195 protein-coding genes, 1 tRNA gene, 1 pseudogene, 2 CRISPR repeat arrays, 2 riboswitches and 1 other annotated feature (2 of these 202 running past the window's edge) are annotated in these 230,686 nt (G+C 68.3%); of the genes and pseudogenes, 114 read left to right on the top strand and 83 right to left on the bottom strand.

Features of this window, described 5'->3' with window-relative positions; genetic code table 11:
* Together hflX and hfq are read right to left on the bottom strand one after the other, a co-directional pair.
* Positions 1–94: the start of a GTPase HflX gene (hflX, locus tag PQ455_RS08835; protein WP_273691062.1), read on the bottom strand. Its footprint begins 1,220 nt before the window's first position; only the first 94 of its 1,314 coding nucleotides appear in the window; the start codon lies at positions 92–94; its stop codon lies off the left edge, out of view.
* Positions 91–570 carry an RNA chaperone Hfq gene (hfq, locus tag PQ455_RS08840; protein ID WP_273691064.1) on the bottom strand — a complete coding sequence of 160 codons (480 nt, stop codon included), beginning with the start codon at positions 568–570 and terminating at the stop codon, positions 91–93. Before hfq ends, hflX begins: the two co-directional genes overlap by 4 nt.
* A gap of 244 nt (positions 571–814) precedes the next feature.
* Between hfq and PQ455_RS08845 the strand changes: the two genes are divergently transcribed.
* A complete protein-coding gene (locus PQ455_RS08845) occupies positions 815–1,564 on the top strand; it encodes a class I SAM-dependent methyltransferase (protein WP_273691067.1) in 750 nt (249 codons plus the stop codon).
* A 43-nt stretch (positions 1,565–1,607) separates the two neighbouring features.
* On the opposite strand, the gene PQ455_RS08850 is transcribed toward PQ455_RS08845, so the two are convergent.
* Both PQ455_RS08850 and PQ455_RS08855 read right to left on the bottom strand, forming a co-directional pair.
* A complete protein-coding gene (locus tag PQ455_RS08850) occupies positions 1,608–3,437 on the bottom strand; it encodes a DUF8034 domain-containing protein (RefSeq protein ID WP_273691068.1) in 1,830 nt (609 codons plus the stop codon).
* Positions 3,434–4,759 (bottom strand): MFS transporter, encoded by a 1,326-nt coding sequence (locus PQ455_RS08855; RefSeq protein ID WP_273691069.1) that lies wholly within the window; start codon positions 4,757–4,759, stop codon positions 3,434–3,436. The genes PQ455_RS08850 and PQ455_RS08855 overlap by 4 nt, the downstream gene beginning before the upstream one ends.
* Before the next feature lie 298 nt (positions 4,760–5,057).
* Between PQ455_RS08855 and PQ455_RS08860 the strand changes: the two genes are divergently transcribed.
* The gene (locus PQ455_RS08860) at positions 5,058–7,853 is read left to right on the top strand and encodes a TonB-dependent receptor (RefSeq protein ID WP_273691070.1); all 2,796 of its coding nucleotides are present in this window, start codon (positions 5,058–5,060) and stop codon (positions 7,851–7,853) included.
* Positions 7,854–8,100: 247 nt separating this feature from the next.
* On the opposite strand, the gene PQ455_RS08865 is transcribed toward PQ455_RS08860, so the two are convergent.
* The 6 genes from PQ455_RS08865 to PQ455_RS08890 all read right to left on the bottom strand — a co-directional run bounded on the left by PQ455_RS08865 (position 8,101) and on the right by PQ455_RS08890 (position 17,124).
* Positions 8,101–10,380: a PAS domain-containing protein gene (locus tag PQ455_RS08865; protein WP_273691071.1), complete on the bottom strand. Its 2,280-nt coding sequence runs from the start codon at positions 10,378–10,380 to the stop codon at positions 8,101–8,103.
* 96 nt (positions 10,381–10,476) lie between these two features.
* The gene (locus tag PQ455_RS08870) at positions 10,477–13,203 is read right to left on the bottom strand and encodes a type II toxin-antitoxin system ParD family antitoxin (RefSeq protein WP_273691074.1); all 2,727 of its coding nucleotides are present in this window, start codon (positions 13,201–13,203) and stop codon (positions 10,477–10,479) included.
* Between the two features lie 63 nt (positions 13,204–13,266).
* A complete protein-coding gene (locus PQ455_RS08875) occupies positions 13,267–13,653 on the bottom strand; it encodes a MerR family transcriptional regulator (RefSeq protein ID WP_273691076.1) in 387 nt (128 codons plus the stop codon).
* A gap of 20 nt (positions 13,654–13,673) precedes the next feature.
* Entirely contained in the window at positions 13,674–15,332 is a 1,659-nt protein-coding gene (locus tag PQ455_RS08880; RefSeq protein WP_273691324.1) for a long-chain-fatty-acid--CoA ligase, read from the bottom strand.
* A 23-nt stretch (positions 15,333–15,355) separates the two neighbouring features.
* Positions 15,356–16,657 (bottom strand): OmpP1/FadL family transporter, encoded by a 1,302-nt coding sequence (locus PQ455_RS08885; protein WP_273691077.1) that lies wholly within the window; start codon positions 16,655–16,657, stop codon positions 15,356–15,358.
* Between the two features lie 56 nt (positions 16,658–16,713).
* Positions 16,714–17,124: a DUF2147 domain-containing protein gene (locus PQ455_RS08890; RefSeq protein WP_273691079.1), complete on the bottom strand. Its 411-nt coding sequence runs from the start codon at positions 17,122–17,124 to the stop codon at positions 16,714–16,716.
* 181 nt (positions 17,125–17,305) lie between these two features.
* Between PQ455_RS08890 and PQ455_RS08895 the strand changes: the two genes are divergently transcribed.
* From PQ455_RS08895 to PQ455_RS08925, 7 genes are all read left to right on the top strand, one after another.
* Positions 17,306–18,442 carry a thiolase family protein gene (locus tag PQ455_RS08895; protein ID WP_273691082.1) on the top strand — a complete coding sequence of 379 codons (1,137 nt, stop codon included), beginning with the start codon at positions 17,306–17,308 and terminating at the stop codon, positions 18,440–18,442.
* Positions 18,439–20,763 (top strand): 3-hydroxyacyl-CoA dehydrogenase/enoyl-CoA hydratase family protein, encoded by a 2,325-nt coding sequence (locus PQ455_RS08900; protein WP_273691083.1) that lies wholly within the window; start codon positions 18,439–18,441, stop codon positions 20,761–20,763. The genes PQ455_RS08895 and PQ455_RS08900 overlap by 4 nt, the downstream gene beginning before the upstream one ends.
* A 177-nt stretch (positions 20,764–20,940) precedes the next feature.
* On the top strand, positions 20,941–22,734 hold the full coding sequence (locus PQ455_RS08905) for an acyl-CoA dehydrogenase C-terminal domain-containing protein (RefSeq protein WP_273691084.1): 1,794 nt from the start codon (positions 20,941–20,943) through the stop codon (positions 22,732–22,734).
* Between the two features lie 53 nt (positions 22,735–22,787).
* Positions 22,788–23,639, top strand: a complete 852-nt coding sequence (locus PQ455_RS08910; protein WP_420542865.1) for an NAD(P)H-dependent flavin oxidoreductase — start codon at positions 22,788–22,790, stop codon at positions 23,637–23,639.
* A 67-nt stretch (positions 23,640–23,706) separates the two neighbouring features.
* Entirely contained in the window at positions 23,707–24,678 is a 972-nt protein-coding gene (locus tag PQ455_RS08915; RefSeq protein ID WP_273691088.1) for a methionine ABC transporter ATP-binding protein, read from the top strand.
* The gene (locus PQ455_RS08920) at positions 24,675–25,340 is read left to right on the top strand and encodes a methionine ABC transporter permease (protein WP_273691091.1); all 666 of its coding nucleotides are present in this window, start codon (positions 24,675–24,677) and stop codon (positions 25,338–25,340) included. The genes PQ455_RS08915 and PQ455_RS08920 overlap by 4 nt, the downstream gene beginning before the upstream one ends.
* Before the next feature lie 10 nt (positions 25,341–25,350).
* Positions 25,351–26,145, top strand: a complete 795-nt coding sequence (locus tag PQ455_RS08925; RefSeq protein ID WP_273691094.1) for a MetQ/NlpA family ABC transporter substrate-binding protein — start codon at positions 25,351–25,353, stop codon at positions 26,143–26,145.
* Between the two features lie 68 nt (positions 26,146–26,213).
* Positions 26,214–30,475: direct repeats of the CRISPR family, unit length 36 nt; unit sequence GTTGCCTCTAGACCGCGATCTCTGAGCGGCTATTCT.
* Positions 30,476–30,504: 29 nt separating this feature from the next.
* On the opposite strand, the gene PQ455_RS08930 is transcribed toward PQ455_RS08925, so the two are convergent.
* The 4 genes from PQ455_RS08930 to cas9 all read right to left on the bottom strand — a co-directional run bounded on the left by PQ455_RS08930 (position 30,505) and on the right by cas9 (position 37,057).
* Positions 30,505–31,625 (bottom strand): IS3 family transposase gene (locus tag PQ455_RS08930; RefSeq protein ID WP_273686543.1). Its coding sequence is split into 2 segments (ribosomal slippage): positions 30,505–31,376 and positions 31,376–31,625, totalling 1,122 coding nucleotides; the frame shifts between segments, so codons are not numbered across the junction.
* A gap of 80 nt (positions 31,626–31,705) precedes the next feature.
* Positions 31,706–32,401: a CRISPR direct-repeat array (repeat unit 36 nt; unit sequence GTTGCCTCTAGACCGCGATCTCTGAGCGGCTATTCT).
* 72 nt (positions 32,402–32,473) lie between these two features.
* Complete coding sequence (gene cas2, locus PQ455_RS08935) at positions 32,474–32,812, bottom strand: CRISPR-associated endonuclease Cas2 (RefSeq protein WP_273691096.1); 339 nt, start codon at positions 32,810–32,812, stop codon at positions 32,474–32,476.
* Positions 32,809–33,732 carry a type II CRISPR-associated endonuclease Cas1 gene (cas1, locus tag PQ455_RS08940; RefSeq protein WP_273691098.1) on the bottom strand — a complete coding sequence of 308 codons (924 nt, stop codon included), beginning with the start codon at positions 33,730–33,732 and terminating at the stop codon, positions 32,809–32,811. The genes cas2 and cas1 overlap by 4 nt, the downstream gene beginning before the upstream one ends.
* Before the next feature lie 22 nt (positions 33,733–33,754).
* Positions 33,755–37,057 carry a type II CRISPR RNA-guided endonuclease Cas9 gene (gene cas9 / locus PQ455_RS08945; protein WP_273691099.1) on the bottom strand — a complete coding sequence of 1,101 codons (3,303 nt, stop codon included), beginning with the start codon at positions 37,055–37,057 and terminating at the stop codon, positions 33,755–33,757.
* 426 nt (positions 37,058–37,483) lie between these two features.
* Here cas9 and PQ455_RS08950 point away from each other — a divergent pair, with 426 nt between their 5' ends.
* Entirely contained in the window at positions 37,484–38,740 is a 1,257-nt protein-coding gene (locus PQ455_RS08950) for a dicarboxylate/amino acid:cation symporter (protein ID WP_273691101.1), read from the top strand.
* Here the strand turns inward: PQ455_RS08950 and smc are convergent.
* The 4 genes from smc to PQ455_RS08970 are packed head-to-tail and all read right to left on the bottom strand — an operon-like array spanning position 38,682 to position 44,221.
* Positions 38,682–42,083, bottom strand: a complete 3,402-nt coding sequence (gene smc, locus PQ455_RS08955; RefSeq protein ID WP_273691104.1) for a chromosome segregation protein SMC — start codon at positions 42,081–42,083, stop codon at positions 38,682–38,684. The two genes, PQ455_RS08950 and smc, sit on opposite strands and share 59 nt — an antisense overlap.
* A 25-nt stretch (positions 42,084–42,108) precedes the next feature.
* The gene (locus PQ455_RS08960; protein WP_273691106.1) at positions 42,109–42,855 is read right to left on the bottom strand and encodes a thioredoxin domain-containing protein; all 747 of its coding nucleotides are present in this window, start codon (positions 42,853–42,855) and stop codon (positions 42,109–42,111) included.
* Positions 42,856–42,911: 56 nt separating this feature from the next.
* Positions 42,912–43,622 (bottom strand): DsbA family protein, encoded by a 711-nt coding sequence (locus PQ455_RS08965; RefSeq protein ID WP_273691108.1) that lies wholly within the window; start codon positions 43,620–43,622, stop codon positions 42,912–42,914.
* On the bottom strand, positions 43,622–44,221 hold the full coding sequence (locus PQ455_RS08970) for a DUF721 domain-containing protein (RefSeq protein WP_420542851.1): 600 nt from the start codon (positions 44,219–44,221) through the stop codon (positions 43,622–43,624). The genes PQ455_RS08965 and PQ455_RS08970 overlap by 1 nt, the downstream gene beginning before the upstream one ends.
* A 14-nt stretch (positions 44,222–44,235) precedes the next feature.
* On the opposite strand from PQ455_RS08970, the gene PQ455_RS08975 reads away from it, so the two are divergent.
* On the top strand, positions 44,236–45,303 hold the full coding sequence (locus PQ455_RS08975) for an A/G-specific adenine glycosylase (RefSeq protein ID WP_273691111.1): 1,068 nt from the start codon (positions 44,236–44,238) through the stop codon (positions 45,301–45,303).
* A 10-nt stretch (positions 45,304–45,313) separates the two neighbouring features.
* On the opposite strand, the gene PQ455_RS08980 is transcribed toward PQ455_RS08975, so the two are convergent.
* Entirely contained in the window at positions 45,314–47,224 is a 1,911-nt protein-coding gene (locus tag PQ455_RS08980) for a CocE/NonD family hydrolase (protein ID WP_420542852.1), read from the bottom strand.
* Positions 47,225–47,246: 22 nt separating this feature from the next.
* A complete protein-coding gene (locus PQ455_RS08985; RefSeq protein WP_273691113.1) occupies positions 47,247–47,540 on the bottom strand; it encodes a hypothetical protein in 294 nt (97 codons plus the stop codon).
* A gap of 20 nt (positions 47,541–47,560) precedes the next feature.
* Here PQ455_RS08985 and PQ455_RS08990 point away from each other — a divergent pair, with 20 nt between their 5' ends.
* From PQ455_RS08990 to PQ455_RS09000, 3 genes are read left to right on the top strand one after another with little or no spacing between them, the layout of a single operon-like run.
* Positions 47,561–48,688 (top strand): hypothetical protein, encoded by a 1,128-nt coding sequence (locus tag PQ455_RS08990; protein ID WP_273691115.1) that lies wholly within the window; start codon positions 47,561–47,563, stop codon positions 48,686–48,688.
* Positions 48,685–50,124 carry a cytochrome P450 gene (locus PQ455_RS08995; protein WP_273691117.1) on the top strand — a complete coding sequence of 480 codons (1,440 nt, stop codon included), beginning with the start codon at positions 48,685–48,687 and terminating at the stop codon, positions 50,122–50,124. The genes PQ455_RS08990 and PQ455_RS08995 overlap by 4 nt, the downstream gene beginning before the upstream one ends.
* A 10-nt stretch (positions 50,125–50,134) precedes the next feature.
* Positions 50,135–51,466 (top strand): methyltransferase domain-containing protein, encoded by a 1,332-nt coding sequence (locus PQ455_RS09000; protein WP_273691119.1) that lies wholly within the window; start codon positions 50,135–50,137, stop codon positions 51,464–51,466.
* Between the two features lie 81 nt (positions 51,467–51,547).
* Here PQ455_RS09000 and PQ455_RS09005 read toward each other — a convergent pair whose 3' ends face one another.
* On the bottom strand, positions 51,548–53,593 hold the full coding sequence (locus tag PQ455_RS09005) for a ComEC/Rec2 family competence protein (protein WP_273691120.1): 2,046 nt from the start codon (positions 53,591–53,593) through the stop codon (positions 51,548–51,550).
* A 128-nt stretch (positions 53,594–53,721) separates the two neighbouring features.
* Here PQ455_RS09005 and gltX point away from each other — a divergent pair, with 128 nt between their 5' ends.
* From gltX to PQ455_RS09020, 3 genes are all read left to right on the top strand, one after another.
* A complete protein-coding gene (gene gltX, locus PQ455_RS09010; RefSeq protein WP_273691122.1) occupies positions 53,722–55,173 on the top strand; it encodes a glutamate--tRNA ligase in 1,452 nt (483 codons plus the stop codon).
* Positions 55,174–55,203: 30 nt separating this feature from the next.
* Positions 55,204–56,490, top strand: coding sequence for a citrate synthase (locus tag PQ455_RS09015; RefSeq protein ID WP_273691123.1), 1,287 nt, complete (start codon positions 55,204–55,206; stop codon positions 56,488–56,490).
* Between the two features lie 265 nt (positions 56,491–56,755).
* On the top strand, positions 56,756–57,322 hold the full coding sequence (locus PQ455_RS09020; protein WP_273691125.1) for an SMI1/KNR4 family protein: 567 nt from the start codon (positions 56,756–56,758) through the stop codon (positions 57,320–57,322).
* 72 nt (positions 57,323–57,394) lie between these two features.
* Here the strand turns inward: PQ455_RS09020 and PQ455_RS09025 are convergent, their stop codons facing one another.
* A complete protein-coding gene (locus PQ455_RS09025; RefSeq protein ID WP_273691126.1) occupies positions 57,395–58,603 on the bottom strand; it encodes a hypothetical protein in 1,209 nt (402 codons plus the stop codon).
* A 181-nt stretch (positions 58,604–58,784) separates the two neighbouring features.
* Here PQ455_RS09025 and PQ455_RS09030 point away from each other — a divergent pair, with 181 nt between their 5' ends.
* Entirely contained in the window at positions 58,785–61,388 is a 2,604-nt protein-coding gene (locus PQ455_RS09030) for a coiled-coil domain-containing protein (RefSeq protein ID WP_273691128.1), read from the top strand.
* Between the two features lie 169 nt (positions 61,389–61,557).
* Here PQ455_RS09030 and PQ455_RS09035 read toward each other — a convergent pair whose 3' ends face one another.
* The 7 genes from PQ455_RS09035 to PQ455_RS09065 all read right to left on the bottom strand — a co-directional run bounded on the left by PQ455_RS09035 (position 61,558) and on the right by PQ455_RS09065 (position 68,020).
* The gene (locus PQ455_RS09035; protein ID WP_273691129.1) at positions 61,558–61,959 is read right to left on the bottom strand and encodes a hypothetical protein; all 402 of its coding nucleotides are present in this window, start codon (positions 61,957–61,959) and stop codon (positions 61,558–61,560) included.
* 76 nt (positions 61,960–62,035) lie between these two features.
* Positions 62,036–63,541, bottom strand: coding sequence for an oligosaccharide flippase family protein (locus PQ455_RS09040; RefSeq protein WP_273691139.1), 1,506 nt, complete (start codon positions 63,539–63,541; stop codon positions 62,036–62,038).
* Positions 63,542–63,641: 100 nt separating this feature from the next.
* Positions 63,642–64,181 (bottom strand): nucleotide exchange factor GrpE, encoded by a 540-nt coding sequence (gene grpE / locus PQ455_RS09045; protein ID WP_273691141.1) that lies wholly within the window; start codon positions 64,179–64,181, stop codon positions 63,642–63,644.
* A complete protein-coding gene (gene hrcA, locus PQ455_RS09050; RefSeq protein WP_273691328.1) occupies positions 64,178–65,221 on the bottom strand; it encodes a heat-inducible transcriptional repressor HrcA in 1,044 nt (347 codons plus the stop codon). Before hrcA ends, grpE begins: the two co-directional genes overlap by 4 nt.
* A gap of 79 nt (positions 65,222–65,300) precedes the next feature.
* Positions 65,301–65,660 carry a hypothetical protein gene (locus PQ455_RS09055; RefSeq protein WP_273691143.1) on the bottom strand — a complete coding sequence of 120 codons (360 nt, stop codon included), beginning with the start codon at positions 65,658–65,660 and terminating at the stop codon, positions 65,301–65,303.
* Positions 65,661–65,774: 114 nt separating this feature from the next.
* A complete protein-coding gene (gene dgcA / locus PQ455_RS09060) occupies positions 65,775–66,764 on the bottom strand; it encodes an N-acetyl-D-Glu racemase DgcA (RefSeq protein WP_273691330.1) in 990 nt (329 codons plus the stop codon).
* Positions 66,764–68,020, bottom strand: coding sequence for a polyhydroxyalkanoate depolymerase (locus tag PQ455_RS09065; RefSeq protein WP_273691144.1), 1,257 nt, complete (start codon positions 68,018–68,020; stop codon positions 66,764–66,766). The genes dgcA and PQ455_RS09065 overlap by 1 nt, the downstream gene beginning before the upstream one ends.
* A gap of 121 nt (positions 68,021–68,141) precedes the next feature.
* On the opposite strand from PQ455_RS09065, the gene PQ455_RS09070 reads away from it, so the two are divergent.
* Positions 68,142–69,929 (top strand): ABC transporter transmembrane domain-containing protein, encoded by a 1,788-nt coding sequence (locus PQ455_RS09070; RefSeq protein ID WP_273691146.1) that lies wholly within the window; start codon positions 68,142–68,144, stop codon positions 69,927–69,929.
* Positions 69,930–70,024: 95 nt separating this feature from the next.
* Positions 70,025–71,398: a class II 3-deoxy-7-phosphoheptulonate synthase gene (locus PQ455_RS09075; RefSeq protein WP_273691149.1), complete on the top strand. Its 1,374-nt coding sequence runs from the start codon at positions 70,025–70,027 to the stop codon at positions 71,396–71,398.
* Between the two features lie 140 nt (positions 71,399–71,538).
* Here the strand turns inward: PQ455_RS09075 and PQ455_RS09080 are convergent, their stop codons facing one another.
* The 4 genes from PQ455_RS09080 to PQ455_RS09095 all read right to left on the bottom strand — a co-directional run bounded on the left by PQ455_RS09080 (position 71,539) and on the right by PQ455_RS09095 (position 74,909).
* Positions 71,539–71,895: a VOC family protein gene (locus PQ455_RS09080; protein WP_273691151.1), complete on the bottom strand. Its 357-nt coding sequence runs from the start codon at positions 71,893–71,895 to the stop codon at positions 71,539–71,541.
* 28 nt (positions 71,896–71,923) lie between these two features.
* A complete protein-coding gene (gene clpX / locus PQ455_RS09085) occupies positions 71,924–73,195 on the bottom strand; it encodes an ATP-dependent Clp protease ATP-binding subunit ClpX (RefSeq protein ID WP_273691153.1) in 1,272 nt (423 codons plus the stop codon).
* A 173-nt stretch (positions 73,196–73,368) separates the two neighbouring features.
* Entirely contained in the window at positions 73,369–74,004 is a 636-nt protein-coding gene (locus PQ455_RS09090; protein WP_273691155.1) for an ATP-dependent Clp protease proteolytic subunit, read from the bottom strand.
* Between the two features lie 209 nt (positions 74,005–74,213).
* A complete protein-coding gene (locus PQ455_RS09095) occupies positions 74,214–74,909 on the bottom strand; it encodes an endonuclease/exonuclease/phosphatase family protein (RefSeq protein ID WP_273691157.1) in 696 nt (231 codons plus the stop codon).
* Positions 74,910–75,165: 256 nt separating this feature from the next.
* On the opposite strand from PQ455_RS09095, the gene PQ455_RS09100 reads away from it, so the two are divergent.
* Complete coding sequence (locus PQ455_RS09100; protein WP_273691158.1) at positions 75,166–78,492, top strand: TonB-dependent receptor; 3,327 nt, start codon at positions 75,166–75,168, stop codon at positions 78,490–78,492.
* Between the two features lie 375 nt (positions 78,493–78,867).
* Here the strand turns inward: PQ455_RS09100 and PQ455_RS09105 are convergent, their stop codons facing one another.
* The 4 genes from PQ455_RS09105 to PQ455_RS09120 all read right to left on the bottom strand — a co-directional run bounded on the left by PQ455_RS09105 (position 78,868) and on the right by PQ455_RS09120 (position 83,813).
* Positions 78,868–80,280, bottom strand: coding sequence for an MBOAT family O-acyltransferase (locus PQ455_RS09105; RefSeq protein WP_273691160.1), 1,413 nt, complete (start codon positions 80,278–80,280; stop codon positions 78,868–78,870).
* Positions 80,281–80,429: 149 nt separating this feature from the next.
* Positions 80,430–81,812, bottom strand: a complete 1,383-nt coding sequence (locus PQ455_RS09110; RefSeq protein WP_273691161.1) for a GDSL-type esterase/lipase family protein — start codon at positions 81,810–81,812, stop codon at positions 80,430–80,432.
* Positions 81,809–82,789 carry an SGNH/GDSL hydrolase family protein gene (locus PQ455_RS09115; protein WP_273691162.1) on the bottom strand — a complete coding sequence of 327 codons (981 nt, stop codon included), beginning with the start codon at positions 82,787–82,789 and terminating at the stop codon, positions 81,809–81,811. Before PQ455_RS09115 ends, PQ455_RS09110 begins: the two co-directional genes overlap by 4 nt.
* Before the next feature lie 199 nt (positions 82,790–82,988).
* On the bottom strand, positions 82,989–83,813 hold the full coding sequence (locus PQ455_RS09120) for a ferredoxin--NADP reductase (RefSeq protein ID WP_273691164.1): 825 nt from the start codon (positions 83,811–83,813) through the stop codon (positions 82,989–82,991).
* 152 nt (positions 83,814–83,965) lie between these two features.
* Here PQ455_RS09120 and PQ455_RS09125 point away from each other — a divergent pair, with 152 nt between their 5' ends.
* The 3 genes from PQ455_RS09125 to hslU all read left to right on the top strand — a co-directional run bounded on the left by PQ455_RS09125 (position 83,966) and on the right by hslU (position 86,437).
* Entirely contained in the window at positions 83,966–84,304 is a 339-nt protein-coding gene (locus PQ455_RS09125; protein ID WP_273691167.1) for a DMT family protein, read from the top strand.
* A 149-nt stretch (positions 84,305–84,453) separates the two neighbouring features.
* A complete protein-coding gene (gene hslV / locus PQ455_RS09130; RefSeq protein ID WP_273691169.1) occupies positions 84,454–85,005 on the top strand; it encodes an ATP-dependent protease subunit HslV in 552 nt (183 codons plus the stop codon).
* Between the two features lie 133 nt (positions 85,006–85,138).
* Entirely contained in the window at positions 85,139–86,437 is a 1,299-nt protein-coding gene (hslU, locus tag PQ455_RS09135) for an ATP-dependent protease ATPase subunit HslU (RefSeq protein ID WP_273691171.1), read from the top strand.
* A gap of 58 nt (positions 86,438–86,495) precedes the next feature.
* Here the strand turns inward: hslU and PQ455_RS09140 are convergent, their stop codons facing one another.
* From PQ455_RS09140 to PQ455_RS09155, 4 genes are read right to left on the bottom strand one after another with little or no spacing between them, the layout of a single operon-like run.
* A complete protein-coding gene (locus PQ455_RS09140; RefSeq protein ID WP_273691173.1) occupies positions 86,496–87,098 on the bottom strand; it encodes an ABC-type transport auxiliary lipoprotein family protein in 603 nt (200 codons plus the stop codon).
* Positions 87,099–87,101: 3 nt separating this feature from the next.
* Positions 87,102–88,055: an MlaD family protein gene (locus PQ455_RS09145; RefSeq protein WP_273691175.1), complete on the bottom strand. Its 954-nt coding sequence runs from the start codon at positions 88,053–88,055 to the stop codon at positions 87,102–87,104.
* 7 nt (positions 88,056–88,062) lie between these two features.
* Entirely contained in the window at positions 88,063–88,875 is an 813-nt protein-coding gene (locus tag PQ455_RS09150; RefSeq protein ID WP_273691178.1) for an ABC transporter ATP-binding protein, read from the bottom strand.
* A complete protein-coding gene (locus PQ455_RS09155) occupies positions 88,875–89,984 on the bottom strand; it encodes an ABC transporter permease (protein WP_420542853.1) in 1,110 nt (369 codons plus the stop codon). Before PQ455_RS09155 ends, PQ455_RS09150 begins: the two co-directional genes overlap by 1 nt.
* A 118-nt stretch (positions 89,985–90,102) precedes the next feature.
* Between PQ455_RS09155 and PQ455_RS09160 the strand changes: the two genes are divergently transcribed.
* The gene (locus tag PQ455_RS09160; protein ID WP_273691183.1) at positions 90,103–90,792 is read left to right on the top strand and encodes an HAD family hydrolase; all 690 of its coding nucleotides are present in this window, start codon (positions 90,103–90,105) and stop codon (positions 90,790–90,792) included.
* 258 nt (positions 90,793–91,050) lie between these two features.
* Positions 91,051–92,019: a CsgG/HfaB family protein gene (locus PQ455_RS09165; protein WP_273685771.1), complete on the top strand. Its 969-nt coding sequence runs from the start codon at positions 91,051–91,053 to the stop codon at positions 92,017–92,019.
* A gap of 149 nt (positions 92,020–92,168) precedes the next feature.
* Here PQ455_RS09165 and PQ455_RS09170 read toward each other — a convergent pair.
* The 3 genes and pseudogenes from PQ455_RS09170 to PQ455_RS09180 form a co-directional block, all read right to left on the bottom strand.
* A pseudogene (locus tag PQ455_RS09170) lies at positions 92,169–93,116 on the bottom strand (NAD(P)-dependent alcohol dehydrogenase); the annotation flags it as partial.
* Positions 93,117–93,241: 125 nt separating this feature from the next.
* The gene (locus PQ455_RS09175) at positions 93,242–94,555 is read right to left on the bottom strand and encodes a cystathionine gamma-synthase family protein (RefSeq protein ID WP_273685772.1); all 1,314 of its coding nucleotides are present in this window, start codon (positions 94,553–94,555) and stop codon (positions 93,242–93,244) included.
* A 159-nt stretch (positions 94,556–94,714) separates the two neighbouring features.
* On the bottom strand, positions 94,715–95,008 hold the full coding sequence (locus PQ455_RS09180) for a DUF3297 family protein (protein WP_273685773.1): 294 nt from the start codon (positions 95,006–95,008) through the stop codon (positions 94,715–94,717).
* Positions 95,009–95,158: 150 nt separating this feature from the next.
* On the opposite strand from PQ455_RS09180, the gene PQ455_RS09185 reads away from it, so the two are divergent.
* The 7 genes from PQ455_RS09185 to PQ455_RS09215 all read left to right on the top strand — a co-directional run bounded on the left by PQ455_RS09185 (position 95,159) and on the right by PQ455_RS09215 (position 99,827).
* Positions 95,159–95,362 (top strand): hypervirulence associated TUDOR domain-containing protein, encoded by a 204-nt coding sequence (locus PQ455_RS09185; RefSeq protein ID WP_273685774.1) that lies wholly within the window; start codon positions 95,159–95,161, stop codon positions 95,360–95,362.
* A 94-nt stretch (positions 95,363–95,456) separates the two neighbouring features.
* Positions 95,457–95,756, top strand: a complete 300-nt coding sequence (locus PQ455_RS09190) for an SWIB/MDM2 domain-containing protein (protein ID WP_273685775.1) — start codon at positions 95,457–95,459, stop codon at positions 95,754–95,756.
* 162 nt (positions 95,757–95,918) lie between these two features.
* Positions 95,919–96,500, top strand: coding sequence for a nucleotidyltransferase family protein (locus PQ455_RS09195; protein WP_273685776.1), 582 nt, complete (start codon positions 95,919–95,921; stop codon positions 96,498–96,500).
* Complete coding sequence (locus tag PQ455_RS09200) at positions 96,497–97,087, top strand: PRC-barrel domain-containing protein (RefSeq protein ID WP_273685777.1); 591 nt, start codon at positions 96,497–96,499, stop codon at positions 97,085–97,087. Before PQ455_RS09195 ends, PQ455_RS09200 begins: the two co-directional genes overlap by 4 nt.
* Complete coding sequence (locus PQ455_RS09205) at positions 97,080–97,592, top strand: 2'-5' RNA ligase family protein (RefSeq protein ID WP_273685778.1); 513 nt, start codon at positions 97,080–97,082, stop codon at positions 97,590–97,592. The genes PQ455_RS09200 and PQ455_RS09205 overlap by 8 nt, the downstream gene beginning before the upstream one ends.
* A 102-nt stretch (positions 97,593–97,694) precedes the next feature.
* Entirely contained in the window at positions 97,695–99,167 is a 1,473-nt protein-coding gene (locus PQ455_RS09210) for a TadA family conjugal transfer-associated ATPase (RefSeq protein WP_273685779.1), read from the top strand.
* A gap of 36 nt (positions 99,168–99,203) precedes the next feature.
* The gene (locus PQ455_RS09215; RefSeq protein ID WP_273685780.1) at positions 99,204–99,827 is read left to right on the top strand and encodes a TylF/MycF/NovP-related O-methyltransferase; all 624 of its coding nucleotides are present in this window, start codon (positions 99,204–99,206) and stop codon (positions 99,825–99,827) included.
* A gap of 24 nt (positions 99,828–99,851) precedes the next feature.
* Here the strand turns inward: PQ455_RS09215 and PQ455_RS09220 are convergent, their stop codons facing one another.
* From PQ455_RS09220 to PQ455_RS09230, 3 genes are all read right to left on the bottom strand, one after another.
* Entirely contained in the window at positions 99,852–100,625 is a 774-nt protein-coding gene (locus PQ455_RS09220; RefSeq protein WP_273685781.1) for an enoyl-CoA hydratase-related protein, read from the bottom strand.
* 21 nt (positions 100,626–100,646) lie between these two features.
* Positions 100,647–101,408, bottom strand: a complete 762-nt coding sequence (locus PQ455_RS09225; protein ID WP_273685782.1) for an SDR family NAD(P)-dependent oxidoreductase — start codon at positions 101,406–101,408, stop codon at positions 100,647–100,649.
* A gap of 65 nt (positions 101,409–101,473) precedes the next feature.
* The gene (locus PQ455_RS09230) at positions 101,474–102,601 is read right to left on the bottom strand and encodes an acyl-CoA dehydrogenase family protein (RefSeq protein ID WP_273685783.1); all 1,128 of its coding nucleotides are present in this window, start codon (positions 102,599–102,601) and stop codon (positions 101,474–101,476) included.
* Positions 102,602–102,856: 255 nt separating this feature from the next.
* On the opposite strand from PQ455_RS09230, the gene PQ455_RS09235 reads away from it, so the two are divergent.
* The 5 genes from PQ455_RS09235 to PQ455_RS09255 all read left to right on the top strand — a co-directional run bounded on the left by PQ455_RS09235 (position 102,857) and on the right by PQ455_RS09255 (position 107,261).
* On the top strand, positions 102,857–103,474 hold the full coding sequence (locus tag PQ455_RS09235) for a PepSY-associated TM helix domain-containing protein (protein ID WP_273685784.1): 618 nt from the start codon (positions 102,857–102,859) through the stop codon (positions 103,472–103,474).
* Positions 103,475–103,483: 9 nt separating this feature from the next.
* A complete protein-coding gene (locus PQ455_RS09240; protein WP_273685785.1) occupies positions 103,484–104,002 on the top strand; it encodes a DUF2271 domain-containing protein in 519 nt (172 codons plus the stop codon).
* A gap of 22 nt (positions 104,003–104,024) precedes the next feature.
* The gene (locus PQ455_RS09245) at positions 104,025–104,840 is read left to right on the top strand and encodes a DUF4198 domain-containing protein (protein ID WP_273685786.1); all 816 of its coding nucleotides are present in this window, start codon (positions 104,025–104,027) and stop codon (positions 104,838–104,840) included.
* A gap of 76 nt (positions 104,841–104,916) precedes the next feature.
* Positions 104,917–105,915 carry an FAD:protein FMN transferase gene (locus PQ455_RS09250; RefSeq protein ID WP_273685787.1) on the top strand — a complete coding sequence of 333 codons (999 nt, stop codon included), beginning with the start codon at positions 104,917–104,919 and terminating at the stop codon, positions 105,913–105,915.
* A complete protein-coding gene (locus PQ455_RS09255) occupies positions 105,912–107,261 on the top strand; it encodes a sulfite reductase subunit alpha (protein ID WP_273685788.1) in 1,350 nt (449 codons plus the stop codon). The genes PQ455_RS09250 and PQ455_RS09255 overlap by 4 nt, the downstream gene beginning before the upstream one ends.
* Before the next feature lie 71 nt (positions 107,262–107,332).
* On the opposite strand, the gene gcvPB is transcribed toward PQ455_RS09255, so the two are convergent.
* The 4 genes from gcvPB to gcvT form a co-directional block, all read right to left on the bottom strand.
* The gene (gcvPB, locus tag PQ455_RS09260; RefSeq protein ID WP_273685789.1) at positions 107,333–108,898 is read right to left on the bottom strand and encodes an aminomethyl-transferring glycine dehydrogenase subunit GcvPB; all 1,566 of its coding nucleotides are present in this window, start codon (positions 108,896–108,898) and stop codon (positions 107,333–107,335) included.
* Positions 108,895–110,262 carry an aminomethyl-transferring glycine dehydrogenase subunit GcvPA gene (gene gcvPA, locus PQ455_RS09265; RefSeq protein WP_273685790.1) on the bottom strand — a complete coding sequence of 456 codons (1,368 nt, stop codon included), beginning with the start codon at positions 110,260–110,262 and terminating at the stop codon, positions 108,895–108,897. The genes gcvPB and gcvPA overlap by 4 nt, the downstream gene beginning before the upstream one ends.
* A 61-nt stretch (positions 110,263–110,323) precedes the next feature.
* A complete protein-coding gene (gcvH, locus tag PQ455_RS09270) occupies positions 110,324–110,707 on the bottom strand; it encodes a glycine cleavage system protein GcvH (RefSeq protein WP_273685791.1) in 384 nt (127 codons plus the stop codon).
* Positions 110,704–111,846, bottom strand: coding sequence for a glycine cleavage system aminomethyltransferase GcvT (gene gcvT, locus PQ455_RS09275; protein WP_273685792.1), 1,143 nt, complete (start codon positions 111,844–111,846; stop codon positions 110,704–110,706). Before gcvT ends, gcvH begins: the two co-directional genes overlap by 4 nt.
* 62 nt (positions 111,847–111,908) lie before the next feature.
* Positions 111,909–112,021: riboswitch (glycine riboswitch) on the bottom strand.
* Positions 112,022–112,123, bottom strand: a riboswitch (glycine riboswitch).
* Positions 112,124–112,254: 131 nt separating this feature from the next.
* On the opposite strand from gcvT, the gene PQ455_RS09280 reads away from it, so the two are divergent.
* The 9 genes from PQ455_RS09280 (at position 112,255) to PQ455_RS09320 (ending at position 125,137) form a co-directional block, all read left to right on the top strand.
* Positions 112,255–113,532, top strand: coding sequence for a PQQ-dependent sugar dehydrogenase (locus PQ455_RS09280; RefSeq protein WP_273685793.1), 1,278 nt, complete (start codon positions 112,255–112,257; stop codon positions 113,530–113,532).
* A 65-nt stretch (positions 113,533–113,597) separates the two neighbouring features.
* Entirely contained in the window at positions 113,598–114,326 is a 729-nt protein-coding gene (locus PQ455_RS09285) for a ParA family protein (RefSeq protein WP_273685794.1), read from the top strand.
* Between the two features lie 69 nt (positions 114,327–114,395).
* Entirely contained in the window at positions 114,396–115,976 is a 1,581-nt protein-coding gene (locus PQ455_RS09290) for a M28 family metallopeptidase (protein ID WP_273685795.1), read from the top strand.
* A 56-nt stretch (positions 115,977–116,032) separates the two neighbouring features.
* Entirely contained in the window at positions 116,033–116,647 is a 615-nt protein-coding gene (locus PQ455_RS09295) for a TetR/AcrR family transcriptional regulator (RefSeq protein WP_273685796.1), read from the top strand.
* Positions 116,648–117,091: 444 nt separating this feature from the next.
* Positions 117,092–117,499, top strand: a complete 408-nt coding sequence (locus PQ455_RS09300; protein ID WP_273685797.1) for a hypothetical protein — start codon at positions 117,092–117,094, stop codon at positions 117,497–117,499.
* Positions 117,496–118,773, top strand: coding sequence for an efflux RND transporter periplasmic adaptor subunit (locus PQ455_RS09305; protein WP_273685798.1), 1,278 nt, complete (start codon positions 117,496–117,498; stop codon positions 118,771–118,773). The genes PQ455_RS09300 and PQ455_RS09305 overlap by 4 nt, the downstream gene beginning before the upstream one ends.
* A 103-nt stretch (positions 118,774–118,876) precedes the next feature.
* Positions 118,877–122,059, top strand: a complete 3,183-nt coding sequence (locus tag PQ455_RS09310) for an efflux RND transporter permease subunit (RefSeq protein ID WP_273685799.1) — start codon at positions 118,877–118,879, stop codon at positions 122,057–122,059.
* A 12-nt stretch (positions 122,060–122,071) separates the two neighbouring features.
* On the top strand, positions 122,072–123,523 hold the full coding sequence (locus PQ455_RS09315) for an efflux transporter outer membrane subunit (RefSeq protein WP_273685800.1): 1,452 nt from the start codon (positions 122,072–122,074) through the stop codon (positions 123,521–123,523).
* A 168-nt stretch (positions 123,524–123,691) separates the two neighbouring features.
* The gene (locus tag PQ455_RS09320; RefSeq protein WP_273685801.1) at positions 123,692–125,137 is read left to right on the top strand and encodes an ATP-binding protein; all 1,446 of its coding nucleotides are present in this window, start codon (positions 123,692–123,694) and stop codon (positions 125,135–125,137) included.
* Positions 125,138–125,172: 35 nt separating this feature from the next.
* Here the strand turns inward: PQ455_RS09320 and PQ455_RS09325 are convergent, their stop codons facing one another.
* From PQ455_RS09325 to PQ455_RS09335, 3 genes are all read right to left on the bottom strand, one after another.
* Positions 125,173–125,409, bottom strand: a complete 237-nt coding sequence (locus tag PQ455_RS09325) for a glycine zipper domain-containing protein (RefSeq protein WP_273685802.1) — start codon at positions 125,407–125,409, stop codon at positions 125,173–125,175.
* 102 nt (positions 125,410–125,511) lie between these two features.
* Positions 125,512–128,706 (bottom strand): autotransporter outer membrane beta-barrel domain-containing protein, encoded by a 3,195-nt coding sequence (locus PQ455_RS09330; protein ID WP_273685803.1) that lies wholly within the window; start codon positions 128,704–128,706, stop codon positions 125,512–125,514.
* Positions 128,707–128,953: 247 nt separating this feature from the next.
* Positions 128,954–129,604, bottom strand: coding sequence for a hypothetical protein (locus PQ455_RS09335; RefSeq protein WP_273685804.1), 651 nt, complete (start codon positions 129,602–129,604; stop codon positions 128,954–128,956).
* Between the two features lie 110 nt (positions 129,605–129,714).
* Between PQ455_RS09335 and ispH the strand changes: the two genes are divergently transcribed.
* The 6 genes from ispH (at position 129,715) to PQ455_RS09365 (ending at position 136,166) form a co-directional block, all read left to right on the top strand.
* A complete protein-coding gene (gene ispH / locus PQ455_RS09340) occupies positions 129,715–130,665 on the top strand; it encodes a 4-hydroxy-3-methylbut-2-enyl diphosphate reductase (protein ID WP_273685805.1) in 951 nt (316 codons plus the stop codon).
* A gap of 138 nt (positions 130,666–130,803) precedes the next feature.
* Positions 130,804–131,760, top strand: a complete 957-nt coding sequence (gene thrB / locus PQ455_RS09345) for a homoserine kinase (RefSeq protein WP_273685806.1) — start codon at positions 130,804–130,806, stop codon at positions 131,758–131,760.
* Positions 131,757–132,206 carry a ribonuclease HI gene (gene rnhA, locus PQ455_RS09350; RefSeq protein WP_273685807.1) on the top strand — a complete coding sequence of 150 codons (450 nt, stop codon included), beginning with the start codon at positions 131,757–131,759 and terminating at the stop codon, positions 132,204–132,206. The genes thrB and rnhA overlap by 4 nt, the downstream gene beginning before the upstream one ends.
* A gap of 817 nt (positions 132,207–133,023) precedes the next feature.
* Positions 133,024–134,187 (top strand): acyltransferase family protein, encoded by a 1,164-nt coding sequence (locus PQ455_RS09355; protein ID WP_273685808.1) that lies wholly within the window; start codon positions 133,024–133,026, stop codon positions 134,185–134,187.
* 42 nt (positions 134,188–134,229) lie between these two features.
* Positions 134,230–135,234, top strand: a complete 1,005-nt coding sequence (locus PQ455_RS09360; RefSeq protein ID WP_273685809.1) for a threonine aldolase family protein — start codon at positions 134,230–134,232, stop codon at positions 135,232–135,234.
* On the top strand, positions 135,231–136,166 hold the full coding sequence (locus PQ455_RS09365) for a DMT family transporter (RefSeq protein WP_273685810.1): 936 nt from the start codon (positions 135,231–135,233) through the stop codon (positions 136,164–136,166). Before PQ455_RS09360 ends, PQ455_RS09365 begins: the two co-directional genes overlap by 4 nt.
* Here PQ455_RS09365 and PQ455_RS09370 read toward each other — a convergent pair.
* On the bottom strand, positions 136,076–136,924 hold the full coding sequence (locus tag PQ455_RS09370; RefSeq protein ID WP_273685811.1) for a Rossmann-fold NAD(P)-binding domain-containing protein: 849 nt from the start codon (positions 136,922–136,924) through the stop codon (positions 136,076–136,078). The genes PQ455_RS09365 and PQ455_RS09370 overlap by 91 nt on opposite strands.
* 168 nt (positions 136,925–137,092) lie before the next feature.
* Here PQ455_RS09370 and pepN point away from each other — a divergent pair, with 168 nt between their 5' ends.
* Together pepN and PQ455_RS09380 are read left to right on the top strand one after the other, a co-directional pair.
* Positions 137,093–139,687 carry an aminopeptidase N gene (pepN, locus tag PQ455_RS09375; RefSeq protein WP_273685812.1) on the top strand — a complete coding sequence of 865 codons (2,595 nt, stop codon included), beginning with the start codon at positions 137,093–137,095 and terminating at the stop codon, positions 139,685–139,687.
* A 205-nt stretch (positions 139,688–139,892) separates the two neighbouring features.
* Entirely contained in the window at positions 139,893–140,534 is a 642-nt protein-coding gene (locus tag PQ455_RS09380) for a DedA family protein (protein ID WP_273685813.1), read from the top strand.
* 30 nt (positions 140,535–140,564) lie between these two features.
* Here the strand turns inward: PQ455_RS09380 and PQ455_RS09385 are convergent, their stop codons facing one another.
* Positions 140,565–141,059 carry a nuclear transport factor 2 family protein gene (locus tag PQ455_RS09385; RefSeq protein WP_273685814.1) on the bottom strand — a complete coding sequence of 165 codons (495 nt, stop codon included), beginning with the start codon at positions 141,057–141,059 and terminating at the stop codon, positions 140,565–140,567.
* Positions 141,060–141,213: 154 nt separating this feature from the next.
* A tRNA-Ala gene (locus PQ455_RS09390) sits at positions 141,214–141,289 on the bottom strand.
* Positions 141,290–141,537: 248 nt separating this feature from the next.
* On the opposite strand from PQ455_RS09390, the gene PQ455_RS09395 reads away from it, so the two are divergent.
* Positions 141,538–142,449: a DUF2171 domain-containing protein gene (locus PQ455_RS09395; protein WP_273685815.1), complete on the top strand. Its 912-nt coding sequence runs from the start codon at positions 141,538–141,540 to the stop codon at positions 142,447–142,449.
* A gap of 51 nt (positions 142,450–142,500) precedes the next feature.
* Here the strand turns inward: PQ455_RS09395 and PQ455_RS09400 are convergent, their stop codons facing one another.
* A complete protein-coding gene (locus PQ455_RS09400; protein WP_273685816.1) occupies positions 142,501–143,034 on the bottom strand; it encodes a biotin transporter BioY in 534 nt (177 codons plus the stop codon).
* Positions 143,035–143,232: 198 nt separating this feature from the next.
* On the opposite strand from PQ455_RS09400, the gene PQ455_RS09405 reads away from it, so the two are divergent.
* Together PQ455_RS09405 and PQ455_RS09410 are read left to right on the top strand one after the other, a co-directional pair.
* Positions 143,233–143,715, top strand: coding sequence for a peroxiredoxin (locus PQ455_RS09405; RefSeq protein ID WP_273685817.1), 483 nt, complete (start codon positions 143,233–143,235; stop codon positions 143,713–143,715).
* 22 nt (positions 143,716–143,737) lie between these two features.
* A complete protein-coding gene (locus PQ455_RS09410) occupies positions 143,738–145,186 on the top strand; it encodes an AMP nucleosidase (RefSeq protein ID WP_420542866.1) in 1,449 nt (482 codons plus the stop codon).
* A gap of 48 nt (positions 145,187–145,234) precedes the next feature.
* Here PQ455_RS09410 and PQ455_RS09415 read toward each other — a convergent pair whose 3' ends face one another.
* The 4 genes from PQ455_RS09415 to PQ455_RS09430 form a co-directional block, all read right to left on the bottom strand.
* Complete coding sequence (locus PQ455_RS09415) at positions 145,235–146,857, bottom strand: FAD-dependent oxidoreductase (protein ID WP_273685819.1); 1,623 nt, start codon at positions 146,855–146,857, stop codon at positions 145,235–145,237.
* Between the two features lie 8 nt (positions 146,858–146,865).
* On the bottom strand, positions 146,866–147,627 hold the full coding sequence (locus tag PQ455_RS09420; RefSeq protein WP_273685820.1) for an anti-sigma factor family protein: 762 nt from the start codon (positions 147,625–147,627) through the stop codon (positions 146,866–146,868).
* The gene (locus PQ455_RS09425) at positions 147,617–148,138 is read right to left on the bottom strand and encodes a sigma-70 family RNA polymerase sigma factor (protein ID WP_273685821.1); all 522 of its coding nucleotides are present in this window, start codon (positions 148,136–148,138) and stop codon (positions 147,617–147,619) included. Before PQ455_RS09425 ends, PQ455_RS09420 begins: the two co-directional genes overlap by 11 nt.
* Before the next feature lie 112 nt (positions 148,139–148,250).
* Complete coding sequence (locus PQ455_RS09430; protein ID WP_273685822.1) at positions 148,251–149,522, bottom strand: acyltransferase family protein; 1,272 nt, start codon at positions 149,520–149,522, stop codon at positions 148,251–148,253.
* A 162-nt stretch (positions 149,523–149,684) separates the two neighbouring features.
* On the opposite strand from PQ455_RS09430, the gene epsC reads away from it, so the two are divergent.
* Both epsC and PQ455_RS09440 read left to right on the top strand, forming a co-directional pair.
* Positions 149,685–150,638 carry a serine O-acetyltransferase EpsC gene (gene epsC / locus PQ455_RS09435; protein WP_273685823.1) on the top strand — a complete coding sequence of 318 codons (954 nt, stop codon included), beginning with the start codon at positions 149,685–149,687 and terminating at the stop codon, positions 150,636–150,638.
* A gap of 45 nt (positions 150,639–150,683) precedes the next feature.
* Positions 150,684–151,907, top strand: a complete 1,224-nt coding sequence (locus PQ455_RS09440) for a threonine synthase (protein ID WP_273685824.1) — start codon at positions 150,684–150,686, stop codon at positions 151,905–151,907.
* Here the strand turns inward: PQ455_RS09440 and PQ455_RS09445 are convergent.
* Both PQ455_RS09445 and PQ455_RS09450 read right to left on the bottom strand, forming a co-directional pair.
* Positions 151,904–153,310 (bottom strand): sensor histidine kinase, encoded by a 1,407-nt coding sequence (locus PQ455_RS09445; RefSeq protein ID WP_273685825.1) that lies wholly within the window; start codon positions 153,308–153,310, stop codon positions 151,904–151,906. The genes PQ455_RS09440 and PQ455_RS09445 overlap by 4 nt on opposite strands.
* Positions 153,300–153,965 (bottom strand): response regulator, encoded by a 666-nt coding sequence (locus tag PQ455_RS09450; protein WP_273685826.1) that lies wholly within the window; start codon positions 153,963–153,965, stop codon positions 153,300–153,302. Before PQ455_RS09450 ends, PQ455_RS09445 begins: the two co-directional genes overlap by 11 nt.
* A 97-nt stretch (positions 153,966–154,062) precedes the next feature.
* On the opposite strand from PQ455_RS09450, the gene PQ455_RS09455 reads away from it, so the two are divergent.
* From PQ455_RS09455 to PQ455_RS09480, 6 genes are read left to right on the top strand one after another with little or no spacing between them, the layout of a single operon-like run.
* A complete protein-coding gene (locus PQ455_RS09455) occupies positions 154,063–155,148 on the top strand; it encodes an ABC transporter substrate-binding protein (protein WP_273685827.1) in 1,086 nt (361 codons plus the stop codon).
* 14 nt (positions 155,149–155,162) lie between these two features.
* Complete coding sequence (locus tag PQ455_RS09460; protein WP_273691332.1) at positions 155,163–156,626, top strand: OprO/OprP family phosphate-selective porin; 1,464 nt, start codon at positions 155,163–155,165, stop codon at positions 156,624–156,626.
* A 44-nt stretch (positions 156,627–156,670) separates the two neighbouring features.
* Complete coding sequence (locus PQ455_RS09465) at positions 156,671–157,972, top strand: CitMHS family transporter (RefSeq protein ID WP_273685828.1); 1,302 nt, start codon at positions 156,671–156,673, stop codon at positions 157,970–157,972.
* On the top strand, positions 157,973–159,064 hold the full coding sequence (locus PQ455_RS09470; RefSeq protein ID WP_273685829.1) for an AbrB family transcriptional regulator: 1,092 nt from the start codon (positions 157,973–157,975) through the stop codon (positions 159,062–159,064).
* 10 nt (positions 159,065–159,074) lie between these two features.
* Positions 159,075–160,109, top strand: coding sequence for a D-alanine--D-alanine ligase family protein (locus tag PQ455_RS09475; protein ID WP_273685830.1), 1,035 nt, complete (start codon positions 159,075–159,077; stop codon positions 160,107–160,109).
* A complete protein-coding gene (locus PQ455_RS09480) occupies positions 160,106–160,759 on the top strand; it encodes a YjbE family putative metal transport protein (RefSeq protein WP_273685831.1) in 654 nt (217 codons plus the stop codon). Before PQ455_RS09475 ends, PQ455_RS09480 begins: the two co-directional genes overlap by 4 nt.
* A 14-nt stretch (positions 160,760–160,773) precedes the next feature.
* Here the strand turns inward: PQ455_RS09480 and PQ455_RS09485 are convergent, their stop codons facing one another.
* Positions 160,774–161,745 (bottom strand): glycosyltransferase family 2 protein, encoded by a 972-nt coding sequence (locus PQ455_RS09485; protein ID WP_273685832.1) that lies wholly within the window; start codon positions 161,743–161,745, stop codon positions 160,774–160,776.
* 234 nt (positions 161,746–161,979) lie between these two features.
* On the opposite strand from PQ455_RS09485, the gene PQ455_RS09490 reads away from it, so the two are divergent.
* From PQ455_RS09490 to PQ455_RS09500, 3 genes are read left to right on the top strand one after another with little or no spacing between them, the layout of a single operon-like run.
* Positions 161,980–163,101 (top strand): hypothetical protein, encoded by a 1,122-nt coding sequence (locus tag PQ455_RS09490; RefSeq protein WP_420542867.1) that lies wholly within the window; start codon positions 161,980–161,982, stop codon positions 163,099–163,101.
* Positions 163,091–164,116, top strand: a complete 1,026-nt coding sequence (locus PQ455_RS09495) for a glycosyltransferase family 2 protein (RefSeq protein WP_273685834.1) — start codon at positions 163,091–163,093, stop codon at positions 164,114–164,116. The genes PQ455_RS09490 and PQ455_RS09495 overlap by 11 nt, the downstream gene beginning before the upstream one ends.
* Positions 164,113–165,141, top strand: coding sequence for an acyltransferase family protein (locus tag PQ455_RS09500; RefSeq protein ID WP_273685835.1), 1,029 nt, complete (start codon positions 164,113–164,115; stop codon positions 165,139–165,141). The genes PQ455_RS09495 and PQ455_RS09500 overlap by 4 nt, the downstream gene beginning before the upstream one ends.
* A gap of 5 nt (positions 165,142–165,146) precedes the next feature.
* Here PQ455_RS09500 and PQ455_RS09505 read toward each other — a convergent pair whose 3' ends face one another.
* A complete protein-coding gene (locus PQ455_RS09505; protein ID WP_273685836.1) occupies positions 165,147–165,425 on the bottom strand; it encodes a hypothetical protein in 279 nt (92 codons plus the stop codon).
* 125 nt (positions 165,426–165,550) lie between these two features.
* On the opposite strand from PQ455_RS09505, the gene PQ455_RS09510 reads away from it, so the two are divergent.
* The 5 genes from PQ455_RS09510 to rfbC all read left to right on the top strand — a co-directional run bounded on the left by PQ455_RS09510 (position 165,551) and on the right by rfbC (position 169,984).
* The gene (locus tag PQ455_RS09510; RefSeq protein WP_273685837.1) at positions 165,551–165,940 is read left to right on the top strand and encodes a hypothetical protein; all 390 of its coding nucleotides are present in this window, start codon (positions 165,551–165,553) and stop codon (positions 165,938–165,940) included.
* A 300-nt stretch (positions 165,941–166,240) separates the two neighbouring features.
* Positions 166,241–167,311, top strand: a complete 1,071-nt coding sequence (locus PQ455_RS09515) for an NAD-dependent epimerase/dehydratase family protein (protein ID WP_273685838.1) — start codon at positions 166,241–166,243, stop codon at positions 167,309–167,311.
* A 14-nt stretch (positions 167,312–167,325) separates the two neighbouring features.
* Positions 167,326–168,102 carry a glucose-1-phosphate cytidylyltransferase gene (gene rfbF, locus PQ455_RS09520; protein WP_273685839.1) on the top strand — a complete coding sequence of 259 codons (777 nt, stop codon included), beginning with the start codon at positions 167,326–167,328 and terminating at the stop codon, positions 168,100–168,102.
* Positions 168,099–169,436 (top strand): NAD(P)H-dependent oxidoreductase, encoded by a 1,338-nt coding sequence (locus PQ455_RS09525; RefSeq protein ID WP_273685840.1) that lies wholly within the window; start codon positions 168,099–168,101, stop codon positions 169,434–169,436. The genes rfbF and PQ455_RS09525 overlap by 4 nt, the downstream gene beginning before the upstream one ends.
* Positions 169,436–169,984, top strand: a complete 549-nt coding sequence (gene rfbC / locus PQ455_RS09530; RefSeq protein ID WP_273685841.1) for a dTDP-4-dehydrorhamnose 3,5-epimerase — start codon at positions 169,436–169,438, stop codon at positions 169,982–169,984. Before PQ455_RS09525 ends, rfbC begins: the two co-directional genes overlap by 1 nt.
* 10 nt (positions 169,985–169,994) lie before the next feature.
* Here rfbC and PQ455_RS09535 read toward each other — a convergent pair whose 3' ends face one another.
* A complete protein-coding gene (locus PQ455_RS09535; protein ID WP_273685842.1) occupies positions 169,995–170,972 on the bottom strand; it encodes a glycosyltransferase family 2 protein in 978 nt (325 codons plus the stop codon).
* A gap of 125 nt (positions 170,973–171,097) precedes the next feature.
* Here PQ455_RS09535 and PQ455_RS09540 point away from each other — a divergent pair, with 125 nt between their 5' ends.
* Positions 171,098–172,216 (top strand): NAD(P)/FAD-dependent oxidoreductase, encoded by a 1,119-nt coding sequence (locus PQ455_RS09540; RefSeq protein WP_273685843.1) that lies wholly within the window; start codon positions 171,098–171,100, stop codon positions 172,214–172,216.
* A gap of 1 nt (position 172,217) precedes the next feature.
* Positions 172,218–174,518, top strand: coding sequence for a glycosyltransferase (locus PQ455_RS09545; RefSeq protein ID WP_273685844.1), 2,301 nt, complete (start codon positions 172,218–172,220; stop codon positions 174,516–174,518).
* Here the strand turns inward: PQ455_RS09545 and PQ455_RS09550 are convergent.
* Positions 174,499–175,380 carry a glycoside hydrolase family 16 protein gene (locus PQ455_RS09550; protein ID WP_273685845.1) on the bottom strand — a complete coding sequence of 294 codons (882 nt, stop codon included), beginning with the start codon at positions 175,378–175,380 and terminating at the stop codon, positions 174,499–174,501. The genes PQ455_RS09545 and PQ455_RS09550 overlap by 20 nt on opposite strands.
* Before the next feature lie 287 nt (positions 175,381–175,667).
* On the opposite strand from PQ455_RS09550, the gene PQ455_RS09555 reads away from it, so the two are divergent.
* The 3 genes from PQ455_RS09555 (at position 175,668) to PQ455_RS09565 (ending at position 179,305) form a co-directional block, all read left to right on the top strand.
* Positions 175,668–177,182, top strand: a complete 1,515-nt coding sequence (locus PQ455_RS09555) for an exopolysaccharide biosynthesis polyprenyl glycosylphosphotransferase (protein ID WP_273685846.1) — start codon at positions 175,668–175,670, stop codon at positions 177,180–177,182.
* Positions 177,183–177,272: 90 nt separating this feature from the next.
* Entirely contained in the window at positions 177,273–177,896 is a 624-nt protein-coding gene (locus tag PQ455_RS09560) for a polysaccharide biosynthesis/export family protein (protein ID WP_273685847.1), read from the top strand.
* Positions 177,893–179,305: an O-antigen ligase family protein gene (locus PQ455_RS09565; RefSeq protein WP_273685848.1), complete on the top strand. Its 1,413-nt coding sequence runs from the start codon at positions 177,893–177,895 to the stop codon at positions 179,303–179,305. The genes PQ455_RS09560 and PQ455_RS09565 overlap by 4 nt, the downstream gene beginning before the upstream one ends.
* 107 nt (positions 179,306–179,412) lie before the next feature.
* On the opposite strand, the gene PQ455_RS09570 is transcribed toward PQ455_RS09565, so the two are convergent.
* Positions 179,413–180,534 carry an acyltransferase family protein gene (locus PQ455_RS09570; RefSeq protein WP_273685849.1) on the bottom strand — a complete coding sequence of 374 codons (1,122 nt, stop codon included), beginning with the start codon at positions 180,532–180,534 and terminating at the stop codon, positions 179,413–179,415.
* Between the two features lie 159 nt (positions 180,535–180,693).
* Positions 180,694–181,713 (bottom strand): acyltransferase family protein, encoded by a 1,020-nt coding sequence (locus PQ455_RS09575; protein ID WP_273685850.1) that lies wholly within the window; start codon positions 181,711–181,713, stop codon positions 180,694–180,696.
* On the opposite strand from PQ455_RS09575, the gene PQ455_RS09580 reads away from it, so the two are divergent.
* From PQ455_RS09580 to ftsH, 7 genes are all read left to right on the top strand, one after another.
* Complete coding sequence (locus PQ455_RS09580; RefSeq protein WP_273685851.1) at positions 181,712–183,703, top strand: acyltransferase family protein; 1,992 nt, start codon at positions 181,712–181,714, stop codon at positions 183,701–183,703. The two genes, PQ455_RS09575 and PQ455_RS09580, sit on opposite strands and share 2 nt — an antisense overlap.
* An 11-nt stretch (positions 183,704–183,714) precedes the next feature.
* On the top strand, positions 183,715–183,885 hold the full coding sequence (locus PQ455_RS09585) for a hypothetical protein (RefSeq protein ID WP_337958504.1): 171 nt from the start codon (positions 183,715–183,717) through the stop codon (positions 183,883–183,885).
* Between the two features lie 54 nt (positions 183,886–183,939).
* The gene (ptsP, locus tag PQ455_RS09590; RefSeq protein WP_273685853.1) at positions 183,940–186,231 is read left to right on the top strand and encodes a phosphoenolpyruvate--protein phosphotransferase; all 2,292 of its coding nucleotides are present in this window, start codon (positions 183,940–183,942) and stop codon (positions 186,229–186,231) included.
* Positions 186,232–186,334: 103 nt separating this feature from the next.
* A complete protein-coding gene (locus tag PQ455_RS09595) occupies positions 186,335–187,213 on the top strand; it encodes a helix-turn-helix domain-containing protein (RefSeq protein ID WP_273685854.1) in 879 nt (292 codons plus the stop codon).
* A 106-nt stretch (positions 187,214–187,319) separates the two neighbouring features.
* On the top strand, positions 187,320–188,276 hold the full coding sequence (locus tag PQ455_RS09600; RefSeq protein WP_273685855.1) for a YbgF trimerization domain-containing protein: 957 nt from the start codon (positions 187,320–187,322) through the stop codon (positions 188,274–188,276).
* Positions 188,277–188,280: 4 nt separating this feature from the next.
* Entirely contained in the window at positions 188,281–189,351 is a 1,071-nt protein-coding gene (gene tilS / locus PQ455_RS09605) for a tRNA lysidine(34) synthetase TilS (protein WP_273685856.1), read from the top strand.
* 67 nt (positions 189,352–189,418) lie between these two features.
* A complete protein-coding gene (gene ftsH / locus PQ455_RS09610) occupies positions 189,419–191,377 on the top strand; it encodes an ATP-dependent zinc metalloprotease FtsH (protein WP_273685857.1) in 1,959 nt (652 codons plus the stop codon).
* A 164-nt stretch (positions 191,378–191,541) separates the two neighbouring features.
* On the opposite strand, the gene PQ455_RS09615 is transcribed toward ftsH, so the two are convergent.
* Positions 191,542–194,436 (bottom strand): class I SAM-dependent DNA methyltransferase, encoded by a 2,895-nt coding sequence (locus PQ455_RS09615; protein WP_273685858.1) that lies wholly within the window; start codon positions 194,434–194,436, stop codon positions 191,542–191,544.
* 156 nt (positions 194,437–194,592) lie between these two features.
* On the opposite strand from PQ455_RS09615, the gene PQ455_RS09620 reads away from it, so the two are divergent.
* The 12 genes from PQ455_RS09620 to PQ455_RS09675 all read left to right on the top strand — a co-directional run bounded on the left by PQ455_RS09620 (position 194,593) and on the right by PQ455_RS09675 (position 202,996).
* Positions 194,593–195,645 (top strand): acyltransferase family protein, encoded by a 1,053-nt coding sequence (locus PQ455_RS09620; RefSeq protein WP_273685859.1) that lies wholly within the window; start codon positions 194,593–194,595, stop codon positions 195,643–195,645.
* A 120-nt stretch (positions 195,646–195,765) separates the two neighbouring features.
* On the top strand, positions 195,766–197,142 hold the full coding sequence (locus PQ455_RS09625) for a S41 family peptidase (RefSeq protein ID WP_273685860.1): 1,377 nt from the start codon (positions 195,766–195,768) through the stop codon (positions 197,140–197,142).
* Between the two features lie 13 nt (positions 197,143–197,155).
* A complete protein-coding gene (locus PQ455_RS09630; RefSeq protein ID WP_273685861.1) occupies positions 197,156–197,635 on the top strand; it encodes a disulfide bond formation protein B in 480 nt (159 codons plus the stop codon).
* On the top strand, positions 197,632–198,174 hold the full coding sequence (locus PQ455_RS09635) for a demethoxyubiquinone hydroxylase family protein (RefSeq protein WP_273685862.1): 543 nt from the start codon (positions 197,632–197,634) through the stop codon (positions 198,172–198,174). Before PQ455_RS09630 ends, PQ455_RS09635 begins: the two co-directional genes overlap by 4 nt.
* Before the next feature lie 50 nt (positions 198,175–198,224).
* Positions 198,225–198,629, top strand: a complete 405-nt coding sequence (locus tag PQ455_RS09640) for a hypothetical protein (RefSeq protein WP_273685863.1) — start codon at positions 198,225–198,227, stop codon at positions 198,627–198,629.
* A gap of 76 nt (positions 198,630–198,705) precedes the next feature.
* Positions 198,706–199,086 (top strand): fluoride efflux transporter CrcB, encoded by a 381-nt coding sequence (crcB, locus tag PQ455_RS09645; protein ID WP_273685864.1) that lies wholly within the window; start codon positions 198,706–198,708, stop codon positions 199,084–199,086.
* Complete coding sequence (locus PQ455_RS09650) at positions 199,083–200,198, top strand: RluA family pseudouridine synthase (protein WP_273685865.1); 1,116 nt, start codon at positions 199,083–199,085, stop codon at positions 200,196–200,198. The genes crcB and PQ455_RS09650 overlap by 4 nt, the downstream gene beginning before the upstream one ends.
* A 13-nt stretch (positions 200,199–200,211) precedes the next feature.
* Positions 200,212–200,808 carry an FMN-binding negative transcriptional regulator gene (locus tag PQ455_RS09655; RefSeq protein ID WP_273685866.1) on the top strand — a complete coding sequence of 199 codons (597 nt, stop codon included), beginning with the start codon at positions 200,212–200,214 and terminating at the stop codon, positions 200,806–200,808.
* A complete protein-coding gene (locus PQ455_RS09660) occupies positions 200,805–201,464 on the top strand; it encodes an HAD-IA family hydrolase (protein ID WP_273685867.1) in 660 nt (219 codons plus the stop codon). Before PQ455_RS09655 ends, PQ455_RS09660 begins: the two co-directional genes overlap by 4 nt.
* Complete coding sequence (locus PQ455_RS09665) at positions 201,464–201,709, top strand: hypothetical protein (protein WP_273685868.1); 246 nt, start codon at positions 201,464–201,466, stop codon at positions 201,707–201,709. Before PQ455_RS09660 ends, PQ455_RS09665 begins: the two co-directional genes overlap by 1 nt.
* Positions 201,709–202,392 carry an ATP12 family chaperone protein gene (locus PQ455_RS09670; protein ID WP_273685869.1) on the top strand — a complete coding sequence of 228 codons (684 nt, stop codon included), beginning with the start codon at positions 201,709–201,711 and terminating at the stop codon, positions 202,390–202,392. The genes PQ455_RS09665 and PQ455_RS09670 overlap by 1 nt, the downstream gene beginning before the upstream one ends.
* Positions 202,393–202,492: 100 nt before the next feature.
* Positions 202,493–202,996 carry a PAS domain-containing protein gene (locus PQ455_RS09675; protein WP_273685870.1) on the top strand — a complete coding sequence of 168 codons (504 nt, stop codon included), beginning with the start codon at positions 202,493–202,495 and terminating at the stop codon, positions 202,994–202,996.
* On the opposite strand, the gene PQ455_RS09680 is transcribed toward PQ455_RS09675, so the two are convergent.
* Positions 202,993–203,217 carry a hypothetical protein gene (locus tag PQ455_RS09680; protein WP_273685871.1) on the bottom strand — a complete coding sequence of 75 codons (225 nt, stop codon included), beginning with the start codon at positions 203,215–203,217 and terminating at the stop codon, positions 202,993–202,995. The genes PQ455_RS09675 and PQ455_RS09680 overlap by 4 nt on opposite strands.
* Before the next feature lie 97 nt (positions 203,218–203,314).
* On the opposite strand from PQ455_RS09680, the gene PQ455_RS09685 reads away from it, so the two are divergent.
* Positions 203,315–203,845 carry a hypothetical protein gene (locus PQ455_RS09685; RefSeq protein WP_273685872.1) on the top strand — a complete coding sequence of 177 codons (531 nt, stop codon included), beginning with the start codon at positions 203,315–203,317 and terminating at the stop codon, positions 203,843–203,845.
* A gap of 22 nt (positions 203,846–203,867) precedes the next feature.
* Positions 203,868–204,299 (top strand): MAPEG family protein, encoded by a 432-nt coding sequence (locus PQ455_RS09690; protein WP_420542778.1) that lies wholly within the window; start codon positions 203,868–203,870, stop codon positions 204,297–204,299.
* 24 nt (positions 204,300–204,323) lie between these two features.
* On the opposite strand, the gene PQ455_RS09695 is transcribed toward PQ455_RS09690, so the two are convergent.
* The 3 genes from PQ455_RS09695 to PQ455_RS09705 all read right to left on the bottom strand — a co-directional run bounded on the left by PQ455_RS09695 (position 204,324) and on the right by PQ455_RS09705 (position 206,257).
* Complete coding sequence (locus tag PQ455_RS09695) at positions 204,324–204,461, bottom strand: hypothetical protein (protein ID WP_273685873.1); 138 nt, start codon at positions 204,459–204,461, stop codon at positions 204,324–204,326.
* 129 nt (positions 204,462–204,590) lie between these two features.
* Positions 204,591–204,989, bottom strand: coding sequence for a winged helix DNA-binding protein (locus tag PQ455_RS09700; RefSeq protein WP_273685874.1), 399 nt, complete (start codon positions 204,987–204,989; stop codon positions 204,591–204,593).
* Positions 204,986–206,257 carry a GNAT family N-acetyltransferase gene (locus PQ455_RS09705; RefSeq protein WP_273685875.1) on the bottom strand — a complete coding sequence of 424 codons (1,272 nt, stop codon included), beginning with the start codon at positions 206,255–206,257 and terminating at the stop codon, positions 204,986–204,988. Before PQ455_RS09705 ends, PQ455_RS09700 begins: the two co-directional genes overlap by 4 nt.
* Before the next feature lie 60 nt (positions 206,258–206,317).
* On the opposite strand from PQ455_RS09705, the gene PQ455_RS09710 reads away from it, so the two are divergent.
* Both PQ455_RS09710 and PQ455_RS09715 read left to right on the top strand, forming a co-directional pair.
* Positions 206,318–207,379, top strand: coding sequence for a LysR family transcriptional regulator (locus PQ455_RS09710; RefSeq protein WP_273685876.1), 1,062 nt, complete (start codon positions 206,318–206,320; stop codon positions 207,377–207,379).
* Positions 207,380–207,477: 98 nt separating this feature from the next.
* Positions 207,478–208,827: a hypothetical protein gene (locus PQ455_RS09715; RefSeq protein ID WP_273685877.1), complete on the top strand. Its 1,350-nt coding sequence runs from the start codon at positions 207,478–207,480 to the stop codon at positions 208,825–208,827.
* A 4-nt stretch (positions 208,828–208,831) separates the two neighbouring features.
* Here the strand turns inward: PQ455_RS09715 and PQ455_RS09720 are convergent, their stop codons facing one another.
* The 3 genes from PQ455_RS09720 to PQ455_RS09730 form a co-directional block, all read right to left on the bottom strand.
* A complete protein-coding gene (locus PQ455_RS09720; protein WP_273685878.1) occupies positions 208,832–209,287 on the bottom strand; it encodes a YaiI/YqxD family protein in 456 nt (151 codons plus the stop codon).
* Positions 209,284–211,008, bottom strand: coding sequence for a DEAD/DEAH box helicase (locus tag PQ455_RS09725; protein ID WP_273685879.1), 1,725 nt, complete (start codon positions 211,006–211,008; stop codon positions 209,284–209,286). Before PQ455_RS09725 ends, PQ455_RS09720 begins: the two co-directional genes overlap by 4 nt.
* Positions 211,009–211,130: 122 nt before the next feature.
* The gene (locus tag PQ455_RS09730; RefSeq protein ID WP_273685880.1) at positions 211,131–211,817 is read right to left on the bottom strand and encodes a TMEM175 family protein; all 687 of its coding nucleotides are present in this window, start codon (positions 211,815–211,817) and stop codon (positions 211,131–211,133) included.
* Between the two features lie 46 nt (positions 211,818–211,863).
* Positions 211,864–211,919: a sequence feature (sul1 is cis-regulatory element that is thought to sense ions involved in sulfur or methionine metabolism; They are found in Alphaproteobacteria), on the top strand.
* 63 nt (positions 211,920–211,982) lie between these two features.
* Here PQ455_RS09730 and PQ455_RS09735 point away from each other — a divergent pair.
* Positions 211,983–213,452 carry a SulP family inorganic anion transporter gene (locus tag PQ455_RS09735; protein WP_273685881.1) on the top strand — a complete coding sequence of 490 codons (1,470 nt, stop codon included), beginning with the start codon at positions 211,983–211,985 and terminating at the stop codon, positions 213,450–213,452.
* A gap of 32 nt (positions 213,453–213,484) precedes the next feature.
* Here the strand turns inward: PQ455_RS09735 and PQ455_RS09740 are convergent, their stop codons facing one another.
* Positions 213,485–214,807, bottom strand: a complete 1,323-nt coding sequence (locus PQ455_RS09740) for a dicarboxylate/amino acid:cation symporter (protein WP_273685882.1) — start codon at positions 214,805–214,807, stop codon at positions 213,485–213,487.
* Positions 214,808–215,024: 217 nt separating this feature from the next.
* Here PQ455_RS09740 and PQ455_RS09745 point away from each other — a divergent pair, with 217 nt between their 5' ends.
* Positions 215,025–216,185 (top strand): aminotransferase, encoded by a 1,161-nt coding sequence (locus tag PQ455_RS09745; protein WP_273685883.1) that lies wholly within the window; start codon positions 215,025–215,027, stop codon positions 216,183–216,185.
* A gap of 175 nt (positions 216,186–216,360) precedes the next feature.
* On the opposite strand, the gene PQ455_RS09750 is transcribed toward PQ455_RS09745, so the two are convergent.
* Entirely contained in the window at positions 216,361–218,394 is a 2,034-nt protein-coding gene (locus PQ455_RS09750) for a M13 family metallopeptidase (protein ID WP_273685884.1), read from the bottom strand.
* 150 nt (positions 218,395–218,544) lie between these two features.
* Here PQ455_RS09750 and PQ455_RS09755 point away from each other — a divergent pair, with 150 nt between their 5' ends.
* From PQ455_RS09755 to PQ455_RS09785, 7 genes are all read left to right on the top strand, one after another.
* Entirely contained in the window at positions 218,545–219,663 is a 1,119-nt protein-coding gene (locus PQ455_RS09755; RefSeq protein ID WP_273691335.1) for a DUF47 family protein, read from the top strand.
* A gap of 15 nt (positions 219,664–219,678) precedes the next feature.
* A complete protein-coding gene (locus tag PQ455_RS09760; RefSeq protein ID WP_273685885.1) occupies positions 219,679–220,695 on the top strand; it encodes an inorganic phosphate transporter in 1,017 nt (338 codons plus the stop codon).
* Positions 220,696–220,821: 126 nt separating this feature from the next.
* Positions 220,822–221,664 (top strand): hypothetical protein, encoded by an 843-nt coding sequence (locus PQ455_RS09765; protein ID WP_273685886.1) that lies wholly within the window; start codon positions 220,822–220,824, stop codon positions 221,662–221,664.
* A gap of 41 nt (positions 221,665–221,705) precedes the next feature.
* Positions 221,706–222,983 carry a bifunctional phosphopantothenoylcysteine decarboxylase/phosphopantothenate synthase gene (locus tag PQ455_RS09770; protein WP_273685887.1) on the top strand — a complete coding sequence of 426 codons (1,278 nt, stop codon included), beginning with the start codon at positions 221,706–221,708 and terminating at the stop codon, positions 222,981–222,983.
* The gene (gene dut, locus PQ455_RS09775) at positions 222,970–223,419 is read left to right on the top strand and encodes a dUTP diphosphatase (RefSeq protein WP_273685888.1); all 450 of its coding nucleotides are present in this window, start codon (positions 222,970–222,972) and stop codon (positions 223,417–223,419) included. The genes PQ455_RS09770 and dut overlap by 14 nt, the downstream gene beginning before the upstream one ends.
* Entirely contained in the window at positions 223,419–224,174 is a 756-nt protein-coding gene (locus PQ455_RS09780; protein WP_273685889.1) for a HesA/MoeB/ThiF family protein, read from the top strand. The genes dut and PQ455_RS09780 overlap by 1 nt, the downstream gene beginning before the upstream one ends.
* On the top strand, positions 224,150–224,533 hold the full coding sequence (locus PQ455_RS09785) for a hypothetical protein (protein ID WP_273685890.1): 384 nt from the start codon (positions 224,150–224,152) through the stop codon (positions 224,531–224,533). Before PQ455_RS09780 ends, PQ455_RS09785 begins: the two co-directional genes overlap by 25 nt.
* A gap of 145 nt (positions 224,534–224,678) precedes the next feature.
* Here PQ455_RS09785 and PQ455_RS09790 read toward each other — a convergent pair whose 3' ends face one another.
* Complete coding sequence (locus PQ455_RS09790; RefSeq protein ID WP_273685891.1) at positions 224,679–225,380, bottom strand: NAD-dependent deacylase; 702 nt, start codon at positions 225,378–225,380, stop codon at positions 224,679–224,681.
* Between the two features lie 98 nt (positions 225,381–225,478).
* On the opposite strand from PQ455_RS09790, the gene PQ455_RS09800 reads away from it, so the two are divergent.
* From PQ455_RS09800 to PQ455_RS09810, 3 genes are all read left to right on the top strand, one after another.
* Positions 225,479–226,549 carry a methyl-accepting chemotaxis protein gene (locus PQ455_RS09800; protein WP_337958507.1) on the top strand — a complete coding sequence of 357 codons (1,071 nt, stop codon included), beginning with the start codon at positions 225,479–225,481 and terminating at the stop codon, positions 226,547–226,549.
* 217 nt (positions 226,550–226,766) lie between these two features.
* Entirely contained in the window at positions 226,767–227,222 is a 456-nt protein-coding gene (locus tag PQ455_RS09805) for a GNAT family N-acetyltransferase (RefSeq protein ID WP_273685892.1), read from the top strand.
* A 62-nt stretch (positions 227,223–227,284) separates the two neighbouring features.
* The gene (locus PQ455_RS09810) at positions 227,285–227,542 is read left to right on the top strand and encodes a hypothetical protein (RefSeq protein WP_273685893.1); all 258 of its coding nucleotides are present in this window, start codon (positions 227,285–227,287) and stop codon (positions 227,540–227,542) included.
* An 85-nt stretch (positions 227,543–227,627) separates the two neighbouring features.
* On the opposite strand, the gene PQ455_RS09815 is transcribed toward PQ455_RS09810, so the two are convergent.
* Positions 227,628–228,728 (bottom strand): GGDEF domain-containing protein, encoded by a 1,101-nt coding sequence (locus PQ455_RS09815; protein WP_273685894.1) that lies wholly within the window; start codon positions 228,726–228,728, stop codon positions 227,628–227,630.
* 399 nt (positions 228,729–229,127) lie between these two features.
* On the bottom strand, positions 229,128–230,686 hold the 3' portion of the coding sequence (locus tag PQ455_RS09820; protein ID WP_273685895.1) for a phosphoenolpyruvate carboxykinase. 46 nt of this gene lie beyond the right edge of the window; only the last 1,559 of its 1,605 coding nucleotides appear in the window; its start codon lies off the right edge, out of view; the stop codon is at positions 229,128–229,130.

Consider the following 230,686-nt stretch of genomic DNA (forward strand, 5'->3'; position numbering starts at 1 on the left):
CGCCGCGCGCATTGCCCTGCGCCCGATCGGGCAAGGCGACGACGGCCCGCGCACCCCGCGCGAAATCGTCGTCAGCCTTGTTGAATACGCTCAATCCTCGTCTTCCTCCGCGCCTTGCAGGTTCAGCGGGTTGGCCGGCTGCACCGTCGATATGGCGTGCTTGTAGACGAGCTGGCTCATCCCGTCACGCCGCAGCAGCATGCAGAACAGATCATAGGCGGCGATCTCCCCCTGGAGCATCACGCCGTTGACCAGGAACATCGTCACCGGCTCGCGGGTCTTGCGCACTGCGGCGAGGAACACTTCCTGGAGCAGGGTCGACTTGCGATCCTCGAACGCCTTTTCGATCGGCGCGAGATCGAGCGGATGCGCCGGCATCACGGTGGAGATGGCATGCTTGTAGATCAGCTGGCTCTGCCCGTCGCGGCGCAGCAGCACCGAGAAATTGTCGAACCAGGTGATGATGCCCTGCAACTTCACGCCCTTCACGAGGAACATCGTGACGGGGATCTTGCCCTTGCGCAGCGTGTTGAGGAAAATATCCTGAAGATTGTTGACCTTGTCGGCCATGGTCCGGTTCTCCGGTCTTGGCGGGATCGTGGACCCGCATGTGCGCCTTATGCCCAGGCGTCGTGGCTACACCGGCTGTGTGCAGGTGCGAAACGAATGTAGGGGCAAGCGGGGATCGCGTCCAGCCATCGACGCGAAAAGTTTTGCGGTGCAACTGTTTTTGTACCGGATGGTACAAGCCAGCCCCTTGCCTTCCGCCCCGATCCGGTGATGGTGCGCGCCATACCGTTTCCAGGAGAGAGACATGCGCACTCCCATCGCCGCCTTGCTGCTTGCCGCCGCCCTTCCCGCCATAGCGATCGCCGCCTCGGTCCCGGCCCCCGTCACCAAGGCGCTGGCCGCCCCCGCCCGCGAGGCGGACAAGAAGGATGACGAGCGGCGCAAGGGCGGCGAAATCACCGCCTTCGCCGGCGTGAAGCCCGGCCAGACCGTCGTCGATCTGCTGCCGGGCGGCGGATATTGGACGCGGCTGTTCTCGGGCGTGGTCGGGCCGAAGGGCAAGGTGATCGACGTATGGCCGGCCGCCATGGTCGCGCCCGGCGCACGGGGCGAACCCCGCATGAAGGCGCTGATCGGCCAGCCGGGCTTCGAGAATGTCGAGGCGCTGCCGGTCGATCTGGCGGCCTATGCGACCCCGCCGGCGGACGTGGTGTTCACCTCGCAGAACATCCACGATCTGCCGAACAAGTCGTTCGGCGGACTGGATATCACCGCTTTCTCGAAGAATGTTCTGGCCTCGCTCAAGCCCGGCGGCCGCTTCATCGTGATCGATCATACCGGCAAGCCCGGCAGCGGCATGACCGAGACCGACACGCTCCATCGCATCGAGCCGAAGGTGGTGAAGGATGCGATCGTCGCGGCGGGCTTCAAATTCGCGGGCGAAAGCAAGCTGCTGGCGCATGCCGCCGACGATCATACGCTGAAGGTGTTCGATCCGGCGCTGCGCGGCAATACGGACCAGTTCATCTACGCGTTCGAGAAGCCGAAGAAGTAAGGTTCCGCACCGCCCCGGCCAGCCCGGGGCGGTATCGGCGCGATCAGCCCCAGGGCATCGCCAGCGTCGGCCGGTTGGCGTAGCGCGTCATCGCGATGCGCAGCGCCACCTGGCTCCCCGCCGCCAGTTGCAGCGTCACATGGCGCGCCGCCACGTCCTGCGCCGTCGCGCCGGCCTGCACCCGATCGATGCGATGTTCGCCATAGGCGCCGCCCTGCACGACGATGTCGGCCGGCTTGCCGCCGAGGTTCACCAGCGTCACGTCGACATGGCCATCGCCCATGCCCGTCACCAGCGCGGCGACCTGATCGGGCAGGCCCGCGCGGCGGCGGGTGGGATCGAAATAGCGCAGGCGGCAGTGTAGCGTGACGCCGCCCTGCGGCGCGGTGGTCGGCGACCAGGGCGGGCGGGCGATGTGGAGGCCGCCCGTCGTCAGTTGCACCAGCGCGCGGGCGCTGGCGGGGTTGATGTCGATCGGCCAGTCGGCCAGCCGCGTGTCGCGGGTTGTGGGGTCCTTCTCGCGCGCCTCGATCCGCTCGGCGATGCGCGCCATGTCCTGCTGGAGCGTCTCGATCGGATAGTTCGGGTTGCGGCCTTCGAGGAAGGCGAGCCACGGATGGTCGCCCGCCGCCGCGCGATCGTCGGCCCGCTGCGAGAAATACCACAGCTCGAAGCCGTTGGTGCGGTAGGGCGCGGGCTTGTAGCTATACCAGCCGTCGGCGCCGTGCATCGTCGGCACCATCAGCTTGCCGTCGCGCTGGACGGCCTTGTCGAGCAACGCCTCTCGCTGCCTGCGCCACAGATCCATATAGACCTGATCGCCAGTCAGGAGCGTACCGTTCATGAAGGCGGTGATCGATCGGGTGACCCGGTTGCGATCCTCGCGCTGGCCGGTCTGCGGCACCAGTGGCGAGAAGCCCCAGCCGTAGACGCCCTTCCACCAATCCTTGCCGACGCGGCCGTCCGGATTGACGTGGCTCGGCAGGATATCGCCATTGGCGCGTGCGCGATCGACCCAGGCGTCGAGATAGTCGAGCGCCCAGCCGCGGAAGCGATCCCCCAGCCCCAGCGCATAAGCGTTCAGGCCGAGCGTGGTCGCCTGGAGGTTGAGCGGATTGTCGCCGACGACGTCGCCATATTCGTCATAATGATGCAGCGTCTGGGCATAGGTCGTCTCGCCATGCTCCATGTGGAAGCGCTCGCCCGCCGCGAAGGGATCACCCGCCCAGTCGAGCGGGGTCGCCTCGCGCAGCATCGGCCCGCGACTGCCGTTGAGCATCGAACGCATCATCCGCAGCTTCGGATCGTAATTGCGCGTCGTGGGATCGCGGCCGGTGTAGAAATCGGCGTAGCGGCCGGTGCGCTCCTTCAACTTGGCGTCGCGCGGGATCGACAGGCCGAAGAGGTTGAAGCTGGTCAGCCCCTCCGAATTGTGCTGCCAATCCATCTGCACCGGAAATTCGCGATAATACATGCCCTTGCGGGCGATCGGCACGTCGATCGTCCTGGCCGCCGTATATTGGTGGAGATGCCCCTCGAAGAAGCGGCGCGACAGATCGAGCAGCCGATCCGATCCGCCCATGGCGTGCAGCAGCACCCAGTCGTTGGTCGCCTCGGCGGCGTCGTCGGGGCCGTCGTTGGCGCCCCACCGCTCGAACACCTCGAGCCGGTCGCCCTTGCCGACATATTTGGCGTAGAACGCCTCGCAGGCGGCGGCATTGGCATCGAGCAGGCGGCGCTGGAGCGTGGCCCAGGCGGGTGCCGGCTGGCGCTCCCCGACGCGCATCGGCGCGGCGGCGGCGCGGGCTTGCGCGGGCAAGGTCGCGGCGAGGGCCACGCCACCCATCAGGACCGAACGGCGATCGACGATCATTTGGCGAAGCTCAGGCGATAGAAGGGGCCGGCGATGAAGACGAAGGCGAGGATCGTCAGCACGCAATGCGCGCCCACGAAGATCAGCGCCCAATCGAACGACCCCGTCGCCGCGACGATGTAGCCGATGGCGATCGGCGTGACGATGCCGCCGACGTTGCCGAGCATGTTGAAGACACCGCTGGCGACGCCCGCCGCTTCCTTTGGCGCGACGTCCGCCATGATCGCCCAGCCGAGCGAGGCGATGCCCTTGCCGAAGAAGGCGATCGACATCAGCAGGATGACCAGCCACTCGGCATCGACGAACACGCAGGCGATGATCGCGGTGGCGAGCAGCATGCCGATGGTGAGCGGCGTCTTGCGGGCGATATCGACCGATCCGGTGCGCTTGAGCAGCAGATCCGAGACATAGCCACCGATGATACCGCCGAGGAAGCCGCACAGCGCCGGCAGCACGGCGGCGGCGCCCGCCTGCATGATGTTGAGGCCCCGCTCCTTCACCAGATAGATCGGGAACCACGTCACGAAGAAATAGGTCAGCACGTTGATGCCGTACTGGCCGATGTAGATGCCCAGCATCATGCGGTTCTTGAGGAGCTTGGGCACGGCCGACCAGTCGAACGCGGCGCGGACCTTGCTGTCCTCCATGTGGATCAGGCCCCCACCCTGCTCGATGTGCGCGAGTTCGGCGGCGTTGATGCTCGGGTGGCTGGCAGGGCTGCGGATCATCTTGAGGAAGATCGCGGTGGCGAGGAGGCCGAGACCGCCCATCACCCAATAGACCGTGCGCCAGCCGAAATCGTGGACCAGCCAGCCCATCAGCGGCGAGAAGCTGACCAGGGCGAAATATTGCGCGGCGTTGAAGATGGCGGACGCGGTGCCGCGCTCGCTGGCGGGGAACCAGGCCGCGACGAGGCGCGCGTTGCCGGGGAAGGACGGCGCCTCCGCCAGCCCGACGAGGAAGCGCAGGCCGAACAGCATCACCACCGCCGACAGGCCCATGATGAGACCGGTCAGCCCCTGAAGCGCGGTGAGGATCGACCAGATGGCGATCGCGGTGGCGTAGACCCGCCGCGTGCCGAACCGATCCAGCAGCGCGCCACCGGGAATCTGCGCGATCACATAGGCCCAGGCGAAGGCCGACAGGATGTAGCCGGTCTGCACCGCATTCAGCCCCAGTTCGGTCGAGGCCTGACTGCCCGCGATCGAGAAGGTTGCACGATCGGCATAGTTGATCGTGGTGATGATGAAGATCAGCGCAATGATCCCGTAGCGCACCTTGGTGGGCCGGGCCGTCGCCGGTTGCTCGCTGATCGTCGCCAAGAAAATCGTCCTCTCGCTGGCGGCCGCCCGTCTGCGCGGGCTTCGGCCGGGGTAAGGATGAGGACGCTAGGCGCGCCCCGCCCGCCGGTCCAAATCAAAAGCCGGTTTGATCGAGCCACGGCCTGCATCGATGAAACCGCAGATCGGTGCGCATATCGCAACGATCCATGTCACATTCAGGTTAGCATCGATCCTGCACCGGCGCTAACTGACACCGGTTACCGGTCCACAAGAAGATCGGCGAACGCGATTTCGAGGCCGTAACTCGGCCCGTCGCAGGAACAGGGAGAGAGACTGCATGTCCGGCCATCAGAAATTCAAGACCGCCCTCATCCTCGGCACCGCCTTTGCGGCGCTCGCCGGTGGCCAGGCCCGCGCGCAGACCGCGCCCGCCGCCCCCGCCCCCGCCACGCAGGCCGAGCCCGCGCCCGAGGAGATCGTAGTCACCGGCTTCCGCGCCAGCCTCAACACCGCGCTGGGCATGAAGCGCAACGAAACCTCGTCGATCGACGCGATCAAGGCCGAGGATATCGCCGAATTCCCCGACCTGAACCTCGCGGAATCGCTCCAGCGCATTCCCGGCGTCACGATCAACCGGGTCAACGGCGAAGGCCGCAACATCTCGGTGCGCGGCCTCGGGCCGGAATATACCCGCGTCCGCATCAACGGCATGGAAGCCATCGGCACCACCGGCGGCACCGACAATTCGGGCGGCGTGAACCGGGGCCGCGGCTTCGATTTCAACATCTTCTCGTCGGATCTGTTCAACAGCCTGGCCGTCCGCAAGACGGCGACCGCCGATATCGAGGAAGGCTCGCTCGGCGGCACCGTCGATCTCGATACCGCCAAGCCGTTCGACTATAAGAAGCCCACCGCCGTCTTCTCGGCGCAGGCCAGCTACAACGATCTCGCCCGCAAGGCGACGCCGCGCCTGTCGGCGCTGGCCTCGACCACCACGTCGGACGGCCGCTTCGGCGTGCTGATGTCGGTCTCCTACGAGGAGCGCCACCTGAAGGAAGAGGGCGCGAACATCACGCGCTGGACCTATGGCGGCTTCAACGGCGGCTTCAACGCGGCCTCCACCCTGGCGGGCTACACGCTGGCGCAGATCAACAACGCCAACCCGGATACCGCGATCTTCCATCCGCGCATCCCCGGCCTCGTCAGCTACGACATCAAGCAGAAGCGCCTTGGCGCCGCCACCTCGGTACAGTTCCGCCCGACGCCCGCCACGCTGATCTCGCTCGACGGCCTCTATTCCCGGCTCGACGGCACACGCGCCGAGGCGCAGTTGCAGGCGATCAGCTTCAGCCGATCGGGCACGGGCAAGCCGCAGACGATCATCCGCAACGGCACGGTCGATAGCGACAACAACCTCATCAGCGGTACGTTCGACAATGTCGATCTGCGCTCGCAGTCGCGCTTCGACAAGCTGACGACCGATTTCTATCAGGTCACCGCCAACGTCAGCCAGAAGATCGGCACCCGCCTGAAGCTGAACGCCATCGCCGGCTATGCCAGCAGTGAATTCCGCAACCCGATCCAGACGACGGTCACGATCGACGCGGCCAACACCGGCGGCTTCTTCTACGATTTCGGCAACGGCCGCTTCCCCACGATCCGGCCGGGCGTGGACGTCGCCAACCCGGCGACATGGTCGTTCGTCAACGGCACGTCCGAAGTCCGCATCCGCCCGCAGACGGTGAGCAACGACTTCACCACCGCCAAGGGTTCGGCCGAGTGGGAGGCGACCGATTTCGTCAAGCTGAAGGCGGGCGTCGACTGGCGCCGCTTCCGCTACGATTCCACCGAAATGCGCCGTCTGGCGGGTGAGACGGTGGTGACGCCGCTGACCGCCGCGCAGCTCGCCGCCGGCACCACCCTGTTCGACGGCTTCGGTCGCGGCCTCAGCCTGCCGACCGGCACGCCAAACGCCTGGATCGTGCCGAACCTCGATTATTTCATCAACAATTACGGCATCTACAGCAGCCCGACCTATGCGACCGGCGGCATCGAGAATGCCACCGCGCGCGGCTCCTACATCACGGTCGAGGAAAAGGATCTCGGCGGCTGGGGCATGGCCGAATTCGACATGAAGGAGTTCGGCGTGCCGGTGCGCGGCGACATCGGCCTGCGCTATGTGAAGACCGATCAGCTTTCGACCGGCTATGCCAGCCAGGGCACCGCGATCAACCTCGTCTCGGCCGATCGCACCTACAAGCGCTGGCTGCCCTCGGCGAATTTGGTGATCGACGTGTCGAGCAACCTGCTCGTCCGCCTCGCCGCCGCCAAGACGCTGTCGCGCGCCGGTATCTCGGCGATCACGCCGGGCGGCAACATCAGCATCTCGGGCGGCAACCGCAGCTTCAGCCGGGGCAATCCCGATCTGAAGCCGACCTCGTCGAAGAATCTCGACGCCGCGATCGAATGGTATCCGGCCAAGGGCTCGATCTATGCCGTGTCGGTGTTCCGCAAGGATATCGGCACCTTCGTGCAGACGCTCAGCACCGGCGTGCCCTTCACCCAGCTGGGCCTGCCTGAATCCCTGCTCACCGGCACCGGCGCGCTGCCGACCGACGTGTTCATCGTCAGCCAGCCGGTCAATTCGCAGGGCGGCAAGCTGACCGGCTTCGAGGTGAACGTGCAGCAGCCGTTCAACTTCCTGCCGGGCATCCTCTCCAACTTCGGCGTGCTGGGCAACCTCACCTACGTGAAGTCGAACATCCGCTACCTGATCGGCACGGCATCGACCGCGACCGTGACGGAGCCGCTGGTCGGCCTGTCGAAATATGCCGCCAACGGCACGCTCTATTTCGAGACCGAGAAATTCTCGATCCGTGGCTCGGTCGCCTATCGCTCGAAATATCTGACGGCGGTGCCGGGCACCGAGGGCAATGCCTACAACGGCACGAACAAGACGATCAACGTCGACGCCCAGATGACCTACAATATCAACGACCGGATCAAGCTGAGCCTCGAGGCGGTGAACCTCACCGACGAGGAGAATGACCAGTTCGTGGACGAGACCAACCGCCTGAGCGTGCTGACGCACAGCGGCCGCCAATTCTTCTTCGGAGTACGGTACGCCCTCTGACCACTCCTTATCCAGGGAACGTACCCGTCTGCCCCGGCGCCCCACGGCGCCGGGGCATTTTTTTGGGGAGGGGCGCCTGTCCACCAGCTCCGTTCGTCCCGAGCGAAGTCGAGGGACGTGCCCCACGCGCAGCTGTCTCGACTTCATGCCGAAGGCATGAAGTTTATCCTGAGCGCCTGGCAGGCAGTCGAAGGGCTCGACACGAACGGCCGAGGAAAGAGTCTTACATCACCGGCGCCGCGCGGCCTCAGCCGACCGGCGTTTCCAGGATGTTGCGCAACTGCGAGGTGAGGCGCCAGACGACGCCATCGGCCGCATAATCCAGATCCGCCGTGCCGCCCAGATCGCGGGCGAGGCTCTTCATCAGGCGGGTGCCGAAGCCGGGGCGGTCGGGCGCCGTCACCGCCGGGCCGCCCGTCTCGCGCCATTCCATCCGCAGGATGCGATCGTCGCCCCCGCCCTCGATCGCCCAGTGGATCGCGACATGGCCGATGTCGCGCGAGAGGGCGCCATATTTGGTCGCGTTGGTCGCGAGTTCGTGGAGTGCCATCGACAAGGCCAGCGCGGCGCGGGCGGACAGATAGATTTCCGGCCCCTCGACGCGGATGCGGGCCGATCGGCCGCCTTGCAGGCGGATCGCGCCATCGACGATCGCGGTGATCGGCGCGGCGGTCCAGCTGGTGTGGGTCAGCAGGTCATGTGCCTGCGCGAGTACGGCGATGCGGTTGCCGATCGCCTCGCTGGCCGCCGCCGGGGTGATCGCGGTGCGCAGCGACTGGCTGACGATCGCCTGCACCACCGCCATCGTATTCTTGATGCGGTGCTGAAGCTCGGCGATCAGGAGCGCGCGATGCTCCTCGGTGGCCTTATACTGGCTGATGTCGCGCACGGTGCCGACGAAGCGCCGCGCCGCGCCCGCGATCAGCGCGCCGCGCACATGTACCCAGCGTTGCCGCCCGTCGCGATCCACCGTGCGATATTCGATATCGAGCAGGCCGCCGCTGGGCGCCAGCGCCGCCGCGATCGTCTCGCGCACCCGATCGCGATCGGCGCTGTGGACGCGCGCCATGAAGGAGGTCTCGAAATCGATCGGCTCGTCGGGCGTGTGGCCGAGCAGTTCGCGGGTACGGGCATCCCATACCTGCGTCTCCAGTTCGGGCGTGGTTTCCCACGTCCCCATCTCCACCGCCGCCAGCGCCAGTTCGGTGCGGGTCTCGCTCTCGGCGCGGCCGATCTCGGCCTTGCGCCGTTCGGTGATGTCGATCGCGACGCCGTTGAAGTGCGTCGGGTTACCCGCCTCGTCGCGCGCGCACAGGCCGCGCGCCAGCACCCAGCATTCGCCGGCCGCCGCATGGACGAGGCGATATTCCTCCGCGAAAGCCCCGCCGCGCTCCAGCGTCTCGGCGATGCGCGCCAGCACGAATTCGCGGTCGTCGGGGTGAATACCGTCGATGAAGCGGGCGATCGGCAGGCCGGTTTCGCCTTCCTCGACCGTGACGCCATAGGCGCGGCTGAAGCTGGCATCCGCATAGACCCGGTCCGAGGCGACGTCCCAATCCCACGCCCCGACGAAGCCCGATGCCTCCAGCGCGAGTTGGAAGCGCTCCTCGATCGCCTCCAAGCGCTTGGCCTCCAGATGCTGCTCGGTGCGGTCGCGCAGGATCTTGATGAAGCCGATCGAGCGGCCGACATCGTCGGTGAGCGGCATCATCTCGCCATTGGCCCAGAAGCGGTCGCCGCCCTGCCGCAGATGCCAGCGCTCGTCGCGGCCATGGCCGGTCGTCAACGCCGCCGCCATCTCGCGCGCCGGCACGCCCGCCGCGACATCCTCGGGCGTGAAGAAGCGGTCGCAGGGTTGGCCCAGCATCTCGCTTTCGTCCCAGCCGAGGATCGCGGCGGCGCCAGCGTTCCAGCTGGTCACCCGCCCCTCGCGGTCCATCGAGATGATGGCGTAATCGGTTGCGCTTTCCAGGATGAAATGGTCGCGCTGGCTGGTCCGCTGCTGTTCGGCGACGGCGCGGCGCAGATCGAGCTGCGCCATCACCTGCCGTGCCAGCACGCGCAGCGTATCCTGCTGCAAGGCGGTCAGCTGGCGCGGCCGGGTGTCGAGCACGCACAGGGTGCCGATCGGCAGGCCCGTCTCGGTCTTGAGCAGCGCGCCGGCGTAGAAGCGCAGGCCCGCGTCGCCGGTGACGAGCGGGTTGCAATCGAAACGCGCATCCTGCGTGGCGTCGGGCACGAGCAGGAAATCCTCCTCGAGGATCGCCTTGGCGCAGAAGGAGGTTTCAAGCGGCGTCTCGCGCACGCCGAGGCCGACCTCGGCCTTGAAGAATTGCCGCCCGTCGCCGATCAGATTGACGACGGCGATCGGCGTCCCGCAGATGCGCGAGGCGAGCTGCGCCACTTCGTCGAACGCGGGCTCGGTCGGCGTGTCGAGCATGGCATAGCTGGCCAGCGCGGCGAGCCGATCGGCTTCCGTCCACGGTCTCTCCCGCAAGGCCACCGAATCACCCACGCCCGCCGTCAAGCCCCGCATCTTCGTCCAAGTCCATCATAGAGCCGTAACGGTCCCCGTGAAAGCCGAGCCGGTACAGGTATTTGCGGGCGGAAAAGCTAACCTGCGTCAATCGTCCGCCAGTTCCGGTCGGCGCGTGTCGGCGGGCTGGGCCACCGCCGCCTGGCCGACGCGCGCCACCGCCTCGGCCAGCGATGCCGCCGAATAGGGCTTGGTGAGGATCGTCGCGTGCGGATCGCCCTCCGCCGCCGGCACCTGCGCGTCGCCCGTGGCATATACCACCCCGATCCGCGGGCGGATCTCGGCGGCCTGCGCCGCCAGTTCGGGCCCGCTCATCGTCGGCAAGTTCACATCTGTCACCAGCACGTCTACGCCGCTCGTATGGAGCGCGACCAGCGCATCCTCGGCGGTGGGGGCGTCGATCACCAGATAGCCCTGCTGCTGGAGCATGTCCGACGTGCTGGCGCGGATCAGTTCGTCATCCTCGACGAGCAGCACGACCACCGGGCCGGACTTCGCGGGCGGCACGAGACTTTCGACACGCGGCGCGGCAGGCGCGGCGGCCACCTCGCGCTGGCGCTGGTTGGCCAGCACATGGCGCAGCCGCCGTGCCAGCGCCTCGCGCGAATAGGGCTTGGAGAGGAGTTCGATGCCCGCATCCAGCTTGCCGCCGTGGACGATCGAATTTTCGGTATAGCCCGAGGTGAACAGCACCGCGATATTGGGCAGCCGCTCGCGCGCCATCCGCGCCAGTTCGGGGCTCTTGAGGCGGCCCGGCATCACGACATCGGTGAAGAGGATGTCGATCGGAATGCCGCTTTCGACCACGCTGAGCGCATTGCCGGCATCGACCGCCTTCAGCACGCGATAGCCCAGATCGCTCAACATCTCGACCACGGTGGCGCGCACCGCATCGTCATCCTCGACGACGAGGATCGTCTCGCTGCCGCCGCTGATCGGCCCGGTATCGACCGCAACCTCGACATCCTCCGCCGCCAGAGAACGCGGCAGATAGAGCTTGATCGTGGTGCCCTCGTCGACCTCCGAATAGATTTTCACATGGCCGCCGGACTGCTTCACGAAGCCATAGACCATCGACAGCCCGAGACCCGATCCCTTGCCCTCCCCCTTGGTGGAGAAGAAAGGCTCGAACACCTTGTCGATCAGGTCCGGCGCCATGCCGCAGCCGGTGTCGCTGACGGCGAGCATGACATATTGGCCGGGCGTCACCTCGCCATGGCTGCGGGCGTAATCGTCGTCGAGGCTGGCGTTGCCGAGTTCGATCGTGAGCTTGCCGGTGCCGTCCATCGCGTCGCGCGCGTTGATCGCGAGGTTGAGCAGCGCATTTTCCAGCTGCGCCGGATCGATGAAGCTATTCCACAGGCCGCCGGCCACGACCGTCTCGATCTCGATCCCCTCGCCGATCGCGCGGCGCAGCATGTCGTCCATGTCGCGCACCATGCGGGTCGGGTTGACGACCTTGGGCTCCAGCGCCTGCCGCCGGCCGAAGGCGAGCAGTTGCGCCGCCAGCTTCGATCCGCGCGCCACGCCCGCCATCGCATTGGCGACCCGCCGCTCGGCCTTGTCGTTGCCCGTCACGTCGCGCTGGAGGAGCTGGAGGTTGCCCGAAATCACCTGAAGCAGATTGTTGAAATCATGCGCGACGCCGCCGGTGAGCTTGCCGACGGTCTCCATCTTCTGCGTCTGGAGCAGCACCGCCTCGGCGCGGCGGCGCTCGCCGATTTCCTGCAGCACGCGCGCTTCGAGCGTGTCGTTGAGCTGGCGCAGCTGCTCCTCCGCCCGGGTGCGATGGCCGATCTGTCGCTGGAGCGCGGCCTCGCGATCGACGCGGTCCTGCACGTCGAACACCAGCACATGGAAACCGACCGTCTCGCCGCTTTCGGTGCGGGGCAGGTAATGGATCTCGCAGGTCCGCTCGCGGCCGTCCCGGTGCGGCATGGTGGCGTCGGCAACCACCTTCCGCCCGGCCAGCGCCTGCGCCATCAGCGGTTCGCGCGCTGCGAACACCGCCTCGCCGACGACATCACGGACGTGCGCGCCGACGATCCTGTCGACGGGGATGCCGACCCAATCCTCGTAATAATCATTGGCGAAGCGATAGATGTGATCGCGATCGATATAGGAGATCAGGATCGGCAGCGCGTTGGTGATGGTGCGGAATTCGGCCTCGCTATGGGCGACGGCGCGCTGCATCTCGACCCGCTCGGTCGTCTCGATCACGGTGCACAGCACCCCGCCGACACCATGATCCTCATAGACCGGCGTGTAGAAGAGATCGAACACCACGTCCTCGGGCTGGCCGTAGCGGTTGAGGACGAGCGTCTGGTCCAGCATCGACTGGACCTCGCCCCGGAAGCCGGCCTGCAGGATCGCGCGGTTGAAATCCCAGATTTCCGGCCAGATGCCGGGCACGGTGCCGCCCAGCGCCGTCGGGTGATAGCCGCCCGCGATCAACCGGTAGCCGTCGTTGTAGAGCATCACATGCTCCGGCCCCCACATCAGCACCTTGGGGATCGGCGAATTGACGACGTTGCTGACGGTGGCCTTCAATTGCGGCGACCAGCCGCTCATCGGCCCGAGCTGCGTCTTCGACCAGTCGAACGCGCGGGTCAGCCGGGCACATTCGCTGTCGCCCATCAGCCACGCGGTGCCGTCGCCCTGCGGCAATGCGCGCGCCTGCTGGTCGCGCAGCGCCTTGATGGCGGTGCGGACGACCTCGCTGGCATTGCCATATTCGCCGGCGGCGAGCTGATCGTCGATATATTGATCGAGTTCGGGGGTGAGGGAGACGTTGCGGGTCTGGCGGGTGCTCATCCCGGCGCGGTGGGGCTTTCCGGCGCCTGTGTCAATCATTGACACAGGCGCCGCCGGATCCGTCTAATGCCCCTCGATCCAGGCACGCACCTCGCGCTGGAGCTGTTCCAGTTCGGTGATCGTCTCGTCGAGCGCGTCGCGCTGCTTGTGGAGATCGGCGGCGCGCTTCTCCACGCCGGCCAGCAGCAGGCGGGCCTGTTCGATATGCTCGGGATCGGCATCGTAGAGATCGAGGAAATCCTTGATCTCGCGGATCGAGAACCCGAGCCTTTTGCCGCGCTGGATCAGCTGGAGCCGGGCGACGTCGCGCTTGGTATAGACCCGCGTGCTGCCGACCCGCTGCGGCGCGACCAGGCCGCGATCCTCGTAGAAGCGCAACGTCCGATGGGTCAGCCCCAGCGTCGTCGCCACCTCCTGAATCCCATGCAACGCCCCGTCGGCCACGATCATGTCCCCCTGAACCCCGATCGTCAGGCGCGCAGCGCCGCTTCTTCGGCGACCAGTTCCTTGCGGGAGAGTTTGCCGATCAGGGTCTTGGGCAAGGCATCGCGGATTTCGATCGATTTGGGAATCTCGATCTTGCTGATCCGCTCGGCGAGGAAATCGTGGAGTTCGGCCGGGGTGAGGCTCTGCCCCTCGTGCAGCGCCACGAACAGCTTGGGCGCCTGCCCGCGATATTCGTCCGGCACGGCGATGGCGATCGCCTCCTTCACCGCCGGATGGTGATAGGCCGCCTCCTCGATCGTGCGCGGATAGACGTTGTAGCCGCCGCACAGGATGAGATCCTTGATGCGATCGACGAGGAACAGATAGCCGTCGTCGTCGAGATAGCCCACATCGCCGGTGCGCAGCGCGCCATCGACGAAACAGTCGGCGGTGGCTTGCGGATTGCGCCAATAGCCCTGCATCACCTGCGGGCCGCGCACGCACACCTCGCCGCGCTCGCCGGTGGGCATGATCTGGTGGGGATCGTCGAGCCCGCGAATCTCCAGCCGCGTGCCGGGGAATTGCGGCCCGCAGCTATTCTCCTTCACCACGCCCTCGATCGAATTGCAGGCGATGATGGGCGAGGCTTCGGAGAGGCCATAGCCCTCGACCACGCGGACGCCGGTGCGTGCCTCGAACGTTTCGCGCACCTCCAGCGGCAGCGGGGCGCCGCCCGAAACGCAGGCGCGCAGCGTGGACATGTCGGGCAGGTCGGCCGGTGGCACCTTGTTGAGCGCCACGTACAGCGTCGGCACGCCGAAGAACTGCGTCGGCTTCGTCCGCCGCATCGTATTCAGGAATTGCGGGCAATCGAAGCGCGGCAGCAGGATCATCTCGGCCGCGATCTCGACCGAGAAGTTCAGCACCGTCGTCAGCGCGAAGACGTGGAACATCGGCAGCACGCCGATCGTGCGTTCCTGAAACGGCCGCTCGCCGCCGACATGCACCAGCATCTGCGCGCTGTTGGCCGCCAGATTGGCGTGGCTCAGCATCGCGCCCTTGGGGATGCCGGTGGTGCCGCCGGTATATTGCAGCACGGCGAGATCGTCGGGGAAGCGCGCCACCGGCGTCGGATCGGCGACACGGGCGATCAGCGAGGTGTAGGCGACGTGGCGGTCGTCGCGCGGCACGTCGGCATGGTCGGCGCGCTTGAACAGGCGGAAGCCGATCGATTGCAGCGGCGGCAGGATATCGGCCATCGGGCAGACGATGATCGTCTCCAGCCCGCTCCCTTCGGCGACGGCGGCCACCTTGGAATGGATCATCTTCAGATCGGGCACGGCGATCATCCGCGTGCCGGAATCGCGGATCTGATGGTCGATCTCATGCTCGGTATAGAGCGGGTTGAAATTGACGACGACGCCGCCGACCCGCAGCACCGCGAAATAGAGGATCACGAAATAGGGCGTGTTGGGCAGGCAGAGGCCGAAGCGGTCGCCCGGCTTCAGCCCCAGATCCTGTAGGCCCCGCGCCGCCCGGCGCACCGCCTCGCCGATCTCGGCATAGGTCCAGGTGCGGCCGAGGAAATCGATCGCCGTCCAGTCGCCGTGCCGCTCGACCGCGCGGTCGAGCAGTTCGGTGAGCAGGCGGGGGCGGGCCGGAACCGCGCCCCCCTCCATCACCCCGGCCGGCGACATCGCCATCGCGGCGTGGAGCCCCGCACCCATCAGAAGCTCGCGCGGGCGCCGAGCGAGAGCACCACGGCGCTGGCGCTGCGCAGCTGGCCGCTCACCAGGATCGGCGTCTGCACGGCGGTGCCGGCATAGGCCGCCGTCGTGCGGTCGATCGTAGCATCCTTGAAGTGGATGTAATTGACCGCCGCGTCGATCGCGATCGCCTTGCTCATCTGATAGCTGGCGCCGCCGGCGAAGTTCCAGCGATCGGCATCCGGCACGCGGGCGTCGCGCTCGCCGTCGCGGGTCGGGGTCTGGTCGTGCTGGACGCCAGCGCGCAGGGTCCATTGCGGCGAGACCATGTAATCGACGCCGCCGGCGAAGCTCCAGGTGTTGCGGTAATTCTCGGGAATGGCGGTGTTGAGCGGCGCGCCGAGGCGGATCGCATCGAACTTGCCCCAGCCGACACGCACGACCTGCGCGTTCAGCGTCACCGCCGGAGTGACGGCGACCCGCGCGCCGACCGTCGCCTGCCACGGCGTGCGGAAAGTGGCGTCGGTGTCGATCACCCGGTTCTGGGCGGCGAGCGGGCCGAGCAGGCCGGCGGTCGTCACCGTGCCGCCCAGCTTGTGCTTGATGCTGGACTTGTAGCTGGCGCCGAGCGTGAACGGCCCGTTGGAGAATTGCGCGCCGGCCGACCAGCCGAGATCCCAGCCGTCGCCCTTCAGCGTCTGGTGGCCATCGGCCAGCAGCGGCGAGAGGTTCGGCAGGAAGTTGGAGAGGCTCGCCTTGGTCTGCTCTATATTGAGCGCGGCGCCGATGCTGACGCCCGGCGTCGGCGTGAAGGCGACCGAGGGCTGGATGTCGATCGTGCGCAGGTGGCTCTTGTCGGCGGTGTAGCGCGCCCAGCTGTCCGAATCGTAATTGGTGGTGAAATTGTAGGGCGCGGTGACGGCCAGGCCGACCGCGATCTGCGGCGTCAGGCCATAAGCGATCGCGCCCGAGGGGACGACGCCCTTGTTGATCGGATCGGCCGAGCTTTGCTGGCCGCCGACGGCCGCCGGCGCCTGGCCGGGGCGGATGATGCGGGTGTTGATATTGTCCACGTCACCCTTGGGCAGGATCGCGCTCGCGCCGACATACGCGGCGCCCCCGGTCATCCCGCCGATCGCGGCCGGGTTCCACCACAGCGATTCCGGGCCCTTGTCGGCCACTTCGCCTGAAAAGGCGCGGCCCGCGCCCTTGGTGGACTGTTCCTGAAGATAGAAGGCGCCGGCATGGGCGGCCGAGCCGATCGACCCCGCGATCACCGAAACACCGGCTACCAGACAGGCCCGAAGCGTCACTTTCGACATCAAACTCTCCATCGATCTTTATGCGTGTTGTGCGATTTTTTTGGGGGAGGGCTCGCTCAGCGCAGCCGCGTCCAAGTCTGCGTCTTGCACAGCGGCCAGACGATGCAGCCCTTCAGTTTCAGGTGGTTGGCGTCCACCGGCGTCACCGTCGCCTTGTAGGTGCCGCCATCCTCGGCGTTGTAGATGGTGCCGCCACCCCAGGCGCCGTCGTCCCATTTGAAGCCCTGGAGGAGCGTGACGCCCATCAGCTTGCGGCCGCGCAGCTTCTCGTCCTTGTTCTTCTGGTCGGTCAGATTGGGGTTGGCGGTCAGGCCGTCCGATCCGGTCAGCTTGCCGCAGATCGAGGGGCCGCAGCGTTCGATCTCGACCACGCCATGACGCGATTCGGTCTGCCAGCGGCCAAGCACGACATTTTCGGGGGCGGCGACGCCGGCTGCGCCGGCCAGGGCCAGAGCCAATAGGCTCATATGTCTCTCTCCTCTCTCCGCGCCCCGAGTCTCCGGGGTCGCCATGTCCTCGCCACCTCCTTGCCGGGGTGGCGTTGAATCACTGTCTGCATCAAAAATCGGTTGACGTATAGGGAAATCTGCTCACCTTTAAGGGAGAGACATGGAGGAGTGTTCCTCCAGCTGTGGAGAGGCTGATTCGATGCGCGATGTGGTCATCGCGGGCTATGCCCGTTCCCCCTTTCATCCGGCGAACAGGGGCGCCCTCGCCCGTGTTCGCCCCGACGATCTGGCCGCGCAGGTCATTCGCGGCCTGATCGCCCGCACGGGCGTCGAGCCGGCCGATATCGAGGACATCATCCTCGGCTGCGCCTTCCCGGAGGGTGAGCAGGGCCTCAACGTCGCACGGCTGATCGGGTTGCTCGCGGATCTTCCCATCTCGGTAGGTGGGATGACCATCAATCGCTTCTGTGGCTCGTCGATGAGCGCGATCCATATCGCTATGGGACAGATCCAGATCGGCGCGGGCGAGGTGTTCGTGTGCGCCGGGGTCGAATCGATGAGCCGGGTGCCGATGTCGGGTTTCAATCCTCTCCCCAATCCCTCCCTCGCCGCCCGCAGCCAGGCCTATATCGGCATGGGCGACACCGCCGAGAATGTGGCGACCAAGTACCAGCTGACCCGCGAGACGCAGGAGGCGTTCGCGATCGGCAGCCAGCGCAAGGCCGCCGCCGCGCAGGCCGCCGGCAAGCTCGCCGACGAGATCGTGCCGATCGAGACCAAGGCGGGCACGGTCGATCAGGACGGCACGATCCGCGGCGAAACCACCGCCGAGGGCCTCGCCGGCCTCAAGCCCGCCTTCGACAAGGACGGATCGGTCACCGCCGGCACCTCCTCGCCGCTGACCGATGGCGCCAGCGCGGTGCTGGTCACCAGCGAGGATTATGCCCGCGCCCACAACCTCCCCATTCTCGCCCGCATCCGCTCGGTCGGCATCTCCGGCTGCGCGCCCGAGGTGATGGGTCTCGGCCCGATCGGCGCCACGAAGAAGGCGCTGGAACGTGCCGGGATCGACGTGGGCCAGATCGACGTGGTCGAACTGAACGAAGCCTTCGCGAGCCAGGCGCTGGCCTGCATGAACGATCTCGGCCTCGATCCAGCCAAGGTGAACGTGGACGGCGGCGCCATCGCCATCGGCCATCCGCTGGGCGCCACCGGCGCGCGCATCGTCGGCAAGGCGGCGGCGCTGTTGAAGCGCGATGGCGGCAAATATGCGCTCGCCACCCAGTGCATCGGCGGCGGCCAGGGCATCGCGACGGTGCTGGAGGCGGCGGAATGAGCGACGCCGCGATCAAGAAAGTCTGCGTGATCGGCGCCGGCACGATGGGCGCCGGCATCGCCGCGCAGGTCGCCAACGCCGGCGTGCCCGTGCTGCTGCTCGACATCGTCCGCGACGAGGCCAACCGCAACGCCGTCGCCGAGGATGCGGTCAAGCGCCTGCTCAAGACCGACCCCGCGCCCTTCATGTCGAAGGCGGCGGCGAAGCTGGTCGAAACCGGCAATATCGACGATCATCTGGGCAAGGTCGCCGAATGCGACTGGATCATCGAGGCGATCGTCGAGCGGCTCGACCTGAAGCAGTCGCTCTATGCGAAGATCGAGCAGCATCGTCGCGACGGCACCGCCGTCTCGTCCAACACCTCGACCATCCCGCTCGCGCAGCTGACCGAGGGGCGCTCCGAGGGGTTCAAGCGCGATTTCCTCATCACCCATTTCTTCAACCCGCCGCGCTACATGCGCCTGCTCGAGATCGTCGCCGGGCCGGAGAGCGATGCCGCGCTGGTCGACAAGGTCGCCGGCTTCGCGGACCGGTCGCTCGGCAAGTCGGTCGTGCGGACCAAGGATACGCCGGGCTTCATCGCCAACCGGCTGGGCGTGTTCTGGATTCAGGCCGCGATCAACGCCGCCTTCGATCTGGGCGTGACCATAGAAGAGGCCGACGCGATCGGCGGCAAGCCGATGGGCGTGCCCAAGACCGGTATCTTCGGCCTGGTCGATCTGATCGGCATCGATCTGATGCCGCACCTCCAGAAGAGCCTGACCGGCACCTTGGCCAAGGACGATCCCTATCAGGCGATCGCCCGCACCCAGCAGCTGATCGAAAAGATGATCGCCGACGGCTATACCGGCCGCAAGGGCAAGGGCGGTTTCTACCGCCTCAACCGCGAAGCCGGCAAGCGCAAGGAAGCGATCGATCTGGCCACAGGCGACTATCGCCCACAGGCCAAGGCGACGGTGCCGACCGGCGCCGCCGCCAAGGGTGACCTCGCCGCGCTGCTCGCCATCAAGGGCAAGGTCGGCGAATTCGCCTGGGCCGTGCTGGGCGCCACGCTCTCCTACGCCGCCGGCCTCGTGCCGGAAGCGGCCGACGATATCGTCGCGATCGATGACGCGATGCGGCTGGGCTATAACTGGACGTTCGGCCCGTTCGAGCTGATCGACAAGATTGGCGCGGCCGAGCTCGCCGAGCGGCTGGCGGCGGAGGGCAAGCCCGTGCCCCCGATCCTGACGCTCGCGGGCGACCGCAGCTTCTATCGCTTCGAGGAGGGCCGCCGCCAATATCTCGGCCTCGACGGTGCCTATCACGACGTGGTGCGCCCCGAAGGCGTGCTGCTGCTCGAGGATATCAAGCGGGTCAGCCAGCCGCTGGTGAAGACCGCCTCGGCCTCGCTGTGGGACGGCGGCGACGGCGTCGCCATCCTCGAATTCACCGGCAAGATGAACGCGCTCGACGGCGACGTGATGACCGCCATCGGCAAGGCCATCCCGCTCGTCGCCAAGCAATATAAGGCGCTGGTGGTCTATAACGAGGGCGGCAATTTCACGGCCGGCGCCAACCTTGGCCTCGCCCTGTTCGCGCTCAACATCGCGGCGTGGGGCGAAGTGGAGAAGCTCGTCGCCGGGGGGCAGCAGGCCTATAAGGCGCTGAAATACGCCCCCTTCCCGGTGGTCGGCGCACCGGCCGGCATGGCGCTGGGCGGCGGGTGCGAAATCCTGCTCCATTGCGATGCCGTGCAGGCCCATGCCGAAAGCTATATCGGTCTGGTCGAATGCGGCGTCGGGCTGGTGCCGGCGTGGGGCGGCTGCGGCGAGATGCTCGATCGCTGGCGCAAGGCCAAGGGCATGCCGCAAGGCCCGATGCCCGCCGTCGCCAAGGTGTTCGAGACCGTTTCGACCGCGAGCTATTCCAAGTCCGCCGCCGAGGCCAAGGAACTGGGCTTCCTCCGCCCGAGCGACGGCATCACCATGAACCGCGACCGGCTGCTCGCCGACGCCAAGGCGAAGGCACTGGCGCTGGTCGAGGGCTATCAGCCCCCCGCCAAGCCCGAGTTCCGCCTGCCCGGCGACGGCGGCCGCGCCGCGCTCACCATGGCGGTCGAGGGCTTCCGCAAGCGCGGCCTCGCCACGCCCTATGACGAGGTCGTCTCCGCCTCGCTGGCCGAAGTGCTGACCGGCGGCGAGGCCGATTGGGTCGATACGGTCAGCGAGGACCAGCTGCTTAAGCTGGAGCGCACCGAATTCATGAAGCGCGTCCGCGATCCCCGCACGATCGCCCGGATCGAGCAGATGCTCGAAACGGGGAAACCGCTGCGGAATTGACGGAAATGGCCCACTCCAACCCGTTCGTGCTGAGTAGCCGCTGAGCGAAGTCGAAGCGGCGTATCGAAGCATCCGGCGAAACCCTTCGATACGGGGCTTCGACAGGCTCAGCCTCTACTCAGGGCGAACGGCTTGGGGTGGATCGGAAGAAATTTGAGGCCCGAGAGGAAGCCCGCGATGCAAGTCTATCAAGCCCCCCTGCGCGACATGCGCTTCGTCCTCCACGAACTCCATGCCGACGACGGCCATGGCGATCTGCCCGCCTTCGAGGAATTCACCCCCGATCTGCTCGATGCCGTGCTGGAGGAGGCCGCCAAGGTCGCGCAGGATATCCTGCTGCCGATCAACCGCTCCGGCGACGAGGAGGGCTGCACGCTCGAAAACGGCGTCGTCCGCACGCCGGAGGGCTTCAAGGCCGCCTATGAACAGTTCCGCCAGGGCGGCTGGTGCGCGCTCGCGTCCGATCCCGAATGGGGCGGTCAGGGGCTGCCCGAAAGCGTCAACAAGCTGGTCGAGGAGATGATCTGCGCGGCCAATGTGTCGTTCAGCCTCTACCCCGGCCTCACCCATGGCGCGACCACCGCGATCGAGGGCTATGCCAGCGACGAACTGAAGCGGGCCTATCTGCCCAAGATGGTCGAGGGCAGCTGGTCGGGCACGATGTGTCTGACGGAGGCACATTGCGGCACAGATCTCGGCCTGCTGCGTACCCGCGCGGTGCCGCAGGAGGACGGCAGCTACAAGATCACCGGCTCCAAGATCTTCATCTCGGCCGGCGAGCATGACCTGACCGAGAATATCATCCACCTCGTCCTCGCCCGCATGCCGGACGCGCCGAAGGGCGTGAAGGGGATCAGCCTGTTCCTCGTGCCGAAATATCTGCCCAAGGCCGATGGCGCGGTCGGCCCCGCCAACGGCGTCTCGGTCGCCGCGATCGAGCATAAGATGGGGCTCAAGGCCTCGGCCACCTGCCAGCTCAACTTCGACGATTCGATCGGCTGGCTCGTCGGCACCGCCCACAAGGGCATGGAGGCCATGTTCACGATGATGAACACCGAGCGCGTCTCGGTGGGCGTGCAGGGCCTTGGGCTCGGCGAGGCGGCCTATCAGGCGGCGGTCTGGTACGCCAAGGATCGCATCCAGGGCCGCTCGCTCTCGGGCGTGAAGCGGCCCGATCTCGCCGCCGATCCGATCATCGTCCATCCCGACGTGCGGCGCATGCTGCTGACGGCGCGGGTGTACAACGAAGGGTGCCGCGCGCTCGGCGGCTGGGTCAGCCGCGCGCTCGACGCGCAGAAGCATTCGCCGGACCCCGAAGTGCGCCAGCGCGCCGGCGATCTGGTGGCCCTGCTCACGCCGGTGGTGAAGGCGCTCTTCACCGATCTGGGCTATGATTCCGCCAACCATGCGGTGCAGGTCTATGGCGGCCATGGTTTTATTCGGGAAAGCGGTGTCGAACAGTACGTCCGCGATGCCCGGATCGCTATGATCTACGAAGGCACCAACGGCATCCAGGCGCTCGACCTCGTCGGCCGCAAGCTGGGCGCGCACATGGGCCGCTACCTGCGCCCCTTCTTCCACCCGATCTCCAACTTCATCGAGGCGAATGGCGCGGCCGAAGGCCCGCTCCAGCCGATGGTGCAGGGGCTGCAACAGGCGTTCGGCGCGCTCCAGCTTTCGACCGGCACGATCGCGCAGAAGGGGATGAAGGATCCCGAGGAGGCCGGCGCCGCCGCGACCGATTATCTGCGCCTGATGGGGCTGGTCGGCATGGCCTATTGCTTCGCCAAATCGGTCAGGATCGCCGGCGAGAAGCTCGCGGCCGGCGATGCCGACGCGGATTTCTACAAGGCGAAGATCGCGACGGCGGCGTTTTTCTTCGATCGCATCCTGCCGCAGGCCACCGTCTGCTTCCTGGCGATCAAGTCGGGCAAGAAATCGATGATGGCGCTGGAGGAAGCGGCCTTTTGAGCCGGCTGCCAGCCTGGGCCGGGCGCCTCTCGATCCCCGCGATCGTGGCGCCGATGTTTCTGGTGTCGGGGCCGGCGCTGGTGCTGGAATGTTGCCGCGCGGGCCTCGTCGGCACCTTCCCGGCGCTCAACCAGCGCACCACCGACGGCTTCGTCGAATGGCTCGACACGATCGGGGCGGCGCTGGCGGAGACGCCCGATGCCGCCCCGTTCGGCGTCAACCTGATCGTCCACCGCAGCAACGCGCGGCTGGAGGCCGATCTGAAACAGATCATCGCCCACCGCGTGCCGCTGGTCATCACCTCGCTCGGTGCGGTGCCGGATGTGGTGGCGGCGGTGCACGGCTATGGCGGAATGGTGTTCCATGACGTGATCGGTATCCGCCATGCGGAGAAGGCCGTCGCGGCGGGCGTGGACGGCCTGATCGCGGTCGCGGCCGGGGCCGGGGGCCATGCCGGCACGATCAGCCCCTTCGCTTTGGTCGCCGAAATCCGGTCCTTCTTCGATGGCGCGCTGGCGCTGTCGGGCGCGATCACGCAAGGCCGCCAGATCGCCGCCGCCGAGATGATGGGCGCCGATTTCGCCTATATCGGCAGCCACTTCATCGCCGCGCGGGAAAGTCTGGCGGGCGACGCGCAGAAAGCGATGATGATCGACGCCCGCGCGGCGGATATCGTCCACACCGACAAGGTCACCGGCGTCGGCGCCAACTTCCTGAAAGCCAGCCTCGCCTCGGCCACCCTGCCCGATGCCCACGGCGGCCTCTCGCTCGACGAGGAAGCCCGCGCCTGGAAGACGATCTGGTCGGCCGGCCACGGCGTGGGCGCCACGCAGGCGGTGCGCCCGGCGCGCGCGATCTGCGACGAGCTGATCGCGGGCTATCGCGCGGTCACCATCCCTCGCTAGTCACTATCATTCCCTTTTCGCACCGGGCCACCTAAAGCGCGGCCATGACGATGCGAGCCTGGCCGGCATGATCGAACTTCACGGTGTTCACAAACGCTTCGCCACCGGGGCCGCAGCGCTCGACGGCGTCGATCTGTCGATCCCGAAGGGCGAGGTGTTCGGGATCATCGGGCGGTCGGGCGCGGGCAAGTCCACGCTGGTGCGGCTGCTCAACGGGCTGGAGCGGCCGAGCGAGGGGCGCGTCACGATCGATGGCATCGATGTCGCCTCGCTCGCCGGCGAGCCGCTGCGCAGCCTCCGCCGCCGCGTGGGGATGATCTTCCAGAATTTCGGGCTGCTCGCGTCGCGCACCGTGGCCGACAATGTCGCGCTGCCGCTCCGCATCGCCGGGGTCGATCGCGGCGAGATCGCGCGGCGGGTGCCGATGCTGCTCGACCGGGTCGGTCTCGGCGACCATGCCGGCCGCTATCCGGCGCAGCTGTCGGGCGGGCAGAAGCAGCGGGTCGGCATCGCCCGCGCGCTCGCGACGGGGCCGGACATATTGCTCTGCGACGAGGCGACCAGCGCGCTCGACCCGGAGACGACCCGCAGCGTCCTCGCCCTGATCGCCGAACTCAACCGCGATCTCGGCCTCACCATCATCCTCATCACCCACGAAATGGATGTCGTACGGCAGGTGTGCGACCGGGTGGCGGTGCTGCACGCTGGCCGCGTGGTGGAAAGCGGCTCGGTCGGCGACATCTTCCTCAACCCGCGGGCCGCCGAGACGCGCGGGCTGCTGGCAGAAGCCGGCGACGGCGCGGTCGATCTGGCGGGCTACAAGGGCGCGGTGGTGCGCTTCACCCTGATCGGCGACGCGGTGTGGCAGCCGGTGCTGACCCACATCGCGCGCGACACCGGCGTCGATTTCGCGATCCTCGGCGGACGCATCGGCCAGATGAAGGACAAGAGCTTCGGCCAGCTCACGCTGGGCCTGACGGGAGGCGACATCGCCGCCGCGCTGTCGGCACTCGAAGCCCATGGCAGCGTCTCGCGATGAGCGGGGTTTTCGCCAACATCGTCTGGTCCGAGATCGGCCAGGCCTGCCTCGATACGCTGGCGATGCTGGGCGGATCGCTCGTGCTGACGATCCTGCTGGGCCTGCCGCTCGGCGTGTTGCTGTTCCTGACCGGGCCGGGCCAGATCTGGGCGACGAAGCTGGGCAACGGCGTGGTGGCGCTGCTGGTCAACCTGCTGCGATCGGTGCCCTTCATCATCCTGCTGATCGTGATGATCCCACTGACGGTGCTGCTGGTCGGCACGTCGCTGGGCGTCGTCGGCGCGATCCCGCCGCTGGTGGTGGGCGCCGCGCCCTTCTTCGCCCGGCTGGTCGAGACGGCGCTGCGCGAGGTGGACCGCAACACGATCGAGGCGGTGCAGGCGATGGGCGCCACCACCCGCGACCTGATCTTCCGCGCCTTGCTGCCCGAAGCGATGCCCGGCATCGTCGCGGGCGCGACGGTGACGGCGGTGGCTTTGGTGTCCTTCACCGCCATGGCCGGCGTGGTCGGCGCGGGCGGTCTGGGCGATCTGGCGATCCGCTTCGGCTACCAACGCTTCCAGACCGACGTGATGGTGGTGACGGTGGTGTTGCTGCTGCTGCTCGTCCAGCTGATCCAATATGCCGGCGACAGGCTCGTCCTCCGCGTCAGCCGGCGCTAGAAGGCTCACCATGAACCGACGCTTCCTCCTCGCCGCCCTCGCGACGCTCGCGCTGGCCGGTTGCGGCAAGCCCGCCGCCGACGACGCCAACACCCTGACCGTCGCCTCGACGGCGGTGCCACACGCCGAGATCCTCGATTTCATCAAGCCCACGCTGGCCAAACAGGGGCTGACGATCGAGGTGAAGGTGTTCAACGATTATGTGCAGCCCAACGTGCAGGTCGCCGAGGGCCGCATCCCGGTCAGCTATTTCGAGACCGCGCCCTATCTCGCCGATTTCAACGCGGCGCACGGCACCAAGCTGGTGACCTTGGCGGGCGTGCATGTCGAGCCGCTGGGCGGCTATTCCAAGAAATGGAAGACGACCGCGGCGGTGCCCAATGGCGCCACCGTCGCCATCCCGAGCGAGGGCAGCAACAGCGGCCGTGCGCTGATCCTGATGGAGAAGTTCGGCCTGCTGAAGCTCCGCCCCGGCGCGGGCGCCACCGCCACGCCGAAGGACATCGCCGCAAACCCGCACGGCTTCGTCTTCAAGGAACTGGAGGCCCCCACCCTGCCCCGCGTGCTGGATCAGGTGGACCTTGCCCTGATCAACACCAATTACGCGCTGGACGCCGGCCTCAACCCGGTGCGCGACGCCTTGTTCGCCGAGGGCAAGGACAGCCCCTACGTCAATTTCGTCGTCGGCCTCGCGCCGGCTGGGAAAGACCCGAGGGTGGTGAAGCTGATCGCGGCGCTGCGCAGCCCGGCGGTGAAGGATTTCATGATGCGGAAATATGGGGGAGCAGTGTTGCCGGCCTTCTGATTTTAGCTTAGCTTTTGGCAATATTGAGCGGTTATTCTTCGCGCCGATACCAGTCAATCGCCATCGGGGTTACCTCTAGAATGCTATTTCTGAGCGGTTATTCTGCGGCCGATCTTCACCACCACCGGCCCAAATTTGCCTCTAGACCGCGATCTCTGAGCGGCTATTCTGAGGGCAGCCAGCACCTGATCCCTAATCTGGTTGCCTCTAGACCGCGATCTCTGAGCGGCTATTCTTGTCGGCTGGATATGCGGTTGCAGTGCTCAGTTGCCTCTAGACCGCGATCTCTGAGCGGCTATTCTCATATGAGGAACTCACAGGCGACCATTCGCGTTGCCTCTAGACCGCGATCTCTGAGCGGCTATTCTGGTCACATTTCGTCACCGGCGCGGGCGGCGAGTTGCCTCTAGACCGCGATCTCTGAGCGGCTATTCTAAGGCGTGCTTCTGCCAGCGAAGGCGAAAGGTTGCCATTAGACCGCGATCTCTGAGCGGCTATTCTTTCAAGTGCCTTGGGGTCATTTTTGGTGAAGTTGCCTCTAGACCGCGATCTCTGAGCGGCTATTCTCCAGCCCGGCACCTCGCGCGGTGTCACGTCGTTGCCTCTAGACCGCGATCTCTGAGCGGCTATTCTCCAGCGCCTCGGCGACCCAGCCGACAAGAAGTTGCCTCTAGACCGCGATCTCTGAGCGGCTATTCTCAGCACGTAGATGTATGGCCGGGCGGGCAAGTTGCCTCTAGACCGCGATCTCTGAGCGGCTATTCTGACGCGCTTTGTCGTGTAGAAGCCGATGTAGTTGCCTCTAGACCGCGATCTCTGAGCGGCTATTCTTGAGCTTGCTCGCCGTCCCGCTCGGCAGGCGTTGCCTCTAGACCGCGATCTCTGAGCGGCTATTCTTCTTGGCGAAGATGAAGCCCCACACCTACGGTTGCCTCTAGACCGCGATCTCTGAGCGGCTATTCTCATCGTCTTCGCGATCCATGAAGCCAGCGCGTTGCCTCTAGACCGCGATCTCTGAGCGGCTATTCTTGTAGACGCCGTTCATCACCATGCCGGCGGGTTGCCTCTAGACCGCGATCTCTGAGCGGCTATTCTCCCCGGCTGGCTTCGTGCCCAAGCAGGCGCGTTGCCTCTAGACCGCGATCTCTGAGCGGCTATTCTGCGTTGAGCAAGCGGCGATGCACATAGAGCGTTGCCTCTAGACCGCGATCTCTGAGCGGCTATTCTGCGTGGTGCAGGTGGTCGGCCGCCTCGACAGTTGCCTCTACACCGCGATCTCTGAGCGGCTATTCTGGAGGAGTTGCGGGAGCAGGTGCTCGCTGCGTTGCCTCTAGACCGCGATCTCTGAGCGGCTATTCTGCAAACCTATCGCTATGCCGCCACGCAGGCGTTGCCTCTAGACCGCGATCTCTGAGCGGCTATTCTGATGACCTTGGGCGGCCGGCGGATGGTGCTGTTGCCTCTAGACCGCGATCTCTGAGCGGCTATTCTCGATCCGCTCAGCTTCGACACGCTGGCGCTGTTGCCTCTAGACCGCGATCTCTGAGCGGCTATTCTCTCCAGCTCGATCGAGTATGTGCAGGAGACGTTGCCTCTAGACCGCGATCTCTGAGCGGCTATTCTTCGCCTAGGCCAAAACGCTTGCCGCTGCCTGTTGCCTCTAGACCGCGATCTCTGAGCGGCTATTCTGTTTGGGACGGTCGCGACCACAACGAACGCGTTGCCTCTAGACCGCGATCTCTGAGCGGCTATTCTCATCGTTGGCAGCTGGCCGAATTGGACACTGTTGCCTCTAGACCGCGATCTCTGAGCGGCTATTCTCAATCATAACCTCGCGCAAGTTATGGTTAAGTTGCCTCTAGACCGCGATCTCTGAGCGGCTATTCTCGGCGCCAACATGTTCGCGCTGGTCGCGGGGTTGCCTCTAGACCGCGATCTCTGAGCGGCTATTCTGCCTGGCCGAGACGCCCCACCGGGTGGCCAGTTGCCTCTAGACCGCGATCTCTGAGCGGCTATTCTCAACTCGGTGCCGCTGTAATCGCCGCCGGAGTTGCCTCTAGACCGCGATCTCTGAGCGGCTATTCTTACGAAAATAACGCCAACATGGGAGCGCGTGTTGCCTCTAGACCGCGATCTCTGAGCGGCTATTCTGTCGACTGATGACGGCTGGCGTGATGTCGCGTTGCCTCTAGACCGCGATCTCTGAGCGGCTATTCTGGCGCGGCAGTTTGATGGTCATCTTGGTAAGTTGCCTCTAGACCGCGATCTCTGAGCGGCTATTCTCCATACGCGGGCATATAGCGGCCACGCGCTGTTGCCTCTAGACCGCGATCTCTGAGCGGCTATTCTGAGGTGTTCTACGTCCTGTCGCCGGTGGCAGTTGCCTCTAGACCGCGATCTCTGAGCGGCTATTCTCACGGGCAGTATCGCCCATAGTGGCGAGATGTTGCCTCTAGACCGCGATCTCTGAGCGGCTATTCTAGCTATTCAGGCGCTCAATCTGAGCGATAGGTTGCCTCTAGACCGCGATCTCTGAGCGGCTATTCTCCCTACTCATCGAGAGCGTCCGCCTTGGCCGTTGCCTCTAGACCGCGATCTCTGAGCGGCTATTCTATAGCCCGAAACCGCCTGCACGGTCGCGTCGTTGCCTCTAGACCGCGATCTCTGAGCGGCTATTCTCACCAGCGCGGCGCGCTCTTCATTGGTCATGTTGCCTCTAGACCGCGATCTCTGAGCGGCTATTCTCGGGCTCATTCTCCGCCTCGCTGTCGATCGGTTGCCTCTAGACCGCGATCTCTGAGCGGCTATTCTCTCTCCGAAGGCGAGCAGCCCATGTTCAGCGTTGCCTCTAGACCGCGATCTCTGAGCGGCTATTCTATTGTGGACAAGGTGCGGAAGGCCCTCCACGTTGCCTCTAGACCGCGATCTCTGAGCGGCTATTCTGCGAAAGGGCCAGCAGCGCGCCACCGCTGCGTTGCCTCTAGACCGCGATCTCTGAGCGGCTATTCTTCCTCGTAGATCGGCACCGGGGCGAGGGAGGTTGCCTCTAGACCGCGATCTCTGAGCGGCTATTCTTCCGCCGCGCATGTCGAAATCGACCATGGTGTTGCCTCTAGACCGCGATCTCTGAGCGGCTATTCTCGTCGATCGCGTTGAACGCCGCGACGAGGTGTTGCCTCTAGACCGCGATCTCTGAGCGGCTATTCTGCGAGCTGGCGCGGATGCTGGACGCGCGGGGTTGCCTCTAGACCGCGATCTCTGAGCGGCTATTCTACGCTGCTCGTTCGCGACGTGCAATCGGGTGTTGCCTCTAGACCGCGATCTCTGAGCGGCTATTCTGCGCCGCTTGTTCCATCGCCGCTTTCTCTTGTTGCCTCTAGACCGCGATCTCTGAGCGGCTATTCTGCTGTTCTATGGCGAGGGCGCGAACGGCAAGTTGCCTCTAGACCGCGATCTCTGAGCGGCTATTCTACGCTGCACCCGCACAAGGAGGCGGAGTTCGTTGCCTCTAGACCGCGATCTCTGAGCGGCTATTCTGACACGAACCTCCGGGTGGCGCGCGCGGCCGTTGCCTCTAGACCGCGATCTCTGAGCGGCTATTCTGCCCTTTTCCATTTTACAAGTCCTCCCCTCGTTGCCTCTAGACCGCGATCTCTGAGCGGCTATTCTAGCAGTGTCCACGCTGGACAGATTGTCGGTGTTGCCTCTAGACCGCGATCTCTGAGCGGCTATTCTTCGTTTTTCGCGAACCAGAAAGGGGGTGATGTTGCCTCTAGACCGCGATCTCTGAGCGGCTATTCTGGTGGTTTATTCGTCTCTAACCGGCTCCGAGTTGCCTCTAGACCGCGATCTCTGAGCGGCTATTCTCACCCGGCTTGGGATGAATGTACGGCTCTTGTTGCCTCTAGACCGCGATCTCTGAGCGGCTATTCTCTGACCCATCGCCGCGCTGCCGTTGATCACGTTGCCTCTAGACCGCGATCTCTGAGCGGCTATTCTGTCGCCAAGCTGGGGGCTGATATTCTTTTGGTTGCCTCTAGACCGCGATCTCTGAGCGGCTATTCTCGATCGCTACTCGACCGAGATCGTGGTGCAGTTGCCTCTAGACCGCGATCTCTGAGCGGCTATTCTGGGACGGATCGGGACGGCGCCGCCGACGCCGTTGCCTCTAGACCGCGATCTCTGAGCGGCTATTCTGAGGGTGTCGCGCGAGATCGGCTCACCACTGTTGCCTCTAGACCGCGATCTCTGAGCGGCTATTCTCCGGCCGTCTGACGAGCGTCGACGCGGATGGTTGCCTCTAGACCGCGATCTCTGAGCGGCTATTCTGGCGGTGTTCCTGTGACCTGCTCCCCGTTTTCATGCCGCTGATAAGTTAGCTTCGGTGTCCTCATGCCCCTGGCGGGGGCGGTTGGTAAACTCGGCGGGCGCCATGCCGCCGAGGCTGCTGTGCGGACGCACGGTGTTATAGTCTGTCCGCCATGCCTCGATGATCCGTCTCGCCGCAGCCAGCGAGGAGAACAGGTGCTCGTTCAGGCACTCGTCGCGCAAGCGACCATTGAAGCTCTCGACAAAGCCGTTCTGCTGCGGCTTGCCCGGCGCGATGTAATGCCACTCCACGCCCGTGTCCTGGCACCAGGCGAGGACGGCGTGACTGGTCAGTTCGGTCCCGTTGTCGCTGACCACCATGCATGGCAGCCCACGACGCTCGGCGATGGCCGTCAGCTCCCGCACGACACGCCGCCCTGACAGCGAGGTATCGACGATGCAGGCCAGGCACTCCCGGCTGTAGTCGTCGATGACATTGAGCAGGCGGAACCGCCGGCCGCAGGCCAATGCATCCGACACGAAGTCGAGCGACCAGCGCTGGTTGGGTTCCTGCGGAATCGCCATCGGCGCCCGCGTGCCCAACGCTCGTTTTCGGCCGCCGCGCTTTCGCACCGTCAGCCGCTCCTCGCGATACAGCCGGTACATCTTCTTCAGGTTCATGCCCTTGCCTTCACGCCGGAGCAGGACCGCCAGCCGGCGATAACCGAACCGACGACGCTCGTTGGCGATCTCGCGCATCCGTTCGCGCACAGCGTCGTCCTTCCCGCGAAGCGGCTCATATTGCCATGCCGACCGGTTGACCCCGATCAGTCTGCAAGCGCGACGCTCGGAGAAGCCGTGGTCGGCCATCAGCTTCTCCACCGCAGCGTAGCGATCCACAGACCGGGTCAGTTTTTTCCCAGCAGATCCTTCAGCGCCGACACGTCCAGCATCGACTCCGCCAGCAGCTTCTTCAGCCGACGGTTCTCATCCTCGAGCGTGCGCAACCGCGCCGCCTCCGACACGGTCATGCCGCCGTACTTCGCCTTCCAGTTGTAGAACGTCGCATCGCTGATGCCATGCTTCCGGCATAGCTCGGCGGTCTTCACGCCCGCCTCGTGCTCACGCAGCACGCCAATAATCTGGTCCTCGGTAAAACGGCCTCGACGCATCGCTCGTCTCCATCTGACGAGCTAACCTACCAATGGCATGATTTCCGGGGAGCAGGTCACCTGCAAAAGCCCAGCGACCTGTTGCCTCTAGACCGCGATCTCTGAGCGGCTATTCTTACGGTCGGCATCGAGACGTTTCTGGACCAGTTGCCTCTAGACCGCGATCTCTGAGCGGCTATTCTCCCCTAGCAGCGCGGGCGCGGTGCGTTTTCGTTGCCTCTAGACCGCGATCTCTGAGCGGCTATTCTCGGCGATCGGCGGCGGCGTCGAGGCGGGCGGTTGCCTCTAGACCGCGATCTCTGAGCGGCTATTCTCGCGCGCGATCCCGATCGTGATCCAATGGGGTTGCCTCTAGACCGCGATCTCTGAGCGGCTATTCTCGGGCAGCTTGGCGGCCAGATAGGCCTTCTGTTGCCTCTAGACCGCGATCTCTGAGCGGCTATTCTCCTCGACGCGGCGATGACGCTGGTGCCGGAGTTGCCTCTAGACCGCGATCTCTGAGCGGCTATTCTTGTCGTTCGGATCGAACGCGCAGGACGCGCGTTGCCTCTAGACCGCGATCTCTGAGCGGCTATTCTTTGTCGAGGATGCGGCGTCGCTCGGCCTCCGTTGCCTCTAGACCGCGATCTCTGAGCGGCTATTCTCCAGACGGGATAGCCACTGTCGCGCCCGGAGTTGCCTCTAGACCGCGATCTCTGAGCGGCTATTCTGCGAGAGAGAAGCACTCGGACCATAGGTCGGTTGCCTCTAGACCGCGATCTCTGAGCGGCTATTCTGGATATCCGGTTATCTCGTTGATCGCAAACGAGATAACCGGATATCCCACCATCAAAAATCGATCCGAATCGCTAGAATAGCGCCAGTTGCCCCGGATTTTTTCGCGCCCTTCTGCGCCGCTGCCCCGAAAATCGAACGATGTTTTCATACTGGCGATCCGTGAAGCTGAGGATGTGGATGTCGCCGCGGTCGGGCAGTTGGGCCTCGATTCGCCGCATATAGGCTTCGAACTGTTCCTTGCCGTTGCAGAAACGGGCGTAGACCGAAAACTGGCTCTTCTCGAAGCCTTCGTCCAGCAGGAACTCGCGGAATTTGGTGGCGGCGCGGGACTGCTCCTTGGTGGTCACCGGCAGGTCGAACATCACGAAGATCCACATCAGCCGATAGCCACTGAGCTGCGTCGCCGTCACGCCAGCAGCGAATCGAGCCCGGCCAGTTCCAGCGCCGAAGGCGGCTGGGGCAGGACGAGATCGGCGGCGCGGCCGGTCTGGAAGCTGGTGGCGAGTGTCTGCGCGGCGCGGATGGCGGCGCCGGCCACCGTCGTCACCCCACCCTCGCCCGGCAGGTCGATCGCGATGAGGCCGGCGAAGGCGTGCTTGACCTCGGGCGTGACGCCCGCCACGCCGCGCGCCATCAGCCGCACCGTCAGCGCGTCGGCCAACGGGCGGAAGGGTTCGATCAGATCATCGGCCAGCGCGAAGGCGTTGCCGCGATTGGCGTGGTGCACGCCGATCGAAGGATGCAGGCCCGATGCCACCACCGCCCGCGCGCACATCGATCGAAGGATGGCATAGCCATAGTTGAGCAGGGCATTGGCGCCATCGGCATCGCGATCGCGGCGGAAGGCCTCGCCCATCAGCAGCGGCCAGTAGCGCCGCGCCGCCTGCGCCTCGACATTCTCGGGGTCGCCCGATCCCACCCGCTTCGCAAGCAGATCGAAGGCCGAGGCCGGGCGGCCGTTGGCCTCCAGCACCGCCGCCTGCCAGCGGATCTTGGCGACGACGATGCGGCGCCAGAGTTGCTTGGCGAGCGGTCGCCCCGCCTCCCACTGCGCGCGCATCCGCCCATTCTGCGCATGGTGGCCGTCGAGCGGCAGGCATACGGCGACCGGCGCATGGTTCGGCCCGCACAGCAGCAGGATCGCGCCGCGCTCGGCCAGTGCGACGATGAGGTTGGTCGACCAGGTGACGCCGTGCGCATGAACGATCACCGCCGCCACATCGTCGAGCGGGATGCGCCCCACCTCGTCGCGATCCTCCGAGACGATCAGGAAGCCGCGATAGGCGGAGAGATGCCGGCCGTCGGTGGCGATATCGACGATGCGATCCACGGCCGGCCCCCGCCCCCGCGCCTTATTCCGCCGCCTCGGCGGCCGACGGACGTGGTCGGGTCGGGCGGACGACCTTGCGTGGCGGGAAGCCCGGATCGAGTACCCGGCCCAGTTCGTCGATCCTTACTTTCCGCGCTTTCACCTTTTTCAAACCACCACATGTGGGCGCAAAATATTTGAACGGATCTTCGTCGATCGGCGCCGCGTCCCGCCTCTTGAGATCGCCAGATTGCTGCGGTTCCGCCAGAGTCACCTGTCCGTTCTGGCCGAACTTCACGACGCGCACGAAGCGCCGCTCCTCGCCGTCTCGCTCGATCGCCAACAGATCGTTCTGATGGAGGCTGAGCACCTTTTTCGCGGCTGGGTGCGGGCGGGGCGGCTCGATCGATTGGTGCGCATCGAACATCGATACGACGCCGGATCGTTCCTGCCCTTCACGATCCCGCCACCTCGTGATCCACTTCCCGTCGGGCATCTCCCACACGTCGTAGCGATAGTTGGAATCGCCCTTGTAGCCCTTGTAGGCGCGGCCTTCGCGGTCCCGAATGGGGATCACGGTGAGCGGCTCGGTCACGCGGACGCGACGGATGCGCGCATATTGCGGCATGATCTGGGGGAAGCTCTTGATCGCCCGATCGAAATTGCCACCGCAATCCTCGATATGCCGATGCAGGGCTGTTCGCAGATCGGCATCGCGGATGGCCGGAATATCCGCCGGCTTGAGAGCGCCAAACGACTTGCGCCGCACGACGATGCTGTTGCCCTTGGCATCCGTCTCGCCGGTGAAGCCATAAGCGGTATCATTGTGCAGCCGGCCGGCGGTGGCATCCTTGCCCTTGGGCAGAGCCGCTTTCGAGGCGGTGCCATGATCGGCGCGGTGACTGACGGTAATGGCGTTCACCGCCGTGCGCAGATCGTCGCGAAAGCCGTCCCACGGCGCGGGGATGATGATCCGTTCGCGGCCCTCGGCGCCTTCCTGGCCGGAGGCGCGGGCGATGGCGTTCAGCATCGATCGATCGACGATCGCGACCACCGCCGCGTCGATGGCGTGATGGCGATGGTCGAGCCGGTTCTTGGGCTGATCCGCCCCGCCGCCGAAATTATGATCGGGCAGCAGATCGTTGAGCCCCAGCTTGCGCCGTACCATCTCGGTCAGCCGGCCGGGCGAGACCCATACCTTGCCGGTGCCCTCGCCTTTGTCCGGATAGAGCGCCGCCAGATATTCGCGCGCCAGCCGTGAGAGATATTGGGTATCGACGAGATGGCGGGCGAGGAACCCCTCCTCCGAGCTGAACCGCTCCATCGCGTCTGGCTCGAACCGCCAACGCTTGTTGCGCGGAAGCTGCGCGGCGCGGGCGGCGATCGCTTCCCATTCGTTGCTCTGGCCCCAGGCTTCATAGGGCGAACGCTTGCCCTTGAAGCGATTGGCGCGGGTGACGCAGACGATCTTGTTGGCATTGCTGTCGTCGAGCGTGGCCCCGAACGGCAGAATGTGATCCACGTCCACCGCGCCGGAAAACAGCATCTCGATCGATATCTGTTCACCGCTGTAGACGCAGCGCCGATCGAGCACGTTGCCGGGATTAAGCTCCTCCCACAGCTTGAGGATCGCGCGGTTGCCGCCGCTGTCCTGAAGGCCGATCGCGGTGAGTTTCTCGGATCGCTTCTCCGCCGCCAGCCGGTTGTCGTTGTTCTCGCGATTGCGCTTCTTCTTCTCGTCGTCGGTGAGCTTCAGTTCGCGCGCCAGTTCGATCGCGATCTCGGCCGGCGGGCCGTAGGCGCGGATCAGGCGGTTGACGACGCGGCGCAGCTGGTTGAGCCCGATATGCACGGTCGGGTTGGTCAGCCGCCCGATCCGCATCTCCTCCGGGTCGCCCGGCTCGCCGGTGCCCGGCATGATGTGCCGTTCGAGCGCCACGCCATAATAAGGCAGCTCGTCGAACACCTCGCCGGTCCGCATGTCGCTGTGATGCGCGAAGCCCGCGCGCTGGACCGCTTCGCTATAGACGATCACCCGCCCGTCGATCGTGTCGTCGCGCAGCGCATCGATCAGCCGCAGCGTCGCGGTCAGGCCGAAGCGACCGTAACCCTGGGGCGGATGCGTCGCCGACACCGCCTTCGCCTGCGCGGGCGTCAGATCGTAGCGGCTCTCCAGCCAGCCGCGAAACGCCTCCACCTCCGCGTCGCTTTCCAGTTCGTCGAGCTTATGGATGACCTCCCACTGCTCCTCCCAAGACAGATGAACCCAGCGATTGCCGAAGCGCGTCTTGGCGCCGAACAATGCGGCCACCTCGTCACCCTTCAGGTCGGTGCGGTTCTCGCTCTCCTTGTTGAAGCGCGCGTCGGGATCGAGCTTGAGCGTTTTGCGCAGGCTCTCGAAACTGACCTTGCCCTTGTCCTTCAGCTTCAGGAACAAAGTGTCGCGGTCCTCGGGTGTCAGCCGCTCCGCCTTCTCGCCCGGCCGCACGATCATGAGCGCGTTCAGCTCTTCCAGCAGCCGGCGCTTCTGAAACAACGGATGCGCCTTGGCGATCCGCTCGTCGGTCGAGATCAGGGTGCATTTGCCGATCTTCGGCGCGCGCAGCGGCCGCTGGTGAAAGACGATCTCGAACAGCCGCTTGAACACGTCCGGCGTCAGCACATCGGGATGATGCGGCGCCTGTACGTTCCAGATCGCCTCGAACTCCGCCTCGAGCAAGGCGCGGCCGGGGTAGAAATCATAGCCGTCGCCCTTGGCGCCCTCGCCGCTTTCCGGCCGCAGCCGGGTGCGGACGCTGGGGATTTCATTGGCGTTGGGCGCGCTCGCGCGGCGCAGGTGAAGAAACTCACCGAAGGTGCGCGCACCCACCTCCTCCATCCGTCCCCAGAGCCGATCGACCCCGATCGCGATCTTGCCGGCTTCGTCATCGGCCGCCCGGTCCGTCTTGCGATTGGATTTGAACCCGCGTCGCTGGTTGAGGTGGAAGAAGGCCCGACCGAGATGATGCAGTTGCAGCGGCGCATCCAGCGCTGCGGCCCGCAAGGCGAAGGGATCGAGAACCGCCAGCGCCTTGCGCTCGCCCTCGTCGGTGGGAAAGAGACCGTCCGCCGCCAGATGCTTCAGCAGCGCCGCCTGCCGCTGCTTGAACCGGTCCCGCCGCCGCCGCATCGCCCGCGCATCGCGCCGATCGACCGCGAGCGACGCCCCGGATTTCGGATCGCGCCCGTCGCTGAAGATGCGCGATCCGGCGGCGAGAATCGACGCGGCCTTGCCAGTCTCATCCAGGCCAATGGCCGCCCACCCCAGCGAGTTCGCGCCCAGATCGGCGCCCAACCTCCAAGCCATTCATTCCCCCGAACGTGCCCCACGCCAATCGACCCGATCCGGCCGGACCGGAGCAAGATCATATTGGTCCATTTCCGATGGATCCTCGATAAATCTGTAGCCGCCCCGCGAACCCGACGATTCCCGCCAGATTTTCACGCTTGACCCGCATCGGCCGATTGCTAATCTGGCCACTCAGAGATCGTGGTCTGGCGGCTAACAAGCAGCTAGTCTGCACCAGATAAGGGCAGCGCTACGGCGCTGCCTTTTTTTGTTTCCGGGCACCACCCCCAAAAAAATCGCTGTCCTACAGCCCCCCTGATCTGCTTGTCTGGCAGGGATGTCGATCGTTCGCACCCTGTCTGTCGCCATTGCCGCCCGATCGATCGGAGGACCTTTTCGTAGCCACCCTAGACCCTATGAACTTCCGGCACGGGTGATGCGGGAATGATGGCGCGCTGGTTCGCCATTCCGCTGTGGCGGCGCGTCGTCGGCGGCCTTCTGGTCGGGCTGGCGATCGGCCTGTTGGCCCCCGCCGCAGCGCCCTGGATCGCGCCCGTCGGCGACATTTTCGTGCGGTTGATCCGCATGCTGGTGGCGCCGATCGTGCTCGTCACGATCGCGGCCGGCATCACCGCTTTGGGGGACGTGCGGCGGCTGGGGTCGATCGGCGGCAAGGCGGTGCTGATGTTCGCGGCGACCACCGCGATCGCCGTCGCCGTCGGCATGGCCGTTGCGCTGATCGTCCAGCCGGGCCTGGGCGCGGGGCTCGGCGGGGCGGTGCCGAAGCCGCTGGGCGTGCCCAGGACCGTCACCGAACAGCTCGTCGGCATCGTGCCCGCCAACATCTTCGAGGCACTGGCCGATGGCGACATGCTGGCGCTGATCTTCACCGCGATCCTGATCGGCATCGGCACGATGCTGGCCGGCGAGGCCGGCAAGCCACTGGCGGGGCTGCTGCAATCCGCCTCGGCCGTACTGCTGCGGATCGTGGCGCTGGTGATGGAGGTGACGCCCTTCGGCGTGCTGGCGCTGATCGCCAATGCGGTGGCGATCAGCGGGACGGGCGTGTTCGTCCATGTCGGCTGGCTGGCCCTGTGCGTGCTGATCGGATCGGCGGTGCAGGCGTTGATCGTCCACAGCCTGATCGTGAAGCTGCTCGCGCGGATGCCGGTGCGGCGTTTCTATCGCGGCATCGTCGATGCGCTGGCGATCGCTTTCTCCACCGCCTCCAGTTCGGCCACGCTGCCAGTGGCGATGCGCGTGGCGGAGGAGAATCTGGGCCTGCCCAAGCCCGTCGCCTCTACCGTGCTGCCGCTGGGCGCCAGCATCGGCAAGGACGGGACGGCGATGTATGTCGGCCTGCTCAGCCTGTTCTCGCTCCAGGCGCTGGGCGTCGCGACCGGACCGGGGGTGTTGGTGACGGTTTTCCTGACCGGCGCGCTCGCCGCCTTCGGGACGGCGCCGATGCCGTCCGCCTCGCTGTTCATGCTCGCCGCCGTGCTGGCGGCGATCGGTGTCGGCGCGGAGCAGACCGCGCTGATCGTCGGCTTCGTGCTGCCCTTCGATCGCCTGCTCGACATGACGCGCACCGTGCCGAGCGCCAGCGCCAACCTGGCGGTGACGGCGACGGTGGCGCGGTGGGCTACTCCGCCGCCAGCAGCCGCTCCGCAGCCCCCAGATCGACCGACACCAGCCGGCTGATCCCGCGCTCCACCATTGTCACGCCGAACAGGCGGTGCATCCGGCTCATCGTCACGGCATTGTGGGTGACGATCAGGTAGCGGGTGTCGGTTTCCTTGGTCATGGCCACCAGCAGGTCGCAGAAGCGATCGATGTTGGCGTCGTCGAGCGGGGCGTCCACCTCGTCCAGCACGCAGATCGGCGCGGGGTTGGTGAGGAAGAGGGCGAAGATCAGGGCCACCGCCGTCAGCGCCTGTTCGCCGCCCGACAGCAGGGTGAGCGCCGAGAGTTTCTTGCCGGGCGGCTGGGCCATGATCTCGAGGCCGGCCTCCAGCGGATCGTCGGCATCGATCAGCGCCAGATGCGCCTCGCCGCCCGCAAAAAGGGTGGAGAAGAGCCGGCGAAAATGGCCGTCGACCGCCTCGAACGCCGCGAGCAGCCGCTGCCGCCCCTCGCGGTTGAGGCTGCCGATCGAGCCGCGCAGGCGGTTGATCGCCTGCCCCAATTCCTCGCGCTCGGCGGCGCTCTTGTCTCGATCGCCCTCCAACTCGGCGAGTTCGGTTTCGGCGACGAGGTTGACGGGGCCGAGTCGATCGCGATCGGCGGTGAGGCGTTCGTGGCGCTGGCCCTCGTCCTGCGCGGCGGCGACCGCCGCGCCGTCGAAGCCGATCCGCTCGGGCAACACCGCCGCCGGGCATTGGAAGCGCTCGCCCGATCGCGCCGAGAGTTCGGTGCGGTGGCGATCGGCGTGCTCCGCCCGCGCGACCGAACCGGCGCGCGCCTCGCGGACGACGGCCAATGCCTCGGTCGCGTCGGCCTGGGTGCGCTGGGCGGTGCGGAGCGCCTCCTCGGCGCTACGTTCGCCCTCGCGGGCGCTATTGGCGGCGGCGGTGGCGGCCTCCGCTCCGTTGCGGCGCTCGGCGATGGCGGCGGCGAGCGTGTCGGGCTTGCCGGCGAGCGCGGCGGCCTCGGTTTCGGCGGCGGCGATGCGCTGATCCATTTCGGCGATGCGGCGGGCGGCGTCGCCGGCGCGGGCCTTCCAACCGCGCGCGTCGGCGCGGGCCGTCTGGAGCCGGCGCTGCTCGGCCTCGATCGCGCGGGCGAGGCCATCGGCGCGAGCGCGGGCGGTGACGAGGGTGGCGCGCGCTTCCTCGGTGGCGCGGCGCACGCCTTCGGTGCGGGCGCGGGTGGCGGCGCCGTCGGGGAGCGCCGCCAGCGCGGTCGCGGCGGTCGTGGCCTGCGTGTCGGCCTCGGCGCGTTCGTCACCGGCACGCGCCAGCCGCTCGTCGAGCGCGCTGCGCTGGAGGGTGAGCCGCTCGATCGCGGCCTGCGCGGCATCCTCCTCGCGCTGGGCGGTGCGGGCGGCGGTCTCGGCCTCGGCACGGGCCTTGCGCGCCGTCTCGATCGTGCCGCGCAATTCGGCGAGGCGGCCGGTGTGGACCGAGAGCGCCGCCTGTGCCGCCTCCGCCGCCGCGCGGGCGGGCGGGAGCTGTCCCTCGATCTCGGCCAGACGATTGGCGCGCAGCAGCCGCTCGGCCGCCGCCGCGCCCGCGCCTTCGGACACGAGCCCATCCCAGCGCCGCACCCGCCCGCCGAGGGTGACGAGCCGCTGCCCCACGGCGAGCGCCTGACCGCCATCGGCCTCGACCACCGCGATCTGCGCCATCCGCCGGGCCAGCGCGGCGGGCACGGTGACATGATCGGCGAGGCATGCCGTCCCCTCGGGCAAGGCGGGATCGCCGGGCTGGGCCACCGCCCCCGCCCAGCGCCGCGCGCCACTGTTGGCCACGGGCGCGTCGAGATCGCCATCCAGCACCGCCGCCAGCGCCCGTTCGTAACCGGGCGTGGCCCGCGCTTCGACGCCGCGCGTGGGAGCGGCCTGCGTCGCCTTGGTCAGCGCGCGCGCCTCCGCCTCGATTGCCGCCAGCGCGGCGCGGGCGGCGGCCATGTCCGCCTCCGCCGCATCGCGCCGGACCGAGACGGCCTCGCGCTCCACCTCGGCCGCCGCCATCGCCTGCGCCGCCTCGTTGCCCTTCGTTTCGGCCTCCGCGCGCCGGCTGGCGGCGGTGACGCGGCGGGCTTCGATCTCGTCCACCCCGCCCAGCGCCGCGCGCTCGCGCTCGATGCGCGCCACCTCGGCCCGCGCCCGATCCAACCGCTGCTGCGCGGCCGCCACCGCCGCCTGCGCAACCCGCGCGTCGGCCTGCTCGGCGGCCTGGGTGGCCAGCGCCTGCGCGAGCGTCACCTCGCCATCGCGCGCCGCCTGCTCCGCCGACGCGACCGCCGCATCGGTCGCGGGGCGCTGCGCCTCCACCTCGGCCAGCGCCGCCGATGCGGTCTTCTCCTCCTCCGCCAGCCGCGCGAGCGCCGCCGCCGCGTCGATCGCCAGCCGGTCCTCGCCCGCCCGGTCGCGCGACAGCGTCTCGCGGCGGCGATCGAGATCGGCGATGTGGCGGAGCAATTGCTCGCGCTCGGCGGTGGCGGCGGTCAGCGCCTGCACCGCCGCCTGCGCCGCGTCCCGCGCACGCTCGGCCTCGGCCCGCGCGGCGGCCAGCGCCACCGCCGCCGTCTCTGCCGCCGCCGCCGCGCCGCGCTGCGCCTCGCTGGCGGCTACGACCTGCGCCTCGGCCAGCCGCGCCTCCTTCACCGCGCGCTCGGCCTCGCCCGCCGCCTCGCGCCAGCGCGCGTAGAGCGCCCGCGCCTCGGCCAGCCGGATCTCCGCCGAAAGCGTGCGATAGCGTTCCGCTGCGCGCGCCTGCCGCCGCAGCGAGGCGGTGCGCGTCTCCATGTCGGACAGCAATTCGTCCAGCCGGGTGAGGTTGGCCTCGGCGCCGCGCAGCCGCTGCTCGGCCTCGCGCCGCCGCACATGCAACCCCGCGATCCCGGCGGCCTCCTCCAGCATCTGCCGCCGCTCGACCGGCTTGGCGGCGATCACCGCCGCGATCCGCCCCTGGCTGACGAGCGCGGGCGAGTGGGCGCCGGTCGCGGCATCGGCGAACAGCAAGGCCACGTCGCGCTGGCGCACGTCGCGCCCGTTGAGGCGGTAGGCGGAGCCCGCGCCGCGCTCGATCCGGCGGACCACCTCGGTCTCGGCACCGCCCGCGCCGTCATCGACCAGCAGCGAGACTTCGGCGAAACTGCGCGAGGCGCGGGTGGCGGTGCCCGCGAAGATCACATCCTCCATGCCGCCGCCGCGCAACGACTTGGGGCTGCCCTCGCCCATCACCCAGCGGATGGCCTCCAGCAGGTTGGATTTGCCGCAGCCGTTGGGGCCGACCACGCCGGTCAGCCCCGGCTCGATCAGCAGTTCGGCGGGCTCGACGAAGCTCTTGAACCCCGACAGGCGGAGCTTGCGGAAGCGCATAGCCGTCGAGCCCCCGCCGGCCGGATCAGCCGCCGGTGGCGGTGCGCAGCTTGGCTGCGAGTTCGGGCCACGTCACGCCGCTCACGAAGGCGCCGTTGATGAAGAAGCTGGGCGTGCCGGTCACCTTGTCCTGCTCGGTCGCGCGGGTCTGGAGCGCGGTGAGGTCGGCCAGCGCGGTCTTGTCCGCCAGGCAGGCGTCGATCTTGGCTTGCGGCAGACCGCGCTGGCGGAAGAAGCCATCCAGATCCATCGCCTTGCTGAACGCCGCCGGCTGCGCCGCCATCGGCAGCGCCTGGATCTTCGCCTGCTCCTCGCGGCTGAGCGCCACCACCTTGCCGACCCATTCCTCCTGCGCGGCGAACAGCTGCTCGGCCATCTTGAAGTAGGGCGCCGGCCCCTGGCACTGGGTCAGCAGCGAGGCGGGCACATCGAGCGGGCCGAGGAAGAAGGGGCGGAATTCGTAGCTCACCTTGCCGCTCTTGATGAAGTCGGCGCGCAGCGGTTCGGCCGCCTCGGCGGTGAAGTCGCGGCAGTGCGGGCAGCTGAAGGCGCCATATTCGACCAGCTTCACGGGCGCATTGGGGTTGCCCAGGCGGAAACCGCCCTCGGGCGTCTTGGCGACCGTCTCGGTCCAGTCGCTGCCGGCGGGCGGCGGCACGGCGGCGACGGGCTGCGTGGGGGCGACCACGCCGCCCTCCTCCGCCTTCTTGCCGCAAGCGGCGAGCGCCAGGAACGCGAGGAACAGGGGGGCGACGATACGGCTACGGGTCATGACGGTCCTCTGACAGGGAAGCTAGCCTCTGGCGGGTAAGCGGGGGATGAGCGCGATCAGCGCAGCGCGGCCTTCAGCGCCGGCTCCAGCACCGCCCATTCGGGCGATCCGGCGACGTGGGTGCCGTTGATGTAGAAAGCGGGCGTGCCGGGGATCTGGCGCTTCTGCCACGCCTCGTCGGCGCTGGCGGTAAGCGTCTTCACCTCGGCAACGCTGGTGAGGCACACCTTCTGCCGCGCCGGGGTCAGCCCGCGCGCGGCGAAGAGCTTGTCGAGGCCGACGCCGGCGGCGATCGCCGGAAACACCTCATTCTCGTTCATCTTCTCCAGCTTGTCCTGATTGGCCGCGGAGAAAGCCTGCGCCCGCCCGAGCCACTTGTCCTGCTTGGCGAAGGCGGTGCTGACGGCGCCCAGATAGGCCCCCGGCGCGCCGCAGCGCGCCAGGATCGAGGCTGCCATGTCGAAACCGTCGCGCACGGCGTGACGCACCTCCAGGCTGACGAGGCCGGGGCGGATGTAGTTCGCCTCCAGCGCCGGATAGCCTTCGGCCGCGAAATGCGCGCAATGCGAGCAGGTGAGCGAGAGATATTCGACCAGCTTCACCTTCGCGGCGGGATTGCCGATCACGAACGCGCCGGCCGGCGTGCGGTTGATGACCTTGAGCCAATCGCGCGCGGGCACGGCGGCGGGCTTCTTGGCCGGCGCGGCGGGCAGGGTCGCGGGGGCGGCGGCGAACAACAGCGCGGCGATCAACGCAAACGACTTCATCACTTCTCGTCCTCGAAACGGGCCTTGTCTTCGAAACTGGGCAGCCCCTTGCTGGCCGCCAGAGCACCGGCGAGCGCCGACAGGCAATCGCGCAATTCGGGATCGGCGACGGCGCGAAGGCTGTCGCCCAGCTCCACCGGCACCGGGCGCAGCGACGGCGGCGCGCGGCGCGGTTCGGCGGGCAGCGGCCGCGCCGCGCCCTGGCGGATCACCAGCCGGCCGACCGCCTCGTAACCGAAGAAGCGGTTGACCCGCTCGACGATGGCGGGTGCGACATGCTGCATCATCGGTGCGTGGGCGCCATCGACCGAGAGGGTCAGCGTGCCATCCTTGCGGCTGCCCTGCGGGAAGCGGATCGATTCCGGGCTGGAGACGTCGGCATAGCGCGGCCCGACGATCTCGCGCCAGCGGCTGACGACCGACGACTGGACGAAGCCGAAGCGGCGGAAGGCCGCCCCGCCCACCGCCGGCAGCATCTCCGCCACCGAGCGCGGGCCGTTGGCGCGCGGCGCCTCGGCGGCGGCGCGCTTCGCGGGCGCGCGCTTCTTCGGCGGCGCGGCGGTCTTGTCATCACCCGATTTCATCATCGCCGCTCCCATGCCATAGCCGCGCCATGTCCGTCGACAGCCGACTTGGGGGAAGGCCCGGCGAAGCCCCGATCGCCGCGTCGATCGCCGCCGATCTGCTCGCCTGGTACGATGTCCACGCCCGCGCCCTGCCGTGGCGCGCGCCGCCGGGCACCCCGCCGCCCGACCCCTATCGCGTCTGGCTGTCGGAGGTGATGCTCCAGCAGACCACGGTGGCGGCGGTGAAACCCTATTTCCGCGCCTTCCTCGATCGCTGGCCCACAGTAGAGGCGCTGGCGGCGGCCGAGGATGCCGATCTGATGGCCGCATGGGCGGGCCTCGGCTATTATGCCCGCGCCCGCAACCTGCTCGCCTGCGCGCGGGCGGTGGCCAGGGATCATGGCGGGCGCTTCCCCGATACGGAAGCGGGGCTGCGCGCCCTGCCGGGGCTGGGCGCCTACACCGCCGCCGCCGTCGCCGCGATCGCCTTCGGGCGGCGGGCGGTGGTGGTGGACGCCAATGTCGAGCGGGTCGTCGCCCGGCTGTTCGCCATAGCCGAACCGCTCCCCGCCGCCCGCCCCGCGATTCGCGCCGCCGCCGACAGGATCACGCCCGAGGCGCGGGCCGGGGATTTCGCGCAGGCGATGATGGATCTGGGCAGCGGCATCTGCACCACGCGCAACCCCGCCTGCGCGATCTGCCCGCTCCGCCCCAACTGCGCCGCCGCCGCGACCGCTGATCCCGCCCGCTTCCCGGTGAAGGCCGCGAAGAAGCCCAAGCCCGTCCGCCACGGCACCGCTTTCTGGCTGGAACACAACGGCGCGGTGCTGCTGGTGCGGCGACAGCCCAAGGGGATGCTGGGCGGCATGCGAGCGCTGCCAACCGGCCCCTGGGCGGACACGCCACCCGCGCTGGCCGACGCGCCCGCCGAAGCCGACTGGCGCCCGGCGGGACGACTGACCCACGTCTTCACCCATTTCGCGCTGGAGCTTGAGGTGGTGGTGGCCAGCGGATCGAGTGCGGTGGACGGCGAATGGTGGCCGATCGATCGGATAGCCGACGCCGGCCTGCCGACGCTGTTCGCGCGGGCGGCGGCGCTGGCCATGGCCGCCTGATCCGCTTCCCTTACTTCACCACCGGCAACCAAACCGCGCTGGCCTCGCTGCCACCGCGCAGCACGCTGTGGGTCTGCGCTTTGTAATCCCCCGGCTTGGCGAAGAAGATGTTCGGCACGAAGGTCTGCGGGTTGCGGTCGTAGAGCGGGAACAGCGTGGACTGGATCTGGATCATCACGCGGTGGCCGGGCTGGAATACGTGGTTGGCGGTGGGCAGCGCGAATTTGTAGGTCTGGGGTTTGCCGGCCGGGATCGCGGTCGGCTTCGAGAAACTGTCGCGATAGCGGCCACGGAAGATGGCGAGGCTGACGGGGAATTCGTAGCCGTCCATCGAGGGGTTCGACGGCATCTGCGGATAGACGTCGATCACCTTGACCACCCAATCGGCATCGGTGCCGGTGGTGGCGGCGTGCAGCTCGGCGACGGGCGCGCCGGAGATGCGCAGCGGTTCCTTGAGCGGCTCGGTGACGTAGGTCAGCACGTCCGGCCGGCCATCGGCGAAACGCTGGTCGGTCAGCAGCCACGTCCGCCACCGCTCGCCTTCCGAGAAACGCACCGGGCGCGGCAGATAGGGCACCGGCTTGGCGGGATCGGAAACATATTTGTCCGTGCCGGCGGCGGGCTTCGAGAAGGACAGGCCGGCACCCGGCGCCAGATACATGGGCGTCATCGGGCTCGCGCAGCCGCTGTCGCAGGCGAGCGGCCAATCCTTGAAGCGATCCCAGTGATTCTCGCCGGTGTTGTAGATGAACACCTGCGGCGTCTCGGCGGCGGGGGCGGCATCCTTCAGATATTGGTCGAAGAAGGGCTTGAGCACGTCGCGGCGGAACTGGAGCGCGGTGTCGCCCTCGAACTTCAGCGGGCCGAGCGTGGTGCCGTCGTAATTCACGCCGCTATGCCGCCACGGCCCCATGACGAGATGGTTGTTGGCGAGCTTGCCGGCCGCTTTCAGTTCGGACCAGCTATGGATCGCGCCCCACATATCCTCCTGATCCCAGATGCCCTGGAGCCAGATGGTCGGCACGTTGGAGGGATTCTTGGCGAGCAGTTTGTCGAGCGCCTGGCCCTGCCAATAGTCGTCATAGGCCGGGTGCTGCGACGTGCGACGCCACAGGGGAAGCTGGTCGAGGCCGAGCGACTTGGCGACATCGCCGGTCGAGCCGCCCTTCAACATCACGTCATAATCGTCGGCGCCGTCGGGCGCGCTCCACGACGAGACGCCCTTGCCGCGCTTGGTCGTCTGGCCGGTGAAGTAGCTGAGGTTGGGGTTGCGGAACGCGCCGTACATGAACCAGTCGTCGCCCATCCAGCCATCGACCATCGGGCTTTCGGGTGCCGCGACCTTCAGCGCCGGATGCGGATCGAGCAGCGCCATCGCGACGGTGAACCCCTCGTAGGAGGAGCCGATCATGCCGACCTTGCCGTTGCTTTCGGGCGTGTTCTTCACCAGCCAGTCGATCGTGTCATAGGCATCGGTGACGTGATCGGTGGTGGTGGGGTTGAGCGGGCCACGTACGGGCCGGGTCATCACATAGACGCCCTCCGATCCATATTTGCCGCGCACGTCCTGAAAGACGCGGATGTAGCCGTCCTTCACGAAAACCTCGTCGCCCTGCGGCAAAGTGGCGAGCATCGAGGGGCCGTCGGTGCGGGCGGCGCGCATGTCGGCGTTATAGGGGGTGCGGGTCAGCATGATCGGGGCGCGGGTGGCGCCCTTGGGGATGACGATCACGGTGTGGAGCTTCACCCCGTCGCGCATCGGGATCTCGACGACGCGCTTGATATAATCCGCGCTCTCCTCGGGGCGGACGAACTTTTCGGGGATGTCGCCCTTGGCGGGAAATACCGGCTCGGCCGGCGGCGGCGCCGCGCCCACCAGCAGCATCGCCGCCACGCCCGCCAGCAGACCGTGCTTCACCATATCGATATCCCCTTTTGGTCGCTCAGTCGGGCGCCTTGGCGAAGCGGCGGACGAGTTGCCCCCGCCACAGCCAGCGCCCCGGATGATAGTTGAAGAAGAACCAGCCGAACGCGAGCGTCGCCATCAGCCCCGGCAGGGCCATGGGATCGCCCTCCCCCTTCATGTGGCGGTAGAGCGCCACATCCGATCGCCACCGATCCCGCTCGCCGCCGCCGCCGTTGATGCCATAGGCATTGTCGTGCAGCCGGCAGCCGCGATTGCGGTTATATTTCTTCGGATCGATGAGGTGACAATAGTCCCGTTCCGTATCGGCCATGGCCCGGCTATGCACCGCTGATGGCCAGCTTCAAGCGCAAATGTTTCTACCTCAGCGGGTTCGACCCGCGCGGGGCCCCCCACTATCACCGCATGTATGCCGAACAGGTGGAGAAACATGGCCGGCTGGCGGGCGAGACCATCACCGTCTCCCGCCGCAGGACGATCAACGAATCGATCGCGGGCTGGCAGGTCGTCAACGAGACCGCAGGGGTCGAGACGGACTATTATAATCTGCGCTGGGACGATCTGGTGCGCACCGCCTGGATCCGCGAGCCGATCCGGCTCGTGGTGAAGGGGCTGGCGACCTATTGGCGCTACCTGACGCAGAGCGACTGGCCCCGGGTTCTGGCGCTGCCCCGCCACCCGCTGACCACGCTTTACTATCCGCTGGCGGCGATGCTGCTGATCCCGCTCCTCCTGATCCTGCTGGCGACCGGCCTGCTGGCGATCGCGCTGCCGCTGAAATGGGCGCTGCCGATCGCGATTCTGGCGGGCGTGGCCGGGGCGATTCCGCTGCTCATCCGTATGCGCGCGCTGTGGCTGGTGCGGCTCTATGTGTTCAACGACGCGCTGGCGCGGGGGCGCGATTTCCGGGGGATGGACGAGCGGCTCGACGGCTTCGTCGAGGCTATCGCCGAGGCTCTGGCGAGCGATGCCGACGAGGTGCTGGTCATCACCCACAGCAACGGATCGATCATCGCCGTGCCGCTGATGGACCGGCTGATCGCGCGGATGGGCGGCACGCTGCCGGCCAAATTCGCGCTGGTCACCTTCGGCCAGTGCATCCCGCTGGTGGCGCTGCGCCGCGACGCGGGTGGCTATCGCGAGAAAATCCGCGCGATCGCCGCGACCGATTTCCACTGGTACGATTTCAGCTTCCCGGCGGACGGCGCCTGCTATGCGATGGTCGACCCCTTCGCGCTGGGCGAGCCCAAGGTGGTGAACGCGACGATGCATCTGCTCAGCCCGCGCTTCTTCGCCTTCTACGAAGCGGACGTGTATCAGGCGCTGCGCAAGCAGAAATATGAGCTGCATTTCGATTATCTGCGCTGTCAGGATCGCATCTCGCCGGCCAGCCTGCTCTCGCTGACCGCCGGGCCGCGGCCGATCGCGGAGAGCGTCGCGGCGTTCCGGGCGATCCCATGAGCAAATTGTTCACGCCCCCCTACCCCGTTCCGCCCAAGACCAAGCCCAACCCGATCAAGCGGTTCCGGCTGGGGTGGAATTCGTGGATCCATACGCTCTTCGAGAAGAGCTACACGATGAAGCTGGGCGAGACGCATCTGCCCAACGTGGCCATCTACATGGCGAACGATCAGGACGTGGTGCACCGCGTGCTGGACGATTGCCGCGACGCCGACGACGGCAATCCGCGCACCTTCCCCAAACATTGGCTACTCGACGAACTGCTGGAGCCGCTGGTCGGCAACGGCATCTTCGTGGCCAACGGCAAGGATTGGGAGGAGCAGAGGCGGATGATGAACCCCGCCTTCCAGCACACCCATCTGAAGCTGACCTTCGCGATGATGCAGGCGGCGGTGGACGAGGTGATCGGGCGGATGGCGGCCGAGGATCTCTCCCGCCCGGTCCATGTCGATCCGTTCATGACGCATCTGGCGGCGGACATCATCTTCCGCACGATGTTCTCCGTGCCGCTGGATGCCGAGGGGGCGGCGCGCATCTTCCACGCCTTCCACCGCTTCCAGTCGCAGATGCAGCCGAGCATCACGCTCCACATCTTCGGCCTGCCCAAATTCGGCTATCGCAAGCGCGCGGTGAAGGCGGCGGCGAAAATCCACACCGTCTTCGCCGAGATCGTGCGCGAGCGGTACGACAATTATCATGCGACGGGCGATGCGGGGCCGGAGGATATCCTCCAGTCGCTGCTGGAGGCGCGCAACCCGACGAGCGGCGCGCCCTTCACCTTCGCCGAGCTGATCGACCAGATTTCGGTGATCTTCCTGGCGGGGCACGAAACCTCGGCCAGCGCGATGACCTGGGCGCTCTACATATTGTCCGAATGTCCGCACGTCGCGACGGCGATGCGGGCGGAACTGGAGGCGGCGACGGGCGGCGGGCCGATCCGCTTCGAGACGCTGAAATCGCTGACGATGACTCGCAACGTCTTCAAGGAGACGCTGCGCCTCTATCCGCCGGTGTCCTTCCTGCTGCGCGAGGTGACCGCGCCGATCCGCTTCCGCGACAAATTGCTCAAGCCCAAGGCGATGGTGGCGGTGTCGCCGTGGCTGCTCCAGCGCAGCCCGGACTGGTGGCAATGCCCCCACGCCTTCGATCCCGACCGTTTCGAGCGGCCCGATCAGGCCGACGCCTGCAAGCGCGCCTACCTGCCCTTCGGGCGCGGCCCGCGCGTGTGCATCGGCGCGGGCTTCGCCCAGCAGGAGGCGGTGCTGTTGCTGGCGAGCGCGGTGCGCCGCTTCGACATCGCCGCCATCCCCGGCGACAAGCCCGATCCGATCAGCCGGCTGACCTTGCGCCCCAAGCATGGCGCGCGGGTGCGGTTAAGCCTGCGGCCATCCGTTCCCGATCAAATGGGGGATGACGCCCCCGTGGGCGAGGTCTAAGGGCTTCACGATGACTGCCGTTTCCCCCGTCGACGCGACGGACAGCTCCGATCGACTCACCATCGACCCGTTCGGTCTCAACCCCAACATGCTGAGCCGGATCGAGGGCGTCGGCGGCGACGAGCCGACGATCGACCCGACGATGGCCTTCCACACGGCCTATCACCATTTCCTGCCCGGCCCGATCGCCTTCCACATCCAGATCGAGGGTCTGGAGGCGACCAGCGGCGCTTTCGTCATCTTCATCAACGAGTTTCGCGAGGATGAGGATGCCAAGGAGATCAAGCGAGCCAACGTCGATCTGGCGACGCTCGCGGAGGGCGGCGGCGCCTATCGGCTGACCACCATCGCGGAAGAGGATGTCGGCTACGCCATCCACGCGCAGATCCACGGCGAGACCGATGCGCGCGCCACCGCGATCCGCATCGATTGCGACCGGCGCACGGACGAATCCGTGTTTTCGGTAAAGCTGGCCGAGGCCAAGCGCGCGCTGTTCGGCGGCTCGCCCACGGGCAAGCTCAAGGGCCTCGTCACCGCCGAGCCCGCCACCCTGCTCCACCCCGTGTCGCAGATGTGTACCGCCGCGCAGATGGACGAGCCGACCTATCTCGACTGGGTCGGCCGAATGAATCGCGCGCCGCATCGCCACCGCAAGCAGTGGGAGTTCGTCTACGTCGGCCGCGCGCTCGAATATTATGGCGCGCTCCAGCCCGGCAAGCGCGGACTGGGCTTCGGCGTCGGCATCGAGCCGCTGCCGGCGGTGTTCGCCAAGGCGGGCTGCGACGTGGTCGCGACCGACCTCGATCCCAATGACGATCGCTCGGCGATCTGGAGCCTGACGCACCAGCACGGCACGGCGCTCGCCGATTTGCGCGATCCCTCGATCGTGCCGAACGAGATTTTCGACGAGAAGGTGCGCTTCGAATCGGCGGACATGACGCGCATTCCCGCGCACTTCCGCGATTTCGACTTCTGCTGGTCGTCCTGCGCGTTCGAGCATCTCGGCTCCATCCAGGCGGGCCTCGATTTCGTGGTCAATTCGCTCGACACGCTGAAGCCGGGCGGGATCGCGGTCCACACGACCGAACTGAACCTCACCTCGGGCTTCCGCACGATGTCGCGCGGCGACACGGTGCTGTTCCGCAAGCGCGATTTCGAGCGGCTGGCGCTGGTGCTGAACGCACGCGGGCATGAGGTGATGCCGCTCAGCTTCGACCAGGGCGAGCAGCCCGACGACCAGTTCGTCGATGTCCCGCCTTATTGCTCGGACGTGCACCTGAAGGTGGCGCTGAAGCGGTATGTGACGACCTCGTTCGGGATCATCGTCCGCAAGAAGCCGTAAAGCCCGTACCTCACGGGACTGCCCCGTGAGCAGATACGCCAACTTCCATCAATGCCATGGCCGATGGGAGCGAACAGGCTTCTATCGCCACGGATGTTCGTCGCCGGGCATGACGACGCTATCGACGCGGCCGGTGGCGAGGGTGATCGCCAGTCCTCCTGTGGCCCGCAGTAGATCGCGATCCGCCCGGATCCAACGGGGCGTGCAGGTGCGCGGGAGGCGGCGGTCGCTGACGACGATGTCGGCGGTGGCGCAGGCCCCGGCGAAGGCGGCGCGGTCGACGAAATAGACGCTGCGGGTGGCGAGGAGGCGCCATGTGCGGCCGCCCGCCGCCAGATTGATGCGGCAGAGATCGGCGTTGCAGCGCGCTTCGGGCGCGCCGTCGAGGGGATCGGCCTCGCCCTCGACGCCGGCGGCGGTGCCCATCATGTCGCGGACATAATCGCCCGCCCGGTCGCGCAGCAGGACCAGCCGGCCGTCGCTGGTCCGCACCGCGACATGGCGGCCATCGCCGGTAATGAGAATGTCGGGCGCGGGGGTGGCGATCGTCCAGAGCGCGCCGGCGACGAGCGGAACAAGGCCCAGCCGGCGCAGGCGGGTGCGCCACAAGGCGATCCACAGCCCGCCCGCGATCATCAGCGCGAAGGCGCCGGCCGGCATCGAGGGGAGCGCGGCGCTCGATCCGGGCAGCGACGCGGTGACATGGGCGATGGCCAGCAACAGCCGCACAGCATGGCCCGCCAGCCACCACAAGGAGGCGCCCAGCCCGGCCACGTCGAACAGCAACGCCAGCGCCTCCAGCGGCATGATGACGAAGGTGCTCAAGGGGATGGCGAGGATATTGGCCATCGCGCCGTAGAGGCCGGCGCGGTGAAAATGGTAGAGACCGATCGGCATCAGCGCGCCCTCGACGACGATGCCGGTCAGCAGCAGCGAGCCGAGTTCGCGCGTGAGGCGCGGGGCCAGCCCCTCGTCGCGCTTGAGGAACAGGGCGCGGATGCGGGGATGTTCGTGGAGGGCAACGATCGCGGTGACGGCGGCGAAGCTCAGCTGGAAGCTGGGGCCGGCCAGCGCCTCGGGCCAGAGCAGCAGGACGATCAGCGCGCCCGTCGCGACCAGCCGAAGCGTGATCGCCTCGCGCCCCATGACGATGCCGCCCAGCACCAGCAAGGCCGCCACGCAGGAGCGGATCGTCGGCACCTCGGCGCCCGACAGGAGGGTGTAGCCGATGCCGACGAGCGCCCCCGCCCCCGCCGCGATCACCGGCAAAGGCCATCGCAGCGCGAGGGTGGGCGACAGCGCCAGCAGCCGTAGCGCCAGCAGCATCGCCGCGCCGACCGCCGCCGTGACGTGCAGGCCGCTGATCGACAGGAGGTGGGCGAGGCCCGAGCGGCGCATCGCCTCGCCATCCTGTTGCCGGATGGCGCCGACGTCGCCGGTGACGAAGGCGGCGGCGATCCCGCCCGCCGCGCCGCCGACGCGGGCGACGATATGCGCCGTCAGCCGCTGGCGCCACGCGGCCAGCCGGTCGCGCCAGCGTTCCGGCGAGGGGGCGGTGATCGTGACACGCCCCAGCGCGCGGCCGGTGGCGCCGAGGCCCTTGAACCACGCCACCCGCGCGAAATCATAGGCGCCGGGCAGAGAGGCGGTGGGCGGCGGGAGCAGCCGGGCGCGCAGCGACACGCGGGTGCCGGCGACGATCCCGGCGGGCAGATCGCGATCGGCCACATTCACCCGGATGCGCGGCGGCAGATCGCCCGTCGGCGCCAGGGTCAGCCGGGTTATGCCATCGGCCGGGCGCGGCTCGACCGCCTCGACCTGGCCCTCGAAGGTCGCGACCGTCACGCGCGGCAGGATCGGCGCGGCGACCCGCTCGGCGCGCCACCAGACGATGCCGCAGCCGAGAGCCGTCGCCACCGCGAACAGGCCGATCGCCGGCCCCAGCCGCCCGCCCCGCCCCAGCGCGAAGGCCAACCCGCCCACGCCCGCCGCCGCGAGCATGGCGATCGTCCACCCGTCGCGCGTGGGCAGCAGGAACCACAGCGCGATGCCGAGCCCGAGGCCGACCGGCAGCCACAGCGCGAGTTGATCGCGCTCGGCATCCAGCCACGCTTCCATCGCGGACATCGCGGAGGGAATATCGCCCAAGCGGCGCCAAAGCCGTATCGCGCCGGTTTGAAGGGCCGGGATCGCTATGCTAGGGGCGCTGCCATCCTGCCGGGCCATGTCGCCCCTATCCTTGGGAGAAGCCGCCAGTGGGCGCAAGTATCGATGCTCCGGGGGGCACCGCCTCCACGGGCGCCGTCGTCACCCGTTTCGCGCCGTCGCCGACCGGTTATCTCCATATCGGCGGCGCGCGCACCGCGCTGTTCAACTGGCTGTTCGCTCGCCACCACGGCGGCAATTTCCTGCTGCGGATCGAGGATACCGATCGCGCGCGATCGACCGACGCCGCGATCGACGCCATCTTCGACGGGCTCGGCTGGCTGGGCCTCGGTGGGGACGAGGAACCCGTGTTCCAGTTCGCCCGCGCCGCGCGCCATGCCGAGGTCGCCGCGCAGATGCTGGCCAGCGGCCACGCCTATCGCTGCTATGCGACGGCCGAGGAGCTGACCGAGATGCGCGAGCAGCAGAAGGCCGCCAAGCAGCCGCTGCGCTACGACGGCCGCTGGCGCGATCGCGTGGCCGGGCCCGAGCAGGAGGGCAAGCCCTTCGTCGTGCGCCTGCGCGCCGACCAGACCGGCGCCACCACGATCGAGGATCAGGTGCAGGGTTCGGTGACGGTGCAGAATGCCGAGCTGGACGACATGGTCCTGCTCCGCTCCGATGGCACACCCACCTATATGCTGGCGGTGGTGGTGGACGATCACGATATGGGCGTGACCCATGTGATCCGGGGCGACGACCATCTTAACAACGCCTTCCGCCAGCTCGGCATCATCCGCGCGATGAACTGGCCCGAGCCGGTCTATGCGCATATCCCGCTGATCCACGGGGCCGATGGCGCCAAGCTCTCCAAGCGCCACGGGGCGCTGGGGGTGGACGCCTATCGCGACGAGATGGGGATGCTGCCCGAGGCGGTCTCCAACTATCTCCTGCGGCTCGGCTGGGGCCATGGCGACGACGAGTTCATCTCCACCGAGGATGCGATCCGCTGGTTCGATCTGGCCGGCGTCGGCCGCTCCCCATCCCGCTTCGACATCAAGAAGCTGGAGAATATGAACGGCCACTACATCCGGGAGGCGGACGATGCCCGACTGGCCGAGCTGATCGGGTCGCGCGTGGCCACCGACGCGGGCCGCGTGCTTGCCGAGTCCGATCATGATCTTCTGCGCCGCAGCATCCCGCACCTGAAGGTAAGGGCCAAGGATTTGAAGGAGTTGGCGGACGGCGCCGCCTTCCTGTTCCGCACCCGCCCCCTGCCCATGGACGAGAAGGCATCCGCCCTGCTAGACGCATCCGCGATCGCGCTTCTCGCGAATGCGGAAAGCGCGCTCTCGGCGGTCGAAGACTGGAGCGCGCCCGCGCTCGAGACGGCGATCCGGCCGGTGGCGGAGGCGGCGGGGATCGGTCTCGGCAAGGTGGCGCAGCCGCTCCGCGCGGCGCTCACCGGCCGGACGACGTCTCCGGGAATTTTCGACGTGCTGGCGCTGCTCGGTCGCGAGGAGAGCCTGGCCCGGCTGGGTGACTGGACCGGGCGCGCCTGAAGGATAATCAAGACACAAGGAGTTCTGCCGGTGAGTGACAAGAGCGCGACGCTGGGGTTCGAGGACAAGACCCTGACCTATCCGGTGCTGTCCGGGTCGACCGGCCCGGACGTGATCGACATCCGCAAGCTGTATGGCCAGACCGGCGCCTTCACCTATGATCCCGGCTTCACCTCCACGGCGAGCTGCTGGTCCAAGATCACCTATATCGACGGCGACGCCGGCGTGCTGCTGCATCGCGGCTATCCGATCGACCAGCTGGCCGAACAGTCGAGCTTCATGGAGGTCGCCTACCTCCTCCTCAACGGCGAGCTGCCGGGCCAGGACGAGCTGAATACGTTCAGCACCACGATCAGCCGCCACACGATGGTGCATGAGCAGCTGGCCGCCTTCTTCCGCGGTTTCCGCCGGGACGCCCACCCGATGGCGATCCTGTGCGGCGTGGTCGGCGCGCTCTCGGCCTTCTATCATGATTCGACCGACATCACCGATCCCAAGCAGCGGCTGATCGCCAGCCACCGCCTGATCGCCAAGATCCCGACGATCGCGGCGATGGCCTATAAATATTCGGTCGGCCAGCCGTTCGTCTATCCGGACAACAAGCTGAGCTACACCGCCAACTTCCTGAAGATGACCTTCTCGGTGCCCGCCGAGGAATATGAGCCCGATCCCGTCGTGGTCGACGCGATGGACAAGATCTTCATCCTCCACGCCGATCACGAGCAGAATGCGTCCACCTCGACCGTGCGCCTCGCCGGTTCGTCGGGCGCGAACCCGTTCGCCTGCATCGCGGCCGGCATCGCCTGTCTGTGGGGCCCGGCGCATGGCGGCGCCAACGAGGCGGCGCTCAACATGCTGCGCGAGATCGGCACGCCCGATCGCATCCCGGAATATATCGCCCGCGCCAAGAACAAGGACGATCCGTTCCGCCTGATGGGCTTCGGCCACCGCGTCTACAAGAACTTCGATCCGCGCGCGAAGGTGCTGTCGAAGGCGGCGGCCGACGTGCTCGACAAGCTCGGCATCAGCGATCCGGTGCTGGATACCGCGCGCGAACTGGAGCAGATCGCGCTGAAGGATCAATATTTCATCGACAAGAAGCTCTACCCCAACGTGGACTTCTATTCGGGCGTGATCCTGTCGGCGATCGGCTTCCCGACCGAGATGTTCACCGTGCTGTTCGCGCTGGCCCGCACCGTCGGCTGGGTCGCCCAGTGGAACGAGATGATCTCGGACCCCGAGCAGAAGATCGGCCGCCCGCGCCAGCTCTACACCGGCGCCACCCAGCGCGATTACGTGCCGGTCGCCAGCCGCTGAGGCGGGGTTAGCGACAGGTTTGACGAAGCGCCGTCCCGGTTCGCACCGGGGCGGCGTTTTCGTTTTGAGAGCGGGAGCGCGCCGACACCGCAACATTCACATCGTCAGTGCGGATATGCTCTTGGGTCCACCGCCCCGCCCCTTGGGCCGATGGATGCGCCGAGGGCTGATGCCGGAACAAGCCCGGCATGACGGCATGACGGGTTCGCCCCACTAGCGGCCATTCCAATCGCGGCTATCATTCGGCCAAAACCGGGAGGGCTGCATGTTCGGCTGGCTGAAAAGAACGAGGCGACACTCACTTTCGCGCCGCGCGCAAAAGCCGCCGATCGACCCGGCGCTGTTTGAGCAGGAAGGCACGATCCTATACGAGGCTCTCAGCATTTACTGGGCTTCGTCTAACCCAGACACCTATACGCGTCATAATGCGGGCGTGGAGATAGAAGCATTGGAGGAGCGGTATTCGCTCCAACTGCCGGACGATTTCCGAGCCTATCTGGTCTGTGCCGCGCCGAGCGTCACATTCATGGATGACATTGGCACGCAGTGGTGGGCACTGAGTGAAATCAAGTCCATATCAGACGAATGCCCCAACGGGCCGCCGGGTCGAATCAATCCCGAGATCGAACAGGAGATAGACGCTTACCTTATATTCTCTGACTATCTGATCTGGTGCTACGCTTGGGCGATTTGCTGTTCTAATGGGCCAAATCGGGGAAAGGTCGCCTTGATCGGCGGTCTTCCAGATGCTTTTATCGCCGATAGCTTCCGAGACTTCCTGCGACTCGCGCTGGCCGATGATCTGGCGATTCATCAAGGCCCCAGCAAGTAAGGGAACACGGGAGCATGGGTTATTGATATCCGCTAACCACCAATCCCGGCCGTTCAGCTTTCTACCTGAGCCCTACCGCCCCGCCAGCGCAATGATCCGCCGCTGCGCCCAGCCGAACGAACCCAGCGCATAGGCTGCCATCGCGCCCAGCCCGCCGCCCCACAGCCCGACGATTCCGAACGGCAGCGCCACCCACAGCAAACCATCGAGCGACGCGCACCACGGCGGCGAGGCCCGTTCCCCGAGCCGGGCGAGGATCGCGCGGGCGCTGGCGAGCGCGCCCATGCCGGCCGGCACGAGCAGGCCGAGCAGCCACCAGCCCCATTGACCGCCGCGCGCGAGGCCGATTGTCAGCGCGACCAGCGCCAATACCGCGAACAGCCCGCGCGCCACCTCGAACCAGCGGCGGCCGCGAATTTCGCCCGCGCGGATCAGGGCGAGGCGGTCGGCGAGCGAGGCGGTCGGACCGGACAGGAGGAGCGCCACCAGCCCGGCGAGCGGCAGCGCGTGGGTCGCGACCGCGCCGATGCCGGCCAGCAGCGCCGAACCGGCGGCCAGCCACCACGGATCGATCTGGCGGCGGAAGAGCGGCGGCAGCAGCGCTTCCTCGATCAGCGGATAGACTTTCAGCGCCGGCCAGTCCTGCCCCAGCCCGCGCGTGCCGGAAACGAGGCGGCGCTCGATGCCCGCCAGCCCGTGCGGCGCCTGCGCGAACACCGGCAGGCCATCCTCGCCATCCTCCGCGATCGGAATACGGGTGGCATCGCGCTGGACGGCGCGGCGCAGCAGCACCGACAGCGGATCCCATTCGCCGACCATCTCGGCCGTCTCGCGCAGCAGCGCGCCATCGAGCAGCGCGACGCCCGCCCAGCGCACGGAGGCGTCGATCCGCTCGAACAGGTCGCGACCGGGGATGTCGGCCACGGTGAGCAGCGCCGGCGGCGGCGCGGCGACGATGGCGGCCAGCGCGGCCTGCGCGGCGAGGCAGCCGTCGGCGATGACCAGCACGGGTTCGTCGGGGTGGAGCCGGTCGGCGGCATCGGTGATGCTGGTGGCGATGTCTGTCGGCAGGCCGTCGCGCCGCAGCCGCTGGGCGATGGCGAGCAGATCGGGATGGGCGGTATCGGCGAGCAGGATCAGCCGCTCGGCCCCGGCACGACGGGCGCGGCGGGCCTGATGCTCGAGCACGCTGGCGCCGGCGAAGGCGCGCGAGGCCGCCAGCACCCCCTCCCCTCCCGGCGCGGTCTCGAAAACGGCGATGAGCGCGGCGAGGGAGACCACTCGCGAACCGGCAGGCTGGGGCATCGGGCGAGGATAGGCATGGCAGCGGGGCGATGCAAAGGGCGCTTTTGTGGCGCGCCTGTCGGCGCGCGGGGCGGCACCAGCCCCTCGCTCTTTCGCGAGGGTCGGCAACGATTCCTTACCGCTTTCGCCCGGCCTGAAAGCTGATAAGGTTCGGCGCATGAGCATGGGGGCACGGAACATGGGGTCGCGGATCAGGCCCGAGCGGGCGATCGAGCCCGAGGCGGACGGCCAGGGGGACGATAGCGTCCTGTCGCCGGCGATCGAGGCTGCGCAGATCGCGGGCGACGATCGCAACGCGCATCGCGATATCGCGGATGCCGCCGCCTACGAGCCGATCGAGCCCCTTGCCGCGCCCGAGGAAGCCGCCTTCACCGCCCCCGAGGCGACCAGCCGCTCGGTGTGGCGCGAGACCGTGCCGACGATCGTGCTGGGCGCGCTCGGCATCGCCTGGGTCGCGGCCGTCGCGGTCGCGCTGTCGGGTGAGACCGGGCCGATCGGCCTGCTGCGAATCACCACCTGGATCGGCGTCGGCGCGGCGCCGCTCGCATTGCTCGGCATCCTGTGGCTGGTGATCGCCACCGGCGGGCGCGGCGAATCGCGGCGCTATGGCCGGGTGTCGCGCGCGATGCGGGTCGATTCGGAAAATCTGGTCGGCGTGCTGGGCATCGTCACTCGCCGGCTGGAGGAAAGCCGCGCGCTGATCGCCGCGCAATCCGCGCAGCTCGAACAGCTGGGCGCGGGCGCGGCCGGCCGCTTCGCCGCCGCCAGCGAGACGATGCGTCGCGATTCGAGCGAGTTCCAGCGTCTCGTTACCATGCTGGAGGGCACCGGCGCGGGCGCGCGCGACGACATCAAGGCGCTGATGAGCGACCTGCCCGCCGCCGACGACCATGCCCGCCGCATCGCCCAGACGCTGCGCACCGCCGGCATCACCGCGCAAGATCAGGTCGAGGCGCTGGAGAAGCAGCTCTCGGCCATCGCCGAAGCAGCGCACATGGCCGACATGCAGGTCAATTCATCCGCCGACAGGCTGACCGCGCAACTCGGCCATCTCGCCAGCAACGGCACGCAGACGGTGCGCCGGATCGAGGAGGTGGCGCTTGGGCTGGATCGCACCATCGCCCATTCGCTGGAAACCGCCGGCAGCGCGATCGACGTGACCCGCCACGGCATCGCCGAACAGGCCGCCGCGCTCACCGCTCTGGCCGAACAGGCGCGCGCCGCGCTGGAGCGTGCCGGCACCGACCAGACCGCCGCGCTCAGCCGCCGGCTCGACGAGATCACCGGCCGGCTCGATGCCTTCGTCCATCGCCTCGCGGGGCAGGACGCGGCCTCGCTCAGCCTGGTCAGCAATCTGGAAGCCGCGATCGACCGGATCGAGGAGCGCTTCTCGACGCTCGGCACGTCGGGCGCCGAACAGACCGCCGATCTGGCGGAATCTTTGGTGGCGCTGGCCGCCCATTCCGACCATGTCGCCCGCGCGCTCGGCGGCGGGACGGTAGCGGCGGGCACTTTGCTCGATCGCGTCTCGACCGTGCGGCGCGTGCTCGACAGCAACGCGCGCGATCTGGAGGATACGATCCCGGCGTCACTCTCGCGCCTGCGCCTCCATGCCGAGCGCAGCCTCGCTTCGGTCAGCGCGGCGGCACCGCAGGCCGAGACGCTCGCCAGTCTCGCCGAAACGACCGCCGGCCGCCTCGCCGAAGTCGCCTCCTCGGTCGAGGCGCAGGGCCGCGCGATCGACGCGCTGGGTTCGGGTGTCGATGAGCGGCTGGGCGCGGTGCGCGAGCAGGCGCATGCGCTCAACCGCCTGATCGCGGAGACCAGCCAGAGCGCCGAATCGCTCGCCGCCGGCACCACCAGCCGGCTGATGGACGCGATGATCCGCGTCCGCGAGACGGCCAGCCATGCCGCCGAACAGGCACGCGTGGCGCTCACCAACATCGTGCCCGACGTGGCCGACCAGTTCGGCAGCGCGGTGGAATCGACCGTCGATCGCGTGCTGGCGGAAAAGACCCGCGCGCATATCGAGGGTGTCGCCTACGCCGCCGACGCGGCGATCGCGGCGGCGGACCGCGCCGGCCAGCAACTCCGCACCCAGATCGACGCGATCGAGCGCGCCGGCGGGGCGATGGAGGATCGGCTGTCGAACGCGGGGCAAAGCTCGGCGGAGCAACTCGCCGCCCGCGTCGCCGCGATCGCGCAGGCAACCGAGGCGATGGAGCGCCGCCTGTCGGAAGCCAGCGAGTCGATGGAGACCCGCCTGACCGAAGCGAGCGAGGCCACCGCGGAACAGCTCACCAGCCGCATCGCCGCCGTCACCCAGGCGGCCGAGGCGATGGAGGCGCGGGTCAGCGACGCGCGCGAAAGCGCCGACAAGCAGGACGATCAGGCTTTCTCGCGGCAGGTCGCGCTGCTGGTGGAGTCGCTCAATTCGGCCGCGATCGACGTCGCCAAGATCCTGTCGAACGACATCACCGACACGGCCTGGGCGGCCTATCTGCGCGGCGACCGGGGTGTCTTCACTCGCCGCGCGGTGCGCCTGCTGGATTCGGGCGAGACCCGCGAGATCCTGCGCGTCTACACCGCCGAGCCGGAATTCCGCGAACAGGTGAACCGCTACATCCACGATTTCGAGGCGATGCTCCGCCGCGTCCTCTCCAGCCGCGATGGCGGCCCGCTGGGCGTGACGATGCTCTCGTCCGACATGGGCAAGCTGTATGTCGCGCTGGCGCAGGCGATCGAGCGGCTGCGGGTGTGATCTGACGGCAGTGCGCTTGGTGGTTGCCGAGCGGCCCGAACAGGCGGCCGGCAAACCACATTCGTTGCCCCGGCGGATGCCGGGCCCGCTGGAGATGGCCACTACGTCGCCCAGAGCCTCCCGAGACCCCGGCCTGCGCCGGGGTGACGCCCTTATCTCGGGCGCCCCCTCACTCGGCCGCCGGCCGCCTCTCCCACAGCCGCGCGAACACCGGGCGATAATGCCAGGCCAGCGCCGCCGCCCACAGCGGCCAGATGCTGCCCCACACATATTGATGCGTCAGGAACCAGTGGAACAGCGCGATCACGAAGATCGGCGGGCCTAGCAAGATCAAGCCGATCGGCGCCGATCGATCGAACAGCATCGCCACGCCGCCGATCAGCAGTACCGCGATCAGCGAGGGGTTCATGAAGCCGGTATCGTTTAGCGCGATGGTGAAACGGGCGGCGGCGGGGACGGTTTCGGGCGGGTGCTGGCCGCCGAACTCGATCAGGATCAGGATCGGCGCATAGATGAAGAACAGCCCGAACAGGATCCGGGCGACCGTCCAGCCGAGAGCCCCGTAGCGCATGGTGCAGGCTAGGCGCGGATCGTGGCGGAATGCAACGGGAATCCGCCAAAAATCCTCACCCCGGCGCAGGCCGTATCTACATCACCCCATCGACATGGTGCGGCGGGCGGCGGAGGCGTTGCATGACGGGCTCGCGCAATTCGGGCAGTTTCCACCAGCAGAGCCACAGCCAGACCGCACCGATCGCCGCGCCGATCGCGATGCGGGCGATCAGGCCGGGCATCACACCCAGCGACACCATCGCGCCCGCCAGCAGCACCAGCGCCGGCCCGGCGAGCTGCCACGCGTCACGCAGGCGGATGCGCGCGGCGGCCATGATGAGGGCGGCATCGAGCAGGCAGCGGATCGAGAAGGCCACCGCCGCGCCGACCACGCCGAAGAAATGCGTCATCGCCCAGAACATCGCGACGCACGGCAACAGCTCGATCAGTTGCAGCTTCACCAGCAGGCGCGGCATCCCGCGTGCAAGCAGATAGGTGAGCGAGACCGAGGCGACGCTGTTGATCCAGATGCCGAAGAACAGGATCTCGCCGATCGGCGCCGCCTGATCGGCCATGCCGCGCCCCACCCAAAGCTCCAGGAACGGCCGCAGCAGCAGGATGCCGCCGAAGCAGACCATGCCGAAACAATGGCCGAGCGCGAGGATGGCGCTGCGCTGCGCGGCCTCCGCCTCGGCCTCGCTCGCGCTCGACAGGCGCGGGAAGAGCGTGCGGGCCAGCGCCGCGCCGATCACCTGCGTGCGCTGGACGAGGTTCATCGGCACCGCGAAGGCCGCGACCCGCGCGACGCCCTGGATCGCGCCGATCATCACCTGATCCACGCTCCAGATCAGCGGAGAGAGAAGCCCCGACAGGCTGACCCAGCCGCCATAACCCAGCAAAGCGCGCGCCTTGGCCCGATCGAAGGCCAGATGGGTGAAGACATGCTCCTGCCGTGCCGCCAGCAGGAGCGTTACGAGCGCCGTCGCCCCGCGCACCAGCGCCGCGATCGGCACCACCACCGCCAGCGACGGGCCCAAGGCATAGACCGCCGCCAGCGGCAGCAATTGCCCCAGCGCCTGCCCGCCGACCTGAACGATATTGGCGACGACGAACCGCTCGCGCGCCTCCAGCGCGCCCACGCCCACGCCCGAGAGGAAGGCCAGCGGCAGCAGCCCGGCGATCCAGCCCGACAGCGCATCCACCTCGGGCACCAGTTCGACCGGCAGCTTGAGCAGGCGGGTCAGGATGAGCGTGCCGCCGAAATAGAGGATCACCCCGCCAACGCAGCCGAGCCCGAGGTTGAGCAGGCAGGTCGTCGCCAGCACCCGCGCGCGCTCGGTGGTGGCGTGGATCGGCAGGCGGGCCAGCGCGTTGGCGGCGGCGCGCGACAGGCCGAGATCGAGGAAGCCGAAATAACCCAGCAGCAGCCACACGATCGAGAGCAGGCCGTAGCGCGCCTGCCCGATCAGATGGAGGTAGAGCGGCACCGTCACGAGCTGAATCGCGATCGGCAGCATCGCGCTGGCGACATTGACGCCGAAATTGCCGAGCAGCGATTTTTTCACGCCCCCGCCATGGCGCATCGGGCGGGGGATTGCCAAGCCTCGCTGATGATCAGCGGCGACGCCGAATGGCCGCCGGCGTCACATCATCCCGGCGGCTGACCGGCGCTACCGCACCCGCGGGCAGCGCCGGCCCCGGTCAGTCGGCGGCCTTCGCCACCGCCACCATCGCCGGGCGCAGCAGGCGGTCCTTGATCATATAGCCGCCCTGCATCTCCTGCACGACGGTGCCCGCCGGCTGATCGGACGGCAGCTCGATCATCGCCTGATGCTTGTTCGGATCGAGCATCTGGCCGACCGATTCGATGCGGGTGATGTCGTTGCGGGTGAACACCGCCTCCAGCTCGCGGCCGGTGGCCTCCAGCCCGGTGACCAGGCCCTTCAATTTCTCGTCGCCGCGCAGATCCTCGGGGATGGCCGCCAGCGCACGGGCGAGATTGTCGGCGACGGACAGCACGTCGCGCGCGAACTTGGTCGCGGCATAGGCGCGCGCGTCGGCGATGTCCTTTTCCATGCGGCGGCGGACGTTCTGCGTCTCGGCCTGCGCGTAGAGGACGGCGCTCTTCGCCTCGCCAAGCTGGGCCTCCAGTTCGGCGGCGCGGTCATGCTCGGCCACTTCGGGTGCGGCGGCGGCCGTCTCTTCGCGGATGTCCTCGGGGGTGGTCGTCTCTTCGTTCATGCCATCAACCTGGATAATGTCTGTGCGGTGAAATCCACCATGGGGACGACCCGCGCGTAGTTCAACCGCGTCGGGCCGATCACGCCGACCACGCCGACCACGCGGCCGTCGCTGCCATGGTAGGGGGCGGCGATAACCGACGAACCGGAGAGCGAGAAGAGCTTGTTCTCCGATCCGATGAACACCTTCATCGCCCGCGCGCCGCGCGCGCTGTCGAGCAGGCGGACCAGTTCCTCCTTGCCCTCGATCTCGTCGAGCAACTGGCGGACCCGATCGAGATTGCCGGCGGTGCCCTCGTCGATCAGGTTGGCGGCACCGCGCACGATCAGCACGGGGCGTTGCGCGCCATCCTCGGACCACATGGCGAGGCCGCGCTCAACCAGCGCCTGCGCGGCGGTGTCGAGCGCGGCGCGGCCCCGGCCGATCTCGTCGCGCAGCCGGGTCTGGGCTTCGGCCAACGTAAGGCCGCCGAGCCGCGCGGTGACATAATTGCCCGCCTCGACCAGCGCCGATCCGGTGACGCCGGGGGGCAGATCGACGACGCGATTTTCGACCGATCCGTCGCCGCCGACCAGCACCGCGACGGCGCGGCCCTCGTTGAGCGGCAGAAAGGTGAGCTGCTTCAGGATCGTCTCGTGGCGCGGCACCAGCACGATGCCGGCGCAGGCGGAGAGGCCGGAGAGCGCCGCCGAGGTGGCAGCCAGCGCATCCTCGACCGGGCCGCCGCGCCCGGCCTGCGCCTCGATCTGGCGGCGCTCGTCGTCGGAAAGCTCGCCCGTCTGCATCATGCCGTCGACGAAGAGGCGCAGGCCCGTTTCGGTCGGCACGCGGCCGGCGGAGGTGTGCGGCGCGGCGAGCAGCCCGGCTTCCTCCAGATCCTGCATCACGTTGCGGATCGAGGCCGGCGAGAGGTTGAGGCCCGAGAAGCGCGACACGGTGCGCGAGCCGACCGGCTGGCCCGAATCGATGTAGGTCTCCACCACGAGACGGAAGATGTCGCGCGCGCGGGTGGAAAGCTCGGTGATGGGCTGCGTCACGATGGAGAATGTAGGGGGGAACGGCGCAGGGCTCAACCGATGTCGCGGGCGCCGGGACTGCATCGCGCCGAAGAAAAGGTTTTCAGGCGGGATCGTCCTGCGAGGGTTCGCCCACCAGCGATCGGATCACCCGCGAGCGGGCCAGCGCGGTCAGGCCTGCCAGTTCCATGTCGTAACCGTCCTCGCTCAGCACCACGATCATCCGTCGTTCGACGAGATCGTTCACCCAGCGCCGCGCATCCTCGACCGCCGCGCCCGATCCGATCGACAGGCTGGCGAGCGGGGTATGTTCGCCGTCATTCTCGGCCACGAACAGATGGACCAGCATGTCCCACTGGACATCGTTCAGCGCGCCCACGCCGAACACCCGCGAACGCCGTCGCGGCAAGCCCTGGATGCGCCTCGCCAGATCGATCGCCCGATCCGCGCCCCGATCCGCCACGCAGCTACTCCCCACACGCGATCGTAACGGCCCTGTTCCGTCACAACGCAGGTTAGTCTGTGTCGCGAGCGCGCCGAAAGATCAACCGCATCCGCGATGAACCGTGGGATGTACCTAAGACACCGTGCCCCAGAAACCCGGCGCGGCCGAACCCATATAACCGCCGGCGAAGCGCAGCCCGCCCGGCCTGTCGCGCGCCAGCAGCAGCGGCCCATCGAGATCGACCCAGCGCGTCTGCCCCGCCAACAGGAAGGCCGGCGCCACGCCGAGCGAGGTGGAGAGCATGCAGCCGACCATCAGGTCCAGCCCGGCCGCCCGCGCCTGGGCGGCGAGGTCGAGCGCGGCGGTCAGCCCGCCGGCCTTGTCCAGCTTGATGTTGATCGCCTGATAGCGGCCGATGCAGCGCGCCAGATCGGCCGCATCCTGGCAGCTTTCGTCGGCGCACAAGGGAATCGGCGAGACGACGCCATCGAGCAGATGATCCTCGCCGGCCTTGACCGGCTGCTCGATCAGTTCGACCCCATAAGGCAGCAGCGCCGCCGCCTCGGCCGCCACATCGCGCCCGGTCCACGCTTCGTTGGCATCGACGATCAGCCGCGCGGACGGTGCCCCGCGCCGTACCGCCGCGACACGGGCCAGATCGCCCTCCCCCGCCAGCTTCAGCTTGAGCAGCGGATGCGCGTCCGCCTCGGCCTTGCGCGCGTCCGCCTCCATCCGCTCCGGCTCGCCGAGCGAGATGGTGAAGGCGGTGAGCGCGTGCTTGGGCTCGGCGAGCCCGGCGGTGGCCCAGGCGGGCGTGCCGTCCAGCTTGGCCGCCAGATCCCACAGCGCCGCATCCACCGCGTTGCGCGCCGCGCCGCGCGGCAGCGCCCCCATCAGCGCGCGCCGATCCAGATCGACCGCACCCAGCGCCGTCACCGCCGCCGCGACACCCTCGGCCGTCTCGCCATGATAATAGATCGGCGTGGCCTCGCCCCGCCCTGTAGCGCCCTCCGCCGATGCGGTAACCAGCACCACATCGACATGCGTCTTGGCGCCGCGCGAAATGGTGAAGGCGCCGGCCACCGGCCAGCGCTCCACCTCGGCCGTCAGCGTCGCGCGGATCACGCGGTGACGAACGCCTCGGCCCGGCCCTGCTTGGCCACGTCATGCTCGACGATCCAGCTCTCCAGCACCGGCGCGATCATCTCGCGCCAGCGGCGGCCGTTGAAGATGCCGTAATGGCCGACGCCCTTGGCCATATAATATTTCTTGAGATCGTCGGGCGTGTTCACCGCCAGGGTCAGCGCCGCCTTGGTCTGGCCGAGGCCGGAGATATCGTCCTTCTCGCCCTCGATCGCGAGGATCGCGACATCGGTGATGGCGGCCGGATCGACCTTGCGGTCGCGGTGCATCATCTCGCCCTTGGGCAGCAGATGGCGCTGAAACACCACGTCGATCGTCTGGAGGTAGAATTCGGCCGTCATGTCGCAGACCGAGCGATATTCGTCATAGAAGGCCTTGGTCGCGCCCGCGCCCTCCTCGTCGCCGTCGACGAGATGCTTGAACATCCCCCAATGGCTGACGAGGTGGTTGCCGAGATTCATCGCCATGAAGCCGGTGAGCTGGAGGAAACCCGGATAGACCTGGCGCCCGCCGCCCGGATGGTAGAAGGGCACCGTCTGGATCACGTTCGACTTGAACCACGCCAGCGGCCGCTGGGTGGCGACGGTATTGACCGTGGTCGGCGTCTCGCGCGTGTCGATCGGCCCGCCCATCATGGTGAGCGAGGCCGGGCGCGACGGATTGCCGTCCGCCGCCATCAGCGCGGTGGCGGCATAGACCGGCACCGAAGGCTGGCACACCGCCAGCACATGCGGCCGATCGCCGACATGTTCGAGGAACTTCACGACATAATCGACATAATCGTCGAGATCGAAGCGGCCGAGCGACAGAGGGGCCTTGCTCGCGTCGCGCCAGTCGGTGATCCACACGTCATGGCCGGGCAGCATCCGCTCGACCGTGCCCCGCAGCAGCGTGGCGTAATGGCCCGACATCGGCGCCACGATCAGCAGCTTGGGCTGGCCGGTGACGCCGGGCTTGATGAAATGCTTGAGCTGGCCGAACGGCAGGCGGCATTCGATCTCCTCGAACACCTCGACGCTCTTGCCGTCCACCTTGGTCTCGATGAAGCCGAACTCCGGCTTCCCATAGGTCGCCGACGCGTGGGAGAAGACGTCGAGACCCGCCGACATGAGCGATCCGAAGCCGGTATAGGCCCACGGGTTCGCCGGGCTCTGCGCCCAGCCCGAACCGATCCCCGCCATCGCGCTCGCCCCCGCGAGCATCGTGCGGTTGAACTCATAAGCGTCGTACAGCAAAACCAATCTCCCACCCGGGACAAGGGATATAGTCTCCCACCAACGCATCTCAAAGATGTTAAGGCCCAAACCATCGGCCGGATTGAGCCATTCGGCGCACCCTGCTAGGCGCGGCGCGATCATGGCCAGATCACCCCGGACCCTTCCCGACTCGCCGGGCGCCACCTCCCGCGATCTCGGAAACCTGCTGCTCGTCTGGCGTCAGGCGGCGCGCTATCCGTTTCAGATCGCGATGGCGGCGCTGGCGATGCTGATGGCGGCGGCGGCCACGCTCGCCATACCCCAGCGGCTCCAGCGCATCATCGATCGCGGCTTCGCGAACGAGAATGCGAATGTCGGCACCTATTTCCACTATCTGCTGATGATCGTGGCGGTGCTGGCGCTGGCGACGGCGATGCGCTTCTATTTCGTGTCGTGGCTGGGCGAGCGGGTCGTCGCCGACATCCGCATCCGGGTGCAGAAGAATCTCCTCACCCTCGCCCCGCGCTTCTTCGAGGAAAACCGCCCGTCGGAGATCGCCTCGCGCCTGACGGCGGATACCACCCTGATCGAACAGATCGTCGGCGTGACCGTATCGGTCGCGTCGCGCAATCTGGTGATGGCGATCGGCGGGGTCATCTACCTCTTCACCCTGGCGCCCAAGCTCACCGGGCTGCTGCTGCTCGGCATCCCGCTGGTGATCGTGCCGATCGTCGTGCTGGGCCGCCGCGTCCGCAAGGCGTCGCGCGCCACGCAGGACCAGATCGCCGCCGTCGGCACCGTCACCAACGAGACGCTGGGCGCGATGAAGATCGTCCAGGCCTTCGGGCAGGAGGGCCGCGAGGGCGAGCGCTTCGCCAATACCGTGGAGACCACCTTCGCCGTCGCCCGCAGCCGCATCGGCCTGCGCGCGGTGATGACCTCGATCGTGATCCTGCTGGTGTTCGGATCGATCGTGATGGTGATGTGGCAGGGCGCGTCGGACGTCGCCAGCGGGCATCTGTCGGGCGGCACGCTCGCGGCCTTCATGCTGACCGGCGCGCTGGTCGCGGGTGCCTTCGGGGCGCTGACCGAGACCTATGGCGATCTGCTGCGCGGCGCCGGCGCCGCCGGCCGCCTCGCCGAACTGCTGCGCGAAATCCCCGAGATTCGCGCCCCCGCCGAACCGGTGCCCCTGCCCACCCCGGCGCGAGGCGAACTGGTGTTCGATGCGGTCAGCTTCCGCTACCCGACCCGACCCGACACGAGCGCGCTCAGCGATTTCTCGCTGACCGTCTCGCCCGGCCAGACGGTGGCGGTGGTCGGCCCCTCGGGCGCGGGCAAGTCGACCCTCTTCGCGTTGGCCGAGCGCTTCTACGACCCGTACGCGGGCGAAGTGCGGCTCGACGGCGTCGCGCTCACCGCCGCCGACCCCGCCGAGGTCCGCGCGCGCATCGCGATGGTGCCGCAGGATACGGTGATCTTCGCCGCCTCCGCGCGCGACAATCTGCGTTACGGCAGCTGGGAGGCCAGCGACGAGGCGATCTGGGCCGCCGCCGAGCAGGCGAACGCCGCCACCTTCCTCCGCGCGCTCCCGCAAGGGCTCGATACCTATCTCGGCGAGGGCGGCGCGCGCCTGTCAGGCGGCCAGCGCCAGCGCCTCGCCATCGCCCGTGCGCTGTTGCGCGATGCGCCGCTGCTGCTGCTCGACGAGGCGACCTCCGCGCTCGACGCCGAATCGGAGCGGCTGGTGCAAGGCGCGCTGGAGCGGCTGATGAAGGACCGCACCACCGTCGTCATCGCCCACCGCCTCGCCACGGTGCGCTCGGCCGACCTTATCGTGGTGATGGATGATGGCCGCATCGTCGAACAGGGCCGCCACGACGCGCTGGTGGCGGCCGGCGGCCTCTATGCCCGCCTCGCCCGCCTGCAATTCGACGCGGTGGCCTGATAGGTCAGCCTTGGGCGCCTAAACGCCGCTCCCATTTCATTCTGGCGAGATATGGCCTAATGCGCGCGCCCTGACTTCCCAAGGACGCGTGTGTAATGGTTACCCGGTGGACCCCCGACAGCTGGCGCGAGCATGAGGCCCGGCAGCTTCCGACCTATCCCGATGCAGGCGCCCTCGCCCGCGCCGAAAAGGAGCTGTCGAGCTATCCGCCGCTGGTGTTCGCCGGCGAAGCGCGCGACCTGACCGCCGATCTGGCCAAGGTGGCGGCGGGCAAGGCGTTCCTGTTGCAGGGCGGCGACTGCGCCGAGAGTTTCGCGGAGTTTCACCCCAACAACATCCGCGACACGTTCCGCGTGCTGCTCCAGATGGCGGTGGTGCTGACCTATTCGTCGAAGCTGCCGATCGTGAAGGTCGGCCGCATGGCGGGCCAGTTCGCCAAGCCGCGCTCGTCCGACATGGAGGAGATCGATGGCGTGTCGCTCCCCTCCTACCGGGGCGACAATGTCAACGACATCGCCTTCACGCCGGAGGGCCGCACGCCCGATCCGCAGCGGATGGTGCGCTCCTATTCGCAGGCGGCCGCCACGCTCAACCTGCTGCGCGCCTTCGCGCAGGGCGGCTATGCCAATCTGCATCAGGTGCACAGCTGGACGCTCGATTTCATGGGCCGCAGCCCGTGGGCCTCGCAATATGCCCAGGTCGCCGAACGGATCGGCGACGCGCTCGATTTCATGGCCGCCTGCGGGATCAATCCGGAGACGGTGCCTCAGCTCAAGGGCACGCAATTCTACACCAGCCACGAGGCGCTGCTGCTCCCCTACGAGCAGGCGCTGACTCGGCAGGATTCGCTGACGAACCAATGGTATGACACGTCGGCGCACATGCTGTGGATCGGCGACCGCACCCGTTTCGAGGGGTCGGCCCATGTCGAATTCCTGCGCGGCGTCGGCAATCCGATCGGCCTGAAGTGCGGGCCGAGCCTCGAGCCCGACGCGCTGCTGCGCCTGCTCGACACGCTCGATCCGAACCGCGTGCCCGGCCGCATCACCCTCATCACCCGCTACGGCCACGACAAGATCGAGACGGGCCTGCCCAAGCTCGTCCGCGCGGTGAAGCGCGAGGGGCGCCCCGTGGTGTGGTCATGCGATCCGATGCACGGCAATGTCGTGAAGGCCGCCAACGGATACAAGACGCGCCCCTTCGAGCGCATCCTGGCCGAAGTGCGCGGTTTCTTCGCTGTGCATCGCGCCGAGGGCACGCACGGCGGCGGCATCCATGCCGAGATGACCGGCCAGAACGTCACCGAATGCACCGGCGGCGCGGTGGCGATCACCGAGCAGGGGCTGGAGCAGCGCTACCACACCCACTGCGACCCGCGCCTCAACGCCGGCCAGAGCATCGAACTGGCCTTCCTGCTGGCGGAAATGCTCAACCAGGAAATGCGCGAGCGGGAAAAGGCGGCGGCATAAGAAGAAGTTCCTCCCCTACAAGGGGAGGTGGCAGCCCGCAGGGCTGACGGAGGGGTATCGCTCTATCGATAGCGGGTCACCCCTCCACCACCGCCTGCGGCGGCGGTCCCCCTCCCCTTGCAGGGGCGGAACCCAAGCCGTCACTCCGCCGGCATTTCCCACAGTTCGATGGGATTGCCTTCGGGATCATGGATGCGCGCGAAGCGACCCGTTTCCGGGCTGTCCCAATCGGCCGAGGTGATGACCTCCACCCCCGCGCCGCGCAGCGACTCGAGCAATTCGTCCAGCCCCTCGACCCGCAGGTTCAGCATCCACTGACGATCGGCGGGGAAATAATCGGTGTCGGCCTTGAATGGCGCGAACACGGTCGGCCCGGCCTGCTGGTCGAACATCCAGGCGCCGGGCGCCGGAACCCCGAGCGTCTCCTGATACCACGCCTTCAGCGCATCGGGATCGCGGGCGCGGAAGAAGAGTCCGCCGATGCCGGTTACACCCATCGACGAACTCCCCCTGTTGAACCGGGCCTCAGGCGGCGCCGGTCGATTTTTCCTTGGTCTTCTTCCCGAACACGCGGACCGGCTCCTTGCGCCCTTCCACGACATCCTTGTCGATCACGATCTCGTCCACGCCGTCCATCGACGGCAGGTCGAACATCGTGTCGAGCAACATGCCCTCCAGGATCGAGCGGAGACCGCGCGCGCCGGTCTTGCGGGTGATCGCCTTGCGGGCGACCGCCACCATCGCATCGTCGGTGAAGGAAAGCTTCACGCCCTCCATCTCAAACAGCTTCTGATATTGCTTCACCAGCGCGTTCTTCGGCTCGGCGAGGATCTTCACCAGCGCCGCCTCGTCGAGATCCTCGAGCGTGGCGATCACGGGCAGACGGCCGACGAATTCGGGGATCAGCCCGAACTTCAGCAGATCCTCGGGCTCGCACTGGCGCAGCACCTCGCCGGTGCGGCGCTCCTCCGGGGCCGCCACGAACGCGCCGAAGCCGATCGACTTGCCCTGCAAGCGGTCCGCGATGATCTTCTCGAGGCCCGAGAAAGCGCCGCCGCAGATGAACAGGATGTTCGTCGTGTCGACCTGGAGGAACTCCTGCTGCGGATGCTTCCGCCCGCCCTGCGGCGGGACGGAGGCGGTGGTGCCCTCCATCAGCTTCAGCAGCGCCTGCTGCACGCCCTCGCCCGACACGTCGCGCGTGATCGAGGGATTGTCCGCCTTGCGGCTGATCTTGTCGATCTCGTCGATGTAGACGATGCCGCGCTGCGCCCGCTCGACGTTATAGTCGCTCGCCTGAAGCAGCTTGAGGATGATGTTCTCGACATCCTCGCCGACATAGCCGGCCTCGGTCAGCGTCGTCGCGTCGGCCATGGTGAACGGCACGTCGAGGATGCGCGCCAGCGTCTGCGCCAGCAGCGTCTTGCCGCAGCCGGTGGGGCCGACAAGCAGGATGTTCGACTTGGCCAGCTCGACGTCCGCGCCCTTCGCGCCGTGTGCCAGGCGCTTGTAGTGGTTGTGGACCGCCACCGACAGGACGCGCTTCGCCTTCATCTGGCCGATCACATAATCGTCCAGCACGTTGCAGATCTCGAGCGGGGTCGGCACGCCGCCGTCCTTCTTCGAGACCAGCGCCGACTTCGTCTCCTCGCGGATGATGTCGTTGCACAGCTCGACGCACTCGTCGCAGATGAACACGGTGGGACCGGCAATGAGCTTGCGCACCTCATGCTGCGACTTGCCGCAGAAGGAGCAGTAGAGGGTGCTCTTGGAGTCGCCGCCGCTGAGCTTCGTCATATGTCTCTTTCCTCCGGCATCCTCGCCGGACCTGTTTAGAACGGCATCCTAACCCTGCCGTTCCGGGGCGGGCAATGGTGTTTTACCACCACCCGCCCCAAGAAAGCGTTACCCGGACGCCGGAGCCGTCAGGGGAAGCGCCGAAACGCCCCGCCCGGTTCCGGCCCGCGCCCTCAGCCGCCCGCCGATTCCTCGGTCGGCGCCGGGCGCTTGTCGAACACTTCGTCGATCAGGCCGAAGGTTTTCGCCTCGTCCGCCTCGAGGAACTTGTCGCGATCCATCGCCAGCTCGATGGCTTCGATCGGCTGGCCGGTATATTTCGCATAGAGCGAATTGAGCCGGTGCCGCATGCGAAGGATCTCGCGCGCCTGGATCTCGATATCGGCCGCCATGCCCTGCGCCCCGCCCGAGGGCTGGTGGATCATGATGCGGCTGTTGGTCGTCGCGAAGCGCAGGCCCGGCTCGCCGGCCGACAGCAGGAAGCTGCCCATCGACGCCGCCTGGCCGATGCAGAGCGTGCCGACGCGCGGCCGGATATATTGCATCGTGTCATGGATCGCGAGACCCGCCGTGACCACGCCGCCGGGGCTGTTGATATAGAGGAAGATGTCCTTCTTCGGATTCTCGGATTCGAGGAAGAGGAGCTGCGCGCAGATCAGCGAGGCCATATGGTCCTCGACGCCACCCGTCACGAAGATGATGCGCTCGCGCAGCAGGCGCGAATAGATGTCGAAGCTACGTTCGCCGCGATTGGATTGTTCGATAACGATCGGAACGAGGCCGTTCACGATGTCCACATGGTCCTGCATGGGTGATCCTTCTGCCCTCTTGCCCGGCCAACATCGGCGTTTGGCCGGGGGAGTTCAAGGGTGGCTGTTTGATGCGCCTGACGGCTCATGCGGTGCCTGCCCACACCCCCACCCGACCGCCCAAGCATATCCTGGCGGGCGGTCGGGTGGGGGTGTGGGCAGGCACCGCCCTCGAAATGCGATCTTTCTCGCATTTCGACAGGGGAAATTCACCCGATACGGATGCGCGCCCAGACGGGCAGATGATCCGACGCGATCCGCGCGGTGGGCGATACATGCACGCCCGCCTCCTCCACCCGGATGCCGGGCGTGGCGAACATGCGGTCGAGGCGGCCGATCGGTCGGCGCGCGTGGAAGCTGGGGCCGGTCACGATCGTCTGGTGGTGCTGGGCGAAATCGCGCAGGCATCCGCCCGCCGGCATCCATTCGTTGAGGTCGCCCATCAGCATGCAGGGCATGTCCTCGTCCTGCGCCGCGATATGGTTGAGGATCGCCCGCGCCTGGCGCCGCCGCCACAGGCCCGACAGGTCGAGATGCATCCCCACGACTCGCAGTCTGCGCCCGCGCACGTCGAGATCGGCCATCACCGCGCCGCGCGGTTCCAGCGCGGGAATGGTTAGCGCCTGGCAGCGGCGGATCTCCACCCCCTCCCCCACCAGAAGCGCATTGCCGTGCCAGCCCATGCTGCCGTGCCGCGCCGCGATCGGCACCGGCCGATAGCCGCTATGCTCGGCCAGCATGTGGAAGGGTATGGCGCTGGCCCGCTGGCCGAACCGGCGATCGGCCTCCTGCAAGGCGACCACGTCGGCGCCGATCTCGCGCAGCACCTCTATCACCCGCTCGGGCCGGCGGCGGCGATCGGAGCCGATGCATTTACGGATATTGTAGGAAGCGATGATCGGCATGGAGGCGCGAACCGTCTCTGCGGGCGGGAGTTCCCTCAAATAGCAATCGTGTGCGGCACTCCTGCAACACTGTCATATGAATTGTGACAGTCCCCCTCGTGAGAGGGAGCGCGCGGGCGTCCCGATGTTGCGACGCGGCACGGGCTGGGTTACCGGATCGGGCATGGGGGGACGCGGCCCCCGGCGTTAACGACATGAGATTGTCACGAAGCGCCGCCATTGGCCGCCCCGCACCAGAGTTAATTGGGGGTTCAAAATGCGGAAATTGTTCGTCGGCTGCGCCATGGCGGCGCTGGCCACCAGCGCGGCTTATGCCCAGGAAACGACCTCGTCGATCCGTGGTTCCGTCGACGCCGCCGGCGCGCCGGTCGCCAACGCGACGGTGAAGGTCACCCACGTCCCGTCGGGCACGACGACGACGACCGTCACCAGCAGCGACGGCAGCTTCAGCGCCTCGGGCCTGCGCATCGGCGGTCCGTTCACCGTCGAAGTCACCGCCAGCGGCTACCCGACCACCTCGGTCACCGACATCCAGCTGACCGCCGGTCAGCCGATGCGCCTGCCGATCTCGATGGAGAGCGGCGGCCAGGACATCGTCGTCACCGCCGCGCGCTCGGGCGCCGTCGAGCAGTCGACCGGCCCGCTCACCTCGCTCGGCCGCCAGCAGATCGCCGGCGTCGCCACGGTCAACCGCGACATTCGCGACATCGCCCGCCGCGATCCGTTCGTCACGATCGACCAGACCAACAGCCGCGCGATCGAAATCGCCGGCCAGAACGGCCGTCTCAACAAATTCTCCGTCGACGGCGTGAACTTCTCGGACAATTTCGGCCTCAACAACGGCGGCCTGCCGACCAACCGTGGCCCGGTGCCGATCGACGCGATCGAGCAGCTCTCGGTCAAGGTCGCCCCGTATGACGTCTCGGAAGGCAATTTCCAGGGCGGCGCGATCAACGTGGTGCTGCGCTCGGGCGCCAACAACTTCCACGGCTCGGCCTTCTACACCTATTCCGACGACGGGATGCTGGGCAACAAGACGCTGGCGCTGCGCCCGTCCTTCACCTTCAAGTCGAAGAATTACGGCGGCTTCCTCTCCGGCCCGGTCATCAAGGACAAGCTGTTCTTCGCGCTCAGCTACGAAAAGCTGAACGAGACCACCCCGGCCGACATCCTGAACTCGGCGATCCCGAATTACAGCGATGCGACGATCGCGACCGTCACCGGCATTGCGCAGAACCGCTACAGCTACGCCGCCGGCGCGCCCTTCCAGACCGCTAAGGAATATGACGAGAAGATCACGGCGAAGGTCGATTGGAACATCACCGACGGCCAGCGCCTGTCGGCAACCTACATCCGCAACGAGGGCACTCGCGGCTTCCAGCAGGGTTACTCGACCTCGACGACTTCGCCGGGTGTCGGCCTCGACTCGAACGCTTATCAGCTGTCCGAAAAGGTCAATTCGGGCGTCCTCCAGCTGAACTCCGAATGGTCGGATAATTTCTCGACCGAAGTGCGCGGCAACTATCGCAAGTACGATCGCGGTCAGGATTCGTTCGGCGCTACGACGCAGGGCCAGTTCACCGTGTGCACCGACGCCGTTAGCGTTGGGTCGCTCTCGCAGTGCACCAACGGCACGTCGACCGCCCCCGGCCCGCTGCGCGTCCTCTTCGCGCCCGACCCTTCGCGTCAAGCGAACTCGCTGGCGACTGAGAGCTTTGGCGGAGACGTTTCGGCCAAGTGGAACTGGATGAACCACAACATCAAGGCGATCGCGGGTTACAATCACCTGAAGGTGTATAACCTGTTCGTCCAGAACGCGCTCGGCACCTACTATTTCGACTCGATCGCGGACTTCCAGAGCGGTACGGCCGGTCAGCTGACGCTCGGTGGATCGATCACCGGCAATATCAACGACGCTGCGGCACGCTACGCCTACGCGCAGTATAATTTCGCGATCCAGGACAGCTGGGACGTCACCGACTCGATCAACATCACCTACGGTGGTCGCTACGATCTGTTCCAGTCGCAGAGCCGACCGCTCCGCAACGCCAACTTCATCGCGCGCTATGGCTTCAACAACCAGGAAACCTACGACGGTAAGGGTGTCTACCAGCCGCGCATCGGCGCGACCTGGAAGGTCACGCCGCGCCTGACGATCCGCGGTGGCGGCGGTCTCTTCGCCGGCCAGTCGCCGGACGTGTGGCTGTCGAACAGCTTCTCGAACACCGGCGTTGTCACCAACAGCATTCAGCTGACGCGGGGCGATGCCACCTGCACTGTCGTTGCAGCCTGCAATGCCGCGCTCAATGCCGCTCTGAATAACGTTGGCCCCGGCGGCAACATCAACGCGGCCGCCGTGCAAAACTATCTGCGCACCAACACCACCTCGCTGGCGCTGGCCGCTACCAACTCGATCGATCCGGGCTTCCAGATCCCGTCGATCTGGAAGGCCAGCCTCTCGGTCGATTATCGTCTGGACCTCGGTCTCGACAGCAGCCTCGGCCACACCTTCGGTGACGGCTGGCGCGTCGGCGGCGACTTCACCTACACCAACGTGAAGAACGCGGCCGACTATATCGATCTGCGTTCGGCACAGATCGGCACCCTGCCCGATGGCCGCCCGCGTTACGGCCCGGTCACGAGCGCGACGGCAAACCAGGATCTCTTCCTGACGAACGACAAGCGTGGCCGCGGCTACATCTTCGTCGGTCGCCTGACCAAGAAGTATGATTTCGGCCTGAGCGCTGGCGTCACCTACACCTACCAGGACATCAAGGACGCCAATGCGGTGACCTCGTCCACCGCCAGCTCGAACTATGGCCAGACCGCCATGGCCGATCCGAACAGCGCGGCCTACGGCACGTCGATCTATCAGATCCGCAACACCTTCAAGTTCAGCGTCGATTTCGATCACGCCTTCATCGGCGACTACAAGACGCGCATCGCCATGTTCGGCGAAAAGCGTTCGGGTCGCCCGTACAGCTTCACCATGAACGATCCTACTGCGGGCCGTTCGGCGGTGTTCGGTACGCTCGGCCAGTCGAACCGTTACCTGCTGTACGTGCCGAACGTGTCGAGCATCACCGCCGACCCGAACGTCACGTATCGGCCGGCCGTGACGATCCCGGTCGGCGCTACGGCAGCCCAGATCGCGGCGCTAAATGCCACGGCCGACGCTTCGGCGGCGGCGACCTTCGGCGCGCTGCAATCGTTCATCCAGGGCAACAAGAACCTGACGGACGCGCAGGGCACGATCATCGGCAAGAATACGGAGCGTAGCCCGTCCTTCTTCAAGATCGATCTCCACGTCGATCAGGAACTGCCGGTTCCGGGCTGGAGCGGTGCGCGCTTCAAGGTGTTCGCCGACATGGAGAACGTCCTGAACTTCATCGACAAGGACTACGGCTCGCTGCGTCAGCTCGGCTTCCCGTACTTCTCGAGCCTGGTGAACGTTGCTTGCGCCACCCAGGTGGGCACCAACTGCACCCAGTATCGCTACTCGAGCTTCCAGAACCCGAACATCATCAACCAGACCCGCTACTCGCTGTGGCAGCTCCGCGTTGGTGCCCGCTTCGAGTTCTAAGCGACCGAGACCCGGTGGCCCCGCGCCACCGGCCAACAGGACGAACCCCGCCGGTCACCACGACCGGCGGGGTTTTTCTTTGCTGCGGTGGAGTGACCGCATGCACGGGAGCGGCCGCCTTGGGCATGGCGAACGACACGCACTTATGCCCGCTGAACGCTTGGCCTCCATCACGCGGCGCCCAGCACGACAGGATTGCGGCAATGGCTGCGGCGAGGGCCATGGTCATCAGGGGGATGAGCGCCCCACTATCAGGAGCGTGATCGGTACGCCTGAAAGCCAGCGAGCCGGGGACCGCTCAGACCGTCGATCCATCCCGCCTGCGCAAGTCGTGAAGCGTCGGCCGACCGGGCCGTCAGCCCGCGAGCCGGAGTTTCAGAACTGATAGTAGATGAACGGCGCGACACCCTCGTAGCGCATCGCGTCGATCACGAGGATCAGCGCGCCCGCCGCGAGGCCGAGCGCGGGGGCCGGCAGGCGGAGGGCCTGTGTCGCCACGCCCTGCGCCAGATGGCGCGGGGTGAAGTGGATCGCGAGACCGAACAGGATCAGCGCCACGCCCAGCGGCGTCACCACCGCGCTCGTCGCGGTCGAGCCGGCGAGGCCCGCCAGATAGTCCATCGCGCCGGCGAAACTCTCGGCGCGAAAGAAGATCCAGGCGACCAGCACCACATGGAAGGTGACGATCACGCCCAGCCAGCGCGGCATCAGATCGCCGTCGTCGGCGTCCAGCGCGCGGGCGGCGAGCCGCTCGATCACCAGCACAATGCCATGGATCGCGCCCCAAACCACGAACGTCCATTTGGCACCGTGCCAGAAGCCGCCGATCACCATCGTGAGGAACAGGTTCACGCATTGCCGCGCGAACCCCTTCCGGTTGCCGCCCAGCGGAATGTAGAGATAGTCGCGCAGCCAGCTCGACAGGCTGATGTGCCAGCGCCGCCAGAAATCCTGGAGCGACGCGGCGCGATAGGGCTGGTTGAAATTGTGCGGGAAGCGGTAGCCGAGCAGCGCCGCGATGCCGATCGCCATGTCCGAATAGGCCGAGAAGTCGCAGTAGATCTGCACCGCATAGCCATAAGCGGCGGCGATCAGGTCTAGCCGTGAATGGGCCGTCGGATCGAAGAACACCGGATCGACGAGATTGACCGACAGTTCGGAGGCGACGACCGCCTTCTTGAACAGCCCCCAGACGATCAGCACCAGACCCATCGCCACCATGCCGCGATCGAGCTTAGGCCGGGTTTGGAATTGCGGCACCAGATCGGCCGCGCGCACGATCGGCCCCGCCACCAGATGCGGGAAGAAGGACATGAGCAGGGTGATGTCGAGCAGCGATGCGGGCTTCACCCGGCCGCGATGCACGTCGATCAGGTAGCTCATCCCCTGGAAGGTGAAGAAGGAGACGCCGACCGGCAGGATCACCTGCAACAAGGGCAGATCGCGCTGGATGCCGAGATCGGTGAGCAGCAGCGAGACCTGCTCGAGAAAGAAGTCGAAATATTTGAAGAAGCCGAGGATCGCGAGATTGGCGATCACGCCCAGGGTGACGATCGCCTTGCGGCGGGCGGCATCGTCCCAATCGGTCGCCACGATCGCGCGGGCGGCGCCCCAGTTGAGGAAGGCCGACAGGATCAGCAGCGCGACGAACCGCCAGTCCCACGCGCCGTAGAACACCCAGCTGGCGAGCAGCAGCAGGATCTTGCGCCATTCATTGTCCTTCATCTGCCAGATGACGGTGAAGATGAGGAGGAAGAAGAGGCCGAAGGTGAGGGTGGGGAAGAGCATTTAGCGGTGCTCCTGCCCTGCTTTCACCAGACGTACCGTTCGTCCTGAGCGAAGTCGAAGGACGTGCCCCAAGCGCTGCGTCCAGTCGCCCGTGCTTCGACTGCGCTCAGCACGAACGGTAGAGGGAGAGCGCATCGCGCCAACCCCTCTCACCGCGCGGCTGCCGCCCTGTCGAGGTCGGCCTGCAAGCGGGTCGCGATCTCGTGGCCGCCGGCCTTGGTGTAATGGACGTAATCGCCGCGCATCAGCGGCGGGGACTGGCGCACCCACGCGACCGAGGTGCAGGCCCCGCCCATCCGCGCGTCCCAATCCCAGAAGGCGACACCGAGCGACGACGCGACCCGGCGCTGCACGTCGCGCACCGCCTTCAAGGCGGCCGGCGCGAACAGGCCGCCGCTGGCGGTGGCGGCGGGCGCGGGCGTCGGCGGGGGATCGACGGCCGGCTGTTGCGGGGTTTCGGTCGTCAGGTCGCCGCGTAGCGCCGCGACGATCGCCCCGATCGGATCATAGGCCGGTCTGGCGGGGGCCGGCGCAGGCGCGGCCTGGGCCAGCGCCGGCGTCGCGCCACATTCGGCGACGCTGTAGCCCGGCGCGTTGATCCGCATCTCGGCGCGGCGGCTGGCGGCATCGGGCGCGCCCAGCAACAGGATCGGCACATTGCCCGCCAGCCGGCGGATGCGGCCGATCTGGCTGCGCAGCACCACCTCATATTCGAACGGGGTGAAGCGCGCGGCGAAGCCCTCGTTGGTGCCGAAGGCGACGACGATCAGATCGGGATCATATTCACGCAATTCCTCGCCCAGCACCTGATCGTCGGTCCGGCCGAAGTGGACGAGTTGCGAGCCCACGATGCCGAGATTGGAGATCGCCACCCCGCCCTGTCCGTCGCGGAAGGAGGCGATCGAGGTGACGGTGGCGCTGCCCTGTTCCAGGGTGACCATCGCATCCTCGGACAGACCGGGGGTGCGGATCGTCTTGCATTCGGGGCGCTGGGTGATCGACGAGAGGTTCATCCGCTCGGTCGTGCCGCCGACCCGGATCGAGAGCGCGCCCGCCCCCGGCCGCGCCAGCGCGCAGACGGTGAAGCGGTTGAACTGCTCGGTCGAATCCGCGACCAGCCCGATCGTGCTGCCCGGCGTCGAGGAGGTCAGGCTGAAGCCCGAGAGGCCGAGCGGCGTGCCGCCCCCGCCCCAGTTCGCGCCGAAGCCCGACGCCACCGTCCAGCCCGGCGACATGGAGGCGGTCGCGCCATAGCTCAGGAAGCCATTGTAGGGCCGCCCCGGCGGCATCACGCCGCGCCCGCCCGATCCGTAGCGCGCCTGCATCTGATCGCGCCACGCCCCGGTGATGGCGTCGCCGGCAGTGTGGCTGTCGCCGATCTGGAGGATGTGGAGCGGCTTGCCCTGTCGCCCGCCGGGCGCCGCCGCGCGCTGGAGCTTGGCGAACCAGGGATCGAGCGCGCGGGCGTTGCACAGCCCGCCCTGACAGCCCGGCGCAAGCGCCATCGCGGCAAAGGCGGCGAGGCCGATCATGCCGGGTTCGCCTGCGGCCTGGGCGCCGCCCTGGCCGCGCGCGCGGCCTCGGTCGACTGGCGGATGCGGCTGGCCAGCCCCTTGGTGATGCGGACATAGCCGTTCATCGACATATGAATCCCGTCATTGGCGCGGAACAGCTTGGTCGCGCCCGATCCGTCTTCGGCCATGTAGGCGGTATATTTGCCCTCGCCGTCCACCGTGAGCGGCCGCACGTCGATGAAGGGCACGCCGAGGCGCCGCATGCGATCGGCGTAGAAGGCGTTCATGCCGGCGATATCGGCATCGAAGGCGGCGTCGCGCATCTTGGGCAGGCCGACCCAATAGACCGTCGCCCCCGTCCGCCGCAGCATAGCGACATAGCTGTCGATCCGCTGGCCGATCACGTCTTGCCAACCGCTCGACATGAGCTTGTAGCCATGGCCATTGGCGTAGACGCCCTGCGCGTCGTTGGCGCCGAAGGAGATGACGGCGATATCGACGGGTTTGGCGGCGATCTGCCCGGCGTCATGCTCCTCCAGATTGAGGCTGCGATAGCGGGTGAAGCCGGTCGATTGCTGCGAATATTTGGTGACGCGGAAGCCGTCCTTCGCGGGCAGCAGGCGATACAGCGCCGACCAGACGCCATCGCCGAAACTGTCGCCGAACACGCCGATGCGGACCACGCCATCCTCGTGCGCGGCGGCGAGCGGCGTGTCGGGGATGGGCGCGGCCTCGACCGGCGCCGCGGCGGCGGCCACGGCGGCGGCGGGCGCGGGGGTCGCGGGCGGCGGCGGGGCGGTGTCGGGCTTCGGATCACCGGCGGTAGCGGGCGGCGGGGCGACGACGGGCGACGGCGCGGGCGCGTCCGACGCCAACACCACCACGTCGCGCTCGGTCCGGTTGGACGCCGCAAAGGCATAGCCGATCGCTGCCCCGGCGGCGACGCCGAGGAACAGGACGGCGGTACGATCGAGGAAGAAACCGACACGGGTCATGCGATCGCCCTCGTGCCGCCCCATGCGGCGGATGGCAAGGTGGCGGGTGCGCGATTTCGCCGGGATGAATGGCGGGTGGGGTTCAACAGCCTGCCGCCCGCACAAAAATGCCGTGCTCCTGCGTAGGCAAGAGCCCAGGGTTACTCGAGCGCAGCGTGCGGGGCTCTGGGCTCCTGCCTGCGCAGGAGCACAACAGCGCTCACCCCACGAACGCCCGCTCGATCACATATTCCCCCGGCTTCGCGTTCGATCCTTCGGTAAAACCGAAGCCGTCGAGCATCGCGGCGGTTTCCTTTATCATCGCCATCGATCCGCACAGCATCATCCGGTCATGCTCGGGATCGAAGCGGGCCGGGTCGCCGATCTTGCCCTGGAAGAGGATTCCGTCGGTCATCAGTTTCTCGATGCGGCCGCTCGTGTGGAACGGCTCGCGCGTGACGGTCGGGATGTAGCTGAGTTGGGCCTTCGCCTGCTCGTCCACCAGCGGATCATCCGCCAGCAGGCTTTCCAGCGTCTCGCGATAGGCCAGATCGCTGACCCGGCGGACCGAGTGAACGACGACGATCTGCTCGAACCGGTCATAGGTGTCGGGATCGCGGATGATCGACAGCCAGGGCGCCAGACCGGTGCCGGTGGAGAGCAGGAACAGGCGGCGGCCGGGGATCAGCGCGTCGGCCACCAGCGTGCCGGTCGGCTTGCGGCCGAGATAGATGCCGTCGCCCACCTGAATCTGCTGGAGCTTCGATGTCAGCGGGCCATCCGGCACCTTGATCGACAGGAATTCCAGTTCCTCGGCATAGGCCGGGCTGGCCACCGAATAGGCACGGAGCAGCGGCTTGCCGTTCTCGCCGGGCAGGCCGATCATCACGAACTCGCCCGATCGGAAGCGGAAGCTGGCGGGGCGCGTGATGGTGAAGCTGAACAGATGCTCGTTCCAGTGACGCACGCTCAGCACCGTCTCGACCGAGAGGCTATTGGTGGGCTCGAGCGCGCTGGCTTGGACGGGAGCGACGGCATCGTTCATCAAAGGGGCCTTGCGATTTGATCGGGGCCGCAGCCTTATTGGCCACCCGATAGCCGCGCAACCCGAACGGGGACAGATTTGCTACGGCGGGATGAAGCTGCGACCAGTTTCCGCTGCGATCGACACCATTCATGCGCCGCCGGAGCCCGCCGATGACGACCTTCCTCCTGCTCTGCTGCTCGAACCTGTTCATGACGATCGCCTGGTACGGCCATCTCAAGATGCCCGCCTGGCCGGTATGGCTGGCGGTTCTGGTGTCGTGGGGGATCGCGCTCGTCGAATATTGCTTCGCGGTGCCGGCCAACCGCATCGGCTATGCGGCGGGCTTTTCGGGCGGGCAGCTCAAGATCATGCAGGAGTGCATCACGCTGGTGGTGTTCGCGCTGTTCGCGATCGTCGTGCTGAAGGAGCCGCTGACGTGGCGCTATGCCGGTGCCTTCGCCTGCATCCTGGGCGCGGCGGGCTTCCTGTTCGCCGGCAAGGGCGCCTGATTGCCAAGCGGGGGATGATCCCCATATCGGGGCCGGAACATCGCCTTCCTCGTCATTGCGAGCGCAAGCGAAGCAATCCACGTTCCGCCGGCTGGATTGCTTCGCTGCGCTCGCAATGACGGAAGGGAGGCCTCAAGAGCGGGACGCGCATGAGCGAGGACAAGATAGGCTGGCACGGCACGACGATCCTGTCGGTGCGCAAGAACGGCAAGGTCGTGGTGGCCGGCGACGGCCAGGTCTCGATGGGAAATACGGTGATGAAGCCGAACGCGCGCAAGGTGCGCCGGATCGGCAATGGCGAGGTGATCGCGGGCTTCGCGGGGGCCACCGCCGACGCCTTCACCCTGTTCGAGCGGCTGGAGCGCAAGCTGGAGGGCCATCGCGGCCAGCTGCTGCGCGCCGCGGTCGAGCTGGCGAAGGATTGGCGGACCGACAAATATCTCCGCAATCTGGAGGCGCTGATGATCGTCGCCGACAAGGACATCACCCTGATCCTGACCGGCAACGGCGACGTGCTGGAGCCGGTGGCCGGGGTCGCGGCGATCGGATCGGGCGGCAATTACGCGCTCGCCGCCGCCCGCGCGCTGGTCGATTACGAGGAGGATGCCGAGACGATCTGCCGCAAGGCGATGGCGATCGCGGCGGAGGTATGCGTGTTCACCAACGGCAACCTCACGATCGAGACAATGGACGCGGCGTGATGATCGACGGAGCCTGAACCTCCACCCCGGTCGTCATCCCAGCGAAAGCTGGGATCTCCCGCCACCGGACGACCGCCGCACGCCACTTCACGAGACCCCAGCTTTCGCTGGGGTGACGAAAGCAAGAACCGACATGAACGACGCCCTTACCCCCAAAGCCATCGTCGCCGCCCTCGACGCGCATATCGTCGGGCAGGATGACGCCAAGCGCGCCGTTGCGGTGGCGCTGCGCAATCGCTGGCGCCGCCAGAAGCTCGCGCCCGAGCTGCGCGACGAGGTTTCCCCGAAGAACATCCTGATGATCGGGCCGACCGGCTGCGGCAAGACCGAGATCAGCCGCCGCCTGGCCAAGCTGGCCGATGCGCCGTTCGTGAAGGTGGAGGCGACCAAGTTCACCGAGGTCGGCTATGTCGGCCGCGATGTCGAGCAGATCGCCCGCGATCTCGTCGAGGAATCGATCCGGCTGGAGAAGGAGCGCCGCCGATCGGCGGTGAAGGACAAGGCGGAGGAGGCAGCCCTCGGCCGCCTGCTCGACGCGCTCGTCGGCAAGGACGCCAGCGAAGCGACCCGCACCGCCTTCACCCAGCGCTTTCGCGACGGCCATCTCGGCGACAAGGAGATCGAGCTGGAGCTGGAAGACACGGGCGGCGGCCAGTTCGAGGTGCCCGGCGCGCCCGGCCAGATGAGCATGATCAACCTGGGCGACATGCTCGGCAAGCTGGGCGGCGCGCGGATGAAGCGGCGCAAGCTGCCGGTTGCCGCCGCCTGGGCCAAGCTGGTCGAGGAGGAGGCCGACAAAAGGCTCGACCAGGACGAGGTGACCCGCGCCGCGCTGGCGGATGCGGAGGCCAACGGCATCGTCTTCCTCGACGAGATCGACAAGATCGCGGTGAGCGACGTGCGCGGCGGCTCCGTCAGCCGCGAGGGCGTGCAGCGCGATCTGCTGCCGCTGATCGAGGGCACGACGGTCGCCACCAAATATGGGCCGATGAAGACCGACCACATATTGTTCATCGCAAGTGGCGCCTTCCATGTATCGAAGCCGTCGGACCTGCTGCCCGAGCTTCAAGGGCGTCTCCCGATCCGCGTCGAGCTGAAGGCGCTGACCGAGGCCGATTTCGTTCGCATCCTCTCCTCCACGCGCGCGTCGCTGACCGAGCAATATCGCGCGCTGATCGCCACCGAGGGGGTCGAGATCGTCTTCACCGAAGAGGGCATCGCCGCCATCGCCCGCATCGCCGATCAGGTGAACGCCAGCATCGAGAATATCGGCGCGCGGCGCCTCTCCACGGTGATGGAGAAATTGCTGGAGGACGTGAGCTTCGCGGCGGAGGACCGGCGCGGCGAGGTGCTGACGGTGGACGGCGCCTATGTGGAGAGCCAGCTGGCCAGCGTGGCGCGGAACACCGATCTGTCGAAGTACGTGTTATAGCAAAGCGGTCGCCCCGGCAAAGCTGGGGCGGCCGTGCCGCTACATGTTCTGGTTCAGCTTACTTGCCCACCCAATCCGCCACTTCGTTCGCCACCTGATTGGCGCCCGTGCTGAGGCCCGCCGCGACCGCATCGGCGGTTTCGGACGCCACCGGCACCCGCGCCTCGAAGCGGCGCTCCTGCACCTCCATCCTGCCGGCGCGGATCAGGGTGGCGGTATAGCGGACGACGGCGGTGCGGCTGCCGGCCTCCAGCCCGAACTGGTCGAGCCGGCCGCCCAGCCGCGTGTCCGGGCTGATCGTCGAACCCCGGAACTCCGGGACATAGCGCCCGGTCTTCACTTCGATCGTTTCCGCCAGCAGCGTGCGGAAGAGGCGCGCGGGCGCCTCGACCCACAGGGCATCCTTCAGATAGGCGATGGCATTCTCGCCCGCCTGCACCGGCACGCGCTGCGTGGCGAGCGCCTGCGGCGTCGTCGGGATCAGCACCGACACCGCATTCTTGTCGCTGGCGGAGCGGGTCTGGCCGGCCGGTGCCTGCGACTCCGCCTTGATCGTCATCAGCGTGGGCGGCGGCTTGGCGCCGAAGCTGATGCAGCCGGACAGGGTCGCCATCGCGGCAAGGGCGGCGACCGGCGCCAGACGGGTCATGATCGGAGCCATCATCTACTTCCTCGGCTTGTAATCTGGCAGCTGGCTGCTGCCGCCGCCCAGCACGCCGCCCGCCCCGCCGCGATCGAGCCGCCCGGCGACGGAGGTGAGCGCCTCGGCCATTTCGTTCAGGTTGCGGATCAGCTCGTTGACCTCGGGCACGGTGCGGGTGGTCAGGCCCTTGATCGCCGGCCGCGCCTCGCTGATCGCGCCGTCGAGATTTTCCATGCTGCTGCGCGCGGCCGCCACTGTCTTGTTGAGGTTGGCGAGCGTCGGCTTCAGATCGTCGCGCATCCCGGCGTTGAGCGTGGCGGCCAGCTGCCCCATCTGCTCGGCGGCGACGCCGGCCTGCGCCACGGCCTTGCGTGTCTCGACGAGGGTGGCGGCGATCTCCGGCCCGCGATCGGCGAGGCTGGAGGACAGGCGATCGACATTCTGGAGAATGCCGGTGATCGACTTCTGATTCTCCGGGCTCAGCGTCTGCGTCAGCCGCTCGGTAAGCTGGGTCAGCCGCTCCAGCAGGGCCGGTGCGTTGTTGAGGATGGCGCCGAGGCCGCCGGCCTTCGGCGGGATCAGCGGCGCGCCGAACGGCCCCGGCGCTTCGATCGCGGGGGCGCCGGTGATGGCCCCGTCGAGGTTGATCTGGCTGACGCCGGTGAAGCCCACGCCCGCGATGGTGGCGGTGGTGCCCTGAAGCACCGGCGTCTCCTCCTTCACCACGATGCGCACGCGGACGAGTTCGGGCTGGTCGGGGATCAGCTTGATCTCCTCCACCTTGCCCACGGGAACGCCCGAGAAATTGACGGCCGACCCCTTGGCGATGCCGTCGACCGAAGTCTTGAACAGGATGTCGTAGGGCTTGTCGCTGGCGGCGCCGAAGCCGGCGATCCAGATGACGAAGGCGCAGGTGATCGCGACCAGCGCGAACACCACGGACCCCACCAGCACATGGCTCGATCGCGTTTCCATCAGCGCCTCATCCCGCCTTGTCCTGTACCTGCGCCCTGGCGTTGCGGTCGGCGGCGTCGGCCGCCACCCGGCCGCGCGGCCCGTTGAAATATTCCTGAATCCACGGATGGTCCAACGCCAATAGTTCCGGGATCGTTCCGATCGCCACGACCTGCTTGTCGGCCAGCACCGCGATGCGGTCGCAGATGGCGTAGAGCGTGTCGAGATCGTGGGTGATGAGGAATACGGTGAGGCCCAAAGTCTCCTTCAGGCTCTTGATGAGCCCGTCGAAATTGGCCGCGCCGATCGGGTCGAGGCCCGCCGTCGGCTCGTCGAGGAACAGCAGCTCGGGGTCGAGCGCCAGCGCGCGGGCGAGGCCAGCGCGCTTCCTCATGCCCCCCGAAAGCTCGGACGGATATTTCGGCCCCGCCTCGGGCGGCAGGCCGGTCATCGCGACCTTGTAGGCGGCGATCTCGTCGAGCAGCCCCTCGCCCAGATGGCCGTAGAATTCGCGCAGCGGCACCTCGACATTCTCGGCCACGGTGAGCGTGGAGAAGAGCGCGCCGCCCTGGAACAGTACGCCCGATCGGCGCCGCGCGTTGAGCGCCTCCTTGGCGGTCATGCTGGTGATCGCCTCGCCGAACACCTCGATCTCGCCCGCGACCGGCTGTTGCAGGCCGATGATCGAGCGCATCAGCACCGACTTGCCGGTGCCCGATCCGCCGACCACGCCGAGGATTTCACCGCGCCGCACCTCCAGATCGAGATCCTGATGGACGAACTGCTCGCCGAAGCTGTTGGCCAGCCCCCGCACGACGATGACCGGCTCGCCCTTCGCCATCAGATCCACCCGATCGCGGCGAAGAACACCGCGAACATCGCGTCGAGCACGATCACCAGGAAGATCGACTGGACCACGGCGGCGGTCGTGCGTAGGCCGACCTGCTCGGCATTGCCCTCCACCTGCATCCCCTGGAAACAGCCGGCGATCGAGATGATGAGGCCGAATACCGGCGCCTTGATGAGCGCCTGATAGACATCGGTGATCGGCACGACCTCCCGGATGCGGGTCACGAAGGTGACGGGCGGGATATCGAGCGAGAACCAGCTGAACAGCCCGCCGCCGATCAGCGCGAGGACGGCGGCGTAGAAACCGAGCAGCGGCATCATCAGCACGCCCGCCATCACGCGCGGCAGGATCAGCGCCTCCATCGGCGAGATGCCGATGGTGCGCATCGCGTCCACCTCCTCGGCCAGACGCATCGATCCGATCTGCGCGGCGAAGGCCGAACCGGAGCGACCGGCGACCATGATCGCCGTCATCAGCACGCCCAGCTCGCGGAAGGTGAGCCGGCCGACGAGGTTGATGGTGAACACCTCCGCGCCGAACTGGCGCAGCTGGATCGCACCCTGCTGGGCGATGACGATGCCGATCAGGAAGCTCATCAGGCCGATGATCGGCAGCGCGTCCACGCCGACAACCTCGAACTGGCGAACGATCGAATTGCCGCGAATCCGGCGCGGGTGGCGCGCCAGATCCCACAGGGTGATGAGCGTGGCGCCGAGGAAACCGACGAGGCCGACGAGCGTGTGCCCGGCGCTGACCGTGGCGCGCCCCGCCTGTTCCAGCATCCGCACGAAGGAGGAGCTATGGTCAGGCCGCACCTTCAGCGGCTGATCGGCGGCCGCGACCTGTTCGAGCAGGCGGGCGGCGCTTTCGTCGGCGCCCTCGACCGTCGCGTCATGATCGCGGACGAGGCGGTGGATCAGCCACGCGCCGACCGTGTCCATCCGCTCGACACCCGACAGATCGATCCGTTCCGGCGCGGATGTCAGGGCGGACAGCCGTGCCGGCAGATCGCCCATGCCCGACAGGGTGAGCGCGCCCGACACGCGCAGCACGCTGGCGTTGCCGTCCTTGTCCTCGCTGATTGTCGCTGGCGCCACCATCGTTACGGACAGTGAACCAATGATTTCGTCCCCGCAAGCATCCCCGGTGAGACGCCGTTACGGCCGATATGTTCCGCGTGCGTGACAGGCCGCGGAACATTGGGCTAGGCGGGCCGTCATGAGCGCCCAACCCGAACTCGCCATCTACGACATGGACCGCACGATCACGCGCACGGGCACCTACACGCCTTTCCTGCTCCACGCGGCCCTGCGCCTGAAACCGTGGCGGCTGGCGTTGGCGCCGTTCGTGCTACTGCCGATGGCGCTCTACGCGGCCAAGGCGATCAGCCGGAAGCGGCTGAAGGAGATCAACCAGGCGATGTTGCTGGGCGCCGCCGTCCCCCGCGCCGATCTCGCCCGCGTGACCGAGAGCTTCGCTGATGTCATCATGAAGGCCAACACCCTGCCCGGCGCGCTGAAGCAGATCGAGGCGGATCGCGCCGCCGGCCGCCGGCTGGTGCTGGCGACGGCCTCCTACCGGCTCTACGTGGCGGCGATCGCGGCGCGGCTGGGCTTCGACGACGTGATCGCGACCAACAGCCTGACCGGCGTCGGCGACCGGATCATGGCGCGGATCGATGGCGAAAATTGCTACGGGCCGGACAAGCTCCGCATGATCGAGGCATGGATGCACGACGAGGGCGTGGATCGCGGCGCGGTGCGGGTGCGCTTCTATTCCGACCATGCCTCCGACGCGCCGGTGCTGGAATGGGCGGACGAGGCCTATGCGACCAACCCGAGCGCGAAACTGCGGACCCTGGCGGCGCGGCGGGGATGGCCGGTGCTGGAGTGGGGCGTGACGGTCTGATCGATCCTCTCCTGCAAGGGGAGGTGGCAGCCCGTCAGGGCTGACGGAGGGGTATCGCCCTCTCGATAGCGGGTCACCCCTCCACCATCGGCTGCGCCGCCGGCCCCCCTCCCCTTGCAGGGGAGGATTTACGTCGCCCGCCCCCGCGATGTCGCGTTGGTCGATCGATCCGCCGTCTCCGTCGCGTCACGACAGACTTGGTAACGAAGCTTTGCTCCGGTAAGCCATCGTTCCGGATCGACAACAGGGATGTCCCATATGGCCGCTTTCCGTGGTGCGCTGATCGCCGCGCTCCTCCTTTCCTCGACCGCCGCCGTGGCCGCCGAACCCAAGCTCGCCCGCGCCACCAGCGGGCAGAAGTTGCAGGAAGCGACCATGAACGACGTGCCGCGCTGCACGCGCAAGCTGGGCACGGTCTCGGTCGCCGATGGGGACGATCCCTCGGGCTGGACGCAATTCTCGCTCGCGCCGCCGTCGAAGCTGCTGAAGGTGCTGATCCAGCGATCGGGCTGCTTCAACCTCGTCGATCGCGGCACCGGGCTGAACGCGGCGCAGCGCGAGCGCGACATCGCCGGCGGCATGGGGCTGCAACGTGGCTCCAACGTGGGCGGCGGGCAGATCAAGGCGGCGGATTATGTGCTGGTCGCCGAAATCCAGGGCGCCAACGCCAATGCCAGCGGCAATGCCGTGGGCGCGGTGGCGGGCGGCCTGATCGGCGGCGCGCTGGGCGGGCTGGTCGGCGGCGTGAAGAGCCGCAAGGCCGAGGCCAACACCGTCCTGTCGCTCACCAATGTCCGCACCACCGAGACGATCGCCACCGAGGATGGCTATGCCGCCAAGCGCGACATGAGCTTCGCGGCGGGCGGCGGCGGTTTCTGGGGCAGCGGCGCGGCCGGTGCCGTCGGCGGCGGCTATGAGAGCACCGATATCGGCAAGGTCGTCACGCTCGCCTTCATCCAGGCCTATTCCAAGATGGTGACGTCGCTCAATCTGGTGGGCGCGGGCTCCGAAGGTACGGCCGAAGCGGCGCCGAAAAAGACCTTCAGCACCATGGGTCCGGTCGTGATGCGCAAGACACCCGCCGCCACCGGCGCCACGATCCGCACCCTGCCGCCGGGCGCGATCCTGTATCCCACCGGCAAGCAGGACGGCCTGTGGTGGGAAGTCGCCGACGAGAACGACAATGTCGGCTGGGTGCTGAACACCAAGCTGGAGCCGTCGCGCTGACAGTTCCAACCCCAAAACTCCGTTCGTCCTGAGCGAAGTCGAAGGACGTGCCCCAAGCGGTACGTCTGCCTTCCGTGCTTCGACTAGGCTCAGCACGAACGGGTTTAGGAACGTGACAGGGGAGGCGCCGCAACGCCTCCCCCGCCCGCTCAAGCCGCCGTCTTCAGCGAGGCCATGTCGATCACGAAGCGATACTTCACGTCGCTCCTCACCATCCGGTCGAACGCCGTGTCGATCTCCTGAATGGGGATGATCTCAATGTCCGAGGTCAGGCCGTGTTCGTTGCAGAAATCGAGCATCTCCTGCGTCTCGGCGATGCCGCCGATCAGCGAACCGGCGAGCTGGCGGCGGCGGAAGATGAGATTGCCGACATTGGGCGACGGATGCGGCTCGGCGGGCACGCCCAGCAAGGTCATCGTCCCGTCGCGCTTGAGGAGCGCCATGAACGCATCCAGATCGTGCGGTGCGGCCACCGTGTTCAGGATGAAATCGAAGCTGTTGGCCTGCGCCGCCATCTGATCGGCATCGCGCGACACGACCACCTCGTGCGCCCCCAGCGCCAGCGCGTCGTCGCGCTTGCCGGGCGAGGTGGTGAACACCACGACATGCGCGCCCATCGCAGCCGCGATCTTGACGCCCATATGGCCGAGCCCGCCGAGTCCGACGACGCCCACCTTCTGCCCCGGCGCGACCTTCCAATGGCGCAGCGGCGAATAAGTCGTGATGCCGGCGCACAGCAGGGGCGCCACCGCCGCCAGATCGGCCTCCGGGTGCGTGATCTTCAGCACGAAGCCTTCGTCGACGACGATATGGTCCGAATAGCCGCCCAGCGTATGGCCGCCCGTAATCGCGTCCGCGCCATTGTAGGTGCCGACGAAACCCGTGGTTTCGCAATAATTTTCCTCGCCATCCGCGCATGATGCGCAATGGCCGCAACTGCCGACCATGCAGCCGACCCCGGCGATGTCGCCGATCTTGAACTTGGTCACCTCGGCGCCGACCGCCGTGACCCTGCCGACGATCTCATGGCCGGGCACGCAGGGGTAGAGCGTCCCCTCCCACTCACCGCGCGCGGTGTGGAGATCGGAATGGCAAATCCTTCGCGATGATGGTCTGGTCGCAGCCAGAGCCGGCCGCGCCGCCGATATGGCGCACGACCGGGGCATTTCCAGTGGCGTAACGAAACTTTTATCGCAGCGCAGCATCGCCTCGCCGCAGCGGATCACACCGCCGCCAGCGCCTGTTCGAAATCGGCGATCAGGTCGCCGGCATCCTCGACGCCGATCGAGATGCGGACGAGATTGTCGCCGATATCGAGCGCGTCCTTGCGCGCCTGAGGTACGGACAGATGCGTCATGCCCGCCGGGTGGCTGGCCAGCGTCTCGGTGCCGCCGAGGCTGACGGCGAGTTTCGCGATACGCAGCGCGTCGAGGAAGGCGAAGGCCTCGCGCTCGCCGCCTTTCAGGTAGAGCGAGAAGGTCGATCCGGCGCCGGTGCAATGGCGGCGGTAGATGTCGGCCTGCGTGCCGCCCTCCTCCAGAAAGCCGAGATAGCCGACCCGCTCCACCTTGGGATGATCGCGCAGGAAGGCGCAGACCTTGGCGGCATTCTCGCCCGCCCGGCTCATGCGCAGTTCCAGCGTCTCGAGCGAGCGGAGCAGCATCCAGGCGGTGTTGGGATCGGTGATGGTGCCGATCGTGTTGCGCATCGTGCGGACCGGCCCGAGCAGGCTCTTCGGCCCGACCGCGGCACCCGCCACCAGATCACTATGCCCGCCGACATATTTGGTGAGCGAATAGACCACCAGATCTGCGCCGTGCTTCAAGGGGTGCTGCCACAGCGGCCCCAGGAACGTGTTGTCGATCACGATCGGCGACGGCTCGCCCTGCCCCAGCGCGTCGCGCGCGGCGGCGACTGCCTCGACATCGACCAGCACGTTGGTCGGGTTGGCCGGGCTTTCGAGGTAGATCATCGCGATCCGTCCCTGAGCGGTGGCCTTGTCCAGCACCGCGCCGATCTCCTCGCGCGAGGCGCCGGCGGGGAAATCGAGCCACGTCACACCGAATCGGCCCAGCACACGGCCGATCAGGGTTTCCGTCGCGGCGTAAAGCGGCCCGGAATGGACGATGACGTCGCCGGGCTGGACCAGCGCCAGCATGACCGTGGCGATGGCGGACATGCCGCTGGAGAAACTGAGGGCGTCCTCCGCCTCGTCCCAGATCGCCAGGCGATGCTCCAGTATCTCCTGATCCGGCCCGTTGAAGCGCGAATAGACGAGGCCCTCGGCCCCGCCCGGCCGCTTGCCGGTGACGCCCTCGAAATGGCGTTTGCCCGCCGCCGCACTCTCGAACACGAAGGTGGAGGTGAGGAAGATCGGCGGCTTGAGCGACCCCTCCGACAGCATCGGATCATAGCCGTGGCCCATCATCTGGGTCGCGGGGCTGAGCTTGCGGCCGCCGATCTCGGTGGCGTGGCGGCGCGGGCGGCGGTTAGGGCCGGCGCCGGTCAGATCGGCTTCGGTGGGGTCGTTCGCCATCGTCTCGCTCCGGTCAGATGATGTGGAAGACCAGCAGCAGAATCACGACGATGCCGGGCACGCCCAGCAGCCAGAGGATCAGTCCCTTGCCCATCTCATTCTCTCCTGATGCGATGACCGCATCGGACAGCCGAACGGGCGCGGGGCCGATCCTGTTCCTCAGGCTTCGGGCGTGGCTTCGGGCGCGGGCTCGGCCGCGTCGTCACCGGTGGCGGGCACGTCGCGGAAGTAAGGTTCGACCGGGCCGGAGAGCTTCATCGTCATGGCATTGCCGAAGCGATCCCGCGACTTGCCGACGGCCATGCGGACCCAGCCCTCGGAGACGCAATATTCCTCGATGTTGGTCTTTTCCTGCCCCTTGAAGCGGATGCCGACGCCGCGCTGGAGGATGTCGGCATCGAAGAAATCGCTCTTGGGGTCCATCGAAAGGCGGTCAGGGGGCGTGTCGGTCATGGCGTCCTGCTTGATGTTCGGCCGGCCCGGCCGGCGGCTTGCTGCCCGCGCTGATAGCCCCCTGCCCCGGTGCGTCAACCGCGCAGGCGTGCAACCAACCGCCGCCGGCGGGGTTGAGGGCGCAGGTTCCCCGACCGAGGAGCATGAGCGATGGCCGACTTCAAGAAGGGTGACAAGGTGACCTGGAAGTCGCATGGTGGCACCGCCCACGGGAAAGTCGTGCGCAAGGTGACCCGCCCGATGGACATCAAGGGCCACCATGTCGCGGCCTCGCGGGATAACCCCGAGTATCTTGTTCAGACGGAGACTGGTTCACGAGCGGCGCACAAGGCAGGGGCGCTCTCCAAGACCTGATCGTCTGAAGGCAGACATCACCCGTCACATTTTGGTCTCGCCCGGCGACGCGAAAGCCCGTAAGTCCGCTGCCAGACCTATAAGGAGGAAGTTTATGGCAAAGACCCCTGCAAAGAAGACCGGCGACGCCGCCAAGGCCAGCGATGCGCCGAAGACCGGCGGCATCCACAAGCCCGTCACGCCATCCGCCGACCTCGCCGAAATCGTCGGCGCCGCGCCCCTGCCGCGCAGCGAGATGGTCAGCAAGGTGTGGGATTATATCCGCACCAACAAGCTGCAAAACCCCGAGAACAAGCGCGAGATCATCGCCGACGCGAAGCTCAAGAAGATCTTCGAGACCGACAAGGTGACCATGTTCGAGATGAACAAGCACCTGTCGAAGCACGTCAAGTAAGACGCGGGCGACGATCGATCGCAAAGGGCGGCGCGGGAAGACCTCGCGCCGCCCTTTCTGTTTGTTGCTGGTGGCGATGACCCGCGCCTCATTTGAGCGAGAAAGACCGCAGGGAATCCATAACCATTCCCCGCAATCCTGCACGGGTGAAACGGTCGCGCGATGCGCCTAGCCATCATCCTCGCCGCCGGCCTGTCGCGCCGCTTCGGCCGCCGCGCGAAGCTGCTCGCCCCCCTCGCCGGCCGGCCGCTTCTCGCCCACGCGATCGCCCGCGCCAAGAACGAGGCCGAGCGCGTCATCCTCGTCACCGGCGCCAACGCGGCCCATACGCGGCGCGTCGCCCGCGCCGCCGGGATCGAGACGGTCCACGCCCCCGCCTATCGCGATGGCCTCTCCGCCAGCCTGAGCGCCGCGCTCCGCCGGGTCCGACCCGTGGACCGCCAACTCCTCCTCCTCCTCGGCGACATGCCGCTCGTCCCCTCCGCACGCCGCTGGCGGCTGCACGGGGCCGATGCGGTGCGGCCGATCGTGGACGGGCAGCCCGGCCACCCGGTGCTGATCCGCGCCGCCATCCTGCGCGGCGCGCGGCTCGGCGGCGATCGCGGCCTTGCGCCGCTGCTCGCCGGGCGGCGTATCCGCACCGTCCCCGGCGGCCCCGGCGCGCTGCTCGACCTCGATACGCCACATGCGTTTCGCACGGCGCGCGGATCGTGGAGGCGGCTCGCGGCGTTGGCGCGGGCATGAACGAACTCGCAGGGTGGGTCGCGCCCGCCGCCACCATGATCGCGGCGATGATGACCGCCGCCAATCTCGGCGCGCGCTTCACCGGCTGGGGCTTCGTGGTCTTTCTGCTGGGCTCGATCGGCTGGGTGATCGTCGCCGCGACCAGCGGCCAGACGAACCTGCTGCTCACCAACGGCTTCCTCGCGGTGGTGAACCTCGTCGGTATCTGGCGCTGGCTCGGCCGTCAGGCCCGCTACGAGGCGGGCGGGCGCGAGGCGGCGGAGAGGAGCGAGGCCAAACCCGTCCGCCCCCTCCTGCCGGTCGGCTCGCTCGCCGATCGCAGCGTCGTCGCGCGTGACGGCGGCACGCTCGGCCATGTCGTCGATGCGATGCTCGACGAGGGCGCCGGTCGCATCGCCTATCTGGTGGTCCGCACCGGCGGGGTCGGCGGCGTCGGCGAGACGCTCCACGGCCTCGGCTGGGGCGAGGTGACAGCGTGCGAGGCGGGGCGGCTGGTCGCGGCGATCGACGCCCCAGCCCTCGCCGCCCGCCCGGCGCTGGAGCCCGACGCCTGGCCCGCCAGCGCCCGCGAGGCCGGGATTGCCTGATCCCGCGCCCGTCATCGTCACCGCAACCCTCGGTGACGCGGATTTCGCCCGCCTCGATGCGCTGCGCCGCGCCCACTTCCCGCCCGAGCGCAACCATCTGTCGGCGCACCTGACTCTCTTCCACCACCTCCCGCCCTCTTTGCTGCCCGAACTCGACGGGCGGCTGCGCGAGGCGGTGCGGGCGGCACCCCCGGCCGCTACGCTGGCGGCGGTGATGTCGCTCGGGCGGGGCGTGGCCTACCGGATCGACAGCCCCGCGCTCGCCGCGGTCCGTGCCGACCTCGCCGATGCCTTCGCCGGCCTGCTGACGCCGCAGGATCAGGCCGGCTGGCGCCCCCATGTCACCATCCAGAACAAGGTGGCGCCCGAAGCCGCACGGGCGCTGCAAGTCGCGCTCTCCGCCGATTTCCGCCCCGCGCCGCTCGCGATCGTCGGGCTGGCGAGCCATTATTATCGGGGCGGCCCGTGGGAGCCGATCAAGGCCTACCGCTTCCGCGCGGGCTGAACCCGATAATTGGTCACCGGCGCGTTAGGGTTAGGAGATTGTCAAAGTCTTGCCCCTAGATCGAGTCGCGAAGCCGCCCATCCGGGGTGGACGGGGTGATCGATGAGCGCATTCGGCAGGCGGGGTGGAACGGCGGGCTTCGGGGTCGCGCGACCGATGCAGGTCGGGCAGCCGGGGATGGCCGGCGGCCAGTTTCCGCCGCTGACCGAAAGTTCCTTCCCCGCCCCCATTCCCGAGCCGCTCGACGCGATGGCGCGGCTGGCGCACCGCGAGGCGGCGTCGGGCGAGGCGGGATCGAGCCGGGTCGAGGGTTTCGAGGCATCGGTCCACCGCATCAAGGAACAGGTGCTGCCGCGCCTGCTCGAGCGGGTCGATGCCGAGGCCGCCGCGACCTTGGCCAAGGACGAGCTGGCCGAGGAATTCCGCCCGATCATCGGCGAGGTGCTGGCCGAGCTGAAGATCACGCTCAACCGGCGCGAGCAGTTCGCGCTGGAAAAGGTGCTGGTCGATGAGCTGCTGGGCCTGGGGCCGTTGGAGGAACTGCTTTCCGATCCGGCGATCACCGACATCATGGTCAACGGGCCGGACCAGACATACGTGGAGCGCAAGGGCAAGCTGGAGCTGGCCAACGTGCAGTTCCGCGACGAGGAGCATCTGTTCCAGATCGCCCAGCGCATCGTGTCCAAGGTCGGCCGCCGGGTCGACCAGACCACGCCGTTGGCCGACGCCCGCCTTCAGGACGGCAGCCGCGTCAACGTGATCGTGCCGCCGCTGTCGCTGCGCGGCACGGCCATCTCGATCCGCAAATTCTCCGCCAAGCCGATCACGCTCGACATCATGGCCAAGACGGGCAGCATGTCCGAGAAGATGGCGACGGTGCTGAAGATCGCCGGCGCCTGCCGGTTCAACGTCATCATCTCGGGCGGCACGGGCTCGGGCAAGACGACGATGCTCAACGCGCTGTCGAAGATGATCGACCCCGGCGAGCGCGTGGTGACGATCGAGGACGCGGCCGAGCTTCGCCTGCAACAGCCGCATTGGCTGCCGCTGGAAACGCGCCCCGCCAACCTGGAAGGGTTCGGCGCGATCACGATCCGCGATCTCGTCATCAACGCGCTGCGCATGCGGCCGGATCGCATCATCCTGGGCGAAATCCGTGGCTCGGAATGTTTCGACATGCTGGCGGCGATGAACACCGGCCACGACGGATCGATGTGCACGCTCCACTCCAATTCCCCCCGCGAGGCGCTGGCGCGTATGGAGAATATGGTGCTGATGTCCGACATCAAGGTGCCCAAGGACGCCATCAGCCGCCAGATCGCGGATTCGGTCGACATGATCGTGCAGGTGAAGCGCCTGCGCGACGGTTCGCGCCGGGTGACCAACATCACCGAGGTGATCGGCATGGAAGGCCCCGTGATCGTCACGCAGGAGCTGTTCAAGTTCGACTATCTCGACGAGGGCGCCGACGGCCGCATCGCGGGCGATTACAACAGCTCGGGCCTGCGCCCCTACACGCTGGAAAAGGCGCGGCAGTTCGGCTTCGATCAGGCCTATCTGGAGGCATGCCTGTAAACACCGCAGACTATGCGGATAGAATATGACGTTTCATTGCTGAGACGATTCATCGGACTTTGCGGCTTTGACAGGTCGCGGCCGTTCCCGCTCCATGCCCGGATCGGAACAATCCGGGAGGATGACGGGTGGATATTTCGTTTCATCGAGGCGGGCATCTGGCGCGGCGGGGCGATCATCCTGATGCGGGCGCTGCTCGACGTCTATGGCGCCGACGGCCGCAAGGTTTTCGCGGCCGATTCCTTCGCCGGCATCCCGCTCAACACGAAGGCGAAGAACGATCCGGTCGATCGCTGGGCCGACCGCTGGGTCGCAGGCTTGGAGGAGGTGCGCGGCAATATCGCGCGCTTTGGCCTGCTCGACGAGCGGATCATATTCGTCGAGGGCTTCTTCGCCGACAGTCTCCCGGCGCTTCGCGACGAGCGGTTCGCGCTGATCCGGCTGGATTCGGATTCCTACGATTCGGTCGAGACGTCGCTGGATTACCTCTATCCCCTGCTGTCGCGCGGCGGGGTGATCATCATCGACGACTGGCATCTGCCCGGATGCCGCATGGCCGTGCAGGATTATCGCGCGCGCCATGGCATCGCCGATCCGATCCAGCAGGATGGCGGCAACGCCTATTGGGTGAAGCGACAGGAATATGGCACGCCCCGCTGAAATCCCGGCGCGGTGCCCACCGCCTTACCGCCCGACCCAATTCCCCGGCCGCTTCTCCACGAACGCCGTCATCCCCTCGATCTTGTCCTCGGTCGCGCAGACGCCGTTGAACAGGCGGCGCTCGAAGACGATGCCCATCGCGAGGTTCGTCTCGAACGCGGCGTTGACCATTTCCTTGTTCACCAGCGCGGCGACCGGCGGCATGGCGGCGATGTCCTGCGCGGCCTTCAGCGCCTCGTCGAGCAGGTCGGCGGCCGGCACCACGCGCGAAACGAGGCTGGCGCGTTCGGCTTCCTCGGCACCCATCATCCGGCCCGTCAGGCACATGTCCATCGCCTTGGCCTTGCCGACCGCGCGGGTCAGGCGCTGCGAGCCGCCCATGCCCGGCGCCACGCCCAGCTTGATCTCCGGCTGACCGAATTTGGCGGTATCGGCCGCGATGATGAAATCGGCCATCATCGCCACTTCGCAGCCACCGCCCAGCGCGAAGCCCGCGACCGCCGCGATCCACGGCTTGCGCGTCGCGGTGACCTTCTCGAAGCCCTGGAAGAAATTCTCCAGATACATGTCGGAGAAGCCCTTGCCCTGCATCCCCTTGATATCGGCGCCCGCCGCGAACGCCTTCTCGCTGCCGGTCAGCACCAGGCAGCGCTGGCCCGGATCGGCGTCATAGGCCGCGAAGCAGGCGATCAGATCGTCCAGCACCTGCTGATTGAGCGCGTTCAGCGCCTGCGGGCGGTTGAACCGCACGAGCGTCACCGCGCCCTGCTGTTCGACGAGCAGCGTCTCGTAATCCATCATTCTCTCCCGATCAGGCGCTCAGCGTGGCGCCATGCGGATGGCGCCGTCAAGCCGGATGACCTCGCCGTTGAGCATCGGATTGCGGACGATCGCCTCGACCAGCTGGGCATATTCGGCCGGTTTGCCGAGGCGGCTGGGGTGCGGCACCATCGCGCCCAGCGCATCCTGCACATGCTGCGGGAAGCTCTCCAGCATCGGCGTCAGGAAGATGCCCGGGGCGATCGTCATCACCCGGATCTTGTGCTGCGACAGGTCGCGCGCGATCGGCAGGGTCATGCCGACGACGCCGCCCTTGGAGGCCGCATAGGCCGCCTGCCCGATCTGCCCGTCATAGGCCGCCACGCTGGCGGTGTTGACGATCACGCCGCGCTCGCCCTCGACCTCGTCGATCGCCGCGAGGCGCGCCGCGAATTTCGAGATCATGTTGAACGTGCCGATCAGGTTCACGCCGATCGTCTTGGCGAAGGTATCGAACGGGTGCGGAGCATTCTCCTTGCCGACGGTCTTCACCGCCGGCGCGATACCAGCGCAATTGACGAGGATGCGCGCGACGCCGTGCGCCGCCTCCGCCGCGTCGAGGCCCGCCGCCGCGCTGGCGTCGTCGGCGACGTTGACGCTCACGAACAGCCCGCCGATCTCCTCGGCCTTGGCGCGCCCGACCTTTTCGTTGAGATCGAAGATGGCGACCTTGGCGCCGGCACCCGCCAGCATCTTGGCGGTCGCGTTGCCGAGGCCCGAGGCGCCGCCGGTGACGATCGCCGAAACTCCATTGAGATCCATATGTCCAGCTCCTTGGGTCAGTTCGGGGGCGGTGACGGCCCTATGATTGCTGCGAGGCGTGGGTGTTACAAGGCGCGCGCGATCACCATGCGCTGAATGTCCGACGTGCCCTCGTAGATCTGGCACACCCGCACATCGCGGTAGATTTTCGCGACGCCATATTCCTCGAGATAACCGTAGCCGCCGAGTGTCTGCACCGCACCCGAGCAGACGGCCTCGGCCGTTTCGGACGCGACCAGCTTGGCCATCGAGGCTTCGGTCAGGCAGGGCAGGCCCGCATCCTTCAGGCTCGCGGCATGCAGCACCAGATGCCGCGCCGCCTCCAGACGGGAAGCGAGATCGGCGAGGCGGAAGCCCACCGCCTGATGCTCGATGATGGCCTTGCCCATCGACTTGCGATCCTTGGCGTAATCCACCGCGATGGCGAGCGCCGCCTGCGCCATGCCGATGCACTGCGCGGCGATGCCGATGCGCCCCGCCTCCAGATTGGACAGGGCCATGCGATAGCCCGCGCCGCGCTCGCCGAAGAGCAGATCGTCGGCCACGAACATCTCGTCGAAGCGGATCGCGCAGGTGTCGGACGCGCCCTGCCCCATCTTGTGCTCGACCTTGTCGACCGAATAGCCCGGCGTGTCGGTCGGCACGAGGAAGCCGGAGATGCCCTTCTTGCCGGCCTCCGGATCGGTCACGGCGAACACCATCGCCACGCCGCCGATCTTGCCCGAGGTGATGAATTGCTTGGCGCCGTTCAGCACCCAGCCGCCCTCGACCTTGGTGGCGCGCGTCCTGAGCGCCGAAGCATCCGACCCGGCATCCGCCTCGGTCAGCGCGAAGCAGCCGATCATGCGGCCGCTGACAAGATCGGGCAGGAAGCGCGTCTTCTGCGCCTCGCTGCCGAAGCGCAGGATGCCCGAGACGAGCAGGCTGTTCTGGATCGACACGATCGTGGAAAGCGCGCCGTCGGCCGCGCCCAGTTCGATCAGCGACAGCGCGTAGGACACATAATCCGCCGCCGCGCCGCCGGCCTCTTCGGGCGCGGTCATGCCCATCAGCCCCATCTGGGCGAGTTCGACGAACAAATCGGGCGGATAGCCGTGCGCCGCCTCATAGGCCGCGCTGTTCGGCTTGATCCGCTCCTGTGCGAAGTCGCGAACCGCATCGCGGATCGCCGTCTGCGTGTCCGTCAGAATCATTTTCTCTCCACCTCAGGAGGCTGGTGGCTTTCGCGCGCGCCGGCGTCAATGGATTCGCAGCGACCCGGCGATGACTTGCTTGCGAAGTTTGCGAAGCCCGTTCGCAGAATGCGCGGCGATGACGGGCGGGAATTGCACCTCTTTTTTGCGAATGGCTCGCAACACCATTGCGATTGCGAACCGTTCGCGCTATCCGGCGACCAACATCGGTAGCGGATCACACCCAAGCATATGTCGGACAGCGTAACCCGCACGATGGCGAGCCAAAGGCGGCGCGGCTTCTGGCTGAAGCATCTTCACCGCTGGCACTGGATCAGCTCGGGCCTGTGCCTGGTCGGCATGATCCTGTTCGCCGTCACCGGCATCACGCTCAACCATGCCGGCAGCATCGCGAGCGAGCCCAAGACGATCACTCGCGTCACCACCCTGCCGCCGCCCGTGCGGCGCGCCATCGCCGGCGAGGACGAGGCCAAGCGCCCGCTGCCGCCCGCCGTGCGCGACGCGATCGCCGGGGCGATCCAGGTGGACGTTCCCGCCGACACGATCGCCGAGTGGAGCGCCGACGAGGTCTTTCTCGACATGCCCCGCCCCGGCAGCGACGCCACCCTCTCGATCGACCGGATCGAGGGCCGGGTGGAATATGAGCGCACCGATCGCGGCTGGATCAGCTTCCTCAACGATCTCCACAAGGGCCGCAACGCGGGTGCCGCGTGGAGTTGGTTCCTCGATATCTTCGCGGCCTCGGCGATCATCTTCGCCTTTACCGGGCTGTTCCTGCTCCAGCTGCACGGCCGCCAGCGCCCGGCGACCTGGCCGGTGGTCGGCCTGGGGCTGATCGCGCCGCTCATCCTGATCCTGCTTTTCATCCACTAGGGGGAAATGATGCACCTGACCTACCGCACGATCCTGCCGGCGACGGCCATGGCGAGCCTCGCCGGCCCGGCCCTGGCGACGACGGTCGATCTCTCGATCACGCTCCCCCAGATCAAGACCGCCGAATATCACCGCCCCTATGTCGCGGCATGGCTGGAGCAGGCCGGGCAGCCGACCGGCCGCACCGTGCAGGTCTGGTATCAGCAGCCGCGCCCGAACGCGCGCGAGGACGGCACCAAGTGGCTGCGCGATCTGCGCGGCTGGTGGCGCAAGTCGGGCCGCGCGCTCGATCTGCCGGCCAACGGGATCAGCGGCGCGACCCGCGCGCCCGGCACCCATGCGGTCTCGGCCAATGTCGGCCAGCTGCCCGCCGGCGCCTATGAACTGGTGGTCGAGGCGGTGCGCGAGGACGGCAATCGCGAGACCGTCCGCCTGCCGATCGCCTGGAACGGCAAGGCCGCGACCAAGGCCGCGACCGCCAAGGGCACGATCGAACTCGGCGCCGTCAGCGCCGTGGTCAAGCCGTAACATCAGGGGGAGGAAACCAGCCATGAAAACGAAACTCGTCGCGGCGCTCGCCGCCGCCACCATGCTGATCCCGGCCGTCGCCACCGCGCACAGCCCGTGGCTCAAGCCGTCCGCCACCGTGGTTTCGGGCAAGGAAGGCTGGGTCACGGTCGATGCCGCCGCCTCGACCGACGTGTTCATCGCCGATCACCAGCCGCTGCCGTTCGAGATGATGAAGGTGACGCAGCCCGACGGCAGCGCCGGTCAGGTCGAAAATGGCATGCGGGGCAAGTTCCGCTCCACCTTCGACGTGCATCTGACGCAGCCGGGCACCTATCGCATCGGCAGCGAGATGGCCGGCGTGTTCGGCAGCTACATGCTCGACGGCAAGGAACAGCGCCTGCCGCGCGGTCTGGCCGCCGACAAGCTGAAGGAGGCGATCCCGGCCGGCGCCACCGACGTGAAGATCATGGAAAATGCGGGCAGGAACGTGATCTTCGTGACCCTCGGCGCGCCGACCGACACGGTGCTGAAGCCGACCGGCAAGGGCCTCGATTTCGCCCCCGTCACCCACCCCGACGATCTCGTCGCGGGTGAGCCCGCCACCTTCGGCTTCCTCGTCGACGGCAAGCCCGCCGCCGGCATCGAGGTGAAGGTGATCCCCGATGGCCGCCGCTACCGCGACGAGCAGAAGGAAGAGAGCTTCACCACCGACGCCAAGGGACAGGTCAAGATCACCTGGCCCGCCGCCGGCCTCTATTGGGTGCAGGCCAGCACGTCGGACAAGAACAGCAGCATCCCCGGCGCGACCGATCGCCGGATGAGCTTCACCGCGACCCTCGAGGTGCTTCAGCCCTGATATGGCGGCACCTCACCTTTCCCCGCCCGACCCGCGTATCCCCAGGCGGCCATCGGGCGGGGAGCTTTGTCTTCCCATGAGCGAACCTCGCATCCTCGTCCCCCCCGCGATCGATCCGCGCGCCTTCGCCGGCCGCGCCGACGGCGCCAACGTCCGCCTGGTCGGCGAGACGATGGGGACGATGTGGTCGCTCCTCGCCACCAGCAATGTCGCACCCGCCGTGATCGAGCGCGCGGTGGTCGCCGCCTGCGATGCGGTGATCGCCGAGATGAGCCATTGGGTGGCCGGCTCCGAACTGTGCCGCTTCAACCGCCTGCCGCCGGGCGGCTGGGCGAGCCTGTCCTCGGGCTTCTTCCACGTCCTCACCGCCGGCATCGCGCTGGCGCACGACAGCGGCGGGGCGTTCGATCCCGGCGCGGGCGCGCTGGTCGCCGCCTGGGGTTTCGGCCCGGACGGCTCGCGCGCCGAGCCATCCCCGGCTGAAATCGTCATCGCCCGCGCCCGCAACGACGCGCGCCGCATCGAACTCGACCGCCACGCCCGCCGCGCGCGCCAGCCCGGCGGGCTGATGCTCGACCTGTCGGGCATCGCCAAGGGCCATGCCGTCGATCGCATCGGGCAGACGCTGGCGGGCCTCGGCATTCGCCACGCGCTGATCGAGGTGGGCGGCGAATTGCTCGGCCTCGGCGTCCAGCCGTCGGGCGAGCCCTGGTGGGTCGATGTCGAACAGCCGCCGGAGGCCGCGCTGCCGCCGACCCGCGTGGCGCTGTGCGGCCTCGCCATCGCCACCTCGGGCGATTATCGCCGCCGCCGCGAGGTGGACGGCCGCATCCTCAGCCACACGATCGATCCGCGCACCGGCCGGCCGATCGACAACCATGTCGCCTCGGTCACCGTCCTCCACGCGGAGGCGATGATGGCCGATGCCTATGCCACCGCGCTCACCGTCCTCGGCCCGAAGGACGGCCTCGCTCTGGCGGAGCGCCACGCGCTGGCCGCCGCCATCGTCGAGCGCACCCCCACCGGCTTCGTCGAGCATGTCTCGGTGGCGTGGAACGCGATGGCCGAGGAATGACCAGCGATCCCCTCCGTCTTGCCGGCGCCGCCGCCGCGCTGCTGCTGTGGCTGGCGCTGTGCCTCGCGATCGCCTGGGTCCGCCGCCGCGCCGCCCGCGCCGAAAAGGGCGAGGCGGGCGCGCTCCTGATCGCCCACGCCAGCCAGACCGGCTTCGCCGCCGGCATCGCCCAGCGCACCGCCGAGGCCCTGCGCGACGCGGGTGTGCCGGTTCGCCTCGCCCCGCTCGGCAAGGTCGACGCGGCGATGCTCGGCGAGAGCCGGCAGGCTTTGTTCGTCGTCTCGACCACCGGCGAGGGCGACGCCCCCGACGAAGCCTCGCGCTTCGTGCGCGGGGCGATGGCCGCGCCGGGCGGACTCGCCCATCTCGATTACGCCCTGCTGGCGCTCGGCGACCGCAGCTACGATCACTATTGCGGCTTCGGCCATGCGCTCGATCACTGGCTGCGCGAGAGCGGCGCCCGCCCCGCCACCGACCTGATCGAGGTGGACAATGGCGACCCCGCCGGCCTGCGCCAATGGCAGGAACGCCTTCGCCTGTTCGGCGCCGACGCCGACGCGGCCGACTGGCTGCCGCCCCGCTACGGCGCCTGGCGCCTCGCCGCCCGCACCCACCTCAACCCCGGCAGCCCCGGCGGCGAGGTCCATCTGATCCGGCTGGACCCACCTGCCGGCGAGGCCCCACTGTGGAGCGCGGGCGCCATCGCCGAAATCTACCCCGGCCCCTTCGCGCACGCCGCCGAGGGCGACCATGCCCACCGCGCTTACTCGATCGCCAGCCTGCCCGCCGACGGCGCGGTCGAACTGGTCGTGCGGCTGATGCACGATCCCGAAGGCCGCCCCGGCCTCGGCTCGGGCTGGCTGTGCCGCACCGCGCTGGCGGGCGAGCCGATCGCGCTGCGCCTGCGCGACAACCCCGCCTTCGCCGCGCCCGATCCCGATCGGCCGATGATCCTGATCGGCAACGGCACCGGCATCGCCGGGCTGCGCGCCCACCTGAAAGCCCGTCCGTTCGGCAGCGAGAATTGGCTGATCTTCGGCGAACGCCACGCCGCCACCGACAGCCTGTTCGCCGACGAACTCATCCACTGGACCCGCTCCGGCCACCTCGCGCGCCTCGACCGCGCCTTCTCCCGCGACGATCCCGCGCGGCCTTATGTCCAGCACCTTATCGCCCATCGCGCCGATGCGGTGCGGGACTGGGTGGCCAACGGCGCGGCGATCTATGTATGCGGCAGCCTTGAGGGGATGGCCGCCGGCGTGGATGCCGCGCTGACCGACATCCTCGGCCGCGAGGCGCTGGAAACCCTGACGGACGAAACCCGCTACCGCCGCGACGTTTACTAGAGCAACGGAAGAGGCGCACCGCCATTGCCCGATGTGCGAACCGCATCATCGGGCAATGGCGGGATCGCCGCTTACTCCGCCGCTTCGGCCACGGGCGGATCCTTGTAGACCAGCACGGGCTTGCGCGCGGCCAGCGTCTCGTCGAGGCGGCGGCGGGGGGCGTGGATGGGGGCGGCCTTGAGGGCCGGGTCGCCGGCTTTCGCTTTCTCCGCGAGGCTGCGCAGCGCGCCGATGAACTGGTCGAGCGCGGCCTTGCTCTCGGTCTCGGTCGGCTCGATCAGCATCGAGCCGTGGACCACCAGCGGGAAATACATCGTCATCGGGTGATAGCCCTCGTCGATGAGACCCTTGGCGATATCGAGCGTGGTGAAGCCCTCGGCCAGCCCCTCATCCGAGAAGAGCGCCTCGTGCATGCACGGGCCAGAGGGGCCGAAGGGCGCATCCAGCACGTCGTCCAGCGAGCGCAGGACGTAATTGGCGTTGAGGACGGCATCCTCCGCCACCTGGCGCAGCCCGTCCGCGCCATGGCTCAGCATGTAGCTGGCGGCGCGGGTAAACATGCCCATCTGGCCGTGGAAAGCGACCATGCGGCCGAAGGTGGAGGCATGATGCTCTTCGGCATTTTCCTCCTCGACCAGCAGATATTGGCCGTCCTGCTTCTCGACGAAGGGCAAGGGCGCGAAGGGGGCGAGGGCTTCGGAGAAGACCACCGGCCCGGCGCCCGGCCCGCCGCCGCCGTGCGGCGTCGAGAAGGTCTTGTGCAGGTTGATGTGCATCGCATCGATGCCGAGGTCGCCCGGGCGGACCCGGCCGACGATGGCGTTGAAGTTCGCGCCGTCGCAATAGACCAGCCCGCCCGCCGCATGCACCGCCTCGCAGATCGCGATCATGTCGCGCTCGAAGAGCCCGCAGGTGTTGGGGTTGGTGATCATCACGCCGGCCACGTCCGGGCCGAGGCGCGCCTTGAGGGCCTCCAGATCGACCCGGCCCTCGGCGGTGGCGGGGATGTCCTCCACCGCATAGCCACAGAAGGCCGCCGTCGCCGGATTGGTGCCGTGCGCGCTTTCGGGGACGAGGATGACGCGGCGGGCGTCGCCGCGCGCCTCCAGCGCCGACCGGATCGCGAGCAGGCCGCACAATTCGCCATGCGCGCCGGCCTTCGGGCTCATCGCCACCGCCTTCATGCCGGTGAGCTTCACCAGCCATTCGCCGACGAGATGGATGAGGGCATAGGCGCCCTGCACCGTATCCTGTGGCTGGAGCGGGTGGATATCGGCGAAGCCCGGCAGGCGCGCGATCTTCTCGTTGAGGCGCGGATTGTGCTTCATCGTGCACGAACCGAGCGGGAAGAGGCCCAGATCGATCGCATAATTCTGGCGGCTGAGGCGGGTGTAGTGGCGCACCGTCTCGGGCTCGGTCAGGCCGGGCAGGCCGATCGGGCGGTTGCGCTCCAGCCCGCCGAGGCGCGAGGCGACCTTGGGCGGCTCGGCCAGATCGACGCCGGTGCGATCGCCGCCGATCTCGAACAGCAACGGCTCTTCCAGCATCAGCGCCTTGTTACCGGTGAAGGTGGGCGCGGAACCGCCGTCGTTCGCGGCGCTCATCTCGGGGCGCCATCCGCTCTGGTTGATGCTCATGCCAGCGACTCCTCAAGGGCTTCGGCGAGTTCGTCGATATCGTCCTCGGTGCAGGTCTCGGTGACCGCCACCAGCAGCCCGTTCTCCAGCTCCGCCGCGCCCGGATAGAGGCGGCCGAGCGACACGCCGGCGAGGATGCCGTCATGCGCGAGCGTGCGGACGACGTCGCGGCTGGCGGTCGGCAGCTTCACCACGAATTCGTTGAAGAAGGCGCCGTTGACCACCTCGACGCCGGGCACCTTGCCCAGCCGGTCGGCGGCGGTGACCGCCGTGGCGTGGTTGAGCGTCGCCAATTCGCGCAGGCCGCGCTCGCCGAGCAGGCTCATGTGGATGGTGAAGGCGAGCGCGCAAAGCCCCGAGTTGGTGCAGATGTTCGACGTCGCCTTCTCGCGGCGGATATGCTGCTCGCGAGTGGAGAGCGTCAGCACGAAGCCGCGCTGGCCGGCAGCATCGACCGTCTCGCCGCACAGGCGCCCCGGCATCTGGCGCACATATTTGTCGCGCGTGGCGAACAGGCCGACGTAAGGCCCGCCGAATTGCAGGCCGACGCCGAGCGATTGCCCCTCGCCCACCACGATATCCGCGCCCATCTCGCCGGGTGACCTGATCGCGCCCAGCGCGACCGGCTCGGTCACGACGACGATCAGCAGCGCGCCCTTGGCGTGGGCTGCGGCGGCCAGTTCGGAGAGATCGGCGACATGGCCGAGGATGTTGGGGTTCTGGACGACGACGCAGCTCGTCTCGCCGTCGATCGCACTCAGCAGCCGCGCCATGTCGTCGCCCGGCGCGCCGGGGGTGAGCGAGGGCAGCGCCGTATCGAGCGTGTCGCCGGTGAACTTCGCCATGGTCCGCGCGACCGAGACATAATGCGGATGCAGGCCCGCCGAGAGGATCGCCTTGCTCCGCCGGGTGATGCGCCGCGCCATGCCGATCGCCTCCCAGCAGGCGGTCGACCCGTCATACATCGAGGCGTTGGCGACGTCGCAGCCGAACAGGCGCGCCACCTGCGTCTGGAATTCGAACAGCACCTGGAGCGTGCCCTGCGCGATTTCCGGCTGGTAGGGCGTGTAGCTCGTCAGGAACTCGCCGCGCTGGATGAGGTGATCGACCGAGGCGGGGATATGGTGGCGATAGGCCCCCGCCCCCAGGAAGAACGGCCCGTCGCCCGCGACGAGGTTCATCCCCGCCAGCTGCTTCAACTGCCGCTCGACCGACAGTTCGGAGGCATGATCGGGCAGGCCCCGCACCGGCCCGTCGAGCCGCGCGGCGGCGGGCACGTCGGCGAACAGATCGTCGATCGAGGCGGCGCCGATCGTGGCCAGCATGGCGCTGCGGTCGGCATCGGTAAGTGGCAGGTAACGCATCGCGCGGAAGTCCCCCGGAAGATGGTGGCCCACCCCGGCACCGCCGGGGCAGGCATCAGGATCAGAGCGTCTCGACGAACGCCTTGTAGCCGGCCTCGTCCATCAGCCCGTCCAGCTCGGACGTGTCGCTGAGGGTCAGCTTGAAGAACCAGCCGTCGCTGTCGGGCGCTGTGTTGACAAGCGAGGGATCGGCTTCGAGCGCGGCATTGCCCTCGATCACGGTGCCCGAGACCGGCGCATAGACGTCCGACGCGGCCTTCACCGATTCGACGACGGCGGCTTCCTTGCCCTTTTCCAGCACGGCACCGGCGGGCGGCACCTCGACGAACACCACGTCACCCAGCTGCGCCTGCGCGTAATCGGTGATGCCGACCGTCGCGACCGTATCCTCTATCGTGGAATTGACGCTGATCCACTCGTGATCCTTGGTGTAATAATAGGTCATGCGGGCTTTCCTTCGCGGACGTAGCGGTGGGGGGTGAAGGGCATGGGGGCGACCGTGGCGTCGAGCATCCGCCCGCGCACGTCGATCTGGAGTGTGGTGCCGGGTGCGGCATGTTCGGCCGAAACGTAAGCCATGGCGATCGGCACCTGGAGCGACGGGCTGAACCCGCCCGAGGTGAGCGCGCCGACCCGCTCGCCGCCGGCATAGACGTCGGCGCCCTCGCGCGCGGGCTGGCGGCCCGAGAGGATCAGGCCGACCCGCTTGCGCGGCGCACCACCGCGCAGCTGCGCGACGATCGTGTCGGCGCCGGGGAAGCCGCCTTCCTCGCGGCGGCGCTTCGGGATGGCGAAGCCGAGGCCCGCCATCGCCGGATTGGTCTCGGGATCGAGATCGTGACCGTAGAGCGGCAGGCCCGCCTCCAGCCGCAGCGAATCGCGCGCGCCGAGACCGATGGGCTTCACACCGGACTGGCCGGCGATCAGGCTGGCGAGGCGATCGGCGGCGTCGGCGGGCAGCGAAATCTCGCACCCGTCCTCGCCGGTATAGCCCGATCGGCTGATCCAGACGGGCACGCCGTCGATCTCGAACGCGCCCGCCGTCATGAAGACGAGGCTGGCGACGCCCGGCGCGAGATGCTCCAGCGCCTCGACCGCCTTCGGCCCCTGGAGGGCCAGCAACGCCTGATCCTCCATATGGTTGAGCGTGATTTCGTCGGGCAGCAGATCGCGCAGATGGGCGATATCGTCCCACTTGGTCGCGCCGTTGACGACGAGATAATAGCTGCCGTCGTCGCGCGCCGTCACCATCAGATCGTCGAGGATGCCGCCGGCTTCGTCGAGCAGCAGCGAATAGCGCATCCGGCCGGGCTTGAGCCCCGCGATATCGCCGGGGAGCAGCTTTTCCAGCTCAGCGGCGGCATCGGGGCCGGAGACGATGAGCTGGCCCATGTGGCTGACATCGAACAGGCCGGCGCTCTCGCGGGTCCACAGATGCTCGGCCATGATCCCGTCGTACTGGATCGGCATCCAGTAGCCGGCGAATTCGACCATGCGGGCGCCGCGATCGCGGTGCCACTGGTCGAGCGGCAGGGTGCCGGTGGCCTCGGGATCGATGTCGTCTGGGGTGATAGGCTCGCTCAATCGAAGCTCCTGACAATCACGGGAACAGCGGCGCCACGGGCGCGAAACGCACCCGAGCCGACACTGCCCCCTCTGTCACGGAACCTGAGAGTTTCCGACCATCTCCTTGGAACGGATGGCCTTACCCCTTCGGTGGGGCAGACGCAGATGCGCCGCCCGCTTTCCAGAGTATCGATCTGCCCGCGCGGTCCTTGGGGCCTGAGAGTTTCCGGGGCGGTTGCTCCTTCGGCGGAGGGCCGGGCTGAAAGCCCATCCCACGCTCTCCCGCGCGGCCAGCGACCGGTGTTGCCACCGGGCGTCGACGGGCGGCACTGTGGTGCGGCGGGTATCGGGAGTCAATTCGCGAAAGCGCGTGCCGGCGACGAGGCTGGGGATGACGACGGCGGGCCGCGACCCTATCTCAGCCCGATGATCCTCGCCCTCGCCGCCCAAGCCGCCCTCGCCGCCACGCCCGCCCCCGCCGCGCCGACCCCGCCACCCCTGCCCGCGCCCTACGCCACGCCCTCGGTCGAGAAGCGATCGGTCACGGTCGGCTGGCCGGAAGGCGGCAGGCCGAAGGCGCCCGAGGGATTCGAGGTGCTGCCTTTCGCGACCGGCCTGTCCTCGCCGCGCCAGATGCTGGTGCTGGCCAATGGCGATGTGCTGGTGGCCGAGGCGCAGACGATCAAGAACGGCAAGACGAGCGCCAACCGCATCACCCTGCTGCGTGACGACAATCGCGACGGCAAGGCCGACCAGAGCTTCACCGTGGCCGAAAACATCCGCCAGCCCTTCGGCCTCGCGATCGTCGGCCCGGACCTGTGGATCGCCGCGACCGACGGTGTGCTGCGCGCGCCGTTCAAGCCGGGCGACACGACGCTGGGCGGGCCGATCGAGCAGATTTTGGCGCTGCCGGCCGGCGGCTACAACAACCACTGGACCCGCAACCTGATCGCCAGCCCGGACGGCAAGACTGTCTATCTGACGATCGGATCGGCCAGCAACATCGCCGAACATGGCCCCGCCGAGGACCAGGGCCGCGCCGAAATCCGCGCGATCGACGTGGCGACCCGCAAGGCAACGCCCTTCGCCACCGGCCTGCGCAATCCGGTGGGGCTGGCGTTCGAGCCGACGAGCGGCGCGCTGTGGACGGCGGTGAACGAGCGCGACGGACTCGGCGACGAGCTGGTGCCCGATTATATCACCAGCGTGCGGGCGGGCGGCTTCTACGGCTGGCCCTACAGCTATTTCGGCAAGACGATCGACCCGAGGGTGAAGCAGGACAAGCCCGATCTGGTGGCCCGGGCGATCGTGCCTGATCTGGCGGTCGGCCCGCATGTGGCGGCGCTGGGCATCGCCTTCGCGCCGCAGGCCTGGCCGGCGGGCTGGACGCAGGGCGCGTTCGTGGCGCGACACGGATCGTGGAACCGCGCCAAATTCAGCGGTTACGACGTGGTGTTCGCGCCCTTCGCGAACGGCAAGCCGACCGGCGAGATCAGGCCCTTCCTGACGGGCTTCGTATCCGACGAGGCGAAGTCCGAGGTGTTCGGCCGCCCGGTGAGCCTGGCGACGACCGCTACGGGCGCGCTGCTGCTGGCGGACGATGCCGGCAATGCGATCTGGCTGGTGCGGCCGGTGGCGGCGAAAGCGCCGGTCGCGGCACCGCCCACCGCTGCGCCCGTGAGCCCCAGCGGGCCGCCGCAATGATCCAGCCGACTTGAATCCGTCACGCCACCGGCCCACAGATCGGCCGGCAGGCGTGTGGAGGCGGAATGGCGACGATCGCGGTCTATAGCTCGAAGGGCGGGGTCGGGAAGACGAGCCTGTCGGTCAATCTCGCCTGGGCGTCGGCCACGCTTTCCAGCCGGCGCACCCTACTGTGGGATCTCGACGCGCAGGCCGCCGCCAGCTTCATCCTCGCGCCCGATCGCAAGCCGCGCGAGGATGCCGCCGACGTGATCGGCCGCGACACCGCGCCCGAGAAACTGATCGTACCGACCGCTATCCCCCGGCTAGACCTGCTGCCCGCCGACGCTTCGCTCCGCACGCTTGACGTGCTGTTCGCCGAGATCGGCGCTAAGAAGCGCGTGCAGAAGATCGGCGAGGTGCTGGCGCGCGATTATGATCGGATCGTGATCGATTGCCCGCCGGGGCTGGGCGTCACCGCCGAACAGGTCATCCGGGGCGCATCGCTGATCCTGCTGCCGATGATCCCCTCGGCGCTCGCGACCCGCGCGGCGGATGAACTGGTCGCCCACCTCGATGCGCGGCGCAAGGCGACGCCGCCGGTGATGCCGGTCTTCTCGATGGTCGATCGCCGCCGCCTCGCCCACCGCGACGCGCTGGTCGCGCACCCCGAGCGCCCGGCGATTCCGATGGCGAGCGCCGTCGAGCAGATGGCCGACCGCCACGCCCCGCTGGGCGCCTACGCCCCCCGCTCCCCCGCGACGCAGGCGGTGGCGGCGCTGTGGCAGGACGTCGAGCGCCGGCTGGCGGGTTGATCGCTCGACAAAGCGGCGCGCAGTCGCAACAAAGGCCAACCTTCCCCCCCCCCAAGGAGTGCGCCCGATATGCCGAAACTCTGGCCCGTTGCCCTGTTGCTGACCACCGCCGCCGGCGCGCTGGCGGCGCAAGCCCCGGCGAGCAGGGGCGACGCCTGGTGGGCGCATGTCGAGGCGCTGGCCAATGACGGGATGGAGGGGCGGCTGACCGGCTCGCCCGGCCACCAGCGCGCGGCCGATTATATCGTCAAGCAGCTGACCGCGATCGGGCTGAAGCCGGCGGGCGTGAACGGTTTCTACCAGCCGGTCGCGCTGATCGATCAGAGCTTCATCGCCGCCGAGAGCAGCGCCGCGCTGGTCGGCCCGGCCGGCGAGATGCCGCTGGCGGTGCCGACCGACGTCTATTTCCGGGGCGGCCCGATGCCCGAGACGGTCGATGCGCCGCTCGTGTTCGCCGGCTACGGCCTGCACATTCCCGAGGCGGGCTATGACGATTTCAAGGGCCTCGACCTGAAGGGCAAGGTGGTCGTCGTGCTGAGCGGCGGGCCGGCCGATATCAGCGGCGCGCTCAAATCCAGCGCGCGATCCGAGCGCGGCAAATATCTCGCCGAGCAGGGCGCGGTCGGCGTGATCGCGCTCACCACGCCCAAGCAGGTCGAAATTCCCTGGACGCGACAGGTGCTGCTGTCGTCGGCGCCCTCGATGTTCTTCGCCGATCCGGCGCTGCGCGATGTCGCGACGCCGCTGATGGCCGCCACGCTTGACGTGGCCAAGGCGCCGTTGCTGTTCGCGGGCGCGAAGCTGAGCTTCGACGAACTCTCGGCGCTGTCCGATGCGTCGAAGCCGGTGCCGACCTTTGCGCTCACGCCGCGCTTCAAGGCCAAGATCGTGGCCAGGCGGAAAGCCGTCGCCTCCACCAATCTCGTCGCCAAACTGCCCGGTTCCGATCCGAAGCTCGCCGCCGAGCATGTCGTGCTGTCGGCGCATTTCGATGGGCTCGGCGTCGGCCAGCCGATCAATGGCGACGCGATCTACAATGGCGCGCTCGACAATGCCTCGGGCGTGGCGAGCCTGCTGGAAATCGCCAAAACGCTGACCGCGAGCAAGGTGAAGCCCAAGCGATCGATCCTGTTCACCTTCGTCACCGGCGAGGAGAAGGGGCTGCTCGGCTCGCGCTATTTCGCCAAGCGGCCGAGCGTGCCAGCCGCGTCGCTGGTCGCCGATCTCAATTTCGACATGGCCCTGCCGATCTTCGCGCTGAAGGCGGTGACGCCGCTGGGCTATGAGGAAAGCTCGCTCGGCACCGACGCCAAGGCGGTCAGCGCAGAGATGGGCCTGCCGATCCTGCCCGACCCCTTCCCCGACCGGAACACCTTCATCCGATCGGACCAGTATAGCTTCATCCGCGAGGGCATCCCCGCGCTGTTCTTCAAATATGGCTTCACGGCGGGTACGCCCGAGGCGGCGGCGGAGAAGGCGTGGCGCGCGAACATCTATCATTCGCCGGCCGACGATCTGAAGCAGCCGGTGATGAAGGAGGAAGCGGTGAAGCTGGACGATTATGTCGCCGCGCTGGCGCTGCGAGTCGCGAACGGCGCGGCACGACCCGCCTGGAACGAGGCCAGCTTTTTCAAGCGCTTCGTGAAATGATGTGATGTGCGGAGCCACTTTACGGGTGGCTCCGCAATCCCTATGTACCGGACGGTGTGGAAACTCTGCTCGCCCCCCCGCCCGCCAAGGGCCGCCCGCGCGAATTCTGCGTCGACGAGGCGCTGGCCGCCGCGCTGCGCGTGTTCTGGCAGCATGGCTACGAAGGGGCGTCGCTCACCGAGCTAACGGGCGCGATGGGCATCACCAAGCCCAGTCTGTATGCGGCGTTCGGCAACAAGGAAGCCTTGTTTCACAAGGCGCTCGACCTCTACGAGCGCGAGAAGCTGGCCTATATGAAGACGGCGCTCGACGCGCCGACGTCGCGCGGCGTGGCCGAGCGGCTGCTGTTCGGCGCGCTCGAAATGCAGAGCAGCAGCTGCGATCCGAAGGGCTGCCTGGGCGTCATCAGCTCGCTGGCGTGCAGCCCGCAGAACACCTCGATTCGCGACGACGTGCTGGCGCGTCGCCTCTCCTCGCAGACGGCGATGATCGAACGCTTCACGCGCGCCAAGGCCGAGGGCGACCTGCCCGATTCGGTCGATCCGACGGCGCTGGCGAATTACCTCATCACCGTGATGCAGGGCCTCGCCGTGCAGGCGAGCAGCGGCATGACCTGCCCCGATCTGACCGCGCTGGTCGATACCACCCTGTCCGTCTGGCCGGGACGCTGAACCTTGCTCCCCTCCCGCTTGCGGGAGGGGTTGGGGGTGGGACCGCACCATCAGCGTCGGAGCGCGATCCTTGCGGATCGCGCGCCCACCCCTGGCCCCTCCCGCAAGCGGGAGGGGAATGATTGAACCTCTCAAACTTTTTTACTTACCGGTACAGAAAGCCGTTGACGCGGCGCAGCATCGACATCTATACCGCTTGGTATCGAAGGTGACTCGGGGAACCACCCCCGATGCGACCGAGGAGACCGCTCGATGAAGACGGCACGCATCTAACCGGCGTCGGCCCACAGGGACCGACCCTTCCACATTCCGAAACGCCCGACCGGCGCCGCGCCTGACCGCGCGGGCCTGAACGGCTCCATGCGCCCGCAGCGATGCGGCGCGCGGACGACAGCGTGCGCCCGTGAGCGGCGACGGCTGTCCCGATGAGATCAGGGGGACATCATGGCCTATATGGATTTCAACGCCGGCTTCGGCATCGCGCAAACCCAGAGCGTGACGGCCCAGACCGCCCGCCCCGCCCCGGCCGCCACCCGCCCGCGCTTCTCCGCGCTGGAATGGACGGTGATCGCGATGGCGCGGCGCGAGGGCCTGCGCTCGATCGGCACCCCCAGCCGGCTCGCCCGTGCGCTGGGCGGCCTGTTTGGCTTCGGCAGCACCTCGCGGCTGGCCGACAGCCGGCTGGAGGCGCTGCGCCGCGCCGCCATCCACGCCTGGGCGCGTGGCCCCGCCCTTCCCGTCGCCGAGCGCGCCGCCTTTATCGATGCCGGCTTCACCCCGGACCATCTGGAAGCGCTGATCGCCAGCGTGTCGATGGCCCGCGTCTCCGATTATCGTGGAGCGATCGCATGAACATGATCTCCAGGATCGAGCCGGCGGAGGGCGCCACCGCCCCCGCCGCGCTCAAGGCCCGTTTCTCCCGCCTGTCGCGCTGGCAGCGCGGCGGGCTTGTCCTCCTGCCCATCGCCATCCTCGCCGCCGGCGGGATGAAGCTGTCGGGTGGCGGCAACGAGGCGGTGGCCGCGCCCGGCCCCACCATGGTCACCGTCGCCAGCCCGCTGCTGCGCGAGGTGAACGAGTGGGACGATTATGTCGGCCGCTTCGCCCCCAGCCGCAGCGTCGAAATCCGCCCGCGCGTGTCGGGCGAGGTGACGGCAGTGCATTTCCACGACGGCGACATCGTCAAGGCCGGGCAATTGCTCTTCACGATCGACCCGCGCCCCTTCACGGCGGCGCTGGCCGAGGCGCGCGCCAATGCCGCCAGCGCGCGGAGCAGCCTGGCGCTGGCCCGCGCCGATCTCGGCCGCGCGACCCGGCTGATCGCCGACGAGGCGGTCTCCGCCGGAGAAGTCGATGCCCTGCGTGCCCGCGTGCAGGCCGCCGAGGCCGCGCTCGCCGCCGCCGACGCCCGCATCCGCGCCCGCGCGCTCGATGTGGAATGGACGCAGATCCGCGCGCCGATCACCGGCCGCATTTCCGATCGCCGGGTCGATCCGGGCAATCAGGTGGCGGGTGCCGAGGGCAATAGCGGCAGCCTGCTGACCACCGTCAACGCGCTCGACCCGATCTATTTCAGCTTCGACGGATCGGAGGCCTTGTTCCTGAAGGCCCAGCGCGCCAGGCGCGACGGCGGGACCGCCCCGGTCGAGGTGCGGTTGCAGGACGAGGCCGAGCATCGCTGGAAGGGCAGGCTCGACTTCACCGACAACAGCCTCGACAGCCGATCGGGCACAATCCGGGGCCGGGCGATCCTGTCCAACCCCGATTATTTCCTCACCCCCGGCATGTTCGGCAACATGCGGCTCGGCAGCGGCGCGCCGGTGCGCGCCCTGCTGGTGCCCGACGCCGCGATCCAGACCGATCAGGCGCGCAAGATCGTGATGGTGGTCGATACCACCGGCAAGGTCGCGGCGCGGCCGATCGAGCTGGGTTCGGTGATCGATGGGCTGCGTGTCGTGCGATCGGGCCTGACGCCGAAGGATCGGGTGGTGATCGGCAACGCGCTGGCCGTCCTCCCCGGCATGGCCGTCACCACGAAGACCGGCCGGATCATGCCCGAACGCAGCGAGATCGCCAGCGCGGCGGCCCCCGTGCCGCTGGCCGGCGAGGCGACCTTCGCCCGCTAGGCCCCAGGGATCGCCACCGGCGGAGGAACCCCTAGCCCTCCGCCGGTGACGTAAACCGGCCTTCCCGGACAAAATTTCCACTCCGTTTCAGGAGTTTCAGATCATGCGCCTGTCGCGCTTCTTCATCACGCGGCCGATCTTCGCCGCGGTGATCGCGGTCGTCATCACCATCGTCGGCGCGCTCGCCTACATGGGGCTGCCGGTCTCCCAATATCCCGACATCGTGCCCCCCACGGTGACGGTGAGCGCCACCTATCCCGGTGCCTCCGCCGAAACCGTCGCCGAAACCGTCGCCGCGCCGATCGAGCAGGAGATCAACGGCGTCGACAACATGCTCTACCAGTCGAGCCAGTCGACCGGCGACGGCAAGCTGACCATCACCGTCACCTTCAAGATCGGCACCGATCTGGATGCCGCGCAGGTGCTGGTACAGAACCGGGTCGCCATCGCCGTGCCGCGCCTGCCGCAGGAGGTGCAGCGCCTCGGCATCGTCACGCGCAAGACCTCACCCGACTTCCTGATGGTGGTGAACCTGCTGTCGCCGGATAATTCGCTCGATCGCGGCTACGTCTCCAATTACGCGCTGACCCAGGTGCGCGACCGCCTCTCCCGCATCGACGGCGTGGGCGACGTGCAGCTGTTCGGCGCGCGCGATTATTCGATGCGCGTGTGGATCGATCCCGGCCGCGCCGCGGCACTCGGCCTGACGGCGGGCGATATCGTCGCGGCGCTGCGGGCCCAGAACGTGCAGGTCGCCGCCGGCACGCTTGGCCAGCCCCCTTATGATCGCGGCAACGCCTTCCAGCTCAATGTCGAGACGCAAGGGCGCCTCAACGATCCCAAGCAGTTCGCCGATGTCGTGATCCGATCGGATGCGGACGGGCGCCAGGTGCGCGTGTCCGATGTCGCGCGGGTCGAGCTGGGCGCGCAGGATTATGGCGCCAACACCTATCTGTCGGGCCAGCCCTCGGTGGTGGTCGCGGTGTTCCAGCGCCCCGGATCGAACGCGCTGGGCGCCGCCGAGGCGGTCTCGGCCGAGATGAAGGCGATGGCCGCCAAATTCCCCAAGGGCCTCGAATATCGCGTCATCTACAACCCCACCGAATTCATCGCCCAGTCGATCGACGCGGTGAAGCATACCCTGGTCGAGGCGATCATCCTCGTCGTGCTGGTGATCCTCGTCTTCCTCCAGAAATGGCGCGCGGCGATCATCCCGGTGGTGGCGATCCCCGTGTCGCTGATCGGCACCTTCGCGGTGCTGGCGGCGCTGGGCTATTCGCTCAACAACCTCTCGCTGTTCGGGCTGGTGCTGGCGATCGGCATCGTCGTCGACGACGCGATCGTCGTGGTCGAGAATGTCGAGCGCAATCTGCATCACGGCCTCTCCCCGCTGGAGGCCGCGCGCACCTCGATGGACGAAGTGTCGGGCGCGCTCGTCGCGATCGTGCTGGTGCTGTGCGCGGTGTTCGTGCCGACCCTGTTCCTCACCGGCATGTCGGGCGCTTTCTACCAGCAGTTCGCGGTGACGATCTCGACCGCGACGATCATCTCGCTGATCCTGTCGCTCACCCTCTCACCCGCGCTGGCGGCGATGCTGCTCAAGCCCAACGAGACGCTTGGCCACGACGCGCCGCGCTGGAAGCGGCTGATCGCCGCCGCCGGCGACCGCTTCAACCGCGCGTTCGATCGCATGGGCGAGGGCTATGCCGCCCTCACCCGCCGCCTCGTCACCCGGCCGAAGCGCGTGATGCTCACCTATGGCGGGCTGATCGCCGCCACCGCCGCCGTCTTCTGGGCGACGCCGACCGGCTTCATCCCGGCGCAGGATCAGGGCTATTTCCTGGCCGCGATCCAGCTTCCGCCCGGCTCCTCCATTGCCCGCACCGATGCGGTGATGAAGAAGGTCGCGGCGAAGCTCCTCCCCATTGCGGGCGTCAAGGGCTCGGTGATGCTGGCGGGCTTCGACGGCCCCTCGCAGACCCTCGCCCCCAATTCCGCCGCCGCTTATTTCCCGCTGAAGAGCTTCGAGGAGCGGCAGGCGCTCGGCGTCACCTTCGCGCAGATCATGGCGGAGGCGCAGAAGGCCACCGCCGACGTCGATCAGGCGCGCGTATTCATCGTGCCGCCGCCGCTGATCCAGGGCATCGGCACCGCCGGCGGCTATCGCATCATGGTGCAGGACCAGTCGGGCCAGGGCTATCAGGCGCTCAACCAGGCGACCGGCGGCCTGCTCGGCAAGGCCAACCAGACCGAGGGGCTGAAACAGGTCTATACCTTCTTCGAGACCGCCACGCCGCGCATCTTCGCCGATATCGATCGCAAGAAGGCCGATATGCTGGGCGTGCCGCCGGAGCGCGTGTTCGAGGCGCTTCAGGTCTATCTCGGCTCGGCCTTCGTCAACGATTTCAACCTGCTCGGCCGCACCTATCGCGTCACCGCGCAGGCCGACGCCCCCTTCCGCGAGACGCCGGCCGATATCGCCAACCTCAAGACCCGCTCCAATTCCGGCGCGATGGTGCCGGTGGGATCGGTCTCCACCTTCCGCGACAAGACCGGCCCCTATCGCGTGACCCGCTACAACCTCTTCCCGGCGGTCGAGGTGGATGGCGATACCGCGCCCGGCTTCTCCTCGGGCCAGTCGCTGGTCGCGATGGAGAAGGTGGCGGATGCCTCGCTGCCCAAGGGTTATGGCCACGAATGGACCGGCATCGCCTATCAGCAGCGCGCGGCGGGCAATACGGCGGCGATCGTCTTCGCGATGGCGGTGGTGTTCGTCTTCCTGGTGCTGGCGGCGCAATATGAGAGCCTGACCCTGCCGCTGGCGATCATCCTGATCGTGCCGATGTGCCTGCTGGCGGCGATGGTGGGCGTGAACCTGCGCGGCATGGACAATAATGTCCTGACGCAGATCGGCCTGGTCGTGCTGATCGCGCTGGCGGCGAAGAACGCCATCCTCGTGGTGGAATTCGCCAAGCAGGCCGAGGAGCAGGACGGGCTCAGCCCGATCGAGGCCGCCGTCCGCGCCGCCCGCGATCGTCTCCGCCCGATCCTGATGACTAGCTTCGCCTTCATCCTCGGCGCGGTGCCGCTGGTGATCGCCAAGGGCGCCGGCGCCGAGCTGCGGCAGGCGCTGGGGACGGCGGTGTTCTTCGGCATGATCGGCGTCACCGCCTTCGGCCTGCTCTTCACGCCGACCTTCTACGTCGTGTGCCGGGCTCTCGCGGCGCGGCTCGCCCGCCGCCGCGAGACGCCCCCGGCGCCCCTCGCCCTTCAGCCCGCCGAATAGGAGCAGGCCCTCATGCAACGCCCCCTTCTCGCCACCCTCTCGGCGCTCGCTCTGTCCGCCTGCGCCGCCGGCCCCAACTATGTAGCGCCGATCGCGCCGGTGAAGGCGACCGGCGGCTTCATCGGCGCCGCCGAGCCCGCCATCGCCACCACGGCGGCGGTCGAGGATCGCTGGTGGAAGCTCTACAACGATCCGGTGCTCGACGGCCTCGTCGCCGACGCGCTGGCCGCCAACACCGATCTGAGGATCGCCGTCGCCCGGCTGGAAAAAGCGCAGGCGAGCCTTCGCGAAGTCCGCAACGATCGCCTGCCGCAGACCAGCATCGACGCGGGCGCAACCTACGGCCGCGCCCCCGCGATCCAGCGCCTGCCCGGCATGGACAAGGAAAACTGGCAGGTCGATGGCGGGCTGTCGGTCTCCTACGAGGTCGATCTGTCCGGCCGGGTCCGCCGCAGCATCGAAGCGGCACGCGGCGATGTCGGCGCGGCGGGTGCGGAGGCCGATGCCGTGCGCGTCGCGATCGTCGCCGCCACCACCGGCGCCTATGTCGACGCCGCCGCCGCAGCCGAGCGGCTGGCCGTCGCCGAGCGGGTCGTCGCCTTGCTCGACCAGTCCGCCCGCCTGACCGACAAACGCTTCGAGGCGGGCCGCGCGCAGAAGCTCGACGTCGTCCGCATCACCACCCTGCGCGACCAGCGCGCCGCGCTGGTGCCGGCGATCGTCGCCGATCGGCAGGCGGCGCTGTTCCGCCTCGCCACGCTCACCGGCCGCACCCCGCAGGAATTGCCCGCGACCGCCTCGGCCCGGACCGCCCCGCCGCGTCTCGACCAGCCGATCCCGATCGGCGACGGCGCGGCGCTGCTGGCCCGCCGCCCCGACATCCGCGCCGCCGAACGCCGGCTGGCGGCCGCCACAGCCCGCATCGGCGTGGCCACCGCCGAGCTGTATCCGCAGATCTCGCTCGGCGGATCGGTCGGCTCGACCGGGCGAGGTCTGGGCGATCTGTTTGGCGCGGGGCCGCTGCGCTGGCTGCTCGGGCCGCTCATCAGCTGGAACTTCCCCAACCAGTCCGCCGCCCGCGCGCGGATCGCGGGGGCCGAGGCAGACAGCCGGGGCGCGCTCGCCGAATTCGACGGCAAGGTGCTGACCGCGCTGGAAGAGACAGAGACCGCCATCTCGGCCTACGCCCGCGAACTCGATCGCCGCACGTCGCTCCAGGCCGCCCGCGACGGCGCCGCCACCGCCGTCCGCATCACCCGCGCCCGCCAGCGCGAGGGCCAGATCGACACGCTCACCGTCCTCGACGCCGAACGCACCTTCGCCGACACCGAGACCGATCTGGCGCTGAGCGACGCCCGCATCGCGCAAGCCCAGGTCGGCCTGTTCCGGGCGCTGGGCGGCGGCTGGCAGACCAAGGTGGTCGGCGATCTGGCGATGGCGACCTACCCGGCCCTGTCGCAATAATCGTCATCGCGAGCGTCGCGAGGCGATCCAGGTTCCGCCGCTGGATTGCTTCGCTGCGCTCGCAATGACGAGCCGGGTGATGCCACCCCCGAAATCTCCACAGTTCCGCGCATCGCCCCGCCCATCCCCGCTTCCCCCGCCCGCGCGGATCGGCCACAGGGAAAGGCGATGACCGTGATGATCGACATGGGCGCCGGGCCGGGTGGTGCCGCCGTGACCATGGACCTGGAGGAATTGCTGGCGACCCGTCTGCTCGTCCAGGGCAATTCGGGTTCGGGCAAGTCGCACCTGCTGCGCCGCCTGCTCGAGCGGAGCGCCGGCCATGTCCAGCAGGTGATCGTCGATCCCGAGGGCGATTTCGTCACTATGGCCGGGCCGTACGGCCATTCGGTGATCGACGCGGTGGATTATTCGGAGCGCGAGATCATCCGCTTCGCCACCCGCATCCGCGAGCATCGCGCGTCGGTGGTGCTCAACCTCGACGGGCTGGACGCCGAGGGGCAGATGCGCTGCGCCGCCGCCTTCCTGCTCGCCCTGTTCGAGGCGCCGCGCGAACATTGGTTTCCGGCGCTGGTGATCGTCGACGAGGCCCAACTCTTCGCCCCCGCCGCCGGCGCGGAAGTATCCGAGGAAGTCCGCCGCGCCTCGCTCTCGGCGATGACCAATTTGATGTGTCGCGGCCGCAAGCGCGGGCTGGCCGGGGTGATCGCCACCCAGCGGCTCGCCAAGCTCGCCAAGAATGTCGCGGCCGAAGCCTCCAACTTCCTGATGGGGCGCACCTTCCTCGATATCGACATGGCGCGCGCCGCCGACCTGCTCGGCATGGAGCGGCGGCAGGCCGAGCAGATCCGCGATCTGGAGCGCGGCACCTTCCTCGCCCTCGGCCCCGCCGTGTCGCGCCGGCCGATCTCGATCCGCATCGGCGCGGTCGAGACGTCGGCGCGCAGCGGCAGCCCCGTGCTGGTGCCGCTGCCGAGCGCGCCGATGGAGGGGTTGCAGGGGCTGCTGTTCGCCCCCGTCGAGGCGGCCGCCCCGCCCCCTCCCCCGCCGCCCCGGCCGATGCCGGCGGAGGAAGTGCTGGAGCGCCTCGCGCCCCAGCCCGCCGCCGAACCGGCGCCGGACGTGCCGGCGATGAGCGCGGAGGAAGTGGAGGCGATCGTCGCCAGGTCGCTCGCCGCGATCGTCGAGGATCCCGACGCGGCGACCCGGCCGCCGGCGATGCTGTTTCAGGATTATCAGGTGCGCTGCCGGATGATGGGCCTCGCCCGCCCCCCGCTCGACCCGCCCGCCTTCGCGCGGCGGCTGTCGGCGGCGCGCGCGGGCCTCGGCGAGCTGGACGAGGAATGGCAGCAGGCGATGGCGCTCGCCCGCGAACTGCCGGAAGAGATGCTCGGCGCCTTCCTGCTGGTCGCCCGCGCCGCGCGCGAGGGCGAGCCCTGCCCCAGCGAGGATGCGGTCGCCCGCATCTACGGCACCTCCTCGCTCGGCCGCGCGCGGCGGATGATGGCCTATATCGAGGAACGCAACCTCTTCGTCACCCGCACCGATCTGTCGGGCAAACGATCGATCACCATCCCGCAGTTCGGCTGGACGACGCAGCCGGTGGGCGCCTGACACCATCCTGCTCCTGCCTTCGCGGGAGCAAGCGATCAATCCCTGCGGTGGCGTCGCTTCTTCTTGCCATCATTGTCGCCGATGATCGCGCCGGCGGTGCCGCCGATCACCGCGCCTTCGGTGGTGCCCAGGCCGGTCGCGCTGCCGATCACCGCGCCGCCCGCGCCGCCGATCAATCCGCCGCGCGTCGATCCGCGCGAGCAGCCGCCGACCATCACGACCGACGTGGCGAGGGCGACGACCAACAGCGGCCTTGCGATGCCGTTTTGCATATCCGTGTCTCCGATTGGGTTACGGGTAGCAAAGCGAAACCGACCGCGCATGGTTCCCGCCGACCGGCGCCCCACGCCTGACAAATCATTGCTCGGCCCGCCTTACAGCCCGATCGCCAGCGAGGCCCGGAGCGCGATCGCCGCCCGCCCCTGCTGCTGCTCGGCGCTGGCCTCGCCGCCGATGCGGAAGCCGTTGCCGCCGCCGGTCGCGCGCAGCTTGCCGACCCAGCCATTGGTCCGGTCCTCGGGCGTCAGCGTGAAGCTCTGGCCGCCGCCGAAGCGCGCGGTGGTCGCGCCGAGCGATCCACCGACAAGCTGGCGCCGCCCGCCCTCGGCCTCAAGCTTGAACCAGCCGCTGTCCTGATCGAAGCCACCGAACAGCAAGCCCGCCGTCACCGTGCCGGTCACCGCCAGTTCGTCGCTGGTGCGGCGATCGACGGTGAGATTGTAGGCATCGCCGCCGCCCGTCTCGCCATAGCCGCCCTCGCGCAGCCGGTAATAATCCGCCGCCACCGCCGGGCGCAGGCTGAACGTGCCGAAGCCCATCTCATAGGCCGCCCGGCCCGAGGCGGAGACCAACCGCCCGTTCCACTTGGCGCTTGCCCGTCGCTCGACCGATTCCGATCCGATCGCGCCGGAGAAGCTGCGCTTCCCCTTGAAATCGATCATCGCATAGGAGCCGCGCGCCGCCGCCGTGAAGCCGCCCGCCGTCAGCCGCCAATAGGCCGCCGCCTCATATTGCGCGGCGTCCACCTTGTTGTCGGTGCCGCCATCGGCGTCGCGGCCGAAGAGATAGGCGAGCGACAGGCCGAAATGGCCCGCGTCGGTCTTGGCCTCCGCCCCGCCCGAGGCGCCCCAGCCGGTGATGTCGTAGGACGCGGTGTCGCCCAGTTTCTTGCCCGTGCCCCAGCCGACCTGCTGGAGCCAATAGCCCCATTTCCCCTGATCGGCGAAGGGCGCGTTCGGATCGGCGAGGATCGCGGCGGTGGCGCGCGAGCCCATCGTCACCGTCTCGAACGTGCCGCCGGCATGGTCGGGCAGCATCTGCCGCACCTGGCGGCGGAAGCGATCGCCATCGGTCGTGTCGAGGAAGGCGCCCGCCACCTTCGCGTCCCGGGCCAGCACGTCGTAGATCGCGCCATAGGCGGCCGCCTGCGATCGGTTGAGGCCGAGTTCGCCGCTCGTCTTGCGGGCGATGTCGATCGCCAGCTCGGTCGGCGAGACGACCGCGATGCTGCTCTTGAACATATAGGGCAAAGCCGCGCCGGTCGCGGCGAGGTTGGCCGCGCCGCTCACCGATCCCGCGCGCAGGAAGCTGTGCCGCCCCTCGGCGCCGGTGATGTTGGAAACCCTGACCGACACGCGCGACCCTTCGGCGAAGCTCGCCGCGCCGCTCACGTCGAGACGGGTCGAGGTGGCGCCGTCGATCGATACCGCGAGCGTGCTGCCCGCGCCGAGCGACAGCGATCGCACCGCAGCCTGGCTCGTGCCGATGTCGAGCGTCCCGCCCGTCATCGCGACGGCGAGGCCCTGGGCGTTGGCGAGCGTGCCCGCGAACCGCGCTGTGCCGCCGATCGTCAAACTGTCCGCCCCGCCGCCGAAGTCGGCCGTGCCGGTGAAGACCGACGTGCCCGTCATCGCGAGCGTGTCGTTGCCCGCGCCGAATTGCGCCGCGCCGGCGTAAGTGGTGTCACCCGAGAGCGCGAGGCGGTTGGCGCCCGCGCCGAAGCGGGTCGTGCCGGTCATGCCGCCGTCCGCCAGATCCAGCGTGTCATTGCCGCTGCCGAACAGCACGTCGCCGCTGATCGAGGGCGCCGCGACCCCGCTCGCCACGACGGTCTGCGCCACCGTCGCGCCCGCGTTATTGGCGCTCAGATCGATCGCGATCATGGTGCCGGCCTTGCCGCCGACCGCCGCGATCGTGCCGCTATTGTCGATGCGGGCGAGCTGCCCGGTGCGGTCGACGATGGCGACCGCCGTGCCGTCGCCTTTCGTGGTCGCGCGGATCGTGCCGCTGTTGGCGATGCGGTCGACCGAGCCGCCATTGTCGATCGCGCCCGTCTGAACACCCGCGCCGCCGCCGCCGGCCGCCGCGATGAGCCCCGCATTGCGAACCTCCGGCACCCGCGCGCCCGCGCCGATCCGCACGGCGGTGGCCGACGCATCGGTGGAGACGGCGTTGATCCCGCCCGTCACCGTCATGCCGCCCGCGATCTGCACTGCCCCGCCGACGCCGATCTGCAAGCCGGTCGCCGACACGCCCGCATAGATGCCCTGCCCGGAGACATTGCCCTCGATGACGAGGCCATGGCCCGTGCCCGTGCCGGCGACGGCGCCGATGGTGACCGCGCGATCGGCCGCGCCGATCTGCATGGCGGGCGCCGCGCCATAGGAGGTGACGGCGGCCGAGCCTTCCTTGCTGTCCTCGATCCCGTCCTTGTCCTCGTCGTTATCGGTCGCGCTCTTGTCCGCTGGCGGGATGGCGAGGACGATGCCGCCCGCCACATCGCCCGCGATCGACAGCGCCGGCCCACCCTGCAACAGATCGTCCGCGTCGAGCTTGCTCGTATCGGCCGGCGCCGTCGTCGCGCGATAGCCGGTCGACGAGATCGTGCCCTGCACCACCAGCGCCCCGGCGAGGTTGCCGCCGATCGCCACCGCCCGCGCGCCCTGGCCCTGCGCGGTGATCGTGCCGGCGATCCGCACCGCGCCGCTCACGTCGCCCAGCGCCACGCCGACGCTACGGTCGCCGATCACCCCGATCGTGCCGTCGGTGGTGAACCTGCCGACGAGCGGCCCGCCCAGCCGGATACCGGCCGAATCGTTACCCTCGATCGTGATCGTGCCGCTGTTGACGATGTCGCCGGTGAAGCGCCCGGCGGTCAGGATGCCGTGCCACCCCCGGCCCGCCGCCAGCGGCCCATCGAGATCGCCGTCATTGTCGGCGTCGGTCGGCGCATAGGTCTCGTCGATCACGATGCGGCCGCCGGCGGCGTTGGTGATCGATCCCGTCGCGCCGGCCACCGCGCCGATGCCGGTCGCGCCGTCCGCGTTGGAGATCAGGATCGCACCCTCGTTGGTGACGCCATGGTCGCTGTCGATCGCCACGGCCGTGCCGCCGGTCGGCTCGACCGACCCGGCCGTGGTGATGCGGATGCTGTTGGCCGCGCCATTGTTGACGGTCGAGGTGGCGACCCCGCTGGTGCGGCGCGTGTCGATCACGGTCTGCGCGGAGGCCGGGCCGGCGAGGATTGCGGCGACCGCGACAAGGCCGGTCGAGGCGAGAAGATGACGCATGGTTACTGGACTCCCCTTCATGGGGAAGGGGTCGCCCATTCGGCCGATCCGCCCTCCCGCTCGGTTGGGAAGACGGGGGCGTTCGGGTGGAGCCTTGAAACTTTCTGGCAGGCCCCGGATTTATCGTGTCATCGCAATGACGTGTCTCGGCGCTGTCGGAACGCCGCAGCGGTACAGGCGACGGTCACCGCCCCATTCGGCTCGCTTCATACCGCAAGGCGAAGCCCGCCCCGCGATCGAACGCGCCTCAGCGCGTCGCGTTATAGGCCAGCTGGGCTTCGGTCAGCTGGAAGCCGACCAGCAGCTCGAAGCTGCTCTCGTTCACCGCCGATCGGATCGCGGGGTCGTTCATCGGGTCGAGCGCGGCGTCGGGGTCTGTCGCCTTGCGCTTGCGATCGAGGCGGTCGCGCACCGCTTCCGGCAGGGTCGCCATCGATTTCGCGTAGGAGGCGCTGGCCTGCGCATTGGTCTGCGCCCGCACGCTGCCGTCGGTGAAGTTCAGCGCCACGCTGCCGAGCTGCTTCGACACGATCCGCGTGCCGCCGCGCATCACGGTGGCGAAATAGGGCAGCACCACCTGGCGCGCGCCGCTCTGCGAGGCGCGGCGGGCCAGCACGTCGAAGGTGGTCGTGACCTGCACGGTCTCGCCCTCCGAATTGCAGGTGGTGCGCAGATTGGTGATCGTGGCGCTCACGTCGAGCGCGCGCAGATCGCGGCTCTGTTCGGGGCTGAAGATCGCGATCTCGCCGGTATAGGCCGGGATGGCGACCGCCGGGCAGGTGGAGCGGGTGATGCGCAAGCCACCGGTCTCGTCCAGATCATTGCCCGCGCAGCCGCCGAGCGCGACCGTAGTGGCGAGCGCGGCGAGGAGGAGCGGGCGGCGGAGCGACATGGACATGCGGGCTGGTCTCGAATCTGAACAGGCCGGCCGGGTACGGCACCCGTCGGCGGCCCATTCATAGGAAGCGGCTTCCGCACAGGCAAGCGATCGCGTAGAGCCCGGAGCCGATGACCGACACCGCTTTGCCCCCGCTCGACATCCTTATCGCCGCGCCGCGCGGCTTCTGCGCCGGGGTCGATCGCGCGATCCGCATCGTCGAACTCGCGCTCGAGAAATATGGCGCGCCGGTCTACGTCCGCCACGAGATCGTCCACAACAAGCATGTCGTCGACGGGCTGAAGGCCAAGGGCGCGGTGTTCGTGGAGGAGCTGGACCAGGTGCCGGACGACGCGCAGGTGGTGTTCTCCGCCCATGGCGTGCCCAAATCGGTGCCGGCCGAGGCGATCGCGCGCGAGCTGCACTATCTCGACGCGACCTGCCCGCTCGTCTCCAAGGTGCATCGCCAGGCCGAGCGGCTGGTGAAGGCCGGCAAGCATATCCTGTTCATCGGCCATCGCGGCCACCCCGAAGTGATCGGCACGTTCGGGCAGGTGCCCGAGGGCGGCATGACCCTGATCGAGACTGTGGAGGATGTGGCGACCGTCGCGGTCGCGGATCCCGACCAGCTCGCCTTCCTCACCCAGACGACGCTGTCGGTGGACGACACCCATGCGATCATCGCGGCGCTCAAGGCCCGCTTCCCCACCATCGAGGGGCCGCGCGGCGAGGACATCTGCTACGCCACCTCCAACCGGCAGGCGGCGGTGAAGGCGATCGCCGAGCGGTGCGACGCGATCCTGGTGATCGGCGCGCCCAACAGCTCCAATTCGGTGCGGCTGGTGGAGGTCGCGGCGCGGGCCGGCACCCCTGCCCGGCTGATCCAGCGCGCGGCGGAGATCGACATGGACTGGCTGGCCGGCGTCCGCACGCTGGGCCTGACGGCGGGCGCCTCCGCGCCGGAAGTGCTGGTGCGCGAGGTGGTCGAGCGGCTCGGCACGGCCTTCGCGGTGACGGAACGCGAGGTCGAGGAGACGACCGAGACGATGCTGTTCAAGCTGCCGCGCGAACTGGCGGCGTGAGCCCCGGCTTCCCCTATTACCCCCGTTCGTCCCGAGCGCAGTCGAGGGACGTGCCGCAAGGGACAAAGCTCGCCTCCGTGTCTCGACTTCGCTCGACACGAACGGTTGAAATTCATTCCAACCTGATCTGAGGCACCCATGGCCGTCTACACGCAGGTCTCCGCCGAGGCGCTGGCCGCTTTCCTCTCGCGCTATGACGCGGGCGAGCTGGTGTCCGCCAAGGGCATTGCCGAGGGGGTGGAGAACAGCAATTACCTCGTCGACACCACGACCGCGCGGTTCATCCTGACCCTGTACGAAAGGCGCGTGGAGGCGGGCGATCTGCCCTTCTTCCTGGCGCTGCTCGATCATCTGGCCGAGCGCGGCAACCCGGTGCCGCCCGCCATCAAGGACAAGGCCGGGGTCGCGATCCAGACCTTGGAGGGGCGGCCCGCCTGCCTGATCCAGTTCCTGTCGGGCGTGTCCGTCACCCACCCCACCCCGGCGCAGGCCCACGCCGCCGCGCGGGCGATGGGGACGATGCACCGATCGCTGGAGGGCTTCACCGGCGAGCGGCCCAACACGCTGGGCGTGGCGAGCTGGCAGCCTTTGCTCGATCGCTGCGGGACCGATCTCGACACGATCGACCCGACCTTGCGCGCGACGCTGACCGACGCGCTGGCCGACGTGACGGCGCGCTGGCCGGCGGAGGGCGAGCGGATGGTGATCCACGCCGATCTCTTCCCCGACAATGTGCTGATGCGCGGCGACGCGGTGGCGGGGCTGATCGATTTCTATTTCGCCTGCACCGATCTCCGGCTCTACGATCTGGCGATCATGCACACCGCCTGGGCGTTCGATCCCGCCGGCCGCACCCACGACGCCGCCGTGGGGCGCGCCTTGCTCGACGGCTATGCCGAAAGCTTCGGGCTGACCGCCGACGAGCGCGCGCAACTGTCGGTGCTGGCGATGGGATCGTGCATCCGCTTCGCGCTGACCCGCGCGTGGGACTGGCTCAACACCCCGGCCGACGCCTTGGTGACCCGGAAAGACCCGATGGCCTACGCCCGCCGCCTCGCCTTCTACCGCGACGCGGGCGAGGCGCTGTTCGCATGACCGAACTGACGCATGTCGAGATCGCGACCGACGGCGCGTGCAAGGGCAATCCCGGCCCCGGCGGCTGGGGCGCGGTGATCCGATCGGGCGCCAAGGAGAAGGAAATCTCCGGCGGCGAGGCGGCGACGACCAACAACCGCATGGAGCTGATGGCGGCGATCCGCGCGCTGGAGGCGCTCAAGCGCCCGTGTCGCGTGACGCTCTCGACCGACAGCCGCTATGTGATGGACGGGCTGACCAAATGGATCGTCGGCTGGCAGAAGAACGGCTGGAAGACCGCCGCCCGCCAGCCGGTGAAGAACGCCGATCTGTGGCAGATGCTGCTGGCGGCGAGCGCGCCGCACCGGATCACGTGGGAATGGGTGAAGGGCCATGCGGGCCACCCGGATAACGAGCGGGCGGATCGGCTGGCGAGCGATGCGGCGGTGGCGGTGGGGCGGCGGTAGGCGCTGGCGGTCGGTGGTTTTTGCCGTCGTTCGCGTTGCGCGGGCCCCTCCACCACCGGCTGCGCCGGCGGTCCCCCTCCCCGAGCAAGCTCAGGGAGGAATTATCGTCGTCGTGCTGCACTCGGTTCAGCATCCCATTCTCCTCCAATCCCTTCGGCGCGTGGGGCGCGATGACTTCGATGCGATTGTGCTCCGGCGGAGGCCGGAGCCCAGGGTGGCTTGGGGTGTGCTTTGTAACCCTGGGCTCCGGCCTGCGCCGGAGCACAACCGGGGGCGTTGGCGGCGCGCGTGATGAAAAATAGGATTTGGAGGCGGTATTCGGACGGAAAATCAGGAAGAAGCGTTTCGACCGGCGCGTCCTGCCACGGGCATCCGGGCGGACTTGGTACAGCACTGGTGCGGGCCGCCGCAGGCCCGCGCTGGGAATTGGCCCGGTGGACGGTGGCCCCTTGAGTTTTCGCTTCTAAAAGCTACTGGCCGGTTTGGCTGGGCCGCCTGCGTATAATCCACCGAACCGGTTGCGATGCATCGTCGGGGTGAACCGGATGACTTCGCGCCGGTCGTTCCGGTACGGGTCGCCCCGCGCCGGATGCTCGTCTGCACGCCTTGGCCTTTGGCGATTCGACAGCCGCACATGTTTTCTATTTGTTCCTATTTGTCAAGATAATTCGGGACGCGCCACTGTCGAAGACTGCCGCATCCCAGCCCCATCCCGTCGCGTCACGATTGACGCCCGCGCCCGGCCCCGCGACCCGTCGCCATCATGCCCGCGCTTCCGCCGATGGATCATAGCGCCGCCGGGGACGTTCTCCCGCCGATGAGCGCCGCCCCCATTTCCGCCACCGAGGCCCCCAACGGCGCCGCCGCGCGGGATTTCACCTCGCCCGCGATCCGCATCGCCCGCGTCATGTGCATCACCGGCATCGTCTATGTTCACGCCTGGACGGGCCTCGCCGGGGGCGACATCGCGGCGGCCAACAACAGCGCGCAGGGGGCGCTGCGCTGGGGGCTGATCGAACTTCTCGGGCGCAGCGCGGTGCCGCTGCTCGGCATGATCTCCGGCTGGCTGGTCGCGGGATCGGTGCTGCGGCGCGGCTATGGCAGCTTCATCGGCGGCAAGGCGCGGACCATTTTGGCACCGATGGTGGTGTGGAACGCCATCGCCATCCTGCTGGTCGGCGGCGCCGGCACGCTCGGCATCCTCATGGCGCCCACAATCTCCAGCGCGCATTGGGTGTTCGACGAACTCTTCTGCCTGTGGACGCCCGACGACATCAACGTGCAGATGTCCTTCCTGCGCGACCTGTTCGTGTGCATGGCGATGGCGCCGCTGATCGCCCGTCTGCCCCGCGCCGCCCTCGTCGCCATCGCCGTGCTGGCGGCGGCGTGGAGCATCTCGGGCTTTTCCTTCCTGCTGCTGCTGCGCCCGCAGATCCTGCTGTTCTTCACGATCGGGATGCTCGCCCGGCGGAGCGACGCGCCGCAACGGCTGGCGAGTGCGCCGCTGCTGGCGCTCGCGTTGCCCTATGTGCTGCTAGCCGCCGCCAAGATCGGTCTGGAGATTTCGGGCTATGCCGACATGGCCGAACATCGCTTGCCGATGGCGACGCTAGATCAGATCTTCCGCCTGACCACGGCGTTGTTCTTCTGGTCGATCGCCTGGCGGGTGGCCCAGAGCCGCCTCTCCGCGCCGATCCTGAAGATCGAACCTTTCGCCTTCCTGATGTTCTGCGCGCATCTGATCCTGATCTGGTTCGGCGGGCCGTTCGTCGGCAATGTCACCGGGCGCATGGGATCGCCGCTCTATCCGGCCTTCCTGCTGCTCCAGCCGGTGCTGGTGTGGATCGCCGCGATCGGCATCGGCAAGGCGCTGATGGCGGTGTCGCCCGCCGCCGCCAAGCTGCTGAGCGGCGGCCGGCTGACCGCCGAACCGCGCCGCTATCGCCTGCCGCGCCTGCGCCCCTCGCCCGCCGCCTCCTGAACCCGGTTCATTTCGGGCGCGAAGCCGGATAGAGGCGCTGCCATGCGCTTCTTTTCCGACAACGCCGCCACCGTCCACCCCGCCGTGCTGGAGGCGCTCGCCGCCGCCCAGCCGACCGACGCGGCCTATGATGGCGACGCGATCAGCGGCCGGCTCGACGCGGCTTTCTCCGATCTGTTCGGCCGCGACGTGGCGGCGCTGTGGATCGCGACCGGCACGGCGGCCAATTCGATCGCGCTGGCGACCCTCTGCCCGCCCCACGGCGGGGTGATCTGCCACCACGCCGCCCACATCCAGAACGACGAATGCGGCGCGCCCGAATTCTACACCCATGGCGCCAAGCTGCTGCTGGCCGACGGGCCGGGCGCCAAGCTCGACGTGGCCGCCTGCGCGGCGGTGACCGACGCGATCGGCGGCGGGGTACATTGGGTGCAGCCGCACGCCCTCTCGATCACCAACGCCACCGAATATGGCATGAGCTACGCGCCCGACGAGGTCGCCGCGCTGGGGGAATGGGCCAAGGCAAAGGGGCTGGGCTTCCACATGGATGGCGCGCGCTTCGCCAACGCCATCGTCCACCATGGCTGCACGCCCGCCGCGATGACGTGGGAGGCGGGGGTCGACGTGCTGAGCTTCGGCTTCGTCAAGAATGGCGGGCTTTCGGCCGAGGCTCTCATCTTCTTCAATCCTGACCTCGCCAAGGTGGCGCGCATCCGCCGCAAGCGCGGCGGGCATCTGCTCTCCAAGGGCCGCTTCATGGCGGCGCAGCTGCTGGCGATGCTGGCGGACGACATCTGGCTGGCCAACGCCCGCGCCGCCAATGCCGGAACGGCTCGGCTGGCGTCCGCTGCGGGGCAGCGCGCGCTCTATCCGGTCGAGGCCAACGAACTGTTCCTGCGCCTCACCGCCGACGAGGCGGCCGGGCTCCGGGTGAAGGGCTTCGACTTCTACGACTGGGCCGCCGGCGAGGCGCGGCTGGTCGTGTCGTGGGACCAGCCCGAAGCGGAGATCGCCGCGCTGGCCGACGCGCTGGCGCTGCTGCCGTGAGCGAGGCCCTGCTCGTCACCGAGGCGCCGCTGGCGGACAAGGCCAAGCGCCACGTCCTGATCCCCTTCGCGATCGTCACCCTGATCTGGGGATCGACGTGGATCGTGATCCGCTACCAGATCGGCGGGGCGCCGGCCGGCTGGTCGGTCTCGCTGCGCTTCGCCATCGCGACGGTGGCGATGTTCGCCTACGCGCGGGCGGCGGGGATATCGCTGCACCTGCCGCGCCGCGCCTGGGGGCCGGCGGCGATCGTCGGCATCACGCAATTCGTGCTGAACTTCCACTTCGTCTATCGGGCGGAGGCGCATGTCACCTCGGGCGTGGTGGCGATGATCTACGCCTTGCTGGTGGTGCCCAACGCGATCTTCGGGCGGATCTTCCTCGGCCACGGCATCAGCCGGCCGTTCCTCGGCGGATCGGCCGTGGCGCTGGTCGGCGTGGCGCTGCTGTTCGACCATGAACTGAAGGCGGTGACCGGCGACAGCGCCGCGACCGCGCTCGGCATCGGCCTCACGCTGTGTGGCGTCCTCTCCGCCTCGGCGGCGAACATCGCGCAGGCGACCAGGGGCGCGACGGGCGTGCCGGTGGTGGCGATGCTGGCCTGGGCAATGCTGTTCGGCACGGGCATCGACGTGGCGGTGGCGTTCGCGACCGAGGGCGCCCCGGTATTCGCGCTGTCGTGGAGCTTCTTCGCCTGCGCGGCTTACCTCGGCATCCTCGGATCGGCCGTGAGCTTTCCGCTCTATTTCACGGTGATCCGGGAAATCGGCCCGGCACGGGCGGCCTATTCCAGCGTGCTGATCCCGGTGATCGCCATGGCCATATCGACCATCCTCGAGGGCTATGTCTGGTCGCTGGAGAGCATCGCCGGGGGCGCGCTGGTGCTGATCGGGCTGGTGCTGGCGCTGAGGTCGCGCAGCCCGGCGCGATAATCGGCGAAGCGCGGGCGCCAGCCGAGCAGCCGCTTCGCCCTGCCGTTCGCCACCCGCCGGTTCTCCGCATAGAATGCGGCGGCGGCGGGCGAGAGATCGGCTTCGGCCAGGGTGCGCAGAGGCGGCGGCGCGATGCCGATCAGCCCGGCCGCATAGGTGACGACGTCGTTCTGCGGGGCCGGCCGATCGTCGGCGATATTGTAGATGCCGGGCGGCCCATGCGCCGTCGCCGCTATCACCGCGCCTGCGATGTCATCGACATGGATGCGGCTAAATATCTGATCGGGCAGCGCGATGCGATGCGCCCTGCCCTCCGCCAGCCGATCGAACACCGAGCGGCCCGGCCCGTAGATGCCCGGCAGGCGAAACACCCGCGCGGCCGGCAGCGCCCCCCACGCCCGATCCGCATCGATCCGCCCGCCGCGCCGCCCGGCCAACGCCGCGCTTTCGTCCACCCACGCCCCGCCGGTGTCGCCATACACGCCGGTGGAGGAGAGATAGCCGATCCACCCCCGGAACGCCGCCAGTTCCGGCCCATAGCGGTCCAGCACCGGATCGCGCGCGCCGTCGGGCGGTACGGAGGAGAGGATGTGGCTGCTGCGGGCGATGGCGCGGCGGACGTCGGCCTCGTCGTCGAAGGCGATCGAGTTCGCGTCGGCGTGGCGGCGGGTGGCGATCACGCTCCACCCCGCCCCGCGTGCCGCCCGCGCGATCCGCTGCGCGCTGTAGCCGAGGCCGAAGATGAGGAGGTGGTTCATCGGGGAGGAGCCGTACTCCTGCGAAAGCAGGAGTCCAGAGCCCCGCACTATGCGTCCGGTAACCCTGGGCTCCGGCCTGCGCCGGAGCACAAGCTCATCCTGATTTCCCTCCACCCCGGCCCCTGTCCCGGATGACTCTCCCGAAAGGCGGCGTTAAGAGCCTCGCGCATGGATGCTAATGTCGCGCTCGCCACCCCGCCCGTGATCCGCCGTGCCGATTATCAGGCGCCCGACTGGCTGGTGCCCGAGATCGCGCTGGACTTCGCGCTGGACCCGGCGCTGACGGTGGTGAAGGCCCGCCTGACCGTCACGCGCAACGGCGCGCACGGCCGCCCGCTTCGCCTCGACGGCGACGGGCTGGATCCGGTCTCGATCGCGGTCGATGGCGAAATGCTGGCCGATGCGTGGCGGATGGACGGGCCGGTGCTGGTGATCGATCTGCCCGGCGACGCCCATGTCGTCGAGACCGAGGTGCGCCTCTCGCCCGAGACCAATTCGCAGCTGATGGGCCTCTACGCCTCGGGTGGGCTGCTCTGCACCCAGTGCGAGGCCGAGGGCTTCCGCCGCATCACCTTCTTCCCCGATCGACCCGACGTCCTCAGCCGCTATCATGTGCGGATGGCGGCCGACAAAACGCGCTTCCCCGTGCTGCTCGCCAATGGCGATCCGGTGGCGCAGGGCGACGGGCCGGACGGGACGCATTGGGCCGAGTGGCACGACCCCTTCCCCAAGCCCTGCTACCTCTTCGCCCTGGTGGCAGGCGATCTGGCCGCCAATCGCGACCATTTCGTCACGCGATCCGGCCGCCCGGTCGATCTGGCGATCTGGGTGCGCGAGGCCGATCTGCCCAAGACGGCGCACGCGATGCAGGCGCTCAAGACGTCGATGGCGTGGGACGAGCGGGTCTATGGCCGCGAATATGATCTGGCCATCTTCAACATCGTGGCGGTGGCCGATTTCAATTTCGGCGCGATGGAAAACAAGGGCCTCAACATCTTCAATTCGCGTTACATCCTGGCCGACCCGGATACCGCGACCGATGCCGATTTCGATGCCATCGCCGGTGTCGTCGCCCACGAATATTTCCATAACTGGTCGGGCAATCGCGTCACCTGCCGTGACTGGTTCCAGCTGTCGCTGAAGGAAGGCTTCACCGTCTTTCGCGATCAGGGCTTCTCGGCCGATCAGGGATCGCCCGCCGTCAAGCGGATCGAGGATGTGAAGATGCTGCGCGCGGCGCAGTTCCCGGAGGATGCCGGGCCGCTGGCGCACCCGATCCGCCCGGAATCCTATATCGAGATCAGCAACTTCTACACCGCCACGATCTACAACAAGGGCGCCGAGATCGTGCGGATGCTCCACACGATGCTGGGCGCGGCGCGCTTCCGCCAGGGCAGCGACCTCTATTTCGATCGCCACGACGGCGAGGCCGCGACCTGCGAGGATTTCGTGGCGGCGATGGAAGATGCGACCGGCGAGGATCTGGCGCAATTCCGCCTGTGGTACGGCCAGGCCGGCACCCCGCGCATCCGCGCCGATCTGGAATATGACGCCCCCGGCGGCCGGGCGCGGCTGCTGTTGTCGCAGCTGGTGCCGCCGACGCCGGGGCAGGATGCGAAGCAGCCGATGCCCATTCCGCTCCGGCTGGCGCTGCTCGGCGAACCCTCGGGCAAGGAAGTGGTGGCCGAGCAGCTCGTCGTGCTGAAGGACGCGCAGGCGGAATTGTTGTTCGAGGGCGTGGCCGAGCGGCCGGTGCTGTCGATCAATCGCGGCTTTTCCGCCCCGGTCGTGATCGAGAGCAACCGCAACGCCACCGACCTCGCCTTCCTCTCGGCCAACGACCCCGATCCCTTCGCCCGGTTCGAGGCGATGCAGCAGCTGATGCTCGATACATTGGTGGCGGGCGTCGCGACCGGTCAGGTCGATCATGCGCCGGTGGTGGAGGCGATCGCCAAGACGCTGGCCGATCCGGCGCTCGATCAGGCGTTCATCGCCGAATGCGTGCTGCTGCCCTCCGAAGCCTTCGTCGGCGATCAGCTGCTGGTGGTCGATCCCGACGCGATCGCGCTGGTGCGCGAGGGGCTGCGGCGCGAGATCGGCACGCAGCTGGAGAAGGCCTGGCGCGGTGCCTATGCCGGCACTGCCGCCAACCATTATGCCTATACCCCGCCGGCCAAGGGCGCGCGGCGGCTGCGCACGATCGCGCTCGGCTATCTCGCCGTCAGCGGCGCCGAGGACGCGGACGACATGGCGTGGCGGCAATATATCGATGCCGACAACATGACCGACCGGCAGGGCGCGCTGGGCGTGCTGGCCAACGGCCATGCCCCGGCGCGCGAGAAGACGCTCGCGGATTTCTACAAGCGATATCAGGCCGATGCACTGGTTCTCGACAAATGGTTCACGGCGCAGGCGCTATCGACCCGGCCGGATACGGTGGCGGCGGTACGCGCGCTGGCGGCGCATCCCGACTTCACCCTCGCCAACCCGAACCGCATCCGATCGCTGGTCAACGCATTCGCGGTCAACCAGCGCGCGTTCAACGATGTCGGCGGCGACGGCTATCGCTTCCTGGGCGAGATGATCGTCGCGGTGGACCAGATCAACCCGCAGACCGCCGCGCGCCTCGTCCCGCCGCTGGGCCGCTGGCGCCGGTTCGAGCCGGTGCGCGCGGCGATGATGCGGAGCGAGCTGGAGCGGATCGTGGCGGTGCCCGATCTTTCCCGCGACGTGTATGAGCAGGTGAGCAAGAGCTTGGTTTGAGGCCAAATCCGCGTTCCTGCGGAGGCGGAAGTCCGGGCTTGTCGAGGTCGCGCCCCGACACCCTGGAGTCCTGCTTCCGCAGGAACAGCTTTGAACAGCTTGATCGCCCGCTTCCTGCTCCCCCTGCCCGCCGAAAGGCAATGGCAGAAAGCCCCCGTCTTTCGCCCCTCGACAAGCGCGCGCCGCCGCCGCATGGCTCAGCCCCATGCACTTCATCCAAGACATCATCGCCGCGATGGCCGGCTTCATCATCTGGGTCATCTCCTCGACCGGCTATGCCGGCGTGGCGCTGCTGATGGCGATCGAGAGCGCGTGCATTCCGCTGCCGTCGGAGATCATCATGCCCTTCGCCGGCTATCTCGCCTCGACCGGGCAGCTGGGCCTGATCGGCGTGGCGACGGCGGGGGCGATCGGGTGCAATATCGGGTCGATCCCGGCCTATGAGATCGGCAAGCGCGGCGGGCGGCCGGCGGTGGCGCGGTTCGGGAAATATGTCTTCCTGAACATGCACGATCTGGATCGGGCGGAGGCCTTCTTCCAGCGGTTCGGATCGGCGGCGGTGTTCGTATGCCGGCTGCTGCCGGTGGTGCGATCGTTCATCGCCTTTCCGGCGGGCATGGCGCGTATGCGGCTGCTGCCGTTCCACATCTACACCTTCCTGGGCAGCTGGCCCTTCTGCTTCGGGCTGGCCTGGGTCGGCATGAAGCTGGGCGAGGCGTGGAACAGCGATCCGCGCGTCAAGGCCGTTTGGCACAAGCTGGATGTGGCGGTGGTCGCGGTGCTGGGCGTGCTGTTCGTGTGGGCCGTGATCCACAAGGTGCGCAAGGCGCGCGCCGGGCGGGCGTAAGCCCCGCCGCCCGGCGCCGGCCGGGCGCGGCTACAGCACGCGGCGGGTGATGGTCGGTTCGTCCGGCCCCGGCAGCTCGGGCGGCGCGCCATAATCGGGGCAATCGACCACATCGAGCGACAGATCGACCGGCCCGCGATAGTGGAGCGCCCAATGGCGCCACGCGAAACGCCAGGCGCCATCCTCCTCGACATAGCGATCGAAATAGACGCCGAGCGTCAGCGCCGAACTGCCGTCCATCATCTTGGCCAGCTCGGTGCAATGCAGCCGCGAACTGACGCCCTCCGCCCCGAAATCGAGCAGCGGCGTGCCGGCGATCACCATCACCTTGCGGCACCCGCCGAGCAGCCGCGCGAAGGTGCTGGCGATCTCGTCCCGGCCATGCATGTGCATCGTCGCGATCTTCCAATCGGCATCCCGCGCGAAGCATTGGCCGAACGCCTCGGCATCCTTGCGGAACACGGCGTCCACGAAGCGCGCGTGAAGCTGGCGGATGCCATATTCGGCCAACAGGATATCGGTCATACATCCTCCCTTTCGTTGGGCGGATGGTCGCGCGCGCCGAGGGGGCTGGCAAGGCGGCGGGGCAAGGCATCGGGCCGGCGATGCGGGCGCACGATGGTGCGTGGCGGCGAGGGCGAAGGCTTGTCCGGGCGGGGATCACCATCCGCATCGGGAATGGTGGAGCTGAGCGGAATCGAACCGCTGGCCTCTGCAGTGCGATTGCAGCGCTCTCCCATCTGAGCTACAGCCCCGCACCCGGTAGGCGCGCTTTAGCGACGGTCATGGCCGGATGCAATGGCCTCCCGCGATTGAATTTCGCCCGATCCGGCAGTGGTCGGCCGGCGGCCACGGCTCGTCTCTCCCCGGCCGGTTTTAGGCGCCCGCGCTGGAACCGGCCGCCCCCCTCGCCGGTTTTATGGGTCGTTCCGCGCGGTACGGTGGCCCCCTTTGCCGTCCCGCGCGGTTCCTGTCTGTATCGATAAGAACAGGAGAGTTTTCCATGGGTTACGAACGCAATGATCGCCATCCCGGCGAGGGCCGCTGGCGCGCGTCGAGCGAGCAGGGACGAGGCTATGGCCCGCCCCGCGATCGCTACCGCAGCGACTATGGCGCCCGGGGCGATTATGGCCGTCAGCCGCAGGGTTACGACTATCAGGACCGTGGCTTCTTCGATCGCGCGGGTGACGAGGTCCGTTCGTGGTTCGGCGACGACGAGGCCGAGCGCCGCCGCGAATATGACGCCCGCTTTGACGAGCGCTATCGCGATCGCGATGATCGTGCCCGCGCCTCGCGCGACTATTATTCGGGTTATGGCCGCGACGAAAATTACGCCGATCGCGCCCGGCGCGGCGGTGGCGGCTATGAAGGCGGCTTCGGCGGCGGTTTCCAGACGAGCGACTTCGGGGCCGGCAACGGCGCGGGCGCCACGGGCACCTATGGCCTCGGCGCGGGCCGCGATCGCGATACCTGGGGCCGCGACCCCAATTATACGTCGTGGCGCGATCGGCAGATGGAAGAACTCGATCGGGATTACGCCGAATATCATCTCGAGAACCAGCGCCGCTTCAACGACGAATTCGGTTCGTGGCGTACGACACGCCAGACGCAACGCCAGTCGCTGGGCCAGGTGCAGGAGCATCAGGAGGTCGTGGGTTCCGATGGCGCGCACATCGGGACGGTCGACAAGATCCGGGGCGACCGGATCATCCTGACCAAGACCGATCAGGATGCGGGCGGCCACCACCATTCGATCCCGTCGTCGTGGATCAGCACGGTCGCCGACAAGGTCACGATCAGCAAGACCGCCGATCAGGCCAAGGCGCACTGGCGCGACGAGGAGCGCAACGCCGGCGACTTCTGGAACCGCAGCGGCGCCGGCAGCCGCAACCGGACGCCCTCCAGCACCTATTGAGGTCGCGTGGAGTGATGAAGGGGCCGGCCCGGCGACGGGTCGGCCCCTTTCCTATGGGCGGATCAGGCGGCTGGCGATCAGCGCGGCGAGCGCCGATTTGATGATCGCGCCGGGAACGAAGGGCAGCAGGCCGGCCTGGATCGCGATCCCCGCGCCTTTCTGACCCGCAAGCCAGACGGTGCCGATGGCGAGGCATACGGCGTTGCCGGCGAGCATCACCGCGAAGGCGGGACCAGATCGCGCGCAATGGCCATGTCGGGCGAGGTAGCCGACGAGGCCGGCGGCGAAGGGGAAGGCGATCAGATACCCCCCTGTGGCTCCGGTGAAGCGGGCGATCCCCGAGGCGCCCTCCGCCAGCAGCGGCAGGCCCAGCGCCGCGGCGATCAGCCATGCGACGACCGTGAACATGCCGAGGCGCGGGCCGTAAAGCGCGCCGATCAGGGTGACGACGAGGGTTTGCCCGGTGATCGGAACGGGCACCATCGGGATGGCGATCCGCGACGCGAGGCCGAGCGCCCCGATGCCGGCGACCAGCGCGATGCCTGTGGTGCGAAAACCTGTCGAGGCGCTCAAGGGGAAGAGCATGGCATCCCATAGCCGTCCCTGCGGCGGAAAGCGCGACATAGTCATAATCACGCCGTCATCGCCGAATTCGACGATACATGTGCCCTCCCGTTCGGAACGACGCAGGGAGGACCACTTGCGGATAGCGCCCCCGCCCCTTGCGGATCGCCGCAAAGCGGATAGGAACCGGCGACCAGATCAAGCGAGGGAGACGAGACGATGGCGATCAAGGTGGGCGACACGCTTCCGGATGCGACCTTCGTCACGATGACCGACGCGGGGCCGAACAAGATCGCCGGCGCGGACGTCTTCAAGGGCCGCAAGGTCGCGCTCTTCTCGGTGCCGGGCGCGTTCACGCCGACCTGCTCGGCCAAGCATCTGCCGGGCTTCGTCGAGAAGGCCGCCGCGCTGAAGGCCAAGGGCATCGACACGATCGCCTGCACCGCCGTCAACGACGCCTTCGTGCTGGGCGCCTGGGCCAAGGCCTCGGGCGTGGGCGACGAGGTTACGATGCTGGCCGACGGCAATGGCGATTTCGTGAAGGCGCTGGGCCTCACCATGGACGGCTCCGGCTTCGGCATGGGCACGCGCGGCCAGCGTTTCTCGCTGGTGGCCAACGACGGGGTGGTCGAACTGCTCAACGTCGAGGCGCCGGGCAGCTTCGAGGTCAGCTCGGCCGATCACCTGCTCGGCCAGCTCTGAGGCCGCCTTGGAGACCAAGACCGTGCCCAGCGCCAAGAGCCTGAAGATCGTCGACGAACTGGATACGCTGTACCGCGCTTCCGTCCAGAATCTGCGCACCGCGCTCGCGGCCTATATCGAGCGGGGCGAACTGCCCGATCCCGACGCGCGCGCCTCGGGCGCCTTCGCCTACCCGCAGATCAAGCTGCATTATGACGGCAAGGCCACCCCCGGCCCGCTCGGCCGCGCCTACGGCCGGCTCAACACGCCGGGCGATTATTCGGTCAGCGTGACGCAGCCGGGCATGGTGCGCGCCTATCTGGCCGAACAGCTCGACCTGCTGATCGAGGATTTCGGCGCCACGGTCGAGATCGGGCTGTCCGACGAGGAGATTCCCTACCCCTACGTCCTCGATGCCGGCCACAATGTCGATCTGACGGGTGCCGCCGCGATCGAGCTGGCGCGCATCTTCCCCTCGACCAATCTGGAGCATATCGGCGACGAGCTGGCCGACGGCCTGTGGCTCTCGGCGCCCGGCGAGCCGCGCCCGCTGGCGTTGTTCAACGCAGCGCGCGTCGATTTCAGCCTCGCGCGGCTGCGTCACTATACCGGCACGCCCTCGCAGCATGTGCAGAAATATATCCTGTTCACCAACTACCATCGCTACGTCGACGAATTCGTGCGCTGGGCGTGCGGGCAGCTGAAGGAAGGCGGCCCCTACACCATGCTCTCGGGCTCGGGCGGGGTCGAGATCCGGCCGGGCGACCCGGACCCGGACGCCGCCATCGCCGACAGCGCGTGGCGCCGCCACCAGATGCCCGCCTATCACCTCGTCGCCGAGGATGGTTCCGGCATCACCCTCGTCAACATCGGCGTTGGCCCGTCCAACGCCAAGACGATCACCGATCACCTCGCCGTCACCCGCCCCGAGGCGTGGCTGATGATCGGCCATTGCGGCGGCCTGCGCCCCACCCAGCGCATCGGCGACTATGTGCTGGCCCACGCCTATCTGCGCGACGATCATGTGCTGGACGACGTCCTGCCGCCGGAAATCCCGGTGCCGGCGATCGCCGAGGTGCAGGTGGCGCTCCAGCGCGCGGCCGAGATCATCTCGGGCGAGGGCCGCGACCAGCTCAAGACGCGGATGCGCACCGGCACGGTGGTGACGACCGACGACCGCAATTGGGAACTCCGCTCGACCCGCTCGTCGCTCCGCTTCAGCCAGAGCCGCGCGGTGGCGATCGACATGGAATCGGCGACCCTGGCGGCGCAGGGCTATCGCTTCCGCGTGCCATACGGCACGTTGCTGTGCGTGTCCGACAAGCCGATCCATGGCGAGATCAAGCTGCCGGGCCAAGCCAACCGTTTCTACGAACGCGCAATCGCCGAGCATCTGCGCATCGGCATCGCCGCGATCGACGAGCTGAAACTGGCCGGCGACCAGCTCCACAGCCGCAAGCTGCGGGCGTTTAACGAGCCGCCGTTCCGGTAGGATCTCCGGGCTCCTGCCTGCGCAGGCAGGAGCCCGGCAAGGGTGTTCCTACGCCGCCCGCTGCGTCCGCCGGGCGGCATCCTCGCCCGCCAGCGTCGCCGCGATCCGGTCGGCCTGGCGCAGCGCCAGCGCGGCGATCGTGAGGGTCGGGTTGGCCCAGCCGGAGGTTGGAAAGAGCGAGCTGCCCGCGACGTACAGATTGTCGATGCCATGCACCCGGCCCTCGCGATCCGTCACGCCGGTGCGGGGATCGTCCGACATGCGGGTGGTGCCGACATGGTGGTAGCCGCCGAGCGCGTGGACGCTGATGAGCGGATCGCTGCGCCACTGGCGCGCGGGATCGGAGAGCCACGCCGCCGGCTCGACCCGGCCGAGGCCGAGCCGTTCGGTCTCGCGCCCCAGCGCCGCGACCAGCCCGGCCACGCTCGTCACGTCGAGTTCGCTCATCCGCCAGTCGAGCGCGGCGCGGGGCACGCCCAGCGCGTCGCTGTCGCCCGCCAGCGTGACGCGGCTGTCGGGGTTGGGCGCCTGCTCGGCCCGCACGATCAGCGCGACATCGAGTTGGCCCAGCCGGTTCAGCACCCACGGCCGCAGCGGATCGACCAGCCGCTGCGCGCGGCCGACGATCTGTTTGGTCGCCTTCCACATCGTCCGCCCCGTCCGGGTCGGCGCGCTCTTGTGCTTGGCACGCTGATAGGCCCGCATCAGCAGCGCCTCGCGCCCGTGCGCGGGGCGGCGGCCGGCGATAGTGAGCGAGGTGTTGAGCAGCCCCTCGCGCGCTTGCAACCCGGCCGAGGGCGTCAGCAGCGGCGCGATCGTGCGGCCGGTCACCTCGCGCTTCTGGAAGGCGGCGAGCAAAGCCCACGCCCCGCCATCGACCACCCGGCCGCCGCGCGCATGGGGATGCTCCATGAAATAGCGGCCGACCTGATCGCGATCATTGCCCAGCCCGCGCGGCCGCACCGATCGCGAGGCGAGCAGCAGCCGGGGATTTTCGATCCCGCCCGCCGCCAGCACATAGCGACGCGCCCGCACCTCCAGCGCATTGCCCGACAGGCTCGTCACCGCCAGCCGATCGACCCCCTCGGCCGAGGGCGCGGCGACGATCTCGCGCACGGTGGCGTGGGTGACGACGGTGCAGCGATCATGATCGACCAGGTCGGTCGATCGGCTGAACGAGAAGCGATCAAACATCGCGTCGAACGACCACATCGGCACGGCCAGTTCGCGCGGCGAGAAATCGGGGAGGATGCCGTCGAGCAGGGCGGCAGTCGGCGCGATCCGGTCCAGCCCGAAGGCGGCGCGCGCCTCGGCATAATAAGGCGCGACATCGGCGTGGGTGATCGGCCAGCCCGAATGGGGCACCCAGGCGCGCTTCTGGAAGTCGATCGGCGCCAGTTCGGCGCAGCGCCCGCCCCAGATGGCGGTGGTGCCGCCGAAGAAGCGCAGCCGGGCGTCGCGCAGCTCGTAATAATCCTCGCCCATGATCGGGCCGTCGTTCAGGTCGGCCGTCTCGGGCTCGTAATCCACGCCGCCGCTTTCCAGCAGCACCACCGACAGGCCCTGCGCCAGCAGGCGGCGCACCATGGTGATGCCCGCGGCGCCCGCGCCGATGACGGCGACATCCGCGCCGAGGGTGCCGGGGGTCGCTTCGTTCAGATCGATATGCATAAGGGCACTCAGCTCAGGCGGTTGTCGGCAAGATCCTCCGCGGCCAGATCGAGCGCGTCGGGCGCGTCGAGGCCGGTGAGGGCGTAGGCCATCTCTCCATGGCGCCAATAGGCGACCGAGGCGCCGCCATAGCGGGTGGCAATGGGCTTGGCGGGCGCGGTGACGCTGCTGCGCACCGCGAAGATGGAGACGACGCGCGCGTCGGACGTGTGAACCATGATCTGCAACGCCGGCCCTTCGTCCGACGGGATCAGCTGCACGTCGGTCACCTGCCAGCCATCGGGCAGGGTCGGCACGCGGATGTTGGTGCTGCGCTGCACGTCGGCCGGATCGAAGGTCGCGTCGGCGCGCTGCGAATGCATGCCGGCCCGGATCAGCCCGGTCTGGAACGCCATCACCGCGCTCGACACATAGGCCGGCGGGCTGGCGGTGGCGCCCTTGGGTACGAAGGCCACGACCGTCGCCAAGCCCGCCACGGTGACGGCGGCGACGCCCGCGCGGCGGCGCGAGAAGAAGGGCATGGGCGCGCGCGGCGGCCGGGCGAGCATCGCGCTGAGCCGCGCCGCCGCATCGGCCAGCCCGGCCTCGCGCGGATCGAAGGCGGGTTGCGCCAGCCGCAGCGCGGTCTGCGCGCCGAGATCGGCCATCACCCGCGCCGCCGCGCGTGGGCAGGCCGCCAGATGCTGCTCGACCGCGAGCCGCCGGCCGAGGTCCAGCTCCCCATCGACATAAGCGAGGATCTCGATCTCGCTGACGGGATCAGCCGGCATCGCGCCCTCCCACCAGCCGCAGGGCGGGATCGGCGGCGGCCGCCGGCTCGCGCAACGCGGCGCGGGCGCGGGAAAGGCGCGACATGATCGTGCCGATCGGCAGGCCGAGCGTGTCGGCCGCCTCCTGATAGGTCAGCCCCTCGATCGCGACGAGGTGGATGGCGGCGCGCTGCGCCTCTGGCAAAGTGGCGAAGCGGCGCCAGACGTCTTGCAGATACAGGCGCTGTTCCTCGCCCGCGTCATGCACATGATCCTGCCCGTCGAGGGAATTGCGATGCCGCGTCTCGACCGCCGCGCGCCGCCGCGCGCTGATAAACTGATTGTGGACAATGGCGAGCAGCCAGGATTTGAGCGACCCGCCGGGCCGGAAACTCCCCCGCCCCTCGATCGCCTTGAGCAGCGCCTGCTGCACCAGATCGTCCGCCTCGACCCCGTCGCGGGTGAGCGCGCGGGCATAGCGGCGCATCGCGGGCAGATGGCCGGAAACGTCGAAGGAAGCACGATCATTCACACAGGCACAGACGCGCGAAGCCGGATTTTATTCCATGATGGTGCGACAAAAAGGCGAAATGGATCGACAAACTCCAAATATGTAGCGTTCCTGCCTGCCGGAAGCGGAGCATTCAGGCTTCGGCGGCATGCCCCACGGCAAGAGACCATGTCGTTCGCGCCGGCACCCTCTTGCCGAGCCATTGGGCAAGGCGGTGGAACGGCCTCTCGATGCCGATGTAGAACAGGAACGAGGCGGCGACGATCAATATGGCCGGCAACGGCAACGCCCAGACGGAAAGGGAACCCGCGAGAAGCATCTTGCTGCCGACCAGCGCGATCGTGTGCATCAGATAGCTGGAATAGCCGGCCAGCCCCGCCCTCTCGAGCGCGCGCAATGGTGGACGGGCCATGTAGGAAGCCAGTTCACGCGGCAGCCAGCCCAGCGCGAAGACCGCCATAGGCAGGAAGGTCCAGCAGGCCCCGATCTTCACCGGCAGGTGAAAGGTCGCCACCGTGGTGAAAGCCGACAACAGGACCGCGCCGCCGCGCCACATCATCAAGATCATGACCGATGGCGGCGCGCCGATCCCCCGGCGACGGATACGATCGGCGACCAAGGCGCCGGCCAGCCACAGATGGGCAAACACCAGCCAGGTCAGGGGACCGAATTCCCAGGGCGCGAGAGCGGTGGGTTTGGCGGCGGCAATCGCGATCGCAAGCCCGAACGACATGGCCAGCGCCGTGATCGGCCGGCGATCGAGAAACGGAAAGACGATCGGATAGGCGAGATAATAAGCGATCTCGCAATAGATGCTCCACAGCGCCAGATCGAAGAAGGCGCGATAGGCCGGCCCCAGCAGGTTGGCGAGCAGCATGGCCGCGACCAGGGGCGGCACGATCCTCACCATGCGCTTCACCAGAAAGCGGCGCCAGTCGAGCCGATCCTTGCCGACGTTCGGATAATGGATGCAGAGGCCCGACAGAACGAAGAACATGGCGACCGCGGCGCCGCCGCTGACGGAGCCGGTCACGATCTTGCCCAGGAGCGCGACTGGCCCGCCAACGCGCGTCGCCGCATCGATGAAGGGCGCCAAGGCCCCATGAGCGACAGCGACCCAGGCGGCCGCCACGAAGCGAAGCGTGTCCACCCCTTTCAGCATCATGGGCGGCACCAGCGCGGCACCGTTCGGATCACTTACCGCAGGATCCGGATCAAGCGGCTTTTCCAGCCCCGTCCGACGCCCATTTGCTGACGCCATTCGCCTCACCCCATCCCATCGCCCGCATGCATTAATTACATAGAATATGGATTTGGCGCAATTGAAGTGGGACTGCCCCACTGAATGCGGACCCGACGATCCGCCCCTGCCGCAGCACGGGAGCCATGGTGGCGGCAGCGACACCGTGGCATCGCCACCGACGCTGGATGGAGGCAAGCATCGCGAAGCCAAGACCGACCAGCGTCGTGCCTTCCAATTAAATCTACTTGCATGGTAGACTTTAATTGCTTTCGTCGCTTCGGTGGCGCCCCAAGCCTCTCGCCCGGAAAACGAGCGAGGGCACGGATGATCGGGACGGTATCGCAGGCGGGCGGCGCGCAAGGCGCGACAGATGACCGTATCGCCTTCCCCGACGAGATCGACGCCGTCGTCGATCGCCTCCAGGCCGCGCGCGGGGCGTGGCGGGAGAGCCATGATCGCCATGCCGAGCGGGGCGTGCATTTCCCCTCGCGACAGTCGCTGAAGCGGATCGCGCGCGAGCTTGGCGTGGCGCTGTTCCCGCTGCGCCTCGGCCCGCCGCAGCTCACGCCCGGCAACGAAAACGCCTCCGTCGCCGCGACGCTGGAATCGACCCTGTCGCGGCTCGCCGCGCAGATCGGGCTGGAGTTCCAATATGCGGACGAGGCCGGCGACGGCAGGGCGATCGCCACGCGCGCCAATGCGGTGATCGGCCGCTTCGCCGGGCGGCTGCCCGCGATCCGGCGGGCGCTGGACGAGGATGTCGCCGCCGCCTACGCCAACGATCCCGCCGCGCGCAGCGTGGACGAGGTGCTGATCGCCTACACGCCCTTCGCCGCGATCCTGCACCACCGCATCGCCCATGTGCTGCACGAACTGGGCGCGCCGCTGGTCGCGCGGATCGTCGGCGAGATCGCCCATGCCGGGACCGGCGTGGACATCCATCCCGCCACGCGGATCGGCCGCGCCTTATTCATCGATCACGGCACCGGCGTGGTGATCGGCGAGACCGCGATCCTGGGCGATCGGGTGCGGCTCTATCAGGGCGTGACGCTGGGCGGCGATCCCGATCTGGCCGAGCGCAAGGGCAGCGGGCCGCGCCACCCGATCGTCGGCGACGACGTGGTGATCCACGTCAACACCAGCATCGTCGGCCGGGTGACGACCGGCGACCGCGCGCGGATCGGCGGGAGTGTCTGGCTGCGGCAGGACGTGCCGGCGGACAGTCTGGTCGAGCTGGCGGCGCCGCGCATCACCCCCCTGCCCCGCGACGCCGGCTGAACCCTCGCCATGGCCGGGCCGCGTTCGAGCCGCTAAGGCAGGGCCATGAACGAGAATATCCACGCCGATCGCCCCACCTTCGTCACCCATCTCGAATGTTCGCTGACGGGCGAACGCTATGAGGCCGACCGGCTTCATGGCCTTTCGAAAGCCGGGCGACCCTTGCTGGTGCGCTACGATCTCGAAGCGCTCGGCCAGGCGGTCTCGCGCGACGCGATCGCGGCGCGGCCGACCGATCTGTGGCGCTGGCGCGAGCTGCTGCCGGTGCGGCGCACCGCGAATATCGTATCGCTGGGCGAGATCGAGACACCGCTCGTGCCGATCCCGCTCTCCGGCGGGCCGGGCGCGATCGTGAAGGACGAGGGGCGCCTGCCGACCGGATCGTTCAAGGCGCGCGGGCTGGTGATGGCGGTGGCGATGGCGCGTGAACTGGGCGTCACCCGCATCGCCATGCCCACCAACGGCAATGCCGGCGCGGCGCTGGCGGCCTATGCCGCGCGCTGCGGGATCGAGACGATCGTGCTGTGCCCGGAAGAAACGCCCGAGGTGAACGTGCGCGAGATCGCCGCGCAGGGCGCGCGCGTCTATCGCGTCAACGGCCAGATCGACGATTGCGGCGCGATCGTCGGGCGCGGCGCCGCCGAGGGGCTGTGGTTCGATTTCTCGACCCTGAAGGAGCCGTATCGGATCGAGGGCAAGAAGACGATGGGGCTGGAACTGGCCGCGCAATTCGGCTGGGAGCTGCCCGACGCGATCTTCTACCCCACCGGCGGCGGCACCGGCCTGATCGGCATGTGGAAGGCGTTCGACGAGCTGGAACGGCTCGGCTGGATCGGATCGAAGCGGCCGCGCATGTATGCTGTCCAGGCCGCCGGCTGCGCCCCGATCGTGCGCGCTTATGAGGCGGGCGAGGAGCATGCCGAGCGGTGGGACAATGCCGCGACCGTCGCCGCCGGCATCCGCGTGCCACGCGCGGTGGGCGACTTCCTGATCCTGCGCGCGGTGCGGGAATCGGGCGGCCGGGCGCTCGCCGTCGGCGACCCCGCCATCCTCGCGGCGGTGGACGACGCCGCCCGCCGCGACGGGCTGCTGCTCTGCCCGGAGGGCGGGGCGACGCTGGCCGCCTATCGTCAGGCGATCGTGGACGGACTGGTCGATCCCGAAGAGCGGACGGTGCTGTTCAACTGCGCCACCGGCCTGAAATATCCGATGCCGCCGGCCACCGACACGCTCGACCGGCACGGCGCGATCGACCTGGCCTCGCTTTAAGGTAGCGCCTCACGCCCAGACGCGGAAAACCGCACATCCACCCTTAGCCCCGGCCCGGCGTCCGCCAGATCGACCGTCGCGCCCACGCGGGAGGCGGCGGAGCGGACGATGGCCAGACCCAAGCCGCTGCCGTCGCTGCGGTCGCCCAGCCGCACGAAGCGGTCGAAGACGCGGACATGGTCTTCGGCGGGTATGCCGGGGCCGTCGTCCGCGACGCTCAGCAGGGTCGCGTCGCGATCGTGGGACAGGGAGATGGTGACGGTGCCGCCCGCGCGATTGTAGCGGATGCCGTTGTCGACGATGTTCGACAGCATCTCGAACACCAGAGTGCGGTGCGCCGACACCGGGAAACCGCGATCGTCGTCGGCTGCGTCGAGGTGGAGTTCGATGCGCGCCTGGATCGCCTGATGGATGTGGCGCGAGATGACGGCGGTGGCGACCTCGCGCAGATCGACGGTCTCCAGACGGGGCGCGGTGCCGGTTTCCTCGGCGCGGGCGAGCGCCAGCAACTGGGTGAGCAGCCGTTCCAGCCGGTCGACCGCATCGGCGATCTCGACCAGCGCCGCCGAGGAACCGCGCCGCGCCAGCGCGATCTGCACCTTCAGCACCGACAGCGGCGTGCGCATCTGGTGCGAGGCGTCGGCGGTGAAGCGGCGCATGCCGCTGGTGGCCTGATCGAGCCGGTGGAGAAGGTGGTTGAAGGCGGTGGCCAGCGGCTGCAATTCGCCGGGCAGATCGGCGGTCGGCAGTGGCGACAGATCGGGCGTGGCGAGCGAATCCCGCCGTTCGACGGCGATCCGCAGCCGGGCGAGCGGGCGCAGGCTCCAGCCGAGCGCGGGGCGGATCAGCGCCAGCGCGATGCCCACCAGCAGCACCTCGCCGGTCAGCAGCGCGGCGATCAGGCGCCAGCGCAGTTCGGATCGGTTGTCGAGCGTCTCGGCGACCTGCACGATCACGGGGGCGGCGATGCGCGGCAGCACGCGCTTCACCTCGGCGATGCGGATCGGCTGGTCGCGATAGGTGGAAAAGCGGAAGCGCGGCTGATCGGGGGTCAGTTCCGTGAGGCGCGGCGCGGGCAGATCGGCATAGCCGGTGAGCAATTCGGGGCCGACGGCGATGCGGTAATAGACATTGTCGCGCTCGCTGTTCTCCAGCATCCCGAAGGCGGCGGGGGGCAGATCGAGCGTTACCTCGCCACGTTCGACCTGCACCGTTTCGGCGATGGCGCCCAGCGCGCCGCCCAGCACGCGATCGTTGGTGCGCCGCACGACATCGGCGATCAGCGTGGTGCCGATGATCCCGAGCGCCACGGCGGCCGCCAGCAGCGGCCCGAGCATCGCGACGAGGAGGCGCGTCCTGAGCGCGATGGCGCGCCGGGGCGGCCCCACCACCTCAGCCGGCATCGAGCAGGTAACCGACGCCGCGCACGGTGCGGATCTCCGGCCCGTCGGGCGCGAGCTTGGCGCGCAGGCGGGTGACGTTCACCTCGATCGCATTGGGGCCGACCGGCTCGTCGAAGCCGAACACCTCGGACTGGAGCAGATCGCGCGGCACGATCTGCCCGGCGCGGGTGGCGAGCGCGTCCAGCACGGCGCGCTCGCGGCGGCGCAGGTCGATCGGGCGGCCCGCCACCTCGACCTGGCCGGTCGAGCGGTGGATGACGAGGCTGCCGACGCGCAGTTCCGGCACCGGATCGCCGCCGCGCCGCCGGCCGAGGGCGCGCACGCGGGCCTCCAGTTCCTCGGGATCGAACGGCTTGCGGAGATAATCGTCGGCGCCGAGATCGAGCCCGCGCACCCGATCGTCGAGCGCGTCGCGCGCCGTGAGCATCAGCACCGGCACCCGATCACCGCGCCGGCGCAGGCGTTCGAGCACGGTGAAGCCATCCACGTCGGGCAGGCCGACATCGAGGATGACGAGCGCATAGGGCTCCTCGGCGGTGATGTCGGCGACGTCGCCGCCGCGCGCGACATGATCCACCGCATGGCCGGCGTTGCGCAGCAAAGCGACGATGCTGCGCGCCAGCGGCGCGTCATCCTCGACGATCAGGATGCGCATGGCGGCCCTTTCGTGTGAAAGGTTGGTGACAGCTTGATCGGGTAGCTCACCCTCGATGCTTTAACCGAACGGAGAGTCGGAAAGCGAGGGGACCCTGATGAACCATCTATTTCGGTATATCTGCACCAGCCTGCTGATCGGCGCCGCGACGGCGGCGTCGGCGGCCGATCGCCCGGCGGGCTACCCCCGATCCTATGACGCGCTGATCGCCGATGCGCAGGCGGAGGGCGCGCTCAGCATCTATGCCAATGCCGATCAGGCCGAGCTGGCGCCGATCGTCGCCGCCTTCCGCACGGCCTATCCCGGCATCCGGGTCCAATATTCGGATATCGGCTCGACCGAAATGTTCCGCCGCTTCGTCGCGGAGACGAAGGCGGGCAAGCCCTCGGCCGATCTCGTCTGGTCCTCGGCGATGGACCTGCAGGTCAAGCTCATCAACGATGGCTATGCGCAGGCCTATGCCAGCCCGGAGAAGCCCGGCCTGCCTCCGCTCGCGGTGTGGAAGAACATGGGCTATGGCGTCACCGCCGAGCCGATCGCCTTCGCCTACAACCGCCGGCTGCTGCCGCCCGCCCAGGTGCCGCACAGCCATCAGGCGCTGGAGGAATATCTGCGGGCGCAGGGCAAGGCGCTGGCCGGGCGGGTCGTCACCTTCGATCCGGCGCGGTCGAACGTCGGCTATCTCTATCTGTCGCAGGATTATGCGATCACGCGCGACACCGCCTCGCTGGTGGAGGCGATCGCGGCGACCCGGCCGAAGCTGGCGCTGACCACCGAGCCGATGCTGCGCGCCATCGCCGAAGGCCAAGCGACGATCGCCTATAACGTCATCGGCTCCTATGCGTTGAAGCGGGCGGCGGCCGATCCGCGCCTCGGCGTGGTGTTTCCGCGCGATTATACTCTGGTCACGTCGCGCATCGCCTTCATCGCGCGCGACGCCCGCCACGCCGCGAGCGCCAAGCTGTTCCTCGATTTCCTGCTCTCGCGACGCGGCCAGGCGATGCTGGCGCGCCAGAGCCTGTGGCCGGTGCGGACCGACGTGCCCGCCAAGCGACTGCCCCCCGCCGTCGCGCGGCCGATCCGCGTCGGCCCGCAACTGCTCGTCAATCTCGATCGCATCACTCGCCAGCGTTTCCTGGCGCGGTGGAATCAGGCCCTAGCTCAAGGAGCGTCCCACCCGTGAAGTCCCTGTTGCGTATGCGTACCGGCTGTGCGCTGGCGGCGCTCGTATTCGCCACCCCAGCGCTCGCCCAGACCGCCACTCCGGCCGACCTCGCGGACCTCGTCCGCGCGCAGGCCGCCGAGATCGCGGCGCTGAAGGCGCGGCTCGACAAGCTCGAGGCGGGAACCACTTTGGCCGCCGCCCAGCCCGCCCCCGCGCCGATCGTGGTGGCGCAGGGCAACGGCCAGCCGCCGATCATCATCACCCCGCCCTATGCGCCGCAACTGGTTCCGCCCGGCCCGGCCGAGCGCAACGTGGCGCGGGTGCAGGAGGCGACCGACAATCTCGCCGGCCTCACCACCGAATGGGGCGCGGGCCTGCCCGTGTTCCACTCGGCCGACGGCGAATTCACCTACAAGCCGCGCGGCCGCATCATCACCGACGTAAGCGCCACGCGCGGCTCGCGCTATCGCGGCCGCAACCTGACCACCACGGGCATGCGCGCGCTGCGCTTCGGCCTGGAGGGCGGGGTCGGCACGCATTTCTTCTACCAGTTCGAGAGCGACTTTTCCGAGAATGAGGTGGACGTCGTCACCGCCTTCATGGGCTGGCGCAACACGATCGGGGCGATGGATTACGATGTCCGCATCGGCCACCTGTTCAACGACCGGAGCTTCGAGGGATCGACCGGATCGGATTCGACGCCCTTCCTCGAGCGCACCGTCGTCGCCACCGCGATCATCCCGCAGCGCGCCTTCTACGGCCTGGGCGTGATGCCGCGCCTGTTCTGGAAGAGCGGCCACGCCTCGCTGACGCTGACCGGCGACCGGATCGACGGCAATCAGGCTGTCAGCGACAGCCGCACCGTGCTGGGCCGCGCCCACTGGAACCCGATCAAGAACGACGACACCGTCCTCCACCTCGGCGCCTGGGGCTTCGACGAATCCCTGTCATCGGCGGCGCGGACGCTGACGCGCAGCACGGTGATCGGCGGACGCTTCAACGGCGCGCTGCGCGTGGCGACCGGGCCGATCCTCGGCGGCACCGGCACGACCGGCTATGGCGTCGAGATCGGCGGCTATCGCGGCCCGGTGTGGGTGATGGGCGAGGCCGGGCGCCGCAACGCGCGGCTCGACAACGGGCGGCCCGATTTCGTGACCCATGCGTGGAGCGTTTCGGGCGGCTGGTTCGTCACCGGCGATCTGCCGCCATATAACCCGCGCCTCGGCAGCTTCGGCCAGCCCAAGGTGCTGAAATCCATCTTCGAGGGCGGCCCCGGCGCGATCGAGCTGACCGCGCGCTACGAGCGGCTCGACCATGACGGTATCGCCACCGCCGGCGACGGCTGGGCGGGCACGATCGGTCTCAACTGGTATCTCAACAGCTTCATCCGCACCCAGTTCAACGTGATCCAGTGGAACACGGACGGCCGTACTGGAGACTATCTCGGCAAGGATGACGGCCAGACCGTCAGCGCGCGGGTCTCCGTCACCTTCTGATCGCCCGCACCCTTTTCCCACGCCCTCTTCCCAGGACGCACCCCATGAACCTCGCCCTGCTCGGCTTCCTGATGGTCGCCACCTTCATGACGCTCATCATGACCAAGCGGATGACGCCGCTGGTAGCGCTGATCATCATCCCCTCCCTGTTCGGCGTGATCGCGGGGCAGGCCGCCGGGCTCGGCGACATGATGATCGACGGCATCAAGAATCTCGCCCCGACCGGCGTGATGCTGCTGTTCGCCATCCTGTTCTTCTCGACGATGACGGATACCGGCCTGTTCGATCCGCTGGTCAACCGGCTGATCCGCATCGTGCATGGTGATCCGCTGCTGATCCTGCTCGGCACGGTGATCCTGTGCGCGCTCGTCAGCCTCGATGGCGATGGATCGACCACCTACATCATCACCATCGCGGCGCTGCTGCCGCTCTACAAACGGTTCGACATGAACCGGCTGTACCTCGTCTGCCTGCTGATGGTGACGAGCGGGGTGATGAACCTGACGCCCTGGGGCGGCCCGACGGCGCGCGCCGCGTCCGCGCTGAAGCTCGATCCCGCCACCCTGTTCCTGCCGCTGATCCCCGGCATGATCGCCGGGCTCCTCACCCTGCTGGGAATGGCCCTGTGGTTCGGCCGCAAGGAGCGGCTGCGCCTCGGCCACGTCCGCGCCAACGGGCCGACCGAATTCACCGGCATGGCGGTGTCGCAATATCCCGAGGCGCGGCGCCCGCACCTGATCTGGTTCAACGCCGCGCTCGTCATCGCCCTGCTGACGATGCTGGTGTGGGGTCCGCTGCCGCTGTCGATCGTGATGATGATCGCTTTCGCCATCGCGATGATCGCCAATTACCCCGACGTGCAATCGCAGAAGGAGCGCATCTCCGCCCATGCCGGCAACGTGCTGTCGGTCGTGTCGCTGATCTTCGCCGCCGGCATCTTCACCGGCATCCTCTCCGGCACGGGCATGGTCGAGGCGATGAGCAAGGAGGTGGTGGGCGTGATCCCGCCGGCCCTCGGCCCCTATATGGCGCCGATCACCGCGCTGCTGAGCCTGCCCTTCACCTTCTTCATCTCAAACGACGCTTTCTATTTCGGGATGCTGCCGATCCTGGCCGAAGCCGGCGCGCATTATGGCGTCGAGCCGATCGCCATCGCGCGCGCCTCGCTGATGGGCCAGCCGGTCCACCTGCTGAGCCCGCTGGTGCCCTCCACCTATCTGCTGGTGAGCCTGGCGGGGATCGATCTGGCCGATCACCAGCGGTTCACCCTGCTGCCGGCCGCGCTCGTCTGCCTCGTAATGACGATCGTCGGCATGATGGCGCTGGCGTTTCCCTTCGTCGGCTGAATGACGGAGCGACGGCCTCGGCGGATCGATGGCGACGCGGCGCGGGTGATCCTGCGCTTCGCCGCCGCGCTGGCGGTGGGGGCGATCGGCGGCCTGCTGTTCTGGTGGCTGCGCGCGCCTCTGCCGTGGGTGCTGGGGTCGATGGCGGCCTGCGCGGTCGGCAGCGTGGCACGGCTGCCCATCCAGGCGTCTTCAGCGACGCGGCGACCGATGGCGGCGGTGATCGGCGTGGTGCTGGGCAGCGCCTTCCACCCCGACCTACTGGTGCTGGCGCGCGCCTGGATCGTGCCGATCGCGATGCTGCCCTTCTTCCTGCTGAGCGCCGCTCTGCTCTGCGTCGCCTATTTCCGCCGGGTCGCGAAGTTCGATCCGGCGACCGCTTACTTTGCGGGGATGCCCGGCGGCATCGCGGAGATGGTGCTGATGGGCGCCGATCGCGGCGCCGACGAGCGCGCCATCGGCCTGATCCACGGCGCGCGCATCTTCCTCGTCGTGTTCATCCTGCCCTTCCTGATCCGCCTGTTCCACGCCCCCGCGCCGATCGGCAGCGGAACCGCGACGGTGATCGGCGCCGAGGCGGACTGGTCGCTGCTGCTGTGGGGCGGCGGTTGTATCGCCGTCGGCCTCGCCTTCGGCAAGCTGCTGCGCCTGCCGGCCTGGCACCTGATCGGCCCGCTGGCGGTGAGCGCGGTGCTGCATATAGCGGGCATCACCGATTTCCGCCTGCCCGGCTGGGCGGTCGCGGCGGCGCAGGTGGGGCTGGGCGCCACGATAGGCTGCCGCTTCGTCGGCCTGACCCTGCCGGCGCTGTTTCGCACCCTGATGCTGGCGGCGGGATCGACGGTAATCCTGCTCGCGCTGACCATCCTGTGGTCGCTCGTCGTCGGCCGGCTGAGCGGGATCGATCCGGCGCTGCTGATGCTGGCTTATTCGCCCGGCGGGCTGGCCGAAATGAGCATGGTGGCGCTATCGCTGGCGCTGGAGCCCGGCTTCGTCATCATTCATCACCTCACCCGCGTCGTGCTCGTCCTGATCGCGGCACCGCTAGGCTTCGCTCGTGGAAAGGCCCCGGATGCGACCCACCCCCTCTGATCCGCGCGATATGGCCATCGCCATCCTCTATCAGGCGCTGCCCCCGCCGGTGATCGACGGCCTCCGCAAGGACGCCAAGCCCGGCGGCTATTCCGACAGCGGCGCCGACATGGGCCATGCGCTGCGCGCCGCCGGCTGCACGATCGTCACCCCGGTCGCCGATCCCGACCCAACCCAGATATTCGACTGGGTCTTTCCCGACACGCCCGAGGGGATCGCGGCGGCGCTGGCGGCGGGGGCCGAATTGTTGTGGGCCAACACCGTGCTGTTCGCGGGCCATCCGATCGAGGCGGCGAGCCGGCGGGCGTGGATCGTGGGGCAGGATCCCGCCGCGACGCAGGCGATGGACGACAAGGCGGCGACCAACGCGCGGCTGAGCGAGGCCGGCCTGCCGGTGGCGACCTCGACCCTCGTGTCGCTCGCCACGCTCGACGGCGCCACGCTCCCGGTGCCGGCGGTGGTGAAGCCGGTACGCGGGCGCGGCAGCCAGGGCGTGTCGGTCGTGCGCGACCGGCCCGCGCTGGACGCGGCGGTGCGGGCGCTGATCGCCGGCGGCCGCTTCGGCGACACGGTGATGATCGAGCAATTTCTGCCCGGCACCGAAATCACCGTCACAATCATGCCGCCCGGCACCCGCGACGGCGACCACCGGCCATGGGCGCTGCCGCCCGTCCGCCGTTTCGACCAGATCGGCGATGTCGCCCCTTATAACGGCGACGTGCCGGTCAGCCGGAACAGCGTCGCGATGACGCCCGCCGAAATGGCCGATCCGGCGATCACGGCGGTGCTGGACGACTGCGTGACGGCCGCGACATTGCTGGCGATCCGCGCGCCGATCCGCATCGATTGCCGGCAGGACGAGGACGGCCGCTACGTTCTGTTCGACCTGAACGCCAAGCCCAACATCACCGGCGCCGGCCGGCCGGGCCGCGACGATCAGGACAGCCTTTCCACCCTGGCCGCGCAAGGCGCCGGCTGGACCTATGCCGATCTGCTGCGCGCGGCCCTGCGCGCGGCCTGGACGAAGATGGATATCCCCGCATGACCGACCTCTGGGCGCACATCGTCGCCGATTTCTCCAACATCGGATCGCCGGCGGCGCTGGCCGCCTTCGGGCAGGTCGTGCTGATCGACATCATGCTCGCGGCCGACAATGCCATCGTCGTCGGCGCGCTCGCCGCCGGCCTGCCGCCCGCGATGCGCCGCAGGGTGATCGTGATCGGCGTGGCCGCAGCACTCGTGCTGCGCGTGGTGTTCGCGCTGGTGGTGACGCAATTGCTCCAACTCGTCGGCCTCGTCTTCGCGGGCGGACTGCTGCTGCTGTGGGTGGCGTGGAAGATGTGGCGCGAGCTGCGCGAAGGTGGCGAGGCCGGCGACGCGCATGGCGAGGCCGCCGTGCCCGCCCCGCGCAGCTTCGCCAGCGCGGCCTGGGCCGTCGCCGTCGCCGACGTCAGCATGAGCCTCGACAATGTGCTGGCGGTGGCCGGCGCCGCGCGCGACCACCCCGGCATCCTCGCCATCGGCCTGATCCTGTCGGTCGCCCTGATGGGCATCGCCGCCAACGTGCTGGCCCGCGTGATCGAACGCTATCGCTGGCTGACCTATGTGGGCCTCGCCGTGATCCTCTACGTCGCCGGCCGGATGGTGTGGGAAGGGCTGGTCGATCCGGCGCGGGGATTGCTGACGCTGATGTGAGGCGAAGAGCCGCGCTACCCCAGCAGGTAGCGCGGCCCGGCATCGGCCGGGGCCGGGCGGCGCGCCGCCAATTTGTCGCGGGCGACGTCGGCGGCGATGCGGGCCAGCGCGGCGGGGCCGAAGCCGGTCATCGCGCCGAAGGTCGTGCCCTCGCGGCGGCGATCGAGGAACAGGCGGTGGTCGAGCTTGCGCTGGGTGTGGAGGCGGTGCGCGGCCAGCGCGCCGCGCGCCTCGCGGTCGAGGCCGGGCAGACGGGCGAGCGCCTCGTCCTCGGCGACCAAAGCGGCGAGATCGGCGGTGCCGTGGCGGCCGGAGAGCGAGCCCGCTCGTTCGATCGCGACATAGCCGCAACTGTGCGTCAGCAGGAAGCTGGCACCGGCCGCCAGCGCCCGGACGTAGAGGGCATAATCCTCCGCCAGCCGCAGCGTCTCGTCATAGGCGAGGCCCGCCTGCTCCAGAAAGGCGCGGCGCATCACCGGCTTGATGAAGCCCAGTTCGCCGCGCTGGACGGGGCCGGCCGGGATGTTGCGGCGGACGAAGCCCGCCAGATCGAGCACCTCGACCACGCCGCTGCCGCGCCGGACCCCGGCCGGATCGAAATCGCCCGCGACATCCTCGCGCACGAACACGATATCGTCGGCGATCAGATCCCAGCCGGCGATCGCCATCAGCCGATCGAACCGGCCGGGCAGGATGAAATCGTCGGCATCGAGGATGGCGAGATAGGGCGCGCGGCTTTCGGCGAAGGCGCGGTTGCGCGCCGCCGACGGCCCGCCGTTGACCGGCAGTTCGATCACGCGCAGCCGGCCGCTGCCGTCATCCACGAAGCGCGCGGCGGCGGGGGTTTCATCGATCGAGCCGTCGTCCACCACCAGCACCTCGGCCACGCGCCGCTCGGCCAGCGCGGAGGCGACGGCGCGGCCGATCGTGGCGGCGGCGTTCATGGCGGCGATCACGACGCACACGTCTTGAGGATGGTCGGTCATGGGGCGGCCTCCTTCGCCGCGTGAGTCTGCCCGCGCCCGGCGACGGGCGATACCGCAGGCCGCACCGGCCATCGCGCGGTAAAGCCGCTTCGTCGCAGCGCAGCACCGAATGATTGACAGTGAAACGATCTTTGCCGAGCGATGTTTCCGCACTGCAACAGGGATCACCGCCGCCGGTTTCAAGCGAACCGGGTAACAGACGGCGTTTGCAGAAAGGGCGTAGCGCCGTTGAAGGTGGCCTACTTCGTCCACGACCTGAACGATGCTGCGGTCGCCCGTCGGGTGGCGATGATGCAGGCAGGCGGGGCATTTCCGATCGTTTTGGGCTTTCGCCGCAGCGAAACCGTGCCCGCCACGATCGCCGGCGCCCCGGCGATCGACCTTGGCCGCACCGCCGATGCGCGGCTCGTCCAGCGCGCATGGGCGGTGGTGAAGAACCTGCTGCGACCGTGGCGGCTGCGCGCGATCGGCCGGGCGGCGGACGTGGTGATCGGCCGCAATCTGGAGGCGCTGGCGCTGGCCGCGACGGCGGCGGGTGGCACCCGGCCGCTGGTGTATGAATGTCTCGACATCCACCGCTCGCTGGTCGGCACCGGGCGGGCGGCGCGGCTGGTGCAGCGGGTGGAGGCGTGGCTGCTCGCGCGGATCGACCTGCTCCTGGTCAGCTCCCCCGCCTTCCATTCCGAATATTTCCGCGCGCGGCGCCACCTCGATACGCCGACGATGCTGCTGGAGAACAAGCTGCCGGCGTGGGACGCGGCCGAGGGCGACACCCCGCCCCCGCCCGTCCCCGCGCCGGCCGGCCCGCCGTGGCGGATCGGCTGGTTCGGGATGCTCCGCTGTCGCAAGACCCTGGCGATGCTGAAGGAGATCGTGCGCCGATCGGAGGGCGATATCGAGGTGCTGATCGCCGGCAAGCCGGCCTACACCGAGTTCGTCGATTTCGACGCCGAGGTGCGTGACACGCCGGGCCTGACCTACCACGGCCCCTACAAGCCGGAGGATCTGGACGACCTGTACGGCCGGACCCACTTCGCCTGGGCGATCGACTATTTCGAGGAAGGGCTCAACTCGCGCTGGCTGCTGCCCAACCGCATCTATGAGGCGACGGGCCATGGATCGGTGCCAATCGCGCTGGCCGGCGTGCAGACGGCGGCGTGGCTGAGCGCGCGCGAGATCGGCCTGATCGTGCAGAATCCGATCGAGGACGTGCTGCGGATCATCAAGCCGATGGAGCCGGCGCGCTACATGCGGCTGCATCAGGCGCTCGCCCGCGTGCCGATCGGCGACCTCACCATCTCGCGCGCCGAATGCGTCGAGCTGGTTCAGGCTTTAGGAGATGCCGGTGACCGCTGAGCCCCGACCCGGTGCGGAGTTGCCCGGCCACGACATGCTGATCGTGATCCCCTGCCTCAACGAGGCGGCGCACCTGCCCGACCTGCTCGATCGCCTGACCACCGACGCGCCCGCCGCTCGGATCGTGGTGGCGGATGGGGGCAGCACGGACGGCAGCGTCGCCATCGTCGAGGCGGTCGCGGCGGCGAACGCCAATGTGATCCTCCTGCCCAATCCGCGCCGCATCCAGAGCGCGGGGGTCAATCTGGCGGCGGCGCGGCATGGCCATGGCCGAGACTGGCTGGTGCGGATCGACGCGCATTGCGCCTATCCCGCCGGCTATGCGACCGGGCTGGTCGCCAGCGCCCGGCGGGAGGGCGCGGCATCGGTGGTGGTGCCGATGGTGGCCGAAGGCAAAGCCTGCTTCCAGATCGCGGCGGCGACGGCGCAGAATTCGGTGCTGGGCACCGGCGGATCGGCGCATCGCCATCTGGGCGAGGGCCAGTTCGTCGACCATGGCCATCATGCGCTGATGCGGCTCGACCTGTTCCTCGGCGTCGGCGGCTATCGCGAGACGCTGAGCCACAATGAGGATGCCGAACTGGACCTGCGGCTGGCCAAGGCCGGCGCACGCATCTGGCTGGAGCCGGCGCAGGCGATCACCTACTTTCCGCGCCGCACGCCGGCCGCGCTGTTCCGCCAATATCTCGGCTATGGCGCCGGGCGCGCGCGGACGATCGCGCTCCATCGCAGCCGGATGAAGCTGCGGCAGGGCCTGCCGCTCGCCCCGCCGCTGGCCGCCGGGCTGGCGCTGCTGTCGCCGTTGTGGGGACCGCTCTGCCTGCCGCTGCTGGCGTGGGCGCTGCTGTGTCTCGCGGCGGGCGCGGCGCTGGGGTTCAAGCAGCGCAGCGCCTGCGCCATGGCGTCGGGGGTCGCGGCCATGGTGATGCATATGGCGTGGGGTATCGGCTTCCTGCGCCAGCGGTTGTTCGGCCGCCCGCCGCCGGCGCAGATCGTGGCGCTGCAATTGCAATGACCGCCCCGCCCGCCAGCCGCTTCGCCTTTCTGGGCGCCACCGCGCACAGCGGCACGGTCGATCGCGTGCAGGTGGCGCGCGGGCTCGCCTGCATGTTGCTGGTGCTGTTCCACGTCATCGGCGGACGGCAGAGCGACGGGCTCGGCATCGGCGACGACGAACCCTTGCGGCTGCTGCTCGATTTCCTGCTGGCGATCCGCATGCCGATGTTCGCGGCGATCTCGGGTTATGTGTATGCGCTGAAACCGCTCGATCCGGCGCGGCCGGGTGTGTTCCTGCGCGGCAAGGCGCGGCGGCTGGCGCTGCCGCTGCTGAGCGCCACCACCCTTTTCTACCTCGCCACGCTCGCGCGCCAGCCGGTGCCGGCGGGCGCGGCGGTGGTGGGCCTGCTCCACGCCTATGTCTTCAGCTACGCGATTTACTGGTTCCTCCAGGCGATGCTGCTGATCTTCCTGATCCTGCCGCTGCTGGAACGGCGCGTGCTGCACAGCCCGTGGGGGATCGGCGCGGCGATCGCCATCGCCTTCCTGCTGACGGTGCCGGCCGAGCCGATCGATTTCCTCTCGATCAACGGCGCTTTCTTCCTCGCGCCCTATTTCTTTGTCGGCATCGCCGCGCGGCGCTTCATCACGCTCACCCCCGCGATCGTGCGGCTGGCGCTGGCGGTGCTGGTGGTCGCGCTCGGTGTCCACCTCGCCCATGTGCTGACTTTGCCGGCGGGGTTGCGCGGCGGGCGGGGGACGGCGGTGGCGCTGGTGATCGGCGCGATCGTACCGGTGCTGACGATCGCCTACGCCCCGCGCATCCGCTGGATCGCGAAAGTGGGCGCGGCCTCCTTCGCGATCTTCCTGTTCCACATCTTCTTCGTGGTGCCGGTGCGCGCGGTCTTGCTGAAAGTCGGCGTGGAGGATGTGGCGACCCACATCCTGATCGGCATGGCCGCGGGGCTGATCGGCCCGATGGTGCTGGAACGATTGCTGCTGCTGACACCGCCCATCCGGCGGCTGTTCCTGGGGTTACGCTGATGCGGTCAGATCAGCCGCAGGGCGAATCGCGCGAACGCCCAGATCGCGCCCAGCACGATGCCCCACGCCGCCAGCGCCAGCACGACGGCCAGTCCGACGCGCACGATCGGCAGCGCCTTCACCTTGGTGGGCCGGGTCAGCGAGATCAGGTCCACCGCGCCGCGCTTGAGCAGCGAGCCCACCTTCAGGGCCGGCGAGCCCACCGGGCGCACCGAGACGTAGGAGGTATGTGGTTCGGCGTGCGCGCTGTTGTTCATGGGCTCCGGCTTCTGCTCGGGAATCATCGTCCATCTCTCCAGAGCCGGTTAGCCCGACAGGTTTAACAAACCGTCAATCCACCCCGTTAGGTCCGGGGCAGGAAACGGCACGCGACAACGAGACGAAGCGGGGAATGCACGCGAACGCGCCTATGCCACGGATCATCGAAAAACTCCATGCTCTGCTCCGCGATGCCGCGACGGAATCCGCGCGCGCCGCCAAGGAGACGCACGAGCTTCACCGGGCCAAGGGATTGCTGACGACGGGCTATCCGGCCGAGCAGTTGAGCGACGTCGTGTGGACCACCACCCTGGGCGCGCTCAACCGTTTCCGCGCGATCCTGCTGGCCGAGGAAACGGCCGGCGGCGCCGAGCGCAACCACCTGGTCGCGGTCGCGCAGGAGGCGGTTTCGCACCACCTCGACGACGAGGAGGTGATGGTGCTGCGCGCGCTGGTGGGCGTGCTGCCCAACCCGCCCCGGCTCGACACGTTCGACGACATGCGGGTGCGCTTCCGCTCGATCGTCGAGAGTTTGCGCTGACATTCAACGGCTTGCGGTCATTCCGCGCCGCAACAGAGGATCACGACAAGGCCAAGTAAAAATGGCGGTTGACGGCCGCGCCGGATAATGTTTCATTTTGTTGCGAAGCGGCATCGAATCCCTTGAGAGGCATTTGATCCGGGGCGATGGGGGCATCGTCCGCGCGACCGGCCCGTTGGTCGATGCGCCGGCAAGACGAGCAAATGGGGGCGAAGAGATTTCACACCGCGCGATTGCGCGCGGCGGTCGATCTTGTGTCGCGCAGGTCTTGGCAGCGCGTTTGGACAGGGAGATGCAGCGATGAAAATCCTCGTCACCGGGAATATGGGCTATGTCGGGCCGGCGGTGGTGAAGCGCCTGCGCGAGAGCTTTCCACGGGCGATCCTCCACGGCTTCGACAATGCCTATTTCGCCCATTGCCTGACGGGCGCGGGCCAGCTTCCCGAGCGGTTGCTCGACCGGCAGGATTTCGGCGACGTGCGCGCGCTGGAGGCCGGCGACCTCGGCGGCTACGACGCGGTGGTCCATCTCGCCGCCGTCTCGAACGATCCGATGGGCAGCCGATTCGCGGGCGTCACCCGCGCGATCAATCAGGATGCGTCGATCGCGATCGCCAAAGCGGCGGCCGCCGCCGGGGTCGCCAATTTCGTGTTCGCCTCGAGCTGCTCCGTCTATGGCGTGGCCGAGGGCGGGCCGCGCCGCGAGGGCGATCCGCTCAACCCGATGACCGATTATGCCGCCTCCAAGATCGGCACCGAACGCGAGCTGGCGGGGATCGAGGGCGACATGGTCGTCACCTGCCTGCGCTTCGCCACCGCCTGCGGCATGTCCGATCGGTTGCGGCTCGATCTGGTGCTCAACGATTTCGTCGCCTGCGCGCTCTCGCAGGGCGAGATCAGCGTGCTGAGCGACGGCACGCCGTGGCGCCCGCTGATCGACACCGCCGACATGGCGCGCGCGATCGAATGGGGCGTGACGCGGCGGGCGGGCAATGGTGGCCGGAACCTGGTCGTCAATGCCGGGGCCAACAGCGCGAACTATCAGGTGCGCGATCTGGCCGCCGCCGTCGCCGAGGCGGTGCCCGGCACGCGGGTGAGCATCAATACCGACGCGCCGGCCGACAGCCGATCCTATCAGGTCGATTTCAGCCGCTTCGCCGAACTGGCCCCCGCCCATCTGCCGCAGGTCACCCTCGCCCAATCGATCCGCCAACTGGTCGAGGGGCTGCGCGGCATGGGCTTCGCCGATGCGGATTTCCGCAATTCGCCGCTGATCCGCCTGCGCGTGCTGACCGACCATATCGCGCGCGGGCGACTATCGACCAGCCTGCACTGGCACGACCCGTCCGATCTGGGAGCCGTGGCCGCCTGAGGGGGGAGACGCCGATGCGCAAGGTGGCATTGCTGGCGGGCGGCTTCGGCACCCGGCTGAGCGAGGAAACGACGGTGCGGCCCAAGCCCATGGTCGAGATCGGCGGGCGGCCGATCATGTGGCACATCATGAAGATGTACGCCCATTATGGCGTGCGCGAGTTCGTGGTGCTGGGCGGCTACAAGGTGGATTTCATCCGCGATTATTTCCTGTCCTACCGCTCGCGCGGGTGCGACTTCACGATCGACCTGAAATCGGGCGACACCGAATGGCTGGAGGCCGCCGCCGAGGACTGGAAGGTCACCGTCGTCGACACCGGCTATGATTCGATGACCGGCGGCCGGCTCCGGCGCGCACGGCACCATCTGGAGGGCGGGCGGTTCGGCCTCACCTATGGCGACGGCGTCTCGAACGTCGATATCCCCGCGCTGATCGCGACGCACGAAACGGCCGACGCCTGGTGCACCCTCACCGCCGTCACCCAGCCCGGCCGCTACGGCGCGCTGCGGCTGAGCGACGACCGGCGTCAGGTGCTGGGCTTTCGCGAGAAGGGTGCGGCGGACGGCGGCCTCATCAACGGCGGCTTCTTCGTCTGCGAGCCCGAGATGCTCGACCTGATCGACGACGACCAGACCACCTTGGAGGCCGAGCCGATGGACCGGCTGATCGCGCGCGGCAAGCTCGCGAGCTATCACCACGACGGTTACTGGCAGAGCATGGATTCCCTGCGCGACAAGCATCTGCTCGAGGAACAATGGATCAAGGGCGCGCCCTGGAAGGTGTGGGCATGATCCTCGTCGATACCGCCCTCGCCCGCCGCCAGAGTGAGGGTCGGCCGATCCGGGTGGCGGTCGTGGGCGCCGGCTTTCAGGGCGCCGCGATCGTCCGCCAGATCATGACCGCGACACCGGGCATGACGGTCGTGGCCGTCGCCAACCGCAACCTCGCCCCCGCCCGCGCCGCCTATACCGACATCGGCATCGATCCGCTGGTGACCGAGGGCCATCACGCGATCGAGCGCGCCATCGCCGCCGGCCAGCCGGTCGCGACCGAAGACGCCTTGGGCGTGGCGCTGGCGGACGGCATCGACGTGCTGGTCGAGGTGACCGGATCGGTCGAATATGGCGCCAACATCGTCCTCGCCGCGATCGATGCCGGCAAGCATGTGGTGCAGATGAACGCCGAGCTGGACGGCACGATCGGCCCGATCCTGAAGGCGCGCGCCGATGCCGCCGGCGTGATCTACAGCTTTTCGGACGGCGACCAGCCGGGCGTGCAGATGAACCTCGTGCGCTTCGTGCGCGGGCTGGGCGTGACGCCAGTGCTGTGCGGCAACATCAAGGGGCTGCACGATCCCTATCGCGACCCGACCACCCAGCGCGCCTTCGCCGAGAAATGGGGGCAGAAGCCGGCGATGGTCGCCTCCTTCGCGGACGGCACCAAGATCAGCTACGAACAGGCGATCGTCGCCAACGGCACCGGCTTCACCGTCGCGCGGCGGGGCATGCTGGGGCCGGATTTCTCGGGCGGCGACCCGACCGCGCCCTTGGTGCCCCTCGAAGATACCGTCCCCGCCTTCCGCGAGGCGCTCGATCGCCATCTCGGCGGCGGCGGGCCGGGGCTGGTGGATTACGTCGTCGGCGCGCGGCCCGGCCCCGGCGTGTTCGTGCTGGGCACGCACGACGACCCTCGCCAGCAGCATTTCCTCAATCTCTACAAGCTCGGCACCGGGCCTTATTATTGCTTCTCGACGCCCTATCACCTCTGCCATTTCGAGGTGCCGACCTCGATCGCGCGGGCGGCCTTGTTCGGCGACGCGGTGCTGGCGCCGCTCGGCGCGCCGAAGGTGGGCGTGATCGCGCTCGCCAAGAAGGATCTCGTGCCCGGCGACATCATCAGCGAGTTCGGCGGCTACGAAGCCTATGGCGTCGCCGAGCAGAGCGAGATCATCGCCGCCTCGGGCCTCCTCCCGCTCGGCCTCGCGCTCGGCTGCACGCTCGTCCGGCCGGTCGCGAAAGACAGCGCGCTCACCTTCGCCGACGTCTCCATCCCCTCCGGGCGCACCATCGACCGGCTTTATGCCGAGCAGGATGCCTTGTTCGCCCGCAGCCTGAAGGCCGCCTGATGATCTTCCACCAGACGACGTTGAAGGATGCCTGGCTGATCGACGTGGAGGCGCGCGGCGACGCGCGCGGCATGTTCGGCCGCACCTTCTGCGAGACCGAATTCGCCGCCCACGGCCTCGCCACCCGCTACGTCCAGCAGAATATGTCGGTCTCGGCCGAGGCGGGCACGATCCGGGGCATGCACTTCCAGCGCGCGCCCTTTACCGAGGCGAAGCTGGTGCGCTGCGTGCGCGGCGCGATCCTCGACGTGATCGTCGATCTGCGCGGCAATTCGCCGACCTATCTGAAGCATGAGGGGTTCGAGCTGTCGGCCGAGAACCGCCGCCAGCTCTATGTGCCGCCGGGCTTCGGCCACAGTTTCCAGACGTTGGTGGACGATATCGAGGTCAGCTACCTCGTCTCCGCCCCCTATACGCCCGATGCCGAGGGCGGGGTGCGCTACAGCGATCCCCTGCTGGCGATCCGATGGCCGCTGCCGGTCTCGACCATATCCGACAAGGACGCCAACTGGCCGCTGATCGACCCCGAGGCGGCGCCCTATTTCTGACGCGCGCGCCTCACGCCGCGTTCTGCGCGAAAGCCTGTCCTTCCTCGACGGACAGGATGCGCATGCCCGTTCGATCGAACGACGCGCCCGCCTGCTCCACCGCCGGCTCGAAGCTCAACCCCGCGAGGGTCGCGCGGGCGACGATGCCGGCCTTGCGGAACTCGCCCCTGCGCGCCAGCCCCAGCGCCGTCCGCACCTTTTCCCACACCAGCCGCATCGTCGACCGGCGCGAATAATAGGTGCGGAAGGTGTAGATCTGGTTGCGGATATAATGGTGATGATAGCCGATCCGCGCCGGATTGGTCTCGGTACGGATATCCAGCCGCCCATCGAGTTGGCGGACATGGGTGACGGCGCTGCGGCCGACGATATAGCCGGGCTGCTGGCGGGTCACCCGCACGGTGAATTCGGTATCCTCGCCCCAGATGAACATGTCGGCGATCGGCAGGCCGAAGCGATCGAGCGTGGCGCGCGGCAACAGGATCGACACGAAGGTCGCCCGCTGCACCGCGACCAGCCCCTCGCCCAGCAACGCCGGCCAATCGGCATAGGACAGAGCGTTGCGCGCGCGATCGATATCCGGCGTGTTGGTCACGATCCCCTTGGGCGAGCGCGCGACCGAGAGCAGGAAGGGCGGATCGATCGCCCGCTCGGCCAGCGACGCCCGCGCCTCGACCAGTTTCTCCAGCGCGTCGGGCTCGGGGATGACGTCGTCGTCCATCACCCACAGGAAATCAGCGCCGCTCAGATGCCCCAGCCGCATCCCGCGGTTGAAGCCGCCCGCCGCGCCGATGTTGACGGGCAGGCGATGCACCTCGACCCGGCCGGCCCAGCGATCCTCCAGCATCTCGAACGTGCCGTCGGTGCTGGCATTGTCGACCACCAGCACGCGCGTACAGGCCCGCGTCTGCGCCAGAATCGCGGCGAGACACTCCTCCAGAAGATCCTTCCGGTTGAAGGTCAGCACGACGGCGCAGATGTTTGGCATGATTCCCCCGAATCTCAGTCGGATCATCAAATGTTTCTGAAACATATCATAACATGTACGAATGTAAAGAAGGTCTGTTATGGCTACTGAATGACGAACTTGGCGACGAGCGGTTCCTTTTTGGCATGAACACACTCGATACAGTCGTGATCGGGGCGGGCGTTGTTGGCCTCGCCGTGGCGCGAACACTTGCGCGTCACGGGCAGGAAACAATCCTGTGCGATGCCGAGGCCGCGTTCGGCACCGGGACCAGCGCGCGCAACAGCGAGGTGATCCATGCCGGCATCTATTATCCGCGCGGCTCGCTGAAGGCGGCGCTGTGCACGCGGGGGCGGGCGATGCTCTATGCCTATTGCGCCGCGCACGGCGTGCCGCACCGCCGGCTCGGCAAGCTGATCTTCGCCGCCGATGCGCTCCAGATCGCGGCGCTCGATGCGATCCTCGATGCCGCGCACGCCGCCGGGGTCGATGATCTCCACCGCCTCGACGCCGCCGAGGCCCGACGCCTCGAACCCGCGCTTGCCTGCCACGAGGCTTTGCTCTCACCCTCGACCGGCATCGTCGACAGCCATGCGCTGATGACCAGCCTGCTGGGCGAGGCCGAGGATCGCGGCGCGACGCTCGCCACCCACGCCCGCGTCACCCGCCTGACGCGCCAGCCCGGCGGCTGGGGGGTGCATATCGACGACGAGGCGGCGCCCACGCTGGTCGCCCGGCAGGTGGTCAACGCCGCCGGCCTCACCGCGCACCTGCTGGCACACCAGACCGAGGGGCTGGAGGCCGGGGACATCCCGGACATCCGCTACGCGCGCGGCGTCTATTTCACTTATGCCGGCCGGGCGCCCTTCACCCGGCTGATCTATCCCGTGCCGGTGCCGGGCGGGCTCGGCACGCACCTGACGCTCGACATGGGCGGCATGGCGCGCTTCGGGCCGGACGTGGAGTGGATCGACGGGATCGATTATACCGTCGATCCCGGCCGCAAGGCGGGCTTCCTCGCCGCCGCCCGGCTGATCTGGCCCGAGATCGATCCCGATCGCCTGACCCCCGGCTATGCCGGCATCCGCCCCAAGATCGGCGGGCCGGGCAGCCCGGCGGCCGATTTCCGCGTCGACGGGCCGGAGGCGCACGGCCTGCCCGGCCTCGTCAATCTCTTCGGCATCGAATCGCCCGGACTTACTTCGTCACTTGCGATTGCCGATCTGGTCGCGGAAAAGCTCGGCTTTCCGCCGGAGATGGCCTGACATGGACATCGTGACGGACCCGCGCCGCGACCCGCCCCTGATCCCCGGCCCGGTCCTCGCCGGCCACCGGGCGGACGATCTCACCCGCCGCCTGCCCTGCGTCACCGTCGCCGTCGCCGCCTACAATGCCGCCGCGTTTCTGGAGGCGGCCGTGCGATCGGCGCTCGATCAGCGCGGCGTGCATGTCGAGGTGGTGATCGTCGACGACGTGTCGAGCGACGACACGCCCGCCATCGCCGCGCGGCTGGCGGCCGAAGACCCGCGCGTCCGGGTCGAGCGGATGGCGGCCAATGGCGGGCCGGCCGGCGCGCGCAACCGGGCGATCGAGCTGGCGCGGGGCCGCTGGCTGGCGATCCTCGACAGCGACGATCTGATGCATCCCGACCGGCTCTACGACCTGCTGACCGAGGGCGAGACGAGCGGCGCCGACCTGATCGCCGACGATCTGATGCTGTTCGACGAGGCCGGGGTCGCGCCGCCCACCCGCTTCCTCGACGCGGCGCGCGCCACCGCCCCCGGCTGGATCGACCTGCCCGCCTATCTGCGCGAGACGGTGATGTACGGGCGGCGGCCCAATCTCGGGTTCCTCAAACCCGTCATCCGCATGGATCGCCTGCGCCAGCATGGCCTTCGCTATGACGAGAGCCTGCGCATCGCCGAGGATGACGATCTGATCGTGCGGCTGCTGGCGGCGGGGGCGCGCTATCGCCTGTTGCCGCGCCTCGGCTATTTCTACCGCAAGCACGGCACGTCGATCTCGCACCGCCTTTCGCTGCGCAACGCCGAGGCAATGGTGGCGGCGGGCGAAGGGCTGGACCGGCTGCTGGCCGGCGCCTCGCCCGATGCGCGCCACGCCCTCGCCGCGCGCAACCGCGCCTTGCGCGCCACGCGCGACTTCACCCGCGCGATCGATCTGCTGAAGGAGCGCCGCCCGCTCGCCGCCATGTCGCACTGCCTGTCGCGGCCCGGCCTTTTGCCCCTGTTCCGCATGCCGATCGGGGCGAAACTGAAACGGCTGCTGCCCCGCCGGCAGGCCCGCTTGATCCCGCCCGATCCGAAAGGCGTCTGCTTCATCAGCCGCCAGCGGCTGACCGGCGCCACCAACGGCAGTTCGGCCTATCTGCTCGATCTGGCCAGAAGCGTCCGCGCGGCGGGGCTGGTGCCGCATCTCGTCCAGCCCTCCCCCACCCTGTTCGGGCGGATGCCGGTGATGCGGATGCAGCCCGAGATGGCGGTGTTCGCCTCGCACAGCATAAGGGGCGCGATCCGCATCGGCGACCGGTGGGTTGCGCGCGATCCGGCGATATGGCTGGCGGCCGCGCGTGGCATCGTCGCCCGCTTCGCCCGCCGCTTCGGCCTCAAGGGCGGCTGGACCGAGGATCGCAAGGCGCCTTATGCGGTGACGACGCCGTGGCTGCCCGCCGACCGGCTGTTCGTCGCCGAACAGGCCCGCCCCCGCGCCGCCGTCGCCATCGCCGATTACGCCTTCCAGTCCTCCGCCTTCCCCTATCTGCTGCGCCCCGGCACGCCGACGGCGATCGTGATGCACGACCTGTTCCACGCCCGCAGCGCCGGCTTCGCCGCCACCGGCACCGCCGACAGCGTGGCGCTGGTCTCGAAGGAGGAGGAGATCGCCCTGCTGGCCAGGGCGGACGCGGTGATCGCCATCCAGGCCGAGGAAGCCCGCTTCGTCGATCGCGACGTGCGCGACGGCGCCGCATTGCTGGTGCCGATGGCGGCCGAACCGGTCGTCGCCCCGCAGCCCGGCGCCGCGCGCAAACTCCTGTTCGTCGGCAGCAACACCGCCCCGAACATCCACGGCCTGCGCTGGCTGTTCGACGAGGTTTGGCCCGCCGTCCGCGCCGCCGTGCCCGATGCCACGCTCGACATCTGCGGCACCGTCGCCTGGGCCTTCCCCGAAGGCGGCCCCGCCGGCACGCGGTTCCTCGGCCTCGTCGACGATCTCGCCGCCGCTTATGCCGGGGCCGGCGTGGTGGTCTCGCCGCTGCGGCAGGGATCGGGCCTCAAGATCAAGCTGATCGAGGCGCTGGCCCACGGCAAGGCGGTGGTCGCCACCAGCGTCACCCTGCAAGGCGTGGAGGATGTGCTGGCCGGCTCCGTCGCCCACGCCGACGCGCCCGACACCTTCGCCGCCGCGATCACCGCCCTCGCCACCGACGACGCCGCCCGCACGACCCTCGCCGCACGGGGATGGGATGCGGCCCGCGCCCATTTCAGCGCGGAGACCGCGCATCGGGCGTGGCGGGACTGGCTGAAGGCGGTTAGCCCGGCGGCGTCCTGAAGCGCCACGCGCGGATGTGATCGATCTCCATCCGGGCGGGCATCACCGTCGTCGCGTCCGGGTCGCCCGGCCAATGGCCACCGATCGCAAGGTTGGCGAGCAGGTACATGGGTTTCGCCGCATCCTTGCTCGTCGGGATCGAGGCGGTCTTCCGGCCGTCGATATAATAATCGAGGGTCTCGGGCGTCCACAGCACGCCATAATCGTGGAATTGCGCCGCGGAGCCGTCCATCGCGACCTTGCGGGTGATCGCCTTTTGCAGCCTGGAATGGAGGCTCTGGAAGGCGGTGGTCGGCTTGTCGCCATGCGCCTCGATCACGTCGATCTCGGGCGGCCAGCCGCCGCCGGCGGGGAGCAGCCAGAAGGCGGGCCACACCCCCTTCCCCATCGTCCAGCGCGCGCGCATCTCGAAATAGCCATAGGCCTGCGAGAAGCTGCCGGCGGTGGTGATGAGGCCGGATGAGTAGCGCACGTCCTTCAGCGCGCTTTGCTGGATCTTGGCCGGCTGCTTGGCGAGCGCGGCCTGCACCCGGGCCTGCACCGGCGCCGGCAGCGGCCTGGCGGTGATCGTCAGGATGCCGCGCCGGATCGTGAAGGGATCGATGCCCGCGCCCAGAAACGCCTTGTCGAAATAGAGCTGCCTCTCGCGATTGCCGTAGAGGCTCCGCTTGGCGACATTCTCGCTGCGCTGGCCGGTGCCGCCGAAATTGGTCGTCCAGCGCGCCGGATCGAGCCGGGGGCTGTCGAAATTCTCGGTGAAGCTGGGCTCCAGCGCCAGCCCGGCCGGCGGATCGGCCCGCAGCGGCATCGCGCAGGCGAGCAGCGCCGTGGCGCAAAGGCCGGCGGGGGTCGCGAATCGCATGTTGGTCTCCGTCTTCCGCTCCTCGCCTCGAGAGAGCCGTGAACGACGGGTCGCGGTGCAGAGCGCTTGGACGGGCAGGCGGTTCCGCCGCCCGCAACCGAAAAGCAATTTGCAATCGATTCGCACGTGAAACGTGCCGTACGTACGACGGGCCGATAAAGAATGGCGGTTAACCGGCGTTTGTTCATTGACGGGAAATATTCCGCACTGCAATATCAGCCTTGCCTTGAGAGATGCTTAGACGACTTGCGGGCCCCGCCTTTCCAGGGGTCGAAGGAGAACGGCATATGCGCCCAGCGGTGCATCTGGCTTTGAAGCCCAGTAACGACCTCGAACTCGCCTCGGCGGGTTCCCTGCCGGCCGGGCTGCGCGCTCGCGACCTCGACGTCGGGCGTCTGCCGCGACGGCTGGCCGGTCTCACCCCCCATCTCGCGCGCCATGCCCGGATCACCACCGAGCTGGCGACGCTCACCGCCGTGCTGATGCTCGGCGGGTGGCTTTTCCCCTCGTGGTTGCAGGCGCGACCCGAGAGTTTCCTGTGGGCGACGGTGCTGTGGCTCGTCATCTACGCGGCGCTCTCCGTGGTCGGCCGGGGCGAGATTCTCGATCGCGAATCGAGCCGCATCGCCCAGCGGGTCGGCTATTGGCTGCAAGCCTCGGTCGTGCTGGTCATGCTGGCCTTCCTCGCCAAGGACAGCGTCGATCTGGCCCGCGCGTGGATCCTCGCGTCGATCGTCACCGGCGGGGTCACGATCGCGGTTTTGACGCTGCTTTCCAATCGCTTGTCGACTTCGCTGCACCGCAACGGATCGCTCGGCGACCGGCTCGCCATCTACGGCACCGACGGGCGGATCGAGCATCTGATCCACATCCTGCGCGAGAAGGCCAAGAGCTATCAGATCGACAGCGTGTTCGACGAGGAGCGCGAGGAATGTTCGGGCCATGTCGGCGGCTTCGAGATTTCGCGCGGGCTCGACCGGCTGATCGCCCGCGCCAAGGCCGGCCATGTCGACGCGATCCTGCTCAACATCCCCTGGTCCGAACAGGGCCGCATCCAGGATGTCGTGGCACGGCTGGAGGAGGTGAACGTCGACGTTCTGCTCACGCCCTCCGAATTGCAATTCGCCGGACGCGGGCTCCAGATCGCGCGCTGCGGCCCGCTCTCGACGATCGCGCTCTACCAGCGGCCGATGCAGGGCATCGGCGCGGTGCTGAAGATCGTGATGGACCGGGCGGCGGCGCTGTGCGCGCTGATCTTCTTCGCGCCGCTGATGTTCCTCGTCGCCGCCGCGATCAAGTTCGACTCGCCCGGCCCGGTGTTCTTCAAGCAGCGCCGGCGCGGCATGAACAACGTGCCGTTCGACGTGTATAAATTCCGCAGCATGCACCATGCGGCGGCCGACCAGAATGCCGACAAATTGGTGGTGCGCGGCGATGCGCGGGTCACGCGGCTTGGCGCCTTCCTGCGCGCCTCCAGCCTCGACGAACTGCCCCAGCTCATCAACATCCTGAAGGGCGAGATGTCGCTCGTCGGCCCGCGCCCGCATGCCTACGGCGCCAAGGCCGCCGATCGCCTCTACGAAGAGGTCGTCGGCCGCTATCCGGCGCGCCATCGCGTGCTGCCGGGGCTCACCGGGCTGGCGCAGGTGCGCGGTTTCCGGGGCAACACGCTGCACGAATCGGACATTACCAACCGCATCGACAGCGATCTGGAATATATCGAACGCTGGTCGCTCTCGCTGGATATCGTAATCCTCGTGCGGACGGCGATCACGCTCTTCTTCCAGAAGCAGGCCTATTGAGGCGTCCGATCCGGGGGGATCGGGCGGAATGAACGGGGTGGGCACAATCCGCCGGGCGCCGAACCGCCCGGCCGCGAGAGGAGCCACTGAATGACGATAAAGCCGCGGACCGAGCCCAGGGCACCCCGCGCCCGGCGCCTGATCGCCGGCCTCGCGATCGGCCTCGCCGGGCTCGGCATGGTCGGCAGCGCGGGCGCGGCCGATGTGCCGCCGCCCACGGCCAAGCCCACCGTGGATGCCGCGACCGCGCCCGATTACATGCTGGGCACCGGCGACAAGGTCCGCATCTCCGTCTTCGGCGAGGACCGGCTGACCGGCGAATATGTCGTGACGGGCGGCGGCAACATCAGCTTCCCGTTGATCGGCAACGTGCCCGCCAAGGGCATCTCGCTCGAGACATTGCAGGACACGATCCAGTCGCGGCTGGCGGCGGGCTATGTGCGCGATCCCAAGGTGAGCGCCGAAGTGCTCAACTATCGCCCCTTCTACATCTTCGGCGAGATCACCAAGCCCGGCGAATATCCCTATACGATCGGGCTGACGGTGCAGCAGGCGGTCGCGATGGCGGGCGGCTTCAGCTATCGCGCCAACACCGAACGGGTCTTCATCAAGCAGGCGATGGAGACGATCGAGAAGCCCGTGCGCATCAAGAAGACCGATCCCGTCGGCGTGAACCCCGGCGACACGATCCGCATCGGCGAGCGCTTCTTTTGATCGCAGGCGGCCTCCGCCGCCGCCCGCCGGGCGCCGCCCCCCGCCCTGCCCCCGCCCCGCGCGGCGCGGCCCCGCGCGATGTGGCGCGGGGCCTGGCCCCCGGCCGGCGCGGCGAGGGCCGGCGCGACGATCTGTGGTTCGACACCTTCTGGGCATTCGGCACGATCGGCTCGCTGCTGTTCGTCACCCAGCTGACCGCGCTGGTGCCGGTGATCGTCACCGGGCTGCTCGTCCTCTATTTCCTGTGGCGGCGCGATCGCGTGCCGGCGATGCTGGCGGCCTCCTCGCTGATGCTGGCGCTGGCGCTGTTCGCGGTGATGTCGCGCTTCTGGTCGATCGATCCGGGGGCGACGACCTATTATGGCATCCAGTTTCTCATCACGGTGATGGCCGGCTGCGCGATCGGCGCGGGGCTCGATCGCGAGCGGGCCTTGCGCGGCGTGTTCCTCGCCTTCGCCGCCTTCGCCGGCGCCGGGCTGGTGTTCGGCCGCTTCGTGCGCTGGGGCGGGGGTGCGGCGGGCAGCAGCGCCTTCGCCGGGCTGGCGCAGGCCAAGAATACCGCCGGCGACACGGCGGCGGTGGGCGCGCTTTTTTCGGTGGCGATGATCGTGCTGGCGTGGCGCAATCGCAACCTGCCCTACGGCCTGCTCGCCTTCTTCGTGCTGCCGCTGCAACTCTTCACCCTGGTCGTCGCGCGATCGGGCGGGGCGTTGCTGGGCGCGGCGATCGCGCTGCCGCTGTTCGTGGTGTGGGCGGGATCGATGCTGCTGCCGGCCGCCGCGCGCGTATCGGTCGCGGTGCTGTCGCTGCTGGCGGCGGCGAGCGCGGTGGCGACCAGCGGTCTGTGGCTGCGGCCGCTGCTGGATGCGGTGATGAAGGGGCTGGGCAAGGATTCGACGCTCACCGGCCGCACCTATCTGTGGGATCGCGCGACCAAGCTGATCGACGACCGGCCGTTGCTGGGGCGCGGCTTCGCGGCCTTCTGGCGGCACGGCAATCTCGATGCGGAGGGGCTGTGGCGCAAGGCCGCGATCCAGTCCCGTGCAGGCTTCAACTTCCACAACACGCCGACCGAACTGCTCGTCCATCTGGGCTATGTCGGGCTGACGCTGGCAGCGATCACGCTGGCCGTGTACGGGCTTTCGCTGCTGGTGCGGACGATGCTGCGGCCCGATCTGCCGCGCGTCTGCTGGTGCGCGCTGCTGGTCTATGAGGTCGGCCGCATGCCGTTCGAATCGCTCGGCTCCGGCCCCTTCCATTACACGACCGCGCTGATCGCGGCCTGCTTCACGCTGGGCGCGGCGGGCATGTCGGGCTTTCGCGAGCGGATGGCGGTGCGGCGCGCTTCCGTGGTGCCGAGTTGGCGGCGGCGCTATTATGGGCGGTCGGTGGTGCAGTACCCGAGCTAGGCCCCGCCACGCATCCAATCCGTTCGTGCCGGGCGAAGTCGAAGCACAAGAGGCTGGGCGCAGCGCGTGGGGCACGCCCTTCGACCATGCTCAGGGCGAACGGGGTGTCAGCTTTCGTCTGTCGCGAGCCTGGGCGATGGATCAGGTCGGCCGAAACCCAGCATCGCCCGCATCTGCGCGAAGGTCGCCCGCCCGCCCATCAGCCAGCGCGCCACAGCCGGCGCGATCGCCACCAATACCGCCAGCGCGCCGAGGCACACCGCCATCACCACCAGCGGCGCGATCAGGAACACCGCCAGATAGGCCCAGCTCTCCGCATCCAGCCCCAGCCGCTGCGCCACCAGCCACAGCGCGCCGATCACCAGCGGATGCGCGCAGAAGACGAAGAAGATCGCCGGCTCGATCCGCATGATCCGCGCCGCGCCGCCACCACGCAGCACCAGCCCGGACAGCAGCCAGTAGAGCGTTGCGCCGGCCACGCGCGACACCAGCGATATGGCGGAGAAGAGGGCGCTTTCCTCATCGCCGCCGCCCGGCAGCACGGCCCGCGTGAAGGTCGTGACCACCAGCACCGCCAGCGCCCCCGCGATCGTCGCCCACCACGCGGCCCCGGCCGGATCGGGGATCGGCAACCGCCCCAGCGCCAGCGCGCAGCCGATCGCGAAGAACAGGAGGATGGCGCTGTTGAGGATCAGCAGCCCATCCCAATCGAACACCGCATTCAGCGCCAGCGCGGCGAGCGCCACCAGCGGCGCGCGCCCGATTGCCCACACCACCAGCGGGCCGATCGCCGCGCAGACGAACACGTCGCGCAGGAAGTAGAGCGGGGTCACCGCCGGCTTGCCCGCCAGCGCCAGCAGGGCGGTCGGCCAATCCTGCAAGGCCGGCAGCGCGCCCGTGCCGTCGAGCGCGACCGACTTGGCGATGTCGATCAGGTTCCACAGCAGCAGCGGCACGAGCAGGGTCGTCGCCTTGCGGGCGATGTTCCGCCCCCAGCCCTTGCCCGATCCGGTCGAGACAGAGAGGTATCCCGAGAAGATGCTGAGCAACGGCACGCTCGACGTGCCGAGCAGGATCGCGACGAACCATGCCAAGGATCGCGGCGTCACCCCCTCCGGCGTGAATGCGCCATAGGGGGGCAGGTGGACGAAGATCAGCGCGGCGATGCACAGCACGCGGGCGATCTTGATCCGATCGGACAGAGCGCGGTCGATGGCAGGTGGCGTCATGCGCGCGTCCCCGGTGGCCCGGCGCGGTGACGCCGGGGGCGATCGAGTGGCATCCGCTCCCATCGGGACGGCCCCGCGCGATCCGCAGGCCCGCTTTTCCGCCGAAAACCGTATCCTATCGCCATCGCCGTGCCACCGCCGCGCGACAGGCCGTGCCGTCTAGAGGGCAGGCGCCGCCGCCGGCACCGCGATCCCCGGCCGCGCCCGCCGATCGCGGACGAAGCGCAGGATCGGCGCCTCGATCAGCCGATAGCCCGCCAGCCCCGCCAGCACTCCGCCGACAAGGGCCATCACGAAGATGCCGAGCGGCGGCAGGCCGATCCGTTCGCCCGCCTTGGCCACCAGCGAGATCGCCAAGGTGTGCCACAGATAGATCGAATAACTGGCATCGCCGAACAGCAAGGGCAGCGGCCGCGCCGCCAGCGGCCGGCTCCGCTCCAGCCCGAGCACGCCGACCAGCAGCAGCAAGGTCGGCACCCCGAACAGCAAGGCCCGCATCCGATCGGTATCGGCCAGCCCGACGATCACCAGCAGCGCCAGCCCCGTCGCCAGCGCGATCGGCCCCACCCAGCGCGGCCACGCCGCCTCGCGTTTCCACGCCATCGCCACCCAGCCACCGGCGACGAATTCCAGCATGATAGGGTCGGTGAGCGTGGCGCCGATGGCGTTCGTCGGATGCAGGAGCCGCCCCGCCGCAACCAGCGCGACGAACAGCCCGCTCATGGCCACCATTCTGCTGCGCTGCGACATGAGCAGGAGCAGCGCGGCGAAGGCCAGGTAAAAGGCCATTTCGTAATTGAGCGTCCAGCCGGGGATCAGCAGCGGCTGCACCCGACCGCTGGACGGCGAGACGCTGGGAATGAAGAGGTAGGAGGAGGCGATATGCCACATCCCGAGCTTCACCCGTGGGAACAGCCCGGCCAGGGCGCCCACCAGAAACACGCTCGTCGCGATCCAATAGGGTGGCGCGATACGGCGCCAGCGATCCGCCAGAAAGGCCAGCGGCCGGCTGTGCGCGCCGGTGATCGCCACCATCAGGAAGCCGGAAAGCGCGAAGAACAGGTCCACCCCCGCCTCGCCGATCAGCAGCGGATGGCCGGCGCGCGCGCTGGCATGGAAGACGACCACCGCGATCGCCGCCGCGCCACGCAGATATTGCAGCCCATAGAGGGTACGCATGTCCACAGCCTATGAAGCCCCCTCGCCCCCGGCAAGCGGATTTGCGGCGGCGCAGCATCCGTCCGTCGCAAGCCCGCCCACGGCGGCGGAAGTGCATCGCTTCCGGCAGGACATTCAGGGCCTGCGCGCGCTGGCGGTGGGACCGGTGGTGCTGTTCCACGCTTTCCCGAAGCTGCTGCCCGGCGGCTTCGTCGGCGTGGATATCTTCTTCGTCATCTCGGGCTATCTCATTACGCGCATTCTCCATCAGGAAATCGCCGACGGGCGCTTCAGCCTGACGAGCTTCTACGTCCGCCGGGTCAAGCGGCTGTTCCCCGCGCTGTACCTGATGCTGGCGACCACCCTGATCGCCGGGCTGCTGCTGCTGCCCCCCGCCGCGCTGGACGAGATGGCCAAGACGCTGGTGGCGACGATCGGCTTCGCCTCCAACCTGCAATTCTATCGTGTCTCGGGCTATTTCGATGGGGCGGCCGAACTGAAGCCGTTGCTCCACACCTGGTCGCTGGCGGTGGAGGAGCAATTCTACCTCCTCTTCCCGCTCGCCCTCGTCACGGTGGCGCGATGGGCGCCGCGCCGACTGGGTACGATCCTATGGGGCGGCGCGGCGGCATCGCTGGCGGCCTGTTTGTGGTGGATGACATGGGATCCCTCGGGCGCCTTCTACTTCCCCTTCACCCGCGCCTATGAACTGCTGGCCGGCTCGATCGCGGCGGTGGCCGCCTATCCGCGTCTGCGCGACGGGCGGGTCGGCGATGCGCTGTCGCTGGCGGGCATCGCGCTGATCGTGGGGGCGGTGCTGTTCCTGAACGAGCGCATGGCCTTCCCCGGCTGGCTCGCGCTGATCCCCTGCCTCGGCACCGCGCTGGTGCTGGTCGCGGGCGAGGCGCGGCCGGCGCTCGGCGGGCGGATGCTGAGCGCCGCGCCTTTGGTGCTGCTCGGCTCGCTCTCTTACTCGCTCTATCTGTGGCATTGGCCGGTGCTGGTGTTCGCCCGTTACCTCGCGCTGCGCCCGCTCACCCCGATCGAGGCGAGCGCCGCCGTGCTGCTCTCGATCGCGCTGGCGGCCTTGTCGTGGCGCTTCGTCGAGCGGCCGGCGCTGGCGCTCCGCCTGCCCGGCTGGCGCATCCTGACGGCGGGGGCGGCGACGATGGCGGCCGGCGTGGCGCTGGCCGGCCCGGTGGTGCTGACCGACGGCGTCGGCGCCCGCTTCGACCCCGCCGCCCGCGCGCTGCTGGCGGCGCAGCACGACATCAGCCCGCGCCGCGCCGATTGCCATTCGAGCGAGTGGGATCCCATCCCCTACGCCCGCAGCTGCGCGCTGGGCGATCCGAAGGCCGTGCCGCGCGTCGCCGTATGGGCCGACAGCTTCGGCGCGGAATATGCGGTGGCGCTGGGCGAACGGCTCGCGGCCCGGCGCGGATCGGTGCTGGAGGTGACCAATTCCGGCTGCCCACCGTCGTTGGATTTCGCCGCGCCCGATCGCGATCGCTGCGTCGCCCAGAACCGCGAACTGCTCCGCCAGATCGTCGCCGACAGACGGATCGACACCGTGATCCTGATCGCCAACTACCTCGGCTATCGCGAGGCATCGCTCACCAACGAGGCGCCGCTGGTGGCCGGTATCGGCGCCGCCACGCGGGCGCTGCGCGGGGCGGGCAAGCAGGTCGTGATCGTCGGCGTCATCCCGCGCATGCCGTTCGAAACCCCCGCCGCCCTCGGCCTCCTCCGCCAGCGCGCCGCCGACCCCGCGAGCTTCGGCCCGGCCCGCGCCGGTTTCGACGCGGCCTCGGCCAGCACCACCACCGCCCTGCGCGGGATCGCCACCCAGACCGGCGCGCGTTTCATCGATCCCGCCGCCTACCTCTGCGACGTCACCCGCTGTCACGGCTTCGACCCGCAAGCCGGCGCCCTCTACTTCGACCACGCCCACCTCAGCCTGGCCGGCGCGCGCAAGCTGATCGCCGGCGCGCCGCCCGTCGCCCGTCGCTAATGCGCACCAGATTGAGCGTCTGCCGCCGCAAGGCGCGCTACCCCTCGCGCGAAGAAGCCCTGCACGCCGCCGCAACCTTCCGGCTCCCGCTCCATCCCTATCGCTGCGACCGCTGCGGCGTGTTCCATCTCACCAGCCGGACGAAGGGCAAGTTCCTGCCGCGCGTGCCGATCTATCCATAGCGGACCAGCCTCGATAATGGTCAGGCGGAGCAGAAACTGATAGCGCGCCGGGCAATGACCAGTATCCCCCCCACCGCCACCACCGCCGCCCGCGAAATCCTGCGGCGGCTGCATGATGTGATGGCGGCGCGTACCCCGGCGCAGGCCAAGCTCAATCAGGTCGTGCAGATCATCGGCGAGGCGCTCAACAGCGAGGTCTGCTCGATCTATCTGCTGCGCGACGGCGTGCTGGAACTGTATGCCACGCGCGGGCTGAAGCAGGAGGCGGTGCACGTCACCACGCTCGCGCTGGGCGAGGGGCTGGTCGGCACGATCGCCGAGAATGTCGAGACGCTCAATCTGGACGAGGCGACCAGCCACCCCGATTTCGCCTACAAGCCCGAGACCGGCGAGGAATTGTACCACAGCTTCGCCGGCGTCCCGATCGTGCGGCGCGAGAAGGCGATCGGCGTGGTGGCCGTGCAGCATCTCGATTCGCACCGCTATGCCGAGGTCGAGATCGAGGCGCTCCAGACCGTGGCGATGGTGCTGGCCGAGCTGATCGCGGGCGCGGGCCTGGCCGACGAGGGCATCGATATCGGCCGGGGCCCCCGCCAACTCGGGCCGGAGCGGCTGACCGGCCTCAAGCTGGTCGAGGGCATGGGGCGCGGCGTCGCGGTGTTCCACCAGCCGCGCGTCCATGTCGAGCATACCGTGGCCGAAGATACCGAGGCCGAGCGCGCGCGGGTCTATTCCGCGTTCAACAAGATGCGCGACCAGATCGACCGGATGATGAGCCAGGCCGAATTCGGCGCCGGCCCCGGCGAGCATCAGGACATCTTGGAAACCTACAAGATGTTCGCCTACGACGAGGGATGGCGCAACCGCATCAACCAGGCGATCGACAGCGGCCTGACCGCCGAGGCGGCGATCGAGCGGGTCCAGCAGCGCACCCGGATGCGGATGCGCGAGATCGACGATCCGCTTCTGGCGGACCGGATGCACGATCTGGAGGATCTCTCCAACCGACTGATCCGCATCGTTTCCGGCCAGCTGGGCACGGCGGCGCAGATGGGGTTGCGCGAGGATTCGATCCTGATCGCGCGCAATCTGGGGCCGGCCGAGCTGCTCGAATATGATCGGCGGCGGCTGAAGGGCGTGGTCCTTCAGGAAGGGTCGCTGACGGCGCACGTCACGATCGTCGCCCGCGCCATGGGCATTCCCGTGATCGGCCGCGTGCGCGACGCGCGCACCGCCATCGCCGAGGGGGATATGTTGCTGGTCGATGGCGGTGCCGCCACCGTCCACGCGCGGCCGACCGAGGCGATCGAGGAGAGCTTCGTCTCGCGGCTGATGCTGACCCAGCGCCGCCGCGCGGAATTCACCGCGATGCGCGACCTGCCGTCGGTGACGCGCGACGGCATAAGGGTGGCGCTGCTCATCAACGCCGGGCTGCGCGACGATGTTGCCGCGCTCGACGTGACGGGGGCGGACGGCATCGGCCTGTTCCGCACCGAATTCCAGTTTCTCGTCTCCTCCACCCTCCCCCAGCGCGAGCGCCAGCAACGGCTGTACCGCGACGTGATGGAGCAGGCGGGCGATCGGCCGGTGGTGTTCCGCACGGTCGACATCGGCGGCGACAAGGCGCTGCCCTATCTGAAGGATCAGGACCAGATCGACGAGGAGAATCCCGCGCTCGGCTGGCGCGCGATCCGCCTGTCGCTGGAACGCGACGGGCTGATGAAGGCGCAGGCCGCCGCGCTGCTGGAGGCCGCCGCCAACCGCACGCTGTATGTGATGTTCCCGATGGTTTCCGAACCGTGGGAATTCGCCCAGGCGCGCGAATTGTTCGAGGTGCAGCGCCAGCGCATCGCCGGGCGCGGGCGCAGCGGGCCGCTCGCGGTGCGCTACGGCACGATGCTGGAGGTGCCGGCGCTGGCCGAGCAGCTCGACATATTGCTGCCGATGATCGATTTCCTGTCGATCGGCACCAACGACCTGACCCAGTTCCTGTTCGCCGCCGATCGCGCCCACCCCAAGCTGGCCGAACGGTTCGACTGGCTGAGCCCGTCGATCCTGCGCTTCCTGTCGCGCGTCGTCACCACCACGCGCGCCGCCGACAAGCCGGTGGCGGTGTGCGGGGAGATGGGCGGGCGGACGCTGGAGGCGATGGCGCTGCTGGGCCTGGGCGTCGAGCGGCTGTCGATCACCCCGGCGGCGGTCGGCGCGGTCAAGGCGATGATCCGTTCGGTCGATCTCGCCGCGCTCCGGCCACGGCTGGCCGAATGGCTGGTGACGCCGCCGCCGGAAGGGTTTCGGGCGGCACTGACGCAATGGGCGCAGGAGAATGAGGTCGCGATCCTGTAAATCGTGACTTATCCGTAATGGTTGGGATTTGACAGGACGCGCGCACTGTGGCCTGTCAGGCCCTCATCCCTGGGGGCAGGGCATAACGCTGATGAATGACGCAGTGGCACAAAGCGAAGACACGGGCGTCCGGCACGTCGGTGAGACTTTGCGCGCCACGCGCGAGCAGCAGCTGCTGACGATCGAGGCCATCGCCGAGCGCACCCGCATCCCGATCCGCCACCTTCTGGCGATCGAGGCGGGGGATTATGCCGCGATGCCGGCGGTGCCCTATGCGGCCGGTTTCGTGAAGGGCTATGCGCAGGCGCTGGGGCTGGATGGCCCGCTCTATTCGCGCCTCTATCGCGACGAATTGAACGCCACCTCGCGCGAGCAGCATTATACCCCCGCCCCCTACGAGCCCGCCGATCCGGCGCGCGTGCCCTCCAAGATGATCGCCATCGTCGGCGTGCTGCTCGCGGTGGTGGCGGTGCTGGGCTATCTGCTGTGGCGCGGCGCGCCCAGCCATGACGCGGTGATGCAGGCCGCCGCCGGCACCGACCAGCCCGCCGCGACGGAAACGGCCCTGCCCGCTTCGGTCGCGCCCACGCCCCCGCCGCCGCCCGCTCCGACCTTGACGGGCCCGGTCGTACTGGAAGCGACCGGCCCGGTGTGGATGCAGGTGTCCGATCGCGCGGGGGCGGGCAGCAGCCTGTTCACCGGCGTGCTGAACGCCGGTCGCCGCTTCGAGATACCCGAGACGGTGGCCGATCCGATCATCAAGACCGGCCGGCCCGAGGCGCTCAAGGTGACCGTCGGCGATACCGTCATCACCCAGATCGGGCCGAACGACACGCTGGTGAAGGATTTCAGCCTGAAGCGCGAGGCGCTGTCGGCGTACACGACCGCCCACCCCAATGGCCCGCCGCCGCCCCCGCCCCCCGCGCCGGTTTCGCCCACGCCGGCGCCTGGCAGCCCCGCACCCGCCGCGCCGCCGCAATAAACCGCTGGGCCGGGCAATTTCAGGCCCGGGCATCTTAAGGCTGACGACAGGTTGCGCGGCTGATAGAGCGGCACCGACCCCTACGACGACGAGGAACCGCCCCATCATGCGTCTGGCGCTGCCGATCGCCCTTCTCCTGACCACCGCCATCGCCGCCCCGGCGATCGCGCAGAGCGCCGCCCAGCCGATCGACCGGCGGGTGGGCCAGCTCGAAAAGGAAATGCGCGCGGTGCAGCGCAAGGTGTTTCCGGGCGGCGCGGGCATGACCGTCGAGCCCGAGATCCAGCCGAATACCGCGCCCGCCGCCATCGCCGGCACGCCCGCCGGCAGCCAGATCAACGACCTCACCGCGCGGGTCGACACGCTCGAACGCGAACTGGCGCGGATGACCGGCCAGATGGAGCAGAACAGCTTCAAGGTTCGCCAGCTGGAAGAGGCGATGAAGAATTTCCAGGCCAATGCCGATGGCCGGCTGAAGGCGCTGGAGGGCCCGCCGCCCGAGCCCTCGCCGTTCGGCGCGCCGACGCCGGCGCCCGGCAAGCCCGACGCCACCGGCACGCTGCGCCCGCCGCGCCCCGCGACCGGCGCGCCCGCGACGGTGCCCGCCAAGCCCGCGCCCGTCGCCGCCGCGCCCGCGCCGAAGGAGGAAGCCCCCAAGGTCGCCTCGACCGGCGATCCGGGCGAGGATGCCTATATGGCCGGCTACAAATTGTGGACCGAGAAGAAATATCCCGAGGCCGCGACCGCGCTGAAGGCGATGGCCGCCAAATATCCCAAGCACAAGCGCGCCAGCTATGCGCAGAATCTGCTCGGCCGCAGCTATCTGGACGACGGCAAGCCGGCCGCCGCCGCCGAAGCCTTCTACGCCAATTACCAGACCAACCCGCGCGGCGAACGCGCGCCGGACAGCCTGTTCTTCCTCGGCCAGTCGCTCCAGCAGCTCAAGAAGTCGGCCGAAGCCTGCAAGGTGTATGACGAATTGCAGGACGTGTATGGCACTACCATGGGCGACGCCCTCAAGGCCCGCGCCGCCAAGGCCCGGGTCGATGCGAAGTGCAGCTGATCGGATGATCCCCCCGCCCGACGACCGGCTCGTCGCGCGATTTCGGGGGGATTTTCAAAGCGTCCGTCGCCCCACCCTCACCCGTCACCCCAGCGAAAGCTGGGGTCTGTCTCCACCGGGCGAGCGGGTAGGGGCGGGAGATCCCAGCTTTCGCTGGGATGACGACGGTGGGGAATGGGATGACGGACGAAAGCTCGCCCTCGCCGTCTCCGGCGGGCCCGACAGCCTCGCCCTCCTCCTCCTCGCCGCGCACGCCTTTCCCGGTCGGGTGATCGCCGCGACCGTCGATCATGGCCTGCGCGCCGAGGCGGCAACCGAAGCCACCGCCGTCGCCGCGATCTGCGCCGGCCTCGCCGTGCCGCACATCACCCTCTCCGTCACGGTCGCGCCCGGCGCCAGCGTGCAGGCGGCCGCCCGACGCGCGCGCTATGCCGCGCTCGAGGGTTGGGCGGTCGCGGCGGGCGCCACCGTGCTCCTCACAGCCCACCATCTCGACGATCAGGCGGAGACCATCCTGATGCGGGTCGCGCGGGGCGCCGGGATCGCGGGGCTGGCCGGCATCCGCCCGGTGCGCCCGCTCGGCCGCATCATCCTCGCCCGCCCGCTCCTCGGCTGGACCAAGGCCGATCTCGTCGCGATCGCCGCCGCCGCCGGCCTTGCCTCGGCCGACGACCCCTCCAACCGCGACCCGCGCTTCGATCGCGCCCGCGCCCGCCAGCTCATCGCCGCGACACCGTGGCTCGCCCCCGCCCGTCTCGCCGCGCTGGCCCCTCGCTCGGTCGAGATCGAGGAAGCGCTCGCCTACGCCGCCCAAGCCGCCGAGGTGCGAATCACGTGCGACAATGATGGCGCGATCCGGCTCGACCCCACCGGCCTGCCGCGCGAAATCACGCGCCGCCTGCTCCTCGCCGCGATCGCTCTTGCGGACCCGGAAAGCAGCCCACCGCGCGGCCCCGCGCTCGATCGCCTGCTAAATGCGCTCGTTCAAAGCAAAATCGCTACCCTCGGCCGGCTTCGTTTCGCGCCCGGCCCGCCGTGGCGGATCAGCCGCGTTCCCCCGCATCGATCAAACTGATCGCATCCCTTCCATTGCCATTAACCGGGCGATGCCTATCTTGGGATTTCCACCAAAAGGGCGCGACATGAACGACGACAAGGAGCCGCAGGGCACCAACCCCTGGATGAAGAGCCTGGCCATCTGGCTCGGCATCTTCCTGGCGCTCGTGGTGTTCGTGACGATGTTCGAGGGAAGCTCCCGCTCGTCGCAGGCGGAGGGGATCGCATATTCCGATTTCCTCAACCGCGTGGAAGAGGGCGGGATCAAGGAAGCCGATATCGGCAACGGCGTCATCACCGGCACGCTGACCAACGGCACCACCTATCGCACCACCGCGCCCGCCAACACCGCCTTCGTCGAGCAGAAGCTCAACGAGAACAAGGCGATCACGGTGCGCTTCAAGGCGGAGGAGCAGCCCAGCATCTGGATGTACCTGCTCTACCAGTCGCTGCCGTTCCTGTTCATCCTCGGCATCGGCTTCTTCGTGATGCGGCAGATGCAGAAGAACGCCGGCTCCGGCGCGATGGGCTTCGGCAAGAGCCGCGCGCGGATGCTGACGCAAAAGGAAGGCCGCGTCACGTTCGACGACGTGGCCGGCATCGACGAGGCGCGCGAGGAATTGCAGGAGATCGTCGATTTCCTGAAAGACCCGACCCGCTTCGCCCGCCTCGGCGGCAAGATCCCGAAGGGTGCGCTGCTGGTCGGTTCGCCCGGCACCGGCAAGACGCTGCTCGCCCGCGCCATCGCGGGTGAGGCCAACGTGCCCTTCTTCACGATTTCCGGTTCGGACTTCGTCGAGATGTTCGTCGGCGTGGGTGCCAGCCGCGTGCGCGACATGTTCGAGCAGGCCAAGAAGAACGCGCCCTGCATCGTCTTCATCGACGAGATCGACGCGGTCGGCCGCCATCGCGGCGCCGGCCTCGGCAACGGCAATGACGAGCGCGAGCAGACGCTCAACCAGCTGCTCGTCGAGATGGACGGGTTCGAGGCGAACGAGGGCATCATCATCGTCGCGGCGACCAACCGCCCCGACGTGCTCGATCCCGCGCTGCTGCGCCCCGGCCGGTTCGATCGCCAGGTCGTCGTGCCGCGCCCGGATATCGACGGCCGCCTCAAGATCCTCGAAGTCCACATGAAGAAGGTGCCGCTGGCGCCCGACGTCATCACCCGTACCCTGGCGCGCGGCACCCCCGGTTTCTCGGGCGCCGATCTCGCCAACCTCGTCAATGAAGCCGCGCTGCTGGCCGCTCGCAAGGGCAAGCGCCTCGTCGCCATGCGCGAGTTCGAGGAGGCCAAGGACAAGGTGATGATGGGCGCCGAGCGCAAGTCCATGGTGATGACCGAGGACGAGAAGCGCTCGACCGCCTATCACGAGGCCGGCCATGCGCTCGTCTCGCTCCACGTCCCCGGCTGCGATCCGCTCCACAAGGTGACCATCATCCCGCGCGGCCGTGCGCTGGGCGTGACCTGGAACCTGCCCGAGCGCGACCGTTATTCGATGAGCATGAAGCAGATGAAGGCGCGGCTGGCGCTCTGCTTCGGCGGCCGTATCGCCGAACAGCTCATCTACGGCGCGGACGAGCTGAACACCGGCGCCTCCAACGACATCCAGCAGGCCACCGACATGGCCCGTTCGATGGTGATGGAATATGGCATGTCCGAAAAGCTCGGCTGGTTGCGCTATCGCGACAATCAGGACGAGGTGTTCCTTGGCCATTCGGTCTCGCGCAATCAGCATATGAGCGAGGAGACCGCCCGGCTGATCGACAGCGAAGTTCGCCGTCTGGTCGAGGAAGGCGAGACCACCGCGCGCAAGGTGCTGACCGACCATCTCGACGAACTCCACCGCCTGGCCGGCGCCCTGCTCGAATTCGAGACGCTGACCGGCGAGGAATCGAAGAAGGCGATCGCGGGCCAAGACATCGGCCGCGACGACGGCGCCGCGCGCGGCTCCACCCCGGTGACGGCGGCGGGCTCCTCCATCCCCAAGAGCAAGCGCCCCGGCGCCGGCGGCTGGGGGGATGCGGCGCCGCAGGGTGCGTGAGGGTTTGGTAAGTTAGGTTTGGGTTGAGGAGAGGCCGCTTCCTGTGAGGGAAGCGGCCTTTTCCGTTCCGCCGTCATTGCGAGCGCAGCGAAGCAATCCAGTTGGACGGTAGCGCCCGCTCGAAAAGCTGGATTGCTTCGCTGCGCTCGCAACGACGATTGGGGCTATTGCGCCGCCGCGCGTTCCTGATTGAGACGGAACAGGCGGGCGAGGATTTCGTCGTCGGTCAGCGTGCCGGCGTGGAAATCTTCGCCCCAGCCATAGGCATCGGCCACCGCCTGATCGAGCGCGGCATGGGCATTGGCCAGCCATTGGGGGCGGGCGTTGTAGAGGTTGGTCAAGGTGCGCGTCTTGAGAACCTTCGCCGCCTCGTCATCCTTCGGCAGGATGCGATCGGGATACCCCGCCACCACCTCCGGGACGCGCATCACCAGATCGGACGGGTTCAGCCAATGCTCCCGCAGCTCATTCAACCGCGCGGCGGCGATGGCGATGGCCTGCGCGCGGGGATCGTCTGCATAATCGGCGGCGGGGATGTTGGGGGTGAGGCCTGTCGGGAAGGGGAAGGTCGCATAGACACTGGTATGGGTGTACCGTGGGCGATCTTGGAGATCCGAACCTTTCCTGAGCGCCCAGAGGGCGTGGAAACGGCTGTGGAGGATCCCGAACGTTGTGTCATCGTTTCGCGGTATGACGATCAAGTTCTTGTCAGGCAAAACGGGCAATGACAGCCATACAAACAAGCGATGCAGCGCGGTTTCAGGAGTCACGATGTACCGATCCACCGCAGCAATGCGTGAACGCATCATTGGTCGAGGCCACTCCTGCTCCCACCAATTCGGCCCAGCTCGCTCCCCCAATTCATCTCGAAGCTGCCTAATCAACTTGCCATCGCGATCCGGTGTATTTTGAATATGCTCAAAGGGCTTAGCGAACAAAGAAGCGTTGGCTTCCGAAAGCCCGCTGGGAAGCGTAATTAGCCAAAAATCTCGGGGCCTAGATGTTACGTCGTCGCCGTTCCAATAAGGATTAAGCACATCCTTATTTGGACGCCCATTTGGATTCAGAGGCTCTCCCAGCCAAGAGCGCGCTATCTTCCCGCTAATGTCGAACGGTCCGCTTTTTTGAATGCCTAGGTAAGCACCGCCGATGTTCTGCGGTTGGTTGACCGCAAGGGTCAAATTTAAGCCCGCCGATAGATCAGGGTTTATGGACTCAACCTCCAAACCATTTAAGATTTCCGGACCCGATTTATGGCCAAAACATATCAACGAGACGTCGATCGCAGCACCATCAACAGTCCATTTTTCCTCGCTCCACGCCTCAAATATTCTTGTGGTCTCCACAATCCTTCGAAGTACCGGAAGATTAGTATTCTTCCGAATCGAATTGGTCGCAACGAACCCTGCACGTGATGAATGGCCAAGCTCAATCTGGCGCCGAGCATTTTCAAACCAGTAACAAACGAGATCGGTAAATCCGGGCAAGCGCCCTTTGAACAAATCACGGATGGCCTTCGTCTCAGCATGGCCGAGTTTGCGAAACATCAGCTTCGCTCCAAGAAAAGGTGGATTTCCGATTATCACATCGGCCGCTGGCCACTCGGTCGCGCTACCATCAGCGTTAGCGATGGCATCCCGTTGCTGTATCGTATCGAGCGGCCGCAGGATCGGGTTGCGCGCGGCATCGAAGCCGTTGCGGCGCATCCACTGGATTTCGCCGATCCACACCGACACGCGCGCCAGTTCGGCCGCATAGGGGTTCAGCTCGATCCCCAGCACGCACTCCGGCCCGACGCGGGGGAAGCCGCGCGGCAGGCCGAGCGCCTCGGCATCGAGGTTGGCGCGATGCTCGATATCCTTCAGCGCCCGCAGCGCGATATAGAGAAAGTTGCCCGATCCGCAGGCCGGATCGAGCACGCGGAACGCCGCCAGCCGCGCGATGAACGCCTCGTGGATCGCCGTCGCCGCCGCCGTGGCGCGGGTGCGGCGCGCCAGTTCGGCGCCGCGCAGCAGCTTATCCTTGGTGGTGCGCGGGGCGCTTTCGATCAGGCGGGTCATCTCCGCCAGCGCCGCCGCCCATTCCGCCTCCAGCGGATCGATGATGACCGGCTTCACGATCATCATGATCTTGGCACGATCGGTGTAATGCGCGCCGAGTTGGCTGCGCTTGGCCGGATCGAGCCCGCGTTCGAACAGCGTGCCCAGAATCGACGGATCGATCGCCGACCAGTCGCGCCGGGCTGCGTTCAGCAGATCATCGATATCCTCGATGCTGACGGGCAGGACATGATCGTCCTCGAACAGGCCGCCGTTGAACCAGTCGATCGCGGTGAAGCCCACCTTGCCGCCACGATGCGCCATCGCGCCGAACAGCGTGCCGGCATTTTCGATGAAGGCCTGCGGATCGCGGCGGCTTATCTCCAGCATCTTCGTGAACAGATTGTCGGGCAGCAGGCCGACATCCTCGGCGAACATGCAAAAGACCAGCCGGTTGACGAAATGCGCCACCTGATGCGGTTCGTGGCCCCGATCGCGCAGCCGCTGAGCGAGGCCGGCGAACTCGCGCGCGGTTTCCTCGGTCAGTGCCTGGCGCGTCTTGGCCGGCTTGAACGCCTCCGGGTCGGTGAAGACGCGCTTGAGCCGTTCGCGCACGTCTCCGTCGATCAGGTCGTCCAGCGTGAAATCGTGCACCTCCTGCACCGTATTGGTCCAGTTGGTGTGGATGCGGATGCGATCCATATCCGACACGATAAGCAGCGGCGGATTTTCCAGCGCGACGCTATATTGCAGCAGTTGCGCGAAGGCGGTGTCGAGATTCTTGCGGGGCCCCTTATATTCCCAGGCGAAGCATCCGCGCCGCCATACATCCGCCCAGCCCTCACCCCCGCCGGTCTTGGTGGCGCCCTTCTCAAAGGTGAACCATTCCCCGAGCGGATCGGCCGCGATCGGATCGAGCACGCCGAGCAGGGCGCACAGATCGTTGAAATGGCTCTGCGAAGCCGTTCGCTCCTTCAGTTCGACGTGGCGCCATTTCCGGAGAAAATCATGCGGAGTCATGCAAAGCCTTGAACGTGCTGCGCCGGATGCGCCCGGCGGCACCCTTGATAGCGGTTCGCGATCATCCGACAATCGCGACAGGTGCGTATCCTATCGTTGCCGACACCGAAGCGCCTGCTACCTTCGCACCCGCAGCAATGATTCGGCGGAGGCTGGATGGCGGCGACGACGCAGCATTATCGTGCGCTGGATGCGATGCGCGGGGTGGCCGCCATCGCGGTGCTGCTGTTCCACCTCAGCTGGTTCGTCGGCTACACCTCGTCGGGCGCGCTGGCGGTCGATTTCTTCTTCATGCTGTCGGGCTTCGTGATCGCCCACGCCTATGATGCGCGGCTGGGCGCGGGGGGCATGGGGTTCGGGGATTTCCTGCTCAAGCGGCTGATCCGCCTCTATCCGCTCTATCTCGTCGGGCTGGCGCTGGCGGTGGCGGCGCAGCTGGCGCTGGTCGCGGCCGGGCATCTGGAGATGAGCGTCGCCGACACCGCCGAATCCGCGATGCTGGAGGCGGCGTGGCTGCCCTCCCCGTTCGACGGATCGCTCGCCCGCATCTTTCCGCTGAACGGCCCGGCCTGGTCGCTGTTCTTCGAGATCGTCGCCAACCTGCTGTTCGCCGCCTTCCACCGCCGGCTCACGAGCCCCGTGCTGGCGGCCATCGCCGCGCTGAGCGGGCTGGTGATCGCGCGCGGGGTGATGCGCCATTTCAGCATCAACATCGGCTGGTCTTGGGACACGATCGGCATCGGCTTCGCGCGGGTGTTCTTCGCCTTTCCGCTGGGCGTGCTGCTCCACCGCCACCGCGCCCGCCTGCCGCGCCTGCCCGCGATCGGTGCCTGGCCGCTGCTGGCGCTGCTCGCGGCGATGCTGCTCTGCCCCGAACATCGCCTGACCGATCTGGTCTTCCTGTTCGTCGCCTGCCCCCTGCTGGTGATCGCCGGCGCGCAGGCCGGCACCCCCGACCGCCCGGCGTCCTCGCCGCAACTCTTCGCGGGCCTCGCGCTGATCTCCTATCCCCTCTACGTCCTCCACGCCCCCGCGATCCTGCCGCTGCGCCACCTGCTCGACGATGTCGGCTGGCGCGCGGCGGCGCTGCCGGTGGCGCTGGTGTATGCGACGGCGATCACCCTCGTCGCGATCCCGGTGGGGCGGTGGGACGAAAGGGTGCGGGCGCGGATTACGGCGGCGGTGCGGGCGCGGGCGGGGTTGGCCTGATCGGGCGTCCTGCGACCACGATTACCGCAACCCCGGTCAGCCGCCGTCAACCATTGCTGTCCTACAGCGGCGAAACCATATAATCTGCGCCGATCACGGTATCCGGAGAGTCTCGCGTCCATGTCCAGGAAGCTCGTTCGCACTGTCGGTCTCGTCGGGCTCGGCGCGTTGATCCCGATCCTCGCGGGGGCCGCGACGTCGACCACCGACATGTCGACCTACCGCGAACTGGACCAGTTCATGAACGTGTTCGAGCGGGTGCGCGGCGAATATGTCGACAAGGTGGACGACAAGACGCTGATGAAGGGCGCGATCGATGGCATGCTCGCCAGCCTCGATCCGCACAGCAATTTCCTCGACGCGCGCGACTTCCAGAACATGAAGACGCAGACCGACGGCAATTACGGCGGCCTCGGCCTTTCCGTGCAGCTAGAGGACGGCGCGGTGAAGGTGGTCGCCGCGACCGAGGATACGCCGGCCGCGCGCGCCGGGCTGAAATCGGGCGACTTCATCACCCACCTGGACGGCGTGCTGATCTACGGCGCGACCCTGGACGATTCGGTCGACAAGATGCGCGGCCGCCCCGGCACGCAGGTGAAGCTGACGATCGTGCGCCCCGGCCGCGACAAGCCCTTCGACGTGACGCTGACCCGCGAGATCATCACCATCAAGGCGGTGAAGTGGGAGGTGAAGAAGGGTGTCGGCATCGTCAACATCAACACCTTCCTCAATCGCAACACGGCCGAATCGGTGCGCGCGGCGCTCGTCTCGATCGACAAGGCGACCGGCGGCCAGCCGCTGGGCTATATCATCGATCTGCGCTCCAACCCCGGCGGGCTGCTCGATCAGGCGATCGACGTGTCGGATGCCTTCCTGGAGCGCGGCGAGATCGTGTCGCAGCGCGGGCGCGAGAAGGGCGATATCGAGCGTTATTATGCCAAGCCCGGCGACATGGCGCATGGCCTGCCGATCATCGTGCTGGTCGACGCGGGCTCCGCCTCGGCCGCCGAGATCGTCGCCGGTGCGTTGCAGGACCAGCATCGCGCGATCGTGATGGGCGAGCGCAGCTTCGGCAAGGGATCGGTGCAGACGTTGCTGCCGCTTAGCGAGGATACCGCGCTGCGCCTGACGACGGCGCGCTATTACACGCCCTCGGGTCGTTCGGTGCAGGAAGGCGGCATCCAGCCCGACCTGCCCGTGCCGCAGATCACCGATCCGGATTACAAGTCGCGCCCCCGCCTGCGCGAGGCCGACCTGCGCAAGCACCTCATCAACGAGGCCAAGGTCGACGACAAGATTATCCAGGACGACGAGAAGACCGATCCGCGCTTCGCCGCCACGGCCGATCAGCTCAAGAAGCAGGGGATCGAGGATTTCCAGCTCGACTATGCGGTGAACACGCTCGCCCGTCTCGGCGGCGCGGTGCCGGCGGTGAAGGTGGCGGCGGCCGCCCCGGCGCCCGCCAAGCCCGCGCCCAAGGTGGTGAAGGCCCCCTGACGGCATTCGCGCGATGACGTCCAACCTCGCCCGCGCGCGCTGGATCGCGCTGCTGCTGCCGGCCGCGCTGCTGGCCGGCGCGCTCGGCTCTCAGTTCATCGGCGGGCTGTTTCCGTGCGAGATGTGCCATTGGCAGCGCTGGCCGCATTATGCGGCGGTGGCGATCGCGCTGGCCGCCTTCGCCATGGCGAAGCAACCGCCGGTGTCGCGCGGGCTGGTGATCCTCGCCGGGCTCGCGATCCTCGTGTCGGGCGGGATCGGTGTGTTTCACGCCGGCGTCGAATATCATTGGTGGCAGGGCTTCACGACTTGCACGCAGGTGCTGGCCGGCGGATCGGGCGAGGACATCCTCGCGCGGATCATGAAGACGCCGCTGATCCGCTGTGACACCGCGCAATGGAGCTTGGGCGGCATCTCGCTCGCCGGCTTCAACGCGATCTTCTCGATCCTGGGTGGCGCGGCGGTGCTGGCGCTGGCATCACGGCGGAGATGAGCGAGACACCCCCCTCCCCACCTGTCTCCGCCGCCGAGCGCGCCGCGATGCTGCGGGTCGATCAGGCCGGCGAATATGGCGCGACGCGCATCTATGCCGGGCAACTGGCGGTGATGGGCGATCGCGGCCCGGTCGCCCGGTCGATCGCGCGCATGGCCGCGCAGGAGGAGCGCCACCGCCTCCATTTCGACGGCATGATCGCCGAGCGCGGCGTGCGCCCGACCCTGCTGGCGCCGCTGTGGGACGTGGCCGGCTTCGCGCTGGGTGCCGCGACCGCACTGATCGGCCCCAAGGCGGCAATGGCCTGCACCGCCGCGATCGAGACCGAGATCGACCTGCATTACGAGGAACAGCGCCAGCGGCTGGGTGAGAGCGATCCGCCGCTGGGCGAGACGATCGCGGAATTCCAGGCCGAGGAAGTCGAGCATCGCGAGGAGGCGATCGCGCAGGGCGCCGAGCAGGCGCCGGCCTACCCTTTCCTCTCGGCCGCGATCCGCGCCGGATGCCGCTTCGCCATTCGCGTTTCGACACGGATATGAGCGGGCCGGCCCGCGTTACACCCGACAGACATTCGCCCCGGAGCCCCGCCATGAAGATCGCCGCCTTCGCCCCCATCGCCATCGGCGCCGCGATCCTCGCCGCCGGGCTGAACCCCACGCCGGCCGCCGCCCAGCGTGGCGAGCGCGTGCTGACCATCTTCGGCAAGGACAAATGCCCCCAGTCGCAGGGCGAGGAAATCGTCGTCTGCCAGCGGCTCGACGAGCGCGAACGCTATCGCATCCCAGAGCCGCTGCGCGGCAGCCCGCTGCCGCCCAGCCAGATGGGCTGGAGCGATCGCGCCAAGAGCCTGGAATATGTCGGCCGATCGGGCGGCCGTTCGTGCGGCAACAGCGGGCAGGACAGCTGGACCGGCTGCTGGAGCCAGCTGATGAAGCAGGCCAAGGACGAGCGCGCCGGCCGCGCCACGACGCAGGGCGACACGCAGATTCCCTGAGCATCGGGCGCATCCCGACCCCCGGGGGGCGACTCGGTGCTGGCCCTTCGCGCCCGCGCCCGCTACAGCGCAGGCCATGCCCCCTCTTCTTCTCGTGATGTTCGGCGGCGCGGTCGGGTCCGGCGCGCGCTATCTGGCCGGCGTGGCCGGTCTCCGCCTGTTCGGCCCCGGCCTGCCCTGGGGCACCCTGTTCGTGAACGTCGCGGGCGGGTTGCTGATGGGGCTGCTCGCCGGCATCCTCGCCCGATCGCCGGGTATGGCCGGCGAGCCGACCCGGCTGCTGCTCGGCGTCGGCGTGCTGGGCGGCTTCACCACCTTTTCCAGCTTCAGCCTCGAGAGCTTCAACATGCTCGGCCGGGGCGAGGCCGCGACGGCGATCGTCTATGCGCTGGGCTCGGTGATCCTCTCGGTCGGGGCGCTCGCCGCCGGCACGCAGATCGCGCGGGTGGCGGCATGAGCGACGCCTTCGCCGATCAGGCCCGCACCTTCATCGTCAAGGCCGACGATGACGGGATCCGTCTCGATCGCTGGTTCAAGCGCCACCTGCCCGAAGCCAGCTTCGCGCTCGTCTCGCGCTGGGCGCGCACCGGCCAGCTGCGCGTGGATGGCAAGCGCTGCGAGCCCGGCGACCGGATCGAGGCCGGCCAGTCGATCCGCGTGCCCCCGGCGGAGGCCCCCGCGCCCGCCAAGGTCAAGCCCAAGAAGGAACGTCGCCCCGTCACCGACGAGGAAGCGGAGATGGCGCGCAACATGGTGATCTACACCGATGCGCAAGCCTTCGTGCTGAACAAGCCCCCCGGCCTCGCCACGCAGGGCGGCACCAAGACGACCGAGCATGTCGACGGCCTGCTCGATGCGTTGCAGTTCGATGCCGAGAGCCGCCCGCGCCTCGTCCACCGGCTCGACAAGGATACGTCGGGCGCGCTGCTGATCGCGCGCACCAGCCGCGCCGCCACCGCCTTCGGCAAGGCTTTCTCCAGCCGCACCGCGCGCAAGGTCTATTGGGCGATCTGCGCCGGCGTCCCCTCGGTCGAGGATGGCATGATCGAGCTGAAGCTGGGCAAGCAGCCCGGCACCGGCGGCGAGAAGATGATGGTCGACCAGAATGAGGGCGCACCCGCGCGCACCCGCTATCGCGTGGTCGAGCGCGCCGGCAACGCCGCCTGCTTCGTCGAGCTGCAACCCTATACCGGCCGCACCCACCAGCTGCGCGTCCACATGGCGGCGATCGGCCACCCGATCGTCGGCGACGGCAAGTACGGCGGGCTGGAGGCGTTCCTGACCGGGGGCATCAGCCGCAAGATGCACCTCCACGCGCGCCGCATCCGGGTCGATCACCCCGATGGCGGCCAGATCGACGTGACCGCCGATCTGCCGCGCCACTTCGCCGAGAGCCTCCAGATGCTCGGCTTCGATCCCGCCGCCGCCGACGCGCTGGTGCTGGACGAGACCAAGGCGCGCGACACGGTGGAGGGCCGCAAGAAGGCCGAGGCCGCCGCCGCCAAGGATCGCCGCCGCGCCCGCAAGGGCGAGCGGCGCGGCCGCAGCCGGACGGGCGACAAGGGCTGAGGGGAACGCGCCGGTGCATCCCGATCGCCGCTTCCGCTGGGAGGACGAGGATGCCATGCGCGCCTTCGTCGCCGCGCGCGGCTTCGCCCATATCTTCGCGATGACGGCGGAAGGCCCGATGGTCGCCCACGCCCCCGTCGTGGTGACCGAAGGCGGCGCGCTGCGTTTCCACCTCGCCCGCTCCAACCGCATTTGCCGCTATCTCGACGGCCTGCCCGCGCTCGCCTCGGTCGCCGGGCCTGACGCTTATGTCAGCCCCGACTGGTATGTCGCCGAGGATCAGGTGCCGACCTGGAATTATGTCGCGGTCGAGGCAGAGGGTGTCGCCCACATGCTCGACCAGCCCGCACTGGTGGAGCAGCTCGACACGCTCTCCGCGACCCATGAGGCGGCGCTGGCCCCCAAGCCCGCCTGGACCCGCGCGAAGATGAGCGCCGGCCGGTTCGAGGCGATGCTGCCCGCGATCATCTGTTTCGAGATTCGGGTGCTGCGCTGGCGCGGCACCCGCAAATTCTCACAGAACAAGCCCGCCGGGGATCGCGCGTCGCTCGCCACCGCGCTCGATGCCAGCGGGCGCCGCGACATGGCCGCCTTGGTGCGCGCGCCATGAACAAGCTCGCCATCTTCGATTGCGACGGCACTTTGGTGGATTCGCAGGCGACGATCTGCACCGCCATCGCCCACAGCTTCGCCAACCACGGCCTGCCCGGCCCCGGCCGCGCCGCCAGCCTCGACATCATCGGCCTGTCGGTGACCGAGGCGATGGCCAAGCTCCACCCGCACGGCACCGACGAGGAGCATCGCTCGCTGGGTGACGGCTACAAGCTGGCCTTCCAGAAATTGCGCGCCGACGGGCTGGCGCAGGAGCCGCTCTATGACGGCATCGGCGGGGTGCTCGACAAATTGGAAGCCGATGGCTGGCTGCTAGCCGTCGCCACCGGCAAATCCGATCGCGGGCTCAGCCTCTGCCTGATGGGCCATGGCTGGCTCGGCCGCTTCGTCAGCCTCCAGACCGCCGACCGCCACCCCTCCAAGCCGCACCCCTCGATGATCCATCACGCCATGGCCGATGCCGGCGCATCGCCCGAGACCACGGTGATGATCGGCGACACCAGCTACGATATGCTGATGGCCAGGGCCGCAGGCTGCACCGCGATCGGCGTGGCGTGGGGCTATCACGAGGCCGCCGAACTCGAAGCCGCCGGGGCCGACGTGGTCGTCGCCACCGCCGCCGAACTGTCCGCTTTTCTGGAGCGCCTGCCCTGATGCCCGATCCCCAGCTGTCGCCCGAAGATCGCTTCCGTCTCGAACGCACCCGCTTCGCCATCATTTCCGCCATGCGCGCGTCGGGCGTGGTGCTGATGCTGTTCGGGCTGTGGATCTGGGTCGGCGATCTGATGCGCGCGGGGGGGGTGCCGGCGGTGGGCTTCCCCATCTTCGCGCTGGGCTTCGCCGAATCCCTGATCGTGCCGCAGATTCTCGCGCGTCGCTGGCGGACGCCGCGCGGCTGATGAAGCGCTTCTACAAGGCCGTCACGATCGGGCCGGATCGCGCGATCCTGCTCGACGGCCGCCCGATCAAGACGCCCGCGCGGGCACCGCTGGCGCTCCCCACCGATGCGCTGGCGGCGGCGATCGCGGCCGAATGGGATGCGCAGGGTGACGAGATCGATCCCCGCACCCTGCCGATGACCGATCTGGCCCATGCCGCGATCGATCGCGCCGCGCCGCAGCGGGACGCCTTCTTCAGGGTGCTGGCCGGTTACGCCGAGACCGACGCGCTGTGCTATCGCGCCGATGGCCCGCCCGATCTGGTCGCCCGGCAGGCGGCCGCGTGGGACCCACTGCTCGCCTGGGCGACGGCGCGCTACGACGTGCATTTCGCGGTCACCGCCGGCATCGTCCACCAGCCCCAGCCGCCCGAAACGATCGCGCGCCTGCAAGCCGCGCTCGCCGCGCACGACGCCTTCGCCCTCGCCGCCTTTTCGCCGCTCGTCACGATCGGCGGCTCGCTCGTCACCGCGCTCGCGATCGAGGCGGGCGAGATCTGCGCCGACGCCGCCTTCGACGCGACCCATCTCGACGAATTGTGGCAGGCCGAACAATGGGGCGAGGACTGGATGGCGACCGACATGCGCGCCGCCCGCCGCCGCGATTTCACCGTCGCCGCCGATTTCCTGGCGCTTTCCGCCTGATCGGTGCGTTGCGGCAACGAAACGAAAGCTACCCTTCCTTCATGTCTTTCTGCTAGTCGGCAGCAACGAGCTACCTTCCTTTCCCCGAGGACAGTGCCGCGTGACGCCGACTTTCCCCCTGCCGCTCCACCATAGCTGGCCCTTGTTCGAGCGCGGCCAGCGTTTCGATCTGGGCCACACCTTCCAGCCCGAGGCGCGCGGCTTCCTCGACATGGTCCGCCCGGTCGAGACGCGCGCGCTGGCGCGGGCCGGCATCGGCCGCTGGTCGTGCGACCTGAACGACAACAGCCTGACATGGTCGGACGAGGTCTACGCCTTCTTCGGCCAGCGCCCCGGCACCCCCGCCCGCCGCGCCGCCTCGGTCTCGCTCTATCGCGATGAGTCCCGCGTCGTGATGGAACGGCTGCGCGCCTATGCGATCAAGCACCGTCGCGGCTTCACCGTCGACGTGGAAATCCGCCCCGACGGCGGCGACTATCGCTGGATCCGCCTGACCGCCGCCCCGATCTGCGACAAGGACCGGGTGGTGATGCTCCATGGCCTGAAGCAGGATGTGAGCGCGGAATATGCGCGGCAGGCGGTGGCTGTCCGCGCCGGCCGTTAGAACACGCCGCCGCCCAGCATCAGCCGCAGCGCGCCGATCGCCAGCAAGGCGATGTTGAAGTTGCGGCCCGCATTGCCGCTGCTCGAAAGACTGCCGACCAGCACGCCCACCACCGGCAGCGGCAGGATCAGCCAGTTCGCCCAGCCCATCAGAGGCAGGAAGGCCATCACCACGAGCGGGGTCGCAACGAGGCCGATCAGGATCGAGAGGATATTCAGCATGGCCCCAATGTCGCCCCTTCCGGCCGTTTCCGCAAGAGGTGTATTGTAATAATAACACGCCTTGCTATCTGAAGGGCGATACGGAAGGACAGGCCCCATGCGTTTCCCCATCCCGCCCCTCGCCCTGATCGCCCTGGCCCCGCTGGCGCTCGCCGCCTGCGACGTGAAGGTGGCGACGGAAAACAAGGCTGACAGCGCGGCGGTCAGCATCGGCGGCCCCGATGAGGTCGCCTCGCTCGCCACGAAGAACGGCAGCACGACCGTCTCGATCCCCGGCCTCGGCACGTCGATCACCGTTCCCAAGTTCAACCTGGGCGGCAAGACGATGAACTTGGACGGGATGCAGGTCTATCCCGGCACCGAGATCGTGACGATGGACATCAAGGACAGCAAGCGCAACGCGGACGGCGGCGGCAGCGTGCGTATCGGCTTCAACAGCGGCGACGCGCCCACCGCCATCGCGGATTATTACCGGAAGGCGGCCGCCGACGCGGGCTTCACCGTCGATGCCGCCAGCGGCACGAGCGGGGTCCACGGCACCAAGCCGGACGGCAAGGAATTCGCCGTCTCGATCGAACCCGCTGGCACCGGTTCGCGCGGCACGATCATCCTCAACGACGCGGACTGACGCAACCGATCCACGGGCTTCCTTGACGCGCGCGTCGGCGGGGCGCAGCCTCGCCCGCATGCGGATCGAACTCACCCTGCTCGGCGCCACGCTCGTGCTGGCACTCGTCAACATCTTCGCCGCCGGGCGCGCGCGCACCGCGCAATATGGGACGAAGTGGAATGTCGGCGCGCGCGATGGCGAGATGCCGCCACTCAATCCGCTGGCGGGCCGCCTGTCGCGCGCGCAGGCCAATCTCTACGAGACCTTGCCGATCTTCGCCGCCGCGATCCTCGCCTGCGCCGTCGCCGGGCGCTTCGACATGAAGACCGTGATTGGCGCGCATCTCTATTTCTTCGGGCGGCTGATCTACCTACCGCTCTACGCCGCCGGCGTGCCGGTGGTGCGGACCCTGGTGTGGACGATCGCCACGTTCGGGCTCGTCCTCATCCTGTGGGCATTGCTGTTCGGCTGAAGACCGTTCCGCGTCGATCCCGCGTCACCGCGCGTTGCGGGTGCACCAGATCAGCAGGCGGGCGAGCAGGCAGAAGCCGGGGACGTCGCTGCGCGTGGCGCGCACCCGGATGGGTGTGGAGGCCACGGTCTGGTCGGCAGTCTCGAAGTTCAGCGTCGCCATCGCCCGACTCCCCATGTCGTTCGGTTGAGGAGATCATTATCCGCGCCACGTTGCAACTGCGTGACTGCCCGCTGAACGATAATTCGGCCGACGCCCGCGACGGGCGGTGCACATCGCGGCAATCCCGTCTCAATTGGCTTCGAGCGGCGCCAGCGCCCGCGCCATCAGCCGCCGCGCCTTGGGCGTGAGCCGCACGAAGGTGCTGCGCGAATCGTTGAGATTGGGCGTGCGGAGCAGCAGGCCGACCTCCACCAGATAGTTCAGCCAGCGCAGCGCGGTCGTCTGCGGCACGGCGGCAGCCATGCACAGGCTGGAGATCGACAGCACCTTGCGCTCCCCCTCCGCCACGACGAGATCGAGCAGCATGTCCCACGCCGGCTCGCCGAACAGGCCGGGGGCGAAGATGCGTTCGCGGCGGCGGCGCAGCGCCAGCGCGTCGCGCGCGGTCTGCACCATCACCTCGTCGAACAAAGGCGCGTCGTAGGACGCGGGTTCGGCGGCGGCATTGGCGGTGACGTTGCGGGTCATTGGGCGCGCCCTCCGCCGATGGTGCGTATCTGTCCGGCGACCGACGCGGCGCTGCCGCGCTGGCTCGATCGGTCGAGCGGTCCGGGCTCGCTCCACCGCCCTTCGGGCCGGATGATGACGAACGGGTCCACCCCGATAGCGACCGCCTCCGCCAGAGGTTCCAGATCGGCGCGCATCTCGACATAATCCACGTCGGAGAAGGAGAAGCGCGAGCTGCCCGCGATCTCGCGAAAGCCGAACACGCCCCAGAAGCGCGTCAGATCGGCCCGCGAATGGCCATATGCCTGGCGATAGCCCTTCTGGCGGCAGATCTCGATTCCCTCGCGCACCAGCCGGAAGGCCAGCTTGGTCGAGCGGAAGTGGCTGCGCACCGCCAGCCGCTCGATCTTCACGAAACCGCCGAAGAAGCGCATCCTGAGGCATCCGGCGACCTCGCCATCGACCTCGCCCAGCAGGTGCATGGCGCAGAAATCGTTGCCGTCGAATTCCTCGTCATAGGGGCAATATTGCTCGCTCATGTAGGTCGCCGCGCGCACGGTGAAGACCTTCATCACGTCTTCCATGTTCCGCGCCACCCGCACCGAAAGCCGGCGGGCCGGGCGCGGCGCGGGCAGCGCCGGGGCGGCGGCGGGCATCGTCTTCTCGTCCAGCGCGGCCGCCGCCGTGCCGCTTTCGGGCAGCACCACCAGCAGATCGGCCGGCGCGCCCGGATAGAGCGTGTCGGCGCGCAGGAAGCCCATCGCCGGCACCAGCTTGTTGGTGTGCCCCGTCGTCACCCGCGTGAAGAGCGCGCAACCCTGCGGCGCCATCCGGCCGATCCAGAAGGTGAGCGCCTTCATCGCCGGGCCGAAGGCGGCCGGCGTGAACACGAGCGCCGCGTAGATCGCCGCCGGCGTCTCGCCCGGCCGGCAGACATGCGCCAGATCGGGATCGGAACCCCGGAAGCCGCCCGATACGATCGCCTGCGCCCCGGCCTCGGTCAGCGGGATCAGGCCGTTGAACACCGTCTTGCCGGCGGGGATCCCCGCCCCGCTCACGATCGGCAGGATATCGGGATTGTGCGCCAGCAGCCGTTCCAGCGTGGCATCGTCCATCAGGCCGGGGAGCACGCCGCGCGCGACCGCCATCGCCGCCTTGGCCTCGGCCACCGTCGCGGCACGCACGTGGGGCGTAGCCCGCACCGATTCCATGAGCCGTTTCATTCGCGCGCTGAACGCCAGCTTCTTGAAGCCATCGATCCCAGCGTTTACCTGTGGCTCGTGACGCATGAGTCCCGTCCCTTTTCCTGTCGTCGTCCGGCGATCCGACGTCCTTGGGGGGAATAGTTAATGGCCAACGGCCGTCCTGCCGTGCCGCAGAAAGTGAACAGGGGTGTTCAACCGGCTGATCCGGTCGGCACGGCGCCGCGCTATCGGTGGGACGACCTGCGCCTGTTCATGCTGGCCGCCGAAGCGGGCAGCCTGCGCGCCGCCGCGCAATCCGCCGGCTGCTCGATCAACACCGTGCGCAACCGCATCGAACAGCTGGAACATGATCTCGGCTTCATCGTCGCCAAGCGATCGGTCGACGGCTTCATCCTGACCGCCGAGGGCCAGGACATGCTCTCGATCGCACGGGAGATGTCGAGCGGCGCCTCCGCGCTCGATCGCCTCACCCGCAAGCGCGGCGAGCGATCCGCCCGCAAGGTGGCGGTGCAGGTGACCGAGGGGCTCGGCACCTTCTGGCTGATGCCGCGCATCGTCGATTTCCAGGCCGAGCATCCCGATCTCACGGTCGAGCTGACCTGCGACATGAAGCCGGTCGACGTCTCTTTCCGCGACATCGACATCGCCGTGCAGCTCGAACAGCCGCGCCACCCCGATCTGGTGATCCAGCGGCTCGGCACGCTCCACCTGATGCCTTTCGCCGCGCCCCAATATATCCGCGCGCACGGCACGCCTTCGACGATCCAGGATCTGTTCGATCACAAGCTGGTACTCCAGAAATCGGAGCAGGTGTCGCAGGAGGGCACCGAGCTGGTGCTGGGCAGCACCCTGCCACCGGGCACCGTCAGCATCAGCGCCAACACCAGCTCGGCCCATTACTGGGCGATTGCGCGCGGCGCCGGCATCGGCCTGTTGCCGACCTATGCGCGCGCGGTGAACCGCCGGGTCGTGCCGGTCGACATCGGCCTGAAACTGCGCCGCGACATCTTTCTGGTCTATCACCCCGACGCCAAGCGCTCGCGCGCCGCCGAGCAGGCCATCGCCTGGATCCGCGCCTCGTTCGACGCCGAACTCTACCCCTGGTTCGCCGACCAGTTCGTCCACCCCACCGACCTGGAACGCCACTTCCACGACGGCACGGTCGTGAAGCTGTTCGACGACATGCAGGACGTGGAGATTCGATAGGAAATCCCCCCTCAACATCCTGAACACCCCTAGGCAACTTTCGCGCGCGCGCCCGCGTAGCCGTACGCGCTAAGCCGGCCGGGAGAAGGGGGACAGGCATGATCGACACCGCCGCCGCGCGCTATCGGGCGCTGCTCCATGGCGGCGATCCGCTCGCCACCGCCGCGCAATTCCTGGCGCTTCAGGCCGAACAGGGCCTCACCTATCGCGGCCAGCCCGTATGCGCGACGATCCAGCCGCGCTTCCTGCCCGCCGCCGATCATGCCGCCTTCCTCGCCGCCGGCCGGATCGGCGCGGGGTTGATCGGCCGCGCCGACGCGCATTTTCGCGCGAGCCAGCCCCTGCGCGACCGCCTGTTCGGCGATCACCCCCAGCGCCACCTGCTCGACGCGCACGACCGTTTCCTCCCCGATCCCTGCGGCCGCTTCGACGCCCTGGTCGATCGCGGCGGGAGGCCGTGGTTCATCGAATATAATGCCGGGCTGTGCGGCGGCCTCTATTTCGCCGAGGCGCTGGCCGCCGCCTTCGACACGCTGGCGCCGATGCAGGCGCTGCGGGCGGAACTGCCGCTGCGCTTCCAGCCGACGTCCGCGCCTTATGTCGATGCGCTCCAGACGGCCTATTCGCGCGATTTCGGCGGCATCATCCTGCGCGCCCTGTTCCTCGCGCCCGACGGGGCGGCCGGCGATCTCTATGCGTCCCACGCCGAAATCCACATGATGGCGGCGGAGATGGCCCGGCGCGGCATCGAGGCGCGCATCCTCCGCGCCTCCGACGTGCGCCACGACGGCGCCCGCGTGGCGCAGGGTGACTGGGTCGCCGACATCGTCATCGTGCTCGACTGGCTGGCGCTGATCGCGCAGCCCGCCGCCGCGCCCCTGTTTGTGCCGCGCACGACCGGAGGAAGCTGGATCGTCAACAGCCTGGGCGCCGCCATCTACCGGGGCGGCAAGCATCTGTTCGCGCTGATGAGCGACCCCGCGATCGACCTCGCCGAAACCGACGACGAACGCCGCTGGATCGCCGACCACGTCCCCTGGACCCGCATCCTCGCCCCCGGCCCCACCATTGGCCTGTCGGGCGAGCCGACCGACCTCCTCGCCCACCTGCGCGCCGAACGCGAGCGGCTGGTGCTGAAGCCCTGTTTCGCGATGGGCGGGCGCGGCGTGATGCTGGGCTGGAAGGTGGACGCCACGACCTGGGATCGCGCGATCGAGCAGGCGCTCGGCGAACCCACCATCGCCCAGGCCCGCATCGACATGGCGAGCGAAACCTACGCCTGCCCCCAAGGCGCCACCGTCACCGACCGCGCGCTGGAAAGCGACCTGTGCTGCTACATCTGGCACCAGAGCGAGGCCCACGGCCTCCACTGCCGCGCCTCCGACACGGGGATGATGAATCTGGCGGGCGGTGGGGCGAGCGTCGTGCCGGTGTTCGTGGCGGGCTAAACGCTCAAGCGCGCCGCTTCACCCGCATCACCGCCTCGTCCAGCGCCGACAGGAACCGAGACCGATCCGTTTTCGAAAACGGCGCCGGCCCGCCCAGCTGCTCCCCGCCCGCGCGCAGGTCCGCCATGATCGCGCGCACCGCGATCTGCGAGCCGATCGAACTTGAGGTGAACGGCTTGCCTGCTGGCGACAGCACGCTCGCCCCCGCCTTGATGCAGCGATCGGCCAGCAGGATATCGGCCGTCACCACGATGGCGTCGGCGCCCGCCGCTTCGGCGATCCAGTCGTCGGCCGCGTCGAAGCCGTCGCTCACGACGACACGGCTCAACAGCGGATGGGCAGGAATGCGAAGATGGCTGTTGCTGACGATGGTGACGGCCACCTCGTGACGGAAAGCGACCTTGTAGATCTCCTCCTTCACCGGGCAGGCATCACCGTCGACCAGGATGCGCGGGGTCATCGCCGGCCGCGTGGTCCGCCCTGGGTGGGGCGTGCCGCGAAGCGGCCACGCGGGGGGCCGTCGTTCGCGCCACCGCGAGGGGCGCCACGCGGGGCGCCGCGCGGCGGGCCATCGGGCGGGCCGGCCATCGGCAGGATCTGCAACTCGCCCTCGGGATCGGCCGAGGCGGTTCGCTTGAACGCCGCCATGAACTTGGCCGCCGCGACCTTGGGAATCTCGAACGCCGTCTCCTCGTTCGAGATGCGGATCGCGCCGATCTCGGACTTGGTGATGTGCCCGCGACGGCAGAGCAGGGGCAGCAGCCAGCGCGGATCGGCATTCTGGCGGCGGCCGATGTTCATGCGGAACCAGCTCGTATCCTCGAAACCGGGGCGCGGCCCCTCGGGCCGGGCGGCGCGCGCGGCGGCGGGGCCGCCCTCGATCAATTCCTCGGCGGCGGGCAGCTTGGCGCGGTGGGCGCGGATCAGCATGGCGGCGATTTCCTCGGCGCCCTTCTCGGCCAGCAGCCGCTCGCCCAGCGCGCGATCCTCGTCGTCCAGCTCGACCGGCTCGGCCAGCGTCTTGAGCAGGCGATCGCGATCGGCCTCGGCGATCTGCGCCACGGTGGGGGGCGTGGTCCATTCGACCGACACGCGCGCGTCGCGCAGCAGCCCTTCGGTGCGGCGGCGGCGCGGATAGGGCACGACCAGCACGGCGGTGCCCTTCTTGCCGGCGCGACCGGTGCGGCCCGAACGGTGCTGGAGCGCCTCGGCATCGCGCGGCAGCTCGACATGGATGACGAGGCTCAGCGACGGCAGATCGATGCCGCGCGCCGCCACGTCGGTCGCCACGCACACCCGCGCGCGGCGGTCGCGCAGCGCCTGCAACGCATGGTTGCGCTCGCTCTGGCTATGTTCGCCGGACAAAGCGACGGCCGCGAAGCCGCGCTCGACCAGATTGTTGTGGAGGTGGCGCACCGCCTCCCGCGTGGCGCAGAACAGCATCGCCGTGTCGGGTTCGTGGAAGCGCAGCAGATTGACCACCGCATTCTCGATGTCCGACGGCGCCACCGTCACCGCCTGATAGGAAATGTCGCCATGGCCCCGCTCGGCGCCCAGCGTCGAGATGGTGAAAGCGTCCTTCTGATAGCGCCGCGCCAGCGCCACGATCGGCTTGGGCATCGTCGCCGAGAACAGGAGGGTGCGGCGGGTGGCGGGCGTCGCGTCGAGGATCTGCTCCAGATCCTCGCGGAAGCCCATGTCGAGCATCTCGTCGGCCTCGTCGAGCACCGCCACCTTCAGCGCCGACAGGTCGAGCGCGCCGCGCTCCAGATGGTCGCGCAAACGCCCCGGCGTGCCGACGACGATATGCGCGCCCTGCGCCAGCGCCCGCCGCTCGCGCATCGCATCCATACCGCCGACGCACGACACGATGCGGGCATGCGCCTTGCCGTAGAGCCACTGGAGTTCGCGGGCGACCTGCAACGCCAGCTCGCGCGTCGGCGCGATCACCAGCGACAGCGGGAAGGCGGGGCGATCCATCCGCCCGTCCTCCGAAAAGAGCTGCGGGGCCATGGCCATGCCGAAGGCGACGGTCTTGCCGGAGCCGGTCTGCGCGGAGACGATCAGGTCGCGCCCGTCCGCCTCCTCCTGAAGCACGGCGGCCTGGACGGCGGTAGGGGCGGCATAGCCGCGCTCGGTCAGCGCCTCGACGATGGGCGCGGGTAAACGGCTGAAAGGCATGATGTGTAGGTGGTGCTTTGCTGCTGGGGGACAAGGCGGCCCGGAGCCGCATTTGACCCCTCCTAACACAGCTTGCGCGAAAAGTCGTGCGCGATGGCGAGGGCGCGTTCGGGCGCCCGATCTCAGGCGGCGGCGGGCCGGCGTTTGGCGTAGCGGGTGACGAGGAAGGTGACGATCGGGCTGCCCACCACCAGCGCCGCCAGCCCCGCCATCGGCGCGATCAGGCCACCGATCAGGGCCGCCGCCGCGATGAGGATCGGGATGAGGCTGCGCGTGGAGAAAACGTCCATCGCGGCCCCATCCACATCCTCCGCCAGCAGCGACGATCGCGCGATCAGGCGAACGAGCCGCCGGTTGAGCAGCCCGATCAGCAGCAGCCAGAAGGCGTAGAAACAGATCGCGACCTTCACCTGGGCAAATTCGCTGACCACGGCGGTCGGGAAGGGCATGAAGGCGATCGACATAAGGAGCATCATGTTGGCCCAGACGATCTTCTGATTGGCGCCGCGCATCAGGCCCATGATCGTGTGATGCACCACCCAGAAACGGGCGAGGACGAGGAAGCTGACGACGAAGCCGATATAATTGGGCAGCAGATCGATCAGCGCCTGCCCCACCGCGACATTGCTGGCCTCGTGCAGATGCGGCAACCGCACCTCCACCACCAGCAGGGTCATCGCGATGGCGAAGACCGCGTCGGAGAAGAAGGTCAGGCGTTCGAGCTGCTGGGCGTCGCGATGGGCGGTCATGCCGGGAATGTCCGGCAGGGCGACGGCGCTGTCCAGCGGGAAAGTGCGCCGTGACGCCACCGATGTTGCACCGCACCCGGCGTACGGCTAGACGCCCGCCCAATCGCATGGACCCGGTGCAAATCCGGGTGGCTATTCCGGCCGCCGATCCGCCGGACAACGCATGGCGCAACGTCCCCCGGCCGCCGACGAGCGGGCCACGCGCCGATCTGCGGACATACATCCATGACCCGTCTCTCCCGCTACGGCCGCGAGTGGTTCACCGGCCCGGCCGCCGCCCGCCGCGACATCCTCGCCGGCATGGTCGCCACCTTCGCGCTCATTCCCGAGGTGATCGCTTTCTCCTTCGTCGCCGGGGTCGATCCGCAGGTCGGGCTGTTCGCCTCCTTCGTGATCGGCATCGTCATCGCGATCGCCGGCGGGCGGCCGGCGATGATCTCGGGGGCCGCGGGATCGGTCGCGCTGGTCGCCGCCGCGCTCGTCCATGCCCATGGTCTGCCCTATCTGCTCGCGGCGACGATGCTGGCGGGCGCGATGCAGATCGTGTTCGGCCTGCTCAAGCTCGACGTGCTGATGCGCTTCGTGTCGCGATCGGTGCGGACGGGCTTCGTCAACGCGCTCGCCATCCTGATCTTCTCGGCACAGGTGCCACAGATGCTGGACGTGACATGGCACACCTACGCCATGATCGCGCTCGGCCTCGCCATCATCTACCTCGCCCCCCGGTTGACGACCGCCATCCCCTCCCCGCTGATCTGCATCGTCGTGCTGACGGGCGTCGCCATGGCGGTGCCGATGCCGCTCAAGACGGTGGCCGATCTCGGTCGCCTGCCCGATGCGCTGCCCGCCTTCGCGCTGCCGCACCTGCCGATCGCGTGGGAAACGCTGGGCATCGTCCTGCCCTATGCCTTCGCCATGGCCGCCGTGGGCCTGCTCGAATCGATGATGACGGCCAGCGTGGTCGATGATCTCACCGAGACGACGAGCGGCAAAGCGCGCGAATGCACCGGGCTCGGCCTCGCCAATCTCGCCGCCGGGCTGTTCGGCGGGATCGCGGGGTGCGGCATGATCGGCCAGACGGTCGGCAACATCCGCTATGGCGGGCGCGGGCGGCTCTCGACCCTCGTGGCCGGCCTGTTCCTGCTGCTGGTGATGGTGCCGCTCAGGCCGTGGGTGGCGCAGGTGCCCGTGGCGGCGCTGGTGGCGATCATGGTGATGGTCTCGGCCAGCACCTTTTCCTGGGGCTCGCTGCGCGACTTGGCGCGCCATCCGAAAATGTCGGGCGTGGTGATGCTGGCGACGGTGGTGGTGACGGTGGCGACGCACGACCTGTCGATGGGCGTGGGGGTCGGCGTGCTGCTGAGCGGCGTGTTCTTCGCTTTCAAGGTAACGCGCCTGATGGGCGTGACCAGCCACCACGACGCGGCCACCGACACGCGCACCTATGAGGTGACCGGCCAGATCTTCTTCGCCAGCGCCGACATCTTCGCCGACCGCTTCGACCTGACCGACACCGCCCGCCACATCCGCATCGACCTGACGGCGGCCCATTTGTGGGACATCACCGCCGTCGGCGCGCTGGAGGATGTGGTGACGAAGATGCGCCGCCACGGGCTGACGGTCGAGCTGATCGGCCTGAACGCGGCCAGCGCCATCCTGGTCGATCGCCACGCGCCGCTGGTGCGGGAAACGTAATTCCTCCCCAAGCTCGCTTGGGGAGGATGGGATCAGGCCGCCGCCAGCGCCGGCTCGCCGCCCACCCTCTCGCCCCGGAACACCGCCATGTCGAGGATGCCCTCGCGCTTGGCGACGATCGTCGGCACCAGTGCCTGGCCCGCCACGTTCACCGCCGTGCGCCCCATGTCGAGGATCGGATCGATCGCCAGCAGCAACCCGACGCCCTCCAGCGGCAAGCCGAGGGTGGAGAGGGTGAGCGTCAGCATCACCACCGCGCCGGTCAGCCCGGCGGTCGCGGCGGAGCCCACCACGGACACGAACACGATCAGCGCGTAATCGGACAGGCCGAGCGGCAGGCCGAAGAATTGCGCCACGAAGATCGCCGCGATCGCCGGATAGATCGCGCCGCAGCCGTCCATCTTGGTGGTGGCGCCCAGCGGCACGGCAAAGGCGGTGTAGGCGCGCGGCACGCCAAGGCCGCGCTCGGTCACCTCCTCGGTCACGGGCAATGTGCCCACCGACGAGCGCGAGACGAAGCCGATCTGGATCGCGGGCCAGGCGGCCGCGAAGAAGCGCATGGGGCTGAGACCATTGGCGAGCAGCAGCGCCGGATAGACCACGAACAGCACCAGCCCGAGCCCGATGTAGATCGCCGCCGAGAAGGAGCCGAGCGCCGCCAGCGCATCCCAGCCGTAGCGCACCACCGCGTCGCCGATCAGCGCGGCGGTGCCGATCGGGGTCAGCCGGATCACCCAGCGCAGCAGCCGGCGGAAGACCTGGAGCGCCGATCCGTTGAAGGCGAGGAACGCCTTCCCCGCCGGCCCGATCCGCACCGCCGCCGCGCCGATCGCGATGGCCGCGACGATGATCTGCAACACGTTGAACGATAGGCTCGTCGCCGCCGATCCGTCGTCGGCCAGCTTGGTCGAGGCGGTCAGCCCCATGATGTTGGCCGGCACCAGCCCTTTCAGGAAATCGAGCCACGATCCGCGCGTGGTGGGCGCCACCGCCGCCGCCTGATCGACCGCCGCGTGCAGCCCGGGCTGCATCACGAGACCCAGCACGATCCCGATCGACACCGCGATCAGCGCCGTGATCGCGAACCACAGCAAGGTCCGCCCCACCAGCCGCGCGGCATTGTCGAGATCGCGCAGCGCCGCGATCGATCCGACGATGGCGGTGAACACCAACGGCGGCACCAGCGCCTTGAGCAACTGGACGAAGATCTGCCCTACCGTGTGCAGCCCCTCCCCCAGCGCGCTCTCCGGCCCGCCATAGGCCCGGGTGAGAAAGCCGAGGATCAGGCCGGCGGCGAGGCCGATCAGCACTTGGGCGCCAAAGGACGGCAGGCGGATTGCGCGCGGGGATGTCATGACGCCCAAGTGGTTCCCTCTTGTCCACCGTCCAACATAGGAATTCTGCGTTCCCGGCAAGTTCCTCCCCTGCAAGGGGAGGGGAACCAGCCGCAGGCTGGTAGAGGGGTAACCTGCTCTCGATAGCACGATACCCCTCCGTCAGCCCTGCGGGCTGCCACCTCCCCTTGCAGGGGAGGATTTGCGGGGCGCGGGATTGCCATTAGACCCCCAACGCATGAACCCCCTGTTCGCCCACCTGCCCACCAGCGTGTTCGAGGAAATGTCGCTGCTCGCCCGCGAGACCGGCGCGATCAATCTCGGCCAGGGTTTTCCCGATGGCGACGGGCCGGAGGACATCCGCCGCGCCGCCGCCGATCATCTGCTGACCGGATCGAACCAATATCCGCCGATGATGGGGCTGCCCGCGCTGCGCGAGGCGGTGGCGGCGCATTATGGCGCGCATCAGGGGCTGGCGCTGGCGGCCGGCAACGTCCTGGTCACCTCGGGCGCGACGGAGGCGCTGGCGGCATCCATTCTGGCGATCGTCCGCCCCGGCGACGAGGTGATCCTGTTCGCGCCGGTCTATGATTCCTACGCGCCGATCGTGCGGCAGGCGGGTGGCGTGCCACGCTTCGTCCGCCTCGCCCCGCCGGGCTGGCGCATCACGCGCGAGGCCGTCGCGGCCACGATAACCCCCGCGACCCGGCTGATAATCGTCAACAATCCGATGAACCCGACCGGCCGGATGCTCGACGCCGGGGAAACCGCGCTACTGGCCGACATCGCCGTCGCCCACGACCTGACCGTCATCTGCGACGAGGTGTGGGAGCATGTGCTGTTCGACGGCCGCGCCCACATCCCGCTGATCGGCCTGCCCGGCATGGCCGATCGCACGATCAAGATCGGATCGGCCGGCAAGATCTTCTCGATGACCGGCTGGAAAGTCGGCTGGGTCGTCGCCCCGCCCGCGCTGGTGGCGCAGGTCGCGCGGGTCCACCAATTCCTGACCTTCACCACCCCGCCCGCCTTGCAGGCGGCGGTGGCTTATGGGCTGGGCAAGGACATGGCCTATTTTGAGGGCATGCGGGCGGGCTACCAGCGATCGCGCGACCGGCTGGCGGCGGCGCTGACGGATGCCGGCTATGCGGTGCTGCCATCCGACGCCTCCTACTTCCTGTGCGTCGATCTGGCGGCTTCAGGTATCGTGGAGGCCGATCGCGCCTTCGCGCTGCGTATCGTGCGGGAGCATGGTGTCGCCGCCATCCCGATCTCGGCCTTCTACGAAAGCGATCCGGTCACGAATGTGGTGCGGCTGTGCTTCGCCAAGGCCGACGCGACCTTGGACGAGGCCGCGCGGCGGTTGGCGGCGGCACTCCGCCCACCCCGTTCATCCTGAGAGGCTGATTAACGAGGCGGGTCCATTTCAGTCCGTTCGTCCCGAGCGAAGTCGAGGGGCGTGCCACGCGCGCAAGTGTCTCGACTTCGCTCGACACGAACGGTTGGGGAAAAATGCCCCGAAAACGCCTTCATGATACAGACTCTCGGGACGGGCGGATGGTGTGGTCAGCCCCTCACCAGATGCGCGGCCGATCAGCCGGGGCGACGTAATATTTGTCGCCCGGTTTCACCCCGAACGCCGCATACCAGGCGTCCAGATCGCGCACCGGCCCGATCACGCGGAAGCGGGAGGGGGTGTGGGGGTCGGAGGCGACCTGCTGGCGGATCGCATCGTCGCGCTGCTTGTCGCGCCAGCTCTGGGCGAAGGCGAGGAAGAAGCGCTGGTCGCCGGTGAGGCCGTCGATCACCGGCGCGGGCTTGCCGCCCAGCGAGCGGAGGTAGGCGTCGTGCGCCACCGCGAGGCCCGCGAGGTCGGCGATATTCTCACCCATCGTCAGCTTGCCGTTCACATGCGTGCCGGCGACCGGCTCGTAGCTGTCATATTGCTTGCCGAATATGTCGGCCTGCGCGTCGAAGCGCTTGGCGTCCTCGGGCGTCCACCAGTCGCGCACCTTGCCGGTGGCGTCGATCTTGCGGCCCTGATCGTCGAAGCCGTGGCTGATCTCGTGCCCGATCACCGCACCGATCGACCCATAATTCACCGCCGGATCGGCCTTGGGGTTGAAGAAGGGCGGCTGGAGGATGCCCGCCGGGAAGACGATCTTGTTCTCCTCGCCGCCATTGTAGGCGTTCACCGTCTGCGGCGTCATCAGCCACTTGCCGCCATCGACCGGCTTGTTGAGATCGGTGAGCGTATAGGCCCATTCGAAGGCGTGCGACCGCTCGACATTGCCGTAAAGGTCGGCGGCGTCGATCTTCAGCTTGGAATAATCGCGCCATTTGTCGGGATAGCCGACCATCACCTTCATGGCGTTCAGCTTGGCCAGCGCCTCCTTCTTGGTGGCGGCGCTCATCCACGGCGCGGCGGTGATGCGGTCGCCCATCGCCAGCTTCAGATTGCCGACGAGTTCCTCCATCTCCTGCTTGGAGGAGGCGGGGAAATAGCGTTCGACATAAGCGCGGCCCAGCTCCTCGCCGAGCGACTGATCGACCAAAGTGGTGCCCCGCTTCCAGCGCGGCCGCTGCGCCGACACGCCCGAGAGCGAGCGGACGAATTCGAAGCGGCTGTCGACGAACGTCTTCGCCAGATAGGGCGAGGCTTGGTAGATGGTGTGGAAGGCATTCCACGCCTTCAGCGTATCGAGCGGCGTCTTGTCGAAGATGGCGGCGATCGCGGGGAAGGCGCTCTTTTCCTGCACGATCATCGTGCCCGGATCGCCGACCATCGCGCCGGCGAGGAACTCCTTCCACGCAAAGCCGGGCGCCAGTTTCTTGAGCTCGGCCACGGTCATCGGATTGTTGGTCTTGTCGAGGTCGCGGCGGTCGGCGGCGGCCCAGCTGACCTTGGCGATCTCGGTCTCGAACGCCATGATCGCATCGGCATGGGCGGCGGGCGTCGGGTAGCCCGCCATCGCCAGCGCGCGTTCGATATAGGCGCGATAGGCGGTGCGCTGCGGCTGGAAATCGGGCTTCAGATAATAATCGCGCTCGGGCAGGCCGATGCCCGCCTGGCCGATGTAGAAGGTGTTGATGCCCGGCCGGTTGGGATCTGAATAGACGAAGGGGCTGAACAGCGGCAGGCCGAAGCCCGCCGACTGCGCGCCGTTGAGCCGCGCGAAGCCCGCCTTGTCCTTCACCGCGGCGATCTTCGCCAGATCGGCCGCCAGCGGCCTGGCCCCGAGCGCGTCGACCCGCGCCTCGTCCATGAAGCTCTTGTAGAGGCCGCCGATCAGGCTGGTGGCGGGCGCCGCCTCGATCAGGCTGCGCAGCTGCACCTGCGACAGGTTGAACACATCGTAGCCGACGCCGGCCGAGGGCTGATCGCCCGGAATTTCGGTGCGCTTGGCCCAGCCGCCATTGGCGTAATTGTCGAAATCGTCGCCCGGCTTCACCGCCATGTCGCGGGCCGACAGATCGAAGCCCCAGGGTTCGTATTTCTTCGCCTGCGTGGCGGTGGCGGTGTCGCCCTCGGTGGGTGTGGCGGTCTGCGCCAGCAGCGGCGCGGCCGCGCACGCCAGCGCCGCCGTGGCGAGGAGAAGATGCTTCATGCGAACCCCCTGAACAGTCGATCGTCGTCTGGGCGAGTTGGTAGGATGAAACACCTCGCCTTGCCAGTGGCATCGCTTCGTCGGTTGGTGCATGGTTTTTCAAGGGGATCGCCAGTGATTCCCGCCCGCACCCTCAAAGGAGCCCACGCCATCAGGCAGATCGCCGCATTGCCCTATAGAATCGAGGAGGATGGCAGCTTCCGCGTGATGCTCATCACCTCGCGCGAGACGAAGCGGTGGGTGATCCCCAAGGGCAATCTGATCCGTGGCCTGCCGCGCCATCGCGCCGCCGGGCAGGAGGCGTGGGAAGAGGCCGGATTGACGGGTGTCATATGTCCGTCATCAATCGGCACGTACAGCTACGCCAAGCGGCGCCGTTCCGGTGCCGTAAGGACAGCCGACGTCGACGTGTTTCCGCTCGCGGTGATGGGCCAGGATGATGACTGGCCCGAACGCCTGGAGCGCGAGGCGCGTTGGTTCACGCTTTCCGAAGCCGCGGGCTTGGTGCAGGAGCCGGGGCTGAAGGCGCTGATCGCGGGCTTTCGTGGCCCGCCGCAGCGCGAGTCGATCATCACGCGCGCCCTCCAGCGGGTGCGTCGAACCGGAGGCGAGAGAATACCGATGCTCAAATGGTTTCAGGCGCTCATGCCGAGCCAGGGCAGCTTCTTCGAGCAGTTCGAGGCGCATGCCGCGACCCTGGTGGCCGGCGCCGACGCGCTCGCCCGCCTGCTCGAAAGCCAGGACGCCGCCGCGATCCAGACCCATGCGAAAACCATCGTCGACGAAGAGCATAAGGCGGACGACATCATCCGCGACGTGCTTCAGGACGTGCGCCGCATCCTCGTCACCCCCTTCGATCGCAGCGCCATCACCGGGCTGATCGGGGTGATGGACGACGCCATCGACCAGATGAACTCCTTCGCCAAGACGATCACCCTGTACGACGTGACCCGTTTCCAGCCGGAAATGCGCGACATGGGCGGCATCATCGTCGAGGCGGCGCGCATCACCGCCGAGGTGATGCCCCTCCTCCGCTCGATCGGCACCAACGGCGCGCGCATCACCGAACTGACCGAGCGGCTCGTCCGCATCGAGGGCAAGGCCGACGACATCCACGACGCCGGCGTCCACGCGCTCTATCGCGCCTCGTCGGAAAAGCCGATGGAATTCATCGTCGGGCGGGAGCTGTTTTCCAGCCTGGAGAAGATCGTCGATCGCTTCGAGGATGTCGCCAACGAGGTCCAGGGCCTCGTGATCGACCACGCCTGAGCCGCGAGCGACACCATGACCACCCTCGCGATGCCGCTGCTGATCGGCCTGATCGTCCTCGCGCTGGCGTTCGATTTCATCAACGGCCTGCATGACGCCGCGAACTCCATCGCGACCGTCGTCTCCACCCGCGTGCTGCGCCCGCAATATGCGGTGCTGTGGGCGGCCTTCTTCAACTTCATCGCCTTCCTGTTCTTCGGCCTGCATGTCGCCGAGACGGTCGGCAAGGGCACGATCCACGTCGACATCGTCGACGCGCAGGTGATCTTCGGCGCGCTGATGGGCGCGATCGCGTGGAACCTCATCACCTGGGGCCTCGGCATCCCCTCCTCGTCCAGCCATGCGCTGATCGGCGGGCTGGTGGGCGCGGGCGTCTCCAAGGGCGGGATCGGCGTGATCGAATGGGCCGGGCTCGGCAAGACCGTGTCGGCCATCGTGATGTCGCCCGCGATCGGGCTCCTGCTGGCGCTGGTGCTGGTGCTGGTGACGACGTGGCTGTTCCTGCGATCGACCCCGCTCGCCAACGACCGCCGCTTCCGCAAGCTCCAGTTGGTCTCCGCCTCGCTCTATTCGCTGGGCCATGGCGGCAACGACGCGCAGAAGACGATGGGGATCATCGCCGTGCTGCTCTATTCGCAGGGCCTGCTGGGCGGCAGTTTCCATGTGCCCTTGTGGGTCGTCCTGTCCTGTCAGGCCGCGATGGGCCTCGGCACGCTGATGGGCGGGTGGAAGATCGTCCACACCATGGGCTCCAAGATCACCCGCCTGACGCCGACGCAGGGCTTCTGCGCGGAGACCGGCGGCGCGATCACGCTGTTCGCCGCGACCTGGCTGGGCATCCCCGTCTCGACGACCCACACCATCACCGGCGCGATCGTCGGCGTGGGCGCGGCGCGGCGCATGTCGGCGGTGCGGTGGAGCGTCGCCAGCAGCATCGTCGTCGCGTGGGTCGTCACCCTCCCCGCCTCCGCCCTGATCGCGGCCTTCTTCTACTGGCTGGCCGGCGCGATCGGCTTTCTGACGCACGGTTGAGCCCAACCCGTGCCCTGCTTTCGCAGGGGCACGGCAGCACCTATCGGTACGCGACGGGCTGCCGGGATGGAACGGTACACCACCGCAACGGGTTGATCCTTCGTCGATCGAAGGGGCCTGTTGAGGATGGACCAAACCGCCACCGCCACCCCCACCTGCCCCTATTGCGGCACGGAAGCGGTCGGGCGGTTCTGCTCGGCCTGCGGCAAGGAGTTGGCCGAGCATAGCGATTCCACCCGCGTGATGAAGGATGTGCTGGGGGTGAAGACCCCGCCGGTGAAGGCCATCACCTGCACCGGATATTTCGCGCTCTTCCGCCCGGCCCTGCTCTCGACCCGCTGGTGGAACGGTGAGCGGCGCGGGCTGGTGTCGCCGGTGGTGATGATCTCCACGGTCACCGCCATCGCCGGATCGATCGGCGCGGTCCTTGGCCATCTCTACGGCACCGGCGCGATCGCGGCGGGCAACGATGCCGATCTGGCGCAGGTGCAGAATCTCGCGCCCTTCCTGCAAGGCCGCTTCCCCCGGCAATTCGCCGCCGCCGCCGGCGATCCGGTGGGCTTCGCGCAGAAATTCCGGCAGGTCGGCGGGTGGTTCGCCGCCTTCTGGCCCTTGCTGCTGATCCTGCCCGGCTATCTGTCGCTCGCCCCCTGGAAGCGCATCCGGTCGCATTGCGCGCTCATCATCGCCTGCGTCGAGACGGTGTTCCTCACCGCCGTATCGGCCGGCTTCCTGTTCCTGCGCGCGATCGTCCCCGCGCTGGAGGGAAATGGCCTGCTGACGACGCTCATCTGGATCGGCATCTGCGTGCATGGCGCGGCGCATATCCGCCATGCCGTCGGCAGCGGCTGGGGCTATGCGATCAGCCGGCCGCTCATCGCGACCCTGCTGTTTCCCTTCATCATCTATGGCTGGATGGTCGAGGTGCTGTGGGTGACGATGGTGAGCTGGCCCGTCCTCGGCGGCTGAGCCCCTCGACAGACGCGCCGCCGCGCGCCAAAGCCGGGGCCATGGTTTCACGGCGTATCCTCCTGATCGTCGGCGGCGGCATCGCGGCCTACAAGGCGTGCGAGCTGATCCGCGCGCTGCGCAAGGCCGGGCACAGCGTGCGCTGCGTGCTGACCGACGGCGGCGCCCATTTCGTGACGCCGATGACGCTTGCGGCCCTCTCCGAACAGCCGGTCCACACCTCGCTGTGGGATCTGAAGGACGAGGCCGAGATGGGCCATATTCAGTTGAGCCGACAGGCCGATCTGGTCGTCGTCTGCCCCGCGACCGCCGATCTGCTGGCGCGCATGGCGGCGGGCATCGCCGACGATCTGGCGACCACTTTGCTGCTCGCCACCGACACGCCGGTGCTGGCGGTGCCCGCGATGAACGTGCGGATGTGGCTGCACCCCGCGACGCGGCGCAACGTGGCGACCCTGCGGGCCGATGGCGTGACGGTGATGGAGCCCGACGAGGGCGCCATGGCCTGCGGCGAATATGGGCCGGGGCGCTTGCCGGAGGTGGAGGCGATCGTCGCGCGGATCGAGGCGGCGCTTGGGACACGTCCCTCGACTTCGCTCGGGACGAACGGCGCCAGTGTGGCTAAGCCATCCCCCCTCGATCCGTTCGTCCCGAGCGAAGTCGAGGGACGGGAAGCCCGCCCGCCCCTCACCGGCAAACACGCGCTTGTCACCGCCGGCCCGACCCATGAGCCGATCGACCCGGTGCGCTACATCGCCAACCGCTCTTCCGGCAAACAGGGTTACGCCATCGCCGCCGCGCTCGCCGCGCTCGGCGCCCGCGTCACGCTCGTGTCCGGCCCCGTCGCGCTCGCCACCCCGCCCGGCGTGACCCGGATCGATGTGGAGACCGCGCGCGAAATGGCCGCCGCTGTCGAGACAGCCTTGCCCGCCGACATCGCCGTGATGGTCGCCGCCGTCGCCGACTGGCGGGTCGAGGCGGCCGGGCAGAAGATCAAGAAGGGCGCGGCCGGCACCCCCGCGCTCACCCTGGTCGAGAATCCCGATATCCTCGCCACCCTCGCCGCCTCGCCCCGGCGTCCCACCTTGCTCATCGGTTTCGCCGCCGAGACCGAGCATGTCGCCGATCACGCCCAGGCCAAGCTCGCCCGCAAGGGCTGCGACTGGATCGTCGCCAACGACGTGTCGGGCGACGTGATGGGCGGCGACACCAACAGCGTGCGCATCGTCACCCGCGACGGCATCGAGGAATGGCCCGCCGCCGCCAAGGCCGATGTCGCCGCCCGCCTCGCCCGAAGGATCGCCGATGCCCTTGCCTGACATCACCATCCAGCTGAAGCGCCTGCCGCATGGCGCCGGCCTGCCGCTGCCGGCCTATGCCACCGCCCACGCCGCCGGCATGGACGTGGTCGCCGCCGAAGATCTCACCCTCGCCCCCGGACAGCGCCACGCCGTCGCCACCGGCTTCGCCATCGCCATCCCGGAGGGCTATGAGGTGCAGGTCCGCCCGCGCTCCGGCCTCGCGCTCAAGCACGGCATCACCTGCCCCAACAGCCCCGGCACGATCGACGCCGACTATCGCGGCGAGGTGAAGATCATCCTCGCCAATCTGAGCAGCGAGCCCTTCCCGATCGCGCGCGGCGAGCGGATCGCCCAACTCGTCCCCGCCATCGTCCAGCGCGCCGCCTTCGCCGAGGTCGATACGCTCGACGAGACGGTGCGTGGCAGCGGCGGCTTCGGATCGACCGGCCGCTGATGGAGCTGACTGACGGCCAACTCGACCGCTACGCCCGCCACATCATCCTCAAGGAGATCGGCGGCGAGGGGCAGATGCGGCTGCTGGGCGCGCATGTCGCTCTGGTCGGCGCGGGCGGCATCGGCTCGCCCGCGATCCAGTATCTGGCGGCGGCCGGCGTCGGCCGGCTGACCATCATCGACGACGATCGGGTCGCGCTCTCCAACCTCCAGCGCCAGACGCTCTACGCCACGCGCGATGTCGGCTCGACCAAGGCGGCGATGGCGGCCAATGCCGTGCAGAAGCTCAACCCCGACGTGCATGTGCGCCCCGTCGATCGCCGGCTCGATCGCGACAATGCCGCCGCGATGCTGGCCGGGGTGGATGTGATCCTCGACGGATCGGACAGTTTCGCCACCCGCCTCGCCGTGGCCGACGCCGCGCTCGACCTGCGCATCCCGCTCGTCTCGGCGGCGGTCGGCCAGTTCGACGGGCAATTGGCGGTCTATCGCGGGTGGGAGGCGGACAAGCCATGCCTGCGCTGCCTCGTCGGCGGCGATCCCGAGCGGCCCGACGTATCCTGCGCCGATCAGGGCGTGCTGGGCGCGCTGACCGGCGTGATGGGCAGCCTCGCCGCGATCGAGGTGGTGCGCCAGATCGCCCCGTTCGGCGAGGACAGCGCCGGCCGCTTCCTGCTGGTCGATGCGCTGGCCTTCCGCTTCCGCACCGTGACCCTGCCGAAAGACCCCGGATGCCGCTGCGCGACCGCGACCTGAAGGGCCTGGCGATCATCGTCGCCGGCGAGGACCGTGCCCGTTTCCACGCCGCGCTGTCGCTGGCGGGCGCGCAGGCGGCGCTGGGTGGGCGGTCGCGGGTCTATCTCCACGGCCCGGCGGTGGGGCTGCTGGCGGCGGCCGCGATCGACCGCGAGGATGCTTTGTGGCGCGCCGCCGGCCAGCCCACCGTGGCGCAACTCCAGGAAGACGCCCTCACCCTCGGCGTCACCCTGATCGCCTGCCAGACCGGGCTGGCGATGGCGGGCATCGACGCGGCCACGCTGGACGCGCGGATCGAAACCGGCGGGCTGGTCGGCCTGATGGCGACCCTGGACGAGGATAGGCTGCTGTTCGCCTGACCTGAAGTTCCTCCCCAAGCTCGCTTGGGGAGGGGGACCGCCGGCGCAGCCGGTGGTGGAGGGGTCTCCCCGCCACCCGCCGCGCGCAGGCCCCTCCACCATCGCTTCGCGATGGGCCCCCTCCCCGAGCAAGCTCAGGGAGGAACTAAGCGCCCAGCATCTCCGCCACCCATTCCGGCACCAGCACGCTCGCCGGCCCGCGCCGCGTCTCGTCGAACGCGAAGCTGCCCTGCGACGCCTCCAGATTCAGCTCCAGCGTTTCCGCGCCATAGGCCCGCGCCGCCCGCACGAACCCCGCCGCCGGATAGACCGCGCCCGACGTGCCGATCGACACGAACAGATCGGCGCGGGCCAGCGCCGCCTCGATCCGCTCCATCTGATAGGGAATCTCCCCGAACCAGACGATATCCGGCCTAAGCGCCCGCGCCCCGCAGGCCGGGCATTCGGGCGCATCGCCCAGCGGCCCCGTCCAGCCCGATCGCGCGTCACAGTCCAGGCACCAGGCCGATCGCAGCTCGCCATGCATGTGCAGCACGCGGCTCGCCCCGGCCCGCTCATGCAGATCGTCCACATTCTGCGTCACGATCAGCAGTTCGCCCGGCCACTCCCGATCGAGCCGCGCCAGCGCCTCGTGCGCCGCATTGGGCGCGACCGTCTCCAGCGCCGCCCGCCGCATGTCGTAAAACCGATGCACGAACCCCGCATCCCGCGCGAACGCCTCGGGCGTGCACACATCCTCAACCCGATGCCCCTCCCACAACCCGTCCGGCCCGCGAAACGTGGCGAGCCCGGATTCGGCGGAGACGCCGGCGCCGGTGAGGATGACGATGTTGGCGATGGCGGACATGCGGAAAGGATAGCTATCCGCTCGCGCCCGGCCAAGCGGTTGACCGGCCCTTAACCTTTGCGGGGCTAGAAAACATTCAAATCGGAGGTTTTCCCAGCATGTCCCAGCCTTTGTCGCAAACACATCACGGCCGGCAGGCCGCGTGGGAGGCGATGTGCAAGTCGCAGGCGGTGGTGCAGTTCGATCTCGACGGGCGGCTGCTGTGGGCCAATGACGTGTTTCTGGCGACGCTGGGCTATCGGCTCGACGAGGTCGTGGGGCAGCATCACCGGATGTTCTGCACCCCGGCCTATGTCGCCTCGGCCGATTATGCCGATTTCTGGGCGAAGCTGCGCGGCGGGGCGTTCGACGCGGGCGAGTATAAAAGGGTCGCGCGTGGCGGGCGCGAGGTGTGGCTCAACGCCACCTACAATCCGCTGCTCGACGAGAATGGCGCGCCGAGCGGCGTGCTCAAGATGGCGAGCGACGTGACCGCCGCCAAGCTGCACGCGGCCGAGGCGGCGGGCACGATCGCGGCGATCCATCGCGCGGCGGCGGTGATCGAATTCGACCTCAACGGCCATATCCTCGACGCCAACGAGCATTTCCTCGCGCTGTTCGGCTATCGCCGCGCCGATGTCGTCGGCCAGCACCACCGGATGCTGTGCGACGAGGCCGATACGCGCACCGCCGCCTACGAGCGTTTCTGGCAGCGGCTGGGCTGCGGCGAATATGATGCCAGTCGCTACCGGCGCCGCGCGCGCGACGGCCGGCCGATATGGGTGCAGGCGACCTACAATCCGATCCTCGACGCGGACGGCATGCCCGCCAAGATCGTCAAGATCGCGAGCGACGTGACGGTACAGGTGCAGCTCGAGCAGGAGGTGCAGCAGCGGCTGGAGGATAGCGCGCGCTTCCAGGCGGAGCTGACCGCGCGTGGCGAGACGCTCCAGCACACGCTTGGCCAGCTCGCCACGATCGTCTCCACCATCAACGGCATCGCCGCGCAGACCAATTTGCTGGCCCTGAACGCCACGATCGAGGCGGCGCGCGCCGGCGAGGCCGGGCGCGGCTTCGCGGTGGTGGCGGGCGAGGTGAAGAAACTCGCCAGCGATACGCGGCGGGCGACCGAGGAGGCGGCGCGGATGATGGCGAGCCGGGGGGCGGCGTTCGGGTTGCAGGCGGCATAGGGCCTGACCGCCTTCACGCCATCCCCCCTCCCCCGTTCGTCCTGAGCGCAGTCGAAGGACGTGCGACTAGACGACACCGCTTGGGACACGTCCTTCGACTTCATGCCTTCAGCATGAAGTTTATCCTGAGCGCCTGCCGTGGCAGGCAGTCGAAGGGCTCAGGACGAACGGACTTGACAGGTCTTGCTCCCCCGTCCGCCCCGATTATTCTGCCGCCATGGACATCAGACCCGGCGGCCTCGACGACCCGCGCGTGATCGCGCTGCTCCAGCACCACGTCACCACCGCCCGCGCCGAAACCGGGCTCGGCTCCGCGCACGCGCTCGATGTGTCCGGCCTGCAAACCCCCGACATCCGCTTCTGGGCGATGTGGGACGGGGACACGCCCATCGGCCTCGGCGCGCTGCGACGGCTCGATACCGATCATGGCGAGGTCAAATCGATGCACACCGCCGCCAGCGCCCGCCGCCGGGGCGTGGGCGCGGCGATGCTGGCGCATATCATCACCGCAGCGCGCGCCGAGGGCCTCGCCCGCCTCAGCCTCGAAACCGGCGCCTGGCCCTATTTCGCGCCGGCGATGGCGCTCTACACCGCGCACGGCTTCGTCGAATGCGCGCCCTTCGGGGACTATCGCCCCGATCCGAACAGCCGCTTTCTCACCCTCACCCTATAGCCTCGCGGAACGACGGCGGACGCAAGCCGTTGAGCGAAATAGTCCAATCGCGCGAGGCCCTTATGCCCTTCACCCAGCTCGACCCGCCGCTCCCGATGATCGTGGAGGGAAAGGGCGACGGCTATGCCGTGGCGGTGATCGATTACGGGCAGGAATTCGATCTGCTGTGGGTCGTCGCGCTGGACGACAGCGGCGAGATCTGGTCCGCGCCCAACCCCAAGGTGCGGATGAAGGGAAACTGGTCGATGGGCCGCGCCAAGCCCAACCTGCGCAAGGCCGAGCCCGTGCCGCCGGCGCGGATCGCGGCGGTGGGCGCTTGAAGCGGTAAAACCGTTATTGCGAGCGTAGCGAAGCAATCCAGCGCCGGACTGGATTGCTTCGCTGTGTTCGCGATGACGAACAAGATCAATCGCGCGGGTCGATCTCTACCCGGTTGCGGCCCTCGCGCTTCGCCGCCAGCAAGCGATCGTCCGCGCGCGACACCAGTTCCGCCACGATCTCGCCCGCGCGCAGTTGCGCCACGCCGGCCGAGAAGGTGACCTGGCCGATCGGGCGATCGGTGTCGCGCAGGCGCAGGTGGCGCTCGGACAGGCGCTCGCGGATGTCGTCGATATGGGTGGCGGCCTCGCTGGCGGTCAGCCCCTCGAACATCATGAGGAATTCCTCGCCGCCGTAGCGGCCGACGAAGCCGCCCGCCGCCTCGCCGTCGCGCAGCGCCTCGGCGACCAGCTTCAGCACCCGATCGCCGACCGCATGGCCGAATTCGTCGTTGATCCGCTTGAAATGATCGACGTCGCAATAGGCCAGCGCCAGCGGCTTGCTGAGCCGTTCGGCGGCGGCGACCGCCTCGGCCAGCCGCTCCTCGATCGCGGCGCGGTTGGGCAGGCCGGTCAGGCTGTCGCGCGCGGCCAGCGCCGAGACCTCGGCGAGCGTGCCGTGGAGCGTGTCCACCTCGCGGCTCATTTCCGCCAGCCGGCTCTCGGCGCGGCGGGTGCGATCGACCATCATCGAAGTCAGTTCGACCAGCGATCGCATCGCGCGGGCGGGCGAAGCGCCGTCGAGATCGCGCGCGCTCGTCTGGAGCGCGTCGCCGTAAGCGCGCACGTCGGCGCCCGATTCGCGGACGATCCCGTCCACCTTGGCGATCGCGGCGAGCGCATCCTCCAGAAGCTGGGCAAGTTGTTCGCCGATCGGTTCGGCGGGGGCCTCCGGGGCGGGTTCCGCCTGCGGGCATTCGAGCATCCCCGCGAGGCCGTCGCCATCGGCGCGGACCACCTGATAGGCGAGTTCATAATTGGAGGGGGTGGGGGCGAGGCCGTTCACCGCCAGGAAGCTGCCGATATGCTCGAACAGGCCGGGCGCGCCGGGCGGAGTGCCGGCGATCAGCGGCTCCTCCTCGGGCGGGGTCATCAGATAATCCCGCATCGCCTTCAGGCGGCCCCCGAGCCCCCCGCGCTGGGCCGGGGCGGAGCGCGTGTCGCGCGGCGGAAATTTCGGCTCGAACATGATGAGCGTAACGACCGGGCGGCGTGAGGATTTAGGCGGTTTCGTGGGGTGAGCCGGGGCGGGCGGGCAAGGTGTGGAAATGGTGGATTTTTGTTCACGCGGAGACGCGGAGACGCGGAGAGAAAGAAGGGGGATTTTGGTGGGACGTGGCGCCCGAGCGTCGGAGAAATGAGTGCGGCCGGTGAGCCACGGCCCATCCACGCCTTCTCTCCTCCTTTCTTCTCTCCGCGCCTCCGCGTCTCCGCGTGAATCAATCTTGCTGGAGAGCCACCATTGTCGCCCCAAGCCTCCCGAGGCCCCAGCTTTCGCTGGGGCGACGGCTCAAACGAAAACATCCCGGCAGGCTCGCGCCCGCCGGGATGTCCCAGAAACCGGAGAGGCCCGTGAAGGCCCCGTGCGTTACGCCGCCTTCGGGGCCGCCTCGCGCACGCCGACGTCGACATGATCCTCGAACTGGGCGAAATTCTCGATGAACTGGCCGACCAGCGTCTGGGCGGTCTTGTCATATTCCGCCGCGTCGGCCCACGAGCCGCGCGGATCGAGCAGCTTGCTGTCGACGCCCGCCACCGCGACCGGAACCTCGAAGCCGAAGTTCGGATCCTTGGTGAATTCGGCATCCTTCAGGCTGCCGTCCAGCGCGGCGTTGAGGAGGGCGCGGGTCGCCTTGATCGGCATGCGCTTGATGCCGGGCATGGTGGCCTTGCCGCCCGACCAGCCGGTGTTGACCAGCCAGCAATCGACGCCGCCCTTGGCGATCCGCTCCTTGAGGAGGTTGCCGTAGATCGACGGGTGGCGCGGCATGAAAGGCGCGCCGAAGCAGGTGGAGAAGGTGGCCGACGGCTCGGTCACGCCGATCTCGGTGCCCGCCACGCGCGCGGTATAGCCCGAGAGGAAGTGATACATCGCCTGATCGGGCGTCAGCTTCGCGATCGGGGGCAGCACGCCATAAGCGTCCGCCGTCAGGAAGATGATATTCTTCGGGACGGGGCCGAGATTGTCCTTCGACGCATTCGGGATGAATTCGATCGGATAGGAACCACGGCTGTTCTCGGCCAGGCTGTTGTCGTCGAGGTCCAGCTCGCGGGTGGTCTCGTCGATCACGACGTTTTCCAGCACCGTGCCGAAGCGCTTGGTGGTGGCGAAGATCTCCGGCTCAGCCTCGGCCGAGAGGTTGATCATCTTGGCGTAGCAGCCGCCCTCGAAATTGAAGACCGCCTGATCGGACCAGCCATGCTCGTCGTCGCCGATCAGCGTGCGGCTGGCATCGGCCGAGAGCGTCGTCTTGCCAGTGCCGGAGAGGCCGAAGAACACGGCGGTGTCGCCGTTCGGGCCGATGTTGGCCGAGCAGTGCATCGGCATCACACCCTGCGCGGGCAGCTTGTAGTTGAGGATGCCGAACACCGACTTCTTCATCTCGCCGGCATATTTGGTGCCGCCGATCAGGATCAGCTTCTCGGTGAAGTTGACCGCGATCACCGTCTCGCTGCGGGTGCCGTGGCGCTCGGGATCGGCCGCGAAGGTCGGCAGGTCGATGATGGTGAATTCGGGGACGAAGCCTTCCAGTTCGCTCGCGTCAGGGCGCACCAGCAGCGTGCGGATGAACTGGTTGTGCCACGCCAGCTCGTTGATGACGCGAACCTTGACGCGATAGGCCGGCTGCGACCCGCCGAACAGATCCTGCACGAACAGGGTGTCCTTGGTGGCGAGGTGGGCGAGGAAATCGGTCTTGAGCGTGGCGAACTGCTCCGGGGTCATGCCCTTGTTGGTCTTGCCCCACCACACCGTCTCTTCGGTCTCGGCATCGCGGACGATGAACTTGTCGTTCGCCGAGCGGCCGGTGTGCTTGCCGGTCTTCACCACCAGCGGGCCGTCCTTGGCCAGAATGCCCTCGCCCCGGCTCAGCGCCTGCTCGACGAGCTGCGGCGTGATGAGGTTCCAGTGGATGTCGGCGGAAACGT

The organism is Sphingomonas naphthae (assembly GCF_028607085.1).
GTDB classification, from domain to species: domain Bacteria; phylum Pseudomonadota; class Alphaproteobacteria; order Sphingomonadales; family Sphingomonadaceae; genus Sphingomonas_Q; species Sphingomonas_Q naphthae.

Coding starts and splice junctions, on each gene's coding strand:
- gcvPB (WP_273685789.1), bottom strand. CDS start 108,898: ATGAGCATCAACCAGAGCGGATGGCGCCCCGAGATGAGCGCCGCGAAC.
- PQ455_RS09660 (WP_273685867.1), top strand. CDS start 200,805: ATGAACAAGCTCGCCATCTTCGATTGCGACGGCACTTTGGTGGATTCG.
- PQ455_RS09575 (WP_273685850.1), bottom strand. CDS start 181,713: ATGCGTACCCTCTATGGGCTGCAATATCTGCGTGGCGCGGCGGCGATC.
- PQ455_RS09570 (WP_273685849.1), bottom strand. CDS start 180,534: ATGACGCCACCTGCCATCGACCGCGCTCTGTCCGATCGGATCAAGATC.
- dut (WP_273685888.1), top strand. CDS start 222,970: ATGCCCTTGCCTGACATCACCATCCAGCTGAAGCGCCTGCCGCATGGC.
- PQ455_RS09615 (WP_273685858.1), bottom strand. CDS start 194,436: ATGACTCCGCATGATTTTCTCCGGAAATGGCGCCACGTCGAACTGAAG.
- PQ455_RS09525 (WP_273685840.1), top strand. CDS start 168,099: ATGATCCTCGTCGATACCGCCCTCGCCCGCCGCCAGAGTGAGGGTCGG.
- PQ455_RS09815 (WP_273685894.1), bottom strand. CDS start 228,728: ATGTTCGAGCCGAAATTTCCGCCGCGCGACACGCGCTCCGCCCCGGCC.
- PQ455_RS08995 (WP_273691117.1), top strand. CDS start 48,685: ATGAGCAAATTGTTCACGCCCCCCTACCCCGTTCCGCCCAAGACCAAG.
- rfbF (WP_273685839.1), top strand. CDS start 167,326: ATGCGCAAGGTGGCATTGCTGGCGGGCGGCTTCGGCACCCGGCTGAGC.
- PQ455_RS09515 (WP_273685838.1), top strand. CDS start 166,241: ATGAAAATCCTCGTCACCGGGAATATGGGCTATGTCGGGCCGGCGGTG.
- PQ455_RS08870 (WP_273691074.1), bottom strand. CDS start 13,203: ATGAGCACCCGCCAGACCCGCAACGTCTCCCTCACCCCCGAACTCGAT.
- PQ455_RS09100 (WP_273691158.1), top strand. CDS start 75,166: ATGCGGAAATTGTTCGTCGGCTGCGCCATGGCGGCGCTGGCCACCAGC.
- PQ455_RS09620 (WP_273685859.1), top strand. CDS start 194,593: ATGGCGGCGACGACGCAGCATTATCGTGCGCTGGATGCGATGCGCGGG.
- PQ455_RS09030 (WP_273691128.1), top strand. CDS start 58,785: ATGAGCATGGGGGCACGGAACATGGGGTCGCGGATCAGGCCCGAGCGG.
- pepN (WP_273685812.1), top strand. CDS start 137,093: ATGGATGCTAATGTCGCGCTCGCCACCCCGCCCGTGATCCGCCGTGCC.
- PQ455_RS09770 (WP_273685887.1), top strand. CDS start 221,706: ATGGTTTCACGGCGTATCCTCCTGATCGTCGGCGGCGGCATCGCGGCC.
- PQ455_RS09175 (WP_273685772.1), bottom strand. CDS start 94,555: ATGGCGAACGACCCCACCGAAGCCGATCTGACCGGCGCCGGCCCTAAC.
- hfq (WP_273691064.1), bottom strand. CDS start 570: ATGGCCGACAAGGTCAACAATCTTCAGGATATTTTCCTCAACACGCTG.
- PQ455_RS09115 (WP_273691162.1), bottom strand. CDS start 82,789: ATGACCCGTGTCGGTTTCTTCCTCGATCGTACCGCCGTCCTGTTCCTC.
- PQ455_RS08985 (WP_273691113.1), bottom strand. CDS start 47,540: ATGGCCGATACGGAACGGGACTATTGTCACCTCATCGATCCGAAGAAA.
- PQ455_RS09200 (WP_273685777.1), top strand. CDS start 96,497: ATGAACGAACTCGCAGGGTGGGTCGCGCCCGCCGCCACCATGATCGCG.
- PQ455_RS09075 (WP_273691149.1), top strand. CDS start 70,025: ATGGTTACCCGGTGGACCCCCGACAGCTGGCGCGAGCATGAGGCCCGG.
- PQ455_RS09140 (WP_273691173.1), bottom strand. CDS start 87,098: ATGGCTCCGATCATGACCCGTCTGGCGCCGGTCGCCGCCCTTGCCGCG.
- PQ455_RS09545 (WP_273685844.1), top strand. CDS start 172,218: ATGGACATCGTGACGGACCCGCGCCGCGACCCGCCCCTGATCCCCGGC.
- PQ455_RS09120 (WP_273691164.1), bottom strand. CDS start 83,813: ATGAACGATGCCGTCGCTCCCGTCCAAGCCAGCGCGCTCGAGCCCACC.
- PQ455_RS09290 (WP_273685795.1), top strand. CDS start 114,396: ATGCCGAAACTCTGGCCCGTTGCCCTGTTGCTGACCACCGCCGCCGGC.
- PQ455_RS09580 (WP_273685851.1), top strand. CDS start 181,712: ATGTCCACAGCCTATGAAGCCCCCTCGCCCCCGGCAAGCGGATTTGCG.
- PQ455_RS08915 (WP_273691088.1), top strand. CDS start 23,707: ATGATCGAACTTCACGGTGTTCACAAACGCTTCGCCACCGGGGCCGCA.
- PQ455_RS09110 (WP_273691161.1), bottom strand. CDS start 81,812: ATGATCGGCCTCGCCGCCTTTGCCGCGATGGCGCTTGCGCCGGGCTGT.
- PQ455_RS09640 (WP_273685863.1), top strand. CDS start 198,225: ATGAAGATCGCCGCCTTCGCCCCCATCGCCATCGGCGCCGCGATCCTC.
- PQ455_RS09330 (WP_273685803.1), bottom strand. CDS start 128,706: ATGCGTCATCTTCTCGCCTCGACCGGCCTTGTCGCGGTCGCCGCAATC.
- PQ455_RS08900 (WP_273691083.1), top strand. CDS start 18,439: ATGAGCGACGCCGCGATCAAGAAAGTCTGCGTGATCGGCGCCGGCACG.
- PQ455_RS08850 (WP_273691068.1), bottom strand. CDS start 3,437: ATGATCGTCGATCGCCGTTCGGTCCTGATGGGTGGCGTGGCCCTCGCC.
- gcvH (WP_273685791.1), bottom strand. CDS start 110,707: ATGACCTATTATTACACCAAGGATCACGAGTGGATCAGCGTCAATTCC.
- PQ455_RS09475 (WP_273685830.1), top strand. CDS start 159,075: ATGGCCATCGCCATCCTCTATCAGGCGCTGCCCCCGCCGGTGATCGAC.
- PQ455_RS09665 (WP_273685868.1), top strand. CDS start 201,464: ATGCCCGATCCCCAGCTGTCGCCCGAAGATCGCTTCCGTCTCGAACGC.
- PQ455_RS09790 (WP_273685891.1), bottom strand. CDS start 225,380: ATGTCCGCCATCGCCAACATCGTCATCCTCACCGGCGCCGGCGTCTCC.
- epsC (WP_273685823.1), top strand. CDS start 149,685: ATGATCGGGACGGTATCGCAGGCGGGCGGCGCGCAAGGCGCGACAGAT.
- PQ455_RS09080 (WP_273691151.1), bottom strand. CDS start 71,895: ATGGGTGTAACCGGCATCGGCGGACTCTTCTTCCGCGCCCGCGATCCC.
- PQ455_RS09305 (WP_273685798.1), top strand. CDS start 117,496: ATGAACATGATCTCCAGGATCGAGCCGGCGGAGGGCGCCACCGCCCCC.
- PQ455_RS09555 (WP_273685846.1), top strand. CDS start 175,668: ATGCGCCCAGCGGTGCATCTGGCTTTGAAGCCCAGTAACGACCTCGAA.
- PQ455_RS08990 (WP_273691115.1), top strand. CDS start 47,561: ATGGCCAGCTTCAAGCGCAAATGTTTCTACCTCAGCGGGTTCGACCCG.
- PQ455_RS09125 (WP_273691167.1), top strand. CDS start 83,966: ATGACGACCTTCCTCCTGCTCTGCTGCTCGAACCTGTTCATGACGATC.
- PQ455_RS09625 (WP_273685860.1), top strand. CDS start 195,766: ATGTCCAGGAAGCTCGTTCGCACTGTCGGTCTCGTCGGGCTCGGCGCG.
- PQ455_RS09505 (WP_273685836.1), bottom strand. CDS start 165,425: ATGATTCCCGAGCAGAAGCCGGAGCCCATGAACAACAGCGCGCACGCC.
- PQ455_RS08925 (WP_273691094.1), top strand. CDS start 25,351: ATGAACCGACGCTTCCTCCTCGCCGCCCTCGCGACGCTCGCGCTGGCC.
- PQ455_RS09280 (WP_273685793.1), top strand. CDS start 112,255: ATGATCCTCGCCCTCGCCGCCCAAGCCGCCCTCGCCGCCACGCCCGCC.
- PQ455_RS09370 (WP_273685811.1), bottom strand. CDS start 136,924: ATGAACCACCTCCTCATCTTCGGCCTCGGCTACAGCGCGCAGCGGATC.
- cas9 (WP_273691099.1), bottom strand. CDS start 37,057: ATGGCTTGGAGGTTGGGCGCCGATCTGGGCGCGAACTCGCTGGGGTGG.
- PQ455_RS08970 (WP_420542851.1), bottom strand. CDS start 44,221: ATGGGAGCGGCGATGATGAAATCGGGTGATGACAAGACCGCCGCGCCG.
- ispH (WP_273685805.1), top strand. CDS start 129,715: ATGACCGACACCGCTTTGCCCCCGCTCGACATCCTTATCGCCGCGCCG.
- PQ455_RS08880 (WP_273691324.1), bottom strand. CDS start 15,332: ATGGCGATGTCGCCGGCCGGGGTGATGGAGGGGGGCGCGGTTCCGGCC.
- PQ455_RS09635 (WP_273685862.1), top strand. CDS start 197,632: ATGAGCGAGACACCCCCCTCCCCACCTGTCTCCGCCGCCGAGCGCGCC.
- PQ455_RS09540 (WP_273685843.1), top strand. CDS start 171,098: ATGAACACACTCGATACAGTCGTGATCGGGGCGGGCGTTGTTGGCCTC.
- PQ455_RS08875 (WP_273691076.1), bottom strand. CDS start 13,653: ATGATCGTGGCCGACGGGGCGTTGCATGGGATTCAGGAGGTGGCGACG.
- PQ455_RS09670 (WP_273685869.1), top strand. CDS start 201,709: ATGAAGCGCTTCTACAAGGCCGTCACGATCGGGCCGGATCGCGCGATC.
- PQ455_RS09420 (WP_273685820.1), bottom strand. CDS start 147,627: ATGCCGGCTGATCCCGTCAGCGAGATCGAGATCCTCGCTTATGTCGAT.
- PQ455_RS09220 (WP_273685781.1), bottom strand. CDS start 100,625: ATGGATTACGAGACGCTGCTCGTCGAACAGCAGGGCGCGGTGACGCTC.
- PQ455_RS09355 (WP_273685808.1), top strand. CDS start 133,024: ATGAGCGCCGCCCCCATTTCCGCCACCGAGGCCCCCAACGGCGCCGCC.
- PQ455_RS09560 (WP_273685847.1), top strand. CDS start 177,273: ATGACGATAAAGCCGCGGACCGAGCCCAGGGCACCCCGCGCCCGGCGC.
- PQ455_RS09735 (WP_273685881.1), top strand. CDS start 211,983: ATGACCCGTCTCTCCCGCTACGGCCGCGAGTGGTTCACCGGCCCGGCC.
- PQ455_RS09245 (WP_273685786.1), top strand. CDS start 104,025: ATGAAAACGAAACTCGTCGCGGCGCTCGCCGCCGCCACCATGCTGATC.
- PQ455_RS09380 (WP_273685813.1), top strand. CDS start 139,893: ATGCACTTCATCCAAGACATCATCGCCGCGATGGCCGGCTTCATCATC.
- PQ455_RS09510 (WP_273685837.1), top strand. CDS start 165,551: ATGCCACGGATCATCGAAAAACTCCATGCTCTGCTCCGCGATGCCGCG.
- PQ455_RS09765 (WP_273685886.1), top strand. CDS start 220,822: ATGGACCAAACCGCCACCGCCACCCCCACCTGCCCCTATTGCGGCACG.
- hslU (WP_273691171.1), top strand. CDS start 85,139: ATGAACGACGCCCTTACCCCCAAAGCCATCGTCGCCGCCCTCGACGCG.
- ptsP (WP_273685853.1), top strand. CDS start 183,940: ATGACCAGTATCCCCCCCACCGCCACCACCGCCGCCCGCGAAATCCTG.
- hslV (WP_273691169.1), top strand. CDS start 84,454: ATGAGCGAGGACAAGATAGGCTGGCACGGCACGACGATCCTGTCGGTG.
- PQ455_RS08895 (WP_273691082.1), top strand. CDS start 17,306: ATGCGCGATGTGGTCATCGCGGGCTATGCCCGTTCCCCCTTTCATCCG.
- grpE (WP_273691141.1), bottom strand. CDS start 64,181: ATGAACGAAGAGACGACCACCCCCGAGGACATCCGCGAAGAGACGGCC.
- PQ455_RS09320 (WP_273685801.1), top strand. CDS start 123,692: ATGACCGTGATGATCGACATGGGCGCCGGGCCGGGTGGTGCCGCCGTG.
- tilS (WP_273685856.1), top strand. CDS start 188,281: ATGATCCCCCCGCCCGACGACCGGCTCGTCGCGCGATTTCGGGGGGAT.
- PQ455_RS09000 (WP_273691119.1), top strand. CDS start 50,135: ATGACTGCCGTTTCCCCCGTCGACGCGACGGACAGCTCCGATCGACTC.
- PQ455_RS09250 (WP_273685787.1), top strand. CDS start 104,917: ATGAGCGAACCTCGCATCCTCGTCCCCCCCGCGATCGATCCGCGCGCC.
- PQ455_RS09695 (WP_273685873.1), bottom strand. CDS start 204,461: ATGGCGACGCTGAACTTCGAGACTGCCGACCAGACCGTGGCCTCCACA.
- ftsH (WP_273685857.1), top strand. CDS start 189,419: ATGAACGACGACAAGGAGCCGCAGGGCACCAACCCCTGGATGAAGAGC.
- PQ455_RS09535 (WP_273685842.1), bottom strand. CDS start 170,972: ATGCCAAACATCTGCGCCGTCGTGCTGACCTTCAACCGGAAGGATCTT.
- PQ455_RS09470 (WP_273685829.1), top strand. CDS start 157,973: ATGACGGAGCGACGGCCTCGGCGGATCGATGGCGACGCGGCGCGGGTG.
- PQ455_RS09810 (WP_273685893.1), top strand. CDS start 227,285: ATGCCCTTCACCCAGCTCGACCCGCCGCTCCCGATGATCGTGGAGGGA.
- PQ455_RS08965 (WP_273691108.1), bottom strand. CDS start 43,622: ATGAAGTCGTTTGCGTTGATCGCCGCGCTGTTGTTCGCCGCCGCCCCC.
- PQ455_RS09650 (WP_273685865.1), top strand. CDS start 199,083: ATGAGCGACGCCTTCGCCGATCAGGCCCGCACCTTCATCGTCAAGGCC.
- rfbC (WP_273685841.1), top strand. CDS start 169,436: ATGATCTTCCACCAGACGACGTTGAAGGATGCCTGGCTGATCGACGTG.
- PQ455_RS09240 (WP_273685785.1), top strand. CDS start 103,484: ATGCACCTGACCTACCGCACGATCCTGCCGGCGACGGCCATGGCGAGC.
- PQ455_RS08885 (WP_273691077.1), bottom strand. CDS start 16,657: ATGTCGAAAGTGACGCTTCGGGCCTGTCTGGTAGCCGGTGTTTCGGTG.
- PQ455_RS09630 (WP_273685861.1), top strand. CDS start 197,156: ATGACGTCCAACCTCGCCCGCGCGCGCTGGATCGCGCTGCTGCTGCCG.
- PQ455_RS09720 (WP_273685878.1), bottom strand. CDS start 209,287: ATGACCCCGCGCATCCTGGTCGACGGTGATGCCTGCCCGGTGAAGGAG.
- rnhA (WP_273685807.1), top strand. CDS start 131,757: ATGACCGAACTGACGCATGTCGAGATCGCGACCGACGGCGCGTGCAAG.
- PQ455_RS09405 (WP_273685817.1), top strand. CDS start 143,233: ATGGCGATCAAGGTGGGCGACACGCTTCCGGATGCGACCTTCGTCACG.
- PQ455_RS09210 (WP_273685779.1), top strand. CDS start 97,695: ATGAGCGCATTCGGCAGGCGGGGTGGAACGGCGGGCTTCGGGGTCGCG.
- PQ455_RS09190 (WP_273685775.1), top strand. CDS start 95,457: ATGGCAAAGACCCCTGCAAAGAAGACCGGCGACGCCGCCAAGGCCAGC.
- thrB (WP_273685806.1), top strand. CDS start 130,804: ATGGCCGTCTACACGCAGGTCTCCGCCGAGGCGCTGGCCGCTTTCCTC.
- PQ455_RS09725 (WP_273685879.1), bottom strand. CDS start 211,008: ATGCCTTTCAGCCGTTTACCCGCGCCCATCGTCGAGGCGCTGACCGAG.
- PQ455_RS09310 (WP_273685799.1), top strand. CDS start 118,877: ATGCGCCTGTCGCGCTTCTTCATCACGCGGCCGATCTTCGCCGCGGTG.
- PQ455_RS09785 (WP_273685890.1), top strand. CDS start 224,150: ATGCCGCTGCGCGACCGCGACCTGAAGGGCCTGGCGATCATCGTCGCC.
- PQ455_RS09005 (WP_273691120.1), bottom strand. CDS start 53,593: ATGTCCGCGATGGAAGCGTGGCTGGATGCCGAGCGCGATCAACTCGCG.
- PQ455_RS09020 (WP_273691125.1), top strand. CDS start 56,756: ATGTTCGGCTGGCTGAAAAGAACGAGGCGACACTCACTTTCGCGCCGC.
- PQ455_RS09145 (WP_273691175.1), bottom strand. CDS start 88,055: ATGGAAACGCGATCGAGCCATGTGCTGGTGGGGTCCGTGGTGTTCGCG.
- PQ455_RS08860 (WP_273691070.1), top strand. CDS start 5,058: ATGTCCGGCCATCAGAAATTCAAGACCGCCCTCATCCTCGGCACCGCC.
- PQ455_RS08975 (WP_273691111.1), top strand. CDS start 44,236: ATGTCCGTCGACAGCCGACTTGGGGGAAGGCCCGGCGAAGCCCCGATC.
- crcB (WP_273685864.1), top strand. CDS start 198,706: ATGCCCCCTCTTCTTCTCGTGATGTTCGGCGGCGCGGTCGGGTCCGGC.
- PQ455_RS09680 (WP_273685871.1), bottom strand. CDS start 203,217: ATGCTGAATATCCTCTCGATCCTGATCGGCCTCGTTGCGACCCCGCTC.
- PQ455_RS08890 (WP_273691079.1), bottom strand. CDS start 17,124: ATGAGCCTATTGGCTCTGGCCCTGGCCGGCGCAGCCGGCGTCGCCGCC.
- PQ455_RS08980 (WP_420542852.1), bottom strand. CDS start 47,224: ATGGTGAAGCACGGTCTGCTGGCGGGCGTGGCGGCGATGCTGCTGGTG.
- PQ455_RS09195 (WP_273685776.1), top strand. CDS start 95,919: ATGCGCCTAGCCATCATCCTCGCCGCCGGCCTGTCGCGCCGCTTCGGC.
- PQ455_RS09465 (WP_273685828.1), top strand. CDS start 156,671: ATGAACCTCGCCCTGCTCGGCTTCCTGATGGTCGCCACCTTCATGACG.
- PQ455_RS08950 (WP_273691101.1), top strand. CDS start 37,484: ATGATGGCGCGCTGGTTCGCCATTCCGCTGTGGCGGCGCGTCGTCGGC.
- gcvPA (WP_273685790.1), bottom strand. CDS start 110,262: ATGCGTTACCTGCCACTTACCGATGCCGACCGCAGCGCCATGCTGGCC.
- PQ455_RS09485 (WP_273685832.1), bottom strand. CDS start 161,745: ATGACCGACCATCCTCAAGACGTGTGCGTCGTGATCGCCGCCATGAAC.
- PQ455_RS09455 (WP_273685827.1), top strand. CDS start 154,063: ATGAACCATCTATTTCGGTATATCTGCACCAGCCTGCTGATCGGCGCC.
- smc (WP_273691104.1), bottom strand. CDS start 42,083: ATGCGCTTCCGCAAGCTCCGCCTGTCGGGGTTCAAGAGCTTCGTCGAG.
- PQ455_RS09550 (WP_273685845.1), bottom strand. CDS start 175,380: ATGCGATTCGCGACCCCCGCCGGCCTTTGCGCCACGGCGCTGCTCGCC.
- PQ455_RS09480 (WP_273685831.1), top strand. CDS start 160,106: ATGACCGACCTCTGGGCGCACATCGTCGCCGATTTCTCCAACATCGGA.
- PQ455_RS09180 (WP_273685773.1), bottom strand. CDS start 95,008: ATGACCGACACGCCCCCTGACCGCCTTTCGATGGACCCCAAGAGCGAT.
- PQ455_RS09285 (WP_273685794.1), top strand. CDS start 113,598: ATGGCGACGATCGCGGTCTATAGCTCGAAGGGCGGGGTCGGGAAGACG.
- PQ455_RS09255 (WP_273685788.1), top strand. CDS start 105,912: ATGACCAGCGATCCCCTCCGTCTTGCCGGCGCCGCCGCCGCGCTGCTG.
- PQ455_RS09700 (WP_273685874.1), bottom strand. CDS start 204,989: ATGACCCGCAACGTCACCGCCAATGCCGCCGCCGAACCCGCGTCCTAC.
- PQ455_RS09335 (WP_273685804.1), bottom strand. CDS start 129,604: ATGTCCATGTCGCTCCGCCGCCCGCTCCTCCTCGCCGCGCTCGCCACT.
- PQ455_RS09035 (WP_273691129.1), bottom strand. CDS start 61,959: ATGCGCTACGGGGCTCTCGGCTGGACGGTCGCCCGGATCCTGTTCGGG.
- PQ455_RS08960 (WP_273691106.1), bottom strand. CDS start 42,855: ATGACCCGTAGCCGTATCGTCGCCCCCCTGTTCCTCGCGTTCCTGGCG.
- PQ455_RS09090 (WP_273691155.1), bottom strand. CDS start 74,004: ATGCAGGACCATGTGGACATCGTGAACGGCCTCGTTCCGATCGTTATC.
- PQ455_RS09225 (WP_273685782.1), bottom strand. CDS start 101,408: ATGGATCTCAATGGAGTTTCGGCGATCGTCACCGGCGGCGCCTCGGGC.
- PQ455_RS09450 (WP_273685826.1), bottom strand. CDS start 153,965: ATGCGCATCCTGATCGTCGAGGATGACGCGCCGCTGGCGCGCAGCATC.
- PQ455_RS09740 (WP_273685882.1), bottom strand. CDS start 214,807: ATGACATCCCCGCGCGCAATCCGCCTGCCGTCCTTTGGCGCCCAAGTG.
- PQ455_RS09715 (WP_273685877.1), top strand. CDS start 207,478: ATGATCGACACCGCCGCCGCGCGCTATCGGGCGCTGCTCCATGGCGGC.
- PQ455_RS09395 (WP_273685815.1), top strand. CDS start 141,538: ATGGGTTACGAACGCAATGATCGCCATCCCGGCGAGGGCCGCTGGCGC.
- PQ455_RS09150 (WP_273691178.1), bottom strand. CDS start 88,875: ATGGCGAAGGGCGAGCCGGTCATCGTCGTGCGGGGGCTGGCCAACAGC.
- PQ455_RS09710 (WP_273685876.1), top strand. CDS start 206,318: ATGGCCAACGGCCGTCCTGCCGTGCCGCAGAAAGTGAACAGGGGTGTT.
- PQ455_RS09300 (WP_273685797.1), top strand. CDS start 117,092: ATGGCCTATATGGATTTCAACGCCGGCTTCGGCATCGCGCAAACCCAG.
- PQ455_RS09070 (WP_273691146.1), top strand. CDS start 68,142: ATGGCCAGATCACCCCGGACCCTTCCCGACTCGCCGGGCGCCACCTCC.
- PQ455_RS08905 (WP_273691084.1), top strand. CDS start 20,941: ATGCAAGTCTATCAAGCCCCCCTGCGCGACATGCGCTTCGTCCTCCAC.
- PQ455_RS08920 (WP_273691091.1), top strand. CDS start 24,675: ATGAGCGGGGTTTTCGCCAACATCGTCTGGTCCGAGATCGGCCAGGCC.
- PQ455_RS09385 (WP_273685814.1), bottom strand. CDS start 141,059: ATGACCGATATCCTGTTGGCCGAATATGGCATCCGCCAGCTTCACGCG.
- PQ455_RS09600 (WP_273685855.1), top strand. CDS start 187,320: ATGCGTCTGGCGCTGCCGATCGCCCTTCTCCTGACCACCGCCATCGCC.
- PQ455_RS09460 (WP_273691332.1), top strand. CDS start 155,163: ATGCGTACCGGCTGTGCGCTGGCGGCGCTCGTATTCGCCACCCCAGCG.
- PQ455_RS09360 (WP_273685809.1), top strand. CDS start 134,230: ATGCGCTTCTTTTCCGACAACGCCGCCACCGTCCACCCCGCCGTGCTG.
- PQ455_RS09445 (WP_273685825.1), bottom strand. CDS start 153,310: ATGCCGGCTGAGGTGGTGGGGCCGCCCCGGCGCGCCATCGCGCTCAGG.
- PQ455_RS09500 (WP_273685835.1), top strand. CDS start 164,113: ATGACCGCCCCGCCCGCCAGCCGCTTCGCCTTTCTGGGCGCCACCGCG.
- PQ455_RS09760 (WP_273685885.1), top strand. CDS start 219,679: ATGACCACCCTCGCGATGCCGCTGCTGATCGGCCTGATCGTCCTCGCG.
- PQ455_RS09185 (WP_273685774.1), top strand. CDS start 95,159: ATGGCCGACTTCAAGAAGGGTGACAAGGTGACCTGGAAGTCGCATGGT.
- PQ455_RS09160 (WP_273691183.1), top strand. CDS start 90,103: ATGAGCGCCCAACCCGAACTCGCCATCTACGACATGGACCGCACGATC.
- PQ455_RS09415 (WP_273685819.1), bottom strand. CDS start 146,857: ATGCATATCGATCTGAACGAAGCGACCCCCGGCACCCTCGGCGCGGAT.
- PQ455_RS09095 (WP_273691157.1), bottom strand. CDS start 74,909: ATGCCGATCATCGCTTCCTACAATATCCGTAAATGCATCGGCTCCGAT.
- PQ455_RS09165 (WP_273685771.1), top strand. CDS start 91,051: ATGGCCGCTTTCCGTGGTGCGCTGATCGCCGCGCTCCTCCTTTCCTCG.
- PQ455_RS09800 (WP_337958507.1), top strand. CDS start 225,479: ATGTCCCAGCCTTTGTCGCAAACACATCACGGCCGGCAGGCCGCGTGG.
- PQ455_RS09745 (WP_273685883.1), top strand. CDS start 215,025: ATGAACCCCCTGTTCGCCCACCTGCCCACCAGCGTGTTCGAGGAAATG.
- PQ455_RS09705 (WP_273685875.1), bottom strand. CDS start 206,257: ATGCGTCACGAGCCACAGGTAAACGCTGGGATCGATGGCTTCAAGAAG.
- PQ455_RS09440 (WP_273685824.1), top strand. CDS start 150,684: ATGAACGAGAATATCCACGCCGATCGCCCCACCTTCGTCACCCATCTC.
- PQ455_RS09155 (WP_420542853.1), bottom strand. CDS start 89,984: ATGGTGGCGCCAGCGACAATCAGCGAGGACAAGGACGGCAACGCCAGC.
- clpX (WP_273691153.1), bottom strand. CDS start 73,195: ATGACGAAGCTCAGCGGCGGCGACTCCAAGAGCACCCTCTACTGCTCC.
- PQ455_RS09780 (WP_273685889.1), top strand. CDS start 223,419: ATGGAGCTGACTGACGGCCAACTCGACCGCTACGCCCGCCACATCATC.
- PQ455_RS09400 (WP_273685816.1), bottom strand. CDS start 143,034: ATGCTCTTCCCCTTGAGCGCCTCGACAGGTTTTCGCACCACAGGCATC.
- PQ455_RS09750 (WP_273685884.1), bottom strand. CDS start 218,394: ATGAAGCATCTTCTCCTCGCCACGGCGGCGCTGGCGTGCGCGGCCGCG.
- PQ455_RS09230 (WP_273685783.1), bottom strand. CDS start 102,601: ATGATTCTGACGGACACGCAGACGGCGATCCGCGATGCGGTTCGCGAC.
- PQ455_RS09685 (WP_273685872.1), top strand. CDS start 203,315: ATGCGTTTCCCCATCCCGCCCCTCGCCCTGATCGCCCTGGCCCCGCTG.
- PQ455_RS08845 (WP_273691067.1), top strand. CDS start 815: ATGCGCACTCCCATCGCCGCCTTGCTGCTTGCCGCCGCCCTTCCCGCC.
- PQ455_RS09325 (WP_273685802.1), bottom strand. CDS start 125,409: ATGCAAAACGGCATCGCAAGGCCGCTGTTGGTCGTCGCCCTCGCCACG.
- PQ455_RS08910 (WP_420542865.1), top strand. CDS start 22,788: ATGTTTCTGGTGTCGGGGCCGGCGCTGGTGCTGGAATGTTGCCGCGCG.
- PQ455_RS09805 (WP_273685892.1), top strand. CDS start 226,767: ATGGACATCAGACCCGGCGGCCTCGACGACCCGCGCGTGATCGCGCTG.
- PQ455_RS09235 (WP_273685784.1), top strand. CDS start 102,857: ATGGCGAGCCAAAGGCGGCGCGGCTTCTGGCTGAAGCATCTTCACCGC.
- PQ455_RS09315 (WP_273685800.1), top strand. CDS start 122,072: ATGCAACGCCCCCTTCTCGCCACCCTCTCGGCGCTCGCTCTGTCCGCC.
- PQ455_RS09105 (WP_273691160.1), bottom strand. CDS start 80,280: ATGCTCTTCCCCACCCTCACCTTCGGCCTCTTCTTCCTCCTCATCTTC.